Origin of the sequence: Mycolicibacter virginiensis, assembly GCF_022374935.2 — a bacterium.
Taxonomy (GTDB): Bacteria; Actinomycetota; Actinomycetes; order Mycobacteriales; family Mycobacteriaceae; genus Mycobacterium; species Mycobacterium virginiense.
In genome coordinates, this window is the sequence record NZ_CP092430.2 from 1,709,546 (window position 1) to 1,940,231 (window position 230,686).

194 protein-coding genes, 3 tRNA genes and 1 pseudogene (2 of these 198 cut by a window edge) are annotated in these 230,686 nt (G+C 67.3%); 107 read left to right on the forward strand and 91 right to left on the reverse strand.

Features of this window, described 5'->3' with window-relative positions; translation table 11 throughout:
- On the forward strand, window positions 1-525 hold the 3' portion of the coding sequence (locus MJO54_RS08380) for a sensor domain-containing protein (RefSeq protein WP_052741144.1). Its footprint begins 237 nt before the window's first position; 525 of the gene's 762 nt are visible here — the last part of the coding sequence; its start codon lies beyond the left edge, outside the window; the stop codon is at window positions 523-525.
- A gap of 47 nt (window positions 526-572) precedes the next feature.
- On the opposite strand, the gene MJO54_RS08385 is transcribed toward MJO54_RS08380, so the two are convergent.
- A complete protein-coding gene (locus MJO54_RS08385) occupies window positions 573-2,624 on the reverse strand; it encodes a glycoside hydrolase family 15 protein (RefSeq protein ID WP_046283741.1) in 2,052 nt (683 codons plus the stop codon).
- 237 nt (window positions 2,625-2,861) lie between these two features.
- Between MJO54_RS08385 and MJO54_RS08390 the strand changes: the two genes are divergently transcribed.
- The 5 genes from MJO54_RS08390 (at window position 2,862) to MJO54_RS08410 (ending at window position 7,155) form a co-directional block, all read left to right on the forward strand.
- Window positions 2,862-3,059, forward strand: a complete 198-nt coding sequence (locus MJO54_RS08390; protein WP_046283740.1) for a hypothetical protein — start codon at window positions 2,862-2,864, stop codon at window positions 3,057-3,059.
- 413 nt (window positions 3,060-3,472) lie between these two features.
- Window positions 3,473-4,456, forward strand: coding sequence for an extracellular solute-binding protein (locus tag MJO54_RS08395; protein ID WP_233428536.1), 984 nt, complete (start codon window positions 3,473-3,475; stop codon window positions 4,454-4,456).
- Window positions 4,453-5,304: a sulfate ABC transporter permease subunit CysT gene (gene cysT, locus MJO54_RS08400; RefSeq protein ID WP_046283738.1), complete on the forward strand. Its 852-nt coding sequence runs from the start codon at window positions 4,453-4,455 to the stop codon at window positions 5,302-5,304. Before MJO54_RS08395 ends, cysT begins: the two co-directional genes overlap by 4 nt.
- A gap of 1 nt (window position 5,305) precedes the next feature.
- Window positions 5,306-6,118, forward strand: coding sequence for a sulfate ABC transporter permease subunit CysW (gene cysW / locus MJO54_RS08405; RefSeq protein WP_046283737.1), 813 nt, complete (start codon window positions 5,306-5,308; stop codon window positions 6,116-6,118).
- Window positions 6,115-7,155, forward strand: coding sequence for a sulfate/molybdate ABC transporter ATP-binding protein (locus MJO54_RS08410; RefSeq protein ID WP_046283736.1), 1,041 nt, complete (start codon window positions 6,115-6,117; stop codon window positions 7,153-7,155). Before cysW ends, MJO54_RS08410 begins: the two co-directional genes overlap by 4 nt.
- Before the next feature lie 28 nt (window positions 7,156-7,183).
- On the opposite strand, the gene MJO54_RS08415 is transcribed toward MJO54_RS08410, so the two are convergent.
- From MJO54_RS08415 to MJO54_RS23755, 6 genes are all read right to left on the reverse strand, one after another.
- Window positions 7,184-8,821: a diflavin oxidoreductase gene (locus MJO54_RS08415; protein ID WP_046283735.1), complete on the reverse strand. Its 1,638-nt coding sequence runs from the start codon at window positions 8,819-8,821 to the stop codon at window positions 7,184-7,186.
- Window positions 8,818-9,630 (reverse strand): iron reductase, encoded by an 813-nt coding sequence (locus MJO54_RS08420; protein ID WP_046283734.1) that lies wholly within the window; start codon window positions 9,628-9,630, stop codon window positions 8,818-8,820. Before MJO54_RS08420 ends, MJO54_RS08415 begins: the two co-directional genes overlap by 4 nt.
- A gap of 105 nt (window positions 9,631-9,735) precedes the next feature.
- Window positions 9,736-10,476 carry a sirohydrochlorin chelatase gene (locus MJO54_RS08425; protein ID WP_046283733.1) on the reverse strand — a complete coding sequence of 247 codons (741 nt, stop codon included), beginning with the start codon at window positions 10,474-10,476 and terminating at the stop codon, window positions 9,736-9,738.
- Window positions 10,455-11,195 (reverse strand): phosphoadenylyl-sulfate reductase, encoded by a 741-nt coding sequence (locus MJO54_RS08430; RefSeq protein WP_046283732.1) that lies wholly within the window; start codon window positions 11,193-11,195, stop codon window positions 10,455-10,457. The genes MJO54_RS08425 and MJO54_RS08430 overlap by 22 nt, the downstream gene beginning before the upstream one ends.
- Window positions 11,192-12,871: a nitrite/sulfite reductase gene (locus MJO54_RS08435; protein ID WP_046283731.1), complete on the reverse strand. Its 1,680-nt coding sequence runs from the start codon at window positions 12,869-12,871 to the stop codon at window positions 11,192-11,194. Before MJO54_RS08435 ends, MJO54_RS08430 begins: the two co-directional genes overlap by 4 nt.
- Window positions 12,872-12,983: 112 nt before the next feature.
- Window positions 12,984-13,154: an Ms4527A family Cys-rich leader peptide gene (locus tag MJO54_RS23755; RefSeq protein ID WP_350223005.1), complete on the reverse strand. Its 171-nt coding sequence runs from the start codon at window positions 13,152-13,154 to the stop codon at window positions 12,984-12,986.
- Between the two features lie 116 nt (window positions 13,155-13,270).
- Between MJO54_RS23755 and MJO54_RS08440 the strand changes: the two genes are divergently transcribed.
- The 3 genes from MJO54_RS08440 to hemW are packed head-to-tail and all read left to right on the forward strand — an operon-like array spanning window position 13,271 to window position 15,433.
- On the forward strand, window positions 13,271-13,810 hold the full coding sequence (locus MJO54_RS08440; RefSeq protein WP_233428525.1) for an Rv1363c family protein: 540 nt from the start codon (window positions 13,271-13,273) through the stop codon (window positions 13,808-13,810).
- The gene (locus tag MJO54_RS08445; RefSeq protein ID WP_046283730.1) at window positions 13,807-14,202 is read left to right on the forward strand and encodes a transglycosylase family protein; all 396 of its coding nucleotides are present in this window, start codon (window positions 13,807-13,809) and stop codon (window positions 14,200-14,202) included. The genes MJO54_RS08440 and MJO54_RS08445 overlap by 4 nt, the downstream gene beginning before the upstream one ends.
- 49 nt (window positions 14,203-14,251) lie before the next feature.
- Window positions 14,252-15,433, forward strand: a complete 1,182-nt coding sequence (gene hemW, locus MJO54_RS08450) for a radical SAM family heme chaperone HemW (RefSeq protein ID WP_046283729.1) — start codon at window positions 14,252-14,254, stop codon at window positions 15,431-15,433.
- 171 nt (window positions 15,434-15,604) lie between these two features.
- Here the strand turns inward: hemW and MJO54_RS08455 are convergent, their stop codons facing one another.
- Window positions 15,605-15,868 carry a hypothetical protein gene (locus MJO54_RS08455; RefSeq protein ID WP_396878618.1) on the reverse strand — a complete coding sequence of 88 codons (264 nt, stop codon included), beginning with the start codon at window positions 15,866-15,868 and terminating at the stop codon, window positions 15,605-15,607.
- 246 nt (window positions 15,869-16,114) lie between these two features.
- On the opposite strand from MJO54_RS08455, the gene MJO54_RS08460 reads away from it, so the two are divergent.
- Both MJO54_RS08460 and MJO54_RS08465 read left to right on the forward strand, forming a co-directional pair.
- On the forward strand, window positions 16,115-17,461 hold the full coding sequence (locus MJO54_RS08460) for a salicylate synthase (RefSeq protein ID WP_046283728.1): 1,347 nt from the start codon (window positions 16,115-16,117) through the stop codon (window positions 17,459-17,461).
- A gap of 70 nt (window positions 17,462-17,531) precedes the next feature.
- Window positions 17,532-17,801, forward strand: coding sequence for a metal-sensitive transcriptional regulator (locus MJO54_RS08465; RefSeq protein WP_046283727.1), 270 nt, complete (start codon window positions 17,532-17,534; stop codon window positions 17,799-17,801).
- A gap of 23 nt (window positions 17,802-17,824) precedes the next feature.
- Here the strand turns inward: MJO54_RS08465 and MJO54_RS08470 are convergent, their stop codons facing one another.
- From MJO54_RS08470 to MJO54_RS08490, 5 genes are all read right to left on the reverse strand, one after another.
- The gene (locus tag MJO54_RS08470) at window positions 17,825-18,721 is read right to left on the reverse strand and encodes a MerR family transcriptional regulator (protein ID WP_046283726.1); all 897 of its coding nucleotides are present in this window, start codon (window positions 18,719-18,721) and stop codon (window positions 17,825-17,827) included.
- Window positions 18,718-20,187 (reverse strand): flavin-containing monooxygenase, encoded by a 1,470-nt coding sequence (locus tag MJO54_RS08475; protein WP_046283725.1) that lies wholly within the window; start codon window positions 20,185-20,187, stop codon window positions 18,718-18,720. The genes MJO54_RS08470 and MJO54_RS08475 overlap by 4 nt, the downstream gene beginning before the upstream one ends.
- Window position 20,188: 1 nt before the next feature.
- The gene (locus tag MJO54_RS08480) at window positions 20,189-21,109 is read right to left on the reverse strand and encodes a hypothetical protein (protein ID WP_046283724.1); all 921 of its coding nucleotides are present in this window, start codon (window positions 21,107-21,109) and stop codon (window positions 20,189-20,191) included.
- An 11-nt stretch (window positions 21,110-21,120) separates the two neighbouring features.
- A complete protein-coding gene (locus MJO54_RS08485) occupies window positions 21,121-21,978 on the reverse strand; it encodes an SDR family NAD(P)-dependent oxidoreductase (protein ID WP_046283723.1) in 858 nt (285 codons plus the stop codon).
- 143 nt (window positions 21,979-22,121) lie between these two features.
- Window positions 22,122-23,051, reverse strand: a complete 930-nt coding sequence (locus MJO54_RS08490) for a hypothetical protein (RefSeq protein WP_046283722.1) — start codon at window positions 23,049-23,051, stop codon at window positions 22,122-22,124.
- Window positions 23,052-23,176: 125 nt separating this feature from the next.
- Between MJO54_RS08490 and mbtL the strand changes: the two genes are divergently transcribed.
- From mbtL to mbtN, 3 genes are read left to right on the forward strand one after another with little or no spacing between them, the layout of a single operon-like run.
- Complete coding sequence (mbtL, locus tag MJO54_RS08495; RefSeq protein WP_256364642.1) at window positions 23,177-23,485, forward strand: mycobactin biosynthesis acyl carrier protein MbtL; 309 nt, start codon at window positions 23,177-23,179, stop codon at window positions 23,483-23,485.
- Window positions 23,482-25,068: a long-chain-fatty acid--ACP ligase MbtM gene (gene mbtM, locus MJO54_RS08500; protein WP_046283720.1), complete on the forward strand. Its 1,587-nt coding sequence runs from the start codon at window positions 23,482-23,484 to the stop codon at window positions 25,066-25,068. Before mbtL ends, mbtM begins: the two co-directional genes overlap by 4 nt.
- A gap of 8 nt (window positions 25,069-25,076) precedes the next feature.
- On the forward strand, window positions 25,077-26,249 hold the full coding sequence (gene mbtN / locus MJO54_RS08505; RefSeq protein WP_192830555.1) for a mycobactin biosynthesis acyl-ACP dehydrogenase MbtN: 1,173 nt from the start codon (window positions 25,077-25,079) through the stop codon (window positions 26,247-26,249).
- Here the strand turns inward: mbtN and MJO54_RS08510 are convergent.
- Window positions 26,210-26,839 carry a GNAT family N-acetyltransferase gene (locus MJO54_RS08510; protein WP_046283718.1) on the reverse strand — a complete coding sequence of 210 codons (630 nt, stop codon included), beginning with the start codon at window positions 26,837-26,839 and terminating at the stop codon, window positions 26,210-26,212. The two genes, mbtN and MJO54_RS08510, sit on opposite strands and share 40 nt — an antisense overlap.
- A 126-nt stretch (window positions 26,840-26,965) precedes the next feature.
- Between MJO54_RS08510 and MJO54_RS08515 the strand changes: the two genes are divergently transcribed.
- From MJO54_RS08515 to MJO54_RS08525, 3 genes are all read left to right on the forward strand, one after another.
- Complete coding sequence (locus MJO54_RS08515) at window positions 26,966-29,611, forward strand: ABC transporter ATP-binding protein/permease (RefSeq protein ID WP_046283717.1); 2,646 nt, start codon at window positions 26,966-26,968, stop codon at window positions 29,609-29,611.
- Window positions 29,608-31,347, forward strand: coding sequence for an ABC transporter ATP-binding protein (locus MJO54_RS08520; RefSeq protein ID WP_046283744.1), 1,740 nt, complete (start codon window positions 29,608-29,610; stop codon window positions 31,345-31,347). Before MJO54_RS08515 ends, MJO54_RS08520 begins: the two co-directional genes overlap by 4 nt.
- A gap of 188 nt (window positions 31,348-31,535) precedes the next feature.
- Window positions 31,536-32,153, forward strand: a complete 618-nt coding sequence (locus tag MJO54_RS08525; protein WP_046283716.1) for a DUF3060 domain-containing protein — start codon at window positions 31,536-31,538, stop codon at window positions 32,151-32,153.
- A 15-nt stretch (window positions 32,154-32,168) separates the two neighbouring features.
- Here MJO54_RS08525 and MJO54_RS08530 read toward each other — a convergent pair whose 3' ends face one another.
- The gene (locus MJO54_RS08530; RefSeq protein ID WP_046283715.1) at window positions 32,169-33,707 is read right to left on the reverse strand and encodes a (2,3-dihydroxybenzoyl)adenylate synthase; all 1,539 of its coding nucleotides are present in this window, start codon (window positions 33,705-33,707) and stop codon (window positions 32,169-32,171) included.
- An 86-nt stretch (window positions 33,708-33,793) separates the two neighbouring features.
- Between MJO54_RS08530 and MJO54_RS08535 the strand changes: the two genes are divergently transcribed.
- Complete coding sequence (locus tag MJO54_RS08535) at window positions 33,794-37,210, forward strand: non-ribosomal peptide synthetase (RefSeq protein ID WP_046283714.1); 3,417 nt, start codon at window positions 33,794-33,796, stop codon at window positions 37,208-37,210.
- Window positions 37,211-37,251: 41 nt separating this feature from the next.
- Window positions 37,252-37,941 carry a cutinase family protein gene (locus MJO54_RS08540; RefSeq protein WP_046283713.1) on the forward strand — a complete coding sequence of 230 codons (690 nt, stop codon included), beginning with the start codon at window positions 37,252-37,254 and terminating at the stop codon, window positions 37,939-37,941.
- A gap of 19 nt (window positions 37,942-37,960) precedes the next feature.
- Here MJO54_RS08540 and MJO54_RS08545 read toward each other — a convergent pair whose 3' ends face one another.
- Window positions 37,961-38,332, reverse strand: coding sequence for a nuclear transport factor 2 family protein (locus MJO54_RS08545; protein ID WP_046283743.1), 372 nt, complete (start codon window positions 38,330-38,332; stop codon window positions 37,961-37,963).
- A 212-nt stretch (window positions 38,333-38,544) separates the two neighbouring features.
- On the opposite strand from MJO54_RS08545, the gene MJO54_RS08550 reads away from it, so the two are divergent.
- From MJO54_RS08550 to MJO54_RS08585, 8 genes are read left to right on the forward strand one after another with little or no spacing between them, the layout of a single operon-like run.
- Complete coding sequence (locus tag MJO54_RS08550) at window positions 38,545-39,291, forward strand: thioesterase II family protein (protein ID WP_046283712.1); 747 nt, start codon at window positions 38,545-38,547, stop codon at window positions 39,289-39,291.
- Window positions 39,284-40,609, forward strand: coding sequence for a beta-ketoacyl [acyl carrier protein] synthase domain-containing protein (locus MJO54_RS08555; protein WP_046283711.1), 1,326 nt, complete (start codon window positions 39,284-39,286; stop codon window positions 40,607-40,609). Before MJO54_RS08550 ends, MJO54_RS08555 begins: the two co-directional genes overlap by 8 nt.
- The gene (locus MJO54_RS08560; protein ID WP_105295129.1) at window positions 40,603-43,599 is read left to right on the forward strand and encodes an SDR family NAD(P)-dependent oxidoreductase; all 2,997 of its coding nucleotides are present in this window, start codon (window positions 40,603-40,605) and stop codon (window positions 43,597-43,599) included. Before MJO54_RS08555 ends, MJO54_RS08560 begins: the two co-directional genes overlap by 7 nt.
- Window positions 43,592-50,308 carry a non-ribosomal peptide synthetase gene (locus tag MJO54_RS08565; RefSeq protein WP_105295128.1) on the forward strand — a complete coding sequence of 2,239 codons (6,717 nt, stop codon included), beginning with the start codon at window positions 43,592-43,594 and terminating at the stop codon, window positions 50,306-50,308. The genes MJO54_RS08560 and MJO54_RS08565 overlap by 8 nt, the downstream gene beginning before the upstream one ends.
- A complete protein-coding gene (locus MJO54_RS08570; protein WP_046283876.1) occupies window positions 50,305-54,708 on the forward strand; it encodes a non-ribosomal peptide synthetase in 4,404 nt (1,467 codons plus the stop codon). The genes MJO54_RS08565 and MJO54_RS08570 overlap by 4 nt, the downstream gene beginning before the upstream one ends.
- A complete protein-coding gene (mbtG, locus tag MJO54_RS08575; protein ID WP_046283877.1) occupies window positions 54,705-55,985 on the forward strand; it encodes an NADPH-dependent L-lysine N(6)-monooxygenase MbtG in 1,281 nt (426 codons plus the stop codon). Before MJO54_RS08570 ends, mbtG begins: the two co-directional genes overlap by 4 nt.
- Window positions 55,966-56,196 carry an MbtH family protein gene (locus MJO54_RS08580; RefSeq protein ID WP_046283878.1) on the forward strand — a complete coding sequence of 77 codons (231 nt, stop codon included), beginning with the start codon at window positions 55,966-55,968 and terminating at the stop codon, window positions 56,194-56,196. Before mbtG ends, MJO54_RS08580 begins: the two co-directional genes overlap by 20 nt.
- Before the next feature lie 36 nt (window positions 56,197-56,232).
- Window positions 56,233-56,751, forward strand: coding sequence for an MTB12 family secreted protein (locus MJO54_RS08585; RefSeq protein WP_064888278.1), 519 nt, complete (start codon window positions 56,233-56,235; stop codon window positions 56,749-56,751).
- 19 nt (window positions 56,752-56,770) lie between these two features.
- Here the strand turns inward: MJO54_RS08585 and MJO54_RS08590 are convergent, their stop codons facing one another.
- The 3 genes from MJO54_RS08590 to hisN all read right to left on the reverse strand — a co-directional run bounded on the left by MJO54_RS08590 (window position 56,771) and on the right by hisN (window position 60,865).
- The gene (locus MJO54_RS08590) at window positions 56,771-58,315 is read right to left on the reverse strand and encodes a xylulokinase (protein WP_046283879.1); all 1,545 of its coding nucleotides are present in this window, start codon (window positions 58,313-58,315) and stop codon (window positions 56,771-56,773) included.
- The gene (locus tag MJO54_RS08595) at window positions 58,312-59,706 is read right to left on the reverse strand and encodes a pyridoxal phosphate-dependent decarboxylase family protein (RefSeq protein WP_046283880.1); all 1,395 of its coding nucleotides are present in this window, start codon (window positions 59,704-59,706) and stop codon (window positions 58,312-58,314) included. The genes MJO54_RS08590 and MJO54_RS08595 overlap by 4 nt, the downstream gene beginning before the upstream one ends.
- 364 nt (window positions 59,707-60,070) lie before the next feature.
- Window positions 60,071-60,865, reverse strand: a complete 795-nt coding sequence (gene hisN / locus MJO54_RS08600) for a histidinol-phosphatase (protein WP_434006629.1) — start codon at window positions 60,863-60,865, stop codon at window positions 60,071-60,073.
- A 221-nt stretch (window positions 60,866-61,086) separates the two neighbouring features.
- Here hisN and MJO54_RS08605 point away from each other — a divergent pair, with 221 nt between their 5' ends.
- Genes MJO54_RS08605 through MJO54_RS08635 form a run of 7 tightly spaced genes read left to right on the forward strand, consistent with a single transcriptional unit; the run spans window position 61,087 to window position 67,982 of the window.
- Entirely contained in the window at window positions 61,087-62,499 is a 1,413-nt protein-coding gene (locus MJO54_RS08605; RefSeq protein WP_046283881.1) for an ethanolamine ammonia-lyase subunit EutB, read from the forward strand.
- On the forward strand, window positions 62,496-63,329 hold the full coding sequence (gene eutC, locus MJO54_RS08610; RefSeq protein ID WP_240175793.1) for an ethanolamine ammonia-lyase subunit EutC: 834 nt from the start codon (window positions 62,496-62,498) through the stop codon (window positions 63,327-63,329). The genes MJO54_RS08605 and eutC overlap by 4 nt, the downstream gene beginning before the upstream one ends.
- A 32-nt stretch (window positions 63,330-63,361) precedes the next feature.
- The gene (locus tag MJO54_RS08615) at window positions 63,362-64,279 is read left to right on the forward strand and encodes a LysR family transcriptional regulator (protein ID WP_259602887.1); all 918 of its coding nucleotides are present in this window, start codon (window positions 63,362-63,364) and stop codon (window positions 64,277-64,279) included.
- Between the two features lie 44 nt (window positions 64,280-64,323).
- On the forward strand, window positions 64,324-65,367 hold the full coding sequence (gene hrcA / locus MJO54_RS08620; protein ID WP_046283883.1) for a heat-inducible transcriptional repressor HrcA: 1,044 nt from the start codon (window positions 64,324-64,326) through the stop codon (window positions 65,365-65,367).
- 33 nt (window positions 65,368-65,400) lie between these two features.
- Window positions 65,401-66,552 carry a molecular chaperone DnaJ gene (gene dnaJ, locus MJO54_RS08625; RefSeq protein WP_046283884.1) on the forward strand — a complete coding sequence of 384 codons (1,152 nt, stop codon included), beginning with the start codon at window positions 65,401-65,403 and terminating at the stop codon, window positions 66,550-66,552.
- Between the two features lie 7 nt (window positions 66,553-66,559).
- The gene (locus MJO54_RS08630; protein WP_064888271.1) at window positions 66,560-67,309 is read left to right on the forward strand and encodes a 16S rRNA (uracil(1498)-N(3))-methyltransferase; all 750 of its coding nucleotides are present in this window, start codon (window positions 66,560-66,562) and stop codon (window positions 67,307-67,309) included.
- Window positions 67,302-67,982, forward strand: a complete 681-nt coding sequence (locus tag MJO54_RS08635) for an AraC family transcriptional regulator (protein ID WP_064888269.1) — start codon at window positions 67,302-67,304, stop codon at window positions 67,980-67,982. The genes MJO54_RS08630 and MJO54_RS08635 overlap by 8 nt, the downstream gene beginning before the upstream one ends.
- Here the strand turns inward: MJO54_RS08635 and MJO54_RS08640 are convergent, their stop codons facing one another.
- On the reverse strand, window positions 67,983-68,630 hold the full coding sequence (locus MJO54_RS08640; protein WP_240175794.1) for a class I SAM-dependent methyltransferase: 648 nt from the start codon (window positions 68,628-68,630) through the stop codon (window positions 67,983-67,985).
- A gap of 138 nt (window positions 68,631-68,768) precedes the next feature.
- Between MJO54_RS08640 and MJO54_RS08645 the strand changes: the two genes are divergently transcribed.
- The 7 genes from MJO54_RS08645 (at window position 68,769) to MJO54_RS08675 (ending at window position 75,722) form a co-directional block, all read left to right on the forward strand.
- The gene (locus tag MJO54_RS08645) at window positions 68,769-69,821 is read left to right on the forward strand and encodes a PhoH family protein (RefSeq protein ID WP_064888265.1); all 1,053 of its coding nucleotides are present in this window, start codon (window positions 68,769-68,771) and stop codon (window positions 69,819-69,821) included.
- A complete protein-coding gene (gene ybeY / locus MJO54_RS08650) occupies window positions 69,818-70,354 on the forward strand; it encodes an rRNA maturation RNase YbeY (RefSeq protein WP_046283889.1) in 537 nt (178 codons plus the stop codon). Before MJO54_RS08645 ends, ybeY begins: the two co-directional genes overlap by 4 nt.
- Entirely contained in the window at window positions 70,351-71,649 is a 1,299-nt protein-coding gene (locus MJO54_RS08655; protein WP_240175795.1) for a hemolysin family protein, read from the forward strand. Before ybeY ends, MJO54_RS08655 begins: the two co-directional genes overlap by 4 nt.
- Window positions 71,650-71,739: 90 nt before the next feature.
- Window positions 71,740-72,648: a GTPase Era gene (gene era / locus MJO54_RS08660; RefSeq protein WP_046283891.1), complete on the forward strand. Its 909-nt coding sequence runs from the start codon at window positions 71,740-71,742 to the stop codon at window positions 72,646-72,648.
- An 84-nt stretch (window positions 72,649-72,732) separates the two neighbouring features.
- Complete coding sequence (locus MJO54_RS08665) at window positions 72,733-73,407, forward strand: DUF5642 family protein (protein ID WP_046283892.1); 675 nt, start codon at window positions 72,733-72,735, stop codon at window positions 73,405-73,407.
- A 3-nt stretch (window positions 73,408-73,410) separates the two neighbouring features.
- Window positions 73,411-74,268, forward strand: coding sequence for an SDR family oxidoreductase (locus MJO54_RS08670; protein WP_240175796.1), 858 nt, complete (start codon window positions 73,411-73,413; stop codon window positions 74,266-74,268).
- On the forward strand, window positions 74,265-75,722 hold the full coding sequence (locus MJO54_RS08675) for a flavin-containing monooxygenase (protein WP_240175797.1): 1,458 nt from the start codon (window positions 74,265-74,267) through the stop codon (window positions 75,720-75,722). Before MJO54_RS08670 ends, MJO54_RS08675 begins: the two co-directional genes overlap by 4 nt.
- Before the next feature lie 26 nt (window positions 75,723-75,748).
- On the opposite strand, the gene MJO54_RS08680 is transcribed toward MJO54_RS08675, so the two are convergent.
- The 3 genes from MJO54_RS08680 to MJO54_RS08690 form a co-directional block, all read right to left on the reverse strand.
- On the reverse strand, window positions 75,749-76,615 hold the full coding sequence (locus tag MJO54_RS08680; RefSeq protein WP_240175798.1) for a sulfurtransferase: 867 nt from the start codon (window positions 76,613-76,615) through the stop codon (window positions 75,749-75,751).
- Between the two features lie 14 nt (window positions 76,616-76,629).
- A complete protein-coding gene (locus MJO54_RS08685; RefSeq protein WP_046283896.1) occupies window positions 76,630-76,968 on the reverse strand; it encodes a hemophore-related protein in 339 nt (112 codons plus the stop codon).
- 122 nt (window positions 76,969-77,090) lie between these two features.
- Window positions 77,091-78,536 (reverse strand): amidase, encoded by a 1,446-nt coding sequence (locus MJO54_RS08690; protein WP_105295126.1) that lies wholly within the window; start codon window positions 78,534-78,536, stop codon window positions 77,091-77,093.
- Window positions 78,537-78,610: 74 nt separating this feature from the next.
- On the opposite strand from MJO54_RS08690, the gene recO reads away from it, so the two are divergent.
- The 5 genes from recO to MJO54_RS08715 all read left to right on the forward strand — a co-directional run bounded on the left by recO (window position 78,611) and on the right by MJO54_RS08715 (window position 82,777).
- Window positions 78,611-79,408: a DNA repair protein RecO gene (gene recO, locus MJO54_RS08695; protein WP_046283898.1), complete on the forward strand. Its 798-nt coding sequence runs from the start codon at window positions 78,611-78,613 to the stop codon at window positions 79,406-79,408.
- Window positions 79,409-79,518: 110 nt separating this feature from the next.
- Window positions 79,519-80,061, forward strand: a complete 543-nt coding sequence (locus MJO54_RS08700; RefSeq protein WP_192830564.1) for a hypothetical protein — start codon at window positions 79,519-79,521, stop codon at window positions 80,059-80,061.
- Window positions 80,062-80,197: 136 nt separating this feature from the next.
- Window positions 80,198-81,418: a class I SAM-dependent methyltransferase gene (locus MJO54_RS08705; protein WP_046283899.1), complete on the forward strand. Its 1,221-nt coding sequence runs from the start codon at window positions 80,198-80,200 to the stop codon at window positions 81,416-81,418.
- 82 nt (window positions 81,419-81,500) lie between these two features.
- Window positions 81,501-82,388, forward strand: a complete 888-nt coding sequence (locus MJO54_RS08710) for a decaprenyl diphosphate synthase (RefSeq protein WP_046283900.1) — start codon at window positions 81,501-81,503, stop codon at window positions 82,386-82,388.
- On the forward strand, window positions 82,388-82,777 hold the full coding sequence (locus tag MJO54_RS08715) for a hypothetical protein (protein WP_064889169.1): 390 nt from the start codon (window positions 82,388-82,390) through the stop codon (window positions 82,775-82,777). The genes MJO54_RS08710 and MJO54_RS08715 overlap by 1 nt, the downstream gene beginning before the upstream one ends.
- Before the next feature lie 12 nt (window positions 82,778-82,789).
- Here MJO54_RS08715 and MJO54_RS08720 read toward each other — a convergent pair whose 3' ends face one another.
- Window positions 82,790-83,182 (reverse strand): Fur family transcriptional regulator, encoded by a 393-nt coding sequence (locus tag MJO54_RS08720; protein WP_046283902.1) that lies wholly within the window; start codon window positions 83,180-83,182, stop codon window positions 82,790-82,792.
- Complete coding sequence (locus tag MJO54_RS08725) at window positions 83,179-83,535, reverse strand: ArsR/SmtB family transcription factor (protein WP_046283903.1); 357 nt, start codon at window positions 83,533-83,535, stop codon at window positions 83,179-83,181. The genes MJO54_RS08720 and MJO54_RS08725 overlap by 4 nt, the downstream gene beginning before the upstream one ends.
- Before the next feature lie 162 nt (window positions 83,536-83,697).
- Here MJO54_RS08725 and MJO54_RS08730 point away from each other — a divergent pair, with 162 nt between their 5' ends.
- A complete protein-coding gene (locus MJO54_RS08730; protein WP_046283911.1) occupies window positions 83,698-85,080 on the forward strand; it encodes a glycine--tRNA ligase in 1,383 nt (460 codons plus the stop codon).
- A gap of 248 nt (window positions 85,081-85,328) precedes the next feature.
- Window positions 85,329-86,930: a PGRS repeat-containing protein gene (locus MJO54_RS23625; protein ID WP_275564494.1), complete on the forward strand. Its 1,602-nt coding sequence runs from the start codon at window positions 85,329-85,331 to the stop codon at window positions 86,928-86,930.
- 139 nt (window positions 86,931-87,069) lie between these two features.
- Here the strand turns inward: MJO54_RS23625 and MJO54_RS08740 are convergent, their stop codons facing one another.
- On the reverse strand, window positions 87,070-87,819 hold the full coding sequence (locus tag MJO54_RS08740; RefSeq protein WP_240175799.1) for a hypothetical protein: 750 nt from the start codon (window positions 87,817-87,819) through the stop codon (window positions 87,070-87,072).
- Between the two features lie 4 nt (window positions 87,820-87,823).
- Window positions 87,824-89,836 (reverse strand): TPM domain-containing protein, encoded by a 2,013-nt coding sequence (locus tag MJO54_RS08745; RefSeq protein ID WP_046282559.1) that lies wholly within the window; start codon window positions 89,834-89,836, stop codon window positions 87,824-87,826.
- A gap of 137 nt (window positions 89,837-89,973) precedes the next feature.
- On the opposite strand from MJO54_RS08745, the gene MJO54_RS08750 reads away from it, so the two are divergent.
- Window positions 89,974-91,227, forward strand: coding sequence for a deoxyguanosinetriphosphate triphosphohydrolase (locus tag MJO54_RS08750; protein ID WP_064889165.1), 1,254 nt, complete (start codon window positions 89,974-89,976; stop codon window positions 91,225-91,227).
- A gap of 25 nt (window positions 91,228-91,252) precedes the next feature.
- Here the strand turns inward: MJO54_RS08750 and MJO54_RS08755 are convergent, their stop codons facing one another.
- Window positions 91,253-92,020 (reverse strand): sensor domain-containing protein, encoded by a 768-nt coding sequence (locus MJO54_RS08755; RefSeq protein ID WP_082108015.1) that lies wholly within the window; start codon window positions 92,018-92,020, stop codon window positions 91,253-91,255.
- A gap of 258 nt (window positions 92,021-92,278) precedes the next feature.
- Here MJO54_RS08755 and dnaG point away from each other — a divergent pair, with 258 nt between their 5' ends.
- Window positions 92,279-94,207: a DNA primase gene (gene dnaG / locus MJO54_RS08760; RefSeq protein WP_240175800.1), complete on the forward strand. Its 1,929-nt coding sequence runs from the start codon at window positions 92,279-92,281 to the stop codon at window positions 94,205-94,207.
- 182 nt (window positions 94,208-94,389) lie between these two features.
- On the opposite strand, the gene MJO54_RS08765 is transcribed toward dnaG, so the two are convergent.
- From MJO54_RS08765 to MJO54_RS08775, 3 genes are all read right to left on the reverse strand, one after another.
- Window positions 94,390-94,758, reverse strand: a complete 369-nt coding sequence (locus MJO54_RS08765; RefSeq protein ID WP_046282556.1) for a nuclear transport factor 2 family protein — start codon at window positions 94,756-94,758, stop codon at window positions 94,390-94,392.
- Between the two features lie 81 nt (window positions 94,759-94,839).
- Window positions 94,840-95,658, reverse strand: coding sequence for a helix-turn-helix domain-containing protein (locus tag MJO54_RS08770; RefSeq protein ID WP_240175801.1), 819 nt, complete (start codon window positions 95,656-95,658; stop codon window positions 94,840-94,842).
- Between the two features lie 117 nt (window positions 95,659-95,775).
- Window positions 95,776-96,024, reverse strand: a complete 249-nt coding sequence (locus MJO54_RS08775; RefSeq protein WP_046282554.1) for a hypothetical protein — start codon at window positions 96,022-96,024, stop codon at window positions 95,776-95,778.
- Between the two features lie 134 nt (window positions 96,025-96,158).
- On the opposite strand from MJO54_RS08775, the gene MJO54_RS08780 reads away from it, so the two are divergent.
- Window positions 96,159-96,234: transfer RNA gene (locus MJO54_RS08780), tRNA-Asn, on the forward strand.
- 15 nt (window positions 96,235-96,249) lie between these two features.
- On the opposite strand, the gene MJO54_RS08785 is transcribed toward MJO54_RS08780, so the two are convergent.
- Both MJO54_RS08785 and MJO54_RS08790 read right to left on the reverse strand, forming a co-directional pair.
- The gene (locus MJO54_RS08785) at window positions 96,250-96,645 is read right to left on the reverse strand and encodes a hypothetical protein (RefSeq protein ID WP_046282553.1); all 396 of its coding nucleotides are present in this window, start codon (window positions 96,643-96,645) and stop codon (window positions 96,250-96,252) included.
- Window positions 96,646-96,695: 50 nt separating this feature from the next.
- Window positions 96,696-98,642 (reverse strand): acyl-CoA dehydrogenase family protein, encoded by a 1,947-nt coding sequence (locus MJO54_RS08790; protein ID WP_434085435.1) that lies wholly within the window; start codon window positions 98,640-98,642, stop codon window positions 96,696-96,698.
- Window positions 98,643-98,696: 54 nt separating this feature from the next.
- Here MJO54_RS08790 and MJO54_RS08795 point away from each other — a divergent pair, with 54 nt between their 5' ends.
- The 3 genes from MJO54_RS08795 to MJO54_RS08805 all read left to right on the forward strand — a co-directional run bounded on the left by MJO54_RS08795 (window position 98,697) and on the right by MJO54_RS08805 (window position 101,401).
- Window positions 98,697-99,848, forward strand: coding sequence for an esterase-like activity of phytase family protein (locus tag MJO54_RS08795; protein WP_240175803.1), 1,152 nt, complete (start codon window positions 98,697-98,699; stop codon window positions 99,846-99,848).
- A gap of 198 nt (window positions 99,849-100,046) precedes the next feature.
- Complete coding sequence (locus tag MJO54_RS08800) at window positions 100,047-100,736, forward strand: TetR family transcriptional regulator (protein ID WP_046282551.1); 690 nt, start codon at window positions 100,047-100,049, stop codon at window positions 100,734-100,736.
- On the forward strand, window positions 100,736-101,401 hold the full coding sequence (locus tag MJO54_RS08805; RefSeq protein WP_046282550.1) for a TetR family transcriptional regulator: 666 nt from the start codon (window positions 100,736-100,738) through the stop codon (window positions 101,399-101,401). The genes MJO54_RS08800 and MJO54_RS08805 overlap by 1 nt, the downstream gene beginning before the upstream one ends.
- A gap of 5 nt (window positions 101,402-101,406) precedes the next feature.
- Here MJO54_RS08805 and MJO54_RS08810 read toward each other — a convergent pair whose 3' ends face one another.
- From MJO54_RS08810 to MJO54_RS08820, 3 genes are all read right to left on the reverse strand, one after another.
- Window positions 101,407-101,772: a PAS domain-containing protein gene (locus MJO54_RS08810; protein WP_024440654.1), complete on the reverse strand. Its 366-nt coding sequence runs from the start codon at window positions 101,770-101,772 to the stop codon at window positions 101,407-101,409.
- Window positions 101,773-102,183: 411 nt separating this feature from the next.
- Window positions 102,184-103,992 carry a putative bifunctional diguanylate cyclase/phosphodiesterase gene (locus MJO54_RS08815; protein WP_046282579.1) on the reverse strand — a complete coding sequence of 603 codons (1,809 nt, stop codon included), beginning with the start codon at window positions 103,990-103,992 and terminating at the stop codon, window positions 102,184-102,186.
- Between the two features lie 335 nt (window positions 103,993-104,327).
- On the reverse strand, window positions 104,328-104,777 hold the full coding sequence (locus MJO54_RS08820; RefSeq protein WP_240175804.1) for a MarR family winged helix-turn-helix transcriptional regulator: 450 nt from the start codon (window positions 104,775-104,777) through the stop codon (window positions 104,328-104,330).
- A gap of 133 nt (window positions 104,778-104,910) precedes the next feature.
- Here MJO54_RS08820 and MJO54_RS08825 point away from each other — a divergent pair, with 133 nt between their 5' ends.
- Together MJO54_RS08825 and MJO54_RS08830 are read left to right on the forward strand one after the other, a co-directional pair.
- Window positions 104,911-106,914 carry an ATP-binding cassette domain-containing protein gene (locus tag MJO54_RS08825; protein ID WP_065153568.1) on the forward strand — a complete coding sequence of 668 codons (2,004 nt, stop codon included), beginning with the start codon at window positions 104,911-104,913 and terminating at the stop codon, window positions 106,912-106,914.
- A 65-nt stretch (window positions 106,915-106,979) separates the two neighbouring features.
- Window positions 106,980-107,717 (forward strand): CbiQ family ECF transporter T component, encoded by a 738-nt coding sequence (locus MJO54_RS08830; protein WP_082108018.1) that lies wholly within the window; start codon window positions 106,980-106,982, stop codon window positions 107,715-107,717.
- Window positions 107,718-107,786: 69 nt separating this feature from the next.
- Here the strand turns inward: MJO54_RS08830 and MJO54_RS08835 are convergent, their stop codons facing one another.
- From MJO54_RS08835 to MJO54_RS08845, 3 genes are read right to left on the reverse strand one after another with little or no spacing between them, the layout of a single operon-like run.
- Window positions 107,787-109,118: an ABC transporter substrate-binding protein gene (locus tag MJO54_RS08835; RefSeq protein ID WP_065153517.1), complete on the reverse strand. Its 1,332-nt coding sequence runs from the start codon at window positions 109,116-109,118 to the stop codon at window positions 107,787-107,789.
- The gene (locus MJO54_RS08840; RefSeq protein ID WP_240175805.1) at window positions 109,115-109,957 is read right to left on the reverse strand and encodes a carbohydrate ABC transporter permease; all 843 of its coding nucleotides are present in this window, start codon (window positions 109,955-109,957) and stop codon (window positions 109,115-109,117) included. The genes MJO54_RS08835 and MJO54_RS08840 overlap by 4 nt, the downstream gene beginning before the upstream one ends.
- Before the next feature lie 12 nt (window positions 109,958-109,969).
- Window positions 109,970-112,564 (reverse strand): helix-turn-helix transcriptional regulator, encoded by a 2,595-nt coding sequence (locus tag MJO54_RS08845; protein ID WP_240175806.1) that lies wholly within the window; start codon window positions 112,562-112,564, stop codon window positions 109,970-109,972.
- Between the two features lie 251 nt (window positions 112,565-112,815).
- Here MJO54_RS08845 and MJO54_RS08850 point away from each other — a divergent pair, with 251 nt between their 5' ends.
- Both MJO54_RS08850 and MJO54_RS08855 read left to right on the forward strand, forming a co-directional pair.
- A complete protein-coding gene (locus MJO54_RS08850) occupies window positions 112,816-113,319 on the forward strand; it encodes a lipoprotein LpqH (RefSeq protein WP_046282577.1) in 504 nt (167 codons plus the stop codon).
- 82 nt (window positions 113,320-113,401) lie between these two features.
- Complete coding sequence (locus tag MJO54_RS08855) at window positions 113,402-114,823, forward strand: amino acid permease (RefSeq protein ID WP_240175807.1); 1,422 nt, start codon at window positions 113,402-113,404, stop codon at window positions 114,821-114,823.
- A 24-nt stretch (window positions 114,824-114,847) separates the two neighbouring features.
- Here MJO54_RS08855 and MJO54_RS08860 read toward each other — a convergent pair whose 3' ends face one another.
- Complete coding sequence (locus tag MJO54_RS08860; protein WP_046282542.1) at window positions 114,848-115,717, reverse strand: carbohydrate ABC transporter permease; 870 nt, start codon at window positions 115,715-115,717, stop codon at window positions 114,848-114,850.
- A 26-nt stretch (window positions 115,718-115,743) separates the two neighbouring features.
- A complete protein-coding gene (locus MJO54_RS08865; protein ID WP_240175808.1) occupies window positions 115,744-116,760 on the reverse strand; it encodes a DUF2804 family protein in 1,017 nt (338 codons plus the stop codon).
- Between the two features lie 63 nt (window positions 116,761-116,823).
- Between MJO54_RS08865 and MJO54_RS08870 the strand changes: the two genes are divergently transcribed.
- Both MJO54_RS08870 and MJO54_RS08875 read left to right on the forward strand, forming a co-directional pair.
- The gene (locus tag MJO54_RS08870) at window positions 116,824-118,338 is read left to right on the forward strand and encodes a TldD/PmbA family protein (protein WP_105294433.1); all 1,515 of its coding nucleotides are present in this window, start codon (window positions 116,824-116,826) and stop codon (window positions 118,336-118,338) included.
- Window positions 118,335-119,711: a metallopeptidase TldD-related protein gene (locus MJO54_RS08875; RefSeq protein WP_046282540.1), complete on the forward strand. Its 1,377-nt coding sequence runs from the start codon at window positions 118,335-118,337 to the stop codon at window positions 119,709-119,711. The genes MJO54_RS08870 and MJO54_RS08875 overlap by 4 nt, the downstream gene beginning before the upstream one ends.
- 29 nt (window positions 119,712-119,740) lie before the next feature.
- Here MJO54_RS08875 and MJO54_RS08880 read toward each other — a convergent pair whose 3' ends face one another.
- Both MJO54_RS08880 and MJO54_RS08885 read right to left on the reverse strand, forming a co-directional pair.
- Window positions 119,741-120,451 (reverse strand): YoaK family protein, encoded by a 711-nt coding sequence (locus MJO54_RS08880; protein WP_240175809.1) that lies wholly within the window; start codon window positions 120,449-120,451, stop codon window positions 119,741-119,743.
- Between the two features lie 358 nt (window positions 120,452-120,809).
- Entirely contained in the window at window positions 120,810-128,318 is a 7,509-nt protein-coding gene (locus tag MJO54_RS08885; protein ID WP_259602888.1) for an ATP-binding protein, read from the reverse strand.
- Window positions 128,319-128,473: 155 nt separating this feature from the next.
- Here MJO54_RS08885 and htpG point away from each other — a divergent pair, with 155 nt between their 5' ends.
- The 3 genes from htpG (at window position 128,474) to MJO54_RS23630 (ending at window position 133,245) form a co-directional block, all read left to right on the forward strand.
- Window positions 128,474-130,408, forward strand: coding sequence for a molecular chaperone HtpG (gene htpG / locus MJO54_RS08890; RefSeq protein ID WP_046282539.1), 1,935 nt, complete (start codon window positions 128,474-128,476; stop codon window positions 130,406-130,408).
- Window positions 130,409-130,714: 306 nt separating this feature from the next.
- Window positions 130,715-131,956 carry a PPE family protein gene (locus tag MJO54_RS08895; RefSeq protein WP_046282538.1) on the forward strand — a complete coding sequence of 414 codons (1,242 nt, stop codon included), beginning with the start codon at window positions 130,715-130,717 and terminating at the stop codon, window positions 131,954-131,956.
- A gap of 71 nt (window positions 131,957-132,027) precedes the next feature.
- Complete coding sequence (locus MJO54_RS23630) at window positions 132,028-133,245, forward strand: PPE family protein (protein WP_046282537.1); 1,218 nt, start codon at window positions 132,028-132,030, stop codon at window positions 133,243-133,245.
- A gap of 46 nt (window positions 133,246-133,291) precedes the next feature.
- On the opposite strand, the gene MJO54_RS08910 is transcribed toward MJO54_RS23630, so the two are convergent.
- Window positions 133,292-134,296: a zinc-binding dehydrogenase gene (locus MJO54_RS08910; protein ID WP_046282536.1), complete on the reverse strand. Its 1,005-nt coding sequence runs from the start codon at window positions 134,294-134,296 to the stop codon at window positions 133,292-133,294.
- A gap of 96 nt (window positions 134,297-134,392) precedes the next feature.
- Here MJO54_RS08910 and MJO54_RS08915 point away from each other — a divergent pair, with 96 nt between their 5' ends.
- Window positions 134,393-135,211 (forward strand): carboxymuconolactone decarboxylase family protein, encoded by an 819-nt coding sequence (locus tag MJO54_RS08915; protein ID WP_240175810.1) that lies wholly within the window; start codon window positions 134,393-134,395, stop codon window positions 135,209-135,211.
- A gap of 1 nt (window position 135,212) precedes the next feature.
- On the opposite strand, the gene MJO54_RS08920 is transcribed toward MJO54_RS08915, so the two are convergent.
- Window positions 135,213-136,076, reverse strand: coding sequence for an alpha/beta fold hydrolase (locus MJO54_RS08920; protein ID WP_064890709.1), 864 nt, complete (start codon window positions 136,074-136,076; stop codon window positions 135,213-135,215).
- A gap of 125 nt (window positions 136,077-136,201) precedes the next feature.
- Between MJO54_RS08920 and mddA the strand changes: the two genes are divergently transcribed.
- Window positions 136,202-136,969 carry a methanethiol S-methyltransferase gene (gene mddA / locus MJO54_RS08925; protein ID WP_065153528.1) on the forward strand — a complete coding sequence of 256 codons (768 nt, stop codon included), beginning with the start codon at window positions 136,202-136,204 and terminating at the stop codon, window positions 136,967-136,969.
- On the opposite strand, the gene MJO54_RS08930 is transcribed toward mddA, so the two are convergent.
- Window positions 136,923-137,306: a DoxX family protein gene (locus MJO54_RS08930; RefSeq protein ID WP_046282534.1), complete on the reverse strand. Its 384-nt coding sequence runs from the start codon at window positions 137,304-137,306 to the stop codon at window positions 136,923-136,925. The genes mddA and MJO54_RS08930 overlap by 47 nt on opposite strands.
- Before the next feature lie 79 nt (window positions 137,307-137,385).
- On the opposite strand from MJO54_RS08930, the gene MJO54_RS08935 reads away from it, so the two are divergent.
- The gene (locus tag MJO54_RS08935) at window positions 137,386-138,273 is read left to right on the forward strand and encodes a sigma-70 family RNA polymerase sigma factor (RefSeq protein WP_240175811.1); all 888 of its coding nucleotides are present in this window, start codon (window positions 137,386-137,388) and stop codon (window positions 138,271-138,273) included.
- A gap of 122 nt (window positions 138,274-138,395) precedes the next feature.
- Here the strand turns inward: MJO54_RS08935 and MJO54_RS08940 are convergent, their stop codons facing one another.
- On the reverse strand, window positions 138,396-138,548 hold the full coding sequence (locus tag MJO54_RS08940) for a hypothetical protein (RefSeq protein ID WP_046282532.1): 153 nt from the start codon (window positions 138,546-138,548) through the stop codon (window positions 138,396-138,398).
- 175 nt (window positions 138,549-138,723) lie between these two features.
- On the opposite strand from MJO54_RS08940, the gene MJO54_RS08945 reads away from it, so the two are divergent.
- A tRNA-Ile gene (locus MJO54_RS08945) sits at window positions 138,724-138,800 on the forward strand.
- Between the two features lie 89 nt (window positions 138,801-138,889).
- Here the strand turns inward: MJO54_RS08945 and MJO54_RS08950 are convergent.
- On the reverse strand, window positions 138,890-139,651 hold the full coding sequence (locus MJO54_RS08950) for a PE-PPE domain-containing protein (RefSeq protein ID WP_046282531.1): 762 nt from the start codon (window positions 139,649-139,651) through the stop codon (window positions 138,890-138,892).
- A 385-nt stretch (window positions 139,652-140,036) separates the two neighbouring features.
- Between MJO54_RS08950 and MJO54_RS08955 the strand changes: the two genes are divergently transcribed.
- From MJO54_RS08955 to MJO54_RS09005, 11 genes are all read left to right on the forward strand, one after another.
- Complete coding sequence (locus MJO54_RS08955; RefSeq protein WP_259602833.1) at window positions 140,037-140,927, forward strand: hypothetical protein; 891 nt, start codon at window positions 140,037-140,039, stop codon at window positions 140,925-140,927.
- Between the two features lie 185 nt (window positions 140,928-141,112).
- Window positions 141,113-143,182, forward strand: coding sequence for a phosphoinositide-specific phospholipase C-related protein (locus tag MJO54_RS08960; RefSeq protein ID WP_131810477.1), 2,070 nt, complete (start codon window positions 141,113-141,115; stop codon window positions 143,180-143,182).
- 122 nt (window positions 143,183-143,304) lie between these two features.
- Window positions 143,305-144,246: an alpha/beta hydrolase gene (locus tag MJO54_RS08965; RefSeq protein WP_259602889.1), complete on the forward strand. Its 942-nt coding sequence runs from the start codon at window positions 143,305-143,307 to the stop codon at window positions 144,244-144,246.
- Window positions 144,246-145,103, forward strand: a complete 858-nt coding sequence (locus tag MJO54_RS08970) for an SDR family NAD(P)-dependent oxidoreductase (RefSeq protein WP_240175813.1) — start codon at window positions 144,246-144,248, stop codon at window positions 145,101-145,103. Before MJO54_RS08965 ends, MJO54_RS08970 begins: the two co-directional genes overlap by 1 nt.
- Window positions 145,104-145,132: 29 nt before the next feature.
- A complete protein-coding gene (locus tag MJO54_RS08975; RefSeq protein WP_046282527.1) occupies window positions 145,133-146,053 on the forward strand; it encodes a reductase in 921 nt (306 codons plus the stop codon).
- Between the two features lie 18 nt (window positions 146,054-146,071).
- On the forward strand, window positions 146,072-147,556 hold the full coding sequence (locus tag MJO54_RS08980) for a flavin-containing monooxygenase (protein ID WP_240175814.1): 1,485 nt from the start codon (window positions 146,072-146,074) through the stop codon (window positions 147,554-147,556).
- Between the two features lie 9 nt (window positions 147,557-147,565).
- Window positions 147,566-148,336: a MerR family transcriptional regulator gene (locus MJO54_RS08985; protein ID WP_240175815.1), complete on the forward strand. Its 771-nt coding sequence runs from the start codon at window positions 147,566-147,568 to the stop codon at window positions 148,334-148,336.
- Window positions 148,337-148,354: 18 nt separating this feature from the next.
- Entirely contained in the window at window positions 148,355-148,915 is a 561-nt protein-coding gene (locus MJO54_RS08990; RefSeq protein ID WP_240175816.1) for an ester cyclase, read from the forward strand.
- 101 nt (window positions 148,916-149,016) lie between these two features.
- Window positions 149,017-149,334, forward strand: a complete 318-nt coding sequence (locus MJO54_RS08995; RefSeq protein ID WP_240175817.1) for a hypothetical protein — start codon at window positions 149,017-149,019, stop codon at window positions 149,332-149,334.
- On the forward strand, window positions 149,331-149,903 hold the full coding sequence (locus MJO54_RS09000) for a carboxymuconolactone decarboxylase family protein (protein WP_064887503.1): 573 nt from the start codon (window positions 149,331-149,333) through the stop codon (window positions 149,901-149,903). Before MJO54_RS08995 ends, MJO54_RS09000 begins: the two co-directional genes overlap by 4 nt.
- A gap of 25 nt (window positions 149,904-149,928) precedes the next feature.
- Window positions 149,929-150,648, forward strand: coding sequence for a DUF2652 domain-containing protein (locus tag MJO54_RS09005; RefSeq protein ID WP_240175818.1), 720 nt, complete (start codon window positions 149,929-149,931; stop codon window positions 150,646-150,648).
- A gap of 20 nt (window positions 150,649-150,668) precedes the next feature.
- Here the strand turns inward: MJO54_RS09005 and MJO54_RS09010 are convergent, their stop codons facing one another.
- The 3 genes from MJO54_RS09010 to MJO54_RS09020 are packed head-to-tail and all read right to left on the reverse strand — an operon-like array spanning window position 150,669 to window position 153,674.
- The gene (locus MJO54_RS09010) at window positions 150,669-151,355 is read right to left on the reverse strand and encodes a cutinase family protein (protein WP_240175819.1); all 687 of its coding nucleotides are present in this window, start codon (window positions 151,353-151,355) and stop codon (window positions 150,669-150,671) included.
- Window positions 151,356-151,412: 57 nt separating this feature from the next.
- On the reverse strand, window positions 151,413-152,996 hold the full coding sequence (locus MJO54_RS09015) for a Na+/H+ antiporter (protein ID WP_240175956.1): 1,584 nt from the start codon (window positions 152,994-152,996) through the stop codon (window positions 151,413-151,415).
- A gap of 45 nt (window positions 152,997-153,041) precedes the next feature.
- Complete coding sequence (locus MJO54_RS09020) at window positions 153,042-153,674, reverse strand: TetR/AcrR family transcriptional regulator (protein ID WP_064887508.1); 633 nt, start codon at window positions 153,672-153,674, stop codon at window positions 153,042-153,044.
- 108 nt (window positions 153,675-153,782) lie between these two features.
- Between MJO54_RS09020 and MJO54_RS09025 the strand changes: the two genes are divergently transcribed.
- Genes MJO54_RS09025 through MJO54_RS09035 form a run of 3 tightly spaced genes read left to right on the forward strand, consistent with a single transcriptional unit; the run spans window position 153,783 to window position 157,071 of the window.
- On the forward strand, window positions 153,783-154,817 hold the full coding sequence (locus tag MJO54_RS09025; protein WP_240175820.1) for a Rieske 2Fe-2S domain-containing protein: 1,035 nt from the start codon (window positions 153,783-153,785) through the stop codon (window positions 154,815-154,817).
- Complete coding sequence (locus tag MJO54_RS09030; RefSeq protein WP_240175821.1) at window positions 154,814-155,902, forward strand: NAD(P)H-dependent amine dehydrogenase family protein; 1,089 nt, start codon at window positions 154,814-154,816, stop codon at window positions 155,900-155,902. The genes MJO54_RS09025 and MJO54_RS09030 overlap by 4 nt, the downstream gene beginning before the upstream one ends.
- Window positions 155,903-155,937: 35 nt before the next feature.
- On the forward strand, window positions 155,938-157,071 hold the full coding sequence (locus tag MJO54_RS09035; protein ID WP_240175957.1) for an acyl-CoA dehydrogenase family protein: 1,134 nt from the start codon (window positions 155,938-155,940) through the stop codon (window positions 157,069-157,071).
- A gap of 12 nt (window positions 157,072-157,083) precedes the next feature.
- On the opposite strand, the gene MJO54_RS09040 is transcribed toward MJO54_RS09035, so the two are convergent.
- The 4 genes from MJO54_RS09040 to MJO54_RS09055 all read right to left on the reverse strand — a co-directional run bounded on the left by MJO54_RS09040 (window position 157,084) and on the right by MJO54_RS09055 (window position 162,016).
- Window positions 157,084-157,758 carry an MPT63 family protein gene (locus MJO54_RS09040; protein ID WP_046282566.1) on the reverse strand — a complete coding sequence of 225 codons (675 nt, stop codon included), beginning with the start codon at window positions 157,756-157,758 and terminating at the stop codon, window positions 157,084-157,086.
- A 146-nt stretch (window positions 157,759-157,904) separates the two neighbouring features.
- A complete protein-coding gene (locus MJO54_RS09045) occupies window positions 157,905-158,960 on the reverse strand; it encodes a DUF1942 domain-containing protein (protein ID WP_052741082.1) in 1,056 nt (351 codons plus the stop codon).
- Window positions 158,961-159,070: 110 nt separating this feature from the next.
- Entirely contained in the window at window positions 159,071-160,837 is a 1,767-nt protein-coding gene (locus tag MJO54_RS09050; RefSeq protein ID WP_240175822.1) for a serine/threonine-protein kinase, read from the reverse strand.
- A gap of 66 nt (window positions 160,838-160,903) precedes the next feature.
- Window positions 160,904-162,016 (reverse strand): glycoside hydrolase 5 family protein, encoded by a 1,113-nt coding sequence (locus tag MJO54_RS09055; protein ID WP_046282517.1) that lies wholly within the window; start codon window positions 162,014-162,016, stop codon window positions 160,904-160,906.
- 112 nt (window positions 162,017-162,128) lie between these two features.
- Here MJO54_RS09055 and MJO54_RS09060 point away from each other — a divergent pair, with 112 nt between their 5' ends.
- Together MJO54_RS09060 and MJO54_RS09065 are read left to right on the forward strand one after the other, a co-directional pair.
- Window positions 162,129-162,965 (forward strand): SDR family oxidoreductase, encoded by an 837-nt coding sequence (locus MJO54_RS09060; RefSeq protein WP_046282516.1) that lies wholly within the window; start codon window positions 162,129-162,131, stop codon window positions 162,963-162,965.
- Between the two features lie 13 nt (window positions 162,966-162,978).
- On the forward strand, window positions 162,979-164,541 hold the full coding sequence (locus MJO54_RS09065; protein WP_046282515.1) for a class I adenylate-forming enzyme family protein: 1,563 nt from the start codon (window positions 162,979-162,981) through the stop codon (window positions 164,539-164,541).
- Here the strand turns inward: MJO54_RS09065 and MJO54_RS09070 are convergent.
- The 3 genes and pseudogenes from MJO54_RS09070 to MJO54_RS09080 all read right to left on the reverse strand — a co-directional run.
- The gene (locus tag MJO54_RS09070) at window positions 164,532-165,242 is read right to left on the reverse strand and encodes an ankyrin repeat domain-containing protein (protein WP_052741081.1); all 711 of its coding nucleotides are present in this window, start codon (window positions 165,240-165,242) and stop codon (window positions 164,532-164,534) included. The genes MJO54_RS09065 and MJO54_RS09070 overlap by 10 nt on opposite strands.
- Window positions 165,243-165,287: 45 nt before the next feature.
- Window positions 165,288-166,676, reverse strand: coding sequence for an HNH endonuclease signature motif containing protein (locus tag MJO54_RS09075; protein WP_046282514.1), 1,389 nt, complete (start codon window positions 166,674-166,676; stop codon window positions 165,288-165,290).
- A 281-nt stretch (window positions 166,677-166,957) separates the two neighbouring features.
- A pseudogene (locus MJO54_RS09080) lies at window positions 166,958-167,113 on the reverse strand (nucleotidyl transferase AbiEii/AbiGii toxin family protein); the annotation flags it as partial.
- Between the two features lie 163 nt (window positions 167,114-167,276).
- On the opposite strand from MJO54_RS09080, the gene MJO54_RS09085 reads away from it, so the two are divergent.
- From MJO54_RS09085 to MJO54_RS09095, 3 genes are read left to right on the forward strand one after another with little or no spacing between them, the layout of a single operon-like run.
- Window positions 167,277-169,619, forward strand: a complete 2,343-nt coding sequence (locus MJO54_RS09085) for a Tex family protein (protein WP_046282513.1) — start codon at window positions 167,277-167,279, stop codon at window positions 169,617-169,619.
- Window positions 169,620-169,625: 6 nt separating this feature from the next.
- The gene (locus tag MJO54_RS09090; RefSeq protein WP_046282512.1) at window positions 169,626-171,008 is read left to right on the forward strand and encodes an FAD-binding oxidoreductase; all 1,383 of its coding nucleotides are present in this window, start codon (window positions 169,626-169,628) and stop codon (window positions 171,006-171,008) included.
- A gap of 53 nt (window positions 171,009-171,061) precedes the next feature.
- Entirely contained in the window at window positions 171,062-172,621 is a 1,560-nt protein-coding gene (locus MJO54_RS09095; RefSeq protein ID WP_046282511.1) for an acetolactate synthase large subunit, read from the forward strand.
- Window positions 172,622-172,631: 10 nt separating this feature from the next.
- Here MJO54_RS09095 and MJO54_RS09100 read toward each other — a convergent pair whose 3' ends face one another.
- The 3 genes from MJO54_RS09100 to MJO54_RS09110 form a co-directional block, all read right to left on the reverse strand.
- Window positions 172,632-173,291 carry a cutinase family protein gene (locus MJO54_RS09100; RefSeq protein WP_082108005.1) on the reverse strand — a complete coding sequence of 220 codons (660 nt, stop codon included), beginning with the start codon at window positions 173,289-173,291 and terminating at the stop codon, window positions 172,632-172,634.
- A gap of 90 nt (window positions 173,292-173,381) precedes the next feature.
- On the reverse strand, window positions 173,382-174,056 hold the full coding sequence (locus tag MJO54_RS09105; RefSeq protein WP_052741080.1) for a cutinase family protein: 675 nt from the start codon (window positions 174,054-174,056) through the stop codon (window positions 173,382-173,384).
- Between the two features lie 154 nt (window positions 174,057-174,210).
- Window positions 174,211-175,473, reverse strand: a complete 1,263-nt coding sequence (locus MJO54_RS09110; RefSeq protein WP_046282510.1) for an MFS transporter — start codon at window positions 175,471-175,473, stop codon at window positions 174,211-174,213.
- A 151-nt stretch (window positions 175,474-175,624) separates the two neighbouring features.
- On the opposite strand from MJO54_RS09110, the gene MJO54_RS09115 reads away from it, so the two are divergent.
- The gene (locus MJO54_RS09115; RefSeq protein WP_052741079.1) at window positions 175,625-177,160 is read left to right on the forward strand and encodes an Hsp70 family protein; all 1,536 of its coding nucleotides are present in this window, start codon (window positions 175,625-175,627) and stop codon (window positions 177,158-177,160) included.
- Here the strand turns inward: MJO54_RS09115 and MJO54_RS09120 are convergent.
- Window positions 177,157-178,233, reverse strand: a complete 1,077-nt coding sequence (locus MJO54_RS09120) for a class I SAM-dependent methyltransferase (protein WP_046282509.1) — start codon at window positions 178,231-178,233, stop codon at window positions 177,157-177,159. The two genes, MJO54_RS09115 and MJO54_RS09120, sit on opposite strands and share 4 nt — an antisense overlap.
- A gap of 82 nt (window positions 178,234-178,315) precedes the next feature.
- Between MJO54_RS09120 and MJO54_RS09125 the strand changes: the two genes are divergently transcribed.
- Complete coding sequence (locus tag MJO54_RS09125; protein ID WP_046282508.1) at window positions 178,316-179,032, forward strand: SHOCT domain-containing protein; 717 nt, start codon at window positions 178,316-178,318, stop codon at window positions 179,030-179,032.
- A 10-nt stretch (window positions 179,033-179,042) separates the two neighbouring features.
- Here the strand turns inward: MJO54_RS09125 and MJO54_RS09130 are convergent, their stop codons facing one another.
- Genes MJO54_RS09130 through MJO54_RS09140 form a run of 3 tightly spaced genes read right to left on the reverse strand, consistent with a single transcriptional unit; the run spans window position 179,043 to window position 182,572 of the window.
- Window positions 179,043-179,675 (reverse strand): MBL fold metallo-hydrolase, encoded by a 633-nt coding sequence (locus tag MJO54_RS09130; RefSeq protein WP_046282507.1) that lies wholly within the window; start codon window positions 179,673-179,675, stop codon window positions 179,043-179,045.
- On the reverse strand, window positions 179,672-180,757 hold the full coding sequence (locus tag MJO54_RS09135; protein WP_046282506.1) for an S-(hydroxymethyl)mycothiol dehydrogenase: 1,086 nt from the start codon (window positions 180,755-180,757) through the stop codon (window positions 179,672-179,674). Before MJO54_RS09135 ends, MJO54_RS09130 begins: the two co-directional genes overlap by 4 nt.
- 9 nt (window positions 180,758-180,766) lie before the next feature.
- On the reverse strand, window positions 180,767-182,572 hold the full coding sequence (locus MJO54_RS09140; protein WP_046282505.1) for an N-acyl-D-amino-acid deacylase family protein: 1,806 nt from the start codon (window positions 182,570-182,572) through the stop codon (window positions 180,767-180,769).
- A 92-nt stretch (window positions 182,573-182,664) separates the two neighbouring features.
- Here MJO54_RS09140 and MJO54_RS09145 point away from each other — a divergent pair, with 92 nt between their 5' ends.
- From MJO54_RS09145 to MJO54_RS09155, 3 genes are all read left to right on the forward strand, one after another.
- Window positions 182,665-183,747: an AraC family transcriptional regulator gene (locus MJO54_RS09145; RefSeq protein ID WP_046282504.1), complete on the forward strand. Its 1,083-nt coding sequence runs from the start codon at window positions 182,665-182,667 to the stop codon at window positions 183,745-183,747.
- Between the two features lie 143 nt (window positions 183,748-183,890).
- A complete protein-coding gene (locus tag MJO54_RS09150) occupies window positions 183,891-184,724 on the forward strand; it encodes a serine hydrolase domain-containing protein (protein WP_240175823.1) in 834 nt (277 codons plus the stop codon).
- 135 nt (window positions 184,725-184,859) lie between these two features.
- On the forward strand, window positions 184,860-185,381 hold the full coding sequence (locus tag MJO54_RS09155) for a DUF3145 domain-containing protein (protein ID WP_046188341.1): 522 nt from the start codon (window positions 184,860-184,862) through the stop codon (window positions 185,379-185,381).
- Window positions 185,382-185,399: 18 nt separating this feature from the next.
- Here the strand turns inward: MJO54_RS09155 and MJO54_RS09160 are convergent, their stop codons facing one another.
- Together MJO54_RS09160 and MJO54_RS09165 are read right to left on the reverse strand one after the other, a co-directional pair.
- A complete protein-coding gene (locus MJO54_RS09160; RefSeq protein ID WP_240175824.1) occupies window positions 185,400-186,308 on the reverse strand; it encodes a diacylglycerol kinase in 909 nt (302 codons plus the stop codon).
- Window positions 186,305-187,894 (reverse strand): FAD-binding oxidoreductase, encoded by a 1,590-nt coding sequence (locus MJO54_RS09165; RefSeq protein ID WP_105295050.1) that lies wholly within the window; start codon window positions 187,892-187,894, stop codon window positions 186,305-186,307. The genes MJO54_RS09160 and MJO54_RS09165 overlap by 4 nt, the downstream gene beginning before the upstream one ends.
- A 56-nt stretch (window positions 187,895-187,950) precedes the next feature.
- On the opposite strand from MJO54_RS09165, the gene MJO54_RS09170 reads away from it, so the two are divergent.
- Together MJO54_RS09170 and MJO54_RS09175 are read left to right on the forward strand one after the other, a co-directional pair.
- Window positions 187,951-188,529: a TetR/AcrR family transcriptional regulator gene (locus tag MJO54_RS09170; RefSeq protein ID WP_240175825.1), complete on the forward strand. Its 579-nt coding sequence runs from the start codon at window positions 187,951-187,953 to the stop codon at window positions 188,527-188,529.
- A complete protein-coding gene (locus MJO54_RS09175) occupies window positions 188,526-190,067 on the forward strand; it encodes a glycerol-3-phosphate dehydrogenase/oxidase (RefSeq protein ID WP_275564501.1) in 1,542 nt (513 codons plus the stop codon). Before MJO54_RS09170 ends, MJO54_RS09175 begins: the two co-directional genes overlap by 4 nt.
- Before the next feature lie 124 nt (window positions 190,068-190,191).
- Here MJO54_RS09175 and MJO54_RS09180 read toward each other — a convergent pair whose 3' ends face one another.
- Both MJO54_RS09180 and MJO54_RS09185 read right to left on the reverse strand, forming a co-directional pair.
- Window positions 190,192-190,758 (reverse strand): methyltransferase family protein, encoded by a 567-nt coding sequence (locus MJO54_RS09180; RefSeq protein ID WP_240175827.1) that lies wholly within the window; start codon window positions 190,756-190,758, stop codon window positions 190,192-190,194.
- Between the two features lie 79 nt (window positions 190,759-190,837).
- Window positions 190,838-191,716 carry a LysR family transcriptional regulator gene (locus MJO54_RS09185; protein WP_046286331.1) on the reverse strand — a complete coding sequence of 293 codons (879 nt, stop codon included), beginning with the start codon at window positions 191,714-191,716 and terminating at the stop codon, window positions 190,838-190,840.
- A 107-nt stretch (window positions 191,717-191,823) separates the two neighbouring features.
- On the opposite strand from MJO54_RS09185, the gene MJO54_RS09190 reads away from it, so the two are divergent.
- Window positions 191,824-192,573, forward strand: coding sequence for an SDR family oxidoreductase (locus MJO54_RS09190; protein WP_046286330.1), 750 nt, complete (start codon window positions 191,824-191,826; stop codon window positions 192,571-192,573).
- Between the two features lie 6 nt (window positions 192,574-192,579).
- Here the strand turns inward: MJO54_RS09190 and MJO54_RS09195 are convergent, their stop codons facing one another.
- From MJO54_RS09195 to aceE, 8 genes are all read right to left on the reverse strand, one after another.
- The gene (locus MJO54_RS09195; RefSeq protein ID WP_046286335.1) at window positions 192,580-195,036 is read right to left on the reverse strand and encodes an arylsulfatase; all 2,457 of its coding nucleotides are present in this window, start codon (window positions 195,034-195,036) and stop codon (window positions 192,580-192,582) included.
- 150 nt (window positions 195,037-195,186) lie between these two features.
- Window positions 195,187-196,608 carry an acyl-CoA carboxylase subunit beta gene (locus tag MJO54_RS09200; protein WP_046286329.1) on the reverse strand — a complete coding sequence of 474 codons (1,422 nt, stop codon included), beginning with the start codon at window positions 196,606-196,608 and terminating at the stop codon, window positions 195,187-195,189.
- A gap of 55 nt (window positions 196,609-196,663) precedes the next feature.
- Window positions 196,664-197,932 (reverse strand): 3-oxoacyl-ACP synthase KasB, encoded by a 1,269-nt coding sequence (kasB, locus tag MJO54_RS09205; RefSeq protein ID WP_046286328.1) that lies wholly within the window; start codon window positions 197,930-197,932, stop codon window positions 196,664-196,666.
- A gap of 32 nt (window positions 197,933-197,964) precedes the next feature.
- On the reverse strand, window positions 197,965-199,218 hold the full coding sequence (gene kasA, locus MJO54_RS09210) for a 3-oxoacyl-ACP synthase KasA (RefSeq protein ID WP_064887541.1): 1,254 nt from the start codon (window positions 199,216-199,218) through the stop codon (window positions 197,965-197,967).
- A gap of 2 nt (window positions 199,219-199,220) precedes the next feature.
- On the reverse strand, window positions 199,221-199,520 hold the full coding sequence (acpM, locus tag MJO54_RS09215; RefSeq protein WP_046287036.1) for a meromycolate extension acyl carrier protein AcpM: 300 nt from the start codon (window positions 199,518-199,520) through the stop codon (window positions 199,221-199,223).
- Between the two features lie 90 nt (window positions 199,521-199,610).
- A complete protein-coding gene (locus tag MJO54_RS09220) occupies window positions 199,611-200,543 on the reverse strand; it encodes an ACP S-malonyltransferase (protein WP_082108486.1) in 933 nt (310 codons plus the stop codon).
- A gap of 178 nt (window positions 200,544-200,721) precedes the next feature.
- On the reverse strand, window positions 200,722-202,038 hold the full coding sequence (locus tag MJO54_RS09225; RefSeq protein ID WP_105295042.1) for a PucR family transcriptional regulator: 1,317 nt from the start codon (window positions 202,036-202,038) through the stop codon (window positions 200,722-200,724).
- Window positions 202,039-202,145: 107 nt separating this feature from the next.
- The gene (gene aceE / locus MJO54_RS09230) at window positions 202,146-204,935 is read right to left on the reverse strand and encodes a pyruvate dehydrogenase (acetyl-transferring), homodimeric type (protein WP_105295041.1); all 2,790 of its coding nucleotides are present in this window, start codon (window positions 204,933-204,935) and stop codon (window positions 202,146-202,148) included.
- A gap of 190 nt (window positions 204,936-205,125) precedes the next feature.
- Here aceE and MJO54_RS09235 point away from each other — a divergent pair, with 190 nt between their 5' ends.
- From MJO54_RS09235 to MJO54_RS09250, 4 genes are all read left to right on the forward strand, one after another.
- The gene (locus MJO54_RS09235; protein ID WP_434006625.1) at window positions 205,126-205,710 is read left to right on the forward strand and encodes an Rv2240c family protein; all 585 of its coding nucleotides are present in this window, start codon (window positions 205,126-205,128) and stop codon (window positions 205,708-205,710) included.
- 84 nt (window positions 205,711-205,794) lie between these two features.
- Window positions 205,795-206,217 carry a DUF3052 domain-containing protein gene (locus MJO54_RS09240; RefSeq protein ID WP_024440579.1) on the forward strand — a complete coding sequence of 141 codons (423 nt, stop codon included), beginning with the start codon at window positions 205,795-205,797 and terminating at the stop codon, window positions 206,215-206,217.
- The gene (locus MJO54_RS09245; RefSeq protein WP_046286082.1) at window positions 206,217-206,678 is read left to right on the forward strand and encodes a peroxiredoxin; all 462 of its coding nucleotides are present in this window, start codon (window positions 206,217-206,219) and stop codon (window positions 206,676-206,678) included. Before MJO54_RS09240 ends, MJO54_RS09245 begins: the two co-directional genes overlap by 1 nt.
- 46 nt (window positions 206,679-206,724) lie before the next feature.
- A tRNA-Val gene (locus tag MJO54_RS09250) sits at window positions 206,725-206,799 on the forward strand.
- 933 nt (window positions 206,800-207,732) lie between these two features.
- Here MJO54_RS09250 and MJO54_RS09255 read toward each other — a convergent pair.
- Entirely contained in the window at window positions 207,733-209,154 is a 1,422-nt protein-coding gene (locus MJO54_RS09255; protein ID WP_133164990.1) for a hypothetical protein, read from the reverse strand.
- Window positions 209,155-209,767: 613 nt separating this feature from the next.
- Between MJO54_RS09255 and MJO54_RS09260 the strand changes: the two genes are divergently transcribed.
- Window positions 209,768-209,986 (forward strand): hypothetical protein, encoded by a 219-nt coding sequence (locus tag MJO54_RS09260; protein ID WP_133164989.1) that lies wholly within the window; start codon window positions 209,768-209,770, stop codon window positions 209,984-209,986.
- A 64-nt stretch (window positions 209,987-210,050) separates the two neighbouring features.
- Here MJO54_RS09260 and MJO54_RS09265 read toward each other — a convergent pair whose 3' ends face one another.
- The gene (locus MJO54_RS09265) at window positions 210,051-210,269 is read right to left on the reverse strand and encodes a hypothetical protein (RefSeq protein ID WP_064887547.1); all 219 of its coding nucleotides are present in this window, start codon (window positions 210,267-210,269) and stop codon (window positions 210,051-210,053) included.
- Window positions 210,270-210,276: 7 nt separating this feature from the next.
- A complete protein-coding gene (locus MJO54_RS09270) occupies window positions 210,277-210,693 on the reverse strand; it encodes an ArsR/SmtB family transcription factor (protein WP_065153553.1) in 417 nt (138 codons plus the stop codon).
- Window positions 210,694-210,812: 119 nt separating this feature from the next.
- Here MJO54_RS09270 and fadD8 point away from each other — a divergent pair, with 119 nt between their 5' ends.
- A complete protein-coding gene (gene fadD8 / locus MJO54_RS09275) occupies window positions 210,813-212,405 on the forward strand; it encodes a fatty-acid--CoA ligase FadD8 (protein ID WP_065153554.1) in 1,593 nt (530 codons plus the stop codon).
- 3 nt (window positions 212,406-212,408) lie between these two features.
- Here fadD8 and MJO54_RS09280 read toward each other — a convergent pair whose 3' ends face one another.
- The 6 genes from MJO54_RS09280 to MJO54_RS09305 all read right to left on the reverse strand — a co-directional run bounded on the left by MJO54_RS09280 (window position 212,409) and on the right by MJO54_RS09305 (window position 219,295).
- A complete protein-coding gene (locus MJO54_RS09280; protein WP_105295049.1) occupies window positions 212,409-213,269 on the reverse strand; it encodes an LLM class F420-dependent oxidoreductase in 861 nt (286 codons plus the stop codon).
- 34 nt (window positions 213,270-213,303) lie between these two features.
- Window positions 213,304-214,140, reverse strand: a complete 837-nt coding sequence (locus tag MJO54_RS09285) for an SURF1 family cytochrome oxidase biogenesis protein (RefSeq protein WP_064890695.1) — start codon at window positions 214,138-214,140, stop codon at window positions 213,304-213,306.
- A complete protein-coding gene (locus tag MJO54_RS09290; protein WP_064890693.1) occupies window positions 214,140-214,634 on the reverse strand; it encodes a low molecular weight protein-tyrosine-phosphatase in 495 nt (164 codons plus the stop codon). Before MJO54_RS09290 ends, MJO54_RS09285 begins: the two co-directional genes overlap by 1 nt.
- Window positions 214,627-215,310, reverse strand: a complete 684-nt coding sequence (locus tag MJO54_RS09295) for an HAD-IA family hydrolase (RefSeq protein ID WP_105295037.1) — start codon at window positions 215,308-215,310, stop codon at window positions 214,627-214,629. Before MJO54_RS09295 ends, MJO54_RS09290 begins: the two co-directional genes overlap by 8 nt.
- A gap of 168 nt (window positions 215,311-215,478) precedes the next feature.
- Window positions 215,479-218,895 carry a DEAD/DEAH box helicase family protein gene (locus tag MJO54_RS09300; RefSeq protein WP_105295036.1) on the reverse strand — a complete coding sequence of 1,139 codons (3,417 nt, stop codon included), beginning with the start codon at window positions 218,893-218,895 and terminating at the stop codon, window positions 215,479-215,481.
- A gap of 265 nt (window positions 218,896-219,160) precedes the next feature.
- The gene (locus tag MJO54_RS09305) at window positions 219,161-219,295 is read right to left on the reverse strand and encodes a ribbon-helix-helix protein, CopG family (RefSeq protein ID WP_165797893.1); all 135 of its coding nucleotides are present in this window, start codon (window positions 219,293-219,295) and stop codon (window positions 219,161-219,163) included.
- Between the two features lie 202 nt (window positions 219,296-219,497).
- Between MJO54_RS09305 and MJO54_RS09310 the strand changes: the two genes are divergently transcribed.
- A complete protein-coding gene (locus tag MJO54_RS09310; RefSeq protein ID WP_105295034.1) occupies window positions 219,498-220,472 on the forward strand; it encodes a hypothetical protein in 975 nt (324 codons plus the stop codon).
- A gap of 80 nt (window positions 220,473-220,552) precedes the next feature.
- A complete protein-coding gene (locus tag MJO54_RS09315; protein ID WP_133164988.1) occupies window positions 220,553-221,356 on the forward strand; it encodes a hypothetical protein in 804 nt (267 codons plus the stop codon).
- A gap of 31 nt (window positions 221,357-221,387) precedes the next feature.
- Here MJO54_RS09315 and MJO54_RS09320 read toward each other — a convergent pair whose 3' ends face one another.
- From MJO54_RS09320 to MJO54_RS09330, 3 genes are read right to left on the reverse strand one after another with little or no spacing between them, the layout of a single operon-like run.
- Entirely contained in the window at window positions 221,388-222,608 is a 1,221-nt protein-coding gene (locus MJO54_RS09320) for an exonuclease domain-containing protein (protein WP_105295032.1), read from the reverse strand.
- Window positions 222,609-223,763, reverse strand: coding sequence for a restriction endonuclease subunit S (locus tag MJO54_RS09325; RefSeq protein ID WP_234821525.1), 1,155 nt, complete (start codon window positions 223,761-223,763; stop codon window positions 222,609-222,611). It lies immediately after the preceding gene.
- Window positions 223,764-223,765: 2 nt separating this feature from the next.
- Window positions 223,766-225,223 (reverse strand): type I restriction-modification system subunit M, encoded by a 1,458-nt coding sequence (locus MJO54_RS09330; RefSeq protein WP_105295030.1) that lies wholly within the window; start codon window positions 225,221-225,223, stop codon window positions 223,766-223,768.
- A gap of 129 nt (window positions 225,224-225,352) precedes the next feature.
- Between MJO54_RS09330 and MJO54_RS09335 the strand changes: the two genes are divergently transcribed.
- The 3 genes from MJO54_RS09335 to MJO54_RS09345 are packed head-to-tail and all read left to right on the forward strand — an operon-like array spanning window position 225,353 to window position 228,337.
- The gene (locus MJO54_RS09335; protein ID WP_105295029.1) at window positions 225,353-226,486 is read left to right on the forward strand and encodes a Nif3-like dinuclear metal center hexameric protein; all 1,134 of its coding nucleotides are present in this window, start codon (window positions 225,353-225,355) and stop codon (window positions 226,484-226,486) included.
- Window positions 226,483-227,217 carry a zinc ribbon domain-containing protein gene (locus tag MJO54_RS09340; RefSeq protein ID WP_046286090.1) on the forward strand — a complete coding sequence of 245 codons (735 nt, stop codon included), beginning with the start codon at window positions 226,483-226,485 and terminating at the stop codon, window positions 227,215-227,217. Before MJO54_RS09335 ends, MJO54_RS09340 begins: the two co-directional genes overlap by 4 nt.
- A gap of 25 nt (window positions 227,218-227,242) precedes the next feature.
- Entirely contained in the window at window positions 227,243-228,337 is a 1,095-nt protein-coding gene (locus MJO54_RS09345) for a bifunctional RNase H/acid phosphatase (protein WP_105295028.1), read from the forward strand.
- A 15-nt stretch (window positions 228,338-228,352) separates the two neighbouring features.
- Here the strand turns inward: MJO54_RS09345 and MJO54_RS09350 are convergent, their stop codons facing one another.
- Window positions 228,353-228,928 (reverse strand): type II toxin-antitoxin system RelB family anti-toxin, encoded by a 576-nt coding sequence (locus tag MJO54_RS09350; RefSeq protein WP_105295027.1) that lies wholly within the window; start codon window positions 228,926-228,928, stop codon window positions 228,353-228,355.
- Window positions 228,929-229,066: 138 nt separating this feature from the next.
- Here MJO54_RS09350 and MJO54_RS09355 point away from each other — a divergent pair, with 138 nt between their 5' ends.
- Together MJO54_RS09355 and MJO54_RS09360 are read left to right on the forward strand one after the other, a co-directional pair.
- Complete coding sequence (locus tag MJO54_RS09355) at window positions 229,067-230,026, forward strand: NAD(P)/FAD-dependent oxidoreductase (RefSeq protein WP_105295026.1); 960 nt, start codon at window positions 229,067-229,069, stop codon at window positions 230,024-230,026.
- Complete coding sequence (locus MJO54_RS09360; protein ID WP_240175828.1) at window positions 230,023-230,664, forward strand: SAM-dependent methyltransferase; 642 nt, start codon at window positions 230,023-230,025, stop codon at window positions 230,662-230,664. Before MJO54_RS09355 ends, MJO54_RS09360 begins: the two co-directional genes overlap by 4 nt.
- 10 nt (window positions 230,665-230,674) lie before the next feature.
- On the opposite strand, the gene MJO54_RS09365 is transcribed toward MJO54_RS09360, so the two are convergent.
- A protein-coding gene (locus MJO54_RS09365) for a 2OG-Fe(II) oxygenase (RefSeq protein ID WP_240175829.1) crosses the window boundary here: on the reverse strand, window positions 230,675-230,686 show its 3' end. It continues 711 nt past the right edge of the window; 12 of the gene's 723 nt are visible here — the last part of the coding sequence; its start codon lies beyond the right edge, outside the window; it ends in the stop codon at window positions 230,675-230,677.

Sequence of the window (230,686 nt, forward strand, 5' to 3'; positions counted from 1 at the left end):
CTACCCGACGCGTGGGAGTCAGCCGATCCACAAGACTGTGTCGGCGCAGCGGTTGGCGGTCAGCGCAGTGTCTACAGTGCCGCCCGGGTTCGCGACGCCGCCCATGAGTTCTGGGACAGCTCCAGCGACGACTCGCCGCTGACCGGGGTGGGCGAGGCGGTCATCGCACTGGACAGTGCCGCAGACGCCGACGCGCTCTTCGAGAAGTTCGCTCAGCAGTGGGGCAGCTGTGACGGGGTAGTGGTGACGCGGGACAGCGGGACTGACAGCGAGGCCAGCGGTGAGATCACCGACGTCGCCAACCAGGACGCGGTAATGGTGGCCACTGTGCGCACCAGTGTGGACGGTGAAGCGGGACTACGGGTTTCGCGGGCGCTCGCGGCGCGGGTGAACTGCGTCGTCGACGTCGATGTGTTTTGGTTCGTCGAGGACGATGACCACTCCGGTGCGCCGCCCGCCGGCGACTCCACGGCCGCCGACCTGGCTCGGGCGATGCTGGACAAGGTCCGCAACCTCAGCGGCTGACCCCGGCCGAGCGTGAAGCTGGCGTCACACTCGGCGAAGCGAAAGCCCTACATAGGGGCGTTCGCGGGCTGGAAACCACCGGTGGAGTCGGCCTCCTCCTCAGCCCGAATCACGTGGACGACCGCGTTGATCAGCGCCAGGTGGGTGAAGGCCTGCGGGAAGTTGCCCAAGTGCCGGCCGGTGCGGGGCTCGATCTCCTCGGCGTAGAGATGCAACGGGCTGGCGAACGACAGCAGCCGCTCGCACAGATGCTTGGCCCGGCTCACTTCGCCGATCTCGACCAGTGCCGAGACCAGCCAGAACGAGCAGATGGTGAAGGTGCCCTCGGCGCCGGACAGTCCGTCGTCAGTCTCTTCGGTGCGGTAGCGCAGCACCAGGCCGTCTTCGGTGAGTTCTTCGGCGATCGCCATGACGGTGGCGCGCACTCGTGGATCGTCGGCCGGCAGGAACCGGGTGAGCACCACCAGCAGCAATGACGCGTCCAGCGCCGTGCTGCCGTAGGTCTGGGTCAGCACGCCGCGGGAATCCACTCCGTTGGCCAGCACGTCAGCCTTGATCTCCTCGGCGATCGCCCGCCACTGCTTGGCGTAGGAGACCGCGCCCTGCAGCTCCGCCAGTTTCGACCCGCGGTCCAGCGCCACCCAGCACATCACCTTCGACGAGGTGAAGTGCTGCGGTTCGCCGCGCACCTCCCAGATGCCTCGGTCGGGTTCGCGCCAGTGCTTGATCGCCTCTTCCACTTGACGTTTCAGCACCGGCCACAGGGTCTCTGGGATCTGCTCACGAGACTTCGCGTGCAGGTAGACCGAGTCCAGCATGGTGCCCCAGATGTCGTGCTGTTGCTGGTTGTAGGCGCCATTGCCGATCCGCACCGGACGGGCGTTGTCGTAGCCGGACAGGTGGTCCAGCTCCTGCTCCACCAGTTCGTGCTCCCCGCCGACGCCGTACATCACTTGCAGCGGGTGTTGCTGCCCGTTGTTGACGCCGGAAACGTCGGCGATGAACGAGAAGAAGTCGTCGGCCTCGCGGTCCAGGCCCAGCGTGTACAGGCCCCACAGGGTGAACGCCGAATCGCGTACCCAGCTGTACCGATAGTCCCAATTCCGTTCGCCCTGAGGCGTTTCCGGCAACGAGGTCGTGGGCGCAGCCAGCAGTGCCCCGGTCGGTGAGTAGGTCAGGCCCTTCAGCGTCAGCGCGCTGCGCTGCAGATACGAGCGCCACGGATGGTCGGGGAAGTTTCCGATATTGATCCACTGCCGCCAGCACTCGGTGGTGTTCCACATCTTGTCCGCGGCCTCGGCATAGCTTTGCGGCGCAGGGTGTTTCGACCAGCTCAAGGCCACGAAGACGTCGTCGCCCTCGGTCAGTCGGGTGCGGGCTCGGGCTTCACGGCCCTCCAGGCCCAGCCGCAGATTCGTCGTCAGGCGCAGGGTCGGGTGGGCATCCGGATTCTGTCGGGCCCGCGCGATTGCCTCGCCATAGGCATTGGCCGAGTATTCCCACGTGGCGCTGGTGCGGTGATAGTCGAATGCCGGCTCGCAGCTCATGGTCAGCTCGACGGTGCCACTGACGCAACGCACCGTGCGCAGCAGGATGTGCTCGGCGTCCCAATCGGTGGGGGTCCGCCGGTGCGTCTGCGACCGCGCGTCGATGTCGTGCCACTTACCCATCACCAGCGCGTCCCGCACGATCAGCCAGCCGGTGTGGGTCTGCCAGGTGGTTTCCATGATCGGGCTGCCGGGCAGGTAGCGCCGGGCCGCGGGCACCGACACCCCGTAGGGCCCGAGCCGAAAATGTCCGGCGCTGCGGTCCAACAGGGCACCGAAAACGCTGGGGGAGTCCGGGCGCGGCAGGCACATCCACTCCACCGAGCCTGCCGCCGAGATCAGGCAGGTGTTCTCGCAATCCGAGAGAAACGCGTAGTCGGCGATCGGGGGAAACGGATTGCGGACCTGGCTTTGTGTCGCCGCATACGGCACCGGGGCAGTCGCCGATAGGGGCGGTGGCGTCGGGGCAGCGGTGTTGGTGCCTCCGGCCGGAGTGGTGACGTCAGGGGCGGTCTTGGCGGGTGCATCGCCCGGCGGGGTGTGCAGGTCCATTCCGTCATCATCTCTGGCGACATGGCGCGCGTCCACCCGGATCGGTCGATATTGGCTTCGGCCGGCGGCCCGCCAGGGGTAACGGCAACGACCCGCTTCGCCCGGCTTCGCCGCGCTTGCGATCGCGGCTGTGCCGATGGCGGCGATCCGCTTCGCCCGGCTTCGCCGCGCTTGCGATCGCGGCGATCCGCTTCGCCCGGCTTCGCCGCGCTTGCGATCGCGGCTAAGGTTATCCGGGTGGTGGGCTTTCTGAGCTGGTGGGACGGTGTCGAGCTGTGGCTGTCCGGCCTCGGCTTCGTGGTACAGACCGCGGTGGTGATGCCGGTGGTGTTGTTGCTGGCCTACGGCTTGGCCTCGGTGTTGGACGCGGTACTGGGGGAGGGAATACGGGTGCAGGAGCGTGTCCGGCACGGTCGTGACGGTGGGGCCCGCTGATGCCTCGTTCGCAGGTGACGCTGGTGCTGGTCAGCCTAATTGTGCTGGTGATCGTCACCTGGCTGCTGACGCGCTGACCAGCTAGACCCGCCGAACCGGGCCGGGGTTGCGCGCGCCGGCCTCTGTTATGCTTCCCCGCATGTTCGCAGCGACCGGTGACCGGCAGCGCCAGTTTTTGGCGTTCCCGAAGCTCGCCGTGATCACTTCCGCTGTGGCCGACCTGCACTGTTGTCGCTGATACCGCACCCGTCGGCGTACCGGTGTCGTCTTTTTTGACGCACGTTCTTTGAATCGAACGCCTTTCGCGATCCGACGGACAAGCATTCTTGCCGACGTCTAAACGGATTCGCCCGGAAAGGTCATCAATGCCCAATACCATCGCGCGCAGCATCGCGCTGGCACTGGCCGCCGCCATGGCAGTCACCACACTCGCCGGGTGTGGCGGCGGACCCAGCGATGTCGTCGGAGGTGGTGAGCGCTCTGAGGCGCACACCACCCTGACGCTGGTGGCCTACGCGGTTCCCGAACCGGGTTGGAGCAAGGTGATCCCGGCCTTCTACAACACTGAGGCGGGCGCCGACGTTCAGGTCGTCACCTCCTACGGCGCATCGGGCGATCAGTCCCGCGGAGTCGCCAGCGGCAAACCCGCTGACATCGTGAACTTCTCGGTGGAACCCGACGTCACCCGATTGGTGAAGGCCGGCAAGGTCGCCGAGGACTGGAACGCCGATGTCACCAGGGGTATCCCGTTCGGTTCGGTGGTGACCTTGGTAGTCCGGCAGGGCAACCCCAAGCACATCAACGGCTGGGACGACCTGTTGCGGCCCGGGGTCGAGGTGATCAGCCCCAGCCCGCTGAGCTCTGGATCGGCCAAATGGAATCTGCTGGCTCCGTATGCCGTCAAGAGCGAGGGCGGCAAGAACCCGCAGGCCGGACTGGACTTTATCGAGCAGCTGGTCAGTGACCATTTCAAGCTGCGCCCGGGCTCCGGTCGTGAGGCCACCGACGTGTTCCTGCAGGGCAGCGGCGACGTGCTGATCAGCTACGAGAACGAGGCGATCGCGGTCGAGCGCAAGGGCAAGCCGGTGGAGCACGTCAACCCGTCGCAGACCTTCAAGATCGAGAACCCGTTGGCCGTGGTGACCTCCAGTCGCCACCTGGACACCGTCACCGCTTTCAAGAATTTCCAGTACACGGCAGCGGCGCAACGCCTCTGGGCCGAAGCCGGGTTCCGTCCGGCCGACCCGAGCATCGCCGACGAATTCCGCCACGCGTTCCCGGACCCGGACAAACTGTGGACCATCGCCGACCTCGGCGGGTGGGAGGTTGTCGACAACTCCCTCTTCGACAAGTCGAGCGGCGCCATCACCAAGATCTACACCCGGGTTACCGGATGAGCGCGGCACTGGTCAGCGCGGAGACTCGCGCCGGCGAGGGCGGGGACCACTCGAGGTTCCGACGTGAAGGGGTGTCGCTGCGCGTCGGTGCCGCCACGGTGTGGCTGTCGCTGATCGTGTTGGCGCCGCTGGCCGCGATCGCATGGCAGGCCGGTGGCGGCGGATGGCGGGCGTTCCAACTGGCGGTCACCTCGCACGCCGCACTGCAGTCGTTCCGGGTGACGCTGACGATCGCAGCCGGGGTCACCGTACTCAACCTGGTGTTTGGTCTGTTGATCGCGTGGGTTCTGGTGCGCGACGACTTCTTTGGCAAGCGCTTCATCGATGTGATCATCGATCTGCCGTTCGCGTTGCCCACCATCGTCGCGAGCCTGGTGATGCTGGCGCTCTACGGTCCTGCCAGCCCGGTGCACGTGCACCTGCAGCACACCGCCTGGGGCGTCGGCCTGGCGCTGGCGTTCGTCACGCTGCCCTTCGTGGTGCGATCCGTGCAACCGGTGCTGCTGGAGATCGACCGGGAGGTCGAGGAAGCGGCCGCGTCGCTGGGTGCCTCCGGGCTGACTATCTTCCGCGCCGTGGTGCTGCCCGCGCTGACCCCGGCACTGTTGACGGGGGCGGGACTGGCGTTCTCGCGGGCGATCGGCGAGTTCGGCTCGGTGGTGTTGATCGGTGGCGCAGTGCCCGGTAAGACCGAGGTTTCCTCGCAGTGGATCCGCACGCTGATCGAGAACGACGACCGGACCGGTGCGGCGGCGATCTCGTTGGTGTTGCTCGGGGTGTCGTTCCTGGTGCTGCTCGCATTGCGGGTGCTGGGATCGCGCGTGAGCAAGCGGCAGGAGAGGTCCTGACATGACGTCGACACGGAAATTCCGCTATCTGTTCCGGTTCCTGGCGGTGGCCTACATCGGGCTGCTGTTGATCGTCCCGGTGTCGCTGATCCTGTGGCGCAGCTTCGAACCCGGGTTAGGGCAGTTCTTCGACTACATCTCCACGCCGGCTGCCATCTCCGCGCTGCAGCTGTCGCTGCTGGTGGTGGCGATCGTGGTGCCACTGAACGTCATTTTCGGTATTCCTACAGCATTGGTATTGGCGCGCAATAAGTTCCGCGGCAAGGGCGTGCTGCAGGCGATCATCGACCTGCCGTTCGCGGTTTCTCCGGTGATCGTGGGTGTGGCGCTGGTCGTGCTGTGGGGATCTGCGGGGTTGTTGGGCTTCGTCGAGAACGACTGGGGTTTCAAAATCATCTTCGGTCTGCCCGGCATCGTGCTGGCCAGCATCTTCGTCACGCTGCCGTTCGTGATCCGGGAAGTCGAACCGGTGCTGCACGAACTGGGCACCGATATGGAAGAAGCGTCGGCCACGCTGGGTTCGAGCTGGTGGCAGACGTTCTGGCGGATCACGCTGCCGTCGATCCGTTGGGGGCTGACGTACGGGATCGTGCTCACGGTGGCGCGCACCCTCGGTGAGTACGGCGCGGTGTTGATCGTGTCGTCCAATCTGCCCGGAAAGTCCCAGACGCTGACGCTGCTGGTGTCTGACCGTTACAACCGCGGCGCCGAATACGGCGCCTACGCCTTGTCCACGCTGTTGATGACTGTGTCGGTGTTGGTCTTGATCGTTCAGGTGGTGCTCGACGTTCGGGCCGGAAAGGGAGACAAATGAGCAACGCAATCACGGTGCGCGGGGCGAACAAGCGCTACGGCGACTTCGTCGCGTTGGATAACGTCGACTTCGCGGTCCCGTCCGGTTCGTTGACGGCGCTGCTCGGCCCCAGCGGCTCGGGTAAGTCGACGCTGCTACGCGCCATCGCCGGCCTGGACCACCCGGACAGCGGAACGGTCACCATTAATGGCGTCGACGTCACCGGTGTGCCGCCGCAGCGGCGCGGCATCGGATTCGTCTTCCAGCACTACGCGGCGTTCAAGCACATGACGGTGCGCGACAACGTGGCGTTCGGGCTCAAGATCCGCAAGCGGCCCAAGGCAGAGATCAAGGACAAGGTAGACAACCTGCTGGAAGTGGTGGGGCTCAGCGGTTTCCAGACCCGCTATCCCAACCAGCTGTCCGGCGGTCAGCGTCAGCGGATGGCCCTGGCACGGGCTCTTGCCGTGGACCCGCAGGTGCTGCTGCTCGACGAGCCGTTCGGGGCGCTGGACGCCAAGGTCCGGGAAGACCTGCGGGCCTGGCTGCGTCGCCTGCACGACGAGGTGCACGTCACCACGGTGCTGGTCACCCACGACCAGGCCGAGGCGCTGGACGTCGCAGACCGGATCGCGGTGCTGAATCAGGGCCGCATCGAGCAGCTCGGCACCCCGACCGAGGTCTACGACGCTCCGGCGAACGCGTTCGTCATGTCGTTCTTGGGCGCGGTGTCCTCGCTCAACGGGGCCCTGGTCCGTCCGCACGACATCCGGGTCGGGCGCACCCCCGACATGGCGGTGTCCGCGGCGACCGTAGACGGCGCCGACGGGGTCGGTGTGCTGCGTGCCACCGTCGACCGGGTGGTGGCGCTGGGCTTCGAGGTGCGAGTCGAGCTCACCAATGCCGCCACTGGAGTGCCGTTCACCGCCCAGATCACCCGCGGTGACGCCGAAGCGCTCGCGCTGGCCGAGGGGGACACCGTCTACGTGCGGGCCACCCGGGTGCCGCCGTTGAGTGACGTGGCGGCAGTGGGCGCGGCGGTACCGGCGTCAGGGTAAGCCCCTGCGGCCGGACTGCCGGTATGCCCTAGTAGACGTCGCGTAGGTAGCGGTGCGTCTTGATGAGCTGGTTGACATACGCGTGCGCCGCAGCGGTATCCATGTTGCCGGCGCTGGCCACCACGGCGTGCAAAGCGGCGTCGACGTCCTTGGCCATGCGTTCGGCATCACCGCACACGTAGAGCTGCGCACCTTCTTCGAGCCACCTGAAGAGCTCGGTCGAGTGCTCCCACATCCGTTGCTGGACATACCGGTTCGGTGCGTCGGCGGCGCCGTCGCGGGAGAACGCGAGGTCGAGGCGAGACAGCACCCCTGACCTGAGGTAGTCCTCGAACTCGTCTCGGTAGAGGAAGTCACTGGTCCGGCGCCGGTTCCCGAAGAACAGCCACGACCGTCCCTTCGCGCCGGCGGCGCAGCGTTCTTGCAGGAACGCTCGAAACGGCGCCACCCCGGTCCCGGGGCCGACCATGATGACCGGTACGTCGGGCCGGGGCAGTCGGAAGGAGTGGGTGGGCCGCAGGTGGACTCGCACTGAGTCGGCGCGATCGGCCAGGAACGTGGTGGCCACGCCGCCGTAGTGGCGGTCGGCGAGGCGATAACGCACGGTCGCGACGGTCAGGTGCACGTGGTCGGGGCTGACCAGCGGGCTCGACGCTATCGAGTAGTCGCGGTACTGAAGCGGACGCAGCATGTCGATCACCTCGTCCGCGGTCAGCGATCCCAGTCTGATCAGGTCGAGTACGTCTCTGCCGTAGAGCCATGAGCCCTGTGCCACACCGGCATTCCCGTTGAGGGAGGCTGCGGCATGCTCATCGCGGGTGCGTGACGCGGTCAGTTCTCGCAGCGCCCGCGATGGCGTCCGGATCTCGAGGCGATGCGTGAGCAGCGCGCCGAGGGGCTCGTCGTGGCCGGGCACCGTATGGTCGGGTCTCAGGCCGAACTCGGCCAGTATGGCGTCGACGAGGGCGGGATCGTTGGTCGGATGCACGGCCAGGGAATCGCCTGCGGCATAGGCGATGCCGGAACCGGTGAGGTCCAGCTCGTAGTGACGGACTTCCTTGTCGGATCCCGGCGCTGTGAGCAGCCGGTTGACCACTACACGGGCTTCGAACGGGTGGTCCCGGTCGGGGTTGGTCGATGGGGCCTCATCGGGAGTGTGTGCCGCTCGGCTGGTCACGACGACGCCGGCAGTGGGCGTGGTGTGCTCGGCTGACAGGAGTTTGACGACGTCGGTCGTCCAGGCCGCGGCCGGCTTGGCGTAGGAGCCGTCGATCTCGACGCGTTCGGTCAACCGGGTGGCGCCCAGCTGCTCGAGACGTTCGTCGAGCAGTCGGCCGGCGTTGCAGAACAAGTCGTAGCCGGTGTCGCCGAGGGCGAGTACGGCGAAACACAGGTGTTCCAGACGGTCGGCGGCGTCGGCGCTCAGTGCCTCCCAGAACAGGTTGGCGTTGTCGGGAAACTCGCCGTCGCCCCAGGTGGAGGTGACGACGACGAGGTGGGTGGCCGACTGCAGCTCGGTGATGTCGACTTGGTTGAGTTCGACGGCTTCTGCGGGGCGACCGGTGGTTTCTGCGAAGGCTTCGGCGAAGGACATGGCGGCGTCCTCGGCGTTGCCCATGTCGCTGCCGTAGCCGACGATCATCGAGAAATCGGGGCGGGAGTTCACAGTTGGTGCCCGCCCGAACTCGATACGGTGCTGGTGGGGACCCGACGTAGGGCCGTCCTCGGCTGGACCGCCGACATGGCGGGCCCCCGCACCGGCAGGCCGAAGCCGACCATTGCGTCCAGGATGGCCTGACTTCGCCGGAAGCTGATGGCCTCGTCCTGCTCGGTGCGGCGCGGCAGCTGAGCGGCGGCCACCACCACCGTCGATCCCAGAAGCTGCCACATCGACGAGATCGAGATCGCGCCCTCGCACACCGCGTGGAGCCGGACGAACAGCGGCGCCAAGGTTCGGTGGCAGCGGTGGGCCGCCCAGGTGGTCAGGGCCGACTCGCTCGGCAGCACCACCACCGTGTCGGTGTGAGAGCGCTCGTCCGTCCCGTTGATCCAGGGATCGTCGGGAAGTGCCCGCACGGTCGGGTCGACAACGGCCACCCAGTCGATGTCGTTGTCCCGGTCGAAGTGCACCCACAGGTTCTCCAGACCGGTGTCCCACGCGCGTCCCTCGAGTAGCACCAGGGGGAGAAGTCGGCCCAGCACCTCGTGGATCAGGCGGGCAGCCAGTACGTTTCCTGCCGCGCGTCGATCGGTCAAAGCGGCGGTCTCGTCGAAGCGGATCCGCAGGCGATCGATGGTGAAGACCGAATCCAAGGGGAACCATCGGCGCTTGTTGACGTCAGCGAGAACCGCGACGCCGTAGGTTCGTGGGCATTGCGGATGGAGCTGGCGAAGCCTGGTACACGATTCGTGCAACGCGAACCGCCGACGAATTACCATTCTCGCGATAAGGGGATCCTCGCCCGTGGACGTCACCCAAGCTCCTTACGTAGGTTAGGCTAACCATACTAAGGGTGAAGGGTGGCGATGAGCGCTGTGACGGGTTTCACTACGGAGCGGTCGTGGGCGGACCGTCGTTCGTCAGGCGGCGCTCTGTGCCGTCAGGACGTCTTCGATGCGGTCCAGCACGGTTGCGGCCACCAGGCGGTGCGCGCCGAGCGGCTCGGCCACCGGGATTCCCGCCTGTGCGGCGTAGGCGGCGACCCGGTCGGTGATTCTGCCGTGGGCCAAAAACCACGGGGCGATCATCAGCCTCGTGGCACCGCGTGCCCGCAACCGTTCGACGGCCTCGGGCACCGAAGGCTGGGGACCTTCAGTGGCGAACGCGACTTCGACTCCGGCCCAACGTGTTCCGCGAGACAACGGGGCCGCGATCGTGGCGGTCTGGGCGTTGGCCGCAGGACGCGACGAGCCCACCGCGACCACCACGACGCCCAGCTCCGGGTCGAACCGCGAGGCGCCGGCGCTCGACAGGCGTTCGCCGAGGACCTGCACCAGGCGGCTGTCCTCACCCAGCGTTGGAGCGACTCGCACGGCGACGCCGGACTCCGCGATCATCGCCGGAATATCGACGCGGGCGTGGTAGGCGCTGGCCAACAGCAGGGGCACGACGATGGTGTCGCCGCCGTTGCCGCCGGCTTCGCGCAGCACATCGCGCAGGTTCGGGCTGCTGTGTTCGCAGAACGCCACCCGCACGGCGTATTCGGGCGCGACCCGGCGCAGGTGCCCGGCGATCGCATGGGTGTTGGCCGCCGCGCGCGGATCCCGGCTGCCGTGCGCGGTCAGCACCAGCGTGGTGGTCACGAGGCGTGAAGCCCGCATTCGGTCTTGGCCAGGCCGGCCCAGCGTCCGCTGCGTGGATCGGCGCCGGCCGCCGGCTTGATCGTGCACGGCGCGCAGCCGATCGACGGGTAACCCTCGTCGATCAGCGGGTTGACCAGCACGTTGTTGGCAACGATGTAGGCGTCGAACTCCTCGTCGGACCATGCGGCGATCGGGTTGACCTTCACCAGACCGAACTGCTCGTCGAAGCTGATCAGCGGTGCATTGGCGCGCGTCGGCGCTTCCACTCGACGCAACCCGGTGACCCACGCCGAGTAGTTGTGCAGGGTGCGGGACAACGGCTCGACCTTGCGCAGTCGGCAGCACAGCGCCGGATTGGATCCGAACAGGTCCTTGCCGTGGGTCGCGTCCTGCTCCGCCACGGTCTGCTCCGGGGTGACGTTGACCAACGCGATGTCATACATCGCCTCCACCGCGTCGCGGGTACCGATGGTCTCGGCGAAGTGGTAGCCGGTGTCGAGGAACAACACCGGAACCCCCGCACGGACCTTGGCCGCCAGGTCCACCAGCACCGCGTCGGCCATGTTGGAGGCCACCACGTAATTGCAGGAGGCGGGTCCTGCTGAACCGTCGAGCCCATTCACCCCGCCGAAGTTCGCATCCGTCCACTCCAGCAGCTCGGTGGCACTGGCGCCGTCGAGCTCGGCCGCGCCCTTGGCGGCCAGTTCACGCAACTCCGCTTCGCTGTGAGGCCTCATCGCAGATCGTCTTCTTCAGCACGCACCGCCCACTGGGCGAAACGCTCACCGGCGCTGCGTTGTTTGATGAAGTTGCGCACCACCCGCTCGATGTAGTCGCCGAGTTCGTCGCTGTAGACCTTGTGCTGGCGCAGCTTGCGGCCGAACCCGCTGTCGGCGCCCAGGCTGCCACCGAGGTGCACCTGGAAGCCGGGGACCGAATTGCCGTTGCCGTCGTCGATCATCTGGCCCTTGAACCCGATGTCGGCCACCTGGATGCGGGCGCACGAGTTCGGGCACCCATTGATGTTGACCGTGACCGGCACGTCCAAGACGGCGTTGAGGTCGTCGAGGCGTTGCTCGAGTTCGGGGACCAGGCTCTGGGCGCGCACCCGGGTCTCGACGAACGACAGCTTGCAGAACTCCAGTCCGGTGCAGGCCATCAGGTTGCGTCGCCACGGCGACGGGTTGGCCGGCAGACCCAGCGCATCCAGCTCCGCCACCAGGCCGTCGACCTTGTCGTCGGGAACGTCGAGGATGACCAGCTTCTGGTACGGCGTGAACCGGGCCCGGTCGGAACCGACCTGCTCCATCAGTTCCGCGACCTTGAGCAGCGTGGCGCCGTTCACCCGACCGGAGATCGGGGCCACCCCGACCGCGTTGTGGCCGTTGCGGGTCTTCTGCACCCCCACGTGGTCGACAGTCGCGGTGTGCTGCTCGGGTGCCGGCCCGTCGATCAGCGGCCGTCCCAGGTATTCCCGTTCCAGAACTTCCCTGAATTTTCCAATACCCCAGTCCTTGACCAGGAACTTCAGCCGGGCCTTGGACCGCAGCCGGCGGTAGCCGTAGTCGCGGAACAGGCTCGTGACGGCCTCCCACACGTCGGGGACCTCGTCCAGCGGCACCCACGCGCCCAGGCGCTGGGCCAGCATCGGGTTGGTGGACAGGCCGCCGCCCACCCAGAGGTCCAGGCCGGGGCCGTGCTCGGGGTGGTTGACGCCGATGAAGGAGATGTCGTTGATCTCGTGGGCGACGTCCGGCAGACCGGAGACGGCGGTCTTGAACTTGCGCGGCAGGTTCGCGAACTCCGGGTTGCCGATGTACCGGCGCACGATTTCGTCGAGCGCGGGGGAGGGGTCGAGCACCTCGTCCAGCGATTCCCCGGCCAGCGGTGACCCGAGCAGGCCGCGCGGGCAGTCGCCGCAGGCCTCGATGGTCTGCAGCCCGACCGCGTCCAGCTGCTCCCAGATCTCTGGGACCTTCTCGATCTCGATCCAGTGGTACTGCAGATTGTTGCGGTCGGAGATGTCTGCGGTGTTGCGGGCGTAGTCGACCGAGATCTGCCCCAGGGTCCGCATCGCGGCGGCCGACAGCGCCTTGCCGTCGCAGCGCACCCGCATCATGAAGTACTTGGCCTCCAGCAGGTCAGCGTTCTCGTCGCCGGTGAAGGTGCCGTCATAGCCCTGCTCACGCTGGGTGTAGAGGCCCATCCAGCGGAAGCGCCCGCGCAGGTCGTCCTTGGTGATGGAGTCGAACCCCTGCTTGGAGTACACATCGACGATCCGGGCCTGCACGTTCAGCGCCGGGTCTTCCTGCTTGAACTGCTCGTTGTGGTTGACCGGTTCGGTCTCGCCGAGCGCCCACTGGGCCTCGCTGCGCTTGGCCTTGCTCGGGGGAGCGGTCGGAGTGGCGGTCATGATTCTCCTTCAAAGAGGAGCCGGCGGGATTGAGCGCAGTTCACCGGCGACTGTCTCCGGCGGCGCAGATCCGGCGGCCAGCTGGAAAATACAGGTGGGCGGTTCTACGACATCAAGGCAGACAGCGACAGCTGCAAACACGCTTGAAATCGATATGCCGCCGAGCCACCAAGGCAACCCCGGACGAGGTGCAGTAGGCGGCGGTCACAGCGCCGATTATGCCATGGATGCCGAAAATCTTCCTTACCGGCGCAAAGTTGTGATCAGCGTGAGCAAAACTCATCTGGTGCTCGATGCTACGGGGTCGGGCCGGGGGAGCGGATCGGAACGGTCGGGGGCGATGCGCCCCGGCGCCGGGCCACCGCAGACGACAGCCGATCGGAAGGCGGGTGGGACTAGGTGAGTATCGACTTCGGATGGGAACCGGCGTGGGAACCACTGCCGGTGGCCGACCCGCCGCCGCGCACGAGCGGCCGTGCTCAGTTGCGCCGCTGGCTGGCCGTGGCGACGCTGGCGGCCACCGTCGGTTGCGGCGGATGGCTGGCGGTCCAGCATTACCAAACCCACCTCGCCGGTGAGCAGGCCCTGGAGGCCGCAGAGGCATATGTGTTGCGGCTGAGCAATATCGATGCCGACAACGTCGATCGCAATTTCGCCGACATCACCGACGGATCGACCGGGCAGTTCCGGACCATGCACACCCGCTCCAGCGTGCGGTTGCGTCAGCAACTGATCGACAACAGGGCGACGGCACGCGGGCATGTTGCCGAGGCGGTACTGAAATCCGCCGACCGCAACCACGCCGTGGTGGTGCTGCTGGTCGACCAGGCGGTGCGCAACGCCGACAACCCCGAACCCGTGCTCGACCACAGCCGGATCCGGATGACCATGGACAAGGTCGACGGCCGCTGGCTGGCGAGCAAGGTGGAGTTGGTATGAGGAAGTTCACAGCGTTGACGGCGGGCGTGCTGCTGGTCGGGGCCGCCGAGTTGTCCGGCGCGGCGAGCGCCGATCCGATCGATTGGGAAGCCATCGCCCTGTGCGAGTCCGGCGGGAACTGGTCGGCCGATACCGGCGACGGCGGCTATGGCGGGCTGCAGATCAGCGCGGCGGACTGGGACAGCAACGGCGGGGTGGGACTGCCCTCGCAGGCCACCAAACAACAGCAGATCGCCGTCGCCAAGCGCATCATGGCCAACCGGGGCCCCGGGGCCTGGTCGGAATGCGTGCCGCGCAGTGGTGCCGCCTCGACCGTGCCGGTCGGCTCGCTGACCCACTATGTGACGACGCTCTACGAGGACACCCCCGGGACCGGCGCGCCAGCCGACTGAGGCGCCGGCGAACAGCGCCGCCCGCGACACCGTGGGATGATCGGGCCTCATGACCCCGACCCCGACTGCCGTAGCGCTGCCCGACGCGGCGCCGGCCCAGCGCGGCCACGACGGCCCGTTCGGGGTGTATGTGCACGTGCCGTTCTGTTTCACCCGGTGCGGCTACTGCGACTTCAACACCTACACCCCGGCGGAGCTCGGCGGCGCAAACCCCGACGCCTGGGTGGCCGCGCTGGACAAGGAACTGGAACTGGCCGCCGCCCGGCTGGGGCGCCAGCCGGCTGACACGGTATTCGTGGGAGGCGGCACGCCGTCGCTGCTGGGCGGCCCGCGGCTGGCGCGCGTGCTCGACCAAGTGCGCAAGCACTTCGGACTGGCCGAGGACGCCGAGGTCACCACCGAGGCGAACCCTGAGTCGACGTCGCCGGAGTTCTTCGAGACGATCCTTGCCGCCGGCTACACCCGGGTGTCGCTGGGCATGCAGTCGGTGTCGCCGCGCGTGCTGGCCACCCTGGACCGCATCCATTCGCCGGGCCGGCCGGTGGCGGCGGCGCGCGAGGCGCGTGCCGCCGGCTTCGAGCACCTCAATATCGACCTGATCTACGGCACCCCCGGCGAGACCGTTGATGATCTGCTGCGTTCGGTGGACGCCGCGCTCGAGGCGGGTGTGGATCACGTCTCGGCCTACAGCCTGATCGTGGAGGACGGCACCGCGCTGGCCCGTCGGGTGCGGCGCGGGGAGTTACCGGCTCCCGAGGGTGATGTGGCGGCGCACCGCTATGAGCTGGTCGACGCCCGGCTGCGGGCGGCGGGGATGGACTGGTACGAGGTGTCCAACTGGAGCCGGCCCGGCGCGGCCTGCCGGCACAACCTGGGCTACTGGAACGGCGGCCGATGGTGGGGTGCGGGCCCGGGCGCGCACAGTTACGATGGCGCGCTGCGTTGGTGGAACGTCAAGCACCCCAACACTTATGCGCAGCTATTGGAGCAGGGCGCGCTGCCGGTGGCCGGCTTCGAGGAGCTCTCCGAGGCCGACCGGCATACCGAGGACGTGATGTTGCGGCTGCGGATGCGTGACGGTCTGGCGCTGGCGGATCTGGGTGCCGACGAGCGTGAGCGCGCCGCGACCGCGGTTGCCGACGGACTGCTGCACATCGACGATGAGCGGCTGGTGTTGACCGATCGTGGTCGGCTACTGGCCGACGCGGTGGTGCGCTCGCTGTTGGCTTAAGGCGGGTCAGCGCGGTTCGCGGCGGTCTGATGAGCCGCGTGCACGAATCTCGACCATGTGGTGTGGTGCCCGCCTTTGCGCGACAACTGTTGCCCACGGCCGCAGCTGTCGGAAGTTGTCGCTCCAAGCCGGGCGCGCACCGTGTCGCCGAGCGGCCAGCGTTGCGGCAAATCAGCCGCTGAACCAGCCGCGGCCACCATCCCAGCTGCCGCAGATGCCCTGGATACAACCGTGGCCGAAGCCACCCTGGCCGGGAATGAAGCCGCCGCAGCCCTGCCAGCCGGCGTCATGGCCGCAGCCGCTGCCGCCACCGTTGCCGTCGGGGCCGCCGGCACCGTGCGGCTGGGCCACCACGACCGGGCCCGCCGGCGCGCTCATCGCCATCACGCCGGCCGGGGCGACGGCGATCGCCGCCGCGGCTGTCGCTACGAACATCGAACCCACGAGCTTTCGAATACTTAGCATGACTCCATATTCCATACCGGGGCCCTTGTTGCCAACCGTTGTGTGAGTACTGATACCGAATCGTGAACGCCCGTAACGCATCACTGCGATCCGTTCGCCGCGGCGGCTGTCACTGATCCGATGAGCTGTGCCCGGCCCGCCGGCGCAGGCTCACGCCGCGCGGATTCGTGGGGCGAGGCGCACGTCACTGGGTAGGTTAGGCTACATTTACTAATCGTGTCAGAGGTCGGTGTCGAAACAGTCTCCGAAGCTGCGTCGTCGGTGCTGTTACCGCCGGGCGTCGAGCCGGCTGATCTGGCTGCCGCGCTGGCCGCTGAGCTCCCGGAGGGTGACGGTCAGGAATACCTGCTCTACGAGCGTGGCGGACGTTGGACCCTGGCTGCCGGCGTGCGCGCCGCCGTCGAGCTGGACAGTGACGAGTTGCGCACGGTCCGTGACGGGGTAGTTCGTCGCGAACACTGGCGGGGTCGGCCGGCCGCAGTGCTCGGCGAAGCAGTGGACCGGTTGCTGCTCGAGGCAGCTGAAGTATTTGGCTGGGTGGCTTTCGAATTCGGCACTTACCGGTTCAGGCTGCAGGAACGGCTGGCGCCGGGCACCGCGCTGGCGCGGGTGTTCTGGCCGCAGACCCGCATCGTGGTCACCGCCGAGAAGGTCGAGCTGTTCGGCCACAGCGACCGGGCGGTAGCGGTGCTGGAGCGGCTGTTGGCCGATGGCGTTCCCGCGCTGGCCGAGCCGGCGCCGGTCGTGGTCGACGTCGACGGTGCCGGCTATCGCGATCGGGTGGCGACCGCGGTCGACGAGATCCGCGCCGGTGCCTACCGCAAGGTGATCCTGTCGCGCTGCGTCGACGTGCCGTTCGCGCTGGACTTCCCTTCGACTTACCGACTGGGTCGGCGGCACAACACTCCGGCTCGGTCATTCTTGTTGCGGCTGGGCGGGATTCGGGCGCTCGGGTACAGCCCGGAGCTGGTCGCCGAGGTGCGGGGCGACGGCGTGGTGGTCACCGAGCCGCTGGCCGGGACGCGTGCTCGCACGGGCGATCCCGCAATCGACGCGGTGGTTCGAGCCGAGCTCGAGTCCGATGCCAAGGAGATCGTGGAGCACGCCATCTCGGTCCGCACATCGGTGGACGAGATCACTGAGGTCGCCGAGCCTGGCAGTACCGTTGTTGCGGACTTCATGACCGTGCGCGAGCGGGGGAGCGTGCAGCACTTGGGGTCGACGGTGCGCGGGCAGCTGGATCCTGCCCGGGACCGGATGGATGCCCTCGAAGCGCTGTTCCCCGCGGTCACCGCGTCAGGGATCCCCAAATCGGCCGGAATCGACGCAATCCTGCGGCTCGACGAGTGCCCGCGAGGTCTGTACTCCGGTGCGGTGGTGATGTTCACGGCCGATGGTGGCCTCGACGCCGCGTTGACGCTGCGAGCGGCCTACGAGGGCGACGGGCGCTGCTGGTTGCGAGCCGGGGCGGGCGTCATCGCCGAGTCGCGGCCCGAGCGAGAATTCGAGGAGACCTGCGAGAAGCTGGCCACCCTGGCGCCATATCTGATCGCCCAGCGCTGAATCCGCGGCCCCGTCCTCTCGGTGAGATACCCTATAGGGTATAACAGGCAGCTCGGGGAGAGGACCTCACGTGCTTGATGACGAAGACAGCGTGAAGTCGGTGTTGAACCGGCTGCGCCGTGCGCACGGCCAGCTCGCCGGAGTGATCGCGATGATCGAAGGCGGCCGCGACTGTAAGGACGTGGTCACCCAGCTTGCCGCGGTCTCGCGGGCGCTGGACCGGGCGGGCTTCAAAATCGTCGCGAGTGGGCTTCGCGAATGCCTGGCCGGTGAATCCGCCGGCGGCAAGGCGCCGCTTACCGAGGACGAGCTCGAGAAGCTGTTCCTGGCCCTGGCCTAGCGGCATCCGTACGCACCAGAGGGTCAGTGCAACAGGGACTCGGTGAGCAGGCCGCTGACCATCGACTCGATGGTCGATTCGATCGACGAGGCCAAGGTGGCGGTCACGGATGCGACGGCCTGGGTGCGGAACCGCACCAGCATGCCGATCAGCTCGGCGATCTCGGTGTCGGCGGGCAAGGGTGCTCCGGGCTGAATCCGGGTCAGGACGTGCTCGGCGCCGGCTCGCACCAGCATCTGGCTGATCGCATCGATGTGCGGCAACGACTGCTCGTAGAGGTCGATCAGTTTGTCGATGGCGATGCCGTAGCCGCGGACCTCGTTAAAGGCATCGATCAACTTGGGCCGGGTGATGGTGGCCAGCGCGTCGGCCTCGTTGAGCCGGATCACCCCGAGCGCCACCAGCCGCCGCATTGCCGGCGGGTCGCCGATTCGCTGCTCGGCTTCCGCGCGTGGCATGGTCTCGGGCTGTTCGGTGGTCCAGCTACCGGCGATCGCGCTTTCCAGTCCCAGGATGTCGCCGAGGTCCTTGCCCTGCTCCCAGGCGCCGATCATCTCTTTGACGTGCGCGATGGTGTAGCCGCGGTCGAGCATCGAGGTGATCAGCCGCAGCCGGGTCAGGTGGGTGTCGTTGTACAACGCGATCCGCCCGACCCGTCGCGGCGGTGGGAGCAGATCCCGGTCCCGGTAGACCCGCACGTTGCGGGTGGTGGTGCCGCCCAGTCGAGCCAGGTCGTCGATCCGGTACTCCCGGGATGCCGTGTCGCCGCCCGGGTGGCGCACTACGATCTCGAAGAGCTGGGTCACCGCGGCCTCGATCACCTCGCGGGATTCGCGCCGCACCCGGCGGGGGATCCGCCGCAGATTCGCCAGCACCCCGGCGATGGAGTCGGGCTTGGCGGGACGATCCGGTGCGGTCATGCCACCGCGTGGTAGTCGGCGAGGCGGAAACTGCGCATCTGCCGAAGATACTGCGTTGCGAACCCCGGGTACATCGACGCGTTGAAACCGTCCTCGGTCAGGTACCAGCTGCGACAGCCCGTCATCCAGGTCGTCTTGCCCAGCCGGCGCTGAATCTGCTCGTTGTGGCGACGTTGCACAGCGTCACGCACGTCGAGGTAGCGCAGGTGTCCCCGGCGGATCGCGCCGATGGCACGCACCACGTAGTCGATCTGGCCTTCGACGTAGACCAGCAGTGAGTTGTGTCCCGGTCCGGAGTTGGGGCCGGTCATGAAGAAAAGGTTCGGGTAGCCGTGGGTCTGAATGCTCTTGAAGGCCTGACCGCCGCCGCTCCAGTCGCTGGCCAGTGACCGGCCGTCCAGTCCGGTGACCGGAAAGGGCGGGCCGGTCAGGTGTACGTCATAGCCGGTCGCGAACACGATGGCGTCCAGGTGGTGTTCCACGCCGTCGCTGGTGCGGATGCCCGATGGACTGAGAGTGGCGATCGGCCAGGAGATCAGCTTGCAGTTGTCGCGCTGCAGCGCCGGGTAGTAGTCGCTGGAGATCAGCATGCGCTTGCAGCCGGGGGTGAAGTCCGGGGTGAGCTGGCGACGTAACCACGGATCCTTGACTGTCGCGCGCAGGTGGGCTTTGCCCAGTTGAGCGACCAGTCCGCTGAGCGGGGTGTTCCATACCAGCGCGGTGGCGCTGGCCTCGTGCCCCCAGAACAGTGCTTGGCGAGCAAGCTGTTGGGCCGCTGGGACTTTGGCGAACAGCTCCTGCACCGCGGCCGGCACGGCCATGTCCAGCCGGGGGATCACCCAGCCTGGAGTGCGCTGAAAGACCTTGACGAATCCGGCTTGTTCGACCAGCTCTGGGATGATCTGCACCGCACTGGCGCCGGTGCCGATGACCGCGACCCGTTTGCCGGTGAAGTCGTAGTCGTGATCCCAGCGGGCGCTGTGGATCTTGTGGCCGGTGTAGCTATCCAGCCCGCGCAAGGCCGGGAATCTGGAGTCCGGCAGCGGTCCGGATGCCAGCACCACGGTGCGGGTCCGAAATTTCGTGCGCCCGGCCGACACTGTCCATACTCCGGCGCCCTCGTCGAAAGTCAGCCCGGTGACCTCGGTGCCGAACCGGATGTGGCGGCGCAGGTCGAACCGGTCGACCATGTCCTCTATGTGCGCACAGATCTCGCCGGCTGAAGGGTAGGCCCGCGACCAGGTGGGGTTGGCGACGAAGGAGAAGGAGTACAGCAGCGACGGAATGTCGCACGCCGCACCGGGATAGCGGGTGTCGCGCCAGGTGCCGCCGACCCGGTCGCTGCGTTCCAGAATGATGATCTCGTCGTCGCCGGCCAGGCCCGCCTCGGCCAGTTTGATTGCCGCGCCGATTCCGCTGAATCCGGCACCAACGATCAGTGTCTGGTAGATCTGCCCGCGGGCCACGTCAGGCCGCCGGTTCGTGGGTGAGCTCTTTGAACCAGCTCGGGATCGGCTTGAGCAGGCGCTTGGGGTAGAAGCCGGACAGCCACACCGCCGGGTTGGCCAGCAGGTGATATGGGCTGTCCGGGTTGGCCATCCAGCCTGAGTAGCGTTTGACCACCTGATACGCCGGCACCCGCCGGGTGTGTTCGCCGCGCTCGCCGAACTGCGTGAAACGCATCAGCGCCGAGTACAGCCGCTGGGGATCGAGTCCCATGCCGATCACCTCGTTGCGGACCCGGTTGAGCAGTGGGATCGAGATCAGCGCGCCGACGATCAGCGAAGGGGAGGCTATGGTGCCGACGAACTCGATCGCCAGCCGGCGGGCGTCGGCGTGCCCGATCATCTCCAACACTTCGAAATCGACAGCGATGTGCCGGGATTCGTCGTTGTTGATCTTCTCGAACACCTGATGGCACACCGGGTCGTCGACCTCGTCGAGCAGGAACTTGAGCAGGGCACCGTCGAGTGCGACCTCCAGCATCGGGATCACCGTGCCCAGCACCGACAGTGGCAAGTCGTCGGAGTAGTCGTCGAGCCACTGCATCGCCAACCGGATATTCACATTCGGTTCGGGCATCTCGCCGTCTTCGAGCATGCCCCAGCGCTTCATCAGCGCCAGCTCGGCGTTGGCGTGGCGTTGCTCCTCGGCATGGAAGTAGCGGTAGATCTCGGCCAGTGTCGCGGTGGGCGCCTTACGCGCCATGGCCGCGAAGCCGCGGGCGCCGATATTCTCGATCCAGCACAGGTCGGCCATGAATTTCTTGAGTTTCGGCACCATTTCAGGCCGGATCAGCTCGGCTCCCGGTGCGTCCCAGTCGATATCGGCCAGAGCCCATTGCCGATCCTTGATCTTGGCGAGCATGACGTCCATGTCGAGAGCCATCGTGATCTCCTTTAGTCGGACCTACCTGGCAATGCCGCACTGGCCCGGAATGCCAGTCCGATGGTTCGGGTGAATGTCTCCGGCGCGAAACGTTTGATGTTCCAACTGATCTTGGCGTCCAGCTGCGGCATGCAGTACAACCCGCCTCGGTCATGCGTGTCCAAGCAGTCGCGGGCAACGCGTTGGGCGGAGAGCCCGGTCCAACGCATCAGCAGGTTGGCCGCCTCACTGGATTGGGCGGTGATTCGGCCGGATTCGACGATGTTGGTCTTGACGAAGGTCGGGCACAGCACGGTGACGCCGATGCCGGTACCGGACAGCTCGGCTGCCAAGGTCTCCGACAGGGACAGCACACCGGCCTTGCTGACGTTGTAGGCCGCCATTTCCGGGGCGGCGCCGAACGATGCGGCGGAGGCGACGTTGATGATGCCGCGGGGTTGCTCGGATCGCGCCTCGCGCAGGATCGGGGTGAACACGTGACAGCCGTGGATAGGGCCCCACAGGTTGATGCCCAGCGTCCAGGTCCAGTCGTCCAGCGCCATCTCGCCGATCGGCTGCCCGCCGGCACCGACGCCGGCGTTGTTGATCACCAGGGTGGGCGGGTGGCCGAACCAGGACTGCGCGGTGTCGGCCAGCGCGGTGACCTCGTCGATCGCTGAGACGTCGCAGTGCACGGCGGTGGCGCGGCCACCCGCGCCGGTGATGGCTTCGACGGTGCCCCGGGCGGCGTCATCGTCGATGTCGCTGCAGACCACGGCGCTGCCGCGGCGGGCGAGCTCGATGGCGAACGCGGCTCCGATGCCGCTTCCCGCGCCGGTGACGACGGCGGAGGCCCCATGGCTGCGCTTGGGCGATCGGCCAAGGATCATGTGACTGAGTCAACAGCCAATGGTGCCATTAGTCAATGGCAATGTTTAGAGCCGGGCCCGGGCCTATGGACCCGAACCCGGCTCTGGTGCCGCGCGAGCGCTGGGATCTCCAGCGCCCGCGCGAGACAGGTGGTGCGGTGCTGCTAGTTGAACAGGCTGTCGAGCCAACCGAAGTCGAGCAGGCTGGCGGCCGCAGCTGCGTCACCGGGGTCGACGTCCACCTCGGGAACCGGGATGGTCGAGGTCAGCGCGTCGGCGAACTTGCCCGGCAGGAAGTCGAGGAAGTAGGACAGGGTGCCTTGCTCGGTGATCAGGCCCCACCACTGGCCGGTGTCCTCACCGGTGTCGGAGTCCCAGGTGATGTAGCCGTTGAGCAGTGCGTCGAACGGGTCCTGCGCCACGTGCTCGATACCGTCGGGCACGCCGGTCAGGTTCTCCGACAGCGCGAACATGAAGCCGATGAGCGGTTCCGTCAGGTACTTGGCGGAGGTCTTCCAGAAGCTGAAGTCGCCGAAGATCTCCTGCAGGTTCGCCCAAACATGGGTCAGGTCGGCGCCGATGCCCATCATGCCGGGCACGAACTCACCGGTGCCACGCACGGTGTGGTCGAACAGCGGCTGGAAGATGTTGTTCATGTTGAACAACATGTCCCAGTTGATCAGGTTCCAGGCATTGGTGAAGTCGCCCTGTTGAAGGAATTCCATGACCTGCGGGATGATGACTTCCAGGCCCTTGACCTGGCCTCCGCCGGACCACATGATTTCGAGGCCATCGAGCACGCCCTGGATGCTGTTGCTGGTGGTCTCGCCGTAGTAGCTGCCTAGATCACCGAGCGCGGTGAAGACCGGGTTCGGGCCCGTGAGCAGGTCCATGATGTGGTCGAGGTTCTCGCCAGTGGTAGCGGTGAGCTCGACGGCGGGCTGGTGGGCGGCCGCGCTGATCATCGGGGCGACCGGGTTGACGGCGATCACGCCGGCGCCGGCCAGGGCGACGCCCGCGGCCAGCAGGCCCGTGGCGCGGGTGTTAAAGGCGGTGCCGCGGTCGGTCGAACCGGCGGCCATGGCGAGCTGCATTGCTTCTCCTTATTGTGACCTCATCTGAAATGAGGTTCCTGTCTATGTAGAACGCGGGCTAACGTTAACCACAGCAGCAAACATCAGGCAAGCCTTGCCTTACCCTAAGTGTTGCGAGTCACAAGATAGGGCAAGCTAACCTTAGTTCGCGGTTTGGTGTAGCGTCCCTCAACATGACCGCTTCATCGCCCGATGCCATCAACGCCGCGCTGCGTGAGATCTTGCGAGACGACCTGCAGGTCGATCTCAACCGCGTGACTCCGGAGTCGCGGCTGGTGGATGATGTCGGCCTCGATTCGGTGGCCTTCGCCATCGGCATGGTCGCCATTGAGGATCGGCTGGGTGTAGCGCTGTCTGAGGAAGACCTGTTGAACTGCGACACGGTCGGCGACCTTGAGGCCGCCATCCGGGCGAAAGCCCCCGCCGACGCGTGAGCGTGCTGGCCGGCGCCCTGACCCGGGCGATGACCGGGTCAGAACACGACCTGGTGGTCTTCGACCCCGAGGCCGGGGCATGGGATCGCCACCCGTGGCAGCAGGTGCATGCCCGGGCCGAAAGCGTGGCCGCCCGGATTCTGGACGGCGACGACGCTGGGGCCGTCGGGCTGGTCGGTGAGCCGACCGCAGATCTGATCGCCGCGATACAGGGTGCTTGGCTGGCCGGCCGCAGCATCTCGATCCTGCCTGGACCGGTCCGCGGCGCTGACCCTCAGCAATGGGCGCAGGCGACGCTGGATCGTTTCCGCGGCATTGGGGTTGGCACGGTGCTGAGCCACGGATCGGTATTGGACCTGCTGCGTGCCGAGGAGACCGGTCGCGGTCTGGCGGTGGCTGACGTTGCCGCGGCCGCCGGCAGCGGTCGCTCGGTCAGTCCGGTCACTGCCGGTACCGATGTGCCCGCGGTATTACAGGGCACCGCCGGGTCCACCGGTACCCCGCGCACCGCTCAACTGTCACCGGCCGCGGTCCTGGCGAATGTGTCGGGCTTGAGCAAGCACGTCGGGGTCGATCCGGCCGATGACGTCGGCTGCAGCTGGCTGCCGCTGTATCACGACATGGGGCTGACCTTCTTGCTCAGCGCAGCGCTGACCGGCTCGGAGCAGTGGTTGGCGCCCACCGCGGCGTTCGCCGCCTCGCCGTTTCGATGGTTGAGCTGGCTGCACGACAGCCGGGCCACCATGACCGCCGCACCCAACTTCGCCTACACCGTCATCGGCAAATACGCCCGCCGGGTCCCCGAAGTGGACCTGGGTCGGCTGCGGGTCGCGATCAACGGCGGCGAGCCGGTCGACTGCACGGGGTTGGAGCGCTTCGTCGCCGAGCTTGCCAAGTTCGGCCTCGATCCCGGTGCTCTCATGCCGTCGTACGGGCTGGCCGAGGCCACCTGCGCGGTGACCGCGCCACGGCCGGGAACTGGTCTGCAGTACGACGAAATCGTCGGCGCGGCAAGCGATGACGCCGAAGCCGTGCGCAGGCATGCGGTGCTCGGAGAGCCGATTCCCGGCATGCAGGTCCGCATCAGCCCGGTGGCCGAACGCCACGAGGAGCTGCCGCAGCGCGAAGTCGGTGAGATCGAGATCCGCGGAACGTCGATGATGTCGGGTTACCTCGGCCAGCAGGCGCTGGGACCCGATGCGTGGTTTGCCACCGGCGACCTGGGCTACTTCACCGACGCCGGCCTGGTGGTCTGCGGCCGGGCCAAGGAGATCATCTCGATCGCCGGGCGCAATGTGTTTCCCACCGAGATCGAGCGGGTCGCCGCCGAAGTACGCGGTGTCCGCGAGGGTGCGGTAGTGGCGGTCGGCACCGACGGAGCCCGGCCGGGATTGGTGATCGCCGCGGAATTTCGAGGCCGTGACGAGGCCGGCGCGCGTGCCGACCTGATCTCGCGGGTGGCCTCTCAGTGCGGGGTGGTGCCCGCAGACGTGGTGTTTCTGGCGCCGGGATCGCTGCCCCGGACGTCGTCGGGGAAACTGCGGCGACTCGAGGTCAAACGCAACATGGAGGTTATGAAGTGACTCAGGTGATTGCGGAGTCGGATGGCTCGGATATCGACGCTTACCGCGGTTTGCTCAACGAGGTGTTCGACCAGCAGGTCGTGGACTGGACGGCCGAAGCAGAGGACAGCGGGCGCTTTCCCCGCAAGCTGATCGAGCACCTCGGTAGGGCGGGCGTCTTCACGCAGAAGTGGGCGGGAGCGCAGCCCACCGATGTGGCCAAACTCCTGGAACTGGCCTACGCCCTGGGGCGGCTCGGGTCTGCGGGCATCGGAGTCGGTGTGAGCCTGCAGGATTCGTCGATCTCGATTCTGCACCGCTTCGGCCGATCCGAGTACCTGAAGGACATCTGCCAGCGGGCCATTCGCGGCCAAGCGGTGTTGTGTATCGGCGCGTCGGAGGAGTCCGGGGGATCGGACCTGCAGCGGGTGCAGACCGAGGCCCGTTCCGTGCGCGACGGTTTCGAGGTGCGTGGCCGCAAGAAGTTCGTGTCGCTGTCGCCCATCTCCGATCACATCCTGGTGCTGGCGCGCAGCATGGACCACGATGAGAACAGCCGGCACGGCAACGTCATGATGATCGCGGTGCCGACCGATCAGGTGCAGGTACACGAGCCGTTCAGCAAGGTCGGGGCTGGACCCCTGGACACCGCACCGGTCGACATCGACACCTGGGTGCCCGCCGACGCCCTGATCGCTCGGCCAGGCACCGGGCTGGCCGCCATCTCCTGGGGCCTGGCGCACGAGCGCATGTCGATCGCTGGGCAGGTCGCCTCGTCGACCCAGAAGATTCTCGGCATCACCCACGCGCGGATGATGCACCGCACCCAGTTCGGTGCCACCCTGTTCGAGCATCAGGCGCTGCGGCTGCGAATCGCCGACCTGCAGGCCCGAGTCGACCTTCTTCGTCACGGGCTCAACGGATTTGCGGCCGGGGGCAAACTCGACCTGCGGACCTCCGCGGCGATGAAAGTGACCGCGGCGCGGCTGGGCGAAGAGGTGATCGCCGAGTGCATGCACATCTTCGGCGGGACCGGCTACCTGGTCGACGAGACGCCGCTTGGGCGCTGGTGGCGAGACATGAAGCTGGCCCGTGTTGGCGGCGGCACCGACGAGGTGCTCTGGGAGTTGGTGGCAGCCGGGATGCGCCCCGACTACGACGGCTACGCCGAGCTGTTCGACAGCGGGTCGTCGTCGGGGTAGCGCAGCGCCGCGTAAAGCGCCATCTTGCGATAACCCATGTCGTGTTCGCCGAGGAAGACGCCGCCGACATATTCGGCGAGCCGGCGCATGGCCGTGTTGCGGTACTCGGGTTCGAACATCATCCGACGGCACTGCGGCTCGAGCTCGAAGACATAGGACATGATGCGCGGCAACAGGATTGCCGCGAACCCACGATTGACCACCGTGGTATCGGCGACGGCGGCGTGAATGCCCAGGTCATACGGGTCGGCCGCGTAATACTTGGCGATGGAATCCTTTGCCGCCCGGTAGATCTCGATATAGCCGCCGTCTTGTCCATTCCGGCTGACGATCAACGGCCGCGAATAGCTGCCGTTGACCTGGGCGGAGAGATAGGCGTGCCAGCGCTCCGGCGGCCAGGCGGACTCCCATGTCTCGGCCAGATGAGGCCGGTTCATCCACTCGGAGATCATCTCCGCGTCGGTGTCCGGGTCTGCCACCCGGATCGTGTAAGGCTCGGCCAGCACCGGGATCGGGGGCGGCGGGACGCGGCGGACCTCGTCGGACAGGTCTGTCAGCTCGCGGTGCAGGATGGTTGCGGCGTCAGTCATAACGAGCAGTGAGCCTACCGGAGCATCTATTCGAGTAAGTGAGGGTAGGGTAACCTAGGTTCGACTTGGCGGCGGGGCGCCGAGCCCGACTCCGCGGGGTGGGCCACCGTTGGCGAAAGGACCGTGATGGCGCGCGGCTTGCAAGGTGCGATTCTGCGGGGCTTCGGTGCTCGAGACCACACCGCAACGGTGCTCGAGACCAGCTGGATCGCTCCACATTGCATCAGGGTCTGGATGCATTCACCCACCCTGTTCACCGACGCAGCCGTCGAACCCAGTGCTTGGCTGCGGTTCTGGTTCCCGGACCCGGACGGATCGGCCACCGAATTCCAGCGCGCCTACACCATCGCCGAGGGCGACGCCGAGAGCGGACGCTTCGCGGTCGACATGGTGCTGCACGAACCGGCCGGCCCGGCCACCCGCTGGGCCCGCACCGTGGAACCCGGAGCCACTATCTCGGCGATGTCGCTGATGGGCTCGTCGCGCTTCGAGGTCCCCGACGCCGACGCGCAGCCCGCCGGCTACCTCTTGATGGGGGACTCGGCGTCGATTCCCGGAATCAACGGAATCATCGGCACCGTCGCTCCCGACGTACCGATCGAGCTCTACCTCGAACAGCACGAAGACGACGATCTGCTGATCCCGCTGCGGGAGCACCCCCGGCTGCGGGTGCACTGGGTGCCCCGCCGAGACGCGAGCTCGCTGGCCGCGGCGATCGAGGCCCGCGACTGGTCGGACTGGTATGCCTGGGCCACCCCGGAAGCCGCGACGCTCAAGGCGCTGCGGACCCGGCTCCGCGACGAGTTCGGTTTCCCCAAATCCGAGATCCACGCGCAGGCCTACTGGACCGCCGGACGTGCCATGGGCACCCAGCGCGGGCCGGAAGACACCGCAAAGCCCGCGTCGACTCTGCCGTCACCAGACACAAGTGCGAGTGAGGTGCCCGGTTCATGCGGCGGTCCCAGCTTCGCCTCTCCTTCGTCGAGACTCGCTGAACCGCCGGGTGAGCGCACAGTCAACGCGAAGGGGGCGTGGCGCGCCCAGGCCGCGGGCCGGCTGCTCGGCGCGCTGAAGGTGCCGCTGATCATCTCCGGTGTCCTGCAGGCCCTGATCACCCTGCTGCAGTTGGCCCCGTTCGTGCTGCTGGTGGAGCTGGCCCGACTGTTGGTCGCCGGCGCCGACGAGTCACGGTTGTGGACGGTCGGAATCGCCGCACTCTCCTTGCTGGGCTTGGGCACCTTGCTGGGCGCGGGACTGACGCTCTGGCTGCACGTCGTCGACGCCCGCTTCGCCAGCGCGCTGCGTACCCGATTGCTGAGCAAGCTGGCACGGCTGCCGCTGGGCTGGTTCACCGCCCGCGGATCCGGCTCGATCAAGCAACTGGTCGCCGACGACACCCTGTCGCTGCACTATCTGGTCACCCACGCCATCCCCGACGCCGTCGCCGCCGTGGTGGCACCGGTCGCGGTGCTGGTCTACCTGTTCGTGGTGGACTGGCGGGTGGCACTGGTGCTGTTCGTGCCGGTGCTGGTCTACATGGTGCTGATGTCGGTGATGATGACCCAGTCCGGCCCCAAGATCAGTCAGGCGCAACGCTGGGCCGAGCGGATGAACGGCGAAGCCGGCACCTACCTGGAGGGTCAGCCGGTGATCCGGGTGTTCGGCGGGGCCGCCGCCTCCACCTTCCGTCGCCGCCTCGACGAGTACATCAACTTTCTCGTGGACTGGCAGCGCCCCTTCATCGGCAAGAAGACGCTGATGGATCTGGTCACCCGCCCGTCGACCTTCCTGTGGCTGATCATGCTGACCGGCACCCCGCTGATCGTCGCCGGCCGAATGAACCCGGTGAACCTCCTGCCGTTCGTGTTGCTGGGCACCACCTTCGGTGCCCGCCTGCTGGGTATCGGCCTGGGGGTCGGCGGTATTCGCGGCGGCATGCTGGCCGCCCGGCGGTTACAGATCGCCCTGGACGAATCCGAACTCGCCGTCGAGAAGCATGCTTCAGCACCGGTAGAAGCGCCTGGAACAGTGCGCTTCGAGGCAGTCACCTTCGGTTATCGTCCGGGTGTCCCGGTGATCCGCGACGTGTCGTTGACGCTGCGGCCGGGCACGGTGACCGCATTGGTCGGCCCGTCGGGTTCGGGTAAGTCGACCCTGGCCGCGCTGCTGGCACGGTTCCACGACGTCGAATCCGGATCGATATCGGTTGACGGTCAAGACATCCGGTCGCTGACCGCCGACGAGCTCTATCGCCGGGTGGGATTCGTCCTGCAGGAGACCCAACTGGTGCACGGGACGGTGCGCGACAACATCGCGCTGGCTGTCCCGGACGCCACCGATGAGCAGGTGCAGGCCGCCGCCCGTGAAGCCCAGATCCATGACCGGATCTTGCGGCTGCCCGAAGGCTACGACACCATGCTCGGTGCCGCCGCCGCGCTCTCCGGCGGGGAGCGGCAGCGGCTGACCATCGCCCGCGCCATCCTTGCCGACACACCCGTGCTCATCCTGGACGAGGCCACCGCGTTCGCCGATCCCGAATCGGAATACCTGGTGCAGCAAGCGCTGAACCGGTTGACCAGAGATCGCACCGTGCTGGTGATCGCCCACCGGCTGCACACGATCACCGGTGCCGATCAGATCGTCGTACTCGACCACGGCAGCATCGTCGAACAGGGCAGCCACGACCAGTTGCTGGCCGCGCAGGGACGCTACTTGCAGTTGTGGGAGACCGGCCGCGCCGCGATCACCGTCGGAGCGGAGGCGAGCCGATGATGCGCACCCTGATCCAGCTGATCCCGCACGACCGCCGCGGCCGGATGTTCGGCTACGCCGCGCTGACGCTGCTGTCGGTGGCGGTGCGGGCGGCGGGCACCGTGCTGCTGGTCCCGCTGGTGAGCGCGCTGTTCTCCGAGACCCCGAGTCGGGCGGTGGCCTGGCTGGGTTGGCTGACGGTAGCGACCGTCGCGGGTTGGCTGATCGACTTCGCATGCGCCCGAATCGGATTCGACCTGGGCTTCGCCGTTCTCGATCACACCCAACACGACGTGGCCGACCGGCTTCCCGGCGTCCGGCTGGGCTGGCTCACCGCGGAGAACACCGCGGACGCGCGACAGGCGATCGCTGCCACCGGCCCCGAACTGGTGAGCCTGGTGGTCAATCTGCTGACCCCGCTGATCAGCGCGATCCTGCTGCCGCCGGCGATCGCACTGGCCCTGCTCGGGGTGTCCTGGCAGCTGGGCCTGGCCGCCCTGGGCGGGGTACCGCTGCTGCTCGGGGCGCTGTGGGCGTCCAACCGGCTCAGCGCCCGCGCGGACGCCGCGGCCGGCGACGCCAACACCGCCCTGACGGAACGAATCATCGAGTTCGCCCGCACCCAGCAGGCGCTGCGCGCGGCGCGACGCGTGGAACCCGAGCGCAGCACCGTCGGGCAGGCGCTGAACGCCCAGCATGGCGCGGCGATGCGGCTGCTGCTCATGCAGATTCCAGGGCAACTGCTGTTCAGCCTGGCCAGCCAGGGCGCGCTGATCCTGCTGGCCGGCAGCACCACCGCACTGACCGTGACCGGCACGCTGAGCGTTCCCGAGGCCATCGCGTTGATCGTGGTGGCGGCGCGCTACCTGGAACCGTTCACCGTCATCAGCGAGCTGGCGCCGGCCCTGGAGTCGACGCGGGCCTCCCTCGAGCGGATCCGCGCAGTGCTCACCGCACCCGAGGTGACGGTCGGCCCCGGTCGCGTCCCTGCGGACGCCGGAGCGACCCGCATCGAGTTCGACGACGTCACGTTCGGCTACGACTCTGCGGGCGCCCCGGTGCTCGACCGGGTCAGCTTCACCCTGCAGGCCGGCACCACCACCGCCATCGTCGGACCGTCTGGCTCGGGCAAGAGCACCATCTTGTCCCTGATCGCCGGACTGCATGAGCCCACCTGCGGTCGGGTGTTGCTTGACGGGGTGGACGCCACCGAGCTGAACGCCCCGTCACGGCGGGCCGCCACCAGCGTGGTGTTCCAGCATCCGTACCTGCTCGACGGGACGATCCGCGACAACGTCCTGGTCGGAAACCCCGACGCCGATCAGGAAACGTTTCAGCGGGCCACCGAGTTGGCCCGCGTCGACGAGCTGGTCGCCCGACTGCCTGACGGCGCCGACTCCCGAGTGGGAGAAGCCGGTGCGGCACTGTCCGGCGGTGAACGCCAACGGGTCAGCATCGCGCGGGCGTTGCTCAAACCCGCGCCGGTGCTGCTGGTTGACGAGGCGACCAGCGCGCTGGACACCGAGAACGAGGCGGCGATCGTCGCCGCACTGAGCTCCGAACTGCGTCCGCGCACCCGGGTGATCGTCGCGCACCGGCTGGCCAGCATCTCCCAAGCCGATCGAGTGCTGTTCATCGATGACGGCCGGGTCATTGAGGACGGGACGATCGACGAATTACGCGCGGCAGGTGGACGTTTCGACGAGTTCTGGCGACAGCAAAACGATGCCGCCGGATGGCAGATCCACGCCGGTTAGCACTTAGCAGTGGTCGCAAGCGCGGCGGAGCCGGGCGTAGCGGGCCACTGTCATCGATTTAGCTGTGGTCGCAAGCGCGGCGGAGCCGGGCGTAGCGGGCCACTGCCATCGATTTAGCAGTGGTCGCAAGCGCGGCGGAGCCGGGCGTAGTGGGCCACTGTCATCGATTTAGTGGGATCATTTCAGGCGTGAATGCCGACGATGACCCCGAGGCCCGGATACGGGAATTGGAGCGTCCGCTGTCGGACTTCGCTCGACCCGTGGAACTGACCGCCCCAACAGGTGCCGTCGACGGGCAGGCGCCGTCGCGGTCGGGAAACGGCCGCGGTCTTGCCATCGTCGTCAGTGTGATCGCCGCGGCAGTGGTGGTCGCCGGCGCCGTCGTAGTGTTCCTGGCCTCCCATGACTTGACCAGCTCCGCGCCCGGGCGGCCCACCACACCCAGCGGTTTCACCCCGATACCGGTGCCGTCCGAGGCGGCGCCAGCACCCGAACCGGCGCCGCCGGTCGCAGCTTCGCCTGCTGTCCCGGTGCCGGACAGCAGTGTCACCCTCACCATCGCCGGGGCCGGGGAGAACAAGACCCTGGCCTGCGACGGCCGCTACGTGTCGGTGAGCGGGGTCAGCAACACGGTGGAACTCACCGGCCAGTGCGCCGGTCTGACGGTGTCGGGCATCGGCAACGTCATCACCGTCGACTCGACACCCAAGGTCACGGCCTCCGGTCTTAACAACCGGGTCACGTACCACTCCGGGAACCCGGAGGTGAGCACCTCGGGGTTCGACAACGTCGTCGAGCGTGGCTAGGCCGGCGAATTCGGTTCAGCCGAGCTGGCGGACCAACGCTTTCTTGTCGATCTTGCCGACCGCCGTGGTAGGCAGCGTAGGCAGTGCCGCCAGCTGATCGATGCGGACATGGGTGGCCACGCCGCACTCATCGAGGTGGCGGTTCAGCTCTGCCAACGTCAGCGGTGTGCCATTGAAAACCACTGCAGCGCAGACCTTTTCGCCCAAGTACTGATCAGACAGACCGACCGCGGCAGCCGATCTTACCGCCGGATGGAGTAGCAGGTGCGCCTCCAGCTCGTCGGCGGCGATGTTCTCGCCGCTGCGGACGATCACGTCCTTGATTCGCCCGGTCACCTCCAGGTAGCCATCCGCCAGCCGGCGGACCCGGTCCCCGCTGCGGTAGAAGCCGTCCGGGCTGAAGGATCGCGCGTTGGCCTCGGCCGCGCTGTAGTAGCCGTTGATCGTGTAGGGCCCGCGCACCATCAGCTCACCCTCGGATGCTTCGACACCGTCCTCGTCGACCACGCGCAACTCGTCGTCGGCGCACAACGGCCGGCCCTGCGTGGTGTCGAGCAATTCCGCGGCGTCGCCCGGCCGGGTGTAGCAGAGCAATCCCTCGGCCATGCCGAACACCTGCTGCAGACCCGGCGTCAGTACCTCACGAATCCGGCGGGCGTCGCCCGCAGCCAGCTTGGCGCCGCCGACCTGCAGCAACCGCAGTGTCGTGGGCTTCTGCGGCTCCCAGTCGCAGGCGTGGGCCCACAGCGTGGCAAGCGCCGGCACCAACGCGGTGACCGTTACCCGGTGGCGGGCGATGGTGGCGAAAGCCGCCTCCGGGCTGGGGTCGGCGCCGAAGACCGTGGCGGCGCCCACCGACATGGCGCCCAGCAACCCCGGGCAGGCCAGCGGAAAATTATGGGCGGCCGGCAACGCCGCGAGATAGACGTCGTCGGAGGTCAGCTCACACAGCTGCGCGCTGGCGGTGGCGTTGTAGACGTAGTCGTTATGGGTGCGGGGGATCAGCTTGGGCATGCCGGTGGTCCCGCCGGAGACCAGCAGCAGTGCCGGCGCAGCCGGATCGGGGGTGACTCGCGGCGCGGGGGAGCCTTCGGGCGCCTCGTCGATGATGAGCCGCCTCAGCCCCAGTTCGGCGGCCATCGCCGGATAGTCGAATCCCGCTGTGACGTTAGGGACCACGATCCCGACAGCCTCGCTGACCGCAGCCAGATGCCCGATCTCAGCGGCACGGTGCCCGGGCAGGCACAGTACCGGGATGGCACCCACCCGCAGCAGCCCGAACAGCGTGACCGCGAATGCGCAACTGTTGGGCAACTGCAGCAACACCCGGTCACCGGCGCCGACACCCAGCCGGTGCAGACCGGCCGCCGCGCGATCGGCGGCCGCATCCAACTGCGCATACGACAGCGTCGCGCCGCCATCGATCACCGCGGGCCGCTCGGGCCAGCGCGACGCGGCGTCGTCGAGCAGCGATGCCAACGGCCGTCCGCTCCAGTAGCCGGCCGCACGGTAGGCGGCAGCCCGCTCGTCGGGAAACGGTACGAACCCGTGCATGTGTACTCCCTGGCTTACCGGCGACCGAACCTAGATAGAGTAGCTTCGAGAAATTAGGGCAGCCTAACGAAGGGTGGAGTGGCGCCGTGGGGCCGGACGAGATACGCGCGCAGGTCGCTGACCTGCTCGGCGCCGACGCCAGCGCCGTCGATCCCGAGGCCGACCTGGTCGGACAGGGTCTGGACTCGATCCGGATGATGAGCCTGGCCGGCCGATGGCGCAAACAGGGCATTGACGTCGATTTCGCCGCGCTGGCCGCCGACCCGCGCATCGCCGCCTGGCAGGACCTGCTGGGCGACCGGGGCGAACCGGCACCGATCGCCGCGACGACGGACGAGCCGAGCGATGCCGGCGCTGCTTTTCCGCTGGCGCCGATGCAGCACGCCATGTGGGTGGGACGCGACGACGACGTCGCGCTCGGCGGGGTGGCCGGGCACCTGTATGTGGAGTTTGATGGGCGTGCTATCGATCCGGACCGGCTGGCCGCCGCCGCAGGAGCGCTGGCCGCCCGCCACCCGATGCTGCGGGTGCACTTCTCACCCGACGGCACCCAGCACATCCGGCCCGACGCCGCACTGCCCGTCGCGGTGCAGGACCTGCGTGGCCTGGACGCCACCGAGGTGGCCCAGCGGTTGGATGCCACCCGGGTGGCGAAATCACATCAGCAACTCGACGACGCGGTCTTCGAACTCACCGTGTCATTGCTGCCGGATGGAACCGCGCGACTGCACGTCGACCTGGACATGCAGGCCGCCGACGCGATGAGCTACCGCACCCTGATGGCGGATCTGGCCGCCGCCTACCGGGGCGAGACGCTGCCGGAGCTGGGCTACACCTACCGGCAGTACCGCCACGCCACCGCCGACCGCGCACCCGACGAGAACCACCGCCAGTGGTGGGCGCAGCACATCCCCGACCTGCCCGATCCGCCCAAGCTGCCGCCGCCCGCCGGCGCACCCACCGACCCGCGCCGCAGCACCCGGCGGTGGCACTGGCTGGACCCGGACACCCGCGACGCACTGTTCGGGCAGGCCCGCGCCCACGGCGTCACGCCGGCCATGACCCTGGCCGCCTCGTTCTCGCACACCCTGGCCAGTTGGTCGGACGCCCCGCGCTTCCTGCTCAATGTGCCGCTGTTCGGCCGCGAACCGTTGCACGACGACGTCGACCGGCTGGTCGGTGATTTCACCTCGTCACTGCTGCTGGATGTCGATCTGAGTCAGGCGAGCACCGGCGCGCAGCGCGCGCACGCGGTGCAGGACGCCATGCGTACCGCCGCCGCACACGCCGATTACCCAGGCCTGGCGGTGCTGCGTGACCTGAGCCGCCACCGCGGCACGCAGGTGCTGGCGCCGGTGGTGTTCACCAGCGCGCTGGGACTCGGGGAGCTGTTCGGCGACGAGGTCACCGCCGCGTTCGGTACCCCGGCCTGGATCATCTCCCAGGGCCCGCAGGTGCTGCTGGACGCGCAGGTCACCGAGTTCGACGGCGGCATCCTGGTGAACTGGGATGTGCGCGAGGACATGTTCGCGCCGGGCGTGATCGACGCCATGTTCGCCCATCACATCGCCGACCTGACTCGGCTGGCCGGCAGCGACGGTTGGTCGCAAGCAGCGCCGGCAGCGTTGCCCGCCGATCAAGCCCAGGTGCGCGAGTCGGTGAACGCGGGCAGCGCCGAACCCAGCGGGGAAGCCCTGCAGGACGGGTTCTTTCGCCAGGCCGACCGCGACCCCGAGGCGGTCGCGCTGCTGCACGGGCCGGGAGAGTTGAGCTACGGCGAGCTACGTGATCAGGCGTTGGCGGTGGCCGCAGCCCTGCAGAAGCGTGGCGTGCGACCCGGTGACACGGTGGCGCTGCTGGGCCCCAAGGGCGCCGAGCAGATTCCGGCGCTGCTGGGCATCCTGGCCGCCGGGGCGGTCTATCTGCCGATCGCGGCCGATCAGCCGCCCGAGCGCAGAGAGCGGATCCTGGCACTGGGCGGTGCCGTGCTGGCACTGGTGACCGGGGACGCGGTGCCCGCGTTGGAGATTCCGACACTGGCGGTCTCCGATGCCCTGCAGCACTCCGGTGCGGTGCAGCCGGTTCGCACCGCTCCGTCCGAGTTGGCCTATGTGGTGTTCACCTCCGGCTCCACCGGCGAGCCCAAGGGCGTCGAGGTCACCCACGACGCGGCCATGAATACCATCGAAACCCTCAGCGCTCGTTTCGGATTCGCTCCGGGCGACCGCAGCCTGGCGCTGCTGACCCTGGACGCCGACATGTCGGTGCTCGACGTCTTCGCCATGCTGCGCGCCGGTGCGGCGATCGTGATGGTCGATGAAGCCGACCGGCGCAGCCCCGAAGTGTGGGCGCAGCTGGTGGCGCGGCACCGGGTCAGCGTGCTCAACCTGATGCCGGGGGCGCTGGAGATGTTGGCCGCCACCGGCGGCGAACTGTCTTCGGTGCGTGCGGTGTTGACCGGCGGCGACTGGGTGCGTCCCGAACTGGCGCGACGGTTTGCCGCGGTGGCGCCCGGGGTCCGGTTCGCCGGGCTGGGCGGGGCCACCGAAACCGCCATCCACGCCACGCTGTGCGAGGTCGAGGGTGACCCGCCGGCGCACTGGGCCGCGGTGCCCTACGGCACCCCGCTGCCCAACATCGCCTGCCGGGTCGTCGGCGCCGACGGAGCTGACCGCCCGGACTGGGTGGCCGGCGAACTGTGGGTCACCGGGCGCGGAATCGCCTCGGGTTATCGCGGGCGGCCCGACCTGACCGCCGAGAAATTCGTCGAGTACAACGGCCGAACCTGGTATCGCACCGGCGATCTGGCCCGCTACCTTCCCGACGGCACCCTGGAATTCGTCGGGCGCGCCGATCACCGGGTCAAGATCAGCGGGTATCGCATCGAACTCGGCGAGGTCGAATCCGCGCTGCGCCGCCTGCCCGGGGTTGCCGAGGCGGTGGTGGTGGCGCTGACCGAACCCGGCGGGCGTGAGGTGTTGGCGGCTGCGGTGCGTGCCGGCGATCCCGCGGTCAGCGTTGCCGGATTGCAGGCCGGGCTGGCCGAGTCGCTGCCTGAGCACATGATTCCCCGCCAGCTACAGCTGGTTTCGGTGATTCCCTACACCGTCTCCGGCAAGATTGACCGGCGGGCGGTGACGGCCGAGCTGGCCGCAGCCATGGCCGCCGGCGACGGCTACCGCGAGCCCGCAGGTCCGCTGCAGTGCGCCCTGGCCGCGATCATCGCCGAGGTACTCGGCGGCGCCCGGGTCGGAGCAGACGACGACTTCTTCGCCCTGGGCGGCGATTCGGTGCTGGCCACCGCCGCCGTGTCACGCATCCGCACCTGGCTGGACGCCCCGGGCGCGGTGGTCGCCGACATCTTCGCCACCCGAACCGTCGCCGGGCTGGCTGCACGGCTGGCTGCTTCCGAAGCCGATCCGGGCCGGTTGGACGCGGTGGCGGAGGTGTATCTGGAAGTGGCGCAGCTCGATGCCGCAGAGGTTGCCGACGCGCTGCGATAAGGGCTGGTGGAGCACGGTCGCGGTGTGCCAGCATCGTTGATATGAAAGCGCGCCGATCGCTCGTGTTGCTCGGTGTTCCGGTGGCGATGGCCTTGGCCACGTTGCCCAGCGCACCGGTCGTCGTTCCCGCCGCCTCCGCTGCCGGCTGCCCCGACATCGAGGTGACCTTCGCTCGTGGCACCGCCGAACCGCCGGGTGTCGGCGGAGTCGGCCAGAAATTCATCGACGCGCTGCGCTCACAGGTCGGCGGGCGGTCCGTCGGGGTGTATGCGGTCAATTACCCGGCAGCCGAGGACTGGCCGCCTTCAGCGTCCGCCGGCGCCGGTGATGCGAACGCCCACGTGCAATCCATGGTGGCGACCTGCCCCAACACCAAACTGGTACTCGGCGGCTATTCGCAAGGAGCGATGGTCATCGATCTGATCACCATCGCGCGGGCATCGGTGGCGGGCTTCAACGCCGCGACCCTGTCGGCGGAGGAGGCCGAACACGTCGCTGCGGTGGCAGTTTTCGGCAACCCCACCGACCGCTACCTGGGCGGACCGATCAGCGAGATCAGCCCCTGGTACGGCGCCAAGGCCATTGATCTGTGTGCCGACGGCGACCCGATCTGCACTCCGGGCGCCCTGGCGCTGCCTTCACACGACGAGATGTTCTCCGCGCCGCACCTGTCCTACGCGCAGTCGCCGATGCCGGCTCAGGCCGCGGGCTTCGTGGCGAGCCATCTCTGACGCGGGGCCGCTACCCGATTCACCCGACTATTTCCGAAGCCCAGTACTCGCGCAGGCTGGCGATCCGCTCACCGGCGAATTCCAGGATGGCGACTTCGCGCATCCGCTTGCGCACGTTCTGGACGCGGTCGTCGAACGTCGCCTCCCACTCGGCGATCACCGTGGTGCCGTCGGTGGCGGTGTAGAGGTTGAGCAACCGGGCATCGATGTTGGCCTGACCCTCGACGACCTTGCTCTGCCAATAATCGCGGATTCCGGCTCGGGTGCGGATCGGTTCGCCCAGCACCCGCTCGTGGTAGGTGGCGTCATCGGTGAAGATCGTGACGATGAGCTCGGGGTCCTGTTGTGTCCAGGCCCGCAGGTAGGTATCGATCGTGGTGCGGACGTCCATCAGGGGAGTGTGGCCCACAACCCGGCCTCGACTTCGCCGAACGTGCACTCAGTGCGAGGAAACGGCAGAAAATCCGCGCTCAGTGCACGCTGGGCGCGGCGGAGGGGCTGGGACCGGCTCACAGGCGCCCGGATTTCCGGCCCGCCGCCGGTAGGGGTAACCTAACGCAGGGAAATTAGGGCAGCCTTTACTAATACTTGCGAGGGGATCGGATGGCCGTCGACGACACCTCGGCCGTCGCGCAGTTCCCATCCTGGATGGGCCGCTTTCCCGGCCCTGGCGCCCCCACTCTGGTCTTCCCGCACGCCGGCGGAACCGCGGTCAACTACCGCCCGCTGGCGCTGGCCCTGGCCGCCGGTGCCGACACCTACGTCATGCAGTATCCGCAGCGTGCCGACCGTTTCCGTGAGCCGGCAGCCGAAACCCTGCCGGAGTTGGCCCGCAGCCTGTTCGACGCCGCGCCTTGGCGCCAGCTCGGACCGCTGCGCCTGTTCGGCCACAGCATGGGCTCGTTGGTCGCCTTCGAGTTCGCCCGGCTCGCCGAAGAGCGCGGCATCGAGATTCAACGACTGTGGGCTTCGGCGGCCCCGGCGCCCGGCGTGGTGGCCGGGCTGCGCAAGGTGCCCACCGGAGATGCCGACCTGCGCGCCGAACTCACCCAGCTGGGCGGCACCGACCCGCGAATCCTGGCCGATGAGGAGTTCCTCACCCTGCTGCTGACCCCGGTGCGCTCGGACTACCTGGCCTTCAACCGTTACCAGTGCGCACCCGATGCCACCATTCGCGCCGACATCACTGTGCTGGGCGGGCGCTCCGATGACCGGGTCGGCGCCGACCTGCTGGAACGCTGGGCCGACCACACCACCGGCGCCTGGTCGATGTCGCTGTACGACGGCGGGCACTTCTATCACTACGAGCACATCGAGACCTTGGCGAAGCGGATCATCGCCGATGAATGATCGGCGCGAGGACCCGGTCGTCATCACCGGCCTCGGCGTCGAGGCGCCCGGTGGGATCGACACCGCCGAGCAGTACTGGTCACTACTGGCCGACGGGCGCGAGGCGCTGAGCACCATCCCCGAAGACCGCGACTGGGCCGTGCGCGAACTCATCGAGGGGTCGCATCGCGATGGCTTCAAGCCGATCTGCAACGCGGGCGGATTCCTGTCCGGTGCCGCCGAATTCGACCCCGGGTTCTTCGGTATCGCACCACGCGAGGCCGTCGCGATGGACCCGCAGCAGCGGGTGGCACTGCGGGTGGCCTGGCGCGCCCTGGAAGATGCCGGCATCAATCCCGACGAGCTCACCGGCCATGACGTCGGCGTGTACCTCGGTGCGTCGGTCACCGGCTATGGCCCGGACATGGCGCAGTTCAGCGCGCACAGCGGTCACCTGCTGCCCGGCACCGCACTGTCGGTGATCTCCGGCCGGATCGCCTACACCCTGGGCCTGGCCGGCCCGGCGATCACCGTCGACACCTCCTGCTCGTCCGCGCTGTCCGCGTTGCACCTGGCGGTGCAGGCGATTCAGACCGGTGACACGGATATGGCGCTCGCGGGCGGGGTGTGCGTGATGGGCTCGCCCGGCTTCTTCGTCGAGTTCTCCAAGCAGCACGCGCTCTCCGACGACGGCCATTGCCGGCCCTACAGTGCCGCCGCCACCGGAACGGTGTGGGCCGAAGGCGCTGGAATCTTTGTGCTGCAACGAAAATCAGCAGCGCTGCGCGACCGCCGCCACATCTACGGCGAGATCATGGCCAGCCGGCTCAACCAGGACGGTCACACCACCGGCCTGCTCACTCCCAGCGAAGCGGCCCAGCAGCGACTGTTCCGCCACGCCCTGGCCGACGCCGGCGTGCACCCCAGCCAGGTCGGGATGATCGAGGGCCACGGAACCGGAACCCGCGTCGGTGACCCGGTAGAGCTGCGCTCGCTGATCAGCGTCTACGGCACCGACACGACGGCCGGCGTCGGACCGCGGCTCGGCTCAGTCAAATCCAACATCGGGCATACCCAGGCCGCGGCCGGGGCACTCGGGTTGACCAAAGTGCTGCTGGCCGCCGAGCATCAGGCGATCCCGCCAACCCTGCACGTGCGCGACGGCTGGCACGACGGCATCGACTGGGACGGTCACGGAATCACCCTGGCCGAAACCATCACCACCTGGCCGGCCAATGACGGCCGCCGAATCGGTTCGGTGTCGGCGTTCGGGATGAGCGGCACCAATGCGCATCTGATCGTCGGGGTGGACGACGTTTCCGGGGTCGTCCCGTGCTGAACAACCACCCGACCACCTTGCCCGACGGCCGGATCCCCGTGCTGATCTCGGCACACGCCCGCGACTTGGTGGCCGCCGAGGCCGGCGGCCTGGCGCGTTACCTGCAGACCCACCCCGCCGGGGTCGCGGCCGTCGCCCAGACCCTGCGGGCCACCCGCCCGGTGCGCCGCTACCGCGCGGTGATCCGCGCCCGCGACACCGCCGAGCTCATTGCCGGCCTCGACGCCGTCTACCGCGGCGTCGAACACCCGCTGGTGGCTGGGTCGCATCAGCCCGAGACCGCGCGCACCGCCTTCGTATTCCCCGGCCAGGGGAATCAATGGCCCGGTATGGGAGCCGAGCTGCTCGGCGTCGCGGCGTACCGCGCCGAGGCGGACCGCTGCCATGAGGCCTTCGTGCGCGCCGGTCACGCCTCGCCGCTGAGCTACCTGCGCGGCACCGATGACGCCGATCCGGTGGTTCAGCGAGGCTCGACGCAGGAGAGCCGAAGCTGGGACCGCCGCACAGATCCCGTGGTGGTCCAGGCTGCCCAATTCACCCACGCCGCGGCGTTGGCCGCCACCTGGCGGCATTTCGGCGTGCTGCCCGACATCACCGTCGGCCACAGCCTCGGGGAGGTGGCCGCCGCCTACACCGCCGGCGTGGTGGACTTGGACGCCGCCGTGGCGGTGGTGGCCGCACGGGCGCAACTGACCGACCTGCTTGCCGCCAACGCGCCGGTCCGGTTCGGCATGGCGATGATCGCGCTGAACGTCGACGCCGCCGCCGACCTCATCGCCGCCACCCCTGGCTGGGTGGAGCTCTCGGTGGTCAACGGCCCCGAATCGGTGGTGGTGTCCGGCGAGTGGCCGGCCATACAGCAGATTCTGGACGCCGCCGGCCGGCGTGGCGTGTTCGCCCGCGAACTGCCGGTGCGCTACCCGGCGCACACCAGCGCCCTGGAGCCGCTGCGAGACCAGCTGACCGGGCAGCTTCCCGACGCGCAATTCCACAGCGCCCCGGTGGAATTCATCGGATCGGTGTACGGCGGCCCGATCCCTCCCGCCGCAACGTTCCGGCACTACTGGTTCGACAATCTGCGCCGGCAGGTCCGGTTCGACTTGGCCGCGGCCGCCGCGGTGGCGCGCGGCGTCACCACGTTCATCGAGATGTCGGCGCACCCGACTCTGCTGGTGGCGCTCGGCGACTCCGTCGGTGCCGCCCAGGTGCTGGGCAGTACCGACCGTGACCAGCCGGCCGGTGAGGCGCTGGCAGCCAACATCGCCGCCGCGGCGATTGCCGACCCGGGCTACCGCTGGCGAGATTTCGCCCCGCCGGATGCTCCTGCGCTGCTGCGGCATTTCCCGCACGCACCGATGCACACCAGCCGGCTGTGGGCCGGCACGGAGACGTCTGTGCCGCGCCATCGGATGCCGGTGGTCATGAGGGAAAGCTGGCTGCCGGTCACTGAGCCGCAGCAGCGGCCCGCGCGGGTGGCCGTCGTCGACTATGCCGGGCAATCAGCTGAGCTGACCGCGCAATTGGCGGCGGCACTGGACGCCGAAGTGGTCGGCCCCGCCGACGCCGAGTTCCTGGTTCTGGTGGCTCCGCTCGCCGACGCGGTCGACATCACCACGGCAACAACCGAGTTCGCCGGTCACGCGGCCAGCCAGAGCATTGTTCAGCCCGGACAGAACTGCCGCCGGGTATGGCTGGTCACCCGCGGCGCCGAGCAACTCGACGCCGATCCGTCACCGCGCCCCGGTGGCGCCGCGCTGGCCGCGCTGCACCGCAGCATCGGATTCGACTACCCCGATCAGACGTTCGCGCACCTGGACCTGCCGGTGCAGCCCACCGCCGCAGACCTGCGAGCCGCTGGCGCCGCACTCCAGTTGACCGAAACCGAGGTCGCGGTGCGCGCCGGGAACCTGGCAACCCGCCGGTTCGTCGAGTCCACCACCGCCGCAACGGCGCCGACGGTCCCAGAGACCGTGGTGATCAGCGGCGGAACCGGCGCGATCGGATTGGCCTACGCGGCGTTCTGCGCCGACCACGGCGCCCGCGACATCATCCTGCTCAGCCGCAGCGGGGCAAACGATGAGACGACGCCGCAATTGGATGCGCTGCGTGCGCGTACCGGGGCGCGCATCACCGCGATCCGCTGCGAGATCACCGATGACGCTGCAGTCGCGGCGGTCATTGCGCAATATCGACCGGTACCGGCTGGGTTGCTGGTGCATACCGCGTCGGCAGAGGCCGTGGCCGCGTCGAATATTACGGCCGAGGCAGTGCGGGACGCGTTCGGCGCCAAAGTGATCGGACTGGACAACCTGGCACGGCACTGGCCGCTGGACGCCGATGCACGCGTGTTGGTCTGCTCTTCGGTACTGGCGCTGTGGGGTGGCTCGAGACACGGGCTCTACGCGGCGGCCAACCGGATGGCGGACACGTTGGTGGGACAGCTGCGGGCACAGGGCCTGGGCGCCACCTCCATCCGCTGGGGACTGTGGCGCAGCGTGGCCGTGGTCAGCGGCGAAGAGAAGGACCGGATCGCCCGAACCGGCCTCACCCCGATGGCCCCGGAGGCCGCGATCACCGCCGGACTCCTTGCCGCGTCGCACGACCCGGCGATCCTGGCCGCCGATTTCGACCGACTGGCGGTGTTCTTCGACAGCCAGGGCGTGCCCTCGCCGTTCGATGCCTCCCTGACCGCCGCGACGGCGGACGGGCAGGCCGATCGCCCGATCGGCGAGGTGGTGGCCGACGAGCTGGTGACGGTGCTCGGCCTGGAAGGCCCCGACGACATCGACATGCACCGGGCCCTGGTCGACCTCGGCCTGGATTCACTTCTCGCACTGGACCTGCGCAAGCGCTTGGGGCGGGCCACCGGCCTGCGCGTGGCGCTCGGTCCACTGCTGGCTGGAATGACCGGAGCCCAGCTGACGGCGACGCTGACGGATGACGCAGCGCCCGCCGCGGTTACGGAAAGGACTGTGTTCACCCATGACTGACACCGGCGGTTTAGCGAGGCTCGACGAAGGAGAGGCGAAGCTGGAATCGCCGCATGACACCGGCGGTTTAGCGAGGCTCGACGAAGGAGAGGCGAAGCTGGAATCGCCGCATGACACCGGCGGTTTAGCGAGGCTCGACGACGGAGAGGCGAAGCTGGAATCGCCGCGTGACACCGTCGACCAGGCGACCGACGCCAACGAGCTGCGGCTGGAGCTGCTGCGCCGCCGTCTCGCTGAACGTGGGCTGGCCGCAGCATCTGCCGAGCCACAGACCGGGACGGCCAACGGGTCTGGGCCGCTGACCATGAGCGACGGACAGCGCCGCATGTGGTTCGTGCAGGCGATCGACCCGGACGGCGCCCTGGCCAACATCGCGGTCTCCTACCGTCTCACCGGTCCGCTGGACGGCGCCCGGCTGCAGGCCGCGCTGGCCGCGGTGGCCGCGCGCCATCCGGTGCTGCGTACCGTCTATGCCGTCGACGACGCGGGCGAACCGCACCCGGTGATCGCCGAGGTCACGCCCGGCTTTGCCACACACGACCTGTCCGACCTCGCCGAACAGGCCCGCGCGCTGCGCCTGGAAGTCTTGGCCCAGCGTGAATTCGGCACCTCGTTCCGGCTGGACTCCGATGCCCCGCTGCGGCTCACCCTGGTCCGGGTCGCACCAGACGAACACATCCTGCTGTTGGTGGCCCACCACATCGCCTGGGACGACGACTCCTGGGCGGTGTTCTTCGCCGACCTCACGGCCGCCTATACCGACCCCGACCAGTTCGCCACCCGCGCCCCGGTACCGCACCCCGCCGCTGCGGCGGGTTCCGGCCACGAAGCCGAACTGAAGTACTGGCGCACCCTGCTGGCCGACCCGCCGGATCCGCTGGAGCTGCCCGGCCCGCACGGCTCGGCGATACCCAGCACGCTGCGCGCCGGCTTGTGCACCCGTACCCTGCCGGCGGAGTTGATGTCAGACATCACCGATCTGGCACGCAGCAACGGCGCCACGCCCTACATGGTGATCGCCGCGGCGCTGTCCGCCCTGATCCACCGCTATACCGCCACCGACGACTTCCTCATCGCCTCACCGGTGCTCAACCGCACCGCCGGTACCGAAGGGGCCATTGGCTACTTCGGCAACACCGTGGTGCTGCGCGCGAAGGTTGACGCTGCTGCCCGGTTCAGCGACCTGCTGGCCCAAACCCGCGACGCCGCCCTGGGGGCCTTCGGCCACCAGGGCATCAACCTGGACCGGGTGGTGCGCGAACTGAACCCGGATCGCCGGCACGGGGGAGTGGAACGACTTACCCGGCTCAGCTTCGGTTTCCGCTCGACGCAGGGGGGCGGCTTCCAGCCGGACGGGATCACCTGCAGCCGAGCCGATTACCGCGGCAAGATCGCCCAGCTGCCGCTGGGAATCATGGTGGAGGCCGGTGCTGACGGCGCGCTGATCGAGGCCGAATACCTGCACGACGTGCTCGATGAGGCATTGGTCGAGCAGTTGCTGCGCCATCTGGTGCAGCTACTGACGGCCGCCGTGGCACAGCCTGACAAGACCGTCGGCGAGCTGGACATGCTCGGCGCTGACGACCGGGCCTGGCTGGACGCGGTCTCCCGCGGACCCGACTTCGCCCCGCCCGCAGAGGCGCCGGCCACCCTGGGCTCGCTGGTGGCCGACCGGGCCGCGGCCACCCCGAACGCCATCGCCGTCGTCGACGACCACGGCCGGTACAGCTACGCCGAGATCAACGCACGCGCCAACCGGATCGCACACCACCTGATCGCGGCGGGCATCGGCACCGAGGACAAGGTCGCGGTGCTGTTCGGCCGCTCGACGGAGCTGGTCGTGACCGCCCTGGGCATCGCCAAAGCCGGCGCTGCCTACGTTCCCGTCGACCCCGAATACCCGCCGGACCGCATCGAATTCATCCTCGGTGACGCCCGGCCGTCGATCGTATTGCGGGAACCGCTGACCGACGACGAGCTGGCCGGCCGGCCTGACACCGACCCGACGGACGCCGACCGGGTGCGCCCGCTGCGTTCGGAGAACCTCGCCTACCTCATCTACACCTCGGGCTCGACCGGATTGCCCAAGGGCGTCGAGGTATCCCACGCCCCGATCACCGAGTACCTGGTCTGGTTCGGCGGCGAATACGGCATCGACGACACCGACGTTCTGCTGCAGGTCGCCTCGCCGAGCTTCGACGTGTCGATCGGCGAACTGTTCGGCACCCTGGGAAACGGTGCCCGGCTGGTGATTCCGCGCCCGGACGGACTCCGCGACATCGGCTACCTGACCGATCTGCTGCAGCGCGAAGGCGTCACGGCCATGCACTTCGTGCCGTCGCTGCTGGGCCTGTTCCTGTCGCTGCCCGGCGTGAACCAGTGGCGCACCCTGCGGCGCATCCCGATCGGTGGCGAACCGCTGCCGGGTGAACTCGCGGACAAGTTCCACGCCACCTTCGACGCCCTGCTGCACAACTTCTACGGCCCCACCGAGACCGTGGTGAACTCGTCTCGACACAAGGTGGAAGGCCCGCAGGGCAACCGGATCGTGCCGATCGGCAGCCCGAACATCAACACCACCATGTGGCTACTCGACGATGCGCTGCAGCCGGTGCCGGTCGGGGTGATCGGCGAGATCTACATCGGCGGAACGCATGTGGCCCGCGGCTACTTCGACCGTCCCGGCCTGACCGCCGAGCGATTCGTCGCCGACCCGTGGACGCCCGGCCAGCGGCTGTACCGCACCGGTGATCTGGCCCGCCGCAACGCTGCCGGCGACCTGGAATTCATCGGCCGCGCCGACGACCAGGTCAAGGTCCGGGGCTTCCGGATCGAACTCGGCGAGGTGGCTTCGGCCATCTCGGTGGACCCCAGCGTCGGCCAGTGCGTGGTCGTGGTTTCGGACCTTCCGGGGTTGGGCCGCAGCCTGGTCGCCTACCTGACCCCGGCCGGCCCGGGCGCCGGCGAAGACACCGTCGAGATCCCGCGGATCCGGGCCCGAGTGGCCGCGGCGTTGCCGGAATATATGGCGCCGGCGGCCTACGTGGTGGTCGACGACATCCCGATCACCGCGCACGGCAAGATCGACCGGGCCGCGCTGCCCGACCCGCAGCCAATCGAGAGTACGCCCTACCGGGAGCCGCAGACCGACACCGAACACGTGGTGGCGCAACTGTTCGCCCAACTGCTCTCCCGCGACAAGGTGGGCGCCGACGACTCGTTCTTCGACCTCGGCGGCCACTCGCTGCTGGCCACCAAACTGGTCGCGGCGATCCGCGCTCGCTGCGAGGTGGAGATCGGTATCCGGGAGATCTTCGAGGCCAGTACGGTGGCCCGACTGGCCGCCGCGATCGACCGGGCCCCGACCGCACAGCCGGGCGAGAACGGGGCCGGGCGACCGCCGCTGGTCGCGGTACCGCGCTCCGGTGATCTCCCGGTCTCGGCGTCGCAGCTGCGGACCTGGTTCGCCTACCGACTGGACCCCAGTGCCACCGGCGACAACATTCCGCTGTCGGCCCGGCTGACCGGCCCCTGCGACACAGCCGCGCTGACCGCGGCGATCGGTGACATGGTGGCCCGCCACGACAGTCTGCGCACCACGTTCCGTGAGATCGACGGTCTGCCGCATCAGGTCATCAACGCCCCCGCAGCGGTACCGGTGACCGAACTGCAGTGTCCCGAAACCGATCCGGCTGCCGTCGCGGCATGGACGCGAGCCCGACTCGACGAGCAGCGCGGCACCGCGTTCGACCTGGAACGGGATTGGCCGATTCGGGCGGCACTGCTGCACCTGCCCGGCAACGAACGGGTGCTGTCCCTGGTGGTGCACCACATCGCCGCCGACCATTGGTCGGTCGAGGTGCTCTTCACCGACCTGCTGATCGCCTACCGGTCCCGCGCCGCCGGCTCCGCGCCGGGATGGGAGCCGCCGGCGTTGCAGTACGCGGACTTCGCGCACTGGCAGGGCGAACTGCTGCGTGACGAGTCCGGTCTGATCGAGGCGCAACGCCGCTACTGGATCGAGCAACTGGCCGGCATGGCCGACGACACCGGGCCGCGGCCCGACTTTCCGCGGCCCGCCACCGCCAACGGCTCCGGCGACTCGGTCGCATTCACCGTCCCACCGCAAGTACGAGCAGGGTTGGCGGCATTGGCCCGCGAGACCGGCGCCACCGAGTTCATGGTGGTCCAGTCCGCGGTCGCGGTGCTGCTGCATCTGGCCGGCAGCGGTGACGACATCCCGCTCGGGGTGCCGATCGCCGGGCGCACCGACAACGCACTGGACAACCTGGTCGGGTTCTTCGTCAACATCGTGGTGCTGCGAAACCAGTTGTCCGGCAACCCGACACTGCGCGAGGTGGTGACCCGGGCGCGGGAAACCGCGCTGGGCGCCTACGCGCATGCCGACCTGCCGTTCGACCGGCTGGTGGAGGCGCTTAACCCGGTCCGCACGCTGTCGCGTAACCCGCTGTTCCAGGTGGTGGTCCACGTCCGCGAGGCAGCCGACGTCACCCACGTCATCGATAGCGGGCGCAACGACGTTGAAGGCGATCTGGTCTTCCGCACCGTGATGCCCACATTCGACATCGCCCACGCCGACCTGTCGGTGAATCTGTTCACCACAGCGGACTCCGATGGGGAAGGCTACGACGGACATCTGATCTACCGCACCGACCTCTACGAGCGTGCCACCGTGCAGCGACTGGCCGACTGGCTGGGCCGGGTGCTGGCGACCATGGCAGGCGATCCGGGACGGGCGCTGCGCGACATCAGCCTGGTCGACGATGAGCAACGCGAGCGCATCCTGCACCAGTGGAGCCGCGGTGCCGAGATTCCCGCGGGAGATCCGCAAACCATCGCCGACGTGCTGGCGCCCAGCCGCAGCTTCGACGGCGTCGCCGTGCGATGCGCCGGAGCCGAGCTCACCTATCCGCAGCTGCATTCCCGCTCCGATCGGCTTGCTGAGCTGTTGATCGCCGCCGGCGTGGAACCCGGAACCCTGGTGGGTCTTTCGGTGCGCCGCGACCTGGATCTGCCGGTGGCGCTGGTCGGCATCATGAAGGCCGGCGCCGGCTATTTCCCGCTGGACCCGAGCTATCCGCGCCAGCGTCTCGAGTTCATGATCGACGACGTCGCGCCCAAGGTGGTCCTGGTCAGCGACGGCACCCGGGATGCGATTCCGGCCAGCGACGGTGTCACGCTGCTGTGCCTGGATGACGCCGACGTGCAGGAGGAGCTGGCCAAAGGCACTGTCGGGCTGGGCCTTCCGGTGCCGCACCCCGATGACCCGATGTACCTGGTGTTCACCTCCGGCTCTACCGGTATGCCCAAGGGCGTGCTCGGCACCCACCGGTCGATGAGCGCACGCCTGAACTGGCAGATCGCCCACTATCCGGTCAGTGGTGAGGACATCCGGCTGGCCCAGTCGTCGATGACGTTCCTGGAAGGCGGCATGGAGATGCTGGCCGGGCTGGCTGCCGGGGCGACGCTGATTCTGGCCGACGACAACGAATTCCGTAATCCCGAGGCACTGGCACGGCTGATCGTGGACGAGCGGGTGGCGCAGGTGACCGCGGTGGCGAGCCTGATCTCGGTGCTGGTCGACTCTGCACCCGAGGCCGTGCGCGGTCTGAGCCGCCTGGTGTGCAGCGGCGAGCCCGTCTCGGCGGACCTGCTGGCCCGGCTCGGCGGGGCGCTCGACCCGGATGCTCAACTGCTCAACAACTTCGGTGCCACCGAAACCTCGGGTGCAGTGGTGCGCGGGGAACTGGAGCCGCCCACACCGAAACTGGGCCGTCCCACACCCGGATCGCAGGCCTACCTCCTCGACGACGCGTTGCAGCCGGTGCCGCCCGGGGTGGTCGGCGAGGTCTACTACGCGGGCCCGCAGATCGTCCGCGGCTACTGGAAGCGGCCGGGCCTGACCTCGACCCGCTTCGTCGCCAACCCCTTCTCCAAGACGCCCGGCGACCGGCTCTACCGCAGTGGCGACCGGGCGCGCTGGACCGTCGACGGTGTGTTGGAGTTTGTTGGCCGCACCGACCACCAGGTCAAGGTGCGTGGCTTCCGGGTGGAGCTTGCCGAGGTCGAGGCCGCGTTGCGTGGCGCACCGGGAGTGGCGACGGCCGCTGCTCGTACCTGGGAGCAGCGCGGTGTCACGACGCTGGCCGGCTACTTGGTGCCTGCGGCCCCGGTCGCCGACGCGGCGGAGTTCATCGCTTCGGTGCGTACGGCCGTGGCCGCGACGCTGCCGGGCTACATGGTCCCGTCATCGTTGACGGTGCTCGACGCCATGCCGTTGACAGACTCCGGGAAGCTGAACCGGCCCGCGCTGCCGCAGCCGGCGGTGGCCACCCGCGGGGAATCGGACCCACCGGTCACCGCCACCGAACAGACCCTGGTCGGAATCTGCGCCGAATTGTTGGGTGTGGCGGCAATCGGGCGCAGCGACGGCTTCTTCGAACTCGGTGGCGACAGCATCCTGTCGGTGCAGCTGGCCGCACGGGCGCGTGCGGCGGGGCTGGACGTCGACCCGCGGATGATCTTCGAGCACCCGACCTTCGCCGAATTGGCCGCCGCTGTCGACGCTGCGGCCGCGGCCGGTGGCACACCGGAAGCCGCCGACACGGCGTTTGAGCCGATGAGCGTCTCGGGTCTGAGCAGCGATGCACTGGCCGATCTGACCGCGGCATGGGGTGATTCGCCGTGACCGAGACCTCCCAGAGGGTTGCCCCGGCGATCGAGGACGTGCTGGCACTCTCCCCGCTGCAGCAGGGATTGTTCTCGCTGGCCAAACTCGCCACCGATGACGGGGGCGGGCGCGACGGTATCGACGTTTATACCGTGCAGTTCGTCATCGATATCGTCGGCGTCGTCGACCCCGGGCTGTTGCGCCGCAGTGCCGAGGCGATGCTGGCCCGGCATGCGAATCTGCGGGCGTCCTTCTGGGACGTCGACCTGCCGCACCCGGTGCAGATCATCCCGGCAACAGCGGTTCTTCCGTGGCGCGAGATCGAAGCTGCACCAAGCGAATTCGATGAGATCGCGCGCATCGAACGCACCACGAACTTCGACCTGGCCCGCGGACCGTTGCTGCGCTTCGTGCTGGCCCAATCCGCCCCCGAGCAGTACCGCCTGATCCTCACCGTGCACCACCTACTGATCGACGGGTGGTCGATGGCGGTGTTCTTCGACGAAATGGTGGCGATCTACCGCGCCGGCGGAGTCGACCCGCTGCCCGCCCCGCGCCCCTACCGCGACTACATCGGCTGGCTGACAAGCCAAGACACTGCCGCCGCGACACAACAGTGGCGCGAGTACCTGGCCCCGTTGAGCGCCCCGACCATGCTGGCCGGCGGAGAGCGCGCCGCGGTGGGCAGCGCAGTCCCGCAGACCCACGAGGTCGCGCTGGACAGCGAGGACACCGCGCGCCTGACCGCATGGGCCCGTCGGCACGGCTTGACACTGAACACAGTGCTGCAGTTCGCCTGGGCGGTGCTGCTCGGCCGCCTCACCGACCGGACCGACACGGCGTTCGGCGCGGTGGTGTCGGGCCGTCCCCAACAGCTCACCGGCGTCGAGACCATGGTCGGCCTGTTCATCAACACCGTCCCGGTGGCCGCGTCGACGCCGCCGCGCGCCGAGGTGGTCGCGACCTGTCAGGCGCTGCAACGCGATACCGCGGCAATGCGCGACCTGGGATACCTGAGTCTGTCGACGGTGCAGCGGGCCAGCAGCAAGGCGGTGTTCGACACCTTGCTGGTTTTCGAGAATGCTCCCATCGGCTCGGCGACGGCCGGGGTCACCACTGACGATGGGGTGCGCTTCATCCCGGTGACGGTGGAAAGCCTCACGCACTACCCGCTGACGCTGGTCAGCTACCCGCCCCGCGACGGCCGGCTCACCGTGCTGCTCGAGGCGATCCCAGATGCGCTGGGGGAGTTGTCGGTTCCGGATCTGGGGCAGCGGTTGTTGCAGGTGCTGCGCCAGCTTCCCGACCCGGCGCGGCCCCGCGTCGCCGACCTGGACGTGCTGCTGCCGCTCGAGCGGGCCCGCATCACCGATCCGGTGGACCGCCGCATAAGCCGCATAAGTCCGGCCACCTCGGTGCCCGCGCTGTTCGCCGCGGCCGCCGCAGCGCATCCGGACAGCCCGGCGCTCACCGGCGAGGACCGGAGCCTGACCTACGCCGAACTGGCGGCCGAATCCGCCGCGCTGGCGCGGGCGTTGGCCGGACGCGGGATCGGCCCCGAGGACCGGGTCGCGATTGCGCTGCCACGCTCGCTGGATTCGGTCATCGCGATCCTGGCGGTGCTGCAGGCCGGTGCGGCGTACGTTCCCGTCGACATCAACCTGCCGAAGGTGCGCATCGAATCGATTCTGCGCCAAGCCGGCCCGAAGATGACATTGACTGTCGACCTGCTAGACGAGTTGCGTGCCGAAGATGCGGTGCAGATCGCGACTTCGACTGCGATCCACCCCGACTCGGCCGCCTACGTGATCTTCACCTCCGGATCCACCGGAGAACCCAAGGGTGTCGTCGGCACTCACCGCGCGCTGGCGTCGTACTTCGCCGACCACCAGCAACGTATGTACGCGCCCGCCGTGGCGCGTCTGGGCCGGCCCCTGCGCGTCGCGCACGCCTGGTCACTGAGTTTCGACGCGAGCTGGCAGCCGCTGGTCGGCCTGCTGGGTGGTCAGTGCGTGCACCTGTTCTCCGCCGACGAGATGCGTGACGCCGAGGCGATCATCGACGGCATTCGGCGGCACCGACTGGACATGATCGACACCTCACCGTCGATGTTCACCCAACTGTTCGACGCCGGCCTGCTTGATGCCGCCTCCGATCACCGCCTGACTGTGCTGGCGCTCGGCGGCGAGGCGATCGCCCCGCACACCTGGGCGCGACTGCGTGCGGCGCCCTCGACGGCGGTTCACAACTGCTACGGACCCACCGAGACCACGGTGGAAGCCGTCGTCGCCGACGTCGCCGATACCGATGTCCCGGTGATCGGAGAAGCGGTGCGCGGCATGAGCGCCCACGTACTGGACTCTGCGCTGCGTGAAGTGCCCGATGGAGTGGCCGGCGAGCTGTACCTGGCTGGAGCGCAGGTCACCCGCGGCTATCTGGGCCGCGCCGGGGCGACCGCGGCCCGCTACATCGCCGACCCGTTCCGCACCGGCGGCCGGATGTATCGCACCGGGGACCTGGTCCGGCGCCGGACCGATGGCCGGCTGGTCTACCTCGGCCGCGCCGACGACCAGGTCAAGGTGCGCGGCTACCGGGTCGAGATCGCCGAAGTCGAGGCGGCGCTGGCCGCCGCGACCGGGGTGACTGCCGCGGCGGTCCTACCCGTGCAGGGGCCGACCGGAACCCAACTGGCCGGTTTCGTCACCGGCGCGCACGTGGACACCACCCGGGTACGCGCCGAGATCGGCACCCGGCTGCCGTCCTATCTGATACCTGCCCGGATCACCGCGGTGGAATCGATGCCGTTGACCGCCAACGGAAAACTGGACACCGAGGTACTGCTGACGCTGGCCGGTCCGTTCGTCGGCGGTGGGGTAGAGGCGGCCACCGACACCGAACGGGTCCTGGTGGAGCTGCTCGCCGAGGTGTTCGCCGGCCCCGAGGGCGCGGAAGGTGACGCCCCGGGTGTCGAGACCGATCTGCGCGAGCTGGGTTTGGACAGCATTGTTGCGCTGGCGATGGTGCGGGCAGCCCGTCGGCGCAACCTGCCGTTGCGTCCGCGGACCATCTTGAGCTGCAACACGATTCGGGATGTGGCTGCCGCCTTGGACCGCGAAGTGGCCGAAGCTGACGAAGCGGCTCAGCGCGACGGATCGCAGGCGGTCGACGGGCCGATTCCGCTGCTGCCGGCCGGCCGCTGGCTCTACCAATACGGCAACCCGCGCCGGTTGGGGCAGGTCGAAGCGATTCGGCTGCCCGACGACACCGAACCGGAGCAGCTGCGGGCTGCCCTGGCCGCGATCGTCACCGCGCACCCGTTGTTGCGTGCCCGACTCGACCCGGCCGAGCTGACGCTGTACCCGATCGAGCCCGTCGATGTCCTGACCGAGGTCATGGTCGAGGCGGTCGACCTTTCGGTGGTCACCGAGCACGGCACCCGACTGTTGGAGAGCCTGGATCCGGAGAACGGAGTCATGCTGCGCGCGGTGTGGCTGCGCGCGCCCGACAGCGCGGGCGTGCTGATGCTGTGCGGGCACGTGGTGGCACTGGACCCGGTGTCGTGGCAGGTGATCCTGGGTGAACTGCATGCCGCGCTGGCCGGGGCGGATCCGCTGCCGGAGCGCAGCGGCTACCGGCGCTGGGCGGCCGCACTGAACGAGCGTGCGCAGAGCCTGGACACGGTGGACTTCTGGGCCGATCAGCTGGCCGGCGCCGACCCGGATCTGGGTGCTCGGCGGGTCGACCCAACGCGTGATCGCGCCGGTGATCTCACCGTGTCGGTGACCGTCGCCGACCCGGAGCTCACCGCCGCGCTGTCGGCCTTGCCGGTTCCGATGCATGACCTCCTGGTCGCGGCGGCCGCGCGGATGGTCACCGCCTGGCGGGCCCGCCGCGGGCAGACCGGTGCGACACCGCTGCTGGGCCTGGAGACCCATGGGCGCGCCGAGGAGGTCGTGACCGGCGTCGACACCGCCGACATCGCCGGTCTGTTGTCCGCCATTTATCCGCTGCGGGTGGTTCAGGCCGACCCGGACGGGGTGGCGCGCGCACTGGCCGACATCCCGGGCGGTGGAATCGACTACGGGCTGTTGGCCTACCTGCGTGCCGACACCGCCGAGCGGCTGGCGGCTCAGCCGGGGCCGCAGGTGCTGCTGAACTACCTGGGCCGAGTCGACCGGGCCGGTGGCGGACCGGCCGTGGCCCCCGACCTGATCGCCGGGCTGCCGTCGGTGCCCGAACCCGGTCAGGCGGTACGCCACGAGCTGAGCATCTTCGCCGCGGTGGCCGACCTTGGGGCGGGACAGGCGCTGATGACCCAGTGGCGCACGTTGCCCGATATTCTCGGCGACGCCGAGATCACGGCACTGCAAGAGCTGTTCGCCGACAGCCTGCGCGACCTGGTGGAGGAACTGCGATGAGCACACTTGCGGTGGTGGGCGCCGGAGCCAAGGCGGTCGCGGTGGCCGCGAAGGCCGCGGCATTGCGCGAGATGGGCGTCGCCGCACCGGATGTGGTCGCCGTCGAACGCACCGAGGTCGCCGCCAACTGGCGCGCCTCCGGCGGCTGGACCGATGGTGCGCACCGGCTGGGCACCAGCCCGGAGAAGGACGTCGGCTTCCCGTACCGCTCGGCATTGGTGGCCGGCCGCAACGCCGAACTCGACGAGCGTATGACCCGCTATGGCTGGCAGTCCTATCTGATCGCCACCGGCCAGTTCGCCGAATGGGTCGACCGTGGCCGGCCCGCCCCCACCCATCTGCGGTGGAGTCAGTACCTGCGCTGGGTGGCCCAGGCGGTGCAACTCAACGTGATTCCCGGCGAGGTAGAGCGGCTGGGAGTGGACGGCGCCGGTTGGGTGCTGCACACCCGCGAAACCAAAGTCGCCGCAGACGCGGTGATGATCACCGGCCCGGGGCAAGCCGAGAAGTCGATCCTGCCCGGCAACCCACTGGTGCTCTCCATCGCGCAGTTCTGGCACCGGGCTGCGGCCGACCGGATCAGCGCCGAGCGCGTCGCCGTCATCGGCGGCGGCGAGACCGCGGCATCGATGCTCAATGAGCTTTTCCGGCACCGGGTTTCAACGATCACCGTGATCTCCCCACAGGTGACTCTGTTCACCCGGGGGGAGGGGTTCTTCGAGAACGCCCTGTTCTCCGATCCGACCGACTGGACCGCGCTGACCTTGGCAGAGCGGCGAGATGCGTTGGCCCGCACCGACCGCGGCGTGTTCTCGGCCCGGGTGCAGGATGCGCTGCTGGCCGACGACCGGATTCGCCACCTGCGGGGCCGGGTCGCGCACGCGGTGGCCCGCGACGGCCGAATCCGACTCACGCTGAGCACCAACCGCGGCGGTGAGAACTTCGAGACCGTGCACGGTTTCGACCTCGTCATCGACGGCTCCGGTGCCGACCCGCTGTGGTTCGTGTCGCTGTTCGGCCAGGACACCTTGGATCTGCTCGAGCTGGGCCTGGGCGGGCCGCTTTCCGGCGACCGGCTGGCCGAGGCGATCGGGCATGACTTGGCGGTCGCGGACGTGACCCCGAAGCTTTTTCTACCCAACTTGGCAGGTCTCACCCAGGGACCCGGCTTTCCGAACCTGAGCTGCTTGGGACTGCTGTCCGACCGGGTGCTGGGCGCCCACCTTTCTGCTGCGCCACCGATACCGAGGAGATCCGATGAGCACCAATCCCTTTGACGACGAAAGCGGCAGCTTCTACGTGCTGGCCAATGACGAGGAGCAGTACAGCCTGTGGCCGACGTTCGCCAATGTTCCCGCCGGGTGGCGAGTGGTCTACGGGGGTGAACAGGGCGCCGACCGTGCGGCCTGTCTGGAGTACGTCGAGCAGCACTGGAACGACCTGCGGCCCAAGAGTCTTCGTGATGCCATGGCGGCCGAACGGGCGTAGCCTGACTCCGGTATCCGTCGTTGAAAAGGGGGAACCGTGACTGGCAGGCTTTTACTGCTGAGCGCTGCGGCGCTGGCTGCGATCGGAGTGTCCGGGGTGTTCGGGGGAGGCGTCGCCTCCGCAGAACCGGCGGCACCGCAGGACTCCGTGGCTGGTGCACCCGTCCCGCTGGAGCCCGCTCCGGCACCGCCGGCGCCCTCGGGTGTGCCGCTGCCCACAACCGGTGAGGTGTCGGGGATGCTGACCAGGCTCAGCGACGCCGGCATCGGCTACAAGGAGAAGGCCGACCTGGTCGAGAACGGCATCACCCAGCACGAAGGCCACGGGCTCGACAGCGAGCTGCGTAAGGCATACCGCGACGGCGAGCTGCCCTACAACTTCGACGTGATCAACGTCGTGCAGACCGGCGAGGGTCAGGGGCTGGCCAACGTCACCATCTCTGGCCCCAAGATGCCTGCTCCGCAGACCATCCCGCTGCAGCTCGTCGACCAAGGCCGTTGGGTGCTCTCGCACGACTCGGCGACGCAGCTGATGCAGATCATGGCGGCCCACTAGCCCGCCGCACGGGTCACAGTCAGCGATTGAGACGGCCGAACATGCCCTTCTGCGACTCGTAGAGCCCGGGGAACTCGGCGAAGAGTCGGTCGTACACTTCGTGATTGGCGGCTACCGGCTCGAATACGCCGTCGAGCGGGATCAGATCGCGTAGCTCGTCGCGATGCACGTAGCCCATGCCGATCCCGGCGAACAGTGCCGCGCCCCGCAACTGCGCGTTCAACGGATCGGCCACCCGCTCGCAGGTACGGCCGGTGACGTCGGCGATGATCTGGCACCACAGGTCCGAGCGCGCCCCGCCGCCGACGATCCGGATCGGTCCGGCGTTAGGGGCGAACCGATTCACGGACTCGAGCAGCCAGCGACTGTTGTAGGCGACTCCTTCGAGCACGGCGCGCACTAGGTCGGCGCGGGTGGTGGCCAGCGATAGGTTGTGGAAGCCGCCGCGGGCACGGCGGTCGTCGATGGGTGAGTGCTCGCCTTTGAGCCAGGGAGTGAAGATCACGCCGTTCGAGCCCGCCGGTGCCCCCGCCGCCACCGCGGTCAGGGCGTCGTAGTCCAGATCGTCGAATACGGTGTCGCGCAGCCATTGCAGCGCCCGGCCCGCGGTGTCCTGGTTGTTGACCAGCAGATAGGACGTCGGGTCGAGGCCCGCGACGGTAGCCAGCTGGTGGAACGCATCGGTCTTCTTGAACATCACCGGGCAGCTGATCCACGATGTGGTGGAAATGGTCAGGTGCAGCTCACCTTGGCGCACCGCACCCGAACCCACCGCCGCGCTGTGTAGGTCCGGAGTCCCGGTAACCACTTGGGCCGCGGGCGATATGCCGAGTTCGGCGGCGACTGACGGTGCCACCGGGCCGATGATGGAGCCGGTCGGCACCAGCGGCGGCAGCTTCGTCCGGTCGACACCGGCCATCCGCACCAGTACGTCGTCGTAGTCGAGCACCGCCAGGTTGCGGTTGTTGGTGAGCCAGCTGCCCATCATCGAGGCCCGCGACGCTGCCGCCCGTCCGGTGAAGCGCATGCCGAGGTAGTCGACCGGCTCCAGAAACCAACGGGTGGCCGCGAAGACCGCCGGGTCGCTGTGTTGCAGGTGCAGCATGTGCCCGACCGGGTCGTCGCCGCTGGGCGAGGGGACGCCGCCGTTGCGACGAAGCCAGTTGAGCAGGACCCGTGGCCGGTAGCCGGCCACCCGACCGCCGAATGCCCTGCGGCTGTACGGAGCGCCGCGGGTGTCCATCCACATCACGCAGGGGCCCACCGGGCGACCCTCGGTGTCGACGGGGATGGTGCTGGCCCATTGCCCGGTGATCGACACCCCGGCTACCTGATCACCGTGGACTCCGCTCTCGGCCAGCCCGCGTTTGGTGGCGTCGCGGATGATCTCCCACCACAGACCGGCGTCCTGGGTGGCGGCCCCGTTCGGCCCGTATTCGGTCGAGACCGTGATGAGGTCCGACCACAACACGGTGCCGTCCAACGACACGAAACCGACTTTGGGTCCACCAGTGCCGAGGTCGACGGCCAGAACGACGCGATCGACGCGCTCCGCACCACTCATAGGGGCGGCAAGGACTGCTGGGTGTCGAGGATGTGTTCCATGAACCCTTCGATGAACTCGGCCGCCTCGGCGGTCATCCCGCCAGGAACGCCGCCGTAGACCGCAGCGCTGACCGGCGCCTCGCCGGCGGCGGTCTTCTTCTTGGCGTACTCGACCGCGTCGTCGAGGTCGGCGGCGAACGCCTCCGCCACGCCGGGCTGGGTCTGGGGCCGGGTGACGGCCATGTGGATGGCGTTCGGGTACTGCTGGCCGTTGAAACGCCAGCCCTTGGGCTTCATCGCGTCGGCGACGTGATAGATGTCGAATTCGTCGGAGCGGAAGCTGAAGCAGAACGTCGGGGAGCCCAGGATCATCAGCTCGGGGTGGCTGCGCACGGCGTCCTGCATGGTGGATGCCGTCTCGAGGATCGCCTTGGCGTAGGCCCGGTAGCCCTCCCGGCCCAGCTGCACCATCGATGCCCACGCGGCGGCGATCAGCCCACCCGAGCGTGAGCCCTCGATTCCCGGCGAGTGGTATTTGCCGCCGGACCACTCCGGCAGGTAGAAGTACTGCGCGTTGCGGTAGGCCTTGTCGCGGAACAGCAGAGTGGAAGCGCCTTTCAACGCGTAGCCGTACTTGTGGTTGTCCGCGGAGATGCTGGTGACCCCGGGAACCCGGAAATCGAACAGGGGGACGTCGTAGCCCAGCTCCTGGGCGAAGGGCAGGACGAACCCGCCCAGACAGCCGTCGACGTGCAATCCCACCCCGCGCTGCTGGGCCAACTGTCCCAGTTCGGGAATCGGGTCGACGGTGCCGTAGCCGTAGTTGCAGGCCGAGCCCATGATCGCGATGGTGTTCTCGTCGATGTTGTTCGCCACCCAGTCCACGTCCGCCTGGGTGGTCTGCGGATCGATCGGCGCCGTGCGCAGCTCGATGCCGAACAGATGGCAGCCCTTGTCGAAGGCCGGGTGACCGGTTTCGGGCTTGATGAAGTTCGGTCGGGTGATGCCCCGGTGCTTGGCGGCGTGCTCTCGGTAGGCCAGCAGCGCGTGGATGATGCTGCCGGTGCCGCCGGTGGTGACCATTCCGACCGGCTCGGTGTCGGTGATGGCTTCGGCGTGCATCAGGTCCAGGGCCATCGCGATGACTTCGCCCTCGAACTTGTTGGCCGACGGACAGATATCGCGCTGCAACACATTCACGTGGGCGAACAGCCCGAACGCCTCATCGAGGAAGCGGTAGTGCTCATGGTCGCCGCAGTACATGGTCCCGGACACCTTGCCGGTTTCCCAAGTGGTGTCCTCGGCCTGCGCCATCTCACGCAGCTCCGCGAGCACTTCGTCCCGCGGCCGGCCCTGCTCGGGCAGCGTGCGGTTGACCGTGAAGCGGTCCGTGTAGGGAAAGTCGGACATGGTGAGAGCAGATCCTCCATCTTGAGGAGCCTTCGGGGTCAGAAACCCCGAGGGATCATCGTGTTGTTGTTCGCACGCGCAATAGCAGAGCTAACCACGGCCGACCGACGTGGCGTCACATCACGTAGTGCGCGCTGCGTCGTTATCACGCCGACTGCCCCGCCGCGGGCCGCAGTGAAATGCCTGAATTCATGATCTCCTGCGCATCTGAATGGCGGCTGCGGGGATAGCAAGAATTACCGCCACATTTTGTTCAATGGCCGCGGGCCCATAATGTCAAATGGCCGACGAGAATTCCAACACCAAAAATAGCCAGTATTCACAAACTTTTGTTGTTAATCGGGCGCTCGGGGATGCTGCCGTGCTAGGCCATGCCCAGGCTGTCCAGCACCGCCGCGTGCAATGCTGCGTTGCTAGCCACTGCGCTGCCGCCGTGGGGGCCGGCGGTGCCGTTGAGGTCGGTGAAGGTGCCACCCGCCTCGCGGACCAGGATGTCCAGGGCAGCCATGTCCCACAACGACAACGAGGGTTCGACCACGATGTCGAGTGCGCCCTCGGCAAGGAGGCAATGGGCCCAGAAGTCGCCGTAGCTGCGCGTTCGCCATACGGCGTCGGTCAGATCCAGGAACCGTTGACGCAGTCCCAGGTGCGCCCACTGCGTGAGACCGGCGAACGACAGGCTCGCCGAACCGAGGTCGGCCACCGCGGAGACCGACAGCCGGCGCGGCGCCTCGCCGCCGACCGCGGCGAATGCGCCCAGGCCATCCCCGGCCCACCACCGCCTGCCCAACGCGGGGGCGCTGATCGCACCGACACGCGGCACGCCGTCGTCGAGCAGGGCGATCAAGGTGGCCCACACCGGCACGCCGCGCACGAAGTTCTTGGTTCCATCGATCGGGTCGATGACCCACTGGCGGCCGCTGAAGGTCGCGCTGCCGCCGAATTCCTCGCCCAGCACGTCGTCGTCGGGCCGATCGCGCGCCAGTGAGTCGCGCAGTGCGACCTCCACCGCACGGTCGGCGTCGGTGACCGGAGTGAGGTCCGGCTTCGTATCGACCCGCAGGTCCAGCGCCCCGAATCGGTCCATCGTCATGGCATCGGCCAGGTCCGCCAGGCCCAGCGCCAGGGTCAGATCGTCATCGATGGATTCTGCTGCAATTCCCACAAGCGGGGGACAGTACCACCGGGTTGGGATATTTCCCCGCTCGCCGACGAAATAGCGGAATTATGGGATCGCGTCGCCGATATGTAAAACTGGGTGCGCGGGTTGCATTTTTCTTCGCCCGTGACTCATATCGGCACGACGCCATTTCCGCATCACCCGTGCGTGCGGTCGTCGATGCGATCAGGGAAATCCCGGTACAGCGGAGGGGGCCTGCGGTGACTACATACACGCAGACGCTGGCCGGCACCACCTACCGCTTCGACGGCCTGATCGACCTGCTGGCCAAGGCCACCCCGCGCCGATCCGGTGACGAACTGGCCGGCTGCGCCGCCGCCAGCGACGCCGAACGAGCCGCGGCGCAATGGGCATTGGCCGATGTCGGGCTGGACACCTTTCTGCGTGATCTCGTCGTGCCCTACGAGACCGACGAGGTCACCCGGCTGATCATCGACCGCTACGACCGTGCGAGCTTTTCCGCGGTGTCGCATCTGACCGTCGGCGGTCTGCGGGACTGGCTGCTGGAGGTGGCGGCCACGCCGACCGCGGCCGACACCCTGCGCCGGGTCGCGCCCGGGCTGACCCCCGAGATGGTGGCCGCGGTCAGCAAGCTCATGCGAAACCAGGACCTGATCGCGGTGGCGCGATCGGCAACGGTCACCAGCGCGTTTCGCACCACGCTGGGCTTGCCGGGCCGCCTGGCGACGCGGCTGCAACCCAACCATCCGACCGACGACCCTCGAGGGGTCGCCGCGGCCACGCTTGACGGGCTGCTGCACGGATGTGGCGACGCGGTGATCGGGATCAACCCGGCCACCGACTCGCCGCAGGCCACCGCCGATCTGCTGTACCTGCTCGACGACATCCGGGTGCGCTACCAGATCCCGACGCAGTCCTGCGTGCTCTCGCACGTGACCACGACCATCGAGCTGATCGAGCAGGGTGTCCCGGTCGATTTGGTGTTCCAATCGATCGCCGGCACCGAGGGCGCCAACCGCAGCTTCGGCGTGAGCCTCGATCTGCTGCGTACCGCCCACGACGCGGGGCGTTCACTGCAGCGCGGGACCGTCGGGGACAACGTCATGTACTTCGAGACCGGCCAGGGCTCGGCACTGAGCGCGCACGCCCACCTGGGCAGCGGAGGCCGGCCTGTCGATCAGCAGACCCTGGAGGCCCGGGCCTACGCGGTGGCCCGCGAATTCGCGCCGCTGCTGGTCAATACCGTGGTCGGGTTCATCGGGCCGGAATACCTCTACGACGGCAAGCAGATCGCCCGGGCCGGGCTGGAGGACCACTTCTGCGGCAAGCTGCTCGGCCTGCCGATGGGTGTCGACGTCTGCTACACCAATCATGCCGAAGCCGACCAGGACGACGTGGACACCCTACTCACGCTGCTCGGCGTCGCCGGCTGCAACTTCGTCATCACCGTCCCCGGCGCCGACGACGTGATGCTGGGCTACCAGAGCATGTCCTTTCACGACGCGCTCTACGCCCGCCGTGCGCTTGGGTTGCGGCCAGCGCCGGAGTTCGAGGCGTGGCTGCAGCGCCTCGGTATCGCCGACGAATCCGGTCGGGTGCTCCCGCACGCGTTGGAGAGCTCGCCGCTGCGCTCACTGGCGGCTCCGGCATGAGCCTCGCTGAAGTGGACCTCTGGCAGGACTTACGCCGCCACACCCAGGCGCGTATCGGCCTCGGCCGCTCCGGTGACGGCCAACCGACCCGTAGCGTGCTGGAGTTCCGGGCGGCGCACGCCCTGGCCCGCGACGCAGTGCGCCAACCGCTTGACATCGAGCACTTGGCGCAGCAGGTGGCCGCAGTGGGCCTCGGTGAACCCGTGGCGGTCACCAGCCAAGCGGGCACCCGTGCGGAATACCTGCGCCGCCCCGACCTTGGTCGGCAACCCAAGGATTTGTGTGAAATCCCATGCAGTACAGCGCAGGTGGGATTCGTGCTGTGCGACGGGTTGTCCCCGTCGGCGTTGACCGAACACGGTGTTCGGTTACTACGTGCGTTGGTCGAGGTGGTGGGCGCTCACCGCACCATCGCCGCACCGGTGATCGCCACCGGCGCCCGGGTGGCACTCGGCGACCACATCGGCGAAGCGATGGGCGTCCAGACCGTGGTGGTGCTGATCGGTGAGCGGCCGGGACTGTCGGTGGCCAGCAGTCTTGGGCTGTACCTGACGCACCTGCCGCGGCCGGGCCGCACCGACGCCGAACGCAACTGCGTGTCCAACGTGCACCCGCCGGACGGCCTCGGCTACCTCGAGGCTGCCCGCGTCATCGATGCGCTGATCACCGGCGCCCGGCAGCTGGGCCGTTCGGGCATCGACTTGAAAGCGGTGTCGGGAGGTGCACTGGACGGGCAGCTTCCACGCGGCGGTCCCAGCTCCGGCTCTCCTTCGTCGGGCCTCGCTGAACCGCCGGATCGAACCACGCTCGATCAACACCGGGTGTCTTAAGATCGACCACCATCGACATCAACACGCGAAAGCTGCGCCACTTCGTGGTGGCTGCTGAAGAACTGCACTTCAGTCGGGCGGCGGCGCGAGTCCACCTGGCGCAGCAGGCACTGAGCCGGCAGATCAAAGACCTCGAAGACGAACTCGGCGTCAAGCTGTTCGAACGCAACACTCGCAACGTGACGCTGACGCCCGCCGGCGAAGTCTTCCTGGAGGGCGCGCGTGGCGTCTTGGCCGCGCTGGACAGCGCCACCGCAGCAGCGGAACAGGCAGCCCGCGGGGTGGTCGGCACGCTGCGGCTGGGGTACGTACCAGGCGCCGCCCTGGAACTGACCGCACCGATCATTACCGAGTTCCGGGAACGTCACCCCGAGGTCACCATCGAGATGCGGGAATTCCAGGTCAGCGATCCATCGGCAGGATTGGCGTCGCGGGCCACCGACGTGGCGTTCCTGCGGTTGCCGCAGAGCACACCGAACATCAACACCGAGATCCTGGCGATCGACCCCGTCGTCGCCATGGTGTCGACCTCGCACCGTCACGCCGGACGCACATCGGTGTCGGTGCGCGACCTGCTCGACGATCCGATCACCCAGTCGTCCAGCGTCGACGAAGCCCATCACGCGTTCTGGAGCCTGGCCGCGGCGCGCACCGCTGCGCCGAAGGTCGACGTGGTACGCGCTGATTCGATCACCGAGGAGGCGCAGGTGGTCGCCGCGGGCGCGGCCATCGCCATCACCAGCGCGGCGGCCGCGCACTTCATGCCGGTGACCGGGGTCCGGTTCCTGCCGATCGAGGACTGGCCCGGGTCGGCGATCGCGGTGGGCTGGATCGACGACGAGCCGTCCTCGCTCGTCTCCCACTTCGTCGACGTCGCCTGTTTGGTGCGAGATCGCGAGCCTGGCATCGTGCACGGCATCGAGCACCGGCTGTTGGCGGCGTCACCGTAAAATCGAGAGCGGCCGTAGCTGTTCGAAGTAGGAGGTGAGCACCCATGGGTGTGGCCGATGACCGCCGCTTCGAGGTACTGCGTGCCATCGTCGCCGACTTCGTCGCCACCAAAGAGCCGATCGGCTCCAAAGCACTGGTAGAACGGCACAACCTCGGGGTTTCTCCGGCCACCGTGCGCAACGACATGGCCGTGCTGGAGGCCGAGGGCTACATCGCCCAGCCGCACACCAGTTCCGGGCGGGTGCCCACCGAGAAGGGCTATCGGGAGTTCGTCGACAGAATCGACGACGTCAAGCCGCTGTCGTCCGCGGAGCGCCGGGCGATCCTGTCGTTCCTGGATTCCGGAGTCGACCTCGATGACGTGCTGCGCCGCGCGGTGCGCACCCTGGCGCAGCTGACCCGCCAGGTGGCCGTCGTGCAGTACCCGACGCTGTCGGTGTCCACGGTGCGCCATCTTGAGGTGATCGCGCTGACCCCGGCGCGGTTGTTGCTGGTGGTCATCACCGACTCCGGCCGGGTCGATCAGCGCATCGTCGAGTTGGGTGAGCCCATCGACGACCACCAGCTCAGCCAGCTGCGGGAGATCCTCGGCGCCGCACTGGAGGGCAAACGGATCTCGGCGGCCTCTACCGCTGTCGCTGAACTCGCCGGGCACCTGGACGGGCGCAGCGGGCTGTCGCCCGGCCTGGCCAACGCGGTGGGGCGCTCGGCGACCGTGCTGCTGGAATCGTTGGTCGAGCACCGCGAGGAACGCCTGCTGCTCGGCGGCACCGCCAACCTGACCCGCAACGCCGCCGACTTCGGCAGCTCGCTGCGGTCGGTGCTGGAAGTGCTGGAAGAGCAGGTTGTGGTGCTGCGGCTGCTCGCCGTGCAGCAGGAAGCCGGTAAAGTCACGGTGCGCATCGGTCACGAGACCGAGGCTGAGGAGATGGCCGGCGCCTCGATGGTGTCCACCGCTTACGGGTCGCAGGGCACCGTGTACGGGGGCATGGGGGTGCTGGGTCCCACCCGGATGGACTATCCGGGAACGATCGCCAGTGTCGCAGCAGTTGCTATGTACATCGGTGAAGTGCTCGGGGCTCGCTAATCTCCGGCTGACAGAAGTTGGAAAGGGTCAGGCGTGGCACGCGACTATTACGGCTTGTTGGGCGTCGATAAGGACGCCACCGACACCGAGCTCAAGCGCGCCTATCGCAAGCTGGCGCGCACCTACCACCCCGACGTCAACCCCGACGAGGCAGCGCAGGCCAAGTTCAAGGAGATCAGCGCCGCTTACGAGGTGCTGTCCGACCCGGAAAAGCGTCGCATCGTCGACCTCGGCGGCGACCCGCTGGAGAGCGGCGGGGGCGGCAATGGCTTCGGCGGCGGCTTCGGGGGAGGCTTTGGTGGCCTCGGGGACGTGTTCGAGGCGTTCTTCGGCGGCGGCGCGGCCTCCCGCGGCCCGACCGGACGGGTCCGGCCGGGGTCGGACTCGCTGCTGCGCATGCGCCTGGACCTCACCGAGTGCGCCACCGGCGTGACCAAGCGCGTCACCGTCGACACCGCCGTGCTGTGCGACCGCTGCCAGGGCCGCGGCACCAACGGGGACTCACGCCCCATGACGTGTGACACCTGCCACGGCCGCGGCGAGGTGCAGAGCATGCAGCGCTCGCTGCTGGGCCAGGTCATGACCTCGCGGCCGTGCCCCACCTGCCGCGGAGTCGGCGAGGTGATCCCGGACCCGTGCCACCAGTGCGGCGGCGACGGCCGGGTGCGCTCGCGCCGTGAGATCAGCGTCAAGATCCCGGCCGGCGTCGGCGACGGCATGCGCGTGCGGCTGGCCGCCCAGGGTGAGGTCGGGCCCGGTGGGGGACCGGCTGGTGACCTCTACGTCGAGGTACACGAACAGCAACACGACATCTTCGCCCGCGACGGCGACGACCTGCACTGCCACATCTCGGTGCCGATGGTCGACGCGGCGCTGGGCACCACCGTCACCGTGGAGGCGATCCTCGACGGCGCCACCGAGATCACCATCCCGGCCGGCACCCAACCCGGGGCGACCATCGTGCTGCGCGGCCAGGGCATGCCGCAGGTGCGCACCGGGGTGCGCGGTGACCTGCACGCCCACATCGAGGTGGTGGTCCCCGAGCGCCTCGACAGCCACGACACCGAGCTGCTGCGCAAGTTCAAACAGCACCGCGACCGCGAGACCGCCGAGGTCCGCTCGGCGCACACGCCGAACAGCGGCGGGCTGTTCAGCCGACTGCGCGAAACCTTCACCGGGCGCTGAGCCTGCGGTGGCAGGCCTGTTCTACGTCGATGCGCTGCCCGAGGTGGGTGCGCTGGCCGTGCTCGACGGCGACGCCGGGTTCCATGCCGCGACGGTGCGCCGGATTCGGCCCGGTGAGCAACTGACCCTCGGCGACGGTGCCGGGGTGGTGGCGCAATGCCAGGTCGAGGAGGCCGGGCGCGGCGGGTTGCGGGCCCGGGTGCTGGAGCGTTGCCAGGTCGAGCCACTCAGCCCACCGGTCACCGTGGTGCAGGCGCTGCCCAAATCCGAACGATCCGAGCTGGCGATCGAGCTGGCCACCGAGGCCGGCGCCGACGCCTTCATAGCCTGGCAGGCCGACCGGTGCGTGGCCCGCTGGGACGGCGCACGCGCCGACAAGGGAGTGCGGCGCTGGCAGGCGGTCGCCCAAGCGGCCGCCGGGCAGTCCCGCCGGGCCCACATTCCGCCCGTGCACGGGTTGCTGACCGGCGCCGAGCTGGTGTCGTGGGTCCGCGAACAGGTGGCTGCCGGCACAACCGTGCTGGTCCTGCACGACGCGGCCGACGTCGCATTGGCCGACACGGTCGGGGCCACCGTGTCGGCACTGGCCCTGGTGGTGGGGCCCGAAGGCGGAATCACCGAGGCGGAGCTGGCGGCGTTGACCGGCGCCGGTGCCGTCGCCACGCGGCTGGGCCCCACCGTGCTGCGCACCTCGACCGCGGCGGCCGTCGCGTTGGGCGCGCTCGGGGTGCTCACGCCGCGCTGGGGGAGTGAATAGTCCGGCGGGTTCGGCGCCGTCGCTGAGCATCAGCGACGGCTACGCGGTGTATCGCGGCCCGGTGGGCGGCGGCGGCCCGATTCACCGCCACGGTGCGTTCCAGATCGTGGTCGCCGGGCGAGACGAAGTGGCGATGGTGGACCTCGCCGGCACCCACCATCGGGCCGCCGCGCTGGTCGTCTCGCCGATGGCGCCGCACCGCATCCTGGCCATCCGCGACCTGATCACCTACTTCATCGAGCCGCACTGCCTATTCGCCGACCGACTGCGGCAACGCTATGACGCCGGCATCGCCGCCGCCCCCGAACTGGGCGAACTGCGCGAGTCCGATGTCGCGGCCGCCTGCCGGGGACAATCGGAGGAGCTGGATCCGCGCCTGGTGACGGCGCTGGCCATGCTGGCCGGCAGCAACATCGCGATGCCGAGCCTGGCCGCCGAGATCGGCCTCTCGCCGCAGCGCCTGCGCGCGCTGGCGCGCCGGGAACTGGGGATGCCGCTCACCCGCTGGCGGGTCTGGTCACGGCTGCGCCGGGCCGTCGAAGCCCTGCAGTCGGGCATGCCGCTGGCCGAAGCCGCCATTGCCGCGGGGTTTTCCGACCAGGCCCACTTCACCCGGCAGATGCGGGAGATGATGGGCCTGACGCCGTCGGTGGTGCTGCAGGCGCTGGCCTGATCACCGTTTGCGGGCGGTATAGATCGAGATCGTCCCGTTGATGGTGGCCACCACGTCGGCTTCGCGAACATCGGTGAAGCCGGCGGCTGAAATCAGCTCCGGCAGAACACCATCGGCGTTGGGCTGGGTATCGGTCTTGCCGTCGGCGAACTGGACGAACCGAAACGCCAGGCGCATCAGCGGAGTCCGCTGCCACCCGAAGTCGGCGATCACCAGCCGCCCGCCCGGCCGCAGCACCGCGAACATCGACGCCAAGATGGCCCGCTTGACGTCCATCGGACATTGGTGCAGCACCAGAGAAGACGTCACGCCGTCCATCGACTCCGCGCCCACCGATGCCACCAGGTCGTCGCCCATCCCGGTCAGCCAACGAACTCGGCTGTGGGCATCCTTTTGCCGCGCCACCGTCAAGATCTCCGGATCGGGGTCCAGGCCCACGATGTTGGCCTGCGGCTCCACCCGAGCGGCCAGCAGCGCTAGCGATCCGGTACCGCAACCCACGTCCAGGATCGTGTCGTCGGGACGCGGCGCCAGATGCATGACGGTCAGGCCTCGCCACAGCCGTTCGCGCGTCAACGCCACCACATAGTCGAAGAACCGGGCCGGCGCCAAGCGGCCCAGGGCAGGGGTGAAGGTTTCCTCGCTCATACCCGGCAGTTTCGCCCGCGCGGCACCACCCCGTCTTGAACGAACCGCTCATCGGTGACGGTAGGCGGTAGACTCAAGCGTCCGACTCATCGCCGTCCCCACGGCACAAACCCCCAGGAAGCAGGCATCGGAAACCCCGTGACGCCCCGCGATACCCCCGCTGCCGGGCCGGCCTCGCAGGTTCGCAGCAGCGTCGATATTCCACCCGACCTGGTCGTGGGCCTGCTGGGTTCTGCAGATGAGAACCTGCGTGCCATCGAACGGCTGCTCTCTGCCGACCTGCATGTGCGCGGCAACGCCGTCACCATCTCCGGAGCGCCGGCCGACGTCGCCCTTGCCGAGCGGGTGCTCTCCGAGTTGGTGGCGATCGTGGCCGGCGGGCAGTCCCTGACGCCCGAAACGGTGCGGCACAGCGTCGGGATGCTGGTGGGCACCGGCAACGAGTCGCCAGCCGAAGTCCTCAGCCTCGACATCCTGTCGCGGCGCGGTAAGACCATCCGGCCCAAAACGCTCAATCAGAAGCGCTACGTCGACGCCATCGACGCCCACACCATTGTGTTCGGCATCGGCCCGGCCGGAACCGGCAAGACGTATCTGGCGATGGCCAAGGCGGTCAAAGCGCTGCAGACCAAACAGGTCACCCGCATCATCCTGACCCGTCCGGCGGTGGAAGCCGGTGAGCGACTGGGGTTTTTGCCCGGCACCCTGAGCGAGAAGATCGATCCGTATCTGCGCCCGCTCTATGACGCGTTGCACGACATGATGGACCCGGAGCTGATTCCCAAGCTGATGAGTTCCGGTGTCATCGAGGTGGCGCCACTGGCCTACATGCGTGGCCGGACGCTCAATGACGCGTTCATCATTCTCGACGAGGCGCAGAACACCACCGCAGAACAGATGAAGATGTTCCTCACCCGGCTGGGCTTCGGGGCCAAGATCGTGGTCACCGGTGACGTCACTCAGATCGACCTGCCCGGCGGGGCTAGGTCCGGGCTGCGGGCCGCCGTGGACATCCTCGATGACATCGACGACATCTACGTCGCCGAGCTCACCAGCGTCGACGTCGTCCGGCACCGGCTGGTGTCGGAGATCGTCGACGCCTACTCACGCCACGAATCCGAACAGGTCCAGCCGGGGCTGGCCATGAACCGGGCGTCACGGCGCGCCTCGCAAGGCAGGTCACGCCGATGAGCATTGAGGTCTCCAACGAATCCGGTCTCGACGTCTCCGAAGTCGAGCTGATCAGCGTCGCCAAGTTCGTGCTGGCCAAGATGGACGTCAATCCCGGTGCCGAGTTGTCAATGGTGCTGCTGGACACCGCGGCGATGGCCGACCTGCACATGCGCTGGATGGACCTGCCCGGGCCCACCGACGTCATGAGTTTCCCGATGGACGAATTGGAGCCCGGCGGCCGGCCGGATGCTCCCGAACCCGGTCCCTCGATGCTCGGCGACATCGCTCTGTGTCCGGAGTTCGCCGCCGAACAGGCTGCCGCAGCTGGCCATTCGCTGGGCCAGGAACTGGCGCTGTTGACCGTGCACGGCGTGCTGCACCTGCTCGGCTACGACCACGCCGAGCCGGATGAAGAAAAAGAGATGTTCGCGTTGCAGCGCCGTCTGCTCGAGGAGTGGGTCGCCGACCAGGTGGAAACCTACCGGGCCGAGACCCAGAGCGAGAAGGACCGCCGGCTGCTGGACAAGACCAGGTATTTCGACGAACCGTGACCGGAACACCGCTGCTTCTCGGCGTGATTGCGCTGATCGGTCTGGGCGGGTTGTTCGCGGCAATCGACGCCGCGGTCAGCACCGTCTCGCCGGCGCGGGTCGAGGAGCTGGTGAGAGCGAAGCGACCCGGCGCGGTCTGGCTGGTCAAGCTGATGGCCGAACGTCCTCGCTACATCAACCTGGTGGTGTTGTTACGCATCACCTGCGAAGTCACCGCGACCGCGCTGCTGGTGTTCCTGCTGCACGCCGTGCTCGGCCTGGACTGGGGCCTGTTCGCCGCCGCCGCGGCCATGGTGGTGGTCAGCTTCGTGGTGATCGGGGTGGGACCGCGCACCCTGGGCCGGCAGAACGCCTATTCGATCGCGCTGGCCGCAGCGCTGCCACTGCAAGTCCTATCGGTGCTACTCGCCCCGATCAGCCGCGTGCTGGTGGTGCTGGGGAATGCGCTGACCCCGGGCCGCGGCTTCCGCAACGGGCCGTTCGCCTCCGAAATCGAGCTGCGCGAAGTGGTCGACATGGCTCAGCAGCGCGGCGTGGTGGCAGCTGACGAACGCCGGATGATCCAGTCGGTCTTCGAACTGGCCGACACCCCGGCCCGCGAAGTGATGGTGCCGCGCACCGAGATGGTCTGGATCGAACGTGACAAATCGGCCGGTCAAGCCACGTCTCTGGCGGTGCGCAGTGGGCATTCCCGCATCCCGGTGATCGGTGAGAACGTCGACGACATCCTCGGTGTCGTCTACCTGAAAGACCTTGTCCAACAAACCTATTACTCGACCAACGGGGGGCGTGACACCACGGTGGCGCAGGTGATGCGACCGGCCGTCTTCATGCCAGACTCCAAGGCGCTCAACGCGCTGCTCGAAGACATGCAGCGCAGCCGCTATCACATGGCCCTGCTGGTCGACGAATACGGCGCGATCGCCGGACTGGTCACCATCGAGGACGTCTTGGAGGAGATCGTCGGCGAGATCGCCGACGAGTACGACCAAGGCGAAGTCGCTCCGGTGGAAGAGCTGGACGGCAACAGATTTCGCGTCTCGGCGCGGTTGCCGATCGAAGATGTCGGGGAGCTCTACGGGGTGGAGTTCGACTCCGGTCTCGACGTCGACACGGTCGGCGGGTTGCTCGCGCTGGAGCTGGGCCGCGTTCCGCTGCCCGGCGCCGAGGTAGTGTCACACGGCCTGCGCCTGCGGGCCGAGGGCAGCCGCGACAGCCGCGGGCGGGTGCGGATCAGCACGGTGTTGGTCAGCCCGGTCGAGCCCGCCGGTGAGGAGTCCGCAGTTGAGCAGTGACGTACCAGTCGTGCGCGCGTTGAACGTGCACTCACGACGACAATTCACCCGAAATCTCGTGCTGAGAACACGTTCGGCGAAAGGCGGCTCGTGACTGGATCGGATTCCGGGTTCCATTCCGGCTTCGTATGTTTCGTCGGCCGGCCCAACACCGGCAAGTCAACTCTCACCAACGCCCTGGTGGGTGCGAAGGTGGCGATCACCTCCAACCGCCCGCAGACCACCCGGCACACCATCCGCGGCATCGTGCACCGCGACGACTTCCAGATCATCCTGGTCGACACTCCCGGCCTGCACCGTCCCCGGACGCTGCTGGGCAAGCGGCTCAACGAGTTGGTCAAAGACACCTACTCCGAGGTCGACGTCATCGGCCTGTGCATTCCGGCCGACGAGGCCATCGGGCCGGGGGACCGCTGGATCATCGAGCAGATCCGCGTCGTCGCACCGCGAACCAAGCTGGTCGTCGTGGTCACCAAGATCGACAAGACCACCCGCGACAAGGTGGCCGCGCAACTGGTCGCGGTCGGTGAACTGGCGCCGGAAGCCGAGATCGTTCCGGTGTCGGCGGTCAGCGGCGAGCAGGTCGACGTGCTGATCGACGTGCTGGCCGCCGCGCTGCCCGTCGGGCCGGCCTTCTATCCCGACGGTGAACTGACCGACGAGCCCGAAGAGACCCTGATGGCCGAGTTCATCCGGGAAGCCGCCCTGGAGGGGGTGCGCGACGAACTGCCGCATTCACTGGCGGTGGTGATCGAGGAGGTGCGCCAGCGTGAAGATCGTGACGACCTGATCGAGGTCTATGCGCTGTTGTATGTAGAGCGCGACAGCCAGAAGGGGATCGTGATCGGCCGCGGCGGCGCCCGGCTGCGCGAGGTGGGGACGGCGGCGCGCACTCAGATCGAGAAGCTGTTGGGTACCAAGGTCTTTCTCGACCTACGGGTCAAAGTGGCCAAGAACTGGCAGCGCGACCCTAAGCAGCTCGGGCGGTTGGGCTTCTAGAGCGGGGGCAGCTTGGCGCGTATCGCGCCCAATCCGGGTGGCCACCGCCCGCCGCCGGGGAATCGACATTGGTAGATTCCTTGGATGCCCGTACGCAAGTCGTTGCTTGTCTCCTCGGTTGGCCTCTTGGTGTGTGCGCAAGCACTGGCCGGCTGCGGGGGAAGCCAGAAGCCGGTCGACACCACCAAGCTGTTCAACGTCCAGTCGACGTTCGGCTCGGACTTCAAGACCCAGACCAAGGGTCCGAACGACATCGACCCGAAGATCCTCGGGCCGCAGAAGATGCCTCCCGGCGTGACGTTCGATCCCGCCGACTGCGCCGACTACGCGGCCAACACCGGTCGACCGCCCAAGGGCATCCGGGGCAAGATGTCGATGGTCTCGATCCTGGGCAACGGCAACCAGCTGGTCGCTATCGCTATGCAGTCCGACTCGGACCTGCCGTATGACGACACCGACGCCGAGAAGTGCAAGCACGTCTCGTTCAATGCCGGCAAGCTCACCGGCTACCTGGACGAGGTGGACGCGCCGCAGATCGACCACGCCAAGACCATCGGTTCGCACTCGGAGATCGAGATCACCGGCAAGGACGGCCAGCAGCAGTCCCGCGAGTCCTACACCTTCACCGCCTACCTGGGCAGTGCGCTGGTGCAGGTCACCGCGAACCCGCAGCCGGTCCGCGGCCAGCCGCCGACGATGGTCGACGCCGACCGGGCGCGCCAGTTGCTGGTCGACGCGGTTTCGGCGCTGCGCGACTAGCCCATGGCGACGAAGCAGTCGGTCGGCGACGCCCGGGTGCTGATCACCGGCGGTGCGCGAGGGATCGGGGCGGCCACCGCCAAGCTGCTCACCGCCCGCGGCGCCCGCGTGTGGATCGGCGACGTCGACGAGGACGCCTGCCTGCAGACCGCCGCCGAACTCGGCGTCTGCGGTGGCCGGCTCGACGTGACCAGCGCGGCGTCCTGGCGGGACATGCTGGCGCGGATCGAGGCGTCTGACGGCCCACTGGACATCCTGGTCAACAACGCCGGGGTCATGCCGCTCGGCGCCTTCGAAGCCGAGACCGAACAGGTCAGGGATCTGATCCTGGACGTCAACATCCGCGGTGTGCTCAACGGTATGCAGGCGGTGCTGCCCGGGATGGCCCGGCGCGGCCACGGCCATGTCGTCAACGTTGCCTCAATGGCCGGCATGATTCCGGTGCCGGGCATGGTCACCTACAACGCCAGCAAGTTCGCGGCCCTGGGGGCGTCGCTGTCCGCGCGGCGCGAGTACGCCGGCACCGGTGTCGCGGTCTCGGCGGTGCTGCCCTCGGCGGTGCGAACCGAGCTGACCTCCGGCGCCCCGCTGGGCGGCGGTATGCCCACGATCGATCCCGAGGATGTGGCGGCGGCGATCTTGGCGGTGCTGCGAACCCGTGCCGCTCGCCGGTCGGTGCCCCGCTGGGTGGCGCCGGCGTGGTCGACGACCGCGTTTGTGCCGGAGTGGCTGCAGAGTCTGGCCCGGCGGCTGGTCGACGATCGGCGGGCGTTGACGTCCATCGACGCCGCAGCACGCAGTGCCTACACCGAGCGGGTGGACAGGCAGGCCCGCGCCCATCGTGGCGAGGCGGCCCCGTGACCGCGCGTGAGCCCCGCGTCCTCATCATCGGGGCGGGCGTCGCGGGAATCACCACCGCCCACGTTCTGCGGGAGCAGGGCTTCACCGATGTCACCGTGCTGGAGAAGGGCTCCGACGTCGGCGGGGTCTGGTACTGGAATCACTACCCGGGACTGCGATGCGACGTGCCTTCGCAGATCTACCAGTTCGGGTTCGCGCCCAAACCCGATTGGCAGCACGCCTGGGCCACCGGCGCGGCGATTCAGCGCTATCACCGCGACGTCGTCGAGCAGCTCGGGCTGGCGGAGCTGATTCGGCTCGACACCGAGGTGACCGACGCGCAATGGGACGAGCGTCGGCACTGGGTGGTCACCACCGCTGCCGGTGAAGAGTTGGTCGCCGACTTCCTGATCTGCGCGACCGGCGTGCTGCACCACCCGTTTATCCCCGAGATCCCCGGGCTGGCAGACTTCGCCGGGCCGGTGGTACACACCGCCCGTTGGGACGACGCGCTCGACACGGACGGGAAACGAATCGCGGTGATCGGTACCGGTTCCACCGGTGTGCAGGTGGTCTCCGCCCTGCAGCCCGATGCCGCATCGATCGCCCACTATGTGCGTTCGGCGCAGTGGATCCTGTGGGCGCCCATGTCGCTTCGGCAGGTGCCCGGCGTCGCCGCGGTCCTGGCACGCTTGCCGAAGTTGCATCGCACGCTTTACCGGCTGATGGCGTTCGGCGGATCCCGAGTGCTGACCGACGTCACGACTCGTCCCACCTGGCGACGCCGGGCGGTGCAGGCCTACGCCCGGGCCTGCTTGCGAATCCAGGTGCGCGACAAGACGTTACGGGCCAAACTCCAACCGGACTATGAGCCGTTGTGTAAACGCCAGGTGGTGTCGGGAAGCTACTACCGGGCCATCCGCGCCGATAACGCCGACCTGGTCACCGACGACATCGCCGAAGTCACCCCCAACGGTATTCGCACCGCCGACGGCACCCACCGCGACACCGACGTCATCGTGCTGGCGACCGGCTTCCACGCCCACAACTACATGCGCCCCATGCGGTTGCTCGGCCGCGACGGGATCAGCATCGACGACGCCTGGGCGAAGGGCCCCCGCGCCTACCAGATGACCGCGATTCCCGGATTCCCGAACCTGTTCACGGTGTTGGGGCCCAATTCGCCCACCGGGTCGATCTCACTGCAGTACACCTCAGAACTGACCGCTCGCTACATCGCGCAGTGGCTGGCGAAGTTCCGGACCGGCGAGCTGGCCACCGTCGAGGTCACCGATCAGGCCACCACCCGGTTCAACGATGATGTCGCGATCGCGATGGGCCCGACGGTGTGGAACACCGGCTGCAACTCGTGGTACCTCACCGAGGGCGGCAACGTGGATCTGTGGCCGTTCGACCGCGCGACGATGAAGGCGATGCTGGGCAGCCCAGATCCGGCGGACTTCCACCTCAGCTGACCCAGCCACCTGGGCTGATGCGGCCCTCAGTCTTCGCCGCGTGCCACCGGCCGGGACGGATCCGCACTCCACTGCGACCATGACCCCGGGAACATGGCCGCCGAGCGGCCACTGGCGGCCAGTGCAGCGACGATCACCGTGGCACTGATTCCCGAACCGCAGTAAGCGCCCACCGTGTCGTCGGCACCGACACCGCGGTCGGCCAGCAGTCCGGCGATCGCGTGGTCGGGCAGGAAGGTGCCGTCGGCGTCCAGCAGAGCGGTAAACGGCAGGTTCTTCGCGCCCGGGATGTGACCGGCGGCCGCATCGATCGGCTCCACCTCGGCGCGGAACCGCTCGGGGGCGCGGGCGTCGAGCAACGCCAGCGAGCCGTCGCGGGCGCCGCCGCCCGCCTCGTCGGCGGTCAGCGTAGGCCGCAGGCCTTCATAGAGGTCTTCCGGCAGCAGGGTGACATTGCCCGGCGCGGGGGAGACCTCTCCGGTTTCCAATGCGCCGCCGGCCCTTGCCCAAGCCGGCAGGCCACCGTCGAGAATCCGGACGTGCGCCACCCCTGCGGTGGTCAGCAACCACCACAACCGTGCGGACGCCGCCCGATTCCAGTCGTCGTAGACGACTACCGGCCGATCACGCCGCACGCCCCATCGGCGGGCGGCGGCTTCCAGATTGCGGCCGGTCGGCAGCGGATGGCGGCCCCGACCGGGCACGGTGTGATCGGACAACTCGTCTTCGAGAGAGACATACACCGCGCCCGGCAGGTGGCCGTCAAGATATGCCTGACGCCCGTCCGGTGCTTCCAGGCTCCAGCGGACGTCGAGGATGGTTACCGGATCACCGGCCCGCACGAGCTCGGTGAGCTCCGCGGGGGTGATCAGGACCTTGCTACGCGGACCCACCGCGGGAATTCCGCTCAGTAGTTGTTGCAGGAGCCGGCGACCTGGGTGATGGTGCCGACGTACTGCTGAGCCTCCGGCATGGCCTGGACCATGCCGGCCAGCTGCTGACGCTTGGCCGGCGGCGCGTTCAGGAACATCTGCAGCATGCCCTGGGCGTTCGGGTTGGCGTCGAACTCGGCGGCTGCGGAGGGGTTCTCCGCGACCAGCGCCTGATGCACCTGCGAGTAGCTGCAGGTGGTGTTGATGATCGGGCCGAGGTCAGGGCTCGCGGATGCGAACCCGGCTCCGGCGGAGAGCGACAGAGCCAGACTGCCAGCTGCGACAGCGAACCTGGTCAACGACAGAGAGGCCATTTTGCGGACGCCTTTCACCAGTGCACCTTTACGGGGTTATGAAGACCTAAGTCAAGACTGGCCAAGCTTAGCCGACCACCACGCAACTCGCTGAAGTCGCAGCTAGCGGCGCTTTGGGGTGGTTACGAGCCGCCGGGCTCGGTGCGCCACCACGGGGTGGGTTGCCGGGCCGCCCAGCCGTTGATGCCCTCCAACTCAGCGGCCAGCGAGACCAGCAAGCCGTCGCTGTTGGCCGGCCCCATCAACTGCACGCCGATCGGCAGTCCCTCGGAGGTGAACCCGGCCGGCACGCTGATCGACGGCCACCCCAACAGGTTCCACGGCCAGGTCACCGGGCAGGCCGCGATCATGGTGCGGTCGGTCTCCCAGCTGCCCAGGTCGTCGAATGTGTTGGCCAAGGGTGGCGGCTGGGCGGTGGTGGGCGCCAGCACCACGTCGACGATGCGGAAGATCGAGCCCACCCGACGCTGATCCTGCGCCTCGTGGGCGCGGGCCTTGCGCAGCACGGCCTGCGACAGCAGCCGGCCGGTGCGCATATTGGACAAGGTCCGAGGGTCGAGGTTGACACCGCCGCCGAGCCGGTTGCCGGCGGCCCACACTCCGGCGGTGGACCGGGACAGAAAATTCCACGACAGCCGCAGCCCATAGTCGGGGTTGCCCGGGACCACGGTGTGCCCGAGCAGCCGCAGCTGCTCGGCGGTGCGGTTCAGCGCGGCCTTGATCTCCGGATCCAGCCGAGCCGGGAACCCGGTGTAGGGGAACTGGGTCGACAGCGCGATACGCAGTTGCCCCGGTGCGGTCCGCACGTAGTCGGAGACCTTTATCGGCGGCGGTTTGTGCAAGTCCCCTTCGGCGTTGCCGGAGACCGCGTCCAGCACCAGCGCGGCGTCCTCGACGGTGCGGGCCAGTACTCCGTTGACGGTGAGCCCGTTGAACGCCTCCGCCAGCGGCCAGGTGGAGATGCGGCCGCGCTGGGGCTTGATGCCGACCAGATGCGTCCACGCGGCGGGGATGCGCACGCTACCGGCTCCATCGGATCCGATGGCTGCGGCGACCAGGCCCGCGGCCACCGCGGCGGCGCTGCCTCCCGACGACCCTCCTGGGGTGTGCCGGCGGGACCAGGGATTGCGGGTGTGGCCGAACCCGGGGCCACTGGTAAACGGCCACTGACCCAACTCGCAGGTGTTGGTCTTGCCGACGATCACCGCGCCGGCGGCGCGCAGGCGGCGCACCACCTCGGCGTCATGGCCGGCGGGCTCGATGTAGCCGGAGGCGCCGAACGAGGTGGCCACCCCGGCGATGTCGGTGTCGTCTTTGACCGCGATCGGGATGCCCAGCAGCGGGGCGCGGTGCCCCGCGGCCCGACGCCGGTCGGCTTCAGCGGCGCTGACCAGCGCCGACTCGGTGAACACCACCCGGAAGGCGTTCAGAGTGGACTGGCTGGCGTCGATGGCGTGTAGCGCCCGACGCACCAGGTCGACAGAGGTCGCCTCGCCGCTGGCCAGCTGGTAGAGCTGCTCGGTGAGGGTGGGGAAGCGGGTGCCGGACGGCGCGGGCGGGTGGGTCATCGGTGATGAGAGTATCGGCGTGCCGTACCGGTGGGTGTCGTCGAAACACCGCCTCGCGATGCGAAACTGGTCCGATGCGGCTGTACCGGGACCGGGCGGTGGTGCTGCGCCAGCACAAGCTCGGCGAAGCCGACCGGATCGTCACTTTGCTCACTCGCGACCACGGGCTGGTCCGCGCGGTGGCCAAGGGGGTGCGTCGTACCCGCAGCAAGTTCGGTGCCCGGCTGGAGCCGTTCGCCCACATCGACGTTCAGCTGCACCCGGGTCGCAATCTCGACATCGTCACTCAGGTGGTGTCGGTGGACGCGTTCGCCTCCGACATCGTCAGCGACTACGGCCGCTACACCTGCGCCTGCGTGATCTTGGAGACCGCGGAACGCCTGGCCGGTGCCGAGCGAGCCCCGGCGACGGCGTTGCACCGGCTCACCGTTGGGGCGCTGCGCGCGGTGGCCGATGGTCGGCGCCCCCGTGAGCTGGTACTGGACGCCTATCTGCTGCGTGCCATGTCGGTGGCCGGGTGGGCACCGGCACTGACCGAGTGCGCTCGTTGCGCCACCCCCGGTCCGCATCGGGCGTTTCACGTCGCGGCCGGCGGCAGCGTCTGCGGGCACTGCCGCCCGGCTGGGTCGACCACCCCGCCGATGGGCGTGCTGGATCTGATGTCGGCATTGCATGACGGCGACTGGGAGGTCGCCGAGCTTTCCACGGCGGCGCATCGCAGCCATGCCAGCGGATTGGTGGCCGCGCATCTGCAGTGGCACCTGGAGCGGCGGCTGCGGACACTGCCGCTGGTGGAGCGGGTTCAGCAGCGGGCGGCCGGGCACGATGCCGAGGCTGAGGTTCAACCCCGGGCCACCGGCAGCGACGGCTGATAGACCGGCACCTACCTGGGGATTGTGTCCGTTTCGGTGGACTATGCGGGCGTCGGCGGTAGGCTGATGCGACTTTACGATCCCTAGGTTCAATCAGGAAGGCAGGCCGAATGTTTCACGACACCGGGTGGGGGCGCTGGGCGCACAGGACGACACCGGGCTACGGAGCCGGTATCGGTGCGGCGGCCGGAGCGCTACTCGTCGTGGGAATGATCCCGGCCGTGGCTTCCTGTGCGCGGGCCGCCGAACCCGGTCCCGTTGCCGGGATTACGGCGCCGTTGCCGGCGAACGGCCCCGGTGCTGACGGCGCAGATGGGGCCGACGGCGCTAACGGAGCTGACGGTGCTCCCGGAGCCGACGGTGCCCCCGGCGCCGGTGGTCTGGGCGGCCAGGGCGGTAAAGGTGGCCAGGGCGGCAAGGGCGGCCAAGGCGGCAAGGGTGGCGCCGGAGGCCAAGGCGGTAAGGGCGGCGCAGGCGGCCAGGGCGGCCACGGCGGCCATGGTGGTGCCGGTGGTGCTGGCGGTGCCGGTGGCGCGGCGGGCCCCGGCGGCCAGCCCGGCGAGGGTGGTGCCGGCGGTCTGGGCGGTGCGCCTGGGCCGGGCGGAACGCCGGGCCAGCCCGGGCAGCCCGGCCAGCCGGGACGTGCCGGCTAAGCCAGCCGCAACCGAACCATTCCGGTGCGTTGAGCGCTCCCCAGTGGAGTCGCCTCCCGACGCGCCGGCATAAACGGCCCCCGCTAAAGTCTGATCCGATCCGGCGGGGGGCAATTCGACAAGGAGCCACAAAGAAGTGACCGAGAATCCACGTGCAGATGTCGTCTCCCGGCAGTACGAGCGTTGGACCTACCCGCCGCCCATCAACGACCTGCAGGCATGGTCGGCCAACAACTGGGAGTGGTTCGACCCGAGCCACGCGCACCGGGTGCTGTGGCCGGATCGCGAGTACCGCCCTGACCTCGACATCCTGATCGCGGGCTGCGGTACCAACCAGGCGGCGGTCTTCGCCTACAACAACCCGCAGGCGCGGGTCGTGGCGGTCGACATCAGCGCGTCGTCGTTGGGGCACCAGCAGTACCTCAAGGACAAGCACGGGCTGTGGAACCTGGAGCTGCACCAGCTGCCGATCGAGGAGCTGTCCACGCTCGGCCGAGACTTCGACCTGGCGATCTCGACGGGCGTGCTGCACCACATGGCCGACCCGAAGGTGGGCATGAAGGCGATCGCCGACCGTCTGCGGCCCGACGGCGTCGCCGGCATCATGCTCTACGCGCGCTACGGCCGCATCGGCATCGAGATCCTGGAGACGGTCTTCCAGGACCTCGGGTTGGAGCAGAGCGACGAGTCGATTCAGACCGTCCGCCAGGCCATCCGCCTGCTGTCGCAGGATCACCCGGTCCAGCCCTACCTCAAGATCGCCGGCGACCTGGCCTCGGACTCGGGCCTGGTAGACACGTTCTTGCACGGTCGGGCGAAGAGCTACGACGTCGACGGCTGCATCGATCTGGCCAACTCGGCCGGCCTGGACTTCCAGGGCTGGCTGCTCAAGGCGCCGTACTACGCCCACGATGTCGCGGTGCCGTCGGCCGGCTTCTACGACAAGGTGAATGCCTTGCCGGAGGAGAAGATCTGGTCGGTGATGGAGCGCATCCACACCCTCAACGCGCGGCACTTCTTCATCGCCACTCGGCCCGAGCGGCCCAAGAGCAGCTACCAGATCGACTTCTCGACGCCCGAGAGCCTCGACTACGTGCCGCTGTTCCGTTGGAAGTGTGGCTTGAACGGCAACGAGATCTTCCGTTCGGGCTGGCGTATGCCGCTGAACCCGGCGCAGCTGCCGTTCGTTCAGAGCATCGACGGTCGTCGCAGCATTCGCCAGATCGCCGCGGACCTGGCGCAGGCCGCCGGCCCGGGGCGCGGCAGTGCGGCGGACCTGGAGAAGTTCGGTCGCAAGTTGTTCCAGTCGCTGTGGCGTCTGGACTTCGTCGCGGTCGATCTGAGTGCCGGTTCCTGATCGTCGGTATGGCCGGTAAGCCGCCGCGGCGACCGCATGGTCGCCGCGGGCGGCGCCGGCACGGTCGGGCAGGATAGGGCGCATGGTGTTGAATCGGGCCAATCGGAAGGCTGCCTTCCCACAACTGGCCGCGGCACCCGACGACTATCCGGTGTTCCCGGACAAGTCCACCTGGCCGGTGGTGTTTCCGCAGCTGCCGTCGCCGCCGGGCGGAGGGCCGTGTCGGCCCCCGCAGCACACCTCCAAGGCTGTCGCCCCACAAATCCCCGCCGATGCATTGCCTAACCACGTTGCCGTCGTCATGGACGGCAACGGCCGTTGGGCGACCCAGCGCGGGTTGGGTCGCACCGAGGGGCACAAGATGGGCGAGGCGGTGCTCATCGACATCACTTGCGGTGCCATCGAACTCGGCATCAAATGGCTGACCGTGTACGCGTTCTCGACCGAGAACTGGAAGCGCTCCGCTGAAGAGGTCCGCTTCCTGATGGGCTTCAACCGCGAAGTGGTGCGCCGGCGCCGGGAGAACCTCAACGCGATGGGCGTGCGGATGCGCTGGGTGGGCTCGCGGCCGAAGATGTGGCGCAGCGTGATCAAAGAATTCGAGATCGCCGAAGCCATGACCGTCGGCAACGACGTCATCACCATCAACTACTGCGTCAACTACGGTGGACGCACCGAGATTGCCGAAGCCGCCCAGGCCATCGCTGAAGAAGCGGTGGCGGGGAAGCTGAACCCGAGCCGGATCAACGAGGCCACCATTGCGCGGCATCTGCACCGGCCTGACATGCCCGACGTAGACCTGCTGATCCGCACCTCCGGCGAACAGCGGTCGTCGAACTTCATGCTGTGGCAGGCGGCCTACGCCGAGTACATCTTCCAAGAGAAGCTGTGGCCGGACTACGACCGCCGCGACCTGTGGGAGGCCTGCGAGCAGTACGCCTCGCGGCAGCGCAGGTTCGGAACGGCGTGATGACGGCCCTGGCCGACCGCCTCGCCACGGTGCTCACCGAGGTGCTGGCCGTTGATGCCGAGCCCGACGGTGCGCTGACCGTCCGCCATGACGGCACACTGGCGTCGTTGCGGGTGGTGCCGATCGCGCAAGACCTCGAGTTGGTGTCGCTCACCCAGATCTTGGGGTGGGATCTGCCGCTGACCAAGAAGCTGCGTAAGCGCGCCGCCGAGCAGGCGGCGCTGAGTCAGCTCGGGACCGTCACCCTGGTCGAGAAGGATGCCGAGTCCGCAGATGTGATGCTGCGCTACAACTTTCCCGGATCGGGCCTGACCGACGACGCGCTGCGCACGCTGGTCCTGTTGGTGCTGGCCAAAGGCGTCGACATTCGGGACGCACTCAACGCCTGAGGCGTCGCGGGATCACTTCCGGCAATCGGCGCAGGTGCCGAAGATCTCGATCGTGTGCCCGACGTCGGAGTAGTCGTGCTCGGCGGCGATCCGGGCCGCCCACTCTTCGACTTCGCGGTCGCCCACCTCGACGGTGGCCCCGCAGTCGCGACAAACCAGGTGGTGGTGGTGATGCTCCGAACAGCGCCGGTACACCGCTTCGCCGGTGTCGGATCGTAGCGTGTCGACCTGGCCGGCCGTGGCCATTGCCTGCAAGGTGCGATAGACGGTGGTCAGTCCGATGTTCTCGCCGCGCTCACGCAGGGCGTCGTGCAGCTCCTGGGCCGACCGGAAGTCCTCGACGGTCTCCAGCAACGCAGAGATCGCCGCCCGCTGCCGGGTGGAGCGCACGCCGGGGGCGGTCAACGGTCCTCACCGGCATGGGCCACTGCGTCAATGGCGATGTGCGCCAAGTGATGATCGGCCAGTCGGTAGAGCACTTCGCGGCCGGAGCGTTCCCCGGCGACCACCCCGGCGGCCTTGAGGATCTTCAGATGCTGACTGACCAGCGGCTGCGGCACGCCCAGCGCGTCGACGAGTTCGTGCACGCAGCGCTGCGACTCCTGCAGCTGCAGCACGATCGCGATGCGCACCGGAGCGGCCAGCGCGCGCAGCAATTCCCCGGCGGCGTCGAGGATCTCCCGCGGTGGTGTCGCGGGGAAGGCAGGACCGGTGTGTTGGTGGCCGTCGGCCACCAGACCAGACGCTGAGGAGGGCACAGCACCACCTCCGCACGTTTTGGAAATCGTTTTCAGCTGGCCTCCACTGTTCCATGCGTGATGACGCATGTCAAAGAACGTGGGCGGTATCGATACGATGACTGATGTTTTGCGTGTCGGCGTTGCCGGCGCGGTCCCGTCAAGACAGGAGTGCACCCCCTCGTGGCGTCCATCATCGACACCGTTGCCAACCTGGCCAAGCGACGTGGCCTGGTCTTCCAGTCGGGCGAAATCTACGGCGGCACAAAGTCGGCGTGGGACTACGGGCCACTCGGGGTGGAGCTCAAGGAGAACATCAAGCGCCAGTGGTGGCGCTCCGTCGTGACGTCCCGCGACGACGTCGTCGGCTTGGACAGTGCGATCATCTTGCCGCGCCAGGTGTGGGTGGCCTCCGGTCACGTCGCGGTGTTCAACGACCCGCTGGTGGAGTGCCTCAACTGCCACAAGCGCCACCGACAGGACCACATGCAGGAAGCGGTGGCACTGAAGAAGGGGGGCAACCCCGATGACGTGCCGATGAGCGAGATCGCCTGCCCGGACTGCGGTACCAAGGGCGAGTGGACCGAGCCTCGTGACTTCAACATGATGCTCAAGACCTACCTGGGTCCGATCGAGTCCGAAGAGGGGCTGCACTACCTGCGGCCCGAAACGGCACAGGGCATCTTCGTCAACTTTGCCAACGTGGTGACCACGGCTCGGCGCAAGCCGCCGTTCGGAATCGGACAGATCGGCAAGAGCTTCCGCAACGAGATCACCCCCGGCAACTTCATCTTCCGGACCCGTGAGTTCGAGCAGATGGAGATGGAGTTCTTCGTCGAGCCGTCCACGGCCAAGGAGTGGCACCAGTACTGGATCGACGCGCGCCTGCAGTGGTACATCGACCTGGGTATCAAGCGCGAGAACCTGCGCCTCTATGAACACCCGCTCGAGAAGCTGTCGCACTACTCCGCCGGCACCACCGACATCGAGTACAAGTTCGGTTTCGCCGGGAACCCGTGGGGTGAGCTGGAAGGCATCGCCAACCGCACCAACTTCGATCTGACCACGCACTCGGAGCATTCCGGTGTGGACCTGTCGTTCTACGACCAGGCATCCGACACCCGCTACGTGCCGTACGTGATCGAACCGGCCGCCGGCCTGACCCGCTCGCTGATGGCCTTTCTGGTCGACTCGTACCACGAGGATGAGGCCCCCAACGCCAAGGGCGGGGTGGACAAGCGCACCGTGCTGCGGCTGGACCCGCGGCTGGCGCCGGTTAAGGCCGCGGTGCTGCCGCTGAGCCGCAACGCCGACCTCTCGCCGAAGGCCCGGGACCTGGCGGCCGAGCTGCGCAAGTCCTGGAACGTGGAGTTCGACGACGCCGGGGCAGTCGGCCGGCGCTACCGGCGCCAGGATGAGATCGGCACCCCGTTCTGCATCACGGTCGACTTCGACTCGCTCGAAGACCATGCCGTCACCGTGCGTGAGCGCGACACGATGTCTCAGGAGCGAGTGGCCATCGACGCGGTCTCCGACTACCTGGCCGTGCGCCTCAAGGGCTGCTGATCACTGCCCCCTGAACAGTTGCTGGGCGAGGGACGCCCGCGGCGAGACGCCACCGGTGGCCTGACGTAACCCTGTTCGGTCCGGGCCTGCCATTGGTTTGCCCCGAAGGTGTCGGGGTTCAGCGCCTCCCTGAGAGTCCGGTGCCTCGGGTTGATGTGCTGTCACAGCGCGCATTAACTTATGGAAGTCTGTATCCCGTAACGGCTTTCTGAAAGTCAAGGGTTAGTCCACACCTGGGAGGTAGGTAGATGACTATCAGTGAACGCACCACGGAACATCATCATTCACTTGGCGCCAAGGGGTGCCGCCGCAGCCGACTGATCGGGGTGGGGAGCGCGGCGGCGGCATTTTTGGCGTTCGGGATGGCTCCGTCGGCCCCGGCGCCGCAGGCGCATGCCGACGGGTTCGATTGGCTGTTGGACCTGTTCGAACCCAGCGATGTCGCGGGCGTGGCTGCCGACACCTCTGGGGTCGACGGCGTCTTCGGCGATTCGCCGTTCTGGGACCAGCTGTTGCTGGCGAATCCCGCTCTCGACCCCGCGAGTGTGATCGAGCAGTGGATGTACGCGCCGTGGCATACCGCCATGGAGGCTTGGATCACCAGTGACTTGGGCCAGCAGATCAACGACGCCATCAATCTTGCCTATGTGCAGATGAACGGCGAGGACAGCCTTAATGGTGCCTGCGGCCTGATCTGCAACGGGGTCGACGGCACCGAGACCGACCCCGACGGCGGCGCGGGCGGGTTGTGGTTCGGCGACGGCGGCGACGGCTGGGACTCCACTGTGCAGGGCGTGGCCGGTGGTGACGGTGGTGCCGCTGGATTCTTCGGTAACGGCGGCGCGGGCGGCGACGGCTGGGACTCGACCGTGGCCGGCGTGGACGGTGGTATCGGCGGTGCCGGTGGCACCGGCGGCACGGTCATGGGCGACGGCGGAGTCGGAGGTGCCGGTGGCGCCGGATACCAGGCGACGGCCAATGGCGTCGACGGCACGGCGGCCGGCTCCAACGGTGGCGCCGGCGGTATCGGGGGCGACGCCATCGCTTCGGTCTTCGGCAACGGTGGAGCGGGTGGCGTCGGTGGTGCTGGCGGTGCGGCGACTGCCAACGGGGCCAGCGGAACGGTCATCGGCGGCAACGGTGGTGTCGGTGGTACGGGCGGCAACTCGGCCGCACCCATCGGCAACGGGGGCGAAGGCGGTGCCGGCGGTGCGGGCGGTGCCGGCGGTGAAGGTACCTCCAACGGCTTCAGCGGTGACTCAACCGGCGGCAACGGCGGCAAGGGTGGCACGGGTGGTGTCGCCGAAAACGGGCACGGCGGCACCGGTGGCGTCGGTGGTGCCGGTGGCGAGGCCACGTCCAACGGCTCCCAGGGCATCGCCAACGGCGGTGACGGTGGTACCGGTGGGACCGGCGGGCAGGGCCTCATCGCCGGCACCGGCGGTGACGGTGGCGCCGGTGGCGACGCCCGGGCCAACGGCGCCGGGGGCACCGCGACCGCCGGTGACGGTGGTAGCGGTGGTGTCGGCGCCGAGGGTGCCACGGGTGCAGCAGGCACTTCCGGAGGCACCGGCGGCAAGGGTGGCGCCGGTGGTACCGGCGGCGACTCCACCACCCACGGTTCGGGCGGCGTCTCGACCGCCGGTGACGGCGGCGACGGCGGGGCTGGTGGCAACGGTGGGACCGGTGGTACCGGCGGCGCGGCCGGCGGGGCCGGCGGACAGGGCGGCGCTGCCGGCGCCGGCGGCACCGCGACGGCGACCGGCAACAGCACGGCGACCAACGGTACGGCCGGTACGGCCGGACCGGACGGCCAGCAAGGTGCTACCGGAGCAACCGCCACACCCTGACACGTAGTGGTGTAGAAGTGCCCGCACGCCTTGGCGTGCGGGCACTTTCGCTGTGGTGTCCGTTGCGGTACCGAACCGTGTGGGTGAGCCACACCGGCAGCCGCCAAGATCCGGCGACCGGTGCATGTGCTGATCGAGTTCAGTCCCCGGCGATTTCGGGGGTAGGTGGCCGGACGGGCTTGAACCAGTCGATTCGGGCGCGCCAGGACAGCACGGAGGCGTAGATGAACGCGGCGGTGCTCACGCTGGCGCAGATCCAGGTGGGCAGCGTGACCGCACTGCCGATAAGCACGCTGGTCAGCTGCGCGATGATCGCTGCGACTTTGAAGACGACCCACACCAGGTAGTACTGCGCGGCAGTCTTCGAGCGCGGATCGCTGCGCAGGGCCAGCAGTATCCGGCCGGTGAACCCGAACAGATACAGCGCGAGCGCGGCGACCAGCGCCCAGTACGCCGCGAACCACGGGCCGCCGGGAGCGAAGACATCCAGGTACTCGGGGTGCCCCCGATCGGCGACACAGAACACGACGACCATCAGCGGCAGACCGAGTTTCAGCGGCGTCGTGACGTGGCGACGCCCCAGCAAACGGGCCTGGTCCTCGTCGGTCAACCTCGCCGCCAGGTGCTCGAACATGGCCGCGACCGCGGCGAACATGCAGAGCACGGCGAGCAGGCCTGCGACGTTCCACAACCCGGACACACGGTGGACCAGCGGGTCGAAATGCGTCGGCCCCAACGGGGACATGAGCAGTCCCGCGCAACCGATGAGGACCAAGATGCGCGACGGGTTGGTGTCCCAGCGCGAACCCCAGGTGTGGCGGCGGACCCACAGGGCATACCCGCATGCCACCGGGGCCGCCGCCAACGCGACGTCGACAGGTCCGAACATGAGGCTAGAAGCGGCCGCCGCCGCCGAAGAAGCCCCCGCCCGAAGACGAGCCGCCGAACGAGGTCGGACTCCAACCTCCTCCGCCGCCACCGCCGAAGCCGCCGCCTCCGCTGAAGCCGCCGCCACCACCGGAGAGGATGTTGCCGATGATGATGCCGCCCAGCATGGCGCCGGTGTCGTTGCGGCCACCGCCGGGGTCGTTGCCGTAGCGGCCGTAGTAGGCCCGCTGCGCATCCTGTACGTCGGCCTTGGCCAGCGACTGCGCCGCGGCGGCCAGGGTGGCCGCGGCGTTGGCCTGGGTGATGGCTCCGGCGACGTCGGCGGCGCGTTTGTCGTTGGCGGCCTCGAGGCGGCGCCGTGCCTCGGCCAGCCTGGTGCGCGCTTCCGGGCCGACGCTGCCGCGACGGGTGTCGATGTATTCGGACACCGCGCGAATGCGTGACGACGCTGTGAACAGGGCCTGCTCGAGTGTGCGGGTCAACCGCTCAGCGGCCGCGCGTTCCTCGGCCACGGTGTCCAGCAGCTGGTCCAGGTCGGCGTCGGCCTTGATCAGCGCGGTGAAGGCCCCCAGGGGATCTCCGGAGGTGCGGGCCGTGGCGATGGCCTTGACCACGGTGTCACGGGCGGCGGTCAGCTCGGACTTGTGCGTGCCCACTCCGCGCTGCAGCTGGGCGGTGGCTTGGGCGATGCTGGCCTCGGCGTCGGCGATGCTCGCTGGCAGCGTGGCGACAGCGTGGCGGATGTCGCTTGCGGCGTTGTCTACTGCGTCGAGCAGGGCACGGCCCTGGCCCAGGCCCGACTCGGCGGCGCGCACCGCGTCCACCAGGTCGCTCTGTCCGCCAGTCACCGGGTGGTCGGCCAGGCTGCGCGCCCGGGTGATGTTGCGTTCGGCGAAGGCGGCCCGGTCCTGTGCGGTCTTGACGTTGCCGGACACCGAACTGAGCGCGGTGGCGTCGAATTCGGTGTGCAATTGGACGAGGTGCTGCTCGGACGCCGGAATGCGGCCGGTCAGCTCGACCAGTTGCTGGGTCAGGGCGTTGAGGCGGTCGGCGGCGTTGAGCACCAGATCGCGCAACTGCTCGAACGCGGCGCGCTGGGTCTCTAGTTCGCGGTCGGCCTTCGAGGCGGTGACGATCACCCCGGTCAGCAGGTCGCGCTGTTGGGCCGGCGTCTCGGGGATGTCATCGTCGAGCTGCTGGCGCACAGTGAAGGCGTGCTCCATGGCTGCCTTGGCCGAGGCGACGGCCTGCGCGAACGGTCGGGTGCGCTCGTCGCCGAACTCCTCGACGGCCAGCTCCAGCTCGTTGGCGCTGGTGCGCACCGCGTTGTCGACCTCGACGACTTTCTCCCGCGACAAGGCGTCCAGCGCGAACACCGGCACGTCGGACAAAGCGTTGGGGTCGGTGGGATCCACCCGCCGGGCCGCCGCCAGTGCCGCGGCGCGGCGCCGACGCCGCAGGTGGCGGACCACCAGCAGCAACACCAGGCCGGCGGCCGCCACCGCGGCCAGGGCGATCAGGATCGGTGTCCAGCTCACCTCGGTGGGTGCGGCGGCGGTGTTGAGGCCGGTGGCGGCCGCGGCGGCCGCGCCGGCCCAGTCGTTGCGGTGCAGGGCAGGTTCGATCTGGTTGCGCCGCAACGCGTCGACCTTGCTCGAGCTGATCTCGGAGATGCCGTTGGAAACCAGGAAGGCGTAGCTGCGGTCGGCGGTGGCCACGGCCAGCAGGGCGTCGTTGCTGCCGAGATCGCTGAGCCGCACCGTGCTGCGTCCCCAGTCCTCAGCGGTCTGCCCGGAGAACACGTCGACGTAGACCACCCACAGTCGGATGTGTCGGTCGGCGTAGAGCTTGTCGATCGCGTTCTGCACCTCGGCGCGCTCGGATTGTGTGAGCGCCCCGGCGCTGTCGGTGATCAAAGTGGGCAGACGCATCGGAGGCTGCGCCACGGCGCTGGGAGCTACCAGCAGCACTGCGATGAGAAACGCCAGGGCGGCGCCGGCCAGGCGGGGGATGCGCATATCGGTAAATCTATATGCGATCCGGGGGTGATCGACGCCAATTCTGCGGCCGGCCCGCCCGGTTTCGCAGCGGTCGGGTGTCGAACTTCGGCCCGCCGTGTCGTGGTCTCGGGTCGGGTCAAAATAGACTGGCGGCGGTGGCCATTAACTCCTGCGACAGCTACGACGCGCACGACCGCGAACGCATCGTGGCGGAGTCGTCGAAAACCGCCGGCCTGCCCGGAACCGGCGGCCAGCACCGCACCGACTTTGCCCGCGACCGGGCCAGGGTGCTGCACTGCGCTGCGCTGCGCCGGCTGGCGGATAAGACTCAGGTCGTCGGCCCCCGAGACGGCGACACCCCGCGCACCCGCCTGACCCACTCGCTGGAGGTCGCGCAGATCGGGCGGGGGATGGCGATCGGATTGGGCTGCGACCCTGACCTGGTGGACCTGGCTGGGCTGGCTCACGACATCGGCCACCCGCCTTACGGGCACAACGGTGAGCAGGCGCTCAACGAAATCGCCTCGAGCTGTGGCGGATTCGAGGGAAACGCGCAGAACTTCCGCATCCTGACCAGTTTGGAGCCCAAGGTTCTGGGTCCGGACGGTGCAAGTGCGGGCCTGAATCTGACCCGGGCGACGCTGGACGCGGTCACCAAATATCCGTGGCGCCGTCGCGCCGAAGACGGCTCGGTGCGGACCAAGTTCGGCTTTTACGACGACGACCGAGATGCCGCTGACTGGATGCGCCGCGGCGCACCGGAGGGACGCGTCTGTCTGGAGTCGCAGATCATGGACTGGGCCGACGACGTCGCCTACTCAGTGCATGACGTTGAAGATGGCGTCATTTCCGGCCGGATCGACCTGCGGGTGCTCGCCGACGCATCGACCGTGGCCGAGCTGACGCGTCTGGGTGACCCCCGTGGGGTGCACGATCTGGCCGCGGCGGCTCGCCGGCTCACCGAATTGCCGGTGGTGGCCGCGGTGGGTGATTTCGACGCGACTCTGTCGGCGTCGGTGGCACTGAAACGGTTGACCAGCGAACTGGTTGGGCGCTTCGCCTCCGCGGCGATCACCGCCACTCACGATGCCGCCGGCCCCGGGCCGCTGACCCGCTACCAGGCGGACCTCGAAGTGCCTGAACTGGTGCGGGCCGAAGTGGCCGTGCTGAAAACCCTTGCGGTGCAGTTCATCATATCGTCGGACCAACATCGCAGGATTCAGGCCGCCCAGCGTGAGCAGGTGCACGAGGTCGCACAGCGGCTGCTCGCCACGGCACCGGAGAGCCTGGATCCGATCTTCGTTCCAGCGTTTAACGCCGCCGCTGACGACAATGCACGGCTGCGGGTGATCGTCGACCAGATAGCGTCGTGCACCGAGGGACGGCTGGAACGCCTCGTCGCGGGCTAGTGCCATAGCGGCACCGCGGGCGAACTCAGCCGAGCTTGGCGACCTTGTCCATCATCGCCCGCACAACATCGGTGCTGCTGGTCTGCGGGTCACCGGAACCACTGGCGTTCTCGGTTCCGGTGAAGGCGATCAGGACTCCGACGATGCAGTTGTCCTGCAGCCCGATGGCACGGGTGTCCGGCGCCTTGGGACTCTTGTCGAGCACGATCGATGCGGCCAGGACGTCGTCGGTGACCCGCACGTCGGTGATGTGCATTTCGGTGCCGGGAAGGTGCGGCGATCCGGCAGTATCCGGGTCGGCTGCGTTGACCGGTTGCCCGTCGCAGTGCTTCCACTGCTCGGCGAACTTCTCGAACAGCTGCCGGGCATCTGCGGCGGTGGGCAGGGCGACCACGGCCTCCTTGACGAACATCACCCGGGTGTCGAGTGGCTTGAAGCCGTCGCGGGCGGGCTCCGGATCGATCCAGGTCTCACGCGCGTAGCTCTGGACCGGGGCGGATGCGTACACGCTGCGCTGCGCGACGTCGAGGACACCGACGCAGTCGCCGGGGGTTGCTGAGTCGTCCATCGCTTCCAAGCCGCCGTAGGACGGCGGGCCGGTGACAGTCGTGAAAGGCTGATCCAGCATCGCGGTCAGCTCGGTGCCGTTGAGCAGCACCTGCTTGACCGTCTCGCCGGTGACGCCGGCCGCACTACGCGACCGGTCGGGCAACACCAGCCAGGTCGTCACCGCGGCCGCGCCGAGCACGGCAACGGCGACAAGGGTCAGCAACCAGACCCGTTTCGAGTTCATTCACGCCCCTGACGCAGCAGTTGACCCGTCATTAAAGCATGGGCAGTCTCGACATCATGGGCTAGGCAGAAGGCGGCGACCCGCTTCGCCCGGCTCCGCCGTGCTCGCGATCGCCGCGGTGCAAATGGCGGCGACCCGCTTCGCCCGGCTCCGCCGTGCTCGCGATCGCCGCGGTGCAAATGGCGGCGACCCGCTTCGCCCGGCTCCGCCGTGCTCGCGATCGCCGCGGTGCCCGACGGCGCGCTCTAGACTGACCCAGTGCCAGGCCGTATCTCCGATCGCGACATCGCCGCCATCCGCGAACGTGTCCGGATCGAGGACGTGGTCGGTGACTATGTGCAGCTCAGGCGTGCCGGCGCGGACTCGCTGAAGGGCCTGTGCCCGTTTCACAACGAGAAGTCGCCTTCCTTCCATGTCCGGCCCAACCATGGCCTGTTCCACTGCTTCGGTTGTGGGGAAGGCGGCGACGTCTACGCCTTCGTGCAGAAGATCGAGCACGCCAGCTTCGTCGAGGCGGTGGAGCTGCTGGCCGACCGGGTCGGGCACACCATCACCTACACCGGCGCGTCGGCGACCAACATCCAGCGCGAGCGCGGCGGGCGCAGCCGGCTGATCGCCGCCAACGCGGCGGCCGCCGAGTTCTACGCTGCGGCGCTGAGTACCCCCGAGGCCGCGCCGGCGCGGAAATATCTCACCGAGCGAAACTTTGACGCCGCTGCAGCCGAGCGGTTCGGGTGCGGCTTCGCCCCGTCCGGGTGGGACGGCCTGACCAAGCATCTGCTGCGCAAGGGCTTCGAGTTCAAGGAGCTGGAGGCCGCGGGCCTGTCCCGAGAAGGGCGCCGTGGTCCGATGGACCGATTCCATCGCCGGTTGCTGTGGCCGATCCGTTCGTCGGCGGGGGAGGTGATCGGGTTCGGTGCCCGCCGGCTGTTCGACGACGACCCGATGGAGGCCAAGTACGTCAACACCCCCGAAACCACGCTCTACAAGAAGTCCAACGTGCTGTTCGGCCTGGACCTGGCCAAACGAGACATCGCCCGCGGACACCAGGCGATCGTCGTCGAGGGCTACACCGACGTGATGGCGATGCATCTGGCAGGCGTCACCACCGCGGTCGCCTCGTGCGGTACCGCCTTCGGCGATGAGCACCTCGCGATGCTGCGCCGACTGATGATGGACGACAAGTTCTTTCGGGGTGAACTGATCTACGTCTTCGACGGCGATGCGGCGGGCCGTGCGGCCGCGGTCAAGGCGCTCGAGGGTGAGCAGCAGCTGGCCGGACAGTCATTCGTCGCGGTCGCGGCCGACGGTATGGATCCCTGTGATCTGCGCCTGGCACACGGCGACGAGGCGCTACGCGACCTGGTGGCGCGCCGCACTCCGCTGTTCGAGTTTGCGGTGCGCACCGCCCTCACTGAGATGGACTTGGAGACGGCCGAGGGCCGGGTCGCTGCGCTGCGCCGCTGCGTGCCGATGGTCGCTGCGATCAAGGACCCGACACTGCGCGATGAATACGCGCGGCAGCTGGCCGGCTGGGTGGGCTGGGACGACGTCGCGCAGGTGATCGGCCGGGTGCGTGCCCGGGCCAAGAACGAGGCCAAGGGCGATGCCAAGGACAGCGGGCAGGCCCGGGACCGTCAGGCGTCTCGCGCGGCCGCCGGCCCCGCCGAACAGCCGGCGGTCGCCCGACCGAACCCGACCGATCCGACGTTGTGGCCGCAGCGTGAGGCGCTCAAAGCGGCTCTGCAGTACCCGGCCTTGGCCGGACCGGTGTTCGACACCTTGACGGTGGAGAGTTTCACCCACCCCGGTTATGCCGCGGTGCGTTCGGCGATCGACGCGGCAGGGGGGACCGCCGGGGTGGCCGGCACCGGTGGCGCACAGTGGATCGAAACGGTGCGTGAGCAGACGCCCTCGTCGCTGACCACCGCGCTGATCCACGAGCTGAGCGTGGAGGCCATCCGCGTCGACGAGGACAAGCTGCCGCGGTACATCGGCGGCGTGCTGGCCCGGCTGCAAGAGGTGTGGGTGGGCCGACAGATCGCCGAGGTCAAGTCCAAGCTGCAGCGCATGTCACCGGTGGAGCACAGCGACGAATACCACGCGCTCTTCGGCGATCTGGTGGCCATGGAGGCCTACCGGCGCAGTCTGCTGGAGCAGGCCAGCGGCGATGATCTGACCGCCTGATCGCAAGCCCGGCCGGAGGTCGGGTGTAGCGGGTCAGGCGTGATCGGCACCGCCTGATCGCAAGCCCGGCCGGAGGTCGGGTGCAGCGGGTCAGGCGTGATCGGCACCGCCTGATCGCAAGCCCGGCCGGGCGTGCGGAGCCGGCCGCGAGTGACCGGCCGTCGGCACGCTCGGGCGACGGGCTAGGCGGCGGCGGGGACCTTGTCGAAGAATCCGAGTACCTTCTGGATGCGGCCAGCGCCGTCGGTAAGGACCACGTCGAACCCGACGATCGGTGCCTCCTGGTTGGCCGGGCCGAGCTCCCAGCGGAACCGGGCCTGGTCATGGTGCGCGTCGACCGGTCCGACCAGGCGGAACTCGAAGCCTGGGAACTGTCCTTGTACAGCAGCAATGGTGGCGCTGATCGCCTCGGGGCCGTCGGCCACCGCCAGTGGGTCGACGAAGCTGGCGTCGGCGCAGAACAGTGCGTCCACGGCTGCGCGCCGGACGGTCGGGTCGCTCTCGTTCCATGCGTCGATGTAGCGCTGCGCCAAATCCTCGAACGCTGTCATGGTGTTCCTCCTTGAGGTGACTGGCCGGACCGTTCCGGCCTGGGCGTCTTCCACAATCACCGAGTAGGCCGGGCGTGTCGATTACGTCTCAGGTAGTGGTCGCGGGGCGCCCAGGTAGGCGGCCGTGGCGGCGTCGGCGGGCAAGAACGACTCGATGGCGAGTTCGGACAAGGTGATGTCGACGGCGGTGCCGAACGTCGCGATCATCGCGAGGAAGGACAGGTCAGTCTCGCCGACCCGCAGCCGCAGCGGTACGTAGACGGTGCCCGGCGGGGTTGACGTAGGCGGGTCGCCGGGATCGTCGTGCGGGAAGGCGGCCAGCTCGTCGTGCAGTGCGAGCATCTCGTCGTCGGCGCGCGCCATGGCACTGCGGCGCAGGCCGCCCAGCACGAACGCGCGCCACTGGGAGAGATTGCCGATGTGCGGCGCCATGCCCTCGGGGTGCAGGGTCAGGCGCAGTGCGTTGAGCGGCCGCTCGGCCAGCAGGGCGGGGGAGACGACCTGGGTGAGCACGCCGATCGCGGTGTTGGCGTCGAGCACGTTCCATGTCCGGTCCACAGCCAGCGCCGGGTAGGGCTCGTGGGCGGCGAGCACCTCGCGAATCGCTGCTCGGGCCGAGGCCATTTCCGGTGCGGTCAGACTGTGTTCGGGATAGATCGGGGCGAAGCCGGCGGCCAGCAGTAGCCGGTTGCGGTCTCTAAGCGGGACGTCGAGGTGCTCGGCAATGCGAAGCACCATGTCCCGGCTCGGTTGGGAACGCCCCGTCTCGACGAAGCTGAGATGGCGGGTGGAGATGGCGGCTTCGTTGGACAGGTCGAGCTGACTGACCCGCCGATGCGTGCGCCAATGCCGCAGCAGCGCGCCGAATGGGACCGGGGCGGGCATTCGGGTCGTCGTCATGCGGGCAAGTCTTCCCCAGGCTGATGGTCTTCACCATGACGTGAGAGGTAATCGCCTTCATGCAAGCGCGGGGGACAACGTGGGGGCCCACATGGTCAAAACGACCGCCGCAGTGCCCTAGCGGTCGTCTTCGGGCTCGACCGGCGTGACGATCGACGTACCGTCCTCGAGTTCGGTCAGCGTCACCATCGCCGAGTCGGGATGGATCCGGTCGGCGATGGTGCGCCGTCCCTTGTCGATCAGCGCCTTGGCGACCGGGCTGCTCGTCACCGCGTGATAGGTGCCGACAATCTGCTCGTAGCGGCGGCGGCCGGCCTTGGTGCCCATCACATAGCCGACCCCCATCACCACGACATACCCGATCAATGCGGCCCCTTAGAACAGTCGATGCAGTGCTTCCATCCTGCCTCACGCGGTGCAACGGGGGCCGGGTGCGACCCCCGTTGCACAGCGGTGGTTTCGGTATGCGCTAGAGTCTTGCAAGTCCGCGAGGACAGCAATCCCCTGTAGCTCAATTGGCAGAGCATTCGGCTGTTAACCGGAGGGTTGGTGGTTCGAGTCCACCCGGGGGAGCCACGTTTGAGACCGGCGTTAGTCCAGCCGGGGAATCACCGAAGGACCAGCCTGCGAAGGCGGCTGCTGCGGTGCGAACATCCCCGGCACCTGCTGTGACTGTGCGCCCTGCTGCTTGGCCGCACGGGCCTGGGCGAGCGCGTTGACCAGCGGGTTGTTGGCCATCATCTCGCGGCGCTCTTCTTCGCTGAGCTCGTAGATCGCCCACGCGCCCCAAGCAGCCGGACGCACGTACACGGTGACCTGCTGGCGGCCGTTGTTGAAGACGGCGGGAACTGCCACGGCCCGGTCGGTGGCCGCGAAGGTGGCCATCTCCTCGGTGATCCGCTCGAGATCAGCGGTTTCGTGCAGCTCGTAGGTGGGCGCTTGCACGCCCTTGGTGGGGGTGGCATTCAGGGCGAGGAACCACGCCATGAGAGGTACTCCTTTGTTCGGTCAGGGGTCCAGACAGCCTATAAACAGGGCTACCCGGTGGACGCACCGGCGGGCGGTACCGACAAGTGTTCGGGATGCAGCATTTCGGCGTACCGCAATTCTTCGGGGATGCCGAACCCGTCGATCAGAGTCTGTGCGTGCGGGCGCAATTTCCGGCACCGGTCATTGATGCCGCGGGTGACGGCCTTGGCTCGATCGGTGGACAGATACCGGTGCTCGATGTACCAAGCTTTGTCGTCCTCGATGACGCTGAGCGCGTACAGGTCGCACACCAGCTCGAGCAGTTCACGGGCGTCGGGATCCGCGCAGGATTCGATTCCGGCGACGAACGCCTCCAGAACGACTCGGTCGATGTGTGCGGTGGCCGCATGCAGCATGTGATCTTGGACCGCGTTGAAGGCGTCGAAGTCGCTCATCTCCTGGGACTTGGCCCTCAGCCGCCGTGCCACCGAGGTCAGCAGGTATTCCTCGCGGTCTTCGAACATGTGCACCTGGGTGCCGCGATTGAACAGGCTGCCCTCCTCCTCGCTGTCCTGTCTGGCGTCCACGATGGTCTGGATGATCGTTTCGGCCGCAGTGCGTTTGAGCACCCGATCCCCGACAGTCTCGGCCGCGAAACGCACCCATCCGACCGGGCTCATGTCGGCGATGTCATCGGCGTAGGTGGTCAGCAGCTGCTTGGCCACCAGTTGCGTCAGGACGTGGTTGTCGCCCTCGAAGGTGGTGAACACATCGATGTCGGCGCGCAATGCGATCAGCCGGTTCTCGGCCATGTAGCCGGCGCCGCCGCAGGCCTCGCGCGCCTCTTGGATGGCCCGGGATGCGTGCCAGGTGTTGGCCGCCTTGAGCCCGGCTGCTCGTGCCTCCAGTTCGCGCTGCTCTTCGGCGTCGGGCTCGTCGGTGGTCTGTAGATCATGGCAGCGGCCCACCAGCTCGTTCTGGGCGAACTGCAGTGCATAGGAGCGGGCAATCAGCGGGAAGAGGCGACGCTGGTGGACCAGGTAATCCATGATCAGCACCTCGTTTTTCGCCCCGTCGTCGCTCGGGGCGCTGAACTGCCTGCGCTGCAACGCATATCGGGTAGCGATATCCAGGGCGACCCGGGCGGCTGCACCCGCGCTTCCGCCCACCGAGACCCGGCCCCGGATCAGGGTGCCGATCATGGTGAAGAACCGCCGGCCATCGCTCTCGATCGACGACCGGTAGCTGCCGTCGGCCTCCACATCGGCATAGCGATTCAGCAGGTTCTCCCGGGGCACCCGGACGTGATCGAAGACAATGCGTCCGTTGTCCACGCCGGGAAGACCGCCCTTGTAGTGGCAGTCGGAGGTGGTCACGCCGGGCAGATCGTTGCCCTCCTCGTTGCGGATCGGCACCAGGAAACAATGCACACCGTGGTTTTCGCCATCGGTGATGAGCTGGGCGAAAACTGCCGCAACGGTGGCGGTTTCGGCGGCCCCACCGATGTAGTCCTTGCGTGCCGATCCCGTCGCGGAGTCGATCACGAATTCCTGGGCTGCCGGGTCGTAGGTGGCGGTGGTCTCCAGCGACTGCACGTCGCTGCCGTGGCCGGTCTCGGTCATCGCAAAACACCCGAGCAGGTCGAGGTCGATGATCTTCTCGACGTAGGCGCGGTGGTGGCGTTCGGTGCCCAGGTTCTCCACGGCGCCCCCGAACAGCCCCCATTGGACCCCGGCCTTGACCATCAGCGACAGATCCGACATGGCCAACATCTCGATCATGGTGATCGCCGCGCCGACGTCGCCGGTGCCGCCGTGTTCCTTGCGGAAACTGTCCGCCGCCACGCCAGAGCCGGCCATGATCCGGAGTTGTTCGGCGACCTTGGCGCGGGCGATCGCTGTGTTCGGTGTGTAGTGCGGACGAAACTTCTCATCGCGCAGAGTGGTCCGGACTTGGTTTTTCACCGTCCGCCAGCGGCCGTCCAAGGTGTCGCGCAGGGAATCGGAAGTGGTCACCTCATGCACCGTATCCAGGCGGGGCCACCGGTAAACCGGGTTTAGATTACGGATGTGCGTGGGCGGAGCCGGTTGCCGGCGTTGTGCGGTGTGCTGCTGACCGGCGGCGCTGCGCTTGCGGGTTGCGCGCCGTGCGAGACCCCCACGGCCACAGCCGGACTGCAGTATCTCGGCCAGGCTCTACTGGCGCCGAACAGCAGGTTCGCCGGAACGGTCGTGGGCGGCCTGTCCGGGATCAGCTACGATCCCGGGCGCGACTGCTACTACGTGATCAGCGACGACCGCTCGGCCAACGGGCCGGCCCGTTTCTACACGGTGCGGCTCTCGGTGTCCGACCGCGGCATCGACGGGGTGGCGATCACCGCCATGAATCCACTGTTGGACTCTGACGGGCACCCGTTTGCGCCCCAGGCGTTCGACGCGACGCCGCCGGTCATACCGCCCGACCCCGAAGGCATCGCGTTCGATGCCGGTCGGCAGCGGTTGTATTGGTCCTCAGAGGGGGAGCGGCGCACCGACGGCCCACGCGGCGCGGTGTTGGCCGACCCGTGGGTGCGTACCGCCGGCCTGGACGGCAGCTACCTCGGCCGGTTCACCATGCCGCCGCAGCTGGCGATGTCGGCGCAATCCACCGGGCCGCGCCGCAACACCACCCTCGAGGGTCTGACGGTGACCGCCGACGGACGAATGCTGTTCGCCGCAATGGAGGGCCCGGGGTACGACGACGGCCCGCTGCCGGATCGCGACCACGGCGCGCTGACTCGCATCACCGCCTACCGACTCGACGCTGGCACCGGCTCCGGCGCTCCGGTCGCCCAATACGCCTACCCGCTGGAGCCTGCGCCTGTACCGGCCAAAACCAACGGCCTCACCGATCTGGTGGCCCTGTCGGACACCGCGTTCCTGGTGATCGAGCGGGCGTTCAGTGACCGCCCTACGGTGCGACTGTTTCGCGCCGATATCGCCGGTGCCACCGATGTGCTCGATATGCCGGCGCTTGCGGGTTCAGCCGTGACGCCGATGACTAAGACTTTGGTGGCCGACCTGTCCACCACACCCGGTCTGGACCCGCTGGACAACATCGAGGGGCTGACGCTGGGCCCGCGTCTGCCCGATGGCAGGCAGACGGTGGTGCTGGTCAGTGACGACAACTTCTCGCCGCGCGAGGTAACCCAGTTCGTCGCCTTCGCGATACCCGCCGACTAGCCGGACAACGGTGATCGCCGGCGCGACAGTCTCAAGCAGACCGAATACAATCTGGCACCACGTAATTGGCGTTTTCAGAATGTCATCAGAGGTGAATGACGATTTCAAGTATAGAAATGAGTCAACTTCGTCATTCGACTGATAGCGTAACCCGGGTGTGGTACGACTGCTGGTCAGCGACGAGGCTGAGATCGCGCGTTGGCTGAGTCGACCGACCGGCGCGCCGATGCGACGCGCCAGCAGATCATCCGTGCCGCTGCGCATCAGTTCGCCCAGCGGCCCTTTCACGACGTCGGCCTCGACGACATTCTGGCTGAAGCGGAATTGACCAAGGGCGCGATGTATTTCCATTTCCGCTCTAAGCACGCTCTGGCCTTGGCTGTCATCGACGAACAACTCGCCAAGACGGGCACAGCGATCCGGGCGTTGGTGGACCGCAAGCTTTCCGGCTTGGAAACGCTGCTTGACGTGGGCTACCTCATGGCAGTCGAAGACCTCACCAGTGACAGTGCCCGAGCAATGCTGCATCTGCTCCCGGTGGTCGGCGGTGCCGAGGGGCTGCAGGCCACCGTGCTCAACAATGCGATTCAGGCGTTGAGCGTGGTGACCGAGCGGGCGATCACCGAAGGCGACGTCCTGGACCGCGATCCGCACGATGTGGCCCGGATGATGGTGGCGCTGTACCTGGGTTTGCGACAGGCCGGCAATCTTGATGAGCCCGAACAGTTCTTGCGTGAGTTGGAGCGGGTCTGGTCGGTTGTGCTGCCCAGTGTGGTGCCTGCCGATCGTATCGACTATTTCGTTCAGTTCGTTCGTCGCCGCACCGCGTTGGCGGTCAAGACCACTGCGGCGGCGAAGTCGGCGGTGCCCGAAGGGGAGGCCGGCTGATGGCGCGTCAGGTCCGGTCCGAGGCGACCCGGCGCAAGCTCCTCGATGCGGCCATCGACGTCTTCGGCGAGGCCGGCTACGTCGCTGCCGGGCGAACCGCGATCATCGAGCGGGCCGGGGTGACCAAGGGAGCGCTGTACCACCACTTCGACTCGATGGATTCGTTGGTGACCGCCATCATCGAGGGCGGCTTCGCCACGGTGTTGACCACGTTCCGGAGCATGTGCCAGCCGTCCTCGCCCGCGCTGGAGGGGATGATCCACGGCATGTTCGCCGTCACGGAGTTGTTGTCCGTCGACAAGGAGGCGCGGGCCGCGGGTCATCTGGTCTTCGCATTGGCCGAATCCAACGAATTGGGGGCTGAGGTCGGCGGCGAATGGGCGGACGCGGTCACTGCCCAGACCGCGCGCGCGATCGCCGAGGGTGACCTGTGCGAGGAACTCGATGCCCGCCAAGTTGCCGAGTCGATCACCTCGGCGATGCTCGGCACGTGGCTGCTGACGCACTACGCCGGTGACAGCATCGGCCGGGTGACCCGGATGTGGGAGACGCTGTTGCCGGCGATCGTGGTGGCCGACTCACTGCCGTATTTCCGGCAGTTCCTGGCGCGCGACGCGCTGCGCTATCAGAACGGCAGTGGCGGCGCGGCGGCCGCCGAGCGCTGACGGCGCTAGCGCTCTTCCAACCAGAGTTGCTCGGTGAGGTCTTGGAACGTGGCGAGCGCAACCCGGTCGTCGGCACGTTCGAGCGCTGACTTGCTCATCAGGGCGCGTACCGTCGAGCCGTCCCGATGCTCCAGGGAGACAACCAGATTCGCCAGCGAATGCATCACCGACAGGGCCGATTCCTCAGCCGGCGGAACCTGGCCGAAGATCTGCCGAAACTCCAGAGCCAGCACCTCTTCTTGGGTGTAGCCCAGCATGGCGGCGAACCCGCTGTTGGCGAACAAGATGGTGCCGTCGTCGGCGATCGCGAGCACCGGAACGGGGATCCGCTCGAGCGCGACCAGGGCCGGCAGCTGCCGCAGTGTGTCCATCGGTGCCAGAGGGGTTTGCGCGTTCCGCCGTCGCTCCATGTGTCTGATTATGACGGGCGCCGCGGACGGCGTGGGCAGGGTTCGCCGCTGTCGGTTGTGACCGCGGCGCGCACGATACATAGGCAGCCGACGTGATGTGACGCACAGTCTTGTATGGATTGAACACCATCCAAAAGGTATGTACTATCTCCGCTTATGCGAGGAACTGGTTTGTACGGCTCGGGCGCGCTGCGGCGTGCGCCGAGGCCGGCGAGTTCCTCCCGAAGCTTCGCCCGGGGCACCTTGAGGGGTCCGCATCGCCGTGTGTCGCCGCACGCCGAGCCGCGTTGGTGCACCGCACCGACTGCAGCGCTCGCCGGCAGGCAGACGGGGGTGCGGTTGCGTGCCACTTTCTACCGGGCGATGTTCTTGTCAGATCACCAAAGCCTGGCTGTCGGCCAGGAAAGGCATCGCCATCCAGCGTGACGCCAGCATCGCTTCGGCGGCGGGCCCCGGCACCGGGCGGGAGAACAGGAATCCCTGCGCGCGGTGACAACCGTGCCGCATCAAGGTGAGTGCGGCCGCGGACGTTTCCACACCCTCGGCGACCACCTGCAGGCCGAATGCCTCGGCCAGGGCGATGATCGCTCGCACGATCGCGAGATCGCCCGGATTGACGCCCAATTCGCGCACGAACACGGTATCGATCTTCAGGGTGTCGACCGGCAGATCCTTCAGGTGTGACAGGACGGCGTAACCGGTGCCGAAGTCGTCGATGGCGATCTGCACCCCGGCTTCACGCAGTTCCGCCAGCGTACGACGGGTGTTCTCGATGTTCTGCACCACCGCGCGCTCGGTGATCTCCAGGCACAGCGAGCCGGGACGGAGGCCGAATTCGTTGATGGTTTCCACCACGTTCTGGACGAAACCGCGGGCCGCCAACTGGACCGGCGAGACGTTGATGCGCAGGGTGGCGTTGGTCCGCACGCCGTTGGTCTGCCATTGGCTGAATTCGGCGCACGCGGTGCGCATCACCCATCGGCCCAGATCATCGGCCAGGTTGGCGGATTCGGCGATGCTGATGAACGAACTCGGCAACAGCAGCCCGCGGGTGGGATGGCGCCAGCGGACCAGCGCCTCCACCGCGACGATGGCGCCGCTCCACAGATCGACCTCGGGCTGGTAGTACAACAGCAACGACTCGTCGTCGATCTTGCCCTGCATGTGCAGTTCGATGTCCTTGCGGAACAAGCTCTTCAGCGACATGTCGTCGGTGGAGCTGACGGTCTGGTTGCCGCCGCCGCGTTTCGCGGCCAGGACGGCCTCGTCGGCGCGGTGCAGCAGACCAGCGCTGGTGTCTTCCCCGGGCAGGCCCACCGTCACGCCCACACTGACCGTGCTGTTGACCGTGTGGCCCTGGATCTCCACCCGCTCGCGCAATGCGCCTTGCAGCCGGTCGGCGAACGTCTCGGCGCTGGCCATCGACATCGGCCAGTCCGGGATGACGACGAATTCGTCCCCGCCGATCCGTGCTGCCATGGTCCGGTTCCCGGCATAGGTGCGTAGCCGCCGGGCGAAGTCCTGGATGAACCAGTCGCCGGCGGCGTGACCAAGGTAGTCGTTGATCGGCTTGAGCCGGTCGAGGTCGATGTAGAAGACGCCGACCGGGCCGGGGTTGCCGGCGACGAGGCGTTCGGACAGGTGGGCGACCAGCGCGCGGCGGTTGTGCAGGCCGGTCAGGTCGTCATGATCTGCCAGGTAGCGCAGTCGCTCCTCGGCCGCGACACGGGCCTGCAACTGCGCGAACAGCGACGCGATCGCCTCTATTGTGTTGAGTTCTTCGGGCCGCCACTTGGGTCGGCGGAACTTGACCAGGCCGAGCATGCCGATGGTCACCGGTCCGGAGATCAACGGTGCGGTGGCCACCGACAGTGATTCGATGGCGTGGTCCTTTGCCATCTGGCGCACATAGCCGGACTCGTTCGGGTCCGGCCGGATGACCGCCACCCGCTTGCCGTGCGCACAGGTGGTGAAGACCGGATCAGCGGTGGTGAAGGATACGACCGCCAACGGGTCGGGCTCCGGGGCGTCGGTGCGCGGCGGCCATTCGGCCACCAGCTTGGAGGCCCGGATCTCATGGTCGTTGTGGCGCAGGAATCCGGCGTCGACGTTGAGTTGCTCCACCAACGTCTGCAGCACACGTTCGCTGACCGCGGCAGCTGTCGATGGTGTGGTGGCCATCAGTTGGGCGGCGATTGAGGTGACCAGCGCCAATCTGTCCGCCACGATGTCCTTCCCCCGAAGACCGGCAGCCCAATGGGCGAGCCGCGAGGTGCCGCAGGGGGCCTAGGATCGCTTCGGGCCGATGCCGCTGTCGAGCATATTCGAAAAGGCGCCCAAGCTGGAAACTTCTCAGCTGAATTGCGGCTGCTAGATCGATCGGCGCGGCCCGATGGCGCCGACCCGCGGCGCGCGGCTTCGCCGCGCTTGCGATCGGCGCGGCCCGATGGCGCCGACCCGCGGCGCGCGGCTTCGCCGCGCTTGCGATCGGCGCGGCCCGATAGCGCCCGATTGCGCTAGCGGACCGGTCGGGTCGGGCCGGCCTCGGCCAGGAACCGGTGCAGCACCTCGACCGCGTCGGCAAGCGTCCGGCGGTCTTCGGCGGAAAGCCGGTCCAATTCGGGGTCCAGCGCCGCCGCCCGGTCCTGGCGTACCCGCGCCATGGTCTCGACACCCTTGTCGGTGATCCGGATCAACACGGCTCGGGCGTCGAGCGGGTCAGGAGTGCGGGTGGTCAGGCCGGCGTCCTCGAGTCGGCGCACCTGGGTGGTCATTGTCGGCTGGGAGCAATGGTCCACCGCCGCCAGGTCGGAGATCCGGGCCACGTCCAGGTCCTCGATAGTGGACAGCAGTCGTGCCTGTGCCCCTGGAATGGGCAACGCAACTCGTTGGGTAGCGAGCCGGTTGAGCCGCGAGACAATGCTGAGCAAATCGGCTCCAAGGCTGGCTTGGGCGGGGGCTACCATCGGGCGAGTATTTCACATGCGTGCACGAAAGTGGACCAGCTCGGTCCGCTCAGCGTGGGGCAGTCCGAGCGACTGGCAGAATCGACGGGTGACGAAGACCGGCCAGGGCCTAAACCGAGTCCGGGCGCGGTCGATGCAGCCCTTCGAGATTGCGCAGGCCGCTGTGATGGCGGCGCTGTGCGCGGCGACGGCGATCATCGCGGTTGTGGTGCCCTTCGCCGCTGGTTTGGCGCTGCTCGGCACGGTGCCGATGGGACTGTTGGCCTACCGCTACCGCATTCGCGTATTGATCGCCGCCACCGTCGCCGCCGCGACCATCGCGTTTCTGATCGCCGGTATGGGCGGCTTCATGACTGTGGTCAACAGCGCCTACATCGGCGGCTTGACCGGCGTCATCAAGCGCCATCGCCGCGGCCTGCCCACCGTTGTCGTGGCCTCCGCGCTGGCCGGTGCCATCTTCGGCACCGTTATGGTGCTGGCGCTGACCGTGTTGTCCCGGCTGCGTCACCTGATCTTCGACGCGATCACCGCCAATGTGCACGGGGTTGCGGCCGCTATGGCGCGAATCCCGCTGCCGGAATTCCAGCGAGCCGCCCAGGATCTGAACGGATTTCTCGGCGTGCTGCTGCACTACTGGCAGTGGCTCATCCTGGCCCAGATGACTATCGGCGTCATGATCGTCTCGTTGCTCGGGTGGTGGGCGTTGTCGCGAGTGCTGCACCGGCTCCGCGGGGTGCCCGATGTACACAAACTGGACCTGCTGGCCGAGAGCGGCCCAGTAGCGCCGGTCCCCGTCCGGCTGGATCAGGTGCGGTTCCGTTATCCGCAGTCCGACCATGACGCACTCGGGCCGGTGAGCCTGGAGGTGGTCGCCGGTGAGCACGTCGCGATCACCGGCGCCAACGGGTCGGGCAAGACCACCTTGATGCTGCTGCTGGCCGGGCGGGCCCCCACCGCGGGCACCGTTGAGCGCCCCGGCGCGGTGGGCCTTGGTGCGCCCGGGGGCACCGCGGTGGTCATGCAGCATCCGGAGAGCCAGGTGCTGGGCACCCGGGTCGCCGACGATGTGGTGTGGGGCCTGCCGCCGGGGACCAGCACCGACGTCGAGCGGCTGCTCGGCGAGGTCGGCCTGGCGGGCTTCGCCGAGCGCGACACCGGCGGCCTGTCCGGCGGGGAGCTGCAGCGGCTGGCGGTGGCGGCGGCGCTGGCGCGCGAACCCGCACTGTTGATCGCCGACGAGGTCACCAGCATGGTCGACCCGCAAGGCCGCGAGGCGCTGTTGGGGCTGTTGTCGAAGCTGGCCGGGCGCTCTGACCGTCGCTGCACCTCCTTGGTGCACATCACCCACTACAACGACGAGGCCGGCAGCGCTGACCGGACCATCGACCTGTCGGGGTCCCGCGACAACACCGCCATGGTGGAGACCGCCGAGGTCCCCGCCGCGTCCGGCGGCGGCGCACCGGGGCACGACCGCATGCCCGTGCTCGAGTTGTCCGGCGTGGGGCACGAATACGCCAGCGGTACGCCGTGGGCCAAGACCGCACTGCGGGACATCAGCTTCAGCGTCGACGACGGCGACGGCTTGTTGATCCATGGCGGCAATGGTTCGGGCAAGTCCACCTTGGCCTGGATCATGGCCGGCCTGACGACGCCGACCACCGGCCGTTGCCTGCTCGGGGGCCGGCCCGCCGACCAGCAGGTGGGGGCTGTCGCGCTGTCGTTCCAGGCGGCGCGACTGCAGCTGATGCGCAGCCATGTTGGTCGGGAAGTGGCTTCGGCTGCGGGCTTTTCGCCGCGTGACCACGCCAAGGTCAGCGCCGCCCTGGCCGCCGTCGGCCTGGACGAGGCGCTGGCTGGACGGCGCATCGACCAGCTCAGCGGTGGCCAGATGCGCAGGCTGGTGCTGGCCGGCCTGCTGGCCCGTTCGCCGCGGGCGTTGATCCTCGACGAGCCGCTGGCGGGCCTCGACGCCGCCAGTCGGGACGGCTTGTTGCGACTGCTGGAGGATCTGCGGCGGGAGAGTGGTCTGACGGTGGTGGTCATCTCGCACGATTTCGCCGGCCTGGGTGAGTTGTGCCCGCGGACTCTGCACTTGCACAACGGTGTACTGGTGCCGGCACCGGCAGGTGCGGCGTGACGGGGGAGGCGCGCAGCGCCCCTCGGCCGGTGGTCTTGCTGCGGCCGGTTCCCGGCGACTCCGCCATGCACCGATTGTGGGCGGGGACGAAGTTGATCGTGGTCTTCGGCATCTCGGTGCTGCTGACCTTCTATCCCGGCTGGGTGACGATCGGGGCGGTGGCACTGCTGGTGTTCGGCGCGGCTCGGATTGCTCGTATTCCTCGGGGTGCGCTGCCCTCGGTACCCCGCTGGCTGTGGGTGTTGCTGTTGATCGGCGGCGGGACCGCGACCATGTCCGGTGGCGACCCAGCCGGCCTGGGTGGGCTGTTGTACTTCCTGCGGATCACCGCGTTGTCGATAGTGCTGTTGGGGCTCGGCGCAATGGTGTCGTGGACCACCAATGTCGCGGAGATCGCGCCCGCGGTGGCCACGCTGGGTCGACCGCTGCGGCTGCTTCGCATTCCCGTCGACGAGTGGGCGGTGGCGCTGGCGCTGGCGCTGCGCGCCTTTCCGATGCTGGTCGATGAGTTCCGGGTGCTCTACGCCGCGCGGCGTCTGCGGCCCCGGTTCCGGCCGCGGACCCGGAGGCAACGCCGGCGCCACTGGGCCCGCGAGGCCGTCGATCTGATGACTGCGGCCATCACCGTGACTCTTCGCCGGGCCGACGAGATGGGGGACGCGATCACCGCTCGTGGTGGCATCGGCCAGATTTCGGCGTCGCCGGCGCGGCCGGGGTTGTCCGACCTGGTGGCCCTAGCGGTGGTGGTCGTGATGTGCGGGGCGGCAGTGGCTGTTGAACTGACCGTGTTAACAATGCCCTGACGGCCACGAGATCGCGCTCACGCAGGTAGCTACTCGCAGTTTTGCTGCGTCGACCCGATTCGCGGGCAGCTACCGGCGTGCGGCCGCGTTTGCGGCGTCTTGCGCTTGGCGTAGGGCAGTGTCGACGTTGGAGCGGCCGAGGAACATTTCGTCGAAATAGGGCTTGATGGCCTGGTTTCCGGCGGCAAAGCCCGCACCGCCGCCCGGGGCGGGGATGCGGGGCCCGTTGAGCACCGTGAAGAAGGGCGTGACGTCAACCCCGCGCTGTGCCCAGTAGTCGAAGTAGACCCGTTGTGCGCTGAGTACCGCCGGTATCGCCGCCCCGTGGCGCCCCAGGTAGGCGTTGCCGTCGCGGCTGCCGAGCCAAGTCAGCACCTCCCGTACCGCCGCGGGATGCGGCGATGCGGCGTTGCCGACGGCGGCGATCCCGTTGGTGACACTGACTCGTCCGGCCGGCCCGGCCGGCAGCATCGCCACCCCCCACGAGAAGGCCGCCTGCTCAGCGACGGCCGCCAGGTTGTAGGTGCCGGACTGAAAGAGCGCCATCTTGCCGGCCAGAAACTGATTGCGGGAGAAATCGCCGTTGGTGTTGGTCTCCGAGGCCGGTGGTGCCACATGATCGCCGTTGATCAACTGCACCAGGTAACCGAAGGCGCCGATGGCCGCCGGGTTGTCGAAGGCGAAGTCGTCGCCGCGCTGGAACACTCCGCCGGCAGAGCCGACGTAGTTCAGGTAGATACCCTGCGGGTCGTTGGCGGCGTTGTAGCCCCACTGCCGGATGCGCCGCTGGTCGAAGCCGGGGGAGTCGGCGCTGCGTCCGGCGTTGTCGAGGGTGAGCTGGGCCAGCAGCGGCCGCAGGGTGTCGTGGGCGCCTTGGGGATCCCAGCGCAGCTGCTCCAACTGCGCGGGAGCGATCCCGGCGGCGGCCAGCAGATCCGCGTTGTAGTACACCGCGATCCCGGCGTCGGTCAGTTGCGGGACGCCCCACAGCGTGCCGTCACGGGTGAACTGAGTGACCACCGACGGCTCCCAATCCGTGCCCGCCGCACCGATCTTCATCAGCCGTCCGCTGTCGGCGTAGCCAGCCAGGTAGGCGTTGGAGAGCCAGAAGATGTCGTCGGCACCGCCACCGGCGACATCGGTGCGCAGCGTGTCGAAGTAGGTCCCGTAGGCGACGACGTTGACGTGTACCTCGATCTCAGGGTGGCTGCGGTGGAACGCGGCGAACGACTGTCGGTAGGCGTTCGCGACCTGTTCGTCCCAAAGTCGTACCGTCACCACCGTCGTGCCGGCTGCCGACCGGTTCGATGCCCCGTCGAGTAGCACCGCCGCGGTGCCGAGCAGGGCGGCCAGGGCCACCACCGCCGCGGCGAACACGGTGGAGAACCGCGGCCGGCTCACTTGATCCCCGTAACGACGATCGACTGCACGATTCGTCGCTGGAACACTATGAACAACACGATCAGTGGAATCATCGCCACCGTGGTCGCTGCCATCACCAACGTCCACTGCGCGTTGTAACGCGACTGCAATGCTGCGGTGGCCACCGTGAGCACCCGCCACTTGTCGCCGCTGGTGATCACCAGCGGCCACATGAAGTTGTTCCACTGTGAGACCACGGTGATCAGCCCGAGGGTGACCAGGATCGGCCTGCTGGCCGGCAGCATCACATGCACGATCACGTCCAGGGTGTTGGCTCCGTCGAGTCGCGCGGCGTTGATCAGATCATTGGGGACGGTGCGGAAATGCTGGCGGAGCAGAAAGATCGCATACGGCGAGCCGAATACGAACGGCAATACCAATGCCCAGAAGGTGTTCCGCAGGCCCAGCTGCGCCATCATCAGATATAGCGGCACCACGGTCACGGTGGCCGGCACCATCAGGGTCGCCACATACACCCAGAACAACTTGTCGCGGCCTGGAAACTCCAGCCGCGCGAACGCGTAGGCGGCCAGCACCGAGAAACTCAACTGTCCCACCACGATCACCGCCGTCATCAAGGTCGTAACCGCCGCCGCCCGGCCGAACCCGGCCCCGCCCAGATCGCCGTAGTTGTCCAGCGTCGGCGGGTGCGGCCAGGACAGCGGCGAACCGGTGGCGAATTGACGCGCCGGGGTGAACGACGTCAACAGCCCGAGCACGAAGGGCGCCAGGGTGATCAGCGCGCCGATCGTCAGCAGCGCGTAGATCGTGGCGGTGCGAATGCGCTTGTGCGGAATGAGAGAAGTGCTGATCAACATGCGGTGGGGAGCTCACTGGGGTTGTCGGTAGGCATAGGCAGCGGCTTGGGTGCGGTTGTGCACGCCAAGTTTGGCCATGATGGCGCAGACGTGAGTGTTGGCGGTCTTGGTGCTGATGTAGAGAGCGGTAGCGATTTCGGCGTCGCTGCGCCCGGCGGCAAGAAGTTCGAGGACGTCGCGTTGGCGCCTGGTGAGGCCACGTGGGTCAGCGCTGGTGTCTTTGCGGCGGCGGTCGGGATTGCGGCCGCGCAGCTGGGAGAGACGCTGCTGGGTGCGCCGGGCCGCGGCGCGGGCGCCAAGCTGGCGGAAGGTGCCCAGCGCGGCCTCAACGGCGTCGATATCGCCGCTAAGTTGAGCGATGGCGGCATCGTAGGGACAGTCTCGAAGCATCCACTCCTTCGTGGCCGCGCACCAATCTCCATTGATCTCACGTTCATAGGGCGTGGCAGCGATGACGTCAATACCGGATCGGCCACCGGCTAAATGGGCCCAGCGCCGCAGGGAACCTCCGAGCCACGTGTACGCCGTGCCGGACACCGTGAGAACCTCGGCCGCGCATTGGCGGACCGCCTCGTCGTCGTCGGCCAGCCAGGCAGCCTCGGCACGTGCGGCGCAGACAGGTAGGCGCAGCAGGCTGCCCGTCGCAGCATCAAGGGCTTCGTCGAGCAGCGGCCACACGGGTTCCTCGCCACGGCGTGCCCGGATCAAGGCGACCGTGATCAACGGCGCGATCCGGTGTTGGGGCGCCAGTTCGGGCTGGGTCAGGATCTGCTCGGCCGCCAGCGCAGCAGACGTCCAGTCGCCGCCGGCCAGGTCGGTCAGCGCCTGCAGCCCCGCCACCAAGGTCTGGAACATGCCAAGTTCGCGGGTGCCGAGGTAGGCGGCGACTTCGGCGAGGTAACGCTGGGCGCGACCGAATTCGCCGCGCACGACAGCGAAGGTACCGAGGAGCACGCCCAGAATTCCGCTGTGCTCCTCGATCCCAGGGGCCGCGGCCGCTTCTCGCCACACCTCCTCGAACTCGTCCCAGCCGGTGTCGCTGCAGAACACTGTGGTTAGTGCTGCATATCCGCGGGCGTGGATCACCACGGCAGGGTCACCGAAGTGGGCGCCGAGGGCCTTCGCGCGGGCCGCATATCGGGCACAAGCGGGGTCTAAGGCAAGTGCGGCGATGTGCGCCATGTTGATCAGTGACCAAGCCAACTGGGGGGACGGTTCGAGGTCTTCGAGCAGCCGCAACGACGCGTGCGCTGCTGCCGAGGCTTCGGCGGGGCGTCCCAGCAGCTGCAGGACGTGCGATAGCCGGCGCAGATCTTCCGCCTCCTGGTGAAGATTCCCCAGCTGCTGGCGGAGCGCGATCGCCTGTCGCCATGACGACATCGCCGATTCGGCCTGGCCGCTCAGATAACTGCTGAATGCGTGCTGTTCGAGCCATACCGCCCTTTGCTCGTCGGGGATGGTGTCGACATGGCGCAGCACCAAGGCATACATGTCGGCGGCTTGCCGATGGGCGCCGAATCCTGCAGCGCGCGCGGCGGCCACCGGGCCGTAGTCGATGACCGCATCGGTGTCGCCGGCCTGTTCGGCATGAAAAGTCAACGCCGCCAGCGTGTCCGGGTCAACCGGTGGTTCCGCCAAAGCGGTCAGCGCTCGCTTGTGCAGCACCCGCCGTTGATAGGCGGGGATCTGTTCGACGATGGAACGGCGGGTCAGTTCATGGCGGAATCCCACCGCGTCGGCGTTGGCTACCAGCACCCCGGCGGCGAGGCATTCGTTCAGGGTGCCTGCGGCGCCCGGCGACACCACTTCGAGCAGGGCGGGGTGCACCCGCGGGCCGCAGATCGCTGCCGCCTGTGCGGTTTCGCGCGCAGCGGCCGACAGCCGTGCGAGTCGGCCCCGCACCGCCTCGGAAATGCTGCACGGCAGGTCGCCATCGCCCAGCGCATCAGGCCCGGCGGCCAACATCTCCGTGACGAAAAACGAGTTCCCGTCGGTAAGCCCGTACAACGCTTGGGCGTTGATGCCGCTGCCGGCGGCCAGCGCGGCGACCGCCGCGGGGGTGAGCGGGTCCAACGCCAAGCGCGTCACGGCCGCCCAGGTCGCCACATCGCCTAACAACACGGCGAGCGGATGGGTTGGGCCGATCTGGTCGTCACGGTAGGAAGCCAGCAACATCACCGGCAGTGTGTCGATTCGCCGTGCCACATGGCGCAGCAGATCCAGGGCGGCGCCGTCGGCCCAGTGCAGGTCCTCGATCACCCACACCGAAGGGGTTCCGTCGCCGACGATGCCGACCAGCCGGGCATACATCGCCTCGGTGTCTCCGGCATCGATGGCGCCGCGTATCGAGGCGGCTTGACTCGCGGGAAGGTAGGCGAGCATGTCGATGATCGGGCCCAGCGGCCGCGGGGTGGCAAGACCGTCGCACCAGCCCCGCAGCACTCGGGTGCCCGGATCGAGTGTGGCGAGAAACTGGGCTATCACCGTGGTCTTGCCCGCGCCGGATTCGCCACGCAGCAAAACCAGCTGCCCGTGCCCTCGGGCGGCGGTCCGATAGCAGCGATGAAGGTTGGTCAGCGTCGTGTCGCGTTCGAGCAGACGGCTCACCACGGCCAACCCCCCTCCCGCGTCGGGTCCGAGGCCGCGCATCCCGGAGCAAATATCAGGTAATTACCTGATGCGCCGTGGTTGGGCCGCCCAGCACACTCCCAAATGAGCGTGGCGGGCGGTCTGCCACGGACGTCAGCACACGGCCATCTGATCAGGATGCGGAATAAAGCCTAGCCCGCCAGCCGCCGCCCGCGCCCACCAAATAGCACGAAACCAGGCACGTGACCACCCACAACAAAGGAGTACCGGTGAAGCGTTCACTAACGGTTGCCGCGGCAGCGGCAGCAATCGCGGTCGTAGGTCTGTCTGGGTGCTCCAGCGACAAGAAGTCGGAATCCGCCCACGCATCCTCCTCGAGCGCCGCGAGCTCCTCGAGCGGATCCAGTGCGTCGGTCAACGTTGGGGGCGCAGCAGCAACCACGAAGGTCACCATCGACGGCCAAGACCAGAACGTCACCGGCACCACCGTGTGCACGACGATGGCCGGCGACGTCAACATCGCGATCGGCGGAGCGGCCACCGGGATCGCCGCGGTGCTCACCGACGCCAACCCTCCGGAGGTGAAGTCGGTCGGGCTGGGCAACGTCAACGGTGTGACGCTGGCATACACCGCGGGTACGGGTCAGGGCGATGCCAAGGCGACCAAGGACGGCAACGAATACAAGATCAGCGGCACCGCGACCGGGATCGACACGGCCAACCCGATGCAGCCGGTGAACAAGCCCTTCGAAATCGATGTGACGTGTTCCTAGTCCGGTCCGTCGTGTTGTAACCCCGTGGCGTCGGTCGGGGCGTGTTCAATGATGGACACGAACCGTCCAGCTAGGGGCACCAATGTCAACGCCGGCGCTCAGCATGTCACGGCAGATGCTGCGGCGTCGGCCGGTGAACGGTGCACCGATCCCCGCCGGGAGCACGAACCACCTGCGACGTAGGCTCGGCGGCTTCCGGCTCACCATGTTCGGCGTCGGCTCGACGGTCGGCACGGGGATCTTCTTTGTCTTCCCGGTGGCGGTGCCGCAAGCGGGCCCGGCAGTGATCGTTGCGTTCATCATCGCCGGAGCCGCAGCGGGCCTGGCCGCGATCTGCTACGCGGAATTAGCTTCGGCGGTGCCAATTTCGGGATCGGCATACTCGTACTCCTATGCCACCCTCGGTGAATTCATGGCCGTGGTTGTCGGGGCATGCCTGCTGCTCGAATACGGGGTGTCCACCGCCGCGGTGTCAGTTGGGTGGAGTCAGTACCTGAACAAAATGTTGCTCAATGTCTTCGGATTCTCGGTACCGCAGGCTATTTCGTCGGCACCATGGGATTCCGAAGGTGGTTTCGTCAACCTGCCAGCCATCGTCTTGGTGGCAATTTGTGCGGCTCTGTTGATCGGCGGCACCAGTGAATCGGCCAAGGTCAATGCCGTAATGGTGGTGATCAAGCTCGGTGTGCTGCTGATGTTCGCGGTGATCGCATCAACGGCGTTCAGGGCGAACCACTTCGCTGACTTCGCTCCTTTTGGATTCTCGGGAATCAGTTGGGCAGCGGGCACGATCTTCTTCTCCTACGTCGGTCTAGACGCGGTATCCACCGCCGGTGAAGAGGCCAAAGATCCCCAGCACACGATCCCGCGGGCAATCATCGCGGCACTGCTGATCGTGACCGGTGTCTATGTGATTGTCGCGGTGGCCGCGATGGGCAGCCAGCCGTGGCAGGACTTCGAGGGGCAAAGCGCGGGCCTGGCCGTGATCGTGGACCACATCACCGGAAACCGCCTAGGCAGCACCGTCTTGGCCGCGGGCGCGGTGATCTCGATCTTCTCTGTCACCTTGGTCACGATGTACTGCCAGACCCGCATCCTTTTCGCGATGGGTCGCGACGGCCTGCTGCCGGCAACGTTCGCCAAGGTCAACCCGCGCACCCGGACACCGGCAACCAACACCATGATCGTCGCGGTCGTGGCGGCAGCCCTCGCCGGTCTGGTGCCGCTTCAGCGTCTGGCCGAAACGGTCTCCATCGGGGCCTTGACCGCTTTCATTGTCGTGTCCGTCGCGGTGGTCGTGCTCCGGGTCCGGGAACCGGATCTGCCCCGCGGATTCAAGGTGCCCGGCTATCCGATCACACCAATCTTGTCGGTGGTGGTGTGCGGATGGATCATGTGCAGCCTGCACCGGTACACCTGGATCGTGTTCACCGGCTGGATAGCGGTCGCGTTGATCTTCTACCTGGTGTGGGGTCGCCGTCACAGCGCACTCAACGGTGGTTAGAACGCAAGCACAGCACGACGTGGCTCAGGTGAGGTCGTAGCTGACCCGCCGGCCCAACGAAAGTTGCTGAACGACCGTCACTGAAACCAGGACGGCGAACAGCACCAGCGCCATCACCGCGGCCCGGCCGATCGCGGCCGCCCCGAATGCCTCGTCGTAGATGCGGTGGGCGATCAGATCGGTGCGGCCGCCCGGTCCGCCGCCGGTGAGCGCGTATACGGTGTCGAACACCTGCGCCGCGCTGACCACGCCGGTGACCAGCACGAAGAACAGGGTGGGCCGCAGCATCGGCAATGTCACCCGCCAGAACCGCTGCCATCCGTTGGCGCCGTCGATACGCGCCGCCGACAGCACCTGGGTGGGGATGGCGAGGATGCCGGCCAGGAAGAACAGCGCGACGTAGCCGACGTTGGTCCACACCACCACCGCCGAAGTCACCGGCAGCGCCAATCCTGGATCGGTCAGCCATTCGATGCGGTGACCGAGCACCGTGCTCACCGCGCCGTCCGTCGGGCTCAGAATCCAGCGCCACAGAACCGCGATCGCCAACGGCGCGCAGATCCACGGCAGCACGTACACGGTGCGAAACACGGCGCTGCCGGGCAACCCGCGCGCCAGCAAGAGCGCCACACCCAACCCGAGCGCGGTCTGCAGCGGGACGACGAAGGCGACGAAAAGGACCGTCACCACAAGGGAATTGCCAAACACCGGATCGGTCAACACCGATCGCCAGTTCTCCGCGCCGACATAGCTGATCGGTCCCAGCAGATCCCAGCGATGCAGGCTCAGCCACACCACCACCAGCATCGGCAGCAGCAGGAATGCCACTACCCCGAACAGGCTGGGGGCGAGCAGCGCGTAACCCAGCGTTGCAGATCGGGGGGCGCGGCTCATAGGTGTATTTAAGCGCTTGTGTCGACTCAAAACCGGGTCTTCATCCGCTCAAGAATCCCGGGCACGCTGTCGATGGAGTAGATCTCACCCGACAGGGACGTCACCGCGCCGCGATAGGTCCCGGCGAGTTGCCAGTAGTCGATCGCGGCCGCGACCAGGTTGACCTTGACCACCTTGCGTCCCGCGGGCGTGAAGGTCACATCGAGCCGGCCGTCGCGGTCACGGACGTGCACGGTCGACAGCGGATCCTCGGAATCGAAGTCGAATCGGACTCCCGTGAGCGGCTCCACGGCACCGGGAACCCAGTTCGACGACTCGTCATCGTCGTCGCTGAACTCCGGCCGGTCGACGAAGTTGGAGCCGACGACACCGCCGGCCAGTGCGACCGCGAAGGTGCCCCACGTCCAGGACGTCGAATATGGGAATTGCGAACGATGCTCATCGAGGATGGCAAAGTCGCGGGCCCGCTCGAACACATAGGTGCGGTCACCGACGGTAAGTGTGCCGTCGACCGGAAACGGCTGCTTGAACGTGTAGTAGTCGATCGCCGACGTGAGCTTGGCGCTGAGGCTGAGCGGCGGTGCCGCTCCCTCCACATGAAGGGTCAGTGCACCGGTGATCGCGGGGCCGCGCCGGTCTGCCGCACAGTCGAATCGCACGGTGATCGCCCCCGTGTCGGCGGCGAAGTCGTACTCGAGCAGATAGCGGCGCGTCTGGACCCGGCAGCGACCACCATCCAGCAGATCGTCGGGCAGGTCCAAGGTGCCGCCCCGGAACCGCGCACTCTTCTCCACCAGGACACCGGTCGCCTGATCGCGGATGAACAGCTCCGAGGACGCCAGGTACTTCACGTCCTGCATGATCATGGCGCCCGAAATCTCGGGGTGGATCAAGGCGAATCCAACCCACTCTTTGAGACGGAACGCGCGCCAGAGGCGAGACAAGCCGCGGTGCGCGTCGACCGGGTTGGTGTGTCGGACCCGGCCGTCGAAGCGGCCGTAGCGTCGAACACCGTCTTCAACCAGTCGCTGGGGTGCCGTCACGCCGTGATCATTAATTGACACCTGTGCCGTGGTCAACCATCGGCACGTCGTTACGGTGGACTGGTGACAGCGAACCGGGGGATCGACGCCGAGTTTCTGGCCCTGCCCCGCCACGAGCTGGCCGACGCGGCATTGTCGGCGGCCAGAGCGGCCGGTGCCGAGCATGCCGACCTGCGGATTCATCGGATCGCCACCGAGGTCATCCGGCTGCGCGACGGCGAGTTGGAGACCGCCGTCGTCAACCGCGAGCTCGGCTTCGCGGTGCGGGTGGTCGTAGACGGCACCTGGGGCTTCGCCTCGCATGCCGAACTGGCGCCCGCGGTAGCGGCTGACACCGCTCGCCGTGCCGTACAGGTCGCCAAGACGCTGGCGGTGCTCAACGCCGAACGTGTCGAGCTCGCCGCCGAGCCGGTGTACCGCGATGCGACGTGGGTGTCGGACTATCTGATCGACCCGTTCGAGGTACCCACCGCTGACAAGATCGACGTGCTCGAGGACTACTCGGGTCGGTTGCTCGCTGCCGATGGGGTGCACCACGTCACGGCTTCGTTGACCGCGGTCAAGGAGCAGACTTTCTACGCCGATGTGTTCGGATCGTCGATCACCCAGCAGCGGGTGCGGCTGATGCCGGTCTGCGATGCGGTCACCGTCGGACCGGACGGATTTGACTCGATGCGAACACTGGCGCCGCCGACCGCGCGCGGTTGGGAAGCGGTTGCCGGCGACGAGATCTGGGACTGGTCGGGTGAGCTGGCCGAACTGCCGGTGCTGCTCGCCGAGAAGGTCAAGTCGCCCACCGTGATCGCCGGACCGACTGATCTGGTGATCGACCCGACCAACCTGTGGCTGACCATCCATGAATCCATCGGGCATGCAACCGAATACGATCGAGCCATTGGATATGAGGCGGCGTACGCGGGTACGTCGTTCGCCACCCCGGACAAGCTCGGCTCCTTGCAATACGGCTCGTCGGTGATGAATGTGACCGCCGACCGCACGGTGCCCTACGGGTTGGCCAGCATCGGCTATGACGACGAAGGCGTGGCAGCGCAGAACTGGGACCTGGTGCGCGACGGGAGATTCGTCGGGTATCAGCTGGACCGGGTGTTCGCGCCCAGATTGGGGCAGTCTCGTTCCAACGGGTGCTCATACGCCGACTCGCCGCACCATGTCCCGATCCAGCGGATGGCCAATGTGTCGCTGCAGCCGGGAACCGAGGACCTGACCACCGCCGACCTGATCGGCCGGGTGGACAACGGCATCTACATCGTCGGCGATCGATCGTGGTCGATTGACATGCAGCGCTACAACTTCCAGTTCACCGGGCAGCGGTTCTTCCGGATCCGTGACGGCCGTCTCGACGGGCAGGTGCGTGATGTGGCGTATCAGGCGACCACCACCGATTTCTGGAACGCGATGGAGGCCGTCGGCGGTGCCTCGACGTGGCGGCTGGGCGGGGCGTTCAACTGCGGCAAGGCGCAGCCCGGTCAGGTGGCCGCGGTCAGCCACGGCTGTCCGTCGGCGCTGTTCCGGGGGATCAACGTGCTCAACACGCGCAGCGAGGGGGGCCGGGAATGATTGGGCCACAGCAGGTCATCGACACCGCGCTGACGGCGAGCCGGCAGGGCGCTGGCAACAACACCGAGACCATCGTGCTGGTCACCGACCGAACCGAGGCGTCGCTGCGCTGGGCCGGTAACTCGATGACCACCAACGGGGTGTCGAGCAGCCGAACCACCACCGTCATCTCGATCGTCTCCGACGACGAGGGCTCTCGGGTCGGCTCGCTGTGCTCCGCCGAAGTGGATCCGGCGCTGATCCCCGAGTTGGTCGCGGCCTCGATGGAGGCGGCCGCGGGCGCACCAGAGGCCCGCGACGCCGCGGAACTGCTGGGCGACACCGCTGTCCCGGAGGACTGGGACGCCCCGGTCCCGCAGACCGGCGCGGAGGCCTTCGCCGACCTAGCCGGCTCGCTGAGTCGAGGTTTCCGAGGCGCCGACCAGCTCTACGGGTTCGCCCGCCACGAGGTGGAGACGACGTTCCTGGCGTCCTCGACCGGATTGCGGCGCCGCTTCACCCAGCCCACCGGGACGGTGGAGATCAACGCCAAACGCAATGGCGCCAGTGCATGGGCGGGGGTCAGCACCCCGGATTTCGTTGACGTGCCAGCAGATTCGCTGCTGGAGCAGCTCTCGACGCGCTTGGGCTGGGCGGCGCGCACCGTTGAGTTGCCGGCCGGGCGCTACGAGACGTTGATGCCACCTTCCACCGTGGCCGACATGATGATCTATCTCGGTTGGACGATGAGTGGCCGCGGAGCACAGGAAGGCCGTACCGCGTTGTCGGCGCCCGGCGGCGGCACCCGGGTGGGGGAGAGGCTGTCCGAACTACCCCTGACCTTGTATTCGGACCCCCATGCATTCGGGCTCGAATGCGCACCTTTCGTGGCGACCGGGACATCGTCGGAGACCGCCTCGGTGTTCGACAACGGCCTGGACATCGGTTGCGTGGACTGGATCCGCGGTGGGGTGATCAACGCCCTGGCTTACCCGCGGGCGGCGGCCGCCGAATTCGGAACCCCGGTCGCCCTGGCCGCCGACAACCTGTTGATGACGGGCGGTTCGGCCAGCATGGACGAGATGATCGCCTCGACCGAGCGTGGGCTGCTGTTGACCACGCTGTGGTACATCCGCGAGGTGGATCCGACCACGCTGCTGTTGACCGGGCTGACCCGCGACGGCGTCTATTTGGTCGAAGACGGCAAAGTGACTGCGGCGGTGAACAATTTCCGATTCAACGAGAGCCCGCTCGACCTGCTGCGCCGCGCCACCCAGGCCGGTATCGCCGAGCCGACACTGCCCCGGGAGTGGGGCGACTGGGCGACCCGGGCGGTGATGCCGTCACTGCGGATTCCCGACTTCCACATGTCGTCGGTGAGCCAGGCAACATAAGGCGTGCCGAACCCGCCGGCCACCGCTTCTCAAGACGTCTGGTCGGCAAGCGGTTCGCCGGCTGCTTTCAGCAGGGCACGTCGATCCGCATGGAAATAGGTGCATCCGGTCGTCAGTGCACACACGACAGCAGCGATCGCCAGCATCGCCGTTTCGGTGACCATGAGGTGCATGCACGCGCCGATGGTGACCCCCAGGGTGAAGCTGCCGAACAGCAGAAAATTTCCGAGCCAGTCCGCAATCGAGCCGCCGCTGATATGACGTTCGATACCTTGCGCCATCTTGACAACGGTCCCGGTCACGTAGCTCAGGGGAATCGATACCTCACCGTCTTTGACGAACGAAGTGTTGAGAGCGCCAAGACCGAACGCGATCAGCAAGATCGGCGCGATCGGAAGCTCCTGGTCCGACCAGCCGTCCAAGGTGACGTCGATTGCGGACGCGACCGTCACTGACAGGGTGGTCAAGACTGTCGAACCGTGTGCGTGCGCCACGCACAAGTGCCTGCGGCACAGCGATGCGGTCACCACCCCCAAAATGAACGCCAGCAATATGAATCCCGCGGTGATCGATACCCAGCGCTGGTCTCGAAAGGAGCCCAGCACAGCCAGCTGGCCTGTTCCCGTCATGGAAGTGACGAAGTACTCGGTGGAATGGGTGAATGCGGTGGCGCCCAATAGTCCGGCCAGTGCGCTGAGCGCCCATGATAACCGCGCTTCACCGTTGAACTTGGGTCTCATCGGCGTGAACCGCCCCTTCTTTTCGAATCGCTGCTTCATGTTTCGCCGGGCCCAACCGAGCACTGGCCGACATGTGCGCGTAAGACCACAGCTTGGCCGAAGCCAAAGATCGGCCGGGCGCAACTGCGCTCGAACTGTCTAGGGCAACCTCGATATCGACCGTGCGAACCGACGCTTTCCCGTGTGCGCTCAGCGTTTTCGGACGCCAGCGAGCAGGGGACAGGCGGCCGAAACGCATCGGCGCCGCTATCGACCTGACATCAGTTTTGTGTGGAAACCGGGCCGAACGGTATCGGGTCTGACACCCATTCTTAGGTATGCGCAAGCCGTATGGACGGTTGCAATGTGACCTCGCGGATTACTGAGTTTCGGCATTCTCATTGCGGAGTCGCAATCGGTTCACTTCGTCGAACCTGGCGAGTGCGGCGTCGAGGCAGTCTTGGTCGAACAGCTCGCAGCGATTGACCAGATCCCCATCAACGGTCATCACGGTGATATCGCGCCATTCGGCTTCGAAGCCCTTGCGTGAAATACCGTGCGCCACATGGGTGACGACGGCTCCGATGGTGCTGATTCGGTGCACCGCTGCGATGTAGATCCTGGTGTCCGGTGAATCATCCCAGGCAGCCTGCATGTATGGGATCATGTCGCCGGGCGCGAAACCCGCCCCGCGGCGGTGGTCGACGCTCACCCAGTCCGGCGTCGTCGCGGCCAGATCGCGCCGGTTGAACCCGGCATACGCACCGGTGACGAGCGACCACGGCTGCGCATAGGCGGCCGCTTCGCCGGCGAGATAGCGGGCGTCGAGTTCGGCGAGGGCGGCGTCGATGTCGTCGACATCAAAAGTCACGGTGTACTGCATTAGACCGGCGGCGTCGACTTCCATGAGATGCAACATCTCGACGGCGACCGGTCGATCGGCATCACCGACGTCGCGATAGCGGTCGCGGGTCAGTGAGAGCCGAGATCCCCGGATGGCGATGGGCTCCACCTCCAACCGCCAGGTGCCCGGAACCGTCTCCAAGGTGGCGTCGATGACTAACCGTCGTTCGGGACCGTCGAGGACAGAACGCAGACCCTTCCGGCGGTCCTCGTACCGGCCATCTTCGTTGGCAAGCGCGAAGATCGCGTCTCCGTCGCGGCGGTTGAATGCTTGGGCTACGAGGACACAGTTCCGGGTGGCTACGTTCTCCAGTACAGGCGTCGATCGGCCCAGCTCGTCGAATAGGGCGAGCGCGGCGTCGAGGTCTGCTTCATCAAATACTTCGCAGCGGCTGATCACATCGCCCTCGACCGTGAACAACACGACTTCGCGCCATTCGGCCTCGAAGCCCTCTTGCGATGTCCCGCGCACCACTTGGGTGACGACCGCACCCAAGCCATTCAGCCGGTGCACCGCTTCGCTATAGCACCCGACGTCGGGCGCGAGGTCCCACGTAGCGCGCATATAGGCGGCCAATTCACCGGGCGCGAACGCTCTTGCGCGACGGTGATCGACATTCTCCCAGTCGAGTTCGGGAAATTCGCGTTGGTTGAATGCGGCGTAGCCCGCCGATATGACCGACCACGTGTGCGCGCAGGCCACCGCTTCACCGGCGACGTAGCGGGCGTCGAGCTCGGCGATGGCGGCGTCGATGTCGTCGAGGTCGAATATGACGCGTGCGACGACTCTTTCGTTGGCGTCGATTTCGACAACGTCGAGCAGGTCGTTGCAGAACGCATCGGGTCGGTTGACATCCTCCAAGGCCCGGCCACGACTCAAGACGAGGCGTTCCCCACGAGTCGCAACGATATGTGAAGTGAGGACCACCCCGACATCAGCGATTGCCGCAACTTCTGCGACGACGGCGTCTCGGCCATGTCGGGCACCAGCATTGACCACGTGGCGACGATCCATCGTAGAACAGTCGTCGGTCAAGATCTCTGCGATTGCTGCCCAGTCCTGAGCGGCGAAGTGCGCCAGGATGCGCTCATATACGCGCCCTGCTGCATTACCCAACCGCGCCGGCTGCGGTTGCAGCTCTTCGAATCTGGCGAGCGCGGCATCGAGGTCCGTCTCGTCGAACAACTCGCAGCGATTCACAAGGTCGCCTTCGAAGGTAGCCACAATGATCTCTCGCCATTCGGCATCGAATCCCTGCTCCGACGTGCCGTGTGCCGCTTGGGTAAAGACCGCTCCGTGTGCGCTGAGTCGATGCACCGCCTCGATATAGACCCGAAAGCTCTGTGCTTCGTCCCACGAGGTGCGGATGTACGTGGCCAAGTCGCCAGTTTCGATTGTCGCGATACGGCGGTGATCGATGTTCACGCAGTCGGGTGTGAGTCGGAGTTGTTGGTTGTTCGCTGCGGCGTAGGTATGGATGAGCGCCGACCACGAGCGCGCATAGGGCGCCGCTTCGCCGGCGAGGTAGCGGGCGTCGAGCTCGGCGACGGCAGCGTCGATATCGTCGGGGTCGAAAGAGACGCTCGCCGCCAACCGTCCATCCGAATCGATCTCCCCGACGTCGAGCTGCTCGGCGAGGTATGCCTCGGGGCCTTGATGCCGGAACGAGAAGACACTCCGGGTAAGGACAAGGTACTTCCCACGCGTCGCGACATCGCTCACTTCGACGTCGGCGATACCGAGGTCGGCGACAGCCCGCATGTTGGTGAGGGCCGCGTCTCGACCGCGTCGAATTCCGGCGTTCACGGTACTTCGGTGATCGTCTTGGTAGTAATCCTCAGCCAGGAGATCGGCCATCGCGTCCCAGTTGTGGACGGCGAACTCGGCCAGGAAGCGTTGGGACACCTGGCTTGCCGCATTGTGCAATCGCCGCACCCTCTGCGGCTGCAGCTCCTCGAACCTCGCGAGCGCGGTGTCGAGGTCTGCTTCGTCGAACATCTCGCAGTGGCTGATCAGATTGCCGTCGACCGTGACAGTGTCGACAATGCGCCACTCGACGTCTAGGCCTTCTGGCGAAGTCCCTCGGGCTACGTGGGTGATCACCGCGCCGCGGTCGGTCAGCCGATGTACGGCTTCGATGTAAATGGTGTTCTGTGCTGTGTCTTTCAGTGCCACGCGCAGGTATGCCATCAGGTCTCCAGGGCCGACCGTCGCAAGCGTACGACGGTCCACGTCGGTGAAGCCGGGAACGGTCGGAGGCATCTCGCGTCGACTCATCGCAACGAAGGCCGTTGTGATCGCCGACCAGGTGTCAGCGCAGGCGGCCGCTTCACCCGCTAGATAGCGCGCATCGAGTTCGGCCAGGGCGTCGTCGAAGTCGTCAAGATCGAACACTACGGCCGCCACAACTTTCTCGTCCGAATCGAGCTCGATGACGTTAAGGGCATCGTTTTGAACTGCCTCAGGGTCGGGGCCGGAGGCCCGGACGCGGGTGAGGACGAGCCGCTCGCCGCGGGTTGCCACGGCTTCCGACATGATGATGGTGAAGCCGACCTCAGCAGTCGCCTGCAACTCCCGGATTCCGGCATCTCGGCCATATCTGATGCCGGTATTGACTGTTCGCCGACGATCGTCGATGTAGTAGTTGTCGGCCGCTGCCTCTGCGATGGCCTCCCAGTCACGGGCCGCAAAGTTCGGGTAGAACCGCTCCATCACCAGCGTTGCCTTGTTCTCCAAGCGACGCTGCGGTGGGCTTTCGTTCTGGAATCGTGCGTGCAGCGCATCAAGTTCGGCGATCGCCGCATCCATGTCTTCGACGTCGAACGATATCCGCACCGCGATCCGCTCATCCGCATCAAGACCGAACAGCTGGAGTATGTCCTCCTTCGGCGCCCCAGGGCTGACGTCTGCAGTGCCTACCTCCAACCGGGTGAGCGCGAGGCGTTCGCCCCGCACTGCGATCACCTCGTTCTTGTGCCGGACGGTGAACATCGCGCGATAACGCTTTGCTTCGCGGGTCCATTCGGTTGCCGTGAGGTTGTGAGGGCCGAAACCAACTACCTTTCGCCGACTCTCGACCAGGACGTCGGGCGCGTACAGCTGCTCAACCTCATGCCACGCCTCTCGATCAAAAGCTGCTTCGACGCGACGGACCATGCGCATGCACGCGTTGACCAGATCGACCGGCAACTCTTCGGGTGGCGGTGGTGAGGTACGCCTGCCGCCGTCGCCGAAGATCCGGCGCGCCCTGGCGGCAAGTGCCTCGGCCCCTTTCCGCTCGTAGAGCTCCGTTGCTCGCTCGGCGGCGGCCCGTGCCGCCGTTAAATCGCCCGCGGCGGCCAGCACCGTTGCCAGCGTCAGACAGGCATCGCCGTGATCGACCAAGGCGTCGGTGCGCTGCGCCAGCTCGACCGCGGACTCGGCCATCTGCCGGGCCGCCGAATGATCACCATGGCCCGTTAACAGCAGCGCCCGAAGCGTGCGCCAGGCGATCGACGCCTTCAATGCGTGTCCGGCGAGACGCTCACTCTCGGTGCACAACTCCTGCGCCTCGGCATCTCGGCCGAGAGCCAGATAAGCACGCCCCAGCAGCGCAGCGGTCTCGGCGGTGTCGGCATCCAGCCCCATCCGGCGAAAACCGTGGTAGGCCTGACGTAGATGCGGTTCGGCGCCCTTCGGGTCGTCGACAACCAGCTCAATGATTCCGGCGAACTGCTCAACTTCAAGCAAGGCATGGCGCAGGCCGATCTCGGTGACCGTGCGCCGTGCCGAGTCGATCATGCGCCGGGCGGTGGCAGCGCGGCCGCGGAAGGCCTCTAATACGGCTTGGCATCGTGTCGATGTCGCCTCGACGGCCGGGGATTCCGTGGTGATGCGCAACAGTCGCACCACGTCCAGACAACGCCCGCCGGCACGCGGCACCGGGTTCGGGCCCCACAGTGCCGCCAGGGGCGCTCCGGCCAGCACCGCATTCACCCGACGCTGTTCACGGGCGCGCCGAGCAGCGGTCAGCGCGCTGTCTAAGGCGATCTCGCAGTCGCCGATTCGGCCAAGACGCGCGAGGCATCCGGCTCGGACGGTGTGGGCTTTGGCTTCTCCTTCGGCGTCACCCAATCCGGCCAGCCTGTCGGCGGCCACGCCCAGCGCGGCCTCGATTTCGTCCAATTGTTCCGGATGGATCAGCATCGACAGCTGGCCGTCGAAGCATGTCGCCCACGCTGCCAGCCGAGCCGAATCGACTGTTGCTGCCTGTAATTGCGAGACAGCGCGGGTCGCCGAAGCCACTTCACCGGCGGCAAGCAGCGCCTCACAGCGGGCGACTAGCAGCTCGGCGCTCTGGTCGGCGCGATCGGGCAGCTCGTCGTCGAGCTCCTCCAGGGCGTGCAGCGCCTGGCCGTACAGGTCGGCCGCGCCTTCGTAGGCCAGGCGTGACATCGCCTGATCCGCCGCTCGCCGGCAGTACTCGACGGCCTTGGCCGCGTTTCCCGCCCACGCGCATTCGAAATAGTGGTACGCCAGTTCCGCCAGCAGCTCCTCGTCTGCACCGGCGCTGGCTTCCAGCGTGATGGCGATACGGTGGTGCAGTCGCATGCGCCGCACCGAGGCCAACTCGGCGATCAGCGCCTGCCGGACGAGGGCATGGTTGAACCGGTATCGACCGCCGGGCTCTTCGATGATGATGCCGGCTTTGCAGGCTTCGTCGAAGGCGTCGACGAGGTCTTGTTCGAGCGCCCGCTCCACGAGATCTACCGCGAAGCGGCTGCCGACTACGGCGGCTGCGGCAAGGGCTTTGTTGGTCGCTGCTGGAAGCCGGGAAAGCCTGCGGCTCACGGCTTCACGAACACCCTGCGGCAAGGTGTTGGGATCCCAGATTCCGCCGCTCTCGTCCACATGGCGCAGTGCCTCGATCAAGAAGAACGGGTTGCCGCCGGTGACCGACGCCAGCGCCCGGGCGAGCTGTTCGTCGTCGTACCCGGCCTCGGCGACATAGGCGGACACGTCGTCGGCACCGAGGCCGCTCAGCGCCAGGCGGTCCGCGGTGCCGTCGCGGTGAAGATCGGCGAGCATTGCCGCCAGGGGATGGGATCGGTCGAGGTCTGTGCTGCGGTAGGTCGCGACGATCTGCACCCGGGTGTGGTCGCCGAAGCGCAGCAGATGGCGCAACAGCAACAGCGTCGGTTTGGCCGCCCAGTGCAGGTCGTCGAGTATCAGCACGACGGGCGCGCTGGCAGAGGCGAGTTCCATCAACGCGACGACGGCGTCGAAGAGCGCATAGCGTTCGGTGTCGGGGTCGGCGCGCGGTGGCGCGGACAGGTCGGGCAGTACTTCGGTCAGGCCGGGAATCAGTGGAAGTAGTGCCTCAACGCCCCGCAATCCCCGCAGTCTTTGTGCGCCGATGCAGGGGACGAGCGAACGCAGTGCTTCGGCGAAGGGCTGATAGGGCGCACCGAGGTCCTCGTCGGATCGGCCGTACAACACGACGGCGCCTTGCCCGAAGGCCTGTTGTGACCATTCGCCGGCCAGGCGCGTCTTGCCCACGCCCGGTTCGCCGGCAATCAACATCGCGTGAATGCCGCCGGCGAGTGCAGCCTGCCACGCGTAACCAAGTCGCTTCAGCTCTGGACCGCGACCCACGAACCGGCCGGGGCCGGTGAATACCGCGGGGAGGTCGGGCCGCGCCAGGGGCTCGTCGACGGTCTCCTCTCGCTGCTCGGCGATTTGGAAGCGGAGCTCGAACACATGCTCCGGACGAGGCAGGTTGCGCAGCGCACGCATCCCCAGGTCGGCGAGGCCGACGTCGTCGGGCAGCGTGTCGATGACGAGTTCGGCCGTCGCGCCCGAGCACAGAATCTGGCCCCCGGCGGCCAGCGACCGCAGACGCGCGGCGCGGTTGACCGCGCGACCGAAGTAGTCACCGTCGCGCAGCTCTACCTCGCCGGTGTGCAGGGCGATCCGGATGCGGATGGGTTCGTGCAGCGCCCACGGCTCACGCAGGATTGCGTCTTGCAGCTCGATGGCCGCGGCGGCCGCCGCCGAAGGCCGGTCGAAGACCGAGAAGGTGGCATCGCCTTCGCCACGCGTTTTGATGAGCCGGCCGCCGCGGGAGGTGACCACTTGCTCGACGAGCTCGTCGTGGCGCGCGAGCGCTATCGCCATGGCATCGGCGTCGGCCTCCCACGCGGCGGTCGACCCCTCGATATCGGTAAGCAGAAAGGTCACGGCGCGAGTCACCGACGGAAGATGCTGAGTCACCGGGTAATCCAGTGCGGAGTCCTGGGCAACTATCGCGGCCTCGAGCCGTCGAAGCTCGGGTCCTGGGTCGACGCCGAGCTCGTCGGCGAGCAGCGCCCGTGCCCGTTGATAAGCGCCCAGCGCTTCGCCCTGTCGGCCGGCGCGGTAGAGCGCCAGCATCAGCTGGGCCCATCGCCGCTCACGCAACGGTGCATCGGCCACCGCGGCTTCCAGCTCGCCGATGATCTCCGCGGCTCGTCCCGTCGCGAGCAACGCGTCGGCGCGGTCCTCGACCAGGGCGGCGTGCCCTTCGATCCAGCGTGTCCGCTCCGAGACACCTCGGCGGGAATCGGGTAGTTCGGGAGTTCCGCGCCACAGGCTCAGCGCCTCCTCGAAGCGGACCACGGCCTGGCCGGTATCGCCGGCCGCCGCGGCGTCTCGTCCGGCTTTGGTGGCCCGCTTGTAGCGCGGGGCATCCACCTCCGTGGTGTTGAGGATCCAGCCCGTTCCCTCGGTGAGGACGAACCCGTCGCCCAAGGCTCGGCGCAACGAGGAGATGTGAGTCTGTAGCGCCTTGGCCGCAGTGCGCGGCGGCTCGTCGCCCCAGAGCAGATCGATCAGCGTTTCGGCCGACAGCACCGAACCGCCGTGTAGACCGAGCATGGTGAGGATCGCGCGCGGCTTGGCGCCCGGGATTGTGACCGAGGCGCCGTCGTGCCGGGCCTGAAGAGGTCCCAAAACCCCCAGCTCCACGGCTTGAATGGTAGTCACCTGGCAATCGTCGGTGGGGCGATTCAACGCGCGGTCAAGATCCAGTAAAGAACGCCGTTCGCCGCGGTCGGGGCGCCGTCGGTGACGGCTTGGCCCCCCGAGGAGCACGATGACGCCGTCGGTAAAATTTGGCGCTTATGAGCGCACGTGTGGAGCAACTGGAGTTTCAGGCCGAGGCTCGGCAGCTGCTGGATTTGATGGTCCACTCGGTCTACTCGAACAAGGACGCGTTTCTGCGGGAGCTGATCTCCAATGCCTCCGACGCACTGGACAAGCTGCGGCTCGAGGCGTTCCGCAACAAGGACCTCGAGGCCGACACCTCCGACCTGCACATTGAGATCGAGGTGGACGCGACGGCGCGCACCCTGACGGTTCGCGACAACGGCATCGGCATGTCGCGTGACGAGGTGGTGGATCTGATCGGCACCTTGGCCCGCTCCGGTACCGCCGAACTGCGTCAACAGCTACGCGAAGCGCAGAACGCCAAAGCCTCCGAAGAGCTGATCGGCCAGTTCGGGATCGGCTTTTACTCGGTGTTCATGGTGGCCGACAAGGTCGAGATGGTCACCCACAAGGCCGGCCAGAGCGAAGCCATCCGGTGGGAATCCAGCGGTGATGGCACCTACACCATCGAATCTGTCGATGACGCACCGCAGGGCACGTCGATCACGTTGCACCTCAAGCCCGAAGACGCCGAAGACGCGCTGCATGACTACACCGCGGAATGGACGATTCGGGGCCTGGTCAAGAAGTACTCCGACTTCATCGGCTGGCCGATCCGCATGCAAGTCGAGCGCCGGACACCGCCGGCCGAAGAGGGGGGCGACGAGACGGTCACGGTGGAGACCGCGACACTGAACTCGATGCAGGCGCTGTGGGCGCGCCCCAAAGACGAAGTCTCGCCAGAGGAATACAACGAGTTCTACAAGCACATCGCGCACGCCTGGGACGATCCGCTCGAGGTCATCGCGATGAAAGCCGAAGGCACCTTCGAGTACCAGGCGCTGCTGTTCATCCCGTCGCATGCCCCGTTCGACCTGTTCAACCGGGACGCCCAGGTCGGCGTGCAGCTGTACGTCAAACGCGTGTTCATCATGGGCGACTGCGACCAGCTGATGCCCGAGTACCTGCGCTTCGTCAAGGGTGTGGTCGACGCAGCGGACATGTCGCTCAACGTCTCCCGGGAGATCCTGCAGCAGGACCGTCAGATCAACGCGATTCGCCGGCGGCTGACCAAGAAGGTGTTGTCGACCATCAAGGAGCTGCAGTCGCAGCGGCCCGAGGACTACCGCACCTTCTGGACCGAGTTCGGTCGCGTCGTCAAGGAGGGGTTGCTCTCCGACTTCGACAATCAAGAGGCGCTGCTCGCGGTCAGCTCGTTCGCCTCGACCCACAGCGACTCCGAGCCGACCACGCTGGCCGACTATGTCGAACGCATGAAAGACGGCCAGGAGCAGATCTTCTACGCCACCGGTGAGTCCCGCCAGCAACTGCTGAAGTCGCCGCACCTGGAGGCGTTCAAGGCCAAGGGCTACGAGGTACTGCTGCTCACCGACCCGGTCGACGAGGTGTGGGTGAACGCCGTCGCCGAGTTCGACGGGAAGCCGTTGCAGTCGGCGGCTAAGGGCGAGGTGGATCTGGACACCGAGGAGGAGAAGACCGCGCACGAGGCCGAGCGCAAGGAGCAGGAAAAGGATTTCGCCGACCTGATCTCCTGGCTGGAGCAGACGCTGACCGAGCACGTCAAAGAGGTACGGCTGTCCACCCGGCTCACCGAGTCACCGGCGTGCCTGATCACCGATACCTTCGAGATGACCCCGGCGTTGGCGCGCATCTACCGCGCCAACGGCCAGGAGGTGCCAGTCGGTAAGCGCATCCTTGAGCTGAATCCGGGCCATCCGCTGGTCACCGGTCTGCGCCAGGCACACAGCGAGCGAGGCGCCGAGGACGCCGACCTGGCCGAGACCGCGGAGTTGCTCTACGGCACAGCGCTGTTGGCCGAGGGCGGGGCGCTGGAGGATCCGGCGCGGTTCGCCGAGCTGCTGGCGCAGCGGCTAACACGCACGGTCTGAGCTGGGCCGGCTGGCGTCTTTGGCCAGCCGCACCTCGTTCGTACAGGTTGTCTCCCCCCGCGATTGGGTGTCAGCTCCGATAGCGCAAGACGAGTTCGGCGATGAAGCTGGAAGCAGGTGGAAGCAGATTTCCACCGGGCCGGAGTCATCGTCGGGAAGTCACTCCCCGTGACCGGTGGCCACACCGCCACATGATCCGGTCCGGTTGAACCAGCGTTGGTCGATCAGCTCCATAGAACTCCAACCGCGGGGTGGGTCCGGCACCGCTGGTCGCCGATAGGACGGCAACTAGAGGGGATATGTGCGGTGTTGGATTATGGAACATCTCCCCCCGAGATCACCTCGGCCAAAATCTATACCGGCCCTGGCTCGGGACCACTGTTGGCCGCGGCGGCGGCCTACGATGCACTCGCTGCCCAACTGAATTCATTTGCTACCGGATACTTCTCGGTGATCGCCGACCTGCAGGGCGAGAGTTGGGCCGGGAAGGCATCGGCGGCGATGGCCGCTGCCGCAACGCCCTACGCCGAATGGGCGACGGTAACGGCGAGCCAGCTTGAACGGGCCGCCGGCCAGGCGCGCGCGGCAGCAGCCAGCTATGAACAAGTCCGTATCGCGGTGGTGTCACCGGTGGTGGTGACAGCCAACCGTGCTCGGCTCGCGAGCCTGGCTGCGGCCAATGTCTTCGGGCAGAACACGCCCCAGATCGCGGTCGCCGAGTTCGAGTATGCCGAGATGTGGGCCCAAGACACCCTCGCGATGTTCGGCTACGCGTCCACGGCTGCGACGGCGACACAATTGCCGTCGTTTCACGAGCCACCGCCGACGACCAACCCGGCAGGGGGTATGGCCCAGGCCGCTGCGGTGGCCGGCTCGGCGGGAGCTAGTGGCGCGTCGAACTCGCAAACCTTGCTGTCGCAGTTGCTTACGGCGCTGCCCCAACAGCTCGGCGGGCTCGCCACAGGCCAGGCTGCGGCGCTGCCCGCCCAGGCGGACCCGTTGCTGCCGCTGGAGCTGATCGAGGCCGCGAACATCCTGCTGGGGCCGACCTCTTTTGGCTTGCAGACCGCTCGGACGGTCTCGGCGATTGGCTCGTTTGCGTTGGCCGGGAATGCTTTCCTGCTGACCCATGGTGGAGCCGGTATCGGCGCCGCCGGCGCCGCCGGCACGGCGGGGCCGGTCCTGGCCAATGCCGAAACGCCGGTGGCTGAGTCAGGTGCTGCTGCCGGCGGGCACAAGGTGGTGCTTGCCCACATGGGTGGTGACGTGGCGCCGGTGGGACAGCTGACGGTGCCGCCGGCGTGGGCGGATGCCACCCCGGTAGCCGCCGCTACCAAAGACCCGGTGTGGTTGTCGGAAGCAGAGCTTGACGGTGCGTCGCCCTGGCAGGGCAGCGCGGAAACGGACGCGCCCGGAGTATCACCGGCGGTAGGCATGGGGCCGATGGCGGCAATGATGGGTGGAGGGTTGGGGCGCCAATCGGTCGCCGGCGCCCTGCGTGTCGAGCCCAGTCCGTTCAAGATGCCGCGTCCGTCCTGCGGTGGCTAGCGCATGCGCGCCCATTTGGTGAACTACCACTTAGAGTTTCGGGGCCTCTTGCGGAAACGACCGGGTAGTTGATGTTTGATTTCGGCGCACTGCCCCCCGAGATCAATTCGACCAGGATGTATGCCGGTCCGGGATCGGGGCCGATGATGGCGGCGGCTGCGGCGTGGGACGACATTGGCAGACAACTGGAATCGGTCGCAACCGGCTACTCCTCGACGATCTCCAGTCTGCAGGGGCAACCCTGGTCGGGTCCCGCCTCGGATGCCATGGCGGCGGCCGCCACCCGATATCTGGCGTGGGCCACCGCCACCGCAGCGCAGGCCGAACAGACCGCCGCCCAGATCCGGGCGGTGGCGGGAGCTTACGAGACGGCGTTCGCCGCGACGGTGCCACCGGCGGCAGTGGCGGCCAACCGCACCCAGTTGGCGATGCTGGTGGCCACGAATTTCTTCGGGCAGAATGTCCCGGCGATCGCAGCCACGGAGGCCGTTTACGCCGAGATGTGGGCGCAAGACGCCACAGCGATGTATGGCTATGCCGGAGCCTCGGCGCAGGCAGGCATGCTGAGGTCGTTCTCACGTCCGCCGGAGACCACCAACTTGGGCGGGCAATCCGCCCAACAGGCCGCGGCGACGCGCGCCGCCGCCGACGTCGTCGCCGGGGACACGCAGATGGCGCTAGCGGAGCTGCTTTCGGGCGCATCAGAACCGCCACAGATTCTCACCACGGCACCGGCGCAGCCATCACAAGCGGGCCTCGCCCAGGCCACACCACCACCGGCATCGTTGCCGATTGTCGATCAGGTGGCGGCTTTCGGCCCCACCCTCGGAGTACTGGGCGTGGCTCAACAGGTGGTGTTCACCACCGGCTCGCAGGGCATTTTCGGCATGGCGATTCTGAACGCGCAAGCCAAGGCGGCCGCCGGCGCCATGCTGGCCACCCCGGTCGTCACGGTCGATGCGCACGGCCCAGCCCTGACCGGCGTGCCCGCCGCGGTGCTGGCGGGTGCAGGAAAGGCGGTGCCGGTCGGAAAGTTGTCAGCGCCACAGAACTGGTTGACCGCAACGCCGACGGCAAGCGTTGCTGATTCGGCTGTTCGGTCACCGCGACCGGCGGCCGTCGGGGCAGCCCCGCCGGAAGCTGCGAACTCGGCGAAGCCCATGGCGGGCAACGCCCCAACCGCGGTCATGGGACCGATGGACCGTCGGGCGCCTCGCCGCGACGGTACCGCGGTGTTTCGGATGCGGGACCGCCGCTTTCGGATGCCCCGACCTCCTGGGGCCGGATGAATCCGGAGTGCGGGTTGGCGGGCATCCGCCGCGCCGCAAGTGCGGATCAGGGCACCAGCACCACTTTGCCGACGTTTTCCCGCGCGGCCAGAATGCGGTGGGCTTCCGGGGCATTCGCGAACGGCACCGTGGCATGAACGATGGGCGCTGCCGTCCCGTTGCTCAGCGCCTTGGACAGCGGGGTGATCCAGGGTCCGAGCGTGCCGCGGTCGTCCCACAGCCGCAGCATGTTCAGTCCGATAACGGTCTTGGACTGCTCCATCTGCGTGATCAGGCTGAAGCCGCGCAGCATCGCCAGCGCCTGCGGCGCCGCCCGCAGCAGCGACCGCTTCTCGCCGTGCTGTAGCGACGAAAGACCGTAGGCGACAAGGCGTCCGCCGGGACGCAACAACGTCAGCGAGCGGCGCAGCGAGGTGCCTCCGAGCCCGTCGAGCACGATGTCGTACGGCGGCAGTCCCTCCCACCAGCCTCTGCGTCGGTAGTCGATGGCGCGGTCGATACCCAAGGCGTCCAGCTGGGCGTGTTTGCCCGGTGACGCGGTGCCGTGCACGACGGCCCCAGCAGCCTTGGCCAACTGGATCGCCGCAATGCCGACCCCGCCGGCCGCGGCGTGCACCAGCACTCGTTCGCCCGCTTGCAGCGACCCGTAGCCGTGTAGTGCCGCCCACGCCGTCGCGTAGTTCACCGGGATCGCCGCGCCCTCCTCGAAGCTCATCGACGGCGGCAGGGTGACCGTATCGGCCGCGTTGGCGTTGACGATCTCGGCGTAGCCACCGAATCGGGTGCCGGCAAGCACCCGTTCACCGATGCGGGCCGGGTCGACACCCGCACCGACGGCCTCGATGGTGCCGGCCACCTCGTAGCCGACCACCGCGGGCAGCTTCGGCGCATCGGGATACAGGCCGACTCGGGCCAGGTGGTCGGCGAAGTTCACCCCTGCCGCGCCTACCGCGATCCGTACCTGCCCGCTGTTGGGCGGCGGCGGGTCGGGGCGGTCCTGCACCTGCAGCACCGATGGGGGACCGGTCTTGGTGATGACGACAACGCGCATGGGTTTCAGCCTATGGCTATTGCGTACATAGTCGGTGGTTTAGCGAGGCTCGACGAAGGAGAGGTGAAGCTGGAATCGCCGCATAAACTCGGTGGGATGGACGTTCTGGTTGAGCTGAACCGGTTGGTGGCGTGCTCGGATGGCCGGCTGGGCGCCCTGGCGCGCCAGGTATGCGGGCAGACGCTGGGCCTCCCGCCGCTGCCGGCCGAGCTGAGCGTCGATGCCTCCGACGCCGATCCGGCGGTGACCGAATTCGCCGAACAGTTCAGTGTCGATGTCTCGACGATCACTGACGCTCAGCGGGAGCGGCTGCGGGAGGCGCTGGGGGACAGGGCCTTTGATTCCGTCGTACAGATGTACATCGGCGACTTCGTGCCACGGGTGCGTGCCGGGCTCGACGCCGTCGGTGTCGCGGTGCCGTGGCCGGACACCATCGTCTGGGATCACGCCGGCCACCCTGCCGACGCGTTGTTCAACGGGTTTATGCCCGCGGTCGCCCGGTTGCGGTCCCTGGATCCGGTGACCTCTGAGGTGGTGCGGCTGCGTGGTGCGGCCCAGCACAACTGCCGGCTGTGCAAGTCGCTGCGCGAGACGACCGCGCTGGACGCCGGTGGGTCCGAGTCGCTCTATGGCGACATCGAGCACTTCGAGGAGTCCTCGCTGCTCAGTGAGGCGCAGAAGGCGGCGCTGCGCTACGTCGACGCGCTGGTCTGGACTCCGGCGCACATCGACGCCGAGGTGGCCGCCGGGGTGCGCCGGCACTTCACCGATGAGCAGGCCATCGAGCTGACGTTGGATGTGATGCGCAACGCCGGCAACAAGATTGCGGTGTCGCTGGCTGCCGACGCACCGCGCGTTGCCGACGGCACCGAGCGCTATCTGCTGGACGCCGACGGCCAGACCGTGTTCGGCTGAGCTAGGCGGAGTGCCGCGCTAAAAAGCCCAGGATGGCGTCGGCGAAGACGTCGTTGCGGTCCCCGGCGACCATGTGACCGGCCCCGGCAACATCGACGAACTCCACCTGCGGGAACCGGGCCAAGAACTCCTCGGCGTTGGTCGCGCTGACCAGGTCGCTGAGCTGGCCGCGGACCAGCAGCATCGGTACACCGCCGTCGAGGATGGTCTGCACCGCGGTGTTGAGCCGCTCGACATCGTGGATCTCCATCGGTCCCTGGTGCTCGGGACCGCTGATGAACTGCGGGTCCCAGTGCCAGTACCAGCGGTCGCCGCGCCGGCGCAGGTTGGTGGTGAGCCCATTGAGGTCGGCGGGGCGGGGCCGGTGCGGGTTGTAGGCGGCGATCGCGTCGGCGACCTCATCGAGGGAGTCGAAGCCGGACTCCATGTTCTCGGCCATGAACGCCTGCACGCGCTGCGCGCCAGAGGCATCCATGTTGGGCACGATGTCGACCAGCACCACCGCACTGGCGGCCCCCGGTGCCAGTTCGCCGCTGAGCAGCATCGCGGTGCACCCGCCGAGGGAGGCCCCGACCAGGACCGGGTCCGGCGGCAGGGTGCGCAGCACCTCGTGAACGTCGGCGGCGAAGCTGACCAATCGGTAGTCGCCCTCGCTCGCCCAATCCGACTCGCCGTGGCCGCGCAGGTCGACGGTGACCGCCTGCCAGCCGCGCTCGGCCACCGCCGCGGCGGCCCGGCCCCAGGACCGGCGGGTCTGCCCGCCGCCGTGCAGGAACACCACGGCGCGCGCGTCGGGGTCACCGTGGCGGTCGGCGATGATCCGGACATCGCCGGGCGCGTGGGTGACGAAGGTTTCCGCGGTCATCTTGGGATAGTAAGCCTAGCTTGGTAATGCTCGATCACTTGCCCGGCAAAACCTATGGTGACCTGCGGGTTCGGGGGACTACGATGGCGAGGTCGGGTATTCGGGGAGGATGCTCAGGAGGTTCGATGGCCCGCTATTTTGCCCTGGCCTACGGGGCATTCAACTACCTCGGTTTCCTCGCGGTTTTCCTGTACCTGGTCGGCTTCCTCGGCAACTTCGTCGTGCCGCGCAGCGTCGACCACGGCCCGCCGGCACCCGTCGGGTTGGCGGTGGTCATCGATGTCGCGCTGGTGGCGCTGTTCGCGGTGCAGCACAGCGTGATGGCGCGCCCGGCATTCAAGCGCCTGCTGACCCGTGTGGTGCCCGAGAGCATCGAACGCAGCACCTACGTTTTGGCATCGAATCTGGTTCTGGTGCTGCTGTATTGGCAGTGGCGGCCGATCCCGACGAGCATCTGGAACCTGACGATGCCCGCGGAGCGCGCGGTGTTGTGGGGACTGTTCTGGATCGGCTGGGCGATAGCCCTGGCGTCGACGTTCATGATCAGTCACGCGGACCTGTTCGGGCTGCGCCAGGTGTACCTCGCGTGGCGATCACAGCCCTACTCCCATGTCGGCTTTCACGCCCGGGCCCTGTACCGGATGGTGCGCCACCCGCTGATGGTGGGGTTCGTGATCGCGTTCTGGGCGACGCCCACCATGACGGCCGGACACCTGCTGTTCGCGGTCACGGCTACCTGCTTCATCCTGGTCGCGGTGCAGCTGGAGGAGCGCGACCTGGTGGCCGCGCTCGGCGAGCAATATCGGGAGTATCGCCGCCATGTGCCGATGCTCGTGCCCGGTGGTTTCAGGCGAACGGGTGCAGCGCGAATCGGCCCCAGGCCAGGAACGTGAACAACGCGATAAAGACGACGTCGCCGGCCATGTAAGTCCACTCGCTGCGGCGGAATCGAGTGGTGGCGGCACCGGCCATGAACAGCATCAGGCCGGTGGCGGCGAGCGGCACCAGCAATGGTGCCACTCCGACAGCTGCCGGCAGGATCAGGCCGGCCGCGCCGAGCAGCTTGATGGTGCCAATGGCTGTGAGGTGGCCGTCGCCGAAATCGTCGACCCAGTGCTGATTGGCGCCCAATGCCCGGTATTTGGCCCGGGGCAGCAGTAGCAGGGTGGCGCCGCCGATGGCATACGCGGCAGCGGCGACGCCGGCGATGATCCACAGGGCGGTGTTCATGGCGTACTCCTTCGTGGTTACCTCGGTCGGGTGGGGTTCGTCATTACCTATGACGGACTGCCACCACGAGAGGTAACCGATGACCACCGAAACGCAGCTGGCACAGGCATTCGAGCAGCAGCGTCATCGCCTGCTGGCTTTGGCCTACCGGGTGCTCGGTTCGGGGTCCGACGCCGAAGATGCGGTCCAGGAGGCGTGGCTGCGGCTGTCCCGCCAGAACGTTGCGGCGATCGACAATCTGCCGGGGTGGTTGACGACGGTGATCAGCCGTATCTGCATCGACATCCTGCGTTCGCGCACCGCCCGGCCCGAGGTGTCGATCGATCAGGACCTGCCGGACTTCGTCGTGACTGATGACCGCGAGACCCCCGAAGACGCTGCGGTGCTGTCGGATTCAGTCGGGCTGGCGCTGCTGGTCGTGCTGGGGTCGCTGCGACCCGAGGAACGGCTCGCGTTCGTGCTGCACGACATGTTCGCCGTGCCCTTCGTTGAGATCGGGCCGATCGTGGGCAAGTCCGCTGATGCCGCCAAGATGCTGGCCAGCCGGGCTCGCCGCAAGGTCCAGGACGTACCCGCGCCGACCGGCGATCGGCGTGCGCAGCGTGAAGTGGTCGATGCCTTTCTGGCCGCCGCGCAGGACGGGGACTTCGACGCTCTGCTGCGGGTACTCGACCCTGATGTCACCTGGCGTCAGCACACGGCGCGGGGGGTGACCGTGACAACCGGATCAGGCGCGGTCGTGGAGGCGGTCCGTCGAGGTCAGGGGGCGCGCATCGCCGCGCGTCGTGTCCTGGTCAACGGCGACCCGGGAATTCTGGGCTGGGGCCCGACGGGCCGGCCGCTGGCCTTGATGGCGTGCACGGTCCGGGACGGTCGACTGGTGGGCATCGTGTCGATCGCCGACCCGGTCCGCTTGGCCGGTATGGATCTGCCCGATTCAACCGAGGAGTCCGACAGCGACCATTAGCCAGCGTTCCCCGCGTGCCGATGAGGAAGGCCCCGCTGCCCGCGGAGCCTTCCTCATCGATTGCCTACGGCTGTTTGCCGACGTTGTGGACACGCCTGCGCCGCTTGCTGGTTGGTGGGCGATCAGTGCTCGTCGTAGTGGTCCCCGTGAGCGGCGTGACGATGACCATCGTGTAGGTAGTCCACGTGGTCGCCGTGCTGAATCGCCTCGTGGCCGCAGTCGGGGCCGTGGGTGTGTTCGGTGTGGGAGTGGGTCTGGTGCTCTGTCGTGTTCATGGCAGCGACGCTACATGACATATGCAGACATTGCAATATCACGATGATTGGACGTGTCGTCGGTGCGTGACGTGGCGGACGAGCTCGGCGGTTCCCGGACGTGGATGGGGATCACGGCGCATGGAGACGGCCCTGGCGCGGCATGGCACGATGGTTCCCGCGCGCATGCGTATCAGGGGCGGTAGCTCAGTTGGTTAGAGCCGTGGACTCATAATCCATTGGTCGCGGGTTCGAGCCCCGCCCGCCCTACCAAGTTCGTTTTTGTCTTACGTCGGGGGACGTCGACGCGCTCTAGGCGGTGTTGAGCCGAGCGTCGCCCGGCTCAACACCTCACCTAGAGATCACACGGCAAAGAACGAGTTGAACAGCGCTTGGATCAGGTCGCCGGTGTCGAGCGTTGGAATGTCGTTGAACGTGGTCAACCCGTCGACAGTCGATGTGGCTGAATCGATTTGCTCTGGTGTCAGCCCGAGATAGACCTGATGGAGTGCCAGGCCGTAGAACAGGTCCTGCCAACTTGTGTTCCCGAACAACAGGTCCCACCAGCTCTTGCCCAAGTTGTCCGCGAAGACGTCGCCTTGGATGTTGAACACTTCGGTGGGATAGAGGTCGGTGGGGACCGCGGCGGGGTTGGCGCCGAGCATCACGAAACGCAAGGCGTCGGTGGGGACGCCGGCATCAGCGAGTTGCTCCTGGGCGTAGGAGGCGATGAGGCTGCTCTGGGAGTACGTGAAAATGGTCAGCGGGTCGCTGCACACGCCCGAGGCGTCGCAGCCCATCTCGCCGGCGTTGTAGTCGGCGAGGATCGCGTCGACGAGGATGGCTTGACCCTCCGGAACGCTGCTCAAGAAGTCCCAGCTGTTGGGCATACTCAGCGCCACGGAAGACGCGACGGTGCCGCCGTAACCCAGCGGATCGAGGTACAGGTCGATCCCGTTGCTGATGTAGTTGGCAGTCGGTGTCGCAATGCCCGTTGGGCCCAGGACCAACGCGTCGGTTGAGCCATAGAGGAAGTCGTACTGGTTGTCGTTGGCGGCGTTGGCTGCACCGGCGAATGCCAACGCAGCGCCACATAGTGCGACGCCGAAGATGATTTTCTTCATCGAACCCCCTTGTTCGGAGCGCTAACTGGTGGTGTCGCCAAGTGGGTTGCACGGCAAGCGATTACGTTGCCCGACATATCCCCAGCAGATGTCGGACCGTACGCTGTGCCGCCAGCTGGCAACTGACAGGATTGTTGCAACTGGCGTCAATTTTTGCCTTGGAATTTGACAGATCCGCTGAATCAAATCCTTAGCGTCCGGCCAGCTGATGTGCTAAAGAAGGCTGCGGGCTGGCATAAGAAGACTTAGGTCCGTTCTTGAGGACTAAACCAAGTGATGGCCGGCCGTGCGGATTCGCTTTGCTCTGCAAGCGGCATGCCTAAAAGTCGCCAATTCCTGGGCTGACCAGGGTGCCCAGAGTTACCGTAGTGGCTCCTGTCATGAAATGAGTGTTGTGGGATTAGTCAGTCACTCCCGGGTCACCGTCGGCATTGCAGCACTGGCTGCGGGCGCCCTGATCGCGACGCCGTCGGTGACGCCGCCCGCTGCCGTCGTCGCGCGCGCAGTCGAGCTGACGGCCAGCCCATTCGACCCGTATGTGGACCTGATCACCAACACCTTCAACAATCTGGGCACCATCGGCGCGCACTGGCTGGAAGACCCGCTGCCCATCACGGTGCAGCTGGCCACCAACGGGTTCGACTACGCGCAGCGGACGTTCGAGGCATTCGGGGATACCGCCCAGTCATTCGTCGATGGGCTGATCAACCTGCCCGACCAGCTCGACACCCTGTTCAGTGCCATCTCGTCGAGCGATATCACCGCGGCGCTGGGCCAGGCGATCAGCATCGTCATTAGCGCCTTTCCGGTGCTGGGGCTGGTGGACCGCCTGGTGGCGATCCCCATCGACATCGTCGGCAACATGGTGAACGCGGCAATGGCCACGCTGCACGCAGTGCAGGTGCCGGTCGGGCTTGCCGCGCTCACCTCCCTGCAGGCCGTCGTCGCCGAATTCGAAACGCTCGCCCGCAATTTCGTCGATGAGCTGTCGGCCGGCGATATCACCGGCGCACTGTTCGGGCTGATCGGCGCGCCGGCCGACCTCCTCAACGCCTATCTCAACAGCGAAGCCCCAGGCCTGGCCGGACTGCTGGCGCCCTTCCAAGATGTGAACCAGACGGGTTTCGTCGATGCTTTGGTGAACTATCTGCCGCGCGCTGTCGCCGAAGCGATCGGCGCTTCGTACGCGCCGCTCGAGGGTTCGCCGGCACCGGACCTCGGCGATTTCGACCTGGGGGACTCGGGAGAGCCGAGCGCTCTACTGGCTGACTTCTGAGCCGACGGCAGGCGCGACGCATCGAATGGTGCATAGCTGACGTGAGCGTAAGCCAAGTTAATCCGAAGAATTCATTGAGTTCGATCTGTGATCGTGTCGTGTTACCACTGTGATTTCTGTTGCTCATTGTTACGGAAGTTGCCTGAGGGTTCCGGGGGTCGTAACCGTGAGGAGTTTGGCCTGTGGTGGATGGGGCGACAGTTGAGCGTTCTCGGCGCCACTTCGGATGGGCTGACACCACCAGGATCGGCGCCCGCCGGTTGCGCTGGACCGCGGTAATCGCCGTGCTGTCAGTACTTTCCGGCGGCGCCGGGGCCGCGGTGGGTTTCCCGGGGGTGGCGTCGGCGGCCGGCGCCCAGCCGCAGAGCGTGGTGGCCGTGACCACCACCGCCACCCCGGTCAGCGCGGGACTGATTGCCATGCCGGCGAACCCGGCCACGCAGTTCACCATCGTCACCCCACCGGCGAACGGTACGGCGACGGTCACCGGCGCCACCTTTACCTACACCCCGGCCAACGGCTTCGTCGGTACCGATGCCTTCAGCTACGCCACCACCGACGGCTCGGGGGTCTCGACGCCGGCCACCGTCGGTATCACGGTGATGTCGCCGTCTTCCGCGCCGCCGTCACTGGCTACCGCCTGTACCGACTTAGGCCCGGCGTTCACCCCGGTCTGTACGGCGATCGGCAGTGTCACGGACCCGCTGGTGAACGCCTGCAGCACAGTCGGTTCCGTGGAGGCATGCAGTTGGTTCGGCGGCAACAAGCACGGACTGATCAGCGCCTGCTTCGACGTCGCCACCGGGCAGCTGGCGGCGACCTGTAAGACGCTCGACGCGGCGGCGCAGCTGGTAGCCAGCCAGTGCCGGGTGATCAACGGCCCGATCGACTACTGCGCCCTGCGCAACGGCAGCCCCATCGGCGAGCGGTCCGTGCAGAACTATCTGGCTGGCCCGGTGCACAAGGCACTGGCGCAGCAGTACCGGCTGAGCCTGAGTCTGCCGCTGGGGGAGGCCCAGATACCTGCCACCCACAACTCGTTCAACTACACCAACGCCAACGTCCCGCCGACGTTGTCGGGCATGGATCCCGACCAGCTGTATTCGTTGGTCAACCAACTCGACTTGGACATGCGGTTCCTCGAGCTCGACCTGCACTGGTACCCCAGCCTGGGTGCCCCCGGCGGCTACGCACCGATCTTGTGTCATGGCTTCGACAACCACCTGGGCTGCACCTTCGAACGGCCCGCGGTCTCGGGCTTGCAAGAGATCCGGCGCTGGCTGGACGCCCACCCTGACCAGGTGATCGTCCTCTACATCGAGAATCGGCTCGATGACCCCGTCGACGACATCACCAAGTCGCTGCCGGCCGGGGCCGCGGTCATCGAGAGCACGCTGGGCAATACCTCGGCGCGTGACCTGCTGTTCCGTCCGTCGCAGGTGCAGCCCGGTTCCTCCTGTGACACCCAGCCGATTCCCATGGGCGTGAGCATGGCTCAGATCCTCGCGAGCGGCAAACAGGTGCTGCTCTTCACCAATAGCGGCTGTGGCCACAACGCGGCGTGGGATGCGCTCGGCTTCAACGACAGCAACGTCGCGGAAAAGGGGAGGCCGGTCACCGTGCAGTACCCCGACTGCTACTTCAGCAGAGCGCAATACGAGAGCTCATACACGCGGTTCTTCGACTCCAGCACGCTGGTCGACGTGCTCGCCGGTGGCGGCAATGCCCAGCCCATGACGTCCGCCGATATCCACGAGATGATGAAATGCGGTGCCAACGCGCCTGGCCCGAACTTCCTGGACCCACACGCTGACCAGCTGGCGGGCTTCGCGTGGAGCTGGTCCTACGGCCAACCGCTGTCCAGCCCCACCCAGCAGTGCGCCGTGCATAACGGCGACGGTCGCTTCCAAGCCGAGGCCTGCGGCCAATTCCTGCCCTACGCCTGCCAGGCGCCCGACGGCTGGCACATCAGCTCCGGCACCGGCCAGTTCGCCGGTGGCGCACTCGCGTGCGTCGGGCAGGGTGCCTTCGCCGTGCCGCGTACCGGGTATCAGAACGAACTGCTCAAGGCAGCCAAGGCCCAGGCCGGCGTCGACCGGGTCTGGCTCGCCTACACCGCTGGCAACGATGGCAACTGGAGCATGGGATCAACGCCACCGCCGGCCCCGTCGACCCAGCTGCGGCCGGCCACGCCGAGCCTGCCGGCGTACCCGGTGGAGCTGCCCGAGCTGCTGGGCCCGGTCACGGTGTCTTAAGGCTGCCCCGCACCTATACACCGCCAATCGTGCCATTGACAAATGGCACGATCGCTGGTGTTGTGTGTGCCGTGACGGAACCCGATGGCTTGCCCCTGCCGCCGGTACCCACGCGCGCATCGATGCGTGCCGTGGTGGCCGGCGTGTCCACACGCTGGACGTTGCACGTTCTCAACAACATGATTCCGATGAACCGACCGGGTATCGCGTTCGCGCGCGGCCTGATCGCCACCATCATGGGCGCGCTCGGCTCCATGCCGGCCGGAACCAGGGTCATTCCGGTGCGCGAGGCCGGGGTGCGCGGCGAATGGGTGCTCGGGCCCGGCGTTGAGTTCGGACGGCGGGCGGGCTACTACGTGCATGGCAGCGGATATGTGTTGTGTTCGACGCGGACCCACCGCAAGCTGGTCGCCAGGCTCTCGGAGGCAACCGGTCTGCCGATGTTCTCCGTGGACTACCGCCTGGCTCCCGAGAACCCGTTCCCGTCGGCCGCCGACGATGTCGAAGCCGGCTACCGGTGGTTGCTGGCCCAGGGGTACACCGCCTCTGAGGTCGTGATCGGTGCGGACTCCGCCGGCGGCCACTTGACCTGCGACATGTTGCTCGCACATGCCGACGAGCCGGCGTTTCAGCCGGCTGGGGTCGTGCTGTTCTCGCCGTTGATCGACCTCACGCTGAACCTGGCTGAGCAGCAGGAGAAGGTGCGGCGTGACCCCGCGGTGTCGGCGGCCTCGGCGCGCCGGCTGGTGGAGCTCTACGTGCGAGGCCAAGACCCCGACAATGTCCGTCTTCGGCTCGATTTCGGCCGGGCAGATCGGCTGCCGCCGGTGTTCACGCAGGTGGGTGGCTTCGAGATCCTCAGCGCCGACTCGCGCTACCTGGACGCCGAGATCCGCCGGAACGGCGGAGTCAGCACCTTGGAGGTATGGCCGGGAATGGTGCATGTCTTCCAGGCCCTGCCGCGGCTGGCTCCGGAGGCCAAGCCCGCGTTGCGCCGCGTGGCGGCCTTCATCGCCGGTGTCTACGCCGACCAGCGATCCGACGAGCTCGGGGCGGCACGCTGATGTTCGGACTCGACACGGTGCTTTCCCTGTTCCGCAATGATCGACGGACAGCCGACGCCAAGGCAGTGGTCACCGGCGCCGGCAGTGGCATCGGTCGGTCGTTCGCCCTGGAGTTGGCTCGCCGCGGTGGCGAGGTCATCTGCGCGGATATCGACGAAGCACGCGCAGCCGAAACGGTGGCGCTGATCGAGCAGCTGCCCACCGGCACGGGACACGCGGTGCAGTGCGACGTCTCCGACCGTGCGGCCGTCGAGCGGCTGGCTGAGCAGGCGCGGGGGATATTCGGCGGTGCGCCGACCCTGGTCATCAACAATGCCGGCGTCGGTATCGGGGGAAAGCCCGTGGGCGACATCGGATTCGAGGACTGGGACTGGGCCCTTGGCATCAACCTGTGGGGCGTGGTCTACGGCTGCGAGGTGTTCACCCCGCTGCTGCGCGAGGCCGGTCGCGGCGGAATCATCAACGTGGCGTCAGCGGCCGGATTCGCTGCCGCCCCTTCGATGGCGGCATACAACGTGTCGAAAGCCGGGGTGATGTCGCTGTCCGAGACCCTGGCCGCTGAACTCGAAGGCACCGCCATCGCCGTCACCGTGCTCTGCCCGACCTTCGTCAAGACCAACGTTTTCACCGACGGCCGGATCACTCCGGGCTCGATGAGCCTGAGTCAGCAACTGGCCCGCTGGACCGGGTTGTCCGCCGACAGTGTCGCGGCGCGCACGCTCGACGCGCACGACAGCGGCCGGCTGTATGTAGTGCCGCAGATCGACGCCACCGTCATCTGGCACCTGAAGCGACATTTCCCCGCGCTGTACGCCCGTGGCGCCGGCCTGCTCGGCCGCGTCCTGCCCAAGAACTGACCCGTCTCGCGAAAGGAATACAGCCGATCATGGCGATGAACCTCGATGACATGCTGCAGAAGATCAAGGACAAGCAGTGGGCGTTGGTCGACATCGACTGGGACGCCCCCGGAGCCGAGCTGATCGAGCCAGAGCTGTGGGCCAAGCTCAAGCCGTTCATGACCGACCTGATGTGGATCGAGAACGTCGGTGCACGCGGTTTCGCGGCGCTCGCCAAGAAGGCGCCGACGCCAACGCTGAAGAGCATCTACGAGCACTTCCACGCCGAGGAGCAGAAGCACGCGAACGCCGAGCTCGCATTGATGCGGCGCTGGGGGATGCTCGAAGACGACGAGATTCCGGCTCCGAGCGTCAACGTCCAGCTGGTTATCACCTGGCTGGACAAGTTCTCCGACGGCATGTCGCTGTCGATCCTGGGCACCGTCATCCCCATGCTGGAGGTTGCCCTGGACGGTGCGCTGATCAAGTTCATCACCGACGAGGTCAAAGACCCGGTGGCCCAAGAGGTCTTCAAGCGAATCAACTCCGACGAATCGCGTCACCTGGCGGTCGACTTCGAGGTGATGGACATTCTGGGCCACGCCAGCATGCGGAAGCTGGCCGTCGAGTTGGTCGGCAGCTGGATGAACCCGGCGCTGCTGATCGGCACGTTGAGCTATTTCCCGCTGCTGAACAAGATGCGCGACAACATCGTGGCGATGGGCGTCAACGAAGAACGCCTCTACCAAGCGATGCGCCGCTTCCAAAGCGTCGGCGAACGAAGCGCCTTCGCTCGCCGGGTGCCGATGTACCAGTTCATCTCCTGGCACGGCAAGAAGGTGATCGACCGCAGCTCGAAGTACCACTGGCTGGCCGACTCCCTGGTCAAGATCACCGGCGTCATCCCGCCCGGGCTGGTGCACAACACCCCAACCTGGTCGCAGGAACTGACCTACGAGCCGGTCGCGTAAGTAAGAGGAACGATCACTGTGACTATCTCAACAGCCATCATCGGCGCCGGCTTCGCCGGCATCGGTGCCGCCATCCGCCTCAAAGACCAGGGAATCACCGACTTCGTCCTCTTCGAACGGGGCTCGCGGGTCGGCGGGACCTGGCGCGACAACACTTACCCCGGCGCGGCCTGCGACATCCCGTCGCGGCTGTACTCCTACAGCTTCGCCCCCAACCCCGACTGGTCGCACACCTACTCAGGCAGCGCCGAGATCCTCGACTACATCGACACCATGGTCGAATCCTTCGGAATCGCACCGTATATCCGGTTTGAGCACAACGTCTCCGGGATCAGCTACGACGCGGAAGCCGGCGAGTGGACCATCGACCTGGATGGCCGGGAAGCGGTGCGCGCCAAGTCTGTCATTGTCGCCTCCGGGCCGCTGGCTAATGCCAGCTTCCCGAACATCCCCGGCATCGAGGACTACGAGGGGCACAAGATCCACAGCGCCCGCTGGGACCACGACTACGACTTCACCGGCAAGAAGGTGGCCGTGGTCGGCACCGGTGCCAGCGGCGTGCAGATCATCCCCGAACTGGTCAAGGTGGCTGAGTCGGTCAAGGTGTTCCAGCGCACCCCGGGATGGGTGCTGCCGCGGCTCAACACGGCCACCAGTGGCTGGCTGAAGAAGATCTACAAGGATGTGCCGCTGGCCGAGAAGCTGATGCGGTCCGCCTGGTTCTGGGGCCACGAGTCCGTCGCGGTCGGCGTGGTGTGGGACAGCCCCTTCACCCGGCTGGTGGAAGCCCTGAGTCTGGCGAACCTGCGCGCGCAGGTGAAGGATCCGTGGTTGCGCCGACAGCTCACACCGGACTTCTCCGCGGGCTGCAAGCGCCTGCTGATGACCAGTGATTACTACCCAGCGCTGCAGAAGGACAACTGCAAGCTGGTCACCTGGCCCATCGCCCGGTTGTCACCCAAGGGAATTCGCACCGTCGAAGGCATCGAGCACCAGTTCGACGCCATCGTTTTCGCCACCGGCTTCGAGGTGTCCAAAGCCGGCACGCCGATCCCCATCACCGGTATCGATGGCCGCGACCTGGCGTCGGAGTGGAGCAGGGGTGCCTACGCCTACCGCAGTGTCGCGGTATCGGGCTATCCGAATCTGTTCTTCACCTTCGGGCCGAACTCCGGCCCCGGCCACAGCTCCGCCCTGGTCTACATGGAGGCGCAGATCGACTACATCGTCAGCGCGATCTCGAAACTGCTGCAGTACGAATGGAAATCGCTCGATGTACGGCCCGAGGTGCAGGACCGCTACAACCAGGACATCCAGCGGCGCCTGAAGACCACCACGTGGAACTCCGGATGCCAGAGCTGGTATCTGACCGAGGACGGCTTCAACGCCACGATGTTCCCGGGTTTCGCCACACAATTCGTCAACCAACTCAAGACGTTGGACCTGGAAGACTTCAAGATCACCGCCGCGACGACAAGCAGTGACCCGGTCCTGACTGCCTAGGATGTCATAGTGACCGAGTACCGGATCGACGATCTTGCGAGACAGGCTGGGACCACCACTCGCAACGTCCGGGTGTACCAGGAGAGCGGTCTGTTGCCCCGGCCCCAGCGCCGGGGCCGGGTCGCGATCTACACCGACCGGCACTTGAAGCAGTTGCAGGCGATCATCCGTTTGCTCGGCGAGGGATTCACCGTCAAACACATCCTGAAGTTCCTGACCGGGCTGCAGCGCGGCGAAGCCTTGGTCGAGGTCCTGGATCTGGCTGATCTGGGAGAGTTGGTGACCGCGCCATGGTCACGCCCGGTGTCGCAGACCATGACGCGCGAACAGTTGGAGGCGCGGCTGGGCCGGTTAGACGACCCCCTGCTGCGGCGCCTGACCACCAGTGGAGTCATCGAGCCGACCGAGGCCGACGACGTCTACCGGGTGACCGACACCGACCAGATCGACGATCTGGCCACGCTGATGTCGCGGGGGATGCCCCTGGCTGCGATGCTGGAGACCGTGACCGCCGTCGACCAGAAGTTGGACGACGCGGCCGAACTTCTGACCCGCAGCGGACATGCCGAGGTGGTCCGCCAGCGCGGGCCCGGGTGGTTGCCGACCAATGACGAGGAACTCGCCTGGGCTGCGGATCTGGTCGACGCCATGCGCAGGGTGGCACGAAGGACGGCGCACGCCAGTCTGGACCGGGCGTTGGATGCGGCGGTGCGTGCCGAGCTGCGGCAGTATCGGCAGGCGAGCCATGGGCAAGAGGGGCGCTTGCAGGACAACGCCTGACTCCATAGGGGGAACACTGTGACCGACCGCTACGCCATCCCGTCCGTTGAGGTTCTGCAGGCCCGCGAGAAGCTGGTCCTGGATCATTTCCGGGACGAAGTGCGTCAGGACTGGGACGACGTGCTGGCCACGTTTCCCCACCCCCACTACGAGATCATCCCGACGCTCACCGTGCACGACGGCGACGCGGAAGTGCGCGGGTACTACCACGACACCCGGGTGGCCTTCCCGGACCAGAATCACGAGATCATCGCGCTGCGCCACAGCGCCGACGCGGTGATCGTCGAATTCTGGCTGACCGGAACACATCTGGGACCGCTGGGCGCTGTTCCGGCCACCGGATCACGGCACCGCACCCGCATGACCGCCTACTTCGTCTTCGATGAGCACGAGAACCTGGCGATCGAGCGCATCTACTTCGACACCCTGTCCATGGTCAAACAACTGCTCGGCGGCATCAACCTGCGCGATCCGCGCTCCTGGCCGCTGGTCGTCCGCGTCGTGCGGGGCCTGCTGCGCATGTCGGGGGCACCCGATCCCAGCCTCGTCCACACCCCGCCGGCGGATCTGTCGCGCTGAACCGCCCAGCTCTGGACCGCATGCGCCGTGCGGTCGCACAATGGATGGGTAGTGACCAGTCGACGTGACCCCGCGCGGGACGAGGAGGTCCACGAAAACCCATGTCCGACATCACTGAACTACACCAAGCGCTGCTGGCCCGCGTGCTCGGTCAGGGCGGAACAGCGCCGCTCGAATTGCGCCGGGCGGCGTATGACAATGCCGGTCTCGAGGAACCGATCAGCAGCCTGATCGACAAGGTGGCCCTGCGCTCGTACAGCGTCGCCGACGAGGACGTTGCCGCCGTCGGGGCCGCAGGCCTGAGCGAGGACCAGATTTTCGAGATCGTGGTCTGCGCCGCGGTCGGCCAGGCGACGCGGCAGTACACCAGCGCACTGGATGCGTTGGCCGACGCCACCGAAGACCGGGGAACGCGATGAGACTGGCCGTCCTCGATCGCGGCCACCGGCTACGCACCAAGGCCCTGCTGGGCATGATTCGGCTGGTGTCACGCCAGCCGGTGGTCGACGCGGTCAAACTCGCGTTCTATCGCCCGGAGTTCTACGGCGGTGGTCCGCTGACCAACGAGGCGATGCGCGGGCCGTCGGCGTGGACCATCGGGGAGCGCGAACTCATGGCCGCCTACGTCTCGAAGGTCAACGACTGCCCGTTCTGCGTCGCCGCGCACACGGCCACCTCCAACATCTGCTACGACGATGCGACCGCAGCCGCCACCCTTGCCGACCTGGACACCGCCCCGATCAGCGAAGAGCTGCGGGCCACCCTTCGCCTGCTCGGAAAGCTGACGCGCCAGCACCGCGTCGACGCCGACGATGTACACGCCGTGCTGGCGAGCGGTGTCACTGCCGCGCAGGTCAAGGACGCACTGGCGGTCGGTCTGGTCTTCAACATCACCGATCGGTTGGCCAACGCCTTCGATTTCGAGGTGGCCGGCCCAGCGGCCATGGAGGCCGGTGCACGGCATCTGGTGAAACGTGGTTACGGCTAGCTGCCGGGACTAGACTGTTGTGTTCATGGCCATCCGGCGCGCGGTGCTGGTAATCGCCGACATCGGCGGATACACCGCCTACATGAACTGGAACCGGACCCATCTGGTGCACGCCCAGATGGCAGTGGCCGCTCTGCTGGAATCGGTCATCGATGCCGCCAAGGGCATGAAACTTGCGAAGCTGGAGGGCGACGCCGCCTTCTTCTGGGCGCCCGACGGTGACGCCCAGGTGCTGGTCAGTGAGCGGTTGTCGCGGATGCATCAGGCGTTCCTGAATCGTCGGGCCCGTATCGAGAACGGCCGCAACTGCCACTGCGAAAGCTGCGAGCAGCTGATGAACCTCTCGTTGAAATTTGTTGCGCATGAGGGCGAGGTGGCCGAGCAGAAGGTCAAGCGCCACACCGAACTTGCCGGTGTCGACGTGATCCTGGTGCATCGGATGCTCAAGAACCTGGTGCCGGTTCCCGAATACGTGTTGATGACCGATGCCATCGCGCAGCGGCTGGACGAGCCGGTTCGTGCCGTGTGCACGCCGCTACTGCACGACTTCGAGGGACTGGGCCAAACGTCGACCTACTACCTGGATCTCGCAAAGTCGGGGGTCGAGCCGCCGGCGGACGCCATGGGATTTCGCGGCAGAATGCGATTTCGGTGGAAGGCGCTGCCGTTCGTGGTCGGAGCCAAGCAGCCCTGCGAGGGGTTCCGGGGCCTGGGCCGCGCCGCCCCCGAACTGTCGAAGGGCTGATGGCGTCAGTTCAGGGCCGGCTAGAGCTTGCCGGCGACGAAGTCCGCTGCCTCGTTGACCATGCCCGCGGAGATGTAGGCGCTGGCCAGGTGTTGCGGCCAGTTTGCTTCCCAGGTGTTCGGGTCGGCGGGGTTGCAGATCGGGTCGGCGCCATGGCACTGCTCGATGGTCCGGTCGTTGTAGATCGGGTTGAAGTTCGTGATGGGGCCGACCCATTGACTGCCGTTGCCGAATAGCGCCACTGCGGCGATGTGTTCGTCGGCGCCCGGTGGCAGGGGATTGTTGAAGCCGAACGCCGAGAAGGGGACCGCCAGCACCACGTCGGTGACTGCGGCGCCCAGCGAGTAACCCCCCGGAACTATCCGGGTGTTCGGGCAGCCGTTGATGGTGTTCTGGATGTGGGCGCTCATGTCGTTGGCGCCCTTGTCGATCTCATTGTCGGCGGGGTAGTTCACCGCATACAGACTGACGTATTTGGATGTCTTGGAGCGCAGCGCGCTGACGAACGCGTTGCCGATCGCGCCGGCCCCTGGTGACTCCAGGCGCCCACGGGCGAACACCACTTCTACGTCGGGGCAGGCGGCGCTGGCCGGCGCCACAGCACCGGGCGTGCCGGTCGGAATCACGACTGGGGCGGTCAGCAAAACTGCCGCCAGTACAGTGCCTCGCCTTGTGAGTCTTGATCGGCGGGCCGAGGAATCGCTCACGAAGTGGATAGTAGTGGTCTGCGATCGCCCTGTCGCCTCCAGCCGCGACCCGGTCAACTATTCGGAATCGGCCGGCCCCAGCAGCCGCACTTCCTCCAGGTCCATTTCGGCCTGCACCTCACGTAACACTATGTCGTCGATGTGATTTCGGTCGCGTAGCTCGGTGACGGCACGGCGCTTGTGCTCGAGGATGCCCAGGTGCACCCGGCGCGCCATGTCGTCACGTTCGGCGGCGGCGTTGGGCTGATCGGACACCGCCACCAGCTCGGCCTGATCCTGGTACTCCTTGAGCAGCCGACCCACCAGCTCCGGGCTGACGTCAAGTTCGTCGGCCACCCGCGGTAGCGCGTCCAGGGCGGCTTCGGCGGCGCGGGTTCGCGCCAGGTGCAACTCTTCGGCGTGCGCTGTGTCTTCGGGCATCCGTGCCCACCGCACGACCGCGGGCAGGGTGCTGCCTTGGACCAGCACCGTCACCAGGATCACAACGGTGACCACGTAGATGATCAGGTTGCGATCCGGGAAGGGGGTGCCCGCATGTGTGGTCAACGGGACGGCCAGCGCTGCGGCCAGGGAGACCGCGCCGCGGAAGCCCGCCCAACTTGACACCGCGCGCTGGCGCCAGCCCACCCGGCGGGTCCGCTGCACGGCGCGTCGGTCCAGGGTGCGCAGCAGCACGGTGGTGATCTCCGACCACGCGATCCGGGTCACGATGACCACACCGGTGACAGCGAGGGCCAGCACCGTGGCATGACGAATGCCGTCCCCGACATGGACGATCCCGTGTACCGCGCCGGGAATCTGTACGCCGACGAACACCCACAGTGAGCCATTGATCAAAAACGTTGCCATGTCCCAGAACGCGAATGCCTGCAGCCGCGAGCGGGCCCCGATCACCCGTGGGCCGACGTAGGACAACACCAGCGCCGACACCAGCACTGCGACGACGCCACTGCAGTGAAAAGTCTGGGCGAGCAGAAACGCCGCGAACGGCGTCAACACGCTCAGGGCGCCTTCCTCCAGCGGCGAGTCGATGCGGCGGCGCAGCAGCGTGACCGCGCCGCCCACCAGCAGTCCGGCCGCGATACCGCCCAGGTATGAACCGACGAAACGGCCCACCAGGTCGAGGGGTCCGATCGCGGGGCTGCCCGTGGCAACCGCGACGGTCACCGCGAACAGCACCAGCGCGGTGCCGTCGTTGATGATGCTTTCGGCGCGCAGCACGGTCAGCGGCCGGCGCGGCAACTTCTTCGCCAGGCCGGCCACCGCGGCCGCATCGGTGGGCGAGAGGACGGCGCCCAGAACCGACGCCGCATGTGGCTCCATGCCCAGCGATCGCGCCGTCCAGGACACCGCCACCGCGGTGGCGATCACCAGGCCGACGCTGACGAGCACGATCACGCGCAGGTTCGCCCGGATCTCCCGGAAGCTGGTGTTCATGCTCTCCCAGTACAGGATCGCCGGCAGGAACAGCAGCAACACGATCTCCCCGTCGAGCTGGGTTTCGCCGAAGCGGGGGATCAGACCCAGCATGCCGCCGAGCAGGATGAGCAACACCGGTGGGCCGACGCGATAGCGCTTGCCCAGAATCGTGCCGCCGACCACGGTGGCGACGAGTGTGACAACAACGACGAGGCCAAACACCATCACATCCTTGCGTGCACACCCCGGTTTGCGCAGCCCCCGGTTTCAGCCGGGCCGGGACTGCTCGAGGTATGCCGCCAGGGCGTTGGTCAGGCCGCGGCGGGCCTCGTCCAGGTCGGCGTAGGAGCCCAGCTGGCGTTCGGAGACCAGTCCGCGCATCGCACCGGGGATGAGGGCAGCCACCTCTCGCACCCGCTGGGGGTCGACTCCGAGGTCGGCGAAGGCCGCGTGGCATGTCGTCAGCCAGCTCTTGCCCCAGGAGTGCAACTCGGCCGCGGTGCGCGGATACAGCCGTTCCAATTCGCGGTGGTCGCGGGGGAGCGCGGCCCGCAGGTTCTCGATCGCGCGTGAATCCGGCGATGCCAGCCCGTCATAGAGCGTGTCGATGATGGCAGCGACCCGTTCCCGCAGCGGCGCATCCGATTTCACGCTGCCGAACGCCGAGATCGCGGCGTCGCGGCGTTCGGCGGTGCGGTGCAACACCGCCGCCCAGAATCCGTCGACGTCGCCGAATTGATACTGCACCGCGCCCCAGGTGGCGCCGCTCTCCCTGGCGATCCGGCTGGCCGACACCGCGCCGGGGTCCCCGGTGGCCAGGGAGCGCACCGCGGCGTCCAGCATCGCCTCGCGGGTCGCCAGCCCCCGCTTATTGCTGCGCCGCGTCTCTGATTGAGCCATCCGCCGAATCCTAACAACATTTACATAGCGCCCTCTATGATTCCGTTTCAATGCGCACTATGCTGCGACAGTCGGCCCGCTCGGAGACCGCAGAGAGGACACGTTGACATGGCCAAACCGCCGCTGTCGATGAACCCGACAGGCTGGTTTCAAGTCGCCTGGTCTGACGAGATCGGCGTCGGCGATGTTCACGCCATGAAGTACTTCGGCCGGGAGATGGTGGCCTGGCGGGCCGAGTCGGGCCAGCTCACCGTGATGAACGCCTACTGCGAACACCTCGGCGCGCACCTGGGTTTCGGCGGCACCGTCTGCGGCGAGGTGCTGCAATGTCCGTTCCACGGTTGGCAGTGGAACGCCCAGGGCCGCAACGTCTGCATCCCATACCAGGACAAGCCCAACCGCGGCCGGCGCATCACCACCTATCCGGTCATCGAACGCAACGAAGCGGTCTACATCTGGAACGACGCGCAGGGCCGGGCGCCGTTCTTCGACGCGCCGGATGTGTTCGCCAGCTTCGATGACCGCACCGCCGACGACTACTACCCGCAGCAGCGGCTGTTTCGCACGGGTCTGGAGCTGCACCCGCAGTACGTGCTGGAGAACGGGGTGGACTTCGCCCACTTCAAGTACGTGCACCGGACCCCGATCGTGCCGGTCTTCACCCGCCACGATTTCGCCGAACCGGTGTCCTACGTCGACTTCACCATCACCTTCGAGGGCGACGACGGTCAGAAGATCGAGGACGTCAACAGCGGCGTGGAAGCCATCAATGGCGGCTTGGGAATTGCGGTGACCAAGAGCTGGGGGATGATCGACAACCGGACCATTTCCGCGATCACGCCCGTCGACGACTCCACCTCCGACGTCCGTTTCATGGTTTACATCGGTCGGTCTGCGGGTGGCGAAGCTGATCGGGCCGAGGCCCGGGCGGCCGATTTCGGGCGCGAAGTCATCCGCCAATTCGAGCAGGACATCCACATCTGGTCGCATCAGCGCTATTCGGATCCGCCGGCTCTGGCTACCGCCGAATTTGAGGGGTTCACCGCAATCCGCCAGTGGGCCAAGCAGTTCTATCCCGACGGCATCGGTGGCAGTGCCGCCGAGGTCGCTGAAATCAGAGCTCAGAAAGGTTTCACCGCATGAACGCAGCTGCCGCACCCATCCGTGTCTTCCAGGTCGCCACCGGCAACGTCGGGACCGAGATGATCCGGCGGTTCGCCGCCCGCGATGATCTCGAACTGGTTGGCGTGCACTGCTATTCGCCGGACAAGATCGGCAAGGACGCCGGCGAGTTGGCAGGGATCGCGCCCAACGGGGTGATCGCGACCGGCAGTGTCGAGGAGATCATCGCCGCCAAGCCCGACGTGCTGACGTTTCACGGGGTGTTTCCCGACGAGGACCTCTACGTCCAGATCCTGGAAGCGGGCATCAACGTCGTGACCACCGCGGACTGGATCACCGGCTGGCACCGTGACCGCAACCATCCGCACCCGTCGGGCAAACCGGTGACGCAGCTGTTGGCCGAGGCCGCTGAGAAGGGCGGCGCGAGTTTCTACGGCACCGGCATGAACCCGGGGCTCAATCAGATTCTGGGCGTGGTGTGTTCGGCTGATGTCGCCGAGATCGAGAACATCACCACCATCGAGTCGGTGGACGTGTCGTGCCATCACTCCAAGGACACCTGGATCGAGGTGGGTTACGGTCAGCCGGCCGACGATCCAGAGATCCCCGCCAAGCTGGAGAAGTTCACCCGGGTCTTCGCCGACAGCGTGCTGATGATGGCCGACTGCTTCGATCTGACCCTCGATGAGGTGACGTTCGACTACGAACTCGGAGTGTGCACCAGGGACGTCGACTTGGGCTGGTACACGCTGCCCAAAGGTTCCTTAGGCGGCAACTACATCAAGTATCAGGGGATGGTCGACGGTGTGCCGCGCGTCGAGACGCATCTGGAGTGGCAGATGACGCCGTTCACCGAGCCGAACTGGAACATCAAGGGCTGCTACATCACCCGGGTCACCGGTGATCCCTGCGTTTACAACAAGCACATGATCTTTCCCAAGCCCGGAATTGATCTGTCCAACCCGGACAACTTCGCCTCGATCGGCATGACCGTGACCGGATTGCCCGCCCTCAACGCGATCAAGTCGGTGGTGGCGGCGCCGCCGGGCCTGCTGACCAGCGCCGACCTTCCGCTGCGCGGGTTCGCCGGGCGATTCCGCAGGTGAGCGAGGCCGGCGGGCTTGCCGCGCTGGCGCGCGGCATGCGCGAGCTGGTGGCGGCCGAGGCCGTCGCGTCCGAGCAGCGCCGCACCCTGACCGATCCCATCGTCGACGAGATGTGGCGCACCGGCTTGATGTCGGCGTTCAATCCCGCCGCCGCCGGTGGCGTCGAGCCGTCGTTCGCCGAGATGATCGAGACCTGGATCGAAATGGCATGGCAGGACGGCTCATTCGGCTGGGTCGGTATCGCCAACATGCCGTCGTCGTTCGCGGCGGCGGCGTACCTACCCGACGATGGGTTCGCTGAGGTGTTCACCTCCCACGACAATCACGTCACATTGGGCGGCCAATACTTCCCCAACGGCCAGGGCATTGCCGTCGATGGCGGCTACCGGCTGAGCGGATCCTGGAGCTTCGGCTCGGGCATCGGCCACTCCCAGTATGTGGCCGCCGGCTTCTTCCCGATGGACGACGGCGAGATGCGCTGGGTCAGCGACGGAATACCCGACATGCAGGTCGCGGTGCTCCCACGCGAGCAGATCTCTTTCAACGACGGCTGGCATGTCCAGGGGCTCAAGGGAACCGGCTCCTACGACTACAGCGCCCAGGACGTGTTCGTACCAGGGAGCCGGACCTTTCCACTGTTCTGCCGTACTCCGCTTCGAGGTGCCTCGCCGGCAGCTCGGATGGGCCTGATGCCGGTGACCGCCGCGGGCCACGCGTCCTGGGCGCTCGGTGTGGCCAAAAGCATGCTCGACGACGTGACCGAGCTGGCAGCCACCAAATACCGGATGAGCGACATGGCGGCGTTGGCCAGCCGTCCGACGTTTCAGAAAGATCTGGCACACCACGTCGCCGCGTGGCGGGCGGCTCGCTTGCTGGTGCTCGAGGCCTTCGCCACGGCCGAAACCGCCGTCGCGGCAGGCGAAGACCTCACGCCGCGACTGCGGGCCGACATGCGAGTGGCAGCCGTCTATGCCACCGATACCGCCAGAAGCTGCGCCGAGTGGGCACATCTGGCGGCCGGAACCACGGCTATCCGCGAAGGCAGCCGCCTCGAACGAGCATTCCGAGACATCTACACCGGGACCCAGCACGCGTTCATCAGCGAGAAGGTCGCTATTGACGCGGCCCAGATCTGGCTCGGGCTGATCGACGACCAGTTCGGGCTGTGAGCAGCCGCTGAATCAGGGCAGCGGGGTCCCGGAACTGCCCTCGGGCAGCGGTGTCCCGGAGCTGCCGGACGGCGGAGCTGACGGTGTGGGGTGCGCGGGCCGCGACGCCGGGGGACGAGCCGGTGCGGCAGGTGCCCGGTTACTGCCACCGTTCGCCGGGAGCTGGGAGCCGCCCGCGGGTGCTTGCGGCTGCGCCGGCGCCTGCGGAGCCGGGGCCACCCAGCGAATCAGATCGTTGCCGCCGGTCTGGTACACCATGCTGTTCGGTGCGTCGCCGGTGACGTCGAAATAGACCTTGCCGCTGGCCTTCTGGCCCTGAGTCAGGGCTGCGGGAGCGATGCCCTGTGCGGTGGGCACGGTGAACAAAGCCTGGTAGTTCTGGCCGCTGGCCGAACGGGCACTGAGGTTGGCGACGATCGGGAAAACGGCGCCCTGGATAGCCTCGTCGGTGGCGGTGGCCTCCCACAGGGTTCCACGCGGCTGATAGGGAATCGCGTCCGAGCTGGGGCGCAGATCGCTGATGGTCCAGCCGTGCACGCCGGGGCCTTCGGGCACGGTTCCCTGCGTGCCGATCGGTTGGGTTGCCGGGGCAGGAGCCGGGTCAGGATCCGCGCCGGCGATCCCGGTGCTGAGGACGCCCGCGGCGGCCAGTGCTCCCGCGGCCAGGGCGGTCGAGATGGACTTCATCGGAGTGTCTCCTCAAATCGGCTGCATGCCGACGACATTGGTACTCAAGTACTTCAATCCTAGCGAGCTGGGGACCAGGCTACCCAGGAACGAGACCGGCCCGACCTCGCGGTAGGAGGCCGGGCCGGATTGGCTATGAACTTCGGTCAGTTCGACGTGGTCGAGCCGCTCGCGCCGCTGGCGGCGGGGGTACCGGGGGCGGCCGGAAGCGGCGTGCCCTGGTTTCCGGCGGCAGCCGACGTGGTGCCTTCCGAACCAGTGCCCGCCGAGCCGGCCGTACCGGACGTGCCGGTGGCCTCCGTGGTCGAAGCGCCGGGCGCTTCCGCGGGCAGCGGCGTACCCGAGCTGCCGGCGGCGGCCGACGCCTCGGACTGGGCCGGCGTACCCGGGGTCTGCTGCGCGGATGGCGCCGGGCCGCCGGCCGAAGTCGAGGCGTCCGCGCTGCCCTGGGTCTGCGAGCCCGAGGTGCCCGTGGCGGCCGGAACCTCCGAGCCGGTGGCAGCGGCCGGCGTGCCGCCGGCTTCGGCCGGCAGCGGGGTGCCCTGGCTGCTCGCGGGCAGGGGGGTGCCCTGGCTTCCGGCAGCGGCCGGCGTGGTCTCGGTAGCGGCCGGGGCGCCCTGGGTGCCCGGCTGGGCAGGCTTGGTGCCGGTGGCCGCCGGGCCGGAAGGCCGCTGCGAACCGGTAGCCGCCGGACCCGACGAACCGCCGGCCGGAGTGGTCGGCGCGGCCGGGGTCCAGACCAGCAGGTCCTGGCCGGCGCCCTGGTAGACCGCGCTGTTGGGCACGTCGCCGGTGACGTCGAAGTAGACCTTGCCGCTGGTCTGCTGTCCCTGCGTCAGGTTGGCCGGGTTGACGCCCTGCGCGCTGGCCACCGTGAACAGCGCCGGGTAGGTCTGACCGCTCGCCGAGCGCGCGCCGAGGTTAGCGATCACCGGGGTGACGTTGCCCTGGATGGCCACGTCGGTGGCGGTTGCCTCCCACAGGGTGCCGCGCGGCTGGTAGGGGATGGCGTCGGAGCTGGGCCGCAGGTCACTGACGGTCCAGCCCTGGATGACACCGCCGTTCTCCACGGTGCCCTGGGTGCCGATCGGGTGGGTCGAGGGGGCGACGTCGCCGGCGTCCGCGCTGGCGGTCGCGGCGGTGACGGCTCCGGCTGCGGCCAACGCGCCCGCGGCTGCCACGGCAGTAGTGAAGAACTTCATTATGGGTTGACTCCTCGGTTCGACTGGATCTCGCAGGTGACGCAGGGACTCCAAGTCGAAAATCCTAACGGATTTGACAGCTGCGGTTGTTCGTGTTTCGGGATCGACGATCAGGAGTGCGAACTCCACCAGGCGTAGAACTGCTCCAGCGTGGGTGTGTTTCGTTCCGTTCGCAGTGAGCCGATCACCAGGTTGGCGTCGTTGGTCCAGACCAGTACGGGCGACCCCTGCCGCATGCCGCACAGCAGTGTTCCGGCCGTCTTGTCCGGGGTGGCGGTGCGGTGCCAGGCCCCCGGAGACTGGATCCGGCCCGGGCAGTTGACGACGGTGGTGGACTGCACCGTGTTGTCGAAGCTCTGGCGCAGCGCCGTGGCATCGGGGAACAGTGCGTAAGTCGCAGCGGGCGGGCCGTCGACGTCGGTGTTGCGACCACACGTCACTTCGGCGATGGCCCCGCCCGTCGGCGCGGACGACGTACAGGTGTCCTGCGGATAGCCCGACGGCAGCAGCTTGAGCAGACGAGCCTGCGCCTCGGCCGACGACACCGTCGTCGTGGGTTGACTCGCCCCGGCGGCGGACTGCGAGGTGTCGGTGTCGGCGGCCAGTTCGTCAGAACCCGATCGGTTCGTCATCCAGGTGATCAACCCGACGACCACGATCAGTGCCGCCCCGAGGCGCAGCAGCAGCTTGCGTTTGGCGGGGTCGTGGTGCAGCCGCAGTCGCCGTGACGCGCTGAACCAGTCGTCGGCGGCCGTCGAGACCCGGGGCAGGCCGGACTGCCCGGTGGGGCGGGCGGCGGACACGGGTTCCGGAATCGGGGCGGGCTGGACCGGCGGCGGGGTTGGTTGCACCTCGGGCGCCGGCGGCACCTCACGCACCGGGGCCGGGGCAACCTCGGCGGCCGCAGCCGGCGGTGCCGACGACTCGGCTGCTGTCGCCTCGTCCGGTACCACCGGCGGCGCGCCGGGCGGTGGCACTTCGAGCAGCGGCGGAGTCGACTGCTGACTGGCCTCATAGATCTGCAGCGTCCGGTGCTGGTCGGGCGCGCTGAGCGCCTGATAGGCCGCGGTCGCCAGCTCCGCGGCGTTGGCATAACGGTTCTGCGGATCCTTGGCCATACCTTTGGCGACGACCTCGTCCAACGCGGCCGGGATGGTCGCGCCGGCCAGACTGGGCCGCGGAATCGGTTTGGTCTGATGCGCGTTGGCCAGCATCTTGAGGCTGTCGGCTCGGTAGGGCGGCGAACCCGTCAAGCACTGGTAGAGCACACATGCCAGCGCATAGACGTCGACGGCCGGCCCGAAGTCACTGCCGGAGAACAGCTCCGGCGCCGCGTACTTCCAGCGGGCACCGGCGTTCTCGGCATCGGCCGCCTCGGCCCCGGGCGCGCCGGCCAACCCGAAATCCACCAGATAGACGAAGTCATCACCGGTCAGCAGGATGTTGCGCGGTTTGATGCCGCGGTGGATCACGCCGGCGCTGTGCGCGGCATCCAGGGCCGACGCCGCCTGCCACACCACGTTCACCGCACGCGAGGGAGGCAGTACCCCGTTGCGCTTCAACACCGCGGCCAAGTCGGCACCGGCCACCAGCGGCATATCGATGAACACCTGGCCGTCGAGCTCGCCGTAGTCGCGGACGGGGACCACGTGCGGCTCCTGAACCCGCCCGACGACCAGCGCCTCGCGCTGCAGCCATTCCCGGAACGCCGGGTTCCCGCCCAACGCCGGCGCCAGCAGTTTGAGCGCAGCGGTGCGGTCCTTCTGCGTGTCGACCGCCTCGTACACCTCACCGGTGGTTCCGCGTCCCAGCAGTCGTTTCAGGAGGTAGCGCCCCACCCGTGACCCAGCCCGCGAACCCGACGCGGTCTCGCTCATCACCGACTCCTCACGACGATATTGCCGCCAATGATTTCATCACTGAACCGCGCCGCTATCAGCCGGTCAGCGGCCGGTGAGGTTGCTGATCGTCATGATCTCCAGATTCCGGTATGCGCGACCGGTGGGTTGCACCAGATCGTGGAACCAGGTCTGCGGCTCGGCGGTGTAGGGGTTATCCCAGGAGTCCCACGGCAGGTAGGTTTGGGTTCGCCCGGCGACGAAGCCCCAGTTGTAGGCGCCCACATTGTGGCGCTTCATGATGGGCAGAATCCCGTCGATGGTGTTGCCGCGGGTACGCGCCAGATATTCGGTGCACATCATCGGCCGGCCCAAGGGCGCCAGTTCGGCGATGCGCTCACTGAACGTCGCCGGCTTGTCGTACGAGTGGAACGTGATGACGTCGGAGCTGTTGAGTTGGGTGTTGACGATCGTGCTGCCCTGACGCGAGCCTTCCCAGATGCCGCTGGTCAACGGCTGACGGGCATCGACCGAGCGGGCCCAACTGAACACCTGGGGCAGCAGGTCACTGATGTAATCCAGCTTGTCCGACCGTTCGACGGCGCTGTATTCGCGGGCCATGTTGTCCGGCTCGTTCCACAGGTCCCAGGCCAGGATCCGTTCGTCGTACCGGAACTGAGTCATCACACCGGTGACGTAGTCGTGCAGGGTGCGGTAGTAGTTGCGGTCCCCGAGCCGGTCGGCGCCGGGGCTCTGCACCCATCGTGAATTGTGGATGCCGACTCGCGGGGCCAGCTGTGGTCCGGCCTTGGGGTGCGGGTCCCAGCAGGAATCGAACAGTACGAACATCGGCTTGATGCGGTGGCGCGCGGCGACCGCAACGAACTGGCCCAGCCGGTACTGGAAACCCCGCTGATCGGCGGCCCACAGCTGGTCATGCAGGAACACCCGCACGGTGTTGAAGCCTGCCGATCGGGCCCAGCCCAACTCGGAGTCGATCCGCCGCAGATCGAAGGTGCCCGGCTGAAACATCTCGAGCTGATTGACTGCGGTGGAGGTGATGTAGTTGGAGCCGACCGGCCAACCCTGCGCCTGATACCAGCGGTTCACCCGGTCGATCGACCACCGGCCGGGGTCCGCGCCGGCGCGCGGCAGCCGGCTCAAGGTGGGACCCGCCGCCAGCAGGAGGGGGAGCCCCAGTGCCGTTCGACGCTTCACGAAGTGACCATAGCGTCCGGACCTGTCACCGGGCGTTCGAACGCGCCGCCTGTCGCCGAGCAAATCGGGCGGTGGCACCTGGGGCGACAGCGGCCACCTAAACTGGCCGACTATGTCGCAGCACCTGCAGGATAAGGTCGTCGTCATCACCGGTGCGGGTGGCGGATTCGGCAAACTGATCGCCGAGAAGTGCGCCGCCGCCGGAGCCCGCGTGGTCGGCGTGGACATCGGCGCCGAGAACCTTGCGGCGGTCTTCGACGGGATCCGCGAGGCCGGCCTGTCGGGCACCTATCAGGTCGCCGACGTCACCGACATCGAACAGATGAAGGCCGCCGTGCAGCATGCGGTGCAGACCTTCGGTGCGGTGGACGTCATCGTCAACAATGCCGGTGTGATGCCACTGGCCTATTTCGCCGATCACGACAAGGCCTGGCAGCACTGGCACCGGGCGATCGACATCAACATCAAGGGTGTGGTGAACGGCATTTCAGCCGTCTACGACCAGATGATCGAGCAGGGCCGCGGTCACGTCGTCAACATCTCCTCGATCTACGGCAACGCAGGTGTGGCCGGCTCGGGGGTCTACAGCGCGACCAAGGCCGCGGTCGCCGTCCTGTCGGACTCGCTGCGCAGCGAGGCGAAGGGAAAGATCAAGGTGACCACGGTCAAGCCGACCGGTGTGCTGGGCACCAATCTCGGCAGAGGCGTGGTCAACGGCTCCGCGATCATGGGCATCGTGGGATCCCGCGGTGAGAGCTACATGCGGTCGGTCACCGCGTTCGCCGAGGGCACCCTGGACCCTGAGCAGACCGACATCGACTCGGTGAAGTACTGGCTGATCACCCCCGAAGACCTCGCCGAGGCGGTGGTGCACGTCATCGACCAGCCCTGGGGCATCAGCATCAGTGACATCACCGTGCGAGCCAGCGGCGAAGACTACATCTACTGACCGGAGGTAGCCCGTGCCCCACTGGGATACACCGGCCTACACCGCCGCCGAGGCGGCCCGCTATCACGCCGTCGGCTGGTGGTCGCAGACCACGCTGTCGGACGCGGTGCGCCGCAACGCCCAGCAGTTCCCCGCCCGGGACGCCTATGTGGACTATCTCGGCGCGGGCTTGACGTGGCAGGAATTCGACACCGCGGCAGACGTATTGGCGGCGCGGTTGGCCGGTGCCGGAGTGCGCACCGGAGACCGGATCGCGGTCTGGCATCGCGATGCCGTGGCCATCCATGTGCTGTTCGTGGCGATCGAGCGCTGCGGGGCCATCGTGGTCGGTATCGGTGCCCGGGCCGGAACTCGCGAGGTGGCTGCGATTCTGACCGCTTCGCAGGCCCAGCTACTGATCACCGATGAGCAGCGGCACGCCGCCGCGGCAGGACTCGAGATCGCAACGCTGAGCATCGATGAGCTGCAGGCCGCCGAGATCGGGGTACCGGGTCCGCAACTCGGCGCCGATGACGTCTTCTTGATCAACTCCACTTCCGGCACCACCGGGCTGCCCAAGTGTGTGGTGCACACCCAGAATCGCTGGCACTACTTTCACCAGCTGGCAGTCGCCAACGGGGAGTTGAGCCCCGATGATGTTTTCTTGCCGATCATTCCCACGCCGTTCGGTTTCGGGCTCTGGACCAGCCACACCACTCCGATCCACCTCGGCGCCACGGCAATCCTGTTGGACCGCTTCACCGCAGCCGCGACCTGCGCCGCGATTGCTGCCCATCGGGTCACGGTATTGTGCTGTGTCAGCACTCAATTGACCATGATGATGGCGGATCCGGCTAGCCGCGAGTTCGACTTGAGCTCGTTGCGGGTGGTGTTCACCGGCGGCGAGGCGTTGCCCTACCGGCCGGCCGCGGAGTTCGAGGAGCTGACCGGGGCGAAAATCCTGCAGTTCTACGGATCCAATGAGACTGGCGTGCTCAGCGCCACCACGCTCGACGACTCGTTGGAGCGGCGGTTGCGTACCGGTGGGCGAATCGTCGGCGAGATGGCGGTCCGGTTGTTCGGCGGCGAGGACGGCAACACCGACGTGACCGACACCGGCCGTGGGCAGCCCGCCTGCCGGGGGCCGGCCACCAGCCTCGGCTACTTGAACGGCGTCGATCACGACAAGCTGTTCACCACCGACGGCTGGATGCGCATGGGCGACATCTGCGAGATCGACGCCGACGGCTATCTCAGTGTCACCGGGCGGACCTCGGATTTCATTCTGCGCGGCGGCAAGAACATCAGCGCCGCCCAGGTCGAAGACGCGGTGATGACTCATCCGGCGATCGCGGTGGCGGCCGCGGTGCCGATGCGCGACGAAGTGTTCGGCGAGAAGGTGTGCGTCTACGTCGAACTCGCGGAGGTGGCGCGCGCCGGCACCTTGGAATTGGCCGAACTCGTCGAGCATCTGCTGGCCCTCGGGGTGTCCAAAGAGCTGCTGCCGGAACGCCTTGTCGTCATCGACGAGTTGCCGCGTTCATCCGGCGGCAAGATCGCCAAGGGCCAGTTGCGCGAAATCAGCGGTCACTCGTAGCCTTCGTAAACCTGCGACGGGCCCTCGGGTGTGATGAGGTAACCGACCGTCGCGACGTGCACATCGCCGACCGGGTCGAGTTCTCGATAGCCGCCGACCACTTCGATGTCGTTATCGCGCAGCCCGATCCGAAACCCGCCCCACAGGTAGGGCACCGGGAACCACAGTTGTCTTCTGGGTAGCTCGTGCAGCACCTCGACGGGGGGATAGCGGAGCATCTGGCGCAGGTCGCCGTCGCGGAACAGGTGTTGGATCAGGTCGTCGATCACGGCGGTGAGCTGGAAGTTGAGCGCGGCGACCCGGTCGGGGTCAAGGGCGGCCGGGGGAGGCTTGAGCACCTCCAGCAGTTCGGCGGACCGTTGGTGTTCGACGGCCAGGTCATAGGCGGTGCGACCGGCGGCATCCGGCTGCGAGCGCAGCGCACCCTGCTCGATCAGCCAGGACGCGACATCGGCAGACGCGCCGTGCCAGCCGGCCTGATGCAGCACCGTCAGCCAGGTCTTGCCGCCGGGCCGCCAGGCCTTGACATCGACCACATGATCGCCGCGGTCGAGTTCCCGGATCACTGTGCTCCACTTGCCTCGTTTGGCCATGTCGGCCAGGTACAGGGCGGCCTGTGCCTGCCGGTTGCCCAGCAGCGAGCGGTCCATCACGCCCGGCCACAGCGGCGCGTTGTTGCGGATCTCGGCGTAGGTCGTCACGGTGCCATCTTCTCGCGGTTCGGGCCGCGATACCTGAAGTCGCGGCTATGGATCCTCATCCTCGTCGAGGAGTTCCTCCGGGTGGTGGAGATGGTTGATCCGCGGTGGGGCTGTTCCGTCGGTCCAGGCCAGTCGACCTTGCTCGGTGACCATCGTCTGTAGATCGCCACGGGTGGCACCGCCGTGGTCGCCGCCGCAGGCGAAATAGAGCTCGTCGGGATTGCTGCGCCCGCCGCGTGCCCAATCGGTCGAATGGTGGACCTCGCAGTGGTAGCCGGGCTCCGGACAGTTCGGTCTGGTGCATCCGCGGTCGCGGGCGTGGCAGATGATCCTGTGATCCAACGTGGCGATGCGCTTGCTGCGGCCCAGATACAGCGGCCGCTCTGAGTGGTCGTCGAAGACTGCCAGGTAGTGAATCGAGTTGGCCGCCATGCTGATCAGGTCACGCATCGGAAGGCGGCTGCCACCACCGGTGCGGGCCGCAGGCGGCATCGGGACGTCCGGGTCGGCCATCGCGCGGACCGCCTGGTCGAGGTCGGCGAGTTTGGTGACGGCGATGACGGTCACCGGAACGCCGCGGTGAGTGCCCATGGCGCCGGACTCGATGCCATGTCGCAGCGCCAGTTTGAGGGCGTCGTGGTCGCGTTGCCCCGATGATCGGGTATCGCGTTCGGTGGCGCCGTCGGGTTGGCGGTGGCCGGGCCGGACCGCAGCGATGGCTGCTTCGAGGTAGGCGCGGGTTTCCGGGTCGATGCAGCCGTTCAGCTTGCTCATTCCATCGGGACCTTGACGGCCCAGGACGAGGTTGCGCCGCCGTGCCCGGTCTTCGTCGGTGAAGTTGCCGTCGGGATTGAGGTGATCGGCGATGGCGTGACCGAGTGCGGTCACGAAGACGGCGTCCTGTTCGGTGGCGTGGCGCACCAGAGTCCTTTCGGCAGCCTCGCGATCGGCCGGTGCGACTTTCGCGGGTAGCTCGTCGAGGGCTTTCGCGACCGCCTTTATGTGGTCATCGCCGATACGGCCATCCTCGACAGCGGCGGCGACTTCGGGAAGTTCGGGCGGGGTCGGGGGTCCGGTCAGGTTGCGCCGCGGCCGGATACGGGCGGCGATGCGGAACCGGCGCCGGACCTCGGCGCGGGTGATGCGCAGGCGCGACCACAGCAGGTCCGTGATCTTGGTGTCGGCGGGCAGTCGGGGATCGTCGGGGCCGTCGGCCGGGTCGGCGATCTCGCCGAAGATGCGATAGGACAGGCCGCGATTGACTCTGTGCTGGGTTTCGAGGCGTTCGGCGACTTCCACGCGAAACGCGTTGCCGACGATGTCGGTGTCGGCGCAGCGGAGCCGGGCCTGGGCGTCGTCGATCAGTGTCAGGTCCGCGCGGATGGCTGCGCGCGCCGCCGCGGCGGGAGGGAGGACCTGATCGGGCTCGGACACACCTCCAACGTATCGAACAATTGTGCGAATACCGGAGGTCGAACGGTTGGTTGTGGATGAATCGGGCAACTGTGGATGAAACGCCCGGTTCGACGCTAGCCGGCCTCCGTGACCTGCCCCCAAACATTCAGTACTGCTTCGAGGGCATCGTGTGCGGATACGGTGATGTGGGTTTGTCCGGCAAGTTGCCGTTGCCATTCGGCGTCCGACGGCGCCGCTGTGAACAGATGCGGTTCGGGACGCCTGTTGGTCGGGCCATGTTGGTCGAAGAGGTTCGCCGCTCACGCATCAATGGCTCCGAGTTGACCCAACGTCCAGAGATCCCATAGGTCGCGTGCAGCGCGACGATCCGCCCACGTCGTCGTCCTCGACGCGGCAAAAACTGGCAGCGTGTGAACCCGGAGTGTGGCTGCCGGTGCATCCCTCAGCGCTGGATCGAGATCGAGCTCGTCGTTAACGCTCTATAGAACGCATGCCGACTTCTATCGGGATGTTCGGCGAGGCCGACGTGGACGGCATCGTAGCCATCCTGCGCGCGGTCAAAAGCCACGCCGTGCCGCACCCGGGAACTGTCAGCGGCGTTCGGTAGGGTCCGTCGGCGTGACCGCGAACGTGACCCTCAAACCGGTGAATGCCCGCCTTGCTGACGAACTGGAAGTAGCCGAACGTCAGGTCGCGGCGGCCGTCGCGCTGCTCGACGAGGGGGCGACGGTTCCGTTCATCGCCCGCTACCGCAAAGAGGCCACCGGCAGCCTCGATGACGGGCAGCTGCGCACCCTGGAAGAGCGGCTGCGCTACCTGCGTGAGCTCGACGACCGTCGGGCCGCGGTGCTGTCCTCGATCGAGGAGCAGGGCAAGCTCACCGACGCGCTGCGAAACGCGCTGCTGTCGGCCGACACCAAAGCCCGCGTGGAGGACATCTACCTGCCCTACAAGCCCAAGCGACGCACCAAGGCGCAGATCGCGCGTGAGGCGGGCCTGGAGCCGCTGGCCGACCGGCTGCTCGCGGACCCCGCACTGGACCCCCAGCAGCTCGCGTCGGAGTACACCGGCGAGGAGGTCGCCGACGCCGCGGCCGCACTGGAGGGTGCCCGCGCGATTCTGGTCGAACGTGCCGCCGAGGACGCCGAGCTGGTGGGTGCGGTCCGGGAGAAGTTCTGGTCAGCGGGCTCGCTGCGGACGATGCCGCGCTCCGAAGAGGCGGCGAAAAGTGCCGCGGCACAAAAATTCCGGGACTATTTCGAGTTCAGTGAAGCACTGGAGACCATGCCGTCACACCGGGTGCTGGCCGTGTTGCGCGGCGAGAAGGAAGATGCCTTGGCACTGGCCTTCGACGGTGGCGACAACGAGCCCTACCAGGCGATGGTCGCCAAATCGCTGGGCGTGAACATGACCGCTTCCGGCCCGGCCACGCCCTGGCTGGCCGACACCGTGCGGTGGGCATGGGACACCCGGCTGGCGTTCTCGGCGGCAGTCGATGCCCGGATGCGGTTGCGTCAACGTGCCGAGCAGGACGCGGTGGCGGTGTTCGCCAAGAACCTCAAAGACCTGTTGTTGGCAGCGCCGGCGGGCAACCGCACCACACTCGGCCTCGACCCCGGCTTTCGTACCGGGGTGAAGGTCGCCGTCGTCGACGGCACCGGCAAGGTCGTCGACACCTGCGCGATCTTCCCGCACCAACCGCAGAAGCAATGGGATCAGGCCAAGGCGGCGCTGGCCGCACTGGTGGCCCGCCATGGTGTGGACCTGATCGCGGTCGGCAACGGCACCGCGTCGCGCGAGACCGACGCCCTGGCCGCCGAGTTGATCGCCGACCTCAAGAGCGCCGGCGCCCCGGCACCGGTCAAGGCGATGGTCAGCGAGGCCGGCGCGTCGGTCTACTCGGCGTCGGCCTATGCCGCCCACGAGCTTCCCGACCTGGACGTCACGCTGCGCGGGGCGGTGTCGATCGCGCGGCGGCTGCAGGATCCACTGGCCGAACTGGTCAAGATCGAACCGAAGTCGATCGGTGTCGGTCAGTACCAGCACGACGTGACACCGGGAACCCTGGCGCGCAGCCTCGATGCGGTGGTCGAGGACGCGGTGAACGCCGTGGGCGTCGACCTCAACACCGCCTCGGCCCCGCTGCTGGCCAAGGTGTCGGGGGTGTCGGAGTCGCTGGCCGAAGCCATCGTGGCGCACCGCGACCAGAGCGGACCGTTCCGAAATCGGGCCGCTCTCCTCGACGTACCACGGTTGGGCCCCAAGGCATTCGAGCAGTGCGCCGGGTTCCTGCGCATCCGCGACGGCGACGACCCGCTGGATTCCTCGGGAGTGCACCCCGAGGCCTACCCGGTGGTCCGGCGCATCCTGGACCGCTCGGGCGTTTCGCTGGCCGAGATCATCGGCGACGAGCGAGTGCTGCGGTCGCTGAAACCCGGCGACTTCGCCGACGACCGGTTCGGGGTCCCTACCGTGACCGACATCCTCGCCGAGCTGGAGAAGCCGGGACGCGACCCGCGGCCGGCGTTCTCCACAGCGACGTTCGCCGCGGGCGTGGAGAAAGTGGCCGACCTCAAAGTGGGCATGGTCCTGGAAGGTGTGGTCACCAATGTTGCGGCCTTTGGCGCCTTCGTTGATGTCGGGGTGCACCAGGACGGTCTGGTGCACGTCTCGGCCATGGCCGATCGCTTCGTCTCCGACCCGCATGAGGTGGTGAAATCGGGTCAGGTCGTGAAGGTCAAGGTGCTCGAGGTCGATGTCGATCGGCAGCGGATCGGCCTGAGTCTGCGACTCAAAGACGAGCCGAAGGCGGGCGGCGGCGCGAAATCGGCTCCCCGGCGCGAAACCGGGAAGCAGAATCGGGGCGGGCAGCGCGACGGCGGTTCCGGCCGGAGCCGCGACAGCGGTCGCCCCAGCGGGTCGATGGCCGACGCGCTGCGTAACGCCGGTTTCGGGAGGTAGGTACGGATGGGCGCGGTAGGCACTGATGTGGCGCAGACGTTCGCCGACATCGTCGGAGCAGGCGCACTGCTCACCGGTGAGCAGATCGGCCCCGACTATGCCCATGACGAGGCGCTGGTCGGAACCCCGGTGATGCCGAGCTACGTTGCCCGCCCGCAGACCGCCGAGCAGGTTGCGGCGCTGCTGGCCGCGGCAACCGAGGCGAAGGTCCCGGTCACGGCCCGCGGTTCGGGCACCGGCATGTCGGCCGGCGCGCGGCCGTGCCCCGACGGTCTGCTGATCTCCTTCGAGCGGATGAATGCGATCCTGGAGATCGACACCGACAATCAGGTCGCGGTGGTGCAACCTGGTGTCACATTGGCCGACCTCGACGCCGCGACGGCCGAGGCGGGCCTGATGTACACCGTCTTCCCCGGGGAACTGTCCGCCAGTGTCGGAGGCAACGTCGGTACCAACGCCGGCGGTATGCGCGCGGTCAAATACGGGGTGACGCGGCACAACGTGCTCGGCCTGCAGGCCGCGTTGCCTACCGGCGAGCTGATCCGCACCGGCGGGCGAATCACCAAGCTGTCCACCGGTTATGACCTGACCCAGCTGATCATCGGTTCGGAGGGCACCTGCGCGCTGGCCACCGAGGTCACGGTGCGGCTCTACCCGCGGCTCGGGCACTCCGCCACGTTGCTGGCGCCGTTCCGCGACCTGCCCGCGGTGATGCGCGCGGTGCCGGCGGTGGTGCGCAGCGGGGTGGACCCGGTGATCCTCGAATACGTCGACAAGCTCACTCTGGCCGCGATCAGCTACTCGCAGAACCTGAACCTGGGCATCCCCGACGCGGTGCGTGAGACCGCGGAGGCCTACCTGGTGGTGGGGGTGGAGAACCGCGACCGCGACCGCCTCGACGACGACGTGGCCATGCTGGGCGAACTGCTGGCCTCGCTCGGCGCCGACGATGTCTATGTGTTGGAAGGCAATTCAGCGCATGCCCTGATCGAGGCCCGGGAGAAGGCGTTCTGGACAGCCAAGGCCGCCGGCGCCCACGACGTCATCGACGTAGTGGTCCCGCGGTCCGAGATGCACCAATTTCTCACCAAGGCACAAGGATTCGCGGGGGCGGTCGGTGCCGGAGTGGTCGGCTGCGGACACGCCGGTGACGGCAACGTCCACCTGGCGGTGTTTTGCGCCGACGACGAGGTCCGCCACCGGCTGCTGCACGACATCTTCGCGGCCGCGATGGACCTCGGCGGCGCCATCTCCGGTGAACACGGTCTGGGACGGGTCAAGACGCAGCATTTCCTGGAGCTGGAGGACCCGGCCAAGATCGCCCTGATGCGCCGCATCAAGGATGCCTTCGACCCCGCCGGGATCCTCAATCCGGGCGTGCTTCTATAGGCAGCAGATCGCGCACGCCGCATACTTCGGTGCCCGTCCAGAAAGGCAGCCACATGACTAACGGAGCACAGGCCCTGATCGCCACCTTGGTCGACAGCGGGGTGCAGGTCTGCTTCGCCAACCCCGGTACCTCCGAGATGCATTTCGTCGCCGCCTTGGACTCGGTGCCGCAGATGCGCGGGGTGCTGTGCCTGTTCGAAGGCGTGGTGACCGGTGCCGCGGACGGGTACGCCCGGGTGGCCGCCAAGCCGGCTGCCACCCTGCTGCACCTGGGGCCCGGCCTGGGCAATGGTCTGGCCAACCTGCACAACGCCCGCCGCGCGCACGTGCCGGTGGTCAACGTCATCGGGGACCACGCCACCTACCACAAGAAGTACGACGCACCCCTGGAATCCGACATCGAACCCCTGACCGACTGGACTCACGGCTGGGTGCGCCGTACCAACTCCGGTGACGACGTCGGGCGCGATGCCGCCGAAGCGGTCGCGGAGTCGATGTCCAGCCCGGCGCAGGTTGCCAACCTGATTCTGCCCGCCGATATCTCCTGGGAAGACGGGGCGCAGGCGGCCGGACCGGTCGACCCGGTCCCCGCGGCCGCTCCCGACGCACAGGCCGTCGCCGACGTCGCGGCCGTGTTGGGCAGCGGCGAGCCGGTGGCAATCCTGATCGGCGGACCCGCCGTCGCCGATGTGCGTGCGTTGGAGGCCACTGACCGGATCGTCGCCGCAACCGGGGCTCGTGCTCTGGTCGAGACGTTCCCGGCCCGGCTGGTCCGGGGCGCAGGGGTCCCGGCGATCGACCGGCTTGGTTACCTGGCCGAGCAGGCAGCCTTCCAACTCGACGGCATCAAGCACCTGGTGGTGGCCGGCACCCGGGCTCCGGTGTCGTTCTTCGCCTACCCCGGCAAGGCCAGCGACCTGGTTCCCGAGGGCTGCGTCGTGCACAACCTGGCCGGCCTCGAGACCGACGTGGTGGCCGCTCTGGAGCAGCTGGCCGAAGCGGTGGCCGCCGGGGTGCCGCCGCGGCCCGCACCCGCCGCCGTCCCCGAACTTCCGTCTGGGCAGCTCACCCCGCAGAACTGGGTGCAGGTGATCGGAGCGCTGCTGCCCGACAACGCGATCATCTCCGATGAGTCCAACACCTCGGGTCTGATGCTGCCCGCGGCCACGGCCGGGGCACCACGCCACGACGTGCTCACGCTCACCGGCGGGGCGATCGGGCAGGGACTGCCGGTCGCGCTCGGCGCGGCCGTGGCCGCACCCGACCGGCCGGTGATCGCGCTGCAGGCCGACGGCAGTGCGGCCTACACCATCTCCGCGCTGTGGACGATGGCACGCGAGAACCTCAACGTGACCACGGTGCTGATCAACAACAGCTCCTATGCGATCCTGCGCCTGGAGCTGGCCAGGGTGGGTGCCGAAGGCGGTGGCCCGAAAGCAAACGACCTACTCGACCTGTCGCGGCCGAACATGGACTTCGCGAAGATCGCCGAGGGGTTCGGGGTGCCGGCCACGGTGGCCACCACCTGCGAGGAACTCGCCGAACAGTTCCGCCGCGCCGTCGCAGAACCGGGGCCGCACCTGATCGATGCGCGGATCCCGACCCTGTTCTGAGTGTGTCGGCTTAGTTGACGCTCTGGACGGCCGTGAGCCGGCTCGCCACGAATGTCGCGGCCTCCACCGTCTTGCCGTCCTGCACGTACATCAGGTGCGGGACGACGCTTCCGCTGTCCTCGCAGTAGATATCGCCCGTCAGGCAGAAGTCGATGGTTTTCGGGCGGTAAGAGGAGGCGAGGACCGGCAGCGGGCCGCCCCACAACGAGGTGGAGTACGGGCTCGACGGCGGGCCGAACAGTGCCACCGCGACCACGTGGTTGGCCACCGGCGCCGGCAGCGCATTGCTGGACATGGCGATGACGCTGGCGCCTTGGGAGTAGCCGCCGAGCACGAGCTTGGTCTTGGGGCAGTTGGCGACCGTGGCCTGAATGTGGGCGGTGGCGTCAGACTCACCGAGCACCGCGCTGTTGCGGTAGTCCGTGCTCGCCGGGTACTCGACCGGGTAGACGTTCACGTTGAGGCCGGCCAGCTGCTCCTGCAGGGAGCCGACGAACGCGTCACCGACGTCACCGAGCCCGACGGGCTGGCCGGAGCCGCGGGCGAACACCACTTCGGCGTCCGGGCAGGGCTCTGCGGTTGCGAGGGGCAGGCCCACCGGAGCGGCCACCAGGGTTCCGGTGAGCATCGCCGCGGCCGCGAAGGTGCGAACAGTGTTACGCAAATTCATCCCTAAATGCTGACATGTCTCGCTCGCCACTGGCCTGCGGGTGGCGAATCAGCAAACCGCAAAGTCGGCCGCGCGGAGCGAAAACGGAGGTTAAAGGCGGTTTGCCGCGTACGCGGCGCCCTCGTCCGCGATGCCGTCATAGGCGCCGGGAGCGTGTGCGGAGAAGTTCAGTCCCTCGGAGCAGACCGGGTCCTCGGGCGCGCACAGCTGGATGGTCTTGGCGGTGTATGCCGGGCCGATGACCAAGGGCGGTTGGCCGAGGAAATTCATCGCCCGGTCGTTCGGGGTTCCGAAGAGCACCACGGCGGCGACGTGGTCAGCCACTTCCGGGGGCATCGGCCGTGGTATATCGACCCCTTCCACCCCGTCCGGGATGACGCTGGCGGTCGAGAAGCCCATCACCGCGGCGCCCTGCGAGAAGCCGCCGAGCACCATCTTGGTCTTGGGGCAATTCGCCGCCGTGGCCTCGATGTGGGCGGTGGCGTCACGGATGCCTTGAATGCCGGTCGGCCAGTCGTTGGTGGCCGGGTAGTCGATGGCGTAGACGTCCACCGGCCGCTCGGGCAGCCGGTTTCGGAGCGAGTTCACAAATGCTTGCCCGGTCTCGCCCAGACCGACTTCCTCGCCGGTGCCTCTAGCAAACAAAACTTGGACATCCGGACAGGGGTCTGCGAAGGCAGCGGGAGGGGTGGCGACGGTGCTGTGCAGCAGCCAAGTCAGGGCCAGAACAACACCGAGGGAGCGAAGGATCCGTCGTGGGTTCACCGGTACATGGTGACATAAGAAGCGCCTCGTGTGCAGCAGACACCCCAGGCAGTGAACATATTCTGTGGTTGCTGACCGTCGTCGTGCGACATGCTGAGTAGCTCATAGCGAGGATCTGAGTCGCAACTGAGATCGGGCCGGAAGCGGCCTTCAGTTACCGGGCGATGTCCGTCGGGTGTCCTCGGGGTGACGGCTGGCGTTCGCGTCTCCAGCAAACCCTGGAGGCGCCCGCGACCGCGAGTGCGAGCAGTTGAATCCCCAGGACCGACGCGATCAGCGCGCCGACCGACACGTCGTAGAGCCAACCGGTGAGCGCCCCGCCGACCGCGGCCGCGGCGCCCAGTCCGGCGGCGAACATCCCGTAGGCACTGGCTCGGCGCCCCGACGGCACCAAATCGGCAACCACGGCACGCAGCGTCGACTCCTGAATGCCCACCGCGGCACCCCACAGCAGCGCCCCGGCCACCGCTGCGGCGACGCTGCCGGCGAAGGCGAACACCACCACCGCAGCCGACAGGATCGGCAGAGCCAACACGACCTTGCCGCCGAACCGGTCGTAGCACCACCCCGAGGCGAGGGCTACCACCGCGTCGGCGCCCATGGTCGCCGCGTACAGCACCGGGACCGCCGCGGCTGGCAGCAAGCCATGGTTGACCAGGTGGAATGACATCAAACCGAAGGTTGTGAAACCGGTCATGGTGAGCGCGACGAACCCGCAATACCGCCAGAACGCTGCGGGCAGCCGCCGGACGTGGCCGCGTGCCGGGTGGGCTTGTGCCGCGCCGTGCTCGCGTTCATAACGCTCATAGTCCCGGGGGTCGGGCACGCGCAGGCGCAGCCAGACCAGCAGCGTCAGCGTCGCGGCACCGGGCAACGCCAACACTCCCAGCGCTGGGGCGTAGTCACCGCCGGTGAGTGCCAGGACACCGGCCACCGTCAATGGGCCGATCACCGCCCCGACCTGGTCGAGTGCCTCATGCACGGCGAATCCCCGGCCCCGGCCGGTGACGCTGGTTGCGTGCGACAACAAGGTGTCCTTGGCGGGGCTCCGGACCGCCTTGCCGACCCGTTCGGCGATCACCAAGGCGCAGGCAACCCAGAGCGTGCCGACAACACCGAGCAGCGGAACGGTGAGCACCGTCAGGGCGTATCCGGCAATCGTCCAAGCCCAGAAGCGTTGGCTCCGATCGGCCAGCGGCCCCGACACCAGTCGCAGGCCCAGCGCGGCGGCCTCGCCGATTCCGGTCACCGTGCCGACCACCAGGCCGGTCGCGCCGAATGACGCCAGCAGCGGCCCGGTGATGGAACGGGCGCCGTCGTAGACGAAATCGGCCAGCAGACTGACGGTGCCGAACACCGTGACGAACCGCCAGGCACTCAACGCCGGGCGGGATGCACCGTGGCCCGGCGCTCGCATACGACCAGATGCTAGACGTCTGCGGCAGCCCTCGGCGTGACTTCTCCGGCGCACCAACGGCGCTGCAATGCGGGGTATATCGAACATCCCTCGGTAAAATTACGTAGACCGGTGTGCTCTGACCGCCGGATGACACCGTGGATGGGACAGCATGGCGCAAGAGACAGGCCCCGCGTTGGGGATGTCCGTCGGGGCAACCACATTGGCGGCGGTCACCGCCGATCGTGCGATCACCCGTCGGCCCGTGCTGACCCTGTTCCGGGATCGGCCATCCCAAATCGGCATGCCCTCGGAGAATTCCGCGGTGAGTTCCGAACTGCACGACCGTGGGCTCGTAGTGACCGATTTCGTGGATCGCGTCGGCGGCGGCTGTCCGGTGGTGGCGAGCGACGGATCTACCCACCGTCCCGAGCAGCTGCTCGCAGATGGGTTGCATGCCTTGGCGTACGCGGTGACCGAGGGACGTCCGATTCCGCCGGCGGTAGCGGTCACCTATCCCGCGCACTGGTCACGTGACGCCGTCGGCGCCCTGCGCACCGCGCTGGGGCGGGTTTCGGAGTGGGCGCAGCATCCGGTGTCGCTGATCTCTGACACGACGGCAGCTTTGACTGCGCTGCAAGCGAACCCGGGCCTACCCGATCACGGGATCATCGCGGTGTGTGATTTCGGGGGGAGCGGAACCAACGTCACCCTCGTCGACGCGGAGCGCGGTTTCGAACCGATCGGCGCAACCCGGCGCAGCACCGTCTTTTCCGGCGATGTGATCGACCAGGCGCTGCTGGATCACGTGGTTGCCGATCTGGGTGGCAACGGCGACGGGCCTCCGACGGTGGGGTCGCTGACCCGGCTGCGCAGCCAGTGCCGTGATGCTAAGGAGCAGCTGTCGTCTGAGACGGTGGCCGAACTCGCGGGATTCCACGGCGGGGTATGGCTGACCCGGGTAGAACTCGACGAGGCCTTGCGCCAGCCGCTCGAGGGCTTCTACACCGTGTTGCAGAACACCTTGGACGACAACGAGATTGTTCCCGATGCGCTGTCGGCGATCGTGTCGGTCGGCGGCGGGGCGAACATGCCGACGGTCACGACCGGTCTGTCGCAACGCTTCGGGGTCGCCGTAATCAGCTCGCCACGACCCCAGTTGACGGCGGCCATCGGCGCCGCGCTGAGCGTGGCCGGCAATGTGGTTGCCATCCCGAAGAAGACGCCGGTGACGGTGGCGCCGCCGCCGTTCCCGGAGTCGGCGCCGCCGCCGGAGCACGCTCCGCCACCGGTGCCCGAAAGCGTCCCGGAGGTGGGACTGCAACCGTTGGTGACGCCACCGCCACCGCCAGCGCGCCCGGTGCCCGCCGCGCCGCGCCAGCCCGTCGCACCGGAACCCGAGGAGATCGGCGGCCAGGGCGGCGGCGTGGAGTGGTATCGCCGGCCGGTCCCGGTGGTGATCTTGGCTGCGCTGGTCGCGATGTTGCTGGGCACGGTTGCCGTGCTGGTGCTGCGCCATGCCGCCGACACCGGACCTGGCCCGAGCGAGCTGACGACGGTGTCGTCGACGACAACCACCACCGCACCGTCCCCGACGTTCGAGCCGCCCCCGGCGTTCGCGCCCAGCCCCGAACCCATTTCGCCGAGCCTGCCCGAGATTCCCGAGAGCTCGGCGCCGGAACCCACCGAGAGTCCGGTCAGCCCCTAGCGCTGCTTGGCTAGAACGATCAGGGCCAGCGGAATCTGCACCTGCTGGGGGTTGCTCGCGAGCCGGGCGGCGACGCCGGCCTCGAGATGACGCACGAAGTCGGCCGCGCGCGGATCGTCGGTGCCGCCGGCCAATGCGGAGGCCAGCGTGGGGAAGACGGCAGCGCTGACGAAGGCGGCCCAATGGGTGCCGAGTGCGACCGCATCGCCGTCGAGCAGGTATCGGTCCCAGAACCGGTCCTCGGCGTCGAACACCTCCAACCGCTCGATCGTCAGCGACTCGAACCGCCCCGCGGGCGCGAACGGCGCACGAAGTTCCTTCTCACTGCGGCCGAGCACCGGAATCGACATGCGGGCCACCTCATCACGAGTCAGTGCGCCATCGCGCACCTGCTCGTCAAGAACCGCGACGATCGCATCGAGCAGCGGCCCGTAACCCGATCGGCCGGCGGCATCGACGGCGGCGGTCAGCACCAGCAGCTTGCCGCCCGGACTCAGCTCCCGGCCGCGAAACGCCACGAAGTCATGCCAATCCTGGGCGGCCTGGCGGGTGTAGACGCGCCGCGCGGTGTCGTCGTCACTGTGCTCGACATGGACGTGGTCGGCGAACTCGGGCAGCTCCCCGGCGGGCCGGCGCAGCCACATGGTCGACCAGGACGTCCAGCCCAGGTTCACGCTCTGCGAGGGCAGGATCTGGCTGTAGAACGACCGGCCTATCGCCGAGGGGAAGCTGGCGGTGTCCTTGCGGGCATAGCTGTCGGGATCGTCAGCCAGCGTGGTGAACAGCGCGGTGAAGTCGTTGTCCGGCAGGTCGGTATGGACGACCAACACGGCATGGTCGGTCCGGGTTCGCCTTCGGAACGCCGCGATGGCGGCCCCGATCGGAAGCAGTGAGTTGTAGCCGGTGGCGGCGCCATAGTCGGCGACGACGATCGGCCGCGGCGCGGCGGGCAGCGGAACCGTCGCCGCGAGCTGGGCGAAAACACCGGTCGCGTGGGCCAGTCCGGCCGCCTGCAACCGGTTCGAGGGAGCGCCGCCGGGCTCGGGGCGGACCACGATGCTCGACTCTGGCATGGCACCTCCGACCCGGCGAGACCGTCATCGATATCCACCACTGACGGTAGCGGCATCGGCGATCCGTGGCACACTTCCGTAAGTGGGCGCACAGCGGGCGATCGGACGCATTCCGATCGTGGTGGCAGCCGGCCTGATGACCATTGGGGTGATCGGCTTCGTGGTCGCGCTGATTCTCAACGTCTTTGTGCTGGACCGCTACGACGCCTATGGCGAAGTGCCGATCCCGGGCTCGGGCAGGGTGCATCTGCCGGCGGGCGAGGTGACGGTCAATCTGCACACCCGGGTCATCTCAAGTCCCACCGGCGGTGGACTGCCCGTCCCACCGATCAGCGTGACGGTGACACCGCCGGACGGCGTGCCCGATCCGGAGTTCCAGGAAAGCGTCGGGATGACCACCACGGTCAACAACGACGCCCGGCGGCGGCTGTGGCGGATATACGTGGCCGAGGCCGGCGACTACCAGATCGCCACCGACGGGCAGGTCGGCGCCTATATCGCTCCGCGGCTGGCCTTCGGCAAGCCCGCCGGCCAATCGACGCTGCTGTGGGTGTTTCCGGTGATCTTCGTTCTGGGGCTCGTAGATCTGATCGCTGGTCGGATGTTGGCGGCCCGCCGTCGCCGCCCCACGGTGGAGACGGTCGGCACGGGAACGGAATTGAGCCACGACAGGTTCGTGCCCGAGGGCGAAGGAATCCGGATCGAGCAGCTCAAAACGATAACGGCGCTGCGTGATTCGGGAGCGCTGACCGAGCAGGAGTTCGCCGAAGAGAAGCGGCGAATCCTGCGCGGGCACTAGGCGCGCATCGTCAGTGGCCGCGCGCCACCCACTCGTCGTAGTGGACCAATTCGTCACCGATGCGCGTGCTGTCGCCGTGCCCGGTGTAGACGACGGTGTCGGCCGGCAGTTCGCCGAGCCGCCCGGAGATCGACGCCAGGATCGTCGGGAAGTCCGAGAACGAGCGGCCGGTCGCCCCCGGGCCGCCGCAGAACAAGGTGTCGCCGCTGAATACCGCGCCCAGCTCCGGTGCATGCCAGCACACCGAGCCCGGCGAGTGGCCGGGGGTGTGCAGCGCCCGCAATTCCAGGCCTCCGACAGTGAGCGTGTCGCCGTCGGCCACAGCCCGAAAGTCGCTGTCCGGGTGCGTCATCTGCCACAGCATGTCGTCGCCAGGGTGCAGCAGCACCGGTGCGTCGAGCGCCCGACCCAGCTCAGGTGCCACCGTGATGTGGTCGTTGTGGCCATGCGTGCACACCACCGCCACCACGTTGCGCCCGCCGACGGCTTCGATAATCGGAGCGGCGTCGTGGGCTGCGTCGAAGACCACCACATCGGAATCGTCACCGACGATCCAGATGTTGTTGTCGACTTCCCAACTGCCGCCGTCGAGTTCGAATGTGCCGTGAGTGATGACCCGCTGAATCGGACTGGCAGAGGTCATAGCACCACGACCGACCGCAGTACCTCGCCGCCGTGCATGCGTCCGAACGCCTTCTCGACATCGTTCAGCCCGATGCGTTCGGAGACGAACTTGTCCAGCGGAAGCCGGCCCTGCAGGTAAAGGCTGATCAGGGTGGGGAAGTCGCGCTCGGGCAGGCAGTCGCCGTACCAGGAGGACTTCAGCGAACCGCCGCGGGAGAAGAAGTCGATCAGCGGCATCTCCAGCTGCATGTCCGGGGTCGGAACTCCCACCAGCACAACGGTTCCGGCCAGGTCGCGTGCGTAGAAAGCCTGCTTCCAGGTCTCCGGACGCCCGACGGCGTCGATCACCACATCGGCACCGAAACCGTCGGTCAGATCCTGGATGGTCTCCACCGGGTCGAGCTCGCGGGCGTTGATGGTGTGGGTGGCGCCGAATTCACGCGCCCAATTCAGCTTGGTGTTGTCGGTGTCGACCGCGATGATGCGCCGGGCACCCACCAGGGCCGCCCCGGCGATCGCGGCGTCGCCCACACCGCCGCACCCGATCACCGCGACGGTGTCATCGCGGGTGACGCCGCCGGTGTTGATCGCGGCGCCCAGACCGGCCATCACGCCGCAGCCCAACAGCCCGGCCACCGCGGGGTCAGCGCTCGGATCGACCTTGGTGCACTGACCTTCGTGAACCAGGGTCTTGTCGGCGAACGCCCCGATGCCCAGCGCCGGGGTGAGCTCGGTGCCGTCGGTCAGCGTCATCGGAACCGAGGCGTTGAAGGTGTCGAAGCACAGATGCGGGCGGCCGCGCTTGCAGGCGCGGCACTGTCCGCACACCGCACGCCAGTTCAGGATCACGAAGTCGCCGGGCGCGACCGCGGTGACCGCCGATCCCACCGACTCAACCGTGCCGGAGGCCTCGTGGCCCAGCAGGAACGGGTAGCTGTCGTTGATACCGCCGTCGCGGTAGGTCAGGTCGGTGTGGCATACCCCGCAGGCGGTGATGGCGACGACGACGTCGTTGGCACCGGGTTCGGGAATGACGATGTCGGTCACCTCGACCGGCTTGCCCTTTTCACGGGAGATCACCCCGCGCACTGTCTGACTCATGGGGTCACCTTATGTTGCCGGTGTGGCGTCCGATGCGCTGGCTTGCGTGGCCGGCACGCCCGGGGCCGGGGTGCGGGTGTCGGCACGCAGGAAGCTCCCGGTGCGCTGCGTCCCGAGCACGCTGGTGGGCTGACCGTCGAGGACCACCGCTTGGCCGGCGATGAATACGGCGCTGACGGCTTCGTCGTTGCGGTTGACCATGCGTGACATTCCGCCGTAGTGGTCGAAGGATTCCTCGGCGTAGGCGTCGAGGGTGTCGTCGAGATGCGCGGGGTCGATGACCACCACGTCGGCGCGGTCGCCGACGCGCAGGTGACCGGCGTCGACCCGGTACCAGTCGGCGAGTTCACCGGTCAGCCGGTGCACCGCCTGCTCGACCGACAAGAACGCCTGCCCGGACTGCTGGGCGTCCAGGACGTGGCGCAGCAACCGCAGGCCCATGTTGTAGAACGCCATGTTGCGCAGGTGCGCGCCCGCATCCGAGAAACCGATCTGGATGCCGGGTTCGGCGGCGAGTGTTTTGAGCACCTCGGGCCGATCGTTCGAGATCGTGGTGTGCCAGCGCAGGGCGGTCCCGTGCTCGAGGACGAGATCGAGGAAGGCATCGACGGGATGCACTCCGCCGCGCTCGATTCCGACCTGCCCGAAGGACTTTCCGATCACCGAGGCGTCCGGGCAGGCGACGATCTCGGCGTCGAAGAAGTCGCGGTGCCAGACCCGCGGTCCATACTTGTTCTCGTAGTCCTTGCGGAAGCGTCGCCGGTAGGCCTCATCCCGCATCAACTTGTCGCGCTCGAGTGACTCGCGAAGATGCAGTGCCTCGGCTCCCGAGCCGAACTCTTCGAAGATCACCAGGTCGATGCCGTCGGCGTACACCTCGAACGGCACCGGCAGGTGCTGCCAGCGGAAATTGGCGCCCAACTTATTGAGCAGGCGCGATGACTTGATGATGGTCGGAATCGCCAGCCGGTTGCTCTTGACGTCGGCGGCGGCCAGCAGAGTGGTTTTGAGCGGCCGGCGGAATATCCCCAGGGCCTGGGCCAGCTGAGACACCACATCGAACGGGTTCTTGACGTCCGGTCCGGCCTGCAGGATCCGCCCAGTGCGGCGCAGCTTCGACTTGAGCCGACGCAATTCCTTGGGTTTGGCATACGTCGACGGCAACGTGCGCGAGCGGCAGACTTCGCCGTCCATTTTATCGAAAAGCAGCTGCTGGGAAGACATTCCGACGAATCCCGCCTGCAATGCCTCGTCCAGCATCTGTTCCATACGGGCCTGCTCGGCCGCCGTGGGACGCTCATCCGATCGGGTGGCGCGGTCCAATCCCATGGTCGCGGCGCGCATGTCGGAATGCCCGATGAGTGCCGTCACATTGGGTCCGAGCGGCAGTTTCTCCAAGCTGGCGATGTAGTCCTCACAGCTCGACCAGGTCTTGTGCGCATCGATGGTGTCGACCACGTACTGGCGCGGGATGGCCTCCACCCGGCCGAACAGGTCACCGGCATCCTGGCCGTCGACGTGGATGGTGGACAGCGAGCACGAGCCCACCAGCACCGTGGTCACGCCGTGGCGCACCGACTCCGACAGCGAAGGTGCCAGGAGTATCTCGACGTCGTAGTGAGTGTGGATGTCGAGCAGTCCGGGCATCACCCACTTGCCGGCCGCGTCGATCACCCGATTGCAGCCCGACTCGTCGAGTGGTTCGGCCGAGATGACGGCGACGTGCCCGTCGCGGATACCGATATTGCGGATCGCCGACGGCGCCCCGGTGCCGTCGAACCATCGGCCGCCACGGATCACGGTGTCAAAGCTCACGGGTATTCCTTTCCGCCGAATGCCGTTCCAGCATGTCTCGCAAGACGGGCGAAGTCTTGACATCTGCGGACATTTCTTTGATATTTGCGGACATGTCGGTGGTGCGCGGCACCGCGCTGTCGGGATACCCGGAGCTGGTCACCGAGCTCGGCGGTGATCCCGGGGCATTGCTGCTGGTTGCTGGGGTGCCAGACGGGTCCGTCGGAGCCCACGACATCTTCGTGCCGTACCGCGCGGTGATCCTGGCTGTTGAATCTGCGGCGACTGCAACGGGCTGCCCGGATTTCGGGCGCCGCCTGGCCTTACGCCAAGACATCGGCAACTTCGGGCCGCTGGGCGTGGCCGCACGCACCGCGGCCACCGTCGGCGGCGGATTCTCGATCGTGGAGCGGTTCTTGTCCGCCTACAGCCCGGCGATCTCGGCGCGCATCATCCCGGGGGCCCGTGCCGGCGGTTCAGCGAGGCTCGACGCAGGAGAGGGGAAGCTGGGACCGCCGCATGAACCAGGCGAATCGTTCTATGCGTTCGAGGTGCTCATCGAGCGGTCCCCGCCGCATCCGCAGACCACCGAACTGTCGCTGGGGGTGTCGCTGGGGATCATGCGGATGATGTTCGACGCCCCGTATGCGCCGCTGTCGGTGCACCTTCCGCACGAAGCGCTCACCCCGGTGCGCGACTATCTGGCCTACTTCGGCTGCCGGCCCTACTTCGCGCAGCCGGTGGCCGGATTCACCTTCCGCACTGTCGATCTGGACCGCCCCCTGCACCGGGACGACCAGGCGCATCAGGCGATGGTGCGCTATCTCAGTGGCATCACCGCCGAATCGCCGGGCATCGCGGGGTCGGTCCGCGCGATGGCACGCCAGCTGTTGCCCACCGGCGCCGTGAGCCTGGAGTTGATCGCCGGTCAGCTCGGCCTGCACCCCAAGACGCTGCATCGGCGGCTGGCCGCCGAGGAGACGACGTTTGCCGCGCTGGTCGACGGCGTCCGCCGCGATGCCGCCCATCGCTACCTGCGTGACACCGACATCAGCCTGGCGCACCTGACCCGTGAACTCGGCTACGCCGAGCAGAGCGTGCTCAGCCGGTCATGCCAGCGCTGGTTCGGGTGCAGCGCGACCAGTCACCGCAAGGCGGTCCGTGCGGTGACTGGGTTCGACGGCCCCGGTAGCTGATGGCGGTGACCTGTTTCGCCCGCAAGTGGGAGGTGCCCCCATCGCCCGGCTTCGCTGCGCTCGTAGTCCCCGCTGTGCTGATGGCGGTGACCTGCTTCGCCCGGCTTCGCCGCGCTCGCAGTCCCCGCTTAGGCTGGCCTGCGATGTCTGCCGCTGACGCTCTCGCCGCCCTCGACGACTGGCCGGTCGGTCACGCGGCCGCCGCGGTGATCGGCCCGAACGGGGTGCTGGCCACCCACGGCGATACCGCCCGACCGTTCTACCTCGCGTCGGTGACCAAGCCCCTGGTGGCGCGGGCGGTGCAGGTCGCGGTGGAGGAGGGGGCCGTCGAACTCGACACCCCGGCCGGGCCGCCGGGTGCCACGGTGCGACATCTGCTCGCGCACGCCTCCGGGCTCTCGCCGGACTCCGATCGCGTCCTGGCTAAGCCCGGCACCCGGCGGGTCTACTCCAACCACGGCTTCGCGGTGCTGGCCGAAGCTGTGCAGCAAGAGTCCGGGATCGAGTTCGGCCGCTACCTCGCCGAGGCGGTGTTCGAGCCGCTGGGCATGACGGACAGTCGGCTGGACGGGGGAGCGCCGGCAGCCGGTTTCGGTGGTACCTCGACCGTCGCGGACCTGGCCGCTTTCGCCGGCGACCTGCTGACCCCGGTCACGGTGTCGCCGGAGCTGCACGCCGAGGCCACCCGCGTGCAGTTTCCCGGCCTGGACGGTGTGTTGCCCGGCTACGGGCCGCAGCGGCCGAACGACTGGGGGTTGGGCTTCGAGATCCGGGACGGCAAGACACCGCACTGGACCGGTGCGGACAACTCGGCGCGGACGTTCGGCCATTTCGGCCAGTCAGGCACCCTGATCTGGGCTGATCCGGCGATCGAGCGGGCGCTGGTAGTGCTCACCGACCGCGACTTCGGGGACTGGGTCACCGGCCGGTGGCCTGAGCTGTCCGACGCCGTGGTGGCTGCGTACAGCCGGGACTAGCCAACAGGCGTCACACAAGGCACAATAGACACATACAACACTGAATACACTCCAGTTTCTGCAGCAACACTGCTCATGCTCGGTACCACCAGGTCGTTGGGGAAGACGTCCCTCGTGGATCCGAAGGAGCAACTGATGCGCGCGACGAATCAATTCGCCGACGTGACCAGCGGCGTGGTGTACATCCACGCCTCGCCCGCGGCGGTGTGCCCGCACGTCGAGTGGGCACTGACCTCGGCTTTGGGTGCCCGAAACGGCCAGGCGAAGCTCAACTGGACGCCGCAACCGGCCATGCCGGGACAGCTGCGAGCCGTGGTCAACTGGGTCGGACCGGTGGGAACCGGCGCCCAGCTGGCCAGTGCGCTGCGCTCCTGGTCGGTGCTGCGGTTCGAAGTCACCGAAGACCCCAGCGCCGGAGTCGACGGCCAGCGGTTCAGCCACACCCCGCAGCTCGGCCTGTGGAGCGGAACGATGAGCGCCAACGGCGACGTGATGGTCGGGGAGAACCGCCTGCGCACGCTGATGGCCGCCGGCGCCGACGCGCTGGCCGCCGAGCTGGAGACGGTGCTCGGCACGGCCTGGGATGATGCACTCGAGGCTTATCGTGACGGCGGTGAGGGCGCGGAGGTGTCCTGGCTCAGCCGCGGTGTGGGCTGATTTCCTCCCGCGCGCGAGTCAGGGGCGGCGCAGGATCTGCAGCGCGCCCGGCACCGCTGACACCGTCACGGGCAGCGGGGCGACGTAGTCGCCGTCGGCGTAGGCGTTGATTCCGGGGCACTCGACCCGAATCGAGTTCGCCCGCCGGGTACTCACCTCGTCGAGCAGCACATGGGTGCCTTTGAACACGGTGGGGAACAGGCGAATCAGCTTGGTTCGCGAGCCCGAGTGCACCATGGTGACGTCCAGCAGGCCGTCGGCGTGATCGGCTCCCGGGCAGATCAGCATGCCGCCGCCGTAGCTGCGGGTGTTGCCGAAAGCCGCCAGCGTCAGTTCGATGTCCAGCGGCTCATCGTCGTCGAAGGTCACCCGGAACGGCAGCAGGCGCAGCTTGGACATCTCCGCGACCATGGCGACGTTGTAGCGCATCCGGCCGTGCGGCCAGCGCATCCGGTTGACCCGGTCGCTCACCAGCGAATCGAAACCGGCCGCCATCACCGTGCCGAACCAGGACACCGCGCCGCCGTCTTCGACGATGCGGCCCAGATCGATCGTCTCGGTCTGGCCTTCGGCGACGACGTCGGCGGCGGCCTCGGGATCGCCAGTGGGCAAACCGTATTCACGGGCGTGGTCGTTACCGGTGCCGGCCGGGATGATCCCCAGCGGCACGTCGCCGAGTGCCAACGACTGCAGCGCCAGCGAGATGACGCCGTCGCCGCCGGCTACCACCACAGCGTCCGTTCCGGCGGCCAGCGCCTCATCGAGCAGCTGTCGTGCGTGGTGAGCGTCGGAACCGACGATGTGGTTGACGCTGACCCCCCGCTGCTGGAACCGTGCCAGCGCTCGCTCGGCGGCATGCCGGGCATTACCGTGCCCGGCAGCCGGGTTGGTCAGCAGCGTGATCCGTTTGATCTGACGCGACGTCATGGAATCAGTTTGCCGGGGTTGAGGATTCCGGCCGGGTCCAGCGTGGCCTTGACCGCTCGCAACACCTGCACACCCAGCTCGCCCACCTCTTCGGCCATCCACGGCCGGTGATCGGCCCCGACCGCGTGGTGGTGGGTGATGGTTCCGCCGGCCTGCATAATCGCATTGCCCGCAGCGACTTTCGCGGCCTGCCACTGGTCGATGGGATTGCCGCGCTGACCGGCCACCACGGTGAAGTACAGCGATGCGCCGGTCGGGTAGACGTGCGAGATGTGACACAGCACCAGTGCGGGCGTCCCGCTGTCGCCCAGCGCGGTGGTCAGCGCCTCGGTGACCGCTGCCTTGAGCGTGGGAACGCGCGCCCAGTCGGTGGCGGTTTCCAGTGTTTCGCACAGCGCCCCGGCGGCCAGCAGCGAATCGCGCAGGTAGGGCGCGGAGAATCGACCGTGCTCCCAAGCCCGCGCCGGTTCTTCGCCCAGCGACGTGCCGCCGTGCGCAGCCAGCACCGCCCGGGTCTCGGCGTGCCGGCTTTCGGTGTGTTCGGCGGTCCCCTCGAACAGCGTGATCGCCAGGCAGCCTCCGGTGATCTGTTGCTCGCCGATCTGCTCGGTGGTGGCCAGGTTCACGCCCGTCTCGGCTTCGTCGGAAAGTCGGATCACGGTCGGTCCGGCGCCGGTCTGCGTGACCGCGCGCAGCGCCGTGGCGCCGGTGGCGAAGTCCGGGAAGGACCAGGCCTCATAGCGGGTGGTTGCCGGCACCGGATGCACCCGCACCCGCACCCGGGTGATGACGCCGAAAACGCCCTCCGACCCCAGCAACAGCTGGCGCAGATCCGGCCCGGCAGCCGAGGCGGGCGCGCGTCCCAGGTCCAACACGCCGGCCGGGGTGATCATCCGCAGGCCGCGGACCATGTCGTCGAAGCGGCCGTAGCCGGCCGAGTCCTGACCCGAGGAGCGGGTGGCGGCGAAGCCGCCGAGGGTGGCGAACTGAAAGCTCTGCGGAAAATGGCCCAACGAGAAACCGTGCTCACCGAGCAGTCGCTCGGCCTCCGGCCCGGTCACCCCGGCGCCGAGTTCCGCCTCGCCGGAGACCTCGTCGAGGTTGAGCAGTGCATCGAACCGGCGCAGGTCCAGGCACACCACGGCTTTCAGGGCGCCGGATTCGCCGCGGAGCGGGTCGAGCCCGCCGACGACACTGGTACCGCCGCCGAAGGGAACCACCGCGATGGCGTGCTGGCTGCAGTAGCTCAAGACGGCCGCGACTTCGTCCTCACTGCCGGGCAGCAGTACCGCGTCGGGCGCATCCTGGGTGCCGGAATCATTGCGCCGCAGCAGATCCAGAGTGGACTTGCCCCCGGCGTGCAGTAGTCGTGCGGTGTGATCGGTGCGGCAGAAGCCATCGCCGACGATCGCCGCCAAGGCTGCGTGGTCAGCGTCGGTCAGTGCCGACGGCGTGAGCGAGACCTGGTTCGGATCGCGTTCCGGGGCGCTCGTGCCGTCCACCCCCAGGGCTGCTTTGAGCAATTGACGGATGCCGTCGCTCAAAGGCTTGGCCGCTGCCGGATCGCCCCAGGCGTTCCACTTCATCGGCGGGTTCAGGGCGTCGTCGGCATCGGCCTGCGTCATGCGTTACAGTATTACATATGCTGTCAACTAGTAATGACGAGCAGGTGGAGGTCGGGGAGCGCATCCTCGACGCCGCCGCGAGCTGCCTGCTCGCATTGGGAATGGAGCGGGTGACCCTGGCGGCCATCGCGCGCCGCGCCGGGGTGAGTCGCCCAACGGTGTACCGGCGGTGGTCGGACAGCCGCTCGGTGATCGCCGCACTGCTGACCTCGCGGATCACCACGGCCTGGACCGAACTCGAGCAACCGGGAACCGGGCGTGAGGCACTGGTGACGCGGATCGTCGCGGTTGCGGCGCGGCTGCGCCACGACGAGGTGGTGATGCAGGTGCTGCACCACGCACCCGATCTGGCGATGGTCTACATCGCCCAGCGGATGGGTGCCAGCCAACGGCGACTGGTCGATCTGGTGGCCGGCGAACTCGGCGGCGCCCAAGCCGCCGGCAGCGTGCGAGCCGGCGACCCGCGTGAACTCGCCGCGATGTGTCTGCTGATCACCCAATCGGCCATTCAGTCCGCGCAAGTCGTCGCGTCGATCCTCGACGAGGACGCACTCTCCACCGAACTGGCCTACACACTGAACAGGTACCTCTCCTGATGCCCGATACCGCAGCGCTCAACTCCGCTCGCCGCACCGCCGAACTGACCGCACTGGCCGACGGCGCACCCGTTGATGTCGTCGTGATCGGCGCTGGCATCACCGGTGCCGGCATCGCCCTGGACGCGGCCACCCGCGGCCTTCGGGTGGTGTGTGTGGACAAACAAGACCTGGCGTTCGGCACCAGCCGGTGGAGTTCGAAACTGGTGCACGGCGGACTGCGCTACCTCGCGACCGGCAATGTGGGCATTGCGCGGCGCAGCGCCATCGAGCGCGGAATCCTGATGACCCGCAACGCACCTCACCTGGTGCGGGCGATGCCGCAACTGGTCCCGCTGCTGGGGTCGATGCCGCGACGGGATCGGGCCCTGGTGCGCACCGGGTTTCTCGCCGGCGACGCCCTGCGCCGGCTGGCCGGCACACCGGCGACGGTGTTGCCCCGCTCGCGACGGGTCTCCGCCGAGCACGCCGTGGGGTTGGCGCCGACCGTGCGCCGCGACGGCCTCGACGGTGGCCTGTTGGCCTATGACGGGCAGTTGATCGACGACGCCCGCCTGGTCACGGCGGTCGCTCGAACCGCGGCCCAGCACGGCGCGACGATCCTGACCTATGTGGCGGCATCGCACGCCACCGGCGACACGGTACGGCTGACTGATCAGATCTCTGGTGAGTCGTTCGATGTCGCCGCGCGGGCGGTGATCAATGCGACCGGGGTCTGGGCCGCTGACATCGACGCGGCGCTGCGGCTGCGCCCGAGCCGCGGAACACACCTGGTATTCGACGCGGCCGCCTTCGGCAATCCGACTGCTGCGCTGACCGTGCCGATCCCCGGTGAGCTCAACCGGTTCGTGTTCGCCATGCCCGAGCAGCTCGGCCGGGTGTATCTGGGCCTCACCGATGAAGAGGCGCCCGGGCCGATTCCCGATGTGCCACAACCCACCTCGGCGGAGGTCTCGTTCCTGTTGGACACCGTCAACACCGCGTTGGGCACCGCGCTGAGCGCGGCCGACGTCCGCGGCGCCTACGCCGGGCTGCGACCGCTGATCGATACCGGAGAAGGCCACACCGCCGACGTGTCACGCAATCATGCCGTCGTCGAATCGGAGACCGGGGTGTTCAGCGTGATCGGCGGCAAGCTGACCGAGTACCGGCATATGGCCGAAGACGTGCTGGACCGGGCCGTGCGCCTGCGGGCGCTACCGGCCACGCCGTGTCGCACGCGGGACTTGCCGTTGATCGGTGCACCCGACAACGAGGGGTCGCACCTTCCGCTGACTGCTGCCCTGCCCGAGTCGCTGGTGCTGCGCTATGGCGGGGAGGCGGCCAACGTGCTGGCCGCTGCCACCTGCGAGCGGCCGGCAGCGGCGGTGGCCGAGGGCATCGACGTGATCCGTGCCGAGTTCGAGTACGCGGTCAGTCACGAAGGTGCGCTGACCGTGGAGGACATCGTGGATCGCCGGACCCGGATCGGACTGGTGGCCGAAGACCGCGACCGCGTCGTCGAGGTGGCAAGCGAATTTCTCACGGCTGCCGATTGAGTCGAGCCGTAACGGAACCAATTCGTATCGACTGCCTCGAAGGCCGAGGGTATCGCGCTACCGGCCGACCCCGAGGCAGCGCTGCAGCAGGCGCTGTCGGCGATCCTCGCCGTTGGCTGAAGTGCTACAGGTACCGGCGAACTCGGCTGCAGTAGTCGGCGTACTCGCGGCCGTAGTGCTCACGCATGAACGCTTCCTCGCGCAGCACCTGCCGGTTGAACAGCCACACTCCGGCGAGCAGATAGATCAGCGGAATCCAGGTGGGGAACACCAGGAACTGGCCGAGTAGCACCAGCCCGAACCCGACATAGATGGGGTTGCGACTCAACGCGAACACACCCGACGTCACCAGCTTGTCCGGGCTGTCGGTGTCGATGCCGACACGAAAGCTGCTGCCGAACGCGACCAGGCTCGCCACGAGGAACAGCAGGCCGGCGAAACAGCAGGCGACTCCGGACCACGAGATGGCCTCGGATCGCCAGAACCGCTCGGAACCCACCAACGGCCACCCGAAGGCGCCGGCGAACACCACGTAGAAGTAGACCAGCGCGAAGGGTGGGATCAGGAAGTCCTTGCGATCTGTACTCCCGAAGTGCATGGCGTCGGTTCCATTGCGTCGCAGCATGATCAGGCGAGCGAATACCAGGATGGGGCAGAGCGCGAGCGCCAAGGCGGCGAGATATCCGGGCATCGGAATCCTTTCGGTTCCAAGCGGCCACAACCAACTAATTCATCACACGATGAATTGTCTGGGGTGGGTCTACCGCTTGTCAAGGGCGACCACGCAGGATGAGATCTCGCACCGCTGAACTGGTGTGGGGCTGCCACAGCGCCTGCAGCGGCACCAGCAGCGGCTCGTCGAGGTCGACGACGGTGACGGTGCCGTCGAGGGCCGGACCGGTCGGTGCGGTGACGAACGCGACGGCGCTCTCGGTCAGGGCCGCCACCTCAGGCGGGCAGCCCTGCACCCGGCTGACCCGGTATTGCGGCTCGAATCCGGCACGCCGGCAGGCGTTGACCAGAAAGTCGCTGTAGTAAGAGGCCCCGGGCGGCGCCCACAGCGCGATCAGTTCGTCGGCGAGATCGGCGATGCGGATGCGGGAGCTCGCTGCCAGCGGGTGATCGGCGGGCACGGCGATCCGCAGCGGGTCGTAGCCGATCACTGCGCCGGCCAGTAGGTCCTGGGGCACCACGGCGCGCCGCAGCCCCAACTGCACGGTGCCTTCGCGCACTCCGGCGGTCAGCCGATCGGGAAACAGCTGCACGACCGTGAAGGAAGTGTCGGGCGAGGCGGCGATCGCCGGTTCGATCAGGGCGTAGACGTCGTGATTGCTGATCGCAGGGGAGTGTCCGACCACGAACTCATCCGGCTGGGCGCTGGCCGCGGCCCGGGTGTGCGCTGTGAGGGTTCGGGCCGCCGCCAACAACGCGCGGCCCTCGTCCATCAGGGTCTGGCCGGCGGCGGTCAAGGTGACGCGGCGCCCGGCGCGCACCAGCAGCGTCACACCGATCTCCTTCTCCAGCTGTTGCACCGAATGCGACAACGCCTGCTGTGACAGATGCAGCTGCGTGGCGGCGCTGGTGAAGCCGGCGGACTCGGCGACGGCGATGAAGTGGGTCAGGCGGCGAAGGTCCGGGACCGGGAACATCGGCCCATGCTAACTACAAACAGATTTTGTTGATCCCGCGTATAACGCTGTTTCTCATTTGTATAGCGTCCGGTTAGTTTCGTGGTCAGACACAGAAGGGGACTTCCATGAGTGATTTGACCGGAAAATCGGCAGTGGTGGCCGCGGGGGCCAAGAACCTGGGCGGCCTGATCAGCACCACTTTGGGCTCGCACGGCGTCAACGTCGCGGTGCACTACAACAGTGACAGCTCCGAGCCCGACGCCGACAAGACCGTGGCTGCGGTGCAGGACGCCGGAGCCAAGGCCATCAAGGTGCAGGGCGACCTGACCGTTCCGGCGAATGTCACCGCCCTCTTCGACACCGCGGTGGATGCGTTCGGTGGCCTGGACTTCGCGGTCAACACGGTCGGCAAGGTGCTGCGAAAGCCCATGTTGGAGACCACCGAAGCCGAGTACGACTCGATGTTCGACATCAATGCCAAGTCCGCGTACTTCTTTTTGCAGGAGGCCGGTAAGCGCCTCAACGACAACGGTTCGGTGGTGACGATCGTGACCGCGCTGCTGGGGGCGTTCACCGACGGCTATTCCACCTATGCGGGCTCCAAGAGTCCGGTCGAGCACTTCACCCGTGCTGCGGCAAAGGAATTCGGGACCCGGGGGATCAATGTCAACAGCGTCGCGCCCGGGCCGATGGACACGCCGTTCTTCTATCCGCAGGAGACCCCCGAGCGCGTCGAGTTCCACAAGTCGCAGGCGATGGGCAATCGGTTGACCAAGATCGAGGACATCGCGCCGCTGGTCCTGTTCTTGCTCGACGGCGGTCACTGGATCACCGGTCAGACCGTCTTCGCCAACGGCGGCTACACCACCAGGTGAGCCCGGTCAGTCGCGCGCCAGTGCCGCTGCCGCTTCCCGTTGGAGATCGACGAAGGCCTCACTGCTGACGTCGATCACGACGGCCTGGATGCTGCCGCCGGTGAAGGTGCCGGGATTCTGGTACTGGTCGGAGACATTGTCGCCACTGTCGTATCCGACACACAGACCGTCGCCGGCGAGGGTGAACTTGCCCAACTGGGCGCGCATCGGACCCGTGTCCACGGGGCTGCCGTCCACGTAAAGCGTGGTGGTGCCGAGGGATTCGCCGTACTTACCGGACTCCTTGCGGACGAATTCCATCCCGAGGGTGTGCTTGCCGGGCGCCAGTGGCCGCGAGACGAACTCCTGCTCGGGCTTGATGCCGAGGAAGTTGTACACGTAGTGCAGCTTGCCGTCCTTGATGAACAGCACATGCCCGCCGAACCTGGAGCCGTGGGCAAAGAGCACCCCTTGGGCGTCGCGGCTGAGATCGACGTTCGCCACGATCTTGTAGGACCGCCCGCGGATGTTGGCTGCCACGCCTTCCGGAACCGGAGCCGTGTCCGGGTAGTAGGTGTAGCGATCGCGCGGTGGTTCGAACTGCGGCCGGGTGATGGTGATCAACTCGGTTGCCGTGCGGTCGTCCAGGGGCAGGACGTAGTTGTCCTTGGCCTCCACGTGCCACGCGTCGATGAGTGCCTTGAGTTTGTCGGGATGTTGGTCGGCGACGTTCGTGGATTCGGAGCGATCTTCATCGACGTGGTAGAGCTCCCAGCGGTCGGAATCGAAATGGCCCTTGCCGCTGATCGGTGCGTGCAGCGCTGACGCCTTCCAGCCGTCCTCCCAGATTCCGCGGGTGCCCAGCATGGCGTAGTACTGCCGCTTCTTGGCGGTGGGCGCATCGGGGGAGTCGAAGCTGTAGCGCATCGACACCCCGTTGAGCGGGTACTGCTTCACGCCGCGATACTCTCCGGGCATCGGGATACCGACCGCATCGAGGATGGTCGGCACAATGTCGGTGGCGTGGTGGTACTGATGGCGCACTTGGCCTTTGGCCTTGATACCGGCGGGCCAGTGGATCACCATGGGGTCGCAGGTACCCCCGGAGAACTGCGAATAGCGCTTGAACATCTGAAACGGTGTGGAGAACGCAGCTGCCCAGCCGGTCGGATAGTGGTTGTAGGTGGCGGGGGTGCCCAGTGTGTCGAGATAGCGCATGTTCTCGGCCAGGTCATCGGGGTAGCCGTTGAAGAATTTGTTCTCGTTGACCGAGCCGTTCGGGGAGCCTTCGCCGGAGGCGCCGTTGTCGGCGCAGTAGAAGATGAGCGTGTTGTCCAACTGGCCGGTGTGCTCGAGGTAGTCGACGATCCGGCCCACTTGAGCATCGGTGTATTCGGAGAATCCGGCGAAGACCTCGGCCATCCGGGAGAACAGTCGTTTCTCGTCGGCGTTGAGTGAATTCCACGGCCGTACCGCATCAGCCGGCAACGCGACGTCGTCGGGAAGGGGATTCAGCGGTGTCAGCCGGGTGCCCTTGGGCATGATGCCCTTGTCGACCATGCGGGCCAACACCCACTCCCGATACGCCTCGTAGCCGTCATCGAACCTGCCGCGGTACTTCTCGGCGTACTCGGTCGGGCTGTGATGCGGGGCATGATTGGCCCCCGGGCAGAACCACATGTACCAGGGTTTGGACGGGTTGCTGGACCGTTGGTCGCGCAGCATGCGAAGCGCGTTGTCGGCGAGATCTTTCGACAGGTGGTAGCCGTCTTCTGGGCTGTAGGGCTGCTCGATGAATCGGTTGTCCTCGACCAGATCCGGGTACCACTGGTTGGTTTCCCCGCCGAGAAAGCCGTAGAACCGATCGAAGCCCTTCTGCAGCGGCCACTCCGATTTGCTGCCCCCGCTGGACACGTCCTCCTCGGGCACGTTGTGGTTCTTACCCACCCAGAACGTGCTGTACCCGTTGTCCTGCAGCACCTGCCCGATCGTCGCGCATTGTGCGGGCAGGCGGGCCGCCGCGCCGGGGAAGCCGTCGGAGCCCTCGGTGATCGAGGCGAAGCGGTTCACGTGGTGGTTGCGACCGGTCAAGACGCAGGAGCGGGTCGGTGAACACAGCGCCGTGGTGTGCCATTGCGAATAGGTCAGCCCGTTGTCGGCAAGGCGCTGCATGACGGGCATGTCGATTGCCCCGCCGTAGGGCGACCACGCCGCCATCCCGGTGTCGTCGTAGAGCACCACCAACACATTGGGTGCGTCCTTGGGGGCATGCTTGAGCTCGAACGGACCCCAGTCGGGCTGCGAATCGCGCACGTCGAGTTCGATCTTGCCGTTGAACCCGTCGTTGATCCCGGTGCCATAACCAGGGGCGCCGACAGCCTCACCGCTACTGCCCTTGCTTTCGCAGCCGGCCAGCGCCGAGACGCCGGCGCCGCCCACCCCCAACGCCGCTAGGCCGCCCAATATCTGGCGCCGTCGCAACATGGCGCGAGGTCGGCTGTCATCGGTCTCGGACTCACCGGTGCTGACTTGCGATGTCTCGTCGAATGACTCCATGCGAATGGAGTATTCGCCAATTGTCGGCCGGTGGATGGTGATTCGGGCCCATCCGTTGGCGGAGCTGATGCAGGGTGCTTACAGCGGGATGTTCTTGTGGCGGCCGCGGCGGGCCGGCGCCTCGGCCAGTGCCTGGGTGATCTTGCCGCGGGTGTGCGAGGGGTCGATCTTCTCGTCGACCACGCCGATGTCGATGGCGCTGTCCACTCCGCCTGCGATCCGCTCGTGCTCGGCGGCCAGCTCCTCGTGCAGTGCCTCGCGCTCGTGGTCGGGCGCGGCGGCCAGCTTCTTCTTGTGCAGGATGCCGACCGCGGCCTTGGCGCCCATCACCGCGACCTCGGCGTCCGGCCAGGCGAACACCTTGGTGGCGCCCAACGACCGCGAGTTCATCGCGATGTAGGCCCCGCCGTAGGTCTTGCGAGTCACCAGCGTGACGCGGGGGACGGTGGCCTCGCCGAACGCGTGCAGCAGCTTGGCGCCGCGGCGCACCACGCCACCCCATTCCTGGCCGACGCCCGGCAGGTAGCCCGGCACGTCGACGATCACGATCAGCGGAATCCCGAACGCGTCGCACAGCCGCACGAAACGTGCCGCCTTCTCGGCGCTCTCGGAGTTCAGGCAGCCGCCCAGTCGCAGCGGGTTGTTGGCCAGCACGCCGACGGTGCGACCCGACAACCGGCCCAGCCCGACCACCATCGACGGCGCCCACTTGGCCTGGAATTCATCGAACGGCGCGTCGGCATCAAGCAGGCCGTTCACCAGCGGGTGCACGTCGTAGGCGCGTCGCGCCGACTCCGGCAGCAGTGCGTGCAGGTCGATCTCGCCCGCCTCGGCCTTGTTGCGGTCGAAGTGGCCCTGCTGGCAGAACAACCCGACCAGGCGGCGGCCCCGCTCGTAGGCGTCGAGCTCGTCGTCGGCGACGATGTGGCACACGCCGGACTTCTTGTGGTGGGTGTCGGGGCCGCCGAGCGCGGCCATGTCGACGTCCTCACCGGTGACGCTGCGCACCACGTCGGGGCCGGTGACGAACACCCGGCCCTCCGGTGCCATCACGATGACGTCGGTCAGGGCCGGCCCGTAGGCGGCGCCGCCGGCGGCGAATCCGACCACCACCGAGATCTGCGGGACGAATCCGGAGGCCCGGATCATGGCCTCGAAGACCCGTCCGACCGCGTGCAAGGCTCGCACGCCCTCGGCCAGCCGGGCGCCACCCGAGTGCCACAGGCCCACGATCGGGCTCTGCTCGGCGATCGCGGTGTCGTAGGCGTTGACGATGTGGTCGCAGCCCTCGATGCCCATCGCCCCGCCCATCACGGTGCCGTCGGTGCAGAACGCGATGGTGCGCACTCCGTTGACGGTGCCACCAGCGGCCAGCACGCCGGACCGATCGCGCTCGTGCAGCAATTCCACGGTGCCGTCGTCGAAGAACGTCGACAGACGCAGCAGGGGATCGCGCGGGTCGAGCGATTCGCCCACCGCCTCGGGAGCCATAGTCGTCATCGCGCCTCTCCTTGGTTTTTGATCGCGGGTCTCGCTTCTGGTCCTTCTGGGGCCTTCAGTACCGACCGAAGACGATGGCGACGTTGTGCCCGCCGAACCCGAATGAGTTGTTGATCGCGTACTCGTAGTTGCCAGGTCGCGGTTCGCCCGCCACCACATCCAGGTCGATCTCGGGATCGAGGTTCTCCATGTTCCGAGTCGGCGGGACGATCTGTTCACGCAGAGCCATCACCGTCAGGATGGACTCGACCGCGCCGACCGCACCGACCGAGTGGCCGAGTGCCGCCTTGGGCGCGTACACAGCGGCGTTGCCGCCATGCGGACCCAACGCGAGGTTGATGGCGTGGCCTTCTGCCACGTCACCCACCGTGGTTCCGGTGGCGTGCGCATTGACGTGGCTGATGTCGCCGGGTGTCAGGCCGGCGGCCTGGATCGCCCGCGTCATGGCCCGACCCGCGCTTTGGCCGTCGGGGTCCGGCGCGACGATGTGGTAGCCGTCGGAGGTGATCGAGGCACCCATGATGCGGGCGAGGATGTTGGCCCCGCGCGCCTTGGCGTGCTCCTCGGTCTCGATCACCATCAGTGCGGCGCCCTCACCGAACACGAACCCGTTGCGGTCGCGGTCGAATGGGCGGCACGCGCCCTCCGGGTCGTCATTGCTGGTGGACAGCACGATGCGCATCTGGGCGAACCCGGCGATCGGCACGGCTTCGATCCGGGTCTCCACCCCACCGCAGATCGCCATGTCGGCCTCGCCGAGCACGATCTGCTGCCAGGCATGGGCGATGCCTTCGGAGCCGGATGCACAGGCCGAGATCGGGGTGATCACCCCGGCCTTGGCCTGACGATCCAGACCGACCGCAGCGGCCGCTCCATTGGGCATGTACTTCTGCACGACCAACGGCGAGACCGCCTTGAGGCCGCGTTCGCGCATGCCGTCATAGGCCCAGACGAGCTCCTCGCTGGAACCCATCCCGGTACCGATCGACACCATGAGGCGCCGAGTGTCGACTTCGGGTGAACCGGCGTGCTCCCACGCACGCCGGCTCAGCACCAAAGCCATCTTCTGCAGGTAGGAAAGCCGACGCAGCTCGGTCCGGTTCAGCCCTTCGTCGAACGACTCCGGGGTCTCGACGAGATGCCCGCCGATGCGAACCGGCAGGTCATACTCCTCGACGAATGAATCGGTGAGCTTGCGAATGCCGCTCTGGCCGTCCAGTAGCTTCTTCCAGGTGTTCTCCCCGTCCGCGGCCAAAGCCGTCGTCATGGCGTAGCCGGTGACGACGACGTTGGGGAGACCCTTTCCCGTTGCCAGCGTTGACATGGCTGTTGCGAACTTCCCTCTCTGATCCGGTGTCAGTACCGCCCAAAGGCGAGCGCGACGTTGTGCCCACCAAACCCGAATGAATTGTTGATGGCGTACTTGTAGTCGCCGTACCGGGGCTCGCCCGCAACGATGTCCAGATCGATCTCGGGGTCCGGCGTCTCGTAGTTCAGCGTCGGGGGGATGACCCCGTCACGCAGCGAGAGCACCGTCAACACCGACTCCAGCGCACCGACCGCCCCAATGGAGTGGCCCAGCGCCGACTTGGGTGCGTAGACCGCGGCGTGCTGGCAACCGGCTTCCCGGATCGCGTTCGCCTCGGCCGTGTCACCGATCGGAGTGGCCGTTCCGTGTGCGTTGATGTGGTCGACGTCCTTGGCGGACAGGCCCGCCAACTCCAACGACCGGGTCATCGCACGGCCGGCCCGCTTGCCGTCGGGGCCGGGAGCCACCATGTGGAAGGCGTCGGAGGTGATTCCGGCACCCATCAACCGGGCCAGCGGCTTGGCGCCGCGTGCCTTGGCGTGCTCCTCGGTCTCGATGATCATCAGCGCGCCGGCTTCACCGAAGACGAAGCCGTCCCGGTTCTTGTCGAACGGCCGCGACGCACCCTCGGGGTCGTCGTTGCGGGTCGACATCGCGCGCATCATCGAGAACGCCGCGATCGGCAGTGCCTCGATGCCGCCTTCGACACCACCGCAGACCGCGAAGTCCGCGTCGCCCATGACGATCTGACGCCACGCGTGCGCAATCGCCTCCGAACCCGACGAACAGGCCGACACCGGGGTGATGACCCCGGCGCGAGCGCCGAGCTGCAGGCCGACCACCGCGGCCGCACCGTTGGGCATGATCATCTGAACGGCCAGCGGGGACACCTTGCGGGGGCCGCCCTCGTTCATCAGGTCATAGGTCTCGACGATCTTCTCGCCACCGCCCAGACCGGTGCCGATCACCACGGTGAACCGGTCAGGGTCCACCTCAGGCGTGCCGGCGTTCTCCCAGAGGCGAGTGCCGAGCAGCTTGGCCATCCGCTGGACGTAGGACATGCGCCGCATGTCCAGCCGGCCCATGTGGTCGTCGACCGGATCCTTCAAGTGGCCGCCGATCTTGACCGGCAGGTCCCACTTGCTGACGAACTCGTCTTCGAGCACGTGAATGCCGCTCTCACCGGCGAGCAAGCCCTTCCACGTGCTCTCGATGTCCGCCCCGACTGAAGTCGTGGCCTCAACGGCGGTTACCACCACACTCGGGTAACCGCCGTTGGCCGTAGAAGGCTGAGAGGACACGATTAGCTCTCGGAACCGAACTTCTCGCGCAGCGCGGCGGCGGCCTCGGGGTTCTCGGCCTCGAGCTTCTGGATGTAGCCCACCACGTCACCGACGGTGCGCAGACCGGCGAGGTCCTCGTCCGGGATCTTCACGCCGTACTTGTCTTCGGTCTGAACCGCGATCTCCACCATCGACAGCGAGTCGATGTCCAGGTCGTCGACGAAGGACTTCTCGACGGTGACCTCGCTCGGCTCGATACCGGTCACCTCTTCGATGATCTCCGCGAGACCGGCGATGATTTCTTCCTGGCTGGCAGCCACTGTGTTTCCCTTCGGTTGGATCCGCACGGGGTGTGCGGGGGTGAATTACTGCGTATCTGGTTGTGCAGGTTGGAGCGGGCTTGAAAAAGGCTAGAACTCGGGAAGCCCGTCCAGATCCGCGGGAGATTTGACGGCGTGCGTCGGAGTCCCCCGAAGTTCGCGTTTCGCGATACCGGCCAGCGTGCCGGCGGGCGGAAACTCCACGATCGCCGTGACCTCCCGGGCGCGGAGCGTCTCGGTGCACAGGTCCCAACGCACCGGCCGGGTCAGCTGCGCCACCAGGTGCTCCAGTGCCTCGGCCGCCGACGTCACCGGCTGCCCGTCGCGGTTGGACAACAGGGTAGCGGTGGGTTCCGAAACGCCGGACGCCTTGACCTGCTCGACGGCGGCGGCGTAGGCCTCCAGCGCCGGTGCCATGTACTGGGTGTGGAACGCCCCGGCGGTGGCCAGCTTGCGAACCCGGGCCTTGGCGGGCGGGTCTTCGGCGAGCTTGTCCAGGGCCGGCAGCGGGCCGGCGGCCACGATCTGCCCGACGGCGTTGCGGTTGGCCGGGGTCAGGTCGAGTTGCTCGAGGCGGGTCAGCACCTCGGCCTCGTCGCCGCCGAGCACCGCTGCCATGCCGGTGGGCTCGAGAGCGCAGGCCTTGGCCATCTCGCGGCCGCGGGTGGCGGCCAGCATGACGGCGTCGTCGGGGGAGATGACGCCGGCGATCGCGTAGGCGGCGATCTCACCGACGGAGTGGCCGGCCACGATCACGTCGCTGCCGCTCACCGGGCCGTTGCGCCGCTTGACCAGCTCGGCGTGGGCCAGCAGGGTCGCCGCCACCACCAGCGGCTGGGTGACCGCGGTGTCGGTGATCTCCTCGGCGGTCGCGGTGGTGCCCAGCGCGATCAGATCCAGGCCGGCGATCTCCGACCAGGCGGCCAACTGCTCGCGGGCGGCATCGGCGCCGGCCGATTCCAGCCACGGCGCGAGCATGCCGGGGGTCTGAGATCCCTGTCCGGGAGCGAGCAACGCAATCACGTCTTTAAGAGAACATTGTGAAGCCCGGTTTGCAGGATGTCCTAGATTATGAACATTGTCTTATGTTTTTGTGGAGACCCTACAAAACTGTCGTCCGATGCGACGTGTTCGATACCGAACTGCGACAACTTTCCGTCGGCGGTGCACGCCTGTCGATGCCCAGCTGGCCGGGCCGGGGTCAGCCTTCTGCGCTGACCTGAGGCTCGTCGGCTCCAGCACCGGCTGCCAGGGACGTGGCGTACGGCATGGTTGTGGTGCTGAAGCTGGCATGCTGCGCCTGGTTGGCCAGTCGCCCGACTGTGGCGGCGACCCGCAGGACATAGGCGTCGCGCGGTACGGCTGGATCGCGGCCGGTGAAGTCGGCGACCCGCTTGAGTCGGTAACGGACGGTGTTTGGATGAACGAACAACTTGCGGGCGCAGGCCTCGATCGCACCGCCGCAGTCCAAATAGGCGTCCAGCGTCTCGGTGAGCGTGGGGCCGGCCTCGGCCAGCGGCCGCATCACGTCGGTGTGCAGGGCCGCGATCGCCGACGCATCGCCAATGAGTGCCCGCTCCGGCAGTAGCTCGCGAGCCAGCACCGGCCGCGGTGCCCCGGTCCAGCCCACGACAGCGTTCATCCCTGAGATCGCTTCGCTGGCACTGTGATAGGCGGCGGTCAGCGTCGGTGCCGTCGGTCCGATCACCACCGGACCGTCGGAGAACGCGCCGAGCAGGTCGGCGAAGAACTTCTGGGTCGGCGTCAGTGGGCCCGACACGATGGCCACCAGCCACGTGCCGTGCACGTCGGTCAGGGCGGCCCGGCCGTGGCGTTCGGCGACATCACGGACGTCTTGGCTGGCCTTCTGCCCGGCGTAGGCGTCCGGGCCCGGCGGTGCGGTGCCCACCACGACCGTGGCCGGGGCGGTGGTGTCCCAGTTCAGCGCGGCTGCGCGGCTCAACAACTCCGGACCGGTGTCACCGCGGACCACGGCGTCGACCACGCTGGCTTCCATACGGGAGTCCCAGGTGCCCCGCGCCTCCGCGGCGTCGGCGTAGGCGGAGGCGGCGGTGAACGCCAGGTCCCGGCTGTACTTGAGGATGCCTACCGTCAGTGCGGTCACCTGCTCCTCGGAGCGGGCCAGCAGCGGCACGACCTCCTCGAAGAACTCCATGGTGACCCGCACCATGTCCACGGTGTGCCGCAGCGCGATGTGGCGGGTCAGGTCCTGGGGCACCAGTGCAAACGCCTGAGCGGTGTGGCTGACGTTGCCGTGCGGGTCGCGCATCCACTCGGCGAAGTTGACCACCGCGGTCTGCACCACCAATTGGACGCTGGCTCGCTGCGACGCCTCCAATTCGGCGAAGAACGGCAACCGCTCGCCCATTACGGCATCAGCCTGGGTGGCCAGCCGGCCCGAGTAGTTCTTAAGCCGGCGCAGGATGGCGTCCGGGACGGCGCTGAGCTGGTCCAGGGTGGAGCGCGGTAGGACCGGAGTTGCCGGCTTGTCAACCATTCCTAAAAGCTACGCCTATTTTCTGGTGACAACTGACAACAAGTGGTGATTCGGGTGCGATAGTTCCCGCTCAGCGAGAACTATCGCACCCAAATCTGCGGGGCCGGCTAGGCCACCCCGGAATCCGACGTCTGCTCGGGGGCCGCCAACACGTCGTCGATCTGGTACTGCGTCGCCGCAGTCACCGCCACGGACGGGTCGATGACCCCGTCGCGGCCCAGCGCCGCCAGTACCGCCACCACGACCGACTCGGCGTCGGTGTTGAAGTAGCGCCGCGCGGCCGGTCGGGTGTCGGAGAATCCGAACCCGTCGGTGCCCAGGGTGACGTAGTTACCGGGCACCCACTGCCGGATCTGCTCGGGCACCGCACGCATCCAGTCCGACACCGCGACGACCGGGCCGGTGGCGTCCGCCAGCGCCTGTGTCACATACGGCACCGCGGCCGGGCGCTCGGGGTGCCGCAGTCGCTCGCGCTCGATGGCGACACCGTCCCGGTTGAGCTCACCCCAGCTGGTCACCGACCATACGTCGGCGGCCACATCCCAGTCGGCGGCCAACATGTCGGCGGCCCGCAGCGCCTCGGGCACCGCCACCCCCGAGGCCAGGATCTGCGCGGTCTGCGACCGCGCTTCGGCGGCCTTGCGGAAACGGTAGATGCCGCGCAGCAGACCATCGGGGTCGAAACCGTCCGGCTCGGCCGGCTGCACGTAGGGCTCGTTGTAGAGCGTGACGTAGAAGTACACGTTCTCCGGGTCCGGGCCGTACATCCGGTGCAGGCCGCTTTCGATGATGTGGGCGACCTCGTAGGCGAACGCGGGATCGTAGGAGACCACTGCCGGGTTGGTGGAGGCCAACAGCAGTGAGTGGCCGTCGGCGTGCTGCAGCCCCTCACCGGTCAGGGTGGTGCGTCCCGCGGTGGCCCCCAGCACGAAGCCGCGTGCCATCTGATCGGCGGCCGCCCACAGGCCGTCGCCGGTGCGCTGGAAGCCGAACATCGAATAGAAGATGTAGATCGGCACCATCGGCTCGTCGTGGGTCGCATACGACGTCCCGACCGCGGTGAACGAGGCCGTCGAGCCGGCTTCGTTGATGCCCTCGTGCAGGATCTGGCCGACTTCGCTTTCCTTGTAGGCCAGCATCAGGTCGGCATCCACCGAGGTGTAGAGCTGGCCGTTGCGGTTGTAGATCTTCAAGGACGGGAACCACGAGTCCATCCCGAACGTGCGCGCCTCATCGGGGATGATCGGCACCAGGCGCGGGCCTAACTGCTTGTCTCGCAACAACTCTTTGAACACCCGCACGGTCGCCATGGTGGTGGCGACCTCCTGGTTGCCCGAACCCTTCTTAACCGCCGCGTAGGCCTGCGAGCCCGGCAGCTCCACCGTCTTGGCCTGGGTGCGGCGATGCGGCACGAAGCCGCCCAGGGCGCGGCGCCGATCCAGCAGGTAACGGATCTCGGGGGCGTTCTCGCCGGGGTGGTAGTACGGCGGCAGGTACGGGTTCTCCTCGAGTTCGGAGTCCGGGATCGGAATCCGCATCTCGTCGCGGAAGTCCTTGAGGTCTTGCAGCCGGAACTTCTTCATCTGGTGGGTGGCGTTGCGCCCGGCGAAGTAGCTGCCCAGGCTGTAGCCCTTGATGGTCTTGGCCAGGATGACGGTGGGTTGGCCCTTGTGTTCGACGGCCGCGCGGTAGGCGGCGTGGACCTTGCGGTAGTCGTGCCCGCCGCGCTTGAGGTGCCAGATGTCCTGATCGGACAGGTTCTCCACCAGCGCCTTGGTGCGCGGGTCGCGGCCGAAGAAGTGCTCCCGCACGTAGCCGCCGTCGTTGGCCTTGTAGGTCTGGTAGTCGCCGTCGGGGGTGACGTTCATCAGGTTGACCAGGGCGCCGTCGCGGTCGGCGTGCAGCAGGGCATCCCACTCGCGGCCCCACACCACCTTGATCACGTTCCAACCCGCGCCCCGGAAGAACGATTCCAGCTCCTGGATGATCTTGCCGTTGCCGCGCACCGGGCCGTCCAGGCGCTGCAGGTTGCAGTTGACCACGAACGTCAGGTTGTCCAGACCCTCCAGCGCGCCGACGTGCAGCAGCCCGCGGCTCTCCGGCTCGTCCATCTCGCCGTCACCCAAGAAGCACCACACGTGCTGATCGGAGGTGTCCTTGATGCCACGGTCGTGCAGATAGTGGTTGAACCGGGCCTGGTAGATGGCGTTCATCGGGCCCAGGCCCATCGACACCGTGGGGAATTCCCAGAAGTCGGGCATCAGCCGCGGATGCGGGTAGGACGGCAGCCCGCCGCCCGGGTGGCTGTGCTCCTGACGGAATCCGTCGAGGTCGTGGGTGCTCAGCCGGCCTTCGAGGAAGGCGCGCGCGTAGATGCCGGGGGAGGCGTGGCCCTGGATGAACACCTGGTCGCCGCCGCCGGGATGGTCCTTGCCTCGGAAGAAGTGGTTGAAGCCGACCTCATAGAGCGTCGACGACGACGCGTAGGTCGAGATGTGTCCGCCGACTCCCACTCCGGGGCGCTGCGCGCGGTGCACCATCACCGCGGCGTTCCAGCGGATCCAGCTGCGGTAGCGGCGCTCGGTTTCCTCGTCGCCGGGGAACCAGGGCTCCAGTTCGGTCGGGATGGTGTTGACGTAGTCGGTGGAGGTGAGCGCGGGGATCGCCACCCGCTGCTCGCCGGCGCGCTCGAGCAAACGCAACATCAGGTAGCGGGCGCGGGCCGGACCGGAGCGGGCCAGCAGTTCGTCGAAGGACTCCAGCCATTCGGAGGTCTCGTCGGAGTCGATGTCGGGAAGGTAGGACGCCACCCCCTCGCGGATCACCCGGACCCGGTCGGATTCGGTTGTGCTGCTTGGCTTTTTGGCCTGATCCTGATCTACGGCCTCAGTGGTCAACGCAATGCTCCTTGGTTCGGAGGACAAGATGTGCCTCCCGGCTTGTGGCCAGGACGACACCGACCGATCGATTCGCCGGTCTCGTCTTTTCTATCGTGCCCCACCGGACACCCGGCCGCCGGTGCGTCAGTGCCGCTGGGTGGGCTGATCTCGGCCTGGTGGCAGGTACGCGGTAACGTTTGAAGTTGTGCTGACCCGACGGCTGACTGCCTCGCGCGCCCAGACGCGGCGACACGCTCGGGCAGGCGCGTCGGTGGCCGGTGTGGTGGCGGCATTGGCGATGGGTGTCGTGGGCTGTACCAGCATCATCGGCGGCAACCCGCAAGCCGACACCTCCGAAGCCCCGGCCTACCGCTCCTCGGTGTCGGCGTCGGTGTCGGCCTCGGAGGCCACCTCGAGCATTCGAGAGACCCAGCGTCAGCAGTCGATGACCACCCAGGCGGTCCGCGGCGCGTGCGGCCGGTTCGCCTCGAGCAGCAGCGACGCCGTCGACGTGGTGAACAAGTACGTCGAGGCGTTCAACAACGGTGGCGATATCTCCGGCACCGCCGGGCCGGCGGTGGAGGCGCTCAACCACAGCGCCGACGAGGTCGCCGCGGCGATCAACGAGAAGTTGTCGCAGGATCTGACCGACGCATTCAATACCTATGCACAGGCCGCGCGTGGCGTCGCGACGGCGATCTCATCCAAGGCGCCGGTGTCGGTGTACAACGCCCGCAAGGATGAGCTCAACCGGGCTCGGGACAAGGGGATGCAGCTGTGCAAAGCCTTCTGAGCCCGCTGATCCCGCGCCGCACGGCGAGCTGTGCAACGATGATTCACATCACACACAGCGCTGACGATCGAGGGAGGTCACACGGTGGTCGCGGCGGATAACGCCCCGAGCTTCGCCCGTAAACTGGGCATCGAGAGCAAGCAGTTGATCCAGGAGTTCGGCTGGGACGAGGACGCCGACGACGACATCCGTGTCGACGTCGAAGAGGCCGCCGGCAGCGAACTGCTCGACGAGGACACCGACGAGGTGGTCGACGTCGTGCTGCTCTGGTGGCGCGACGGCGATGGTGACTTGGTGGACACCTTGATGGATGCGATCACCGCCTTGGCCGACGATGGGGTGATCTGGGTATTGACGCCCAAGACCGGTCGTTCCGGCCACGTGCAGCCCGCCGAGATCGCCGAGGCGGCGCCGACTGCCGGCCTGATGCCGACGTCGTCGGTCAACCTGGGGGACTGGAGTGCCAGTCGCCTGGTGCAGCCGAAGTCCCGCGCGGGGAAGCGTTGATGCTGGAAGTCGGCGCGCAGGCCCCTGACTTCACCCTCAAGGACCAGAACCAGCAGCAGGTGACGCTGAGCAGCTTCCGGGGCGAGAAGAACGTTCTGCTGGTGTTTTTCCCGCTGGCCTTCACCGGCATCTGTCAGGGCGAGCTGGATCAGTTGCGGGATCACCTGCCCAGCTACGTCAACGACGACAGTGTGGCGCTGGCGATCTCGGTCGGCCCGCCGCCCACCCACAAGATCTGGGCGACCGAGAGCGGGTTCCTGTTCCCGGTGCTCTCGGATTTCTGGCCGCACGGCGCCGTCAGCCAGGACTACGGGGTGTTCAACTCCGACACCGGCTTTCCCAACCGCGGCACGTTCGTCATCGACAAGTCCGGCATCATCCGGTTCGCCGAGATGAAGCAGCCCGGTGAGGCACGCGACCAGCAGCTCTGGCTCGATGCTCTGGGTGCCCTCAAGTCGTGATCGTTTTGGGCCTGGGGTACCGGTCCGGGTAACCTGCCCGAGGCAGGGGCGCGTAGCTCAGTGGTAGAGCTCTGGTTTTACACACCAGCGGTCGGCGGTTCGATACCGTCCGCGCCCACCATCAAAACTCCAGTTCAGAGGATTTTGAACTGCATTCTCTCTCGTTCTCCAAAACCCCGTTGCGCCAACAGTGTGCCGAGGTTTTCTGCGAGGCGATGGGACCCGAAACAGCGTGTGCGCGACCTACCAAACGCCAACGAATCGGAACATACCCGAAGACGCGAAATGACCGCGACAGTGATAGAGGCGGGATTAAGCCTCAAGGTGACTGTGAGTCGGATTGCGGGGCAGGATTATTGGCCACGATCGGTACACAGTTGGAGGACATCCTCGGTGAGTCGCTCGAACACCTGATTGAGCCGTTCGAGAGGACTATGAGCGCGGTGACCCGTCTCGGCAAGGTATTAACGTCCGTCGCTTCTGAAGTTCAACCGAAAGACGTCTCGTGGCGGCCCCATGCGGACAATCTCGTCGCGGGATGGAGACTTTACTGAATGAGGAGGTGGCTTTCTCTAGGCCGGAACGCAGGATGCCTCTCGGCTCCGCCAGCCTCAAAGCGCATCGACGTTGCGCGCGGAGCTTTGAGGCTCGCGAAGATGATGCGAAAGGGTCGCACAACGGACTGCGCCAACGCCGGCGTGCTGACACACATGTGTCACGACGGTCTGCCGGCGCAGCGGCCCCCACGGCTCCGAACGCGGTGCACGACTGAATTCAGCGATCGGCTGTGCAACTCCATAGCGAGGCCACGGAGGCTATCCGCGACGGTTGCACGGAGTCGACGATTAGCCAGGTCGCAAGCTTAAATTGGCATCGAGCGGCGAAATGAGAGCAGCGATGTGCTCTTCACCGATGTCGACCTGCGCCCGAGCGCCATCGCTCGGGGCTCACGACCCGATGATGGTGGCAAGCGCAGCGGTTGCCACTATTGTTCTTCGATGACAGGCGTGTCACCGGCCGTTCCGTCTAGTATCTCCGTCGAAATTCGGGTATGTCAGCTCAGTTCCTCCAAAAGCAGGTCGAGCGCTGCAATGGCAGCATCTGCAACGGCTTTCGTCACCTCGTCACCTGAACGCAGTGCAACACCGGGGTGAACAAAATTCCGCCATTTCCTAAAGACATTATCCAATAGTTGCGCAGTGCTCGGCTTAATATAGCGCTGCGCATTTTTCGTATTGGATGGATCATCTGCGAACCCGGGGCAGCAGGCATTGATGAGGCCTTGGAAGCCAAGTTTTATAGCCTTCTCTCGTGGCAGGTTTGAGGACCGGATCGCTACGTCGAGTAGGATGCCCTCGATCGCGATTCCTGCCATCACTACTGACGCTCTATAATTTCCCGTGACGCGGCAGCGCGTCGATTCAAGGCGGTCGGCCATAACGAATTCTCGAAGAGACGGATCGATGATGCATGCAATGCCACTCTCGTCGGGTTCAGACTGAACTTCGATGAGTTGTGGAAACTCGGCGTCTGACCACCAATCCGCAGGCACTGCCCCGAATTTTCGAACAGATTGGCGATCGGTCTGGGCATCTAACGATTTCTGCCAGTGATCAAGATGGCCTTGTAGCGCTAGCGAATATGAGAGTGCATCCCATGTCAGTTTGTTAGATTCACTGGATTTAAACACAAGGCGAGGGGCGGTAACCCAGTGGCTTACTCTTTCGCCGATGAATTCATTGTATATCGGATGGCGGCTGCTATGAGCGGAATTCTGGTAAAACGAGGCGCTAAACATAGCTAAGCATGCGAGGTCCATGCTGCGCGTAAAGCGATGCTTATGGGGTCCGGTATAGGTGTCGCGAGGTGTCAAGTAAATCGATCCCTGTCGATTTAGGATGAGATATTCTGTCCGCGATTTCCTGTTAATCGCTTCGCATTCGTCTATAACGGCCTCGACTAGCTCTTTGTTGAGGGATTTTGGATCGCGAGTGCCGATTAATAGTGCGACGATCTCCTCAATATTTTCAAGCGCTGAACTTTGGAAGTTGTCTGACGGTTGGTTCAAGTTGAGGTGAAATCCAAAATAGCTATCCTGGTACCGAATTGCCTCGTATTCTGCCTCACGATCACCTTCGGCTAGATAATTTATCATCCGCAACGCGTGGTCGATTACGGGAATGGTTCGGGGTGAGCGCAGCCTATATAGATCGTCGAAATCCTTGTTCGCGATCTTGGTTGCATCGATATTTAGAGTCGCCTTGATGCGGGCGAGTAAAACCCCTGGAAAGAGTTCACCTGAAATAGAATTAATTGATCCGGTGAAGTTGCCAAATTGCGTCGGAGCGCTCGGCAGGCGTGTAAGTTCTTGGTCGAAGAGGTCTGAGCTTCGGGAAAATAGCCGATAGAACCCGTCCTTAGGTCTGAGCGCATAAGGTACGACAACGTATGGCTCGGGGATGTCGAATTGGCTCACTAACGCAGGATGGGGCTTAACGTCAAAAAATCGTCGAACTCGGGCCTCGGTCCATGAAAGTGCAGGGACAGTCGTGGCCGTGATCCACTGCACGTCCAACTGCATTTGCTTCTCCCCGGTTGTGTGGCGCATCGAGGACTTGAACCTCGCCCGCGGTAAACCGCGTCCGCCCCACGGTGGCTGCGCCCAGAGGTCACGCAAACGCTGTACGTAACGCACGGCCACCCAGCATCAACGATTGTTCGGTTCTAGTCAACGCAGGGAACCGTGTCCACACCAAGTGCCGTACAAGCTACTGCGTCGCGCAGCATGTCCGGGCTTGCGGGCCGCAAGGTGAGATTGCCACTGGCAGGGGCCCGCGGGCGGCCGGAACGACCGGAAATCCAAGTCCCCGTTGCGCCGAGAGTGTGCCAAGACGGGTGTCAACTGACGATTGAACCGTTGGCACCGCGGGGCGGCTGCGACACGCTGAACTGTAGATGCTGTGAGAATGCACAGCGCGAAACGTTCCAAGTGCGGCAATAAACCCCGTTACACACCAGCGGTCGGCGGTTCGATACCGTCCGCGCCCACCAGTTGTTTGACACCGCCGCAGATCGTCAATGCGGTGAGCATGACAACTTCTCCGACACCGGACGAACCCACTCCACCGTCGCCGCCGGTTCCTCCGCAACGGGCGCCGAGCGGCAAGTGGGGCGTACCGCCGTCGACCAGCCCGCAGCTGACTCCCACGGGACGTTCGGCGAAGCCGCCAGGCGTGCGCGCGGTGCTGTGGGCGGCCCTGCTCGTGCTGATCGGCGTCATCGCCCTGCTGATCGTGCTCTCGGCCTGAGCGCCGACGGCGAAAACCCGCTCGGGCAGGCACCTGACCGGGCGGGCATCGCTACACCGCGTGCTCAGTGTGAATGCGCGTGGCCGGCGTGCTCCAGGCCCACCTGATGCGTGTGCGGATGGCTGTGCACGGTCCCGTCTTCGTGCGTGTGCTCGTGCTCGTGCTCGACGTGCTCGTGCTCGTGAGCGTCGTGCACGTGGGTGTGCGTCACGTCGCCGTGCGTGTGCTCGTGCGCGTGCGGCGCGTGGTGGCTGTGGTCTTCACCGTGGTTGTGGTGCGACATGGGTGGCTCATCTCCCTTGTTCGATGGCGCGTTGCCTCAGTTGGGGCAACGCTTCTCCGGCGGTAGCCGGGAGATTCTTGGCGGCGCGGTGATGCGGTGGCACCCCGGGGCCGGCGTGCTCGGCGTTGAAGACGGCGTCGGTGACCAGCTGGCAGACGTGCTCGTTCTCCATGCTGTAGAAAACCGTGGTGCCCTCGCGGCGGGTGCGCACGAGCCGCGCCATCCGCAGTTTCGCCAGGTGTTGTGACACCGAGGGCGCCGGTTTGCCGACGTGCTCGGCGAGTTCGTTGACCGACATTTCCCGGCTGGTCAGCGCCCACAGCACCTGGACCCGGGTGGCGTCGGCCAACATTCGGAATACCTCGACGATCAGGCCGACCTGGTCCTCCGGCAACCGATCCGCTGGACCATTATCTGCATGCATACGCAAATAGTAAGCCTTGGGGTCCGTGGGGTGTCAACCCTCGGCTCGTCCCAAGGGCGGAGGAGGCGGTCGGTAGTGTCCTGCGGGCAGGTCGTCACGTACTAGTGGAGGTAGCCCCGATGTCGACGCAGTCCATGCGCCAGCCCATTCATTCCGGGCATCTCACGGTGGGCGCCCTCAAGCGCAACAAAGACAAGCCGGTGCTGTTCCTGGGCGACACCACGTTGACCGGCGGTCAGCTCGCCGAGCGCATCAGCCAGTACATCCAGGCGTTCGACGCACTCGGAGCCGACGCGACCGGGCTGTTGTCACTGAACCGTCCCGAGGTGCTGATGATCATCGGTGCCGGGCAGATCCGGGGATACCGGCGCACGGCACTGCACCCGCTGGGTTCGCTGGACGATCACGCCTACGTGCTGGCCGACGCCGAAGTCAGCACTCTGATCATCGATCCCACACCGGCGTTCGTGGAGCGGGCCCTGGGCCTGCTCGAAAAGGTGCCGACGTTGCGTCAGGTGCTGACCATCGGTCCGGTGCCGCCGGAGCTTGAGGGCAAGGCCGTCGACCTGGCCGCCGAGGCGGCCAAGTACGTGCCGCAGCCACTGGTGCCCGCCGACCTTGCCCCAGACCACATCGGCGGTCTCACCTACACCGGTGGGACCACCGGCAAGCCCAAGGGCGTCATCGGCACCGTGGCATCCATCACCGCGATGACCACCACTCAGCTCGCCGAGTGGGAATGGCCGGAGCACCCCAAGTTCCTGATGTGCACCCCGCTTTCGCACGCCGGCGCAGCGTTCTTCGTGCCGACGATCATCAAGGGCGGTCAGCTGGTGGTGCTGACCAAATTCGACCCGGCCGAGGTGCTGCGGGTGATCGAGGAGCAGAAGATCACCGCCACCATGCTGGTGCCGTCGATGATCTACGCGCTGATGGATCACCCGGATTCGCACACCCGCGACCTGTCGTCGCTGGAGACGGTGTACTACGGCGCCTCGGCGATGAACCCGGTCCGGCTGCAGGAGGCCATCGACCGGTTCGGCCCGATCTTCGCCCAGTACTACGGCCAGTCCGAGGCGCCGATGGTGATCACCTACCTGGCCAAGGGGGACCACGACCAGAAGCGACTCACCTCATGCGGCCGCCCGACGCTGTTCGCCCGGGTCGCGCTGCTGGGCGACGACGGCAACCCGGTGCCCCAGGGCGAGGTCGGCGAGATCTGCGTGTCCGGGCCGCTGCTGTCGGGCGGCTACTGGAAGCTTCCGGAGGCCACCGCTGAGACGTTCTCCGGCGGCTGGATGCACACCGGCGACCTGGCGCGTGAGGATGAGGACGGCTTCTACTACATCGTCGACCGCACCAAGGACATGATCGTCACCGGCGGCTTCAACGTGTTCCCCCGCGAGGTCGAGGACGTTATCGCCGAGCACCCGTCGGTGGCCCAGGTGTGCGTGATCGGGACCCCGGACGAGAAGTGGGGTGAGGCGGTGACCGCGGTGGTGGTGCTGCGTCCGGGTGTGGACAGCGATGCCGCCGCGGTAGCCGCCATGACCGCCGAGATCCAGGCTGCGGTCAAGGAGCGCAAGGGGTCGGTCCAGTCGCCCAAGCAGGTGATCGTCACCGAATCGGTGCCGGTGACCGCGCTGGGCAAGCCGGACAAGAAGGCGGTGCGCGCCCAGTTCTGGTCCGGCGCAGAGCGTTCCGTCGGCTGAGGCTCAGCCCAGCGCTGCGGCCAACTGCCGCCACTGCTCCCGCGGGAACGCGCGCGGGTCGGCATCCAGCAGCTGGACGCAGATGTGGTCGGCGCCGGCGGCCTGGTGCTCGGCGACCCGGCTGAGCACGGCCTCCGGGGTTCCCCAGGCGATGATCGCATCGAACAGCCGATCGCTGACGCTCACGATGTCGTCCTCGGAGAAACCTGACCGCAGCAGGTTGTTGGCGTAGTTGGGCAGCGCCAGGTAGGAGCCCAGCCACTTGGTGCCGATCGCGCGTGCTTCGTCGCGGCTGGTGCACAAGATCGCGGTCTGCTCGGGCAGCAACAACGGCCCGTCGCCCAGCTGCTCGCGGGCAAACCGGGTGTGCTCCGGGGTGGTCAGGTAGGGGTGGGCGCCGCGGCTGCGGGAGGCGGCCAAGTCGAGCATCTTCGGCCCCAGTGCCGCGAGCACCCGTGACTCGACCGGCACCGGCGCGGCGGCGGCGTCGAGCCCGTCGAGAAACTCGCTCATGGCGCGCAGCGGGCGGCGGTACCGCCCGGGATCTCCGGCGTCGATCAGCGGAGCGTGACTGACCCCGATGCCGAGCAGGAACCGCTCACCGTGTGCCGCGGTCAGCGTTGCGTAGGACGCCGCGACGTCGGCCGGGGTGTGCATCCACAGGTTCAGGATGCCGGTGGCGATGACCGCGCTGCGGGTGGCCGCCAGCAGGTTGCCCACCGCGTCGAACACCGGACCGCCGACGTCGGGGATCCACAGCACGCCGAAGCCCAGTTCCTCCAATTCGGCGGCCGCGTCGGCGGCCTCGCCCTGATCGCCGTAGCGCAGCGGCGCGCTCCAGATCCCGACACCCGAGATGTTCACCATGGCCCCAGGATGGCACAGCGGCGTCGGGGGCCTAGCGGCGCCGGCCGTATCGGTCGGCGAGCTTCTGCTCGACAGTCATCGGTGGCGCGGGCTCGTCCGAGCCGGGCTCGGGTTGCGTCGCGGCGCGCTCCGCCCGGCGGGCCCGCAGCTCGGCGAACGCGAAGTACCCCAGACCTATTGGCGCCAGGATCCCGAACGCGATCCACTGGATGCCGTAGGACAGGAACGGGCCGGCATCCCGGCGCGGCAGCGCGATCACACCCAAGCCGCCAGGCTGATCTTCGACGAGCTGCAGGTAGGACCCGGTCAGCGCGACGCCGGTCACCGCCGCGACCTGCTCGGTGTTGATCGAGTACACCTGGCGAAAACCGTTCTCGGTGAACGGGTTCTTGCCTTCAATTGCCCCTTGGGAATCACGCAGCCGCGCGGTGATGGTGACCTCGGCGGCAGGCGGTGCCGCAATGTCCGGCAGCCGCGAACCGCCGTCGTCGGTGTGCACGAAGCCGCGATTCACCAGCACGGTCGGTCCGCCTTTGACCGCGAACGGTGCCAGTACCTCCACCGCGGGCACTCCGTCGATCGAGCGCAACCGCACCAGCACCTGCTTCTCGGCCAGGTAGTGCCCGGTGGCGGTCACCGGCCGCCACTGCTCGTCCGGCGCGGACGAATCCTGATGCGGCAGCATTGTGGTCACCGGCACGGGTTCGGCGGTCAACGCGTGCTCGAGTTGGCTGTTCGCGCGAGACGTGGTGGTGTTCTTGCCCAGTTGCCACGGCGCCAGCACGGTGAAACACAGGTAGGCGAAGCCCAGCACCACCGCCGCCAGAGCCAGCCAGCTCGGGCGCAGCAGGAAGGCCAGGCGTCGCATCAGCCGCTCTCGCCCAACGCCAGCTGCCCGTCGACCCAGGCGTGCAGGCCCGGCAGGGCGGCCGCGATCACGGTGAACGCCTGCACGAAGTCGTCGTGGCCGCCGTAGTAGGGGTCGTCGACGTCGGGCACGGCCGCTCCCGAACGCGGGTCGAAGGACCGCAGCATCCGGATCCGCTCGGCCGGAATGCCCAGCCCTTGCAGCAGCCCGACATGGTTGCGTCCCAGCGCCACCACCAGATCCGCGGTCTCGTGGTCGGGCCCGACCTGGGCGGCGCAGTGCTCCACCGGGTAGCCGTTGTCGCGCAGCACGCGGTTGGTGCGTTCGTCGGCGCCCTTGCCGACGTGCCAGTCCGCGGTGCCGGCGCTGGTCACCCGCACGGTGCCGCCCAGCCCGCGCTGCGCGAGCTGGTGGGCGAACATCTTCTCTGCCATCGGCGAGCGGCAGATGTTGCCGGTGCAGACGAACGTGACATGCAGCATCGGCTCAGACACCGAGGACCTCCCGTAGTTCGGTGACGGTCTGCACGCGGGCGAGGGGACCGTCGGGGGAATCGAGACCGGCATCGGCGGTGTCCGCATAGTCGGTCTGGCCGTAGCCCCAGCCGACCAGCACCGTGTCGATGCCGTGCGCGGCCGCACCGTCCACATCGTGGCGCCGATCGCCCACCATCAGCACCCGCGCGGGCAGCGGCGTCAGCTGAGCCAGAGCGTGGGCCACCACCTCGGACTTCGCGGCCCGGGTGCCGTCGACGCTGGCGCCGGCGACCACCTCGAAATAGCCGTCGAGCCCGAAATGGGCGAGGATCTTGCGCGCCGTCGGCTCCACCTTGGAGGTAGCCACGGCCAACCGGACCTCGGCGGCTCGCAGGTCGCGCAGCAGTTCGGCGACGCCGTCGAACATGGTGTTCATCTGCCATCCGCGGCCGGTGTAGTCGGCTCGGTAGGCGGCGACCGCGGCTTCGGTCTGCTCGCCGAGGCCCATCGCGGCCAGCGTGTGGTGCATCGGCGGGCCGACCAGCCGGGCAGCCAGATCACCCTCGGGAATCGGCGCGCCGATGTGCTCCAGCGCGTGCCGGAAGCTGGCGACGATCCCGGCCGCGGAGTCGGTCAAGGTGCCGTCGAGGTCGAAGATGACCAATTCGGCGGTGGCGGTGCTCGTGCGCGTCACGGTCTTATTCTGGCTGATAGATCGTGACTGTTTGAATCGCTGTCTCAAACGCCACAGTGGTCACGGGATTGGGGCCATGTGGCGATGTGCCCGCCTTTGCGCGACAACGCACCGATGTGACGGCCGAACGTCGGACGATCCACACCTCATCGCATCGGTGGAATGCGGCTAAGCCACCACATCGCTGGGCGCAGCGTTGGCTTTGATGGTCCGCAGCACCTCCACTATGCCGTCGACGTCGGCCTCGTCGAAGACGGTTTCCGGCCCGGTGGGGGCGTGGTCGGTGAACGGGGATTCGTAGAGGCGCGCCGGATCCATCAGCCCGTTGTGGGTGAGCTCATCGACGATCAGGGTGACGAAGCGGACCTGCTCGACGGTGAACGCCGTGCCGTCGAGATATTTCCCGAAGGCCTCGACCGCAGCCGTCCGGTCCAGGCCCACCAGCGAGCGGATAAACAGGCCCAGGCCGTGCGCCTGTTCGCTGGCCTGGGCGATGTCGGCGGGTTCTCCGGCGCCGCTGTCGATCAGCATCTGTTCCAACGCGTGCAGGTCCGCAGTGGTGAGCGGTTTGTTGCGGCGCAGTCGCTGTATGGCGACATGGTCTTGGTGGGCCCGCAGGTAGGCGGCGGCTTTTGCCTTGAAGCGTTCCGGATTGGTGCCCGGGGTGATGTTGGGTAGATCGATCAGGGTGGCTTCGCCGAGTTCATCTTCGAAGTCGGTGTAGACGGTGTTCTGCACGGTCTTGTCGAGGAAGGTGATCAGGCCGCGGAGCCGGCGCCGGGCGTGTTCGAGCATCGGCAGGGTGACATCGATCCACCACTGGTCGCCGGCGACGTCGTCGAGCAGCTCCTGCTGGGCGGCCACCGCCGGGATGGTGGTTTTGGCGAGCAGTCCGGCGGCGATGACTTGAATCTGCTCGCGTAGTCGCTCGGCGGCGACGGCATCGGCTTCCAGTTGAGCGAGCTGGCGGCGCAGTACCAGCAAGTCGAACCGTTTGGCGGCCTCGTCGTCGTCTTTGATGGTGGAGGGCAGCCAGGCAAGATGTTCGACGACGTCGTTCGCCGCCTGGGTATCAAGCTCGGCCCACGCCGACCACTGCCCGTACTGCTCCACCCATTTGCGGTGCGGCCGGACCAGGAAGTTTTCCAGATTCATGCCGGCCACGGCGCGGTGCAGCAGCCACGCGGTGTCGACCCGTAGGCCGCGTTCGGTCTGATCGCCAGCTCCTTCGGCAGGCTCGGCTTCGCCGGCCGGTACGACGGCATCGAGTGCAGTGATCAGACCCAGTCGGGTCTCGAAAAGCCGTTGCTGCAAAGACTTCTGTGCCGAACCCTCCGAACCGGCCAGATCCTGATTGAAGAACTCGAGGTTGCCGCAGAAATCGAAGACGTAGAAGTTCTCCTTGTGCCGGGCCGGCCCGTAGAGGTCTTTGCGCAGCCGGGTGCCGCGTCCGATCATTTGCCAGAACTTGCTCTTGGAACGAACTCGCTTGAAGAACACCAGGTTCACGACCTCGGGCACGTCGATGCCGGTGTCGAGCATGTCCACCGAGATCGCTATGTGCGGAGCCTTGTCGGCGACGGAGAAATCGTCGATCAGGCTCTGGGCGTAGGTCGTCGAATGAGTGATCACCCGCGCGAAATGACCGGCGTGCTCCGGGTATTGATCGTCGAAGCGGCGCACGACGAATTCGGCATGCTTCTGGCTCTTGGCGAAGATGATGGTCTTGCCCAGCCGGTCGCCGCCGGCGACTTTGTGGCCCTTATCCATGAGGGTGGCCAGTACTTTGTCGACGGTGTCCTCGTTGAACAGGAACCGGTTGAGCTCCTCGGCGGACACCCCATCGGGTGGGTCTTCGTCCTCGCCCCAGTCCAGGGCATCCCACTGGTCGCGCTCCTGCTCGCTGAGCTCGTCGTAGCGGATGCCCCGCTCCAGGAACTTGGTACCGACCGACACACCGACCGGCGGAACCAGAAAGCCTTCGGCGACAGCCTCATCGAGGCTGTAGGCATCGGTCGGCACGCCGTCTTCGAGGTGGAACAGCCGGTAGGTGTTGTGGTCGACCTCGTCTTTGGGCGTGGCGGTCAGCCCCACCAGCAGTGAGTCGAACCAGTCGAAGATCGCCCGGTACTTCTGATATACGGAGCGGTGTGCCTCGTCGATGATGACCAGGTCGAAATACCCAGGCCCGAAAGTTCGCAGGCCCGAATCGGTGTCGTTGATCAGGTTCATCATCGTCGGATACGTCGAGGCGTAGACACGGCCGTCAGCGATTTTCTCGGTGACCAGGTTGACGGTGGTGACCGTCGGCAGATGGGTCTTGAAGGCGTTTACCGCCTGGTTGACCAGCGCGGTGCGGTCAGCCAGGAACAGCACCCGCTTGACCCAGCCGGCTTTCATCAGTTGGTCGACCAGCGCGATCACGGTCCGGGTTTTGCCGGAGCCGGTTGCCATCACCAGCAGGGCCTCGCGCTGCTTGGCGGTGAATGCGTCATCAATGGCCCGAATGGCGCGGTGCTGGTAGTGCCGCTCGACGATCCCGGAGTCGATTGGAGCCTCGTTCAGGGGCCCGCGGGCGTGGCGGCGGTGCACCAACAGTTCCAACTCGTCGCGGGTCAAGAAGCCCTGCACCTCACGCGGCGGGTAGCCGCCGGCGTCGTCCCACAGCCAATGCTCGTATCCGTTGGTATAGAAGATGACGGGCCGACGGCCGGTCATCTGCTCCAGACAGTCCGCGTACAACTTGGCCTGCTGGCGGCCGATCTCGGGGCTTTTGGTGGTGCGCTTGGCTTCGACGACGGCCAGCGGCAGCCCATCTGCCCCCCACAGCACGTAGTCGATGTAGCCGACGCCATCGTTGTTCGGCATTCCGGTGACCGGGAATTCGCGGTCGCGGGTCTCGGTCAGGGGCCACCCGGCCTCGGCCAGCAGCACGTCGATGTACAAGTCGCGGGTTTGCGCTTCGGAGTAGTCGTGGTCGTCGATCTGACGGTTGAGCGCCTGCGCGGCCTTGATCTGCTCAACCAGCCGGGCGATTTCGGCGTCCTTGGCTGCGGCCAGCTCATCTTTCTCTTGCAGCGCTTTGGCGTGTGCTTCGTCTTGGGCCCGGAAACGCTCGGCGAGCTTGGCGACTTCCGCGCGGCTCAGCGGTGCGGCCTTGGCGGCACGCGCCGGGTCGAACTCGGCTTTGAGCGGCACCGCCTGCGGGTTGGTCGAGTAGTGGAAGGCAGCCCACACCATCACGTGATGCAGCTCGCGCAACGCATCCATGGCGGGACGAGGGGCAATGGGGCGCGGTTCGTGGACTGCGGTGTTGCCCAGCTTGCGAATCAGGTTGAGCTTCTGGGCGATCCCCATGCCCGTCTTGGCGCGGAAGGCCGCGTCATTGATGCGTGCCGACAGATCATCTCGGTAGGGGATCGGCAGTCCCAGTACGTCGTAGAGGTGGCCGACCAGTTGCTCCACGGCGCGGCGGCTGTAGAAGCAGGCCGAACGGGGATCGGTGGTCGCGTAGCTTTCGGCGCGGGCGCAGTCGGCGTGCAACTCCGGCCAGCCGACCGCGTGCAGGAAGGCGAAGTTACTCAATGCGTGGCTCCGGCACTCGAAGGGCTGATTGTTGGCCCATCCGGGCAGATCAAGCTGGCAATATCACTCATCGGCCGGATCAGTGACATTGTTGCCCGGACGATGTCACTAAACGACGATGTTCGTCCACGTATGGTCGATGGCCGTGGCTGGCGGGTCCGGTAACCTGCGGCGATCACGGTTGGCGCCGCCTCCTGCTGATCAGTCAAACGAATATCGAATGAAACTTATCAACTACGGTGCGCAATGGCAGGTAGCAGGAGAGCTATGCGGGATTCTCCTTGCGCTCCATGAATTCGTGGATCGCCTCACGCAACAGCTTGGACAGACTGATATGTCTTCGGTCGGCGAGTGCTTGCAGCTTCGCGTGCAGGGTGGCAGGAACGCGGGCTTGCACCACAGGTGAGTGCGTATCGTCATCTGACAGCGATTTGCGGCCGGGTATGAGGTTGTCGGAGAGAATTGGCGTTGGTCGGAAGCGTCGCGGCACAGTCGAGCGGAACCATCCGTGACGTTCAGGCAGCTCAGGCGGAGCGGTGTGTCTGTGATCGGCCCTACGCTCTCACCCTGTGGGTCCACCAGGAGATTCGGGCAGCGACGTCGTGGCGCATATCGGTGGCCGGGCGATCACCATTGATGCGTTGATCGACCTGCTGTTACGTCACCGGCAACTCACCACAGCGGCCGGCGGCGGTGAGTACTTACTGCGGTTCTTCGAAGACCGCGCGGAGACCGTGCCTATGCCTCATCCGTATCCGGGCCTGCCGCTCTGCGGAATGAGTGATGTGCCCGCGGCAGGCATGGTGGTCAGCATCCGCCACGATACGGATCGCGCAGACGGCACGTTCGTCGCTCACGCGGTGACGCCTGGAGGCATCAATGTTGTGTTCGTAGGAAAGTCGACGGGACCGCTCAAGGTCGTGCCCGCGGGGCTCCAACATTTTCCGCTAATGCACCTGTTGATGAGCAGGATCGTGTGGGGAAATCCGTTGCCTGCTGCATGCTCACCGCCGATATCAGAATGGTTGCTGCGTGTGGCGCTCAACGATGTGGCCGCCGCACTCGACCAACACCAGATTCCTGATGGCCGGGAAGAAGCTCTGCATGTGGAGCAGATGTTGCGGGTATCGCTCAGCCGGCTGATCACGGCGGTACGAGATGCCGCCGACACTACAACCCGGCCGGCACCGATATCTGCGGAGTGGCCGCAGCTCTCCGCGTCGTTTGCGATTGTGGATGGACTCGACTGGGGCGACCTGGACGCGGGAATGCTTGCCGAGGCAAGGGGATACCACTCTGATCTGGGAATCTGGTTGGCTGCCCGCGGCATCGCAAGTCTGGAGTTGCTTGCCGCACCTGACGTGGAGGAAGCGCTGGACCGGATCGAATTCGAGCGTCCAATAGTCGCGAGCCTGCTGCGACGCGCAGTCGAGGCGTTCGCCCAGCGGTTTTCCGAAGTCGCGGATTTATCAAGCTCGCATGCGTACCGACATTGGCGTGCAGATGACCCCAACCTGCTGCTGCGATTGGTGCGCAAGACGGTAGCTGATCCGGCCTTTCGGTCGGTACGGCATTGATCGGGTATCGACGCCGTGACGGTCGGCTTGACCAGGTGGCGCGTGTCGAAGACCCGCACGGAGCGCACCATTTGGACCTGATGACCGTCGATTCCGTAGGGGCCGCCGACGGCATATTGATGATTACGAATTCCCACGGCGTTTGGCGTGCCGCGGCCCTTAACCGCGAAAATGAGCACGGCACCGCTGTCAGTGAGTCAACCGGGCAAGGCATTGATTTCGCTTCTCCCATCGGCGACGACCAATTGGCGGCAATGCTGCACCGCATCCTGACCGGACGTGCTCAAGCCGATCCGGATCAGTCGCCCCACACATGGGTCTACCGGCGTGTTCTCTACGGAGTGGCCCGCACCCTGGAAACCGGAAAGCTCGATGGCGATGACGAGCCCGAGGCTGAGGACGACCCCGAGGGTAGCGACTCGAAGGCTGACCGAGGTGGGTTGTCCTTGGCGGATCTGATCGACGGGATTCTGGCCGAACTGTTCATCCGACACGTCGGGGCCGTGGCCGATGCTCTCATCGGTGGAAGACACCTCGCCGTGGTGCCGTCCGAGACGCTGGCAGGGGACCAGCGGTGGGAGTTGTTCGCCGAGGGGATGCAGCACTTTCGTCGATTGAGCTGGTCCGACTTTCGCGTTGAGGCTTTGGCTGAGTCATGGAGAGTGGAGCTGGAGTCGGCACAGTGGTGGGGCTCTGACGGCTTGGCGCTGCTGCAGCTCAGATGTATCCCGGACGCGACCGAATCGCTCATCCGCTGTGGGTTCGTCCTTCAGCGTGCTCCGAACGGGGCAGCAGCCATCGAGCATCTCATTGCCCGCACCAAACAGGTGTTCGGCGACGATATCGCCGTGTTGTGGAGTCTGGTGCCGGATCTGCGCCCTTGAGCGCCGTTATCTGGGCGCTCAAGTCTGTGGTTCACAAAGACCGCAGATAGCCTTCATATATCCGCTCAAACGCGGCCTCACTGACTACCGGAATGCCGTATTCGCGCGCCTTTACGGCCTTGCGGCTCAGTGAGTCGGCGTCGGCAGCCACCACCAACCGGGTCGACTTTGCGACTCCGCCGGTCGTGAGGCCCGCAGCGACGATGGTGGCGATCCACTGCTCGCGGCTGCGCGCCATGTCCCCGGTGAACACCACGCGGTCACCGGGGCGCAAGGTGAACGCCGTGTTCCGTTGCGGTTCGCCCGTCTGCGCTGCGGCCCACTGCAGGGCCTGCTCCACATCGTGCGACACGAACCCGAGGACTGCCGCCACCAGATCGAGGTCGCGACGTTCGGACTCGGTAACGACGCCATCGTCGAGTGCTTCGACGGCGACTTCGCGCAGATACTGCCGGTGTAGTCGGTCCACCGTCTCGGGCCGCAATCCGGCGGACTCTGCGGCGCCCAACAACTGCCGACCCTCGCTGCGCGAGATCGACCGGTCCAGCAGCGCGTTCTCCAGCGTCAGAAGATAGGCGGCTTCGCCCTCTGGATTGCCTGGAATCCATGCCGCTTGCAGAACTGCTCGCAGCCATTCGTGGGGATCACAGACTGCCTGACCGCGCAGAACCGGTGCGACGTGCGACACCGGTCGCAGAGCTGTGGGCCAGCCGTAGGTGGCGCAACGTTGTAGGTCATCGAACCAGTCGGAGGTGTTGCCGCACATGGCCATGAGGTGCGGCATCAACTGTGCGGTGGCGCGCGCGTCGCATAGGGCGGCGTGTGCGTCGGCCAGCGGAATGTCGAAGGCTTCACAGCAGTGCGCGAGCTTGGCGGCACCGATGGTGCGGCCTGCCCACTTCATCGAGCACACCGCGGCCGGACGGTCGAGTACGGCGTAGTTGGCGCGCAACAGTTCGGCGTGCAGGAACCGCATGTCGAAGCTGGCGTTGTGCGCGACGACAGTGCGGCCGCTGAGCAGGTGCAGGATGTGGTCGCCGATATCGGCGAATTCGGGGGCATCGAGCAGGTCGCCCGCGTTGATCCCGTGTATGTGCACCGGGCCGAGGTCACGGCGCGGGTTGACCAGCGTGGTCCACTCATCTTCGATCTGCCAGTTGTCGTCGGCCAGCACGATGCCGACCTCAACAACGCGGTCGGTGCGTTCCGGCACGAGGCCGGTGGTCTCGAAATCAATGACGGCGAAAGGCATTTACAGCTCCCCTCGGAAGGCGCGGGATTGCAGGGAGGCGAAGAGGTTGTCGATTACCGCATGCTGCTTCTCGGCGATTTCCAGGCGATGAGCGACACTATGCAGGATAGATGCGTACTGCTGTTGCTCCGATATCGGCGGACAGGGGATCGGCGCAGTTCTGAGATCACCGAGGTTGATTCCTCTGACGGCTGCCCCCTTTGTGTGGCGGTCCAGCCACCGTTGAAGACTGGGTGATTCCATTGCCCCGCGCAAATAGACGGCACTTGCTGGGTCTTTGATTGCCAACCGGGCCGAGTCTTGTGTGATATTGCCCCCGTCAAGTTCTGCGGGAATGAATGCAAAACGACCGACATGGCCTCTAATTGACATCAGCAGATCGCCCGTGGCCAGTGTCGAACGGCGGTACTCGGTCGCGATCTGCGGAGTAGTGCGGCGTACACCTCGTAGATCGATACGTCCCCCTTTCATATCTGCCACTCGGACATACGGAACGCCTCCATCAATATCCGGACCAGGTTTAAGAATTCCGTAAGTCACAGGACGCTTCGCGTCTACCCACTCATTAAGGGGATGTACGGGGTACCGATGTGGGTTTGCTATGGGATCACCGAATTTATCAGAGAAGACTGCCAGCGCGAGGCCGTTGATGTGCGCTAGCGATCGGCGACGCTTGGCGCGGAGGGTGTCGGCGTGGTCGAGGATCGCGGCGATGCGGCGTTGCTCGGGGAGGCCGGGGAGCGGAATGCGGAACTGTTGAAGTGTGGCCTTGTTTAGTGTGGCACCCATCGCGGCCCTGTTTGCGCCGGTGGAAAGGTCCATGGCTTCAAGGGCTCGCAAAAGATATCCCGGCAACAGCTTGCGGTCGTCTTTGATCGGAAGGGCAGCGATCGCTTCGTTTGTGTAGAGCGGCACCCCGGCAATGGCGACCTTCCCGATACTTAGCTTGAAACTGAGGAGTACGGTGCCCGGCACGACTTGTTTTCCTTGGTTTGCCGCAATTCTGGTGATCTGTTCCTTCGTTCGTTGGACCATCAGTCCTTGGTTCATATCCGCGATGGAGAGCCAAGGTTCGCCATCGCCCCAGAATTCTGCGTTATTGCGAGAGGGTGTTCGACCGACATTGATCTCGCACAGCTCACCTAACGGCACCATCCTCACGACAGCATCGCCTTCAACTCCGCCAGTCCCTTGGCGATCTCGTCCTCCAAAACTTCGATCTCCGCGATGATCTCGAGCGGCGGCCGGTGCTCTACCTCGTCGTGGACGATCTCCTTGTAGCGGTTCAGTGACAGGTCATAACCTTGGGCGGCGATGTCGGCCTTGGGTACGCAGAACGACTGCTCGGTCCTGGCCCGCTCCAGTTCGGTGCTCGTTCGGGCACCCCATCGTGCCAACACATCAGGAAGGTCGTTGGCGTCGACTGGATTGCGCTTGTCGTCCAACGAGAAACCGTCGGCCCGAACGTCGTAGAACCACACCTGATCCGTGCCGCCGGAATCGGTCTTGGTGAACAGCAGAATCGCTGTCGAGACCCCGGCATAGGGCTTGAACACCCCCGACGGCAGCTTGACCACACCGTCGAGCTTCTGGTCCTCCACCAGCGTTCGGCGCAATTCCTTGTGTGCCTTGGATGAACCGAACAGCACCCCGTCGGGCACGATCACCGCCGCCCGCCCGCCGGGCTTTAGCAATTTCAGAAACAGCGCCAGGAACAGCAGCTCGGTCTTTTTGGTCTTGACCATTCGCTGCAGGTCCTTGGAGGTGGACTCGTAGTCCAGCGACCCGGCGAACGGCGGGTTGGCCAAGATCAGCGTGTACTTCTCGACGTCCTCGCTGGCGCCTTCGGACAGCGAGTCGCGGTAGCGGATGTCGGGGGACTCGATGCCGTGCAGCAGCATGTTCATCGAACCGATCCGCAGCATGGTGGCGTCGAAGTCATAGCCGTGGAACATGCTGGCGTGAAAGTGCCGGCGCTGCTCGGCGTCGGTCAACACGCTCGGGTGCTGCTCGCGGACATACTCGGCGGCGGCCACCAGAAAGCCCGCGGTGCCGCACGCCGGGTCGCAGATCTCGTCGGCCGGACCCGGTGCCCTCATGGCCACCATCAACTCGATGATGTGCCGCGGCGTGCGGAACTGGCCGTTGACGCCGGCGCTGGCGATCTTGGACAACAAATACTCATAGAGGTCGCCGTTGGTGTCGCGGTCGGCCATCGGGATGTCGTCGAGCAGGTCCACCACCCGCGACAGCAGCGCCGCGGTGGGAATGGTGAACCGGGCGTCGCGCATGTGCGCCGAATACGTCGAGCCGTCGCCACCCAGAGCGCGCAGAAACGGGAACACCTCGTCGGCGACCGTGCGGTGCATGACCTCCGGTGCGGTGTCCTTGAGCCGTGACCAGCGCAGCTGCTGCTGGTCGGGGCCGAAGACGATGCCCTCTGCGCTGCCGCCGCGTCGGGCCCTGTTCTCGGCAAGAGTGTGTAGATCATCAAGGCGCCGAATGAACAGCAGGTAGGTGATCTGCTCGATGACCTCCATCGGGTTGGAGATCCCGCCGGACCAGAACGCATCCCAGATGCGGTCGACCTTGCTTTTCAGTTCACCGGTTATCACGTAGTCACCTAACTCATCACGTCCGAAGCTGAACCGAACTGTATATATGCCGCGGCCGACAATGCGGCGGTCTGGAGTGAAAGACGAGTGCGCCAGGAGCGCAGAGTGGCTGTGGGTACTGTTGCACGCGTGACCGCGCGGCTGGCTGACGTCATTGACGTACTGGATGCGGCCTACCCGCCCGGGCTGGCCCACTCCTGGGACTCGGTGGGGCTGGTCTGCGGTGACCCCGACGACCTGGTGAGCTCGGTGACGATCGCGGTCGATGCCACATCGGCGGTGGTCGACGAGGTGCCCGACGGCGGCCTGCTGCTGGCCCACCATCCGCTGCTGCTGCGCGGGGTGGACACCGTGGCGGCCAGCACTCCCAAGGGCTCGCTGGTGCACCGGCTGATCCGGACCGGTCGGGCGCTGTTCACCGCCCACACCAATGCCGACGCGGCCTCGCCCGGGGTCTCCGACGCGCTCGCGGCAGCGCTCGGGCTGACCGTGGAGTCCGTGCTGGAGCCGGCGGGCGCGCGCGCCGACACCGACAAATGGGTGATCTACACTCCGGCGGAGCACGCCGAGGCGGTCCGGGCCGCGGTGTTCGCGGCCGGCGCGGGTCATATCGGTGACTACACACAGTGCAGTTGGAGTGTGCCGGGCACCGGCCAGTTCCTGCCCGGTTACGGTGCGACGCCGACAATCGGACGGGTGGGCCAGGTGGAGCGCGTTCCCGAGGACCGCGTCGAAGTGGTGGCGCCGGCGCGGGCCCGCGGAGCTATACATGCGGCGCTGCTGGCCGCGCATCCCTACGAAGAGCCGGCATTCGACATCTTCGCCTTGCAGCCGCTGCCCGCCGGGGTGGGCATCGGCCGGATCGGCAGCCTGGCAACCCCGGAGCCGTTGAGCGCGTTCGTCGCCCGTGTAGCAGCGGGCCTGCCGGCCACCTCGTGGGGCGTGCGCGCCTCGGGCGACCCCGACCTGGCGGTCTCGCGGGTGGCGGTCTGCGGCGGTGCCGGAGACTCCCTGCTGGATGCCGCGGCCGCCGCCGACGCACAGGTCTACGTCACCGCGGACCTGCGTCACCATCCGGCTGACGAGCATTCCCGCCGATCCGCGATGGCGCTGGTCGACGTGGCCCACTGGGCCAGTGAACACCCGTGGTGCGCGCAAGCCGCCGACGTACTCCGCTCGCATTTCGGTGCGACGCTGCCGGTGCGTGTCAGCACGCTGCGCACCGACCCCTGGAATCTCGCGCATGAAGGAGACCGGTCATGAAGGCTGCTGTAGCTCAACAACGTTCACTGTTGGAATTGTTGGAGCTGGATGCCGAGCTGGCCCGGATCTCGCACCGCGCCAAGAATCTTCCCGAACAGCAGGACGGCGAGCGCATTCAGGCCGAGCACACCGCGGCCGCGGATCGGCTGGCCGCGCTGGAGTTGGCCTTGGAGGACTTGGACGCTCAAGCCGGTCGATTCGAGTCGGAGATCGACGCGGTGCGCCAACGCGAGGACCGCGACCGTGCCCTGCTGGACTCGGGGCAGGCCAGCCCCAAGCAGGTCGTCGATCTGCAGCATGAGCTCGAGACGCTGCAGAAGCGCCAATCCAGCTTGGAGGACTCGCTGCTGGAGTTGATGGAGCAGCGGGAGCAACTGCAGACCCAGGCGAACGCGGAAGCAACCGTGATCGAAGGCCTGGCCGCCGATTTGGCCCGGGTACAAGAGGCGGTGGGCACGGCCCTGGCCGAGATCGAAACCACCCGCGGGCAGCGCGCCGCCAGCCGCGACGAGTTGGCCGCCACGATCGACGACGAGCTGTTGGCGCTTTATGAGCGGCAGCGGGCGTCCAGCGGGGTCGGCGCGGGACCGCTGCGTGGGGGGCAGTGCGGCGCCTGCCGGATCGAGATCGACCGCGGTGAGCTGGCCCGGATCTCCGCGGCGGCTCCCGAAGAAGTGTTGCGCTGCCCCGAGTGCAGCGCGATCTTGCTGCGGGTCAAGGACTTCGGTTAGTCCGCTGGCCGGTGAAGGTGGGGGGATGAAGGTCGTAGTTGAAGCCGACGGTGGGTCGCGCGGAAACCCGGGCCCGGCCGGTTATGGGGCGGTGGTGTGGTCCGCCGATCGCACCTCGCTGCTCGCCGAGGTCAAGGAGGCTATCGGTGTTGCCACCAACAACGTTGCCGAATACCGGGGCCTGGTAGCGGGATTGACCGAGGCGGCCCGGTTGGGCGCCGCCGAGGTCGGGGTGTTCATGGACTCCAAGCTGGTGGTCGAACAGATGGCCGGCCGGTGGAAGGTCAAGCATCCGGACCTGATCACGCTGCACCGGCAGGCCCGCGAGCTGGCGGCGAGGTTCGACCACGTCCGCTACTCCTGGATTCCGCGGGAGAAGAATTCCCATGCGGACCGGCTGGCCAACGAGGCCATGGACGCCGCTGCCGGAATCGGGGAACCTGAACCGCAGCCGGTGGAGACGGCGCCGGCGCCTGCCCCGACAGCTCCCGGCTGGACCGGCGCGACGGGAACGGCGACTCGGCTGCTGTTGCTGCGGCACGGGCAGACCGAACTGTCGGTGAATCGGCGCTACTCCGGACGCGGCAACCCGCCGCTGACTGAGACCGGCCGGCGGCAGGCCGACGCCGCGGCGCGCTACCTGGCCCAGCACGGCGGCATCGCGGCGGTCATCAGCTCACCCCTGCAGCGCTGCCGCGACACCGCCGAGGCGGCGGCGCGACTGCTTCGGTTGGACGTGGCCGTCGATGAGGACCTGACCGAAACCGACTTCGGGGCCTGGGAAGGACTGACCTTCGCCGAGGCCGCCGAGCGCGATCCCGACCTGCACCGCCGCTGGCTCAAAGACACCTCCACGCAGCCCCCCGGCGGGGAGAGCTTCGACGCCGTACAGCAGCGGGTGCAGGCCGCGCGTGACCGAATCGTCGCCGACCACGCCGGCACCACCGTGCTGGTGGTGTCGCATGTGACACCGATCAAGACCGTGCTGCGCCTGGCGCTGGACGCCGGCCCCGCCATCTTGTACCGGCTGCACCTGGACCTGGCGTCGCTGAGCATCGCCGAGTTCTATGGCGACGGGCCGGCATCGGTGCGGCTGGTGAATCAGACGGCCTACCTGTAGCCGGCGGCCCGCGCGTCAGTCGTGCAGGTGCACGCGTTCGCCGTGGGTTCCGAAGATCACGATCGCTTCGGCCGGACCGTCGACGGCACCGAACCAGTGCGGTGTCCAGGTGGAGAACTCGACCGCTTCGCCGGGCCCGATCAGGAAATCGTCGTCGCCCAGCACCAACCGGAGTCGGCCGGACAACATATACATCCACTCGTGGCCCTCGTGCACCGGCAACTCCGCGGGGCGTCGGCGGCGCATACCGACCCGGATCTTGAAGGCATGCAGACCCCCGGCCGGGCCGTGCCGGGTCAGCGGCCAATAGGTGATGCCGTTGTGGCTGTGCGAGGCGCCCCGCACCCGCGGGTCCTGGTGCTGCGGGGCGCGCAGCAAGTCGTCGGTGCTGACCGACAGTGCCTCGGCCAGCCGGGGCAGATGATCCAATGCCAGGCGTCGCTTACCCGATTCCAGCCTGCTCAACGTCGAGACGTCGATACCGGCGCGCGTCGCCACATCCTCCAGGGTCAGCCCCTGCTGGGTGCGCAGCTCACGCAGCCGACGCCGCACCAGTAGATCTACGCCGCCGTCGCCCGTGCTTGCCTGCATAGCAACCCAGGTTGCCAGCACCTTCGGTGGGACGGCAAGCACCAGTGTGGCCGCCTCCTGAAAGCCGGGCCTCAGGGTTCATTTGCCTGGATGGCAAACGAGCGTGCTGTTTCGCGCTACAGGCTGCATGCTCGATGCATGAGCGAAATCTGGGATTGCATCGTGGTGGGCGGCGGCGCGGCAGGGCTCAGCGCCGGTCTGGTGTTGGGCCGCGCCCGGCGTAACACCCTGCTGATCGACGCGGGGCAGCAGAGCAACCGCAGCGCGCACGGAATCGGCGGCCTGCTGGGCCACGACGGCCGCCCGCCGGTCGAGCTCTATCGGCTCGGCCGCGACGAACTTGCTTCGTACGGTGTGCAGATCTGGGCCGGTGAAGTGGCCGACATCGAAAGCTTCGACGGCGAGTTCGTGGTGCGGCTTGCCGGCGGTCGCGTAGAACGAACACGCCGTGTGCTGCTGGCCACCGGAATGGCCTACCTGCCACCGGATCTCCCCGGCATCGCGCAGCTCTGGGGCCGTTCGGTCTTTCACTGCCCGTTCTGCCACGGCTGGGAAGTGCGGGATCTTCCGTTGGCGGTGCTGGCCGACGGTGCCCGGGCCGTTCACTTAGCGCTGCTGCTGCGGTGCTGGAGCGACGACATCGTGGTTCTCACGAACGGTCCGGCCGAGCTCGGCGCGGACGACCGCACCCGACTGGCCAATGCCGGCGTCCGGGTAGACGAGCGGCCGGTGGCGGCGCTGGACGCGCACGACGGCGAACTGTCGGCGGTGGTGTTCGCCGACGGTGAGCGATTGCCCAGACGCGGACTTCTGGTCGCGGCGGCCCTGCGGCAGCGCGATCAACTGGCCGAGCGCCTCGGCGTGGACGTTGCGGAACCCGGTCCCGTGGCGCAGGACCCGGTCGGCGTCGATCCGTTGTGCCGCACCTCGATTCCCGGGGTGTTCGCCGCGGGGGATCTGACGGGGGAGATGCCACAGGTTGCCGCCGCGATCGCGGCGGGCTCCCGCGCCGCGGCGGCGGTGGTGCAGAGTCTGGCCGCCGACGACTACGGATTGCCGTTGCCGCCAGTCATGAACGGAAGGAACACAGACCGATGACCGACGCCGTGCGCGACCCGCGCGAATTCTGGGACGAGTTCTACGGTGGCGACGATCCGGTGTGGAGTGGACGGGTCAACGTCCAGCTCGCCGAGATCACCGCGGACCTGGCTCCGGGCCGGGCACTGGATCTGGGCTGCGGTGAGGGCGCCGACGCGATCTGGCTGGCCGAAGACGGCTGGCAGGTGGTGGCAGTCGATGTCTCGGCCAACGCGCTGGAACGGGCCTGCGCCGCTGCTCAAGAGCGCCAGGTGATCTCGCGGATCCGGTTCGAGCGCCACGATCTGTCCACCAGCTTCCCCGCCGGCCGATTCGACCTGGTGTCGGCGCAGTTCCTGCACTCGCCGGTGCCACTGGAACGCGAGGCGGTGCTGCGCCGGGCCGCCGACGCCGTGGCGGTGGGCGGGCGACTGCTGATCGTCGACCATGCCGCCGCGCCGCCATGGGCCGGCGAGCACGTGCACGAGCATCACTTCGCTACGGCCGAAGAGGTACTGGCGGGATTGGCGCTCGATGACGCGCAGTGGGAGTTGCTACGGCTCGGGACTGCAGAGCGCGACGCCGTCGGACCCGACGGCCAGACCGGCGTGCTGACCGACAACGTGATCCTATTGCGGCGTAAGGCGGCGGTGCGATAAGCGGTGTCTTTCAAGCGGCGTC

Coding starts and splice junctions, on each gene's coding strand:
- MJO54_RS08710 (WP_046283900.1), top strand. CDS start 81,501: ATGGTGTTGAATCGGGCCAATCGGAAGGCTGCCTTCCCACAACTGGCC.
- MJO54_RS09130 (WP_046282507.1), bottom strand. CDS start 179,675: ATGACCTCTGCCAGTCCGATTCAGCGGGTCATCACTCACGGCACATTC.
- MJO54_RS08470 (WP_046283726.1), bottom strand. CDS start 18,721: ATGACCGCACCGGATCGTCCCGCCAAGCCCGACTCCATCGCCGGGGTG.
- MJO54_RS08490 (WP_046283722.1), bottom strand. CDS start 23,051: ATGCAGCTCGCCATGGCCGCCGGTTCGACCGACCGCGGCACCGCCTTT.
- MJO54_RS08955 (WP_259602833.1), top strand. CDS start 140,037: ATGAGTGTTGTGGGATTAGTCAGTCACTCCCGGGTCACCGTCGGCATT.
- MJO54_RS08395 (WP_233428536.1), top strand. CDS start 3,473: ATGGCAGTCACCACACTCGCCGGGTGTGGCGGCGGACCCAGCGATGTC.
- MJO54_RS23755 (WP_350223005.1), bottom strand. CDS start 13,154: ATGAGTTTTGCTCACGCTGATCACAACTTTGCGCCGGTAAGGAAGATT.
- MJO54_RS09360 (WP_240175828.1), top strand. CDS start 230,023: ATGACCGACGCCGTGCGCGACCCGCGCGAATTCTGGGACGAGTTCTAC.
- MJO54_RS09325 (WP_234821525.1), bottom strand. CDS start 223,763: ATGGTGCCGTTAGGTGAGCTGTGCGAGATCAATGTCGGTCGAACACCC.
- MJO54_RS08670 (WP_240175796.1), top strand. CDS start 73,411: ATGGCGACGAAGCAGTCGGTCGGCGACGCCCGGGTGCTGATCACCGGC.
- MJO54_RS09270 (WP_065153553.1), bottom strand. CDS start 210,693: ATGCATGCAGATAATGGTCCAGCGGATCGGTTGCCGGAGGACCAGGTC.
- MJO54_RS09150 (WP_240175823.1), top strand. CDS start 183,891: ATGTCTGCCGCTGACGCTCTCGCCGCCCTCGACGACTGGCCGGTCGGT.
- MJO54_RS08515 (WP_046283717.1), top strand. CDS start 26,966: ATGGCGCGCGGCTTGCAAGGTGCGATTCTGCGGGGCTTCGGTGCTCGA.
- MJO54_RS09100 (WP_082108005.1), bottom strand. CDS start 173,291: ATGAATTTGCGTAACACTGTTCGCACCTTCGCGGCCGCGGCGATGCTC.
- mddA (WP_065153528.1), top strand. CDS start 136,202: ATGGCCCGCTATTTTGCCCTGGCCTACGGGGCATTCAACTACCTCGGT.
- MJO54_RS09340 (WP_046286090.1), top strand. CDS start 226,483: ATGAAGGCTGCTGTAGCTCAACAACGTTCACTGTTGGAATTGTTGGAG.
- MJO54_RS09190 (WP_046286330.1), top strand. CDS start 191,824: ATGAGTGATTTGACCGGAAAATCGGCAGTGGTGGCCGCGGGGGCCAAG.
- MJO54_RS08540 (WP_046283713.1), top strand. CDS start 37,252: ATGAAAGCGCGCCGATCGCTCGTGTTGCTCGGTGTTCCGGTGGCGATG.
- MJO54_RS09110 (WP_046282510.1), bottom strand. CDS start 175,473: ATGCGAGCGCCGGGCCACGGTGCATCCCGCCCGGCGTTGAGTGCCTGG.
- MJO54_RS09160 (WP_240175824.1), bottom strand. CDS start 186,308: ATGACGTCGCGTCAGATCAAACGGATCACGCTGCTGACCAACCCGGCT.
- MJO54_RS08975 (WP_046282527.1), top strand. CDS start 145,133: ATGGCGATGAACCTCGATGACATGCTGCAGAAGATCAAGGACAAGCAG.
- MJO54_RS08565 (WP_105295128.1), top strand. CDS start 43,592: ATGACTGACACCGGCGGTTTAGCGAGGCTCGACGAAGGAGAGGCGAAG.
- MJO54_RS08550 (WP_046283712.1), top strand. CDS start 38,545: ATGGCCGTCGACGACACCTCGGCCGTCGCGCAGTTCCCATCCTGGATG.
- MJO54_RS09200 (WP_046286329.1), bottom strand. CDS start 196,608: ATGACGACTATGGCTCCCGAGGCGGTGGGCGAATCGCTCGACCCGCGC.
- MJO54_RS08840 (WP_240175805.1), bottom strand. CDS start 109,957: ATGTTGATCAGCACTTCTCTCATTCCGCACAAGCGCATTCGCACCGCC.
- MJO54_RS08815 (WP_046282579.1), bottom strand. CDS start 103,992: ATGGCCACCACACCATCGACAGCTGCCGCGGTCAGCGAACGTGTGCTG.
- hemW (WP_046283729.1), top strand. CDS start 14,252: ATGACCCCGACCCCGACTGCCGTAGCGCTGCCCGACGCGGCGCCGGCC.
- MJO54_RS08700 (WP_192830564.1), top strand. CDS start 79,519: ATGTTTCACGACACCGGGTGGGGGCGCTGGGCGCACAGGACGACACCG.
- MJO54_RS08810 (WP_024440654.1), bottom strand. CDS start 101,772: ATGGACACACTGCGGCAGCTGCCGGCCCTGGTCGCGCTCGAGCGGATC.
- MJO54_RS09120 (WP_046282509.1), bottom strand. CDS start 178,233: ATGCCAGAGTCGAGCATCGTGGTCCGCCCCGAGCCCGGCGGCGCTCCC.
- MJO54_RS09035 (WP_240175957.1), top strand. CDS start 155,938: ATGCGCGAGCTGGTGGCGGCCGAGGCCGTCGCGTCCGAGCAGCGCCGC.
- MJO54_RS09165 (WP_105295050.1), bottom strand. CDS start 187,894: ATGAAGTGGAACGCCTGGGGCGATCCGGCAGCGGCCAAGCCTTTGAGC.
- MJO54_RS08860 (WP_046282542.1), bottom strand. CDS start 115,717: ATGAGCCGCGCCCCCCGATCTGCAACGCTGGGTTACGCGCTGCTCGCC.
- MJO54_RS08915 (WP_240175810.1), top strand. CDS start 134,393: ATGGACGTTCTGGTTGAGCTGAACCGGTTGGTGGCGTGCTCGGATGGC.
- MJO54_RS08950 (WP_046282531.1), bottom strand. CDS start 139,651: ATGAAGAAAATCATCTTCGGCGTCGCACTATGTGGCGCTGCGTTGGCA.
- MJO54_RS08690 (WP_105295126.1), bottom strand. CDS start 78,536: ATGACCCACCCGCCCGCGCCGTCCGGCACCCGCTTCCCCACCCTCACC.
- MJO54_RS08740 (WP_240175799.1), bottom strand. CDS start 87,819: ATGTTCGGACCTGTCGACGTCGCGTTGGCGGCGGCCCCGGTGGCATGC.
- MJO54_RS08590 (WP_046283879.1), bottom strand. CDS start 58,315: ATGAGTGGTGCGGAGCGCGTCGATCGCGTCGTTCTGGCCGTCGACCTC.
- MJO54_RS09000 (WP_064887503.1), top strand. CDS start 149,331: ATGAGACTGGCCGTCCTCGATCGCGGCCACCGGCTACGCACCAAGGCC.
- MJO54_RS09185 (WP_046286331.1), bottom strand. CDS start 191,716: ATGTTCCCGGTCCCGGACCTTCGCCGCCTGACCCACTTCATCGCCGTC.
- MJO54_RS08745 (WP_046282559.1), bottom strand. CDS start 89,836: ATGCGCATCCCCCGCCTGGCCGGCGCCGCCCTGGCGTTTCTCATCGCA.
- MJO54_RS09135 (WP_046282506.1), bottom strand. CDS start 180,757: ATGAGTCAGACAGTGCGCGGGGTGATCTCCCGTGAAAAGGGCAAGCCG.
- MJO54_RS09090 (WP_046282512.1), top strand. CDS start 169,626: ATGGGCGCGGTAGGCACTGATGTGGCGCAGACGTTCGCCGACATCGTC.
- MJO54_RS09245 (WP_046286082.1), top strand. CDS start 206,217: ATGCTGGAAGTCGGCGCGCAGGCCCCTGACTTCACCCTCAAGGACCAG.
- MJO54_RS08520 (WP_046283744.1), top strand. CDS start 29,608: ATGATGCGCACCCTGATCCAGCTGATCCCGCACGACCGCCGCGGCCGG.
- MJO54_RS08595 (WP_046283880.1), bottom strand. CDS start 59,706: ATGTCCGACTTTCCCTACACGGACCGCTTCACGGTCAACCGCACGCTG.
- MJO54_RS08820 (WP_240175804.1), bottom strand. CDS start 104,777: ATGGTAGCCCCCGCCCAAGCCAGCCTTGGAGCCGATTTGCTCAGCATT.
- MJO54_RS08665 (WP_046283892.1), top strand. CDS start 72,733: ATGCCCGTACGCAAGTCGTTGCTTGTCTCCTCGGTTGGCCTCTTGGTG.
- htpG (WP_046282539.1), top strand. CDS start 128,474: ATGAGCGCACGTGTGGAGCAACTGGAGTTTCAGGCCGAGGCTCGGCAG.
- MJO54_RS08640 (WP_240175794.1), bottom strand. CDS start 68,630: ATGAGCGAGGAAACCTTCACCCCTGCCCTGGGCCGCTTGGCGCCGGCC.
- MJO54_RS08825 (WP_065153568.1), top strand. CDS start 104,911: ATGCAGCCCTTCGAGATTGCGCAGGCCGCTGTGATGGCGGCGCTGTGC.
- MJO54_RS09060 (WP_046282516.1), top strand. CDS start 162,129: ATGTCGCAGCACCTGCAGGATAAGGTCGTCGTCATCACCGGTGCGGGT.
- MJO54_RS08875 (WP_046282540.1), top strand. CDS start 118,335: ATGATTGGGCCACAGCAGGTCATCGACACCGCGCTGACGGCGAGCCGG.
- MJO54_RS08510 (WP_046283718.1), bottom strand. CDS start 26,839: ATGACTGACGCCGCAACCATCCTGCACCGCGAGCTGACAGACCTGTCC.
- MJO54_RS09030 (WP_240175821.1), top strand. CDS start 154,814: ATGAACGCAGCTGCCGCACCCATCCGTGTCTTCCAGGTCGCCACCGGC.
- MJO54_RS08480 (WP_046283724.1), bottom strand. CDS start 21,109: ATGGCTCTCGACATGGACGTCATGCTCGCCAAGATCAAGGATCGGCAA.
- MJO54_RS08435 (WP_046283731.1), bottom strand. CDS start 12,871: ATGACCGCCACTCCGACCGCTCCCCCGAGCAAGGCCAAGCGCAGCGAG.
- MJO54_RS09050 (WP_240175822.1), bottom strand. CDS start 160,837: ATGAGCGAGACCGCGTCGGGTTCGCGGGCTGGGTCACGGGTGGGGCGC.
- MJO54_RS08770 (WP_240175801.1), bottom strand. CDS start 95,658: ATGACGACGACCCGAATGCCCGCCCCGGTCCCATTCGGCGCGCTGCTG.
- MJO54_RS08830 (WP_082108018.1), top strand. CDS start 106,980: ATGCACCGATTGTGGGCGGGGACGAAGTTGATCGTGGTCTTCGGCATC.
- MJO54_RS09195 (WP_046286335.1), bottom strand. CDS start 195,036: ATGTTGCGACGGCGCCAGATATTGGGCGGCCTAGCGGCGTTGGGGGTG.
- MJO54_RS23630 (WP_046282537.1), top strand. CDS start 132,028: ATGTTTGATTTCGGCGCACTGCCCCCCGAGATCAATTCGACCAGGATG.
- MJO54_RS09170 (WP_240175825.1), top strand. CDS start 187,951: ATGCTGTCAACTAGTAATGACGAGCAGGTGGAGGTCGGGGAGCGCATC.
- MJO54_RS08530 (WP_046283715.1), bottom strand. CDS start 33,707: ATGCACGGGTTCGTACCGTTTCCCGACGAGCGGGCTGCCGCCTACCGT.
- MJO54_RS09155 (WP_046188341.1), top strand. CDS start 184,860: ATGCGCGCGACGAATCAATTCGCCGACGTGACCAGCGGCGTGGTGTAC.
- MJO54_RS08805 (WP_046282550.1), top strand. CDS start 100,736: ATGGCGCGTCAGGTCCGGTCCGAGGCGACCCGGCGCAAGCTCCTCGAT.
- MJO54_RS09115 (WP_052741079.1), top strand. CDS start 175,625: ATGGCGCAAGAGACAGGCCCCGCGTTGGGGATGTCCGTCGGGGCAACC.
- hrcA (WP_046283883.1), top strand. CDS start 64,324: ATGGGTGTGGCCGATGACCGCCGCTTCGAGGTACTGCGTGCCATCGTC.
- MJO54_RS09020 (WP_064887508.1), bottom strand. CDS start 153,674: ATGGCTCAATCAGAGACGCGGCGCAGCAATAAGCGGGGGCTGGCGACC.
- MJO54_RS08880 (WP_240175809.1), bottom strand. CDS start 120,451: ATGAGACCCAAGTTCAACGGTGAAGCGCGGTTATCATGGGCGCTCAGC.
- MJO54_RS08425 (WP_046283733.1), bottom strand. CDS start 10,476: ATGCGGGCTTCACGCCTCGTGACCACCACGCTGGTGCTGACCGCGCAC.
- MJO54_RS08935 (WP_240175811.1), top strand. CDS start 137,386: ATGACCACCGAAACGCAGCTGGCACAGGCATTCGAGCAGCAGCGTCAT.
- MJO54_RS09040 (WP_046282566.1), bottom strand. CDS start 157,758: ATGAAGTCCATCTCGACCGCCCTGGCCGCGGGAGCACTGGCCGCCGCG.
- MJO54_RS08685 (WP_046283896.1), bottom strand. CDS start 76,968: ATGGCCTCTCTGTCGTTGACCAGGTTCGCTGTCGCAGCTGGCAGTCTG.
- MJO54_RS09225 (WP_105295042.1), bottom strand. CDS start 202,038: ATGGTTGACAAGCCGGCAACTCCGGTCCTACCGCGCTCCACCCTGGAC.
- MJO54_RS08855 (WP_240175807.1), top strand. CDS start 113,402: ATGTCAACGCCGGCGCTCAGCATGTCACGGCAGATGCTGCGGCGTCGG.
- MJO54_RS09180 (WP_240175827.1), bottom strand. CDS start 190,758: ATGCCCGGATATCTCGCCGCCTTGGCGCTCGCGCTCTGCCCCATCCTG.
- MJO54_RS08410 (WP_046283736.1), top strand. CDS start 6,115: ATGAGCAACGCAATCACGGTGCGCGGGGCGAACAAGCGCTACGGCGAC.
- MJO54_RS09265 (WP_064887547.1), bottom strand. CDS start 210,269: ATGTCGCACCACAACCACGGTGAAGACCACAGCCACCACGCGCCGCAC.
- MJO54_RS08785 (WP_046282553.1), bottom strand. CDS start 96,645: ATGGCGTGGTTCCTCGCCCTGAATGCCACCCCCACCAAGGGCGTGCAA.
- MJO54_RS08910 (WP_046282536.1), bottom strand. CDS start 134,296: ATGCGCGTTGTCGTCATCACCAAGACCGGTCCCCCATCGGTGCTGCAG.
- MJO54_RS09025 (WP_240175820.1), top strand. CDS start 153,783: ATGGCCAAACCGCCGCTGTCGATGAACCCGACAGGCTGGTTTCAAGTC.
- MJO54_RS08965 (WP_259602889.1), top strand. CDS start 143,305: ATGCGTGCCGTGGTGGCCGGCGTGTCCACACGCTGGACGTTGCACGTT.
- MJO54_RS09260 (WP_133164989.1), top strand. CDS start 209,768: ATGACAACTTCTCCGACACCGGACGAACCCACTCCACCGTCGCCGCCG.
- eutC (WP_240175793.1), top strand. CDS start 62,496: ATGAGCCTCGCTGAAGTGGACCTCTGGCAGGACTTACGCCGCCACACC.
- MJO54_RS08970 (WP_240175813.1), top strand. CDS start 144,246: ATGTTCGGACTCGACACGGTGCTTTCCCTGTTCCGCAATGATCGACGG.
- ybeY (WP_046283889.1), top strand. CDS start 69,818: ATGAGCATTGAGGTCTCCAACGAATCCGGTCTCGACGTCTCCGAAGTC.
- MJO54_RS09045 (WP_052741082.1), bottom strand. CDS start 158,960: ATGAAGTTCTTCACTACTGCCGTGGCAGCCGCGGGCGCGTTGGCCGCA.
- MJO54_RS08580 (WP_046283878.1), top strand. CDS start 55,966: ATGAGCACCAATCCCTTTGACGACGAAAGCGGCAGCTTCTACGTGCTG.
- MJO54_RS08385 (WP_046283741.1), bottom strand. CDS start 2,624: ATGGACCTGCACACCCCGCCGGGCGATGCACCCGCCAAGACCGCCCCT.
- fadD8 (WP_065153554.1), top strand. CDS start 210,813: ATGTCGACGCAGTCCATGCGCCAGCCCATTCATTCCGGGCATCTCACG.
- MJO54_RS08930 (WP_046282534.1), bottom strand. CDS start 137,306: ATGAACACCGCCCTGTGGATCATCGCCGGCGTCGCCGCTGCCGCGTAT.
- MJO54_RS09145 (WP_046282504.1), top strand. CDS start 182,665: ATGTCGGTGGTGCGCGGCACCGCGCTGTCGGGATACCCGGAGCTGGTC.
- mbtG (WP_046283877.1), top strand. CDS start 54,705: ATGAGCACACTTGCGGTGGTGGGCGCCGGAGCCAAGGCGGTCGCGGTG.
- MJO54_RS09355 (WP_105295026.1), top strand. CDS start 229,067: ATGAGCGAAATCTGGGATTGCATCGTGGTGGGCGGCGGCGCGGCAGGG.
- MJO54_RS08555 (WP_046283711.1), top strand. CDS start 39,284: ATGAATGATCGGCGCGAGGACCCGGTCGTCATCACCGGCCTCGGCGTC.
- MJO54_RS08430 (WP_046283732.1), bottom strand. CDS start 11,195: ATGAGGCCTCACAGCGAAGCGGAGTTGCGTGAACTGGCCGCCAAGGGC.
- MJO54_RS23625 (WP_275564494.1), top strand. CDS start 85,329: ATGACTATCAGTGAACGCACCACGGAACATCATCATTCACTTGGCGCC.
- MJO54_RS09005 (WP_240175818.1), top strand. CDS start 149,929: ATGGCCATCCGGCGCGCGGTGCTGGTAATCGCCGACATCGGCGGATAC.
- MJO54_RS08765 (WP_046282556.1), bottom strand. CDS start 94,758: ATGACAGCGTTCGAGGATTTGGCGCAGCGCTACATCGACGCATGGAAC.
- cysW (WP_046283737.1), top strand. CDS start 5,306: ATGACGTCGACACGGAAATTCCGCTATCTGTTCCGGTTCCTGGCGGTG.
- MJO54_RS08485 (WP_046283723.1), bottom strand. CDS start 21,978: ATGATCCTTGGCCGATCGCCCAAGCGCAGCCATGGGGCCTCCGCCGTC.
- MJO54_RS09320 (WP_105295032.1), bottom strand. CDS start 222,608: ATGCCTTTCGCCGTCATTGATTTCGAGACCACCGGCCTCGTGCCGGAA.
- kasB (WP_046286328.1), bottom strand. CDS start 197,932: ATGTCAACGCTGGCAACGGGAAAGGGTCTCCCCAACGTCGTCGTCACC.
- MJO54_RS08545 (WP_046283743.1), bottom strand. CDS start 38,332: ATGGACGTCCGCACCACGATCGATACCTACCTGCGGGCCTGGACACAA.
- MJO54_RS09285 (WP_064890695.1), bottom strand. CDS start 214,140: ATGCGACGCCTGGCCTTCCTGCTGCGCCCGAGCTGGCTGGCTCTGGCG.
- cysT (WP_046283738.1), top strand. CDS start 4,453: ATGAGCGCGGCACTGGTCAGCGCGGAGACTCGCGCCGGCGAGGGCGGG.
- MJO54_RS09350 (WP_105295027.1), bottom strand. CDS start 228,928: ATGCAGGCAAGCACGGGCGACGGCGGCGTAGATCTACTGGTGCGGCGT.
- MJO54_RS09095 (WP_046282511.1), top strand. CDS start 171,062: ATGACTAACGGAGCACAGGCCCTGATCGCCACCTTGGTCGACAGCGGG.
- MJO54_RS08455 (WP_396878618.1), bottom strand. CDS start 15,868: ATGTTCGTAGCGACAGCCGCGGCGGCGATCGCCGTCGCCCCGGCCGGC.
- MJO54_RS08715 (WP_064889169.1), top strand. CDS start 82,388: ATGACGGCCCTGGCCGACCGCCTCGCCACGGTGCTCACCGAGGTGCTG.
- MJO54_RS08755 (WP_082108015.1), bottom strand. CDS start 92,020: ATGAACTCGAAACGGGTCTGGTTGCTGACCCTTGTCGCCGTTGCCGTG.
- MJO54_RS08920 (WP_064890709.1), bottom strand. CDS start 136,076: ATGACCGCGGAAACCTTCGTCACCCACGCGCCCGGCGATGTCCGGATC.
- MJO54_RS08445 (WP_046283730.1), top strand. CDS start 13,807: ATGAGGAAGTTCACAGCGTTGACGGCGGGCGTGCTGCTGGTCGGGGCC.
- recO (WP_046283898.1), top strand. CDS start 78,611: ATGCGGCTGTACCGGGACCGGGCGGTGGTGCTGCGCCAGCACAAGCTC.
- MJO54_RS08995 (WP_240175817.1), top strand. CDS start 149,017: ATGTCCGACATCACTGAACTACACCAAGCGCTGCTGGCCCGCGTGCTC.
- MJO54_RS09315 (WP_133164988.1), top strand. CDS start 220,553: ATGACCGTCGATTCCGTAGGGGCCGCCGACGGCATATTGATGATTACG.
- MJO54_RS09345 (WP_105295028.1), top strand. CDS start 227,243: ATGAAGGTCGTAGTTGAAGCCGACGGTGGGTCGCGCGGAAACCCGGGC.
- MJO54_RS08940 (WP_046282532.1), bottom strand. CDS start 138,548: ATGAACACGACAGAGCACCAGACCCACTCCCACACCGAACACACCCAC.